The organism is Nocardioides thalensis (assembly GCF_013410655.1).
In the GTDB taxonomy this organism is placed as follows: Bacteria; Actinomycetota; Actinomycetes; order Propionibacteriales; family Nocardioidaceae; genus Nocardioides; species Nocardioides thalensis.
This window is the reverse complement of record NZ_JACCFP010000001.1, coordinates 3,388,109-3,614,461: the sequence shown is the minus strand read 5'-3', so window position 1 is coordinate 3,614,461 and position 226,353 is coordinate 3,388,109. Positions and strand designations below refer to the sequence as shown.

218 protein-coding genes, 1 tRNA gene and 2 riboswitches (2 of these 221 only partly in view) are annotated in these 226,353 nt (G+C 72.5%); of the genes, 131 read left to right on the top strand and 88 right to left on the bottom strand.

Going from position 1 to position 226,353, the window contains the following annotated elements; all coding sequences use genetic code 11:
* Both HNR19_RS17595 and HNR19_RS17590 read right to left on the bottom strand, forming a co-directional pair.
* Positions 1-546, bottom strand: the 5' portion of a protein-coding gene (locus HNR19_RS17595) for a response regulator (protein WP_179669118.1). 132 nt of this gene lie to the left of the window's left edge; only the first 546 of its 678 coding nucleotides appear in the window; its start codon is at positions 544-546; its stop codon lies beyond the left edge, outside the window.
* Entirely contained in the window at positions 543-1,811 is a 1,269-nt protein-coding gene (locus tag HNR19_RS17590; RefSeq protein WP_179669117.1) for an ATP-binding protein, read from the bottom strand. Before HNR19_RS17590 ends, HNR19_RS17595 begins: the two co-directional genes overlap by 4 nt.
* A gap of 122 nt (positions 1,812-1,933) precedes the next feature.
* Here HNR19_RS17590 and phoU point away from each other — a divergent pair, with 122 nt between their 5' ends.
* Positions 1,934-2,590: a phosphate signaling complex protein PhoU gene (gene phoU / locus HNR19_RS17585; protein WP_179669116.1), complete on the top strand. Its 657-nt coding sequence runs from the start codon at positions 1,934-1,936 to the stop codon at positions 2,588-2,590.
* 132 nt (positions 2,591-2,722) lie between these two features.
* Here the strand turns inward: phoU and HNR19_RS17580 are convergent, their stop codons facing one another.
* The 3 genes from HNR19_RS17580 to HNR19_RS17570 all read right to left on the bottom strand — a co-directional run bounded on the left by HNR19_RS17580 (position 2,723) and on the right by HNR19_RS17570 (position 5,330).
* Entirely contained in the window at positions 2,723-3,469 is a 747-nt protein-coding gene (locus HNR19_RS17580; RefSeq protein ID WP_179669115.1) for a phosphoglyceromutase, read from the bottom strand.
* On the bottom strand, positions 3,469-4,080 hold the full coding sequence (locus tag HNR19_RS17575) for a hypothetical protein (protein WP_179669114.1): 612 nt from the start codon (positions 4,078-4,080) through the stop codon (positions 3,469-3,471). Before HNR19_RS17575 ends, HNR19_RS17580 begins: the two co-directional genes overlap by 1 nt.
* 83 nt (positions 4,081-4,163) lie before the next feature.
* Positions 4,164-5,330, bottom strand: coding sequence for a UbiA family prenyltransferase (locus HNR19_RS17570; RefSeq protein WP_179669113.1), 1,167 nt, complete (start codon positions 5,328-5,330; stop codon positions 4,164-4,166).
* A 244-nt stretch (positions 5,331-5,574) separates the two neighbouring features.
* Here HNR19_RS17570 and HNR19_RS17565 point away from each other — a divergent pair, with 244 nt between their 5' ends.
* On the top strand, positions 5,575-6,060 hold the full coding sequence (locus tag HNR19_RS17565) for a CarD family transcriptional regulator (protein ID WP_179669112.1): 486 nt from the start codon (positions 5,575-5,577) through the stop codon (positions 6,058-6,060).
* A gap of 175 nt (positions 6,061-6,235) precedes the next feature.
* Positions 6,236-6,820, top strand: coding sequence for a 2-C-methyl-D-erythritol 4-phosphate cytidylyltransferase (locus HNR19_RS17560; RefSeq protein WP_179669111.1), 585 nt, complete (start codon positions 6,236-6,238; stop codon positions 6,818-6,820).
* A 15-nt stretch (positions 6,821-6,835) separates the two neighbouring features.
* On the opposite strand, the gene nirD is transcribed toward HNR19_RS17560, so the two are convergent.
* Positions 6,836-7,207, bottom strand: a complete 372-nt coding sequence (gene nirD / locus HNR19_RS17555; RefSeq protein WP_179669110.1) for a nitrite reductase small subunit NirD — start codon at positions 7,205-7,207, stop codon at positions 6,836-6,838.
* Between the two features lie 106 nt (positions 7,208-7,313).
* Here nirD and HNR19_RS17550 point away from each other — a divergent pair, with 106 nt between their 5' ends.
* A complete protein-coding gene (locus tag HNR19_RS17550) occupies positions 7,314-7,997 on the top strand; it encodes a 2-C-methyl-D-erythritol 4-phosphate cytidylyltransferase (protein WP_179669109.1) in 684 nt (227 codons plus the stop codon).
* Between the two features lie 3 nt (positions 7,998-8,000).
* Here HNR19_RS17550 and ispF read toward each other — a convergent pair whose 3' ends face one another.
* Entirely contained in the window at positions 8,001-8,495 is a 495-nt protein-coding gene (gene ispF, locus HNR19_RS17545) for a 2-C-methyl-D-erythritol 2,4-cyclodiphosphate synthase (RefSeq protein WP_179670356.1), read from the bottom strand.
* Between the two features lie 88 nt (positions 8,496-8,583).
* Between ispF and HNR19_RS17540 the strand changes: the two genes are divergently transcribed.
* Positions 8,584-10,122 carry a molybdopterin-dependent oxidoreductase gene (locus tag HNR19_RS17540; RefSeq protein ID WP_179669108.1) on the top strand — a complete coding sequence of 513 codons (1,539 nt, stop codon included), beginning with the start codon at positions 8,584-8,586 and terminating at the stop codon, positions 10,120-10,122.
* Between the two features lie 23 nt (positions 10,123-10,145).
* The gene (locus HNR19_RS17535) at positions 10,146-10,877 is read left to right on the top strand and encodes an SDR family NAD(P)-dependent oxidoreductase (protein ID WP_179669107.1); all 732 of its coding nucleotides are present in this window, start codon (positions 10,146-10,148) and stop codon (positions 10,875-10,877) included.
* Positions 10,878-11,113: 236 nt separating this feature from the next.
* Here the strand turns inward: HNR19_RS17535 and HNR19_RS17530 are convergent, their stop codons facing one another.
* On the bottom strand, positions 11,114-12,403 hold the full coding sequence (locus tag HNR19_RS17530) for a peptidase C39 family protein (protein ID WP_179669106.1): 1,290 nt from the start codon (positions 12,401-12,403) through the stop codon (positions 11,114-11,116).
* A gap of 116 nt (positions 12,404-12,519) precedes the next feature.
* Here HNR19_RS17530 and HNR19_RS17525 point away from each other — a divergent pair, with 116 nt between their 5' ends.
* From HNR19_RS17525 to HNR19_RS23255, 6 genes are all read left to right on the top strand, one after another.
* Positions 12,520-13,566, top strand: a complete 1,047-nt coding sequence (locus HNR19_RS17525) for an FUSC family protein (RefSeq protein ID WP_179669105.1) — start codon at positions 12,520-12,522, stop codon at positions 13,564-13,566.
* 54 nt (positions 13,567-13,620) lie between these two features.
* On the top strand, positions 13,621-15,036 hold the full coding sequence (gene cysS / locus HNR19_RS17520) for a cysteine--tRNA ligase (RefSeq protein ID WP_179669104.1): 1,416 nt from the start codon (positions 13,621-13,623) through the stop codon (positions 15,034-15,036).
* On the top strand, positions 15,036-15,998 hold the full coding sequence (gene rlmB, locus HNR19_RS17515) for a 23S rRNA (guanosine(2251)-2'-O)-methyltransferase RlmB (protein WP_179669103.1): 963 nt from the start codon (positions 15,036-15,038) through the stop codon (positions 15,996-15,998). The genes cysS and rlmB overlap by 1 nt, the downstream gene beginning before the upstream one ends.
* A 52-nt stretch (positions 15,999-16,050) precedes the next feature.
* Positions 16,051-17,538 (top strand): metallophosphoesterase family protein, encoded by a 1,488-nt coding sequence (locus HNR19_RS17510; protein WP_343047257.1) that lies wholly within the window; start codon positions 16,051-16,053, stop codon positions 17,536-17,538.
* A 26-nt stretch (positions 17,539-17,564) separates the two neighbouring features.
* Entirely contained in the window at positions 17,565-18,701 is a 1,137-nt protein-coding gene (locus HNR19_RS17505; protein ID WP_179669102.1) for an acyl-CoA dehydrogenase family protein, read from the top strand.
* Between the two features lie 66 nt (positions 18,702-18,767).
* The gene (locus tag HNR19_RS23255) at positions 18,768-19,595 is read left to right on the top strand and encodes a phage tail protein (protein WP_179669101.1); all 828 of its coding nucleotides are present in this window, start codon (positions 18,768-18,770) and stop codon (positions 19,593-19,595) included.
* Between the two features lie 4 nt (positions 19,596-19,599).
* On the opposite strand, the gene HNR19_RS17495 is transcribed toward HNR19_RS23255, so the two are convergent.
* The 4 genes from HNR19_RS17495 to HNR19_RS17480 form a co-directional block, all read right to left on the bottom strand.
* Positions 19,600-21,618 carry a methyl-accepting chemotaxis protein gene (locus HNR19_RS17495; protein WP_179669100.1) on the bottom strand — a complete coding sequence of 673 codons (2,019 nt, stop codon included), beginning with the start codon at positions 21,616-21,618 and terminating at the stop codon, positions 19,600-19,602.
* Between the two features lie 73 nt (positions 21,619-21,691).
* Positions 21,692-22,117 (bottom strand): D-aminoacyl-tRNA deacylase, encoded by a 426-nt coding sequence (gene dtd, locus HNR19_RS17490; protein WP_179669099.1) that lies wholly within the window; start codon positions 22,115-22,117, stop codon positions 21,692-21,694.
* A gap of 42 nt (positions 22,118-22,159) precedes the next feature.
* Positions 22,160-22,891 (bottom strand): SDR family NAD(P)-dependent oxidoreductase, encoded by a 732-nt coding sequence (locus tag HNR19_RS17485; protein WP_179669098.1) that lies wholly within the window; start codon positions 22,889-22,891, stop codon positions 22,160-22,162.
* Positions 22,892-23,015: 124 nt separating this feature from the next.
* On the bottom strand, positions 23,016-23,486 hold the full coding sequence (locus HNR19_RS17480) for an SRPBCC family protein (protein WP_179669097.1): 471 nt from the start codon (positions 23,484-23,486) through the stop codon (positions 23,016-23,018).
* Positions 23,487-23,610: 124 nt separating this feature from the next.
* Here HNR19_RS17480 and HNR19_RS17475 point away from each other — a divergent pair, with 124 nt between their 5' ends.
* Positions 23,611-24,012 (top strand): VOC family protein, encoded by a 402-nt coding sequence (locus HNR19_RS17475; protein ID WP_179669096.1) that lies wholly within the window; start codon positions 23,611-23,613, stop codon positions 24,010-24,012.
* Positions 24,013-24,038: 26 nt separating this feature from the next.
* On the opposite strand, the gene HNR19_RS17470 is transcribed toward HNR19_RS17475, so the two are convergent.
* Positions 24,039-24,113 (bottom strand) — tRNA-Gln (locus tag HNR19_RS17470).
* Positions 24,114-24,258: 145 nt separating this feature from the next.
* On the opposite strand from HNR19_RS17470, the gene HNR19_RS17465 reads away from it, so the two are divergent.
* Both HNR19_RS17465 and glmU read left to right on the top strand, forming a co-directional pair.
* Positions 24,259-24,675, top strand: coding sequence for a hypothetical protein (locus tag HNR19_RS17465; RefSeq protein WP_179669095.1), 417 nt, complete (start codon positions 24,259-24,261; stop codon positions 24,673-24,675).
* A 396-nt stretch (positions 24,676-25,071) separates the two neighbouring features.
* Positions 25,072-26,538, top strand: coding sequence for a bifunctional UDP-N-acetylglucosamine diphosphorylase/glucosamine-1-phosphate N-acetyltransferase GlmU (gene glmU, locus HNR19_RS17460; RefSeq protein WP_179669094.1), 1,467 nt, complete (start codon positions 25,072-25,074; stop codon positions 26,536-26,538).
* An 18-nt stretch (positions 26,539-26,556) separates the two neighbouring features.
* On the opposite strand, the gene HNR19_RS17455 is transcribed toward glmU, so the two are convergent.
* Complete coding sequence (locus HNR19_RS17455) at positions 26,557-27,039, bottom strand: LppU/SCO3897 family protein (protein WP_179669093.1); 483 nt, start codon at positions 27,037-27,039, stop codon at positions 26,557-26,559.
* Positions 27,040-27,269: 230 nt separating this feature from the next.
* On the opposite strand from HNR19_RS17455, the gene HNR19_RS17450 reads away from it, so the two are divergent.
* Positions 27,270-28,250 (top strand): ribose-phosphate diphosphokinase, encoded by a 981-nt coding sequence (locus tag HNR19_RS17450; RefSeq protein ID WP_179669092.1) that lies wholly within the window; start codon positions 27,270-27,272, stop codon positions 28,248-28,250.
* Positions 28,251-28,398: 148 nt separating this feature from the next.
* On the opposite strand, the gene HNR19_RS17445 is transcribed toward HNR19_RS17450, so the two are convergent.
* Positions 28,399-28,830: a MarR family winged helix-turn-helix transcriptional regulator gene (locus HNR19_RS17445; protein ID WP_179669091.1), complete on the bottom strand. Its 432-nt coding sequence runs from the start codon at positions 28,828-28,830 to the stop codon at positions 28,399-28,401.
* 66 nt (positions 28,831-28,896) lie between these two features.
* Here HNR19_RS17445 and HNR19_RS17440 point away from each other — a divergent pair, with 66 nt between their 5' ends.
* The 6 genes from HNR19_RS17440 to HNR19_RS17415 all read left to right on the top strand — a co-directional run bounded on the left by HNR19_RS17440 (position 28,897) and on the right by HNR19_RS17415 (position 34,433).
* On the top strand, positions 28,897-29,544 hold the full coding sequence (locus HNR19_RS17440; protein ID WP_179669090.1) for a maleylpyruvate isomerase family mycothiol-dependent enzyme: 648 nt from the start codon (positions 28,897-28,899) through the stop codon (positions 29,542-29,544).
* Between the two features lie 196 nt (positions 29,545-29,740).
* Positions 29,741-30,406: a 50S ribosomal protein L25/general stress protein Ctc gene (locus HNR19_RS17435; protein ID WP_179669089.1), complete on the top strand. Its 666-nt coding sequence runs from the start codon at positions 29,741-29,743 to the stop codon at positions 30,404-30,406.
* Positions 30,407-30,516: 110 nt separating this feature from the next.
* Positions 30,517-31,107, top strand: coding sequence for an aminoacyl-tRNA hydrolase (pth, locus tag HNR19_RS17430; RefSeq protein ID WP_179669088.1), 591 nt, complete (start codon positions 30,517-30,519; stop codon positions 31,105-31,107).
* A 90-nt stretch (positions 31,108-31,197) separates the two neighbouring features.
* Positions 31,198-31,989: an inositol monophosphatase family protein gene (locus HNR19_RS17425; RefSeq protein WP_179669087.1), complete on the top strand. Its 792-nt coding sequence runs from the start codon at positions 31,198-31,200 to the stop codon at positions 31,987-31,989.
* 47 nt (positions 31,990-32,036) lie between these two features.
* A complete protein-coding gene (locus tag HNR19_RS17420; RefSeq protein WP_179669086.1) occupies positions 32,037-33,812 on the top strand; it encodes a DUF2207 domain-containing protein in 1,776 nt (591 codons plus the stop codon).
* A gap of 60 nt (positions 33,813-33,872) precedes the next feature.
* Positions 33,873-34,433 (top strand): LemA family protein, encoded by a 561-nt coding sequence (locus HNR19_RS17415; RefSeq protein WP_179669085.1) that lies wholly within the window; start codon positions 33,873-33,875, stop codon positions 34,431-34,433.
* Here HNR19_RS17415 and HNR19_RS17410 read toward each other — a convergent pair whose 3' ends face one another.
* Positions 34,434-35,048 carry an alpha-ketoglutarate-dependent dioxygenase AlkB gene (locus HNR19_RS17410; RefSeq protein ID WP_179669084.1) on the bottom strand — a complete coding sequence of 205 codons (615 nt, stop codon included), beginning with the start codon at positions 35,046-35,048 and terminating at the stop codon, positions 34,434-34,436. It abuts the gene before it with no gap.
* 122 nt (positions 35,049-35,170) lie between these two features.
* Here HNR19_RS17410 and HNR19_RS17405 point away from each other — a divergent pair, with 122 nt between their 5' ends.
* Complete coding sequence (locus HNR19_RS17405; protein ID WP_179669083.1) at positions 35,171-35,890, top strand: UTRA domain-containing protein; 720 nt, start codon at positions 35,171-35,173, stop codon at positions 35,888-35,890.
* Positions 35,891-35,898: 8 nt separating this feature from the next.
* Here HNR19_RS17405 and HNR19_RS17400 read toward each other — a convergent pair whose 3' ends face one another.
* The gene (locus HNR19_RS17400) at positions 35,899-36,270 is read right to left on the bottom strand and encodes a hypothetical protein (RefSeq protein ID WP_179669082.1); all 372 of its coding nucleotides are present in this window, start codon (positions 36,268-36,270) and stop codon (positions 35,899-35,901) included.
* A gap of 93 nt (positions 36,271-36,363) precedes the next feature.
* On the opposite strand from HNR19_RS17400, the gene HNR19_RS17395 reads away from it, so the two are divergent.
* Entirely contained in the window at positions 36,364-36,741 is a 378-nt protein-coding gene (locus HNR19_RS17395; RefSeq protein WP_179669081.1) for a hypothetical protein, read from the top strand.
* Complete coding sequence (locus tag HNR19_RS17390; RefSeq protein ID WP_179669080.1) at positions 36,741-37,556, top strand: hypothetical protein; 816 nt, start codon at positions 36,741-36,743, stop codon at positions 37,554-37,556. Before HNR19_RS17395 ends, HNR19_RS17390 begins: the two co-directional genes overlap by 1 nt.
* 13 nt (positions 37,557-37,569) lie before the next feature.
* Here the strand turns inward: HNR19_RS17390 and HNR19_RS17385 are convergent, their stop codons facing one another.
* The gene (locus HNR19_RS17385; protein WP_246303537.1) at positions 37,570-38,187 is read right to left on the bottom strand and encodes an HD domain-containing protein; all 618 of its coding nucleotides are present in this window, start codon (positions 38,185-38,187) and stop codon (positions 37,570-37,572) included.
* A 53-nt stretch (positions 38,188-38,240) separates the two neighbouring features.
* Between HNR19_RS17385 and HNR19_RS17380 the strand changes: the two genes are divergently transcribed.
* From HNR19_RS17380 to HNR19_RS17370, 3 genes are all read left to right on the top strand, one after another.
* On the top strand, positions 38,241-38,537 hold the full coding sequence (locus HNR19_RS17380; protein WP_343047256.1) for a chorismate mutase: 297 nt from the start codon (positions 38,241-38,243) through the stop codon (positions 38,535-38,537).
* A gap of 63 nt (positions 38,538-38,600) precedes the next feature.
* Positions 38,601-38,870: a DUF2087 domain-containing protein gene (locus tag HNR19_RS17375; RefSeq protein WP_179669079.1), complete on the top strand. Its 270-nt coding sequence runs from the start codon at positions 38,601-38,603 to the stop codon at positions 38,868-38,870.
* 43 nt (positions 38,871-38,913) lie between these two features.
* A complete protein-coding gene (locus tag HNR19_RS17370) occupies positions 38,914-39,633 on the top strand; it encodes a hypothetical protein (protein ID WP_179669078.1) in 720 nt (239 codons plus the stop codon).
* A 1-nt stretch (position 39,634) separates the two neighbouring features.
* Here HNR19_RS17370 and HNR19_RS17365 read toward each other — a convergent pair whose 3' ends face one another.
* Together HNR19_RS17365 and HNR19_RS17360 are read right to left on the bottom strand one after the other, a co-directional pair.
* Complete coding sequence (locus tag HNR19_RS17365; RefSeq protein ID WP_179669077.1) at positions 39,635-41,296, bottom strand: DNA repair helicase XPB; 1,662 nt, start codon at positions 41,294-41,296, stop codon at positions 39,635-39,637.
* Positions 41,297-41,401: 105 nt separating this feature from the next.
* Positions 41,402-43,687: a helicase-associated domain-containing protein gene (locus tag HNR19_RS17360; RefSeq protein ID WP_179669076.1), complete on the bottom strand. Its 2,286-nt coding sequence runs from the start codon at positions 43,685-43,687 to the stop codon at positions 41,402-41,404.
* A gap of 54 nt (positions 43,688-43,741) precedes the next feature.
* Between HNR19_RS17360 and HNR19_RS17355 the strand changes: the two genes are divergently transcribed.
* Genes HNR19_RS17355 through HNR19_RS17345 form a run of 3 tightly spaced genes read left to right on the top strand, consistent with a single transcriptional unit; the run spans position 43,742 to position 47,504 of the window.
* On the top strand, positions 43,742-44,566 hold the full coding sequence (locus HNR19_RS17355) for a PP2C family protein-serine/threonine phosphatase (RefSeq protein WP_179669075.1): 825 nt from the start codon (positions 43,742-43,744) through the stop codon (positions 44,564-44,566).
* Complete coding sequence (locus HNR19_RS17350) at positions 44,563-46,365, top strand: FHA domain-containing protein (RefSeq protein ID WP_179669074.1); 1,803 nt, start codon at positions 44,563-44,565, stop codon at positions 46,363-46,365. The genes HNR19_RS17355 and HNR19_RS17350 overlap by 4 nt, the downstream gene beginning before the upstream one ends.
* Before the next feature lie 29 nt (positions 46,366-46,394).
* On the top strand, positions 46,395-47,504 hold the full coding sequence (locus HNR19_RS17345; RefSeq protein WP_179669073.1) for an RDD family protein: 1,110 nt from the start codon (positions 46,395-46,397) through the stop codon (positions 47,502-47,504).
* Positions 47,505-47,517: 13 nt separating this feature from the next.
* Here the strand turns inward: HNR19_RS17345 and HNR19_RS17340 are convergent, their stop codons facing one another.
* Together HNR19_RS17340 and HNR19_RS17335 are read right to left on the bottom strand one after the other, a co-directional pair.
* Positions 47,518-48,132: a GNAT family N-acetyltransferase gene (locus HNR19_RS17340; protein WP_179669072.1), complete on the bottom strand. Its 615-nt coding sequence runs from the start codon at positions 48,130-48,132 to the stop codon at positions 47,518-47,520.
* Positions 48,129-50,249 (bottom strand): S8 family serine peptidase, encoded by a 2,121-nt coding sequence (locus HNR19_RS17335; RefSeq protein ID WP_179669071.1) that lies wholly within the window; start codon positions 50,247-50,249, stop codon positions 48,129-48,131. The genes HNR19_RS17340 and HNR19_RS17335 overlap by 4 nt, the downstream gene beginning before the upstream one ends.
* Positions 50,250-50,435: 186 nt before the next feature.
* On the opposite strand from HNR19_RS17335, the gene HNR19_RS17330 reads away from it, so the two are divergent.
* Positions 50,436-50,831, top strand: coding sequence for a cold shock domain-containing protein (locus HNR19_RS17330; protein WP_179669070.1), 396 nt, complete (start codon positions 50,436-50,438; stop codon positions 50,829-50,831).
* A gap of 237 nt (positions 50,832-51,068) precedes the next feature.
* On the opposite strand, the gene HNR19_RS17325 is transcribed toward HNR19_RS17330, so the two are convergent.
* A complete protein-coding gene (locus HNR19_RS17325) occupies positions 51,069-52,556 on the bottom strand; it encodes an MFS transporter (protein ID WP_343047255.1) in 1,488 nt (495 codons plus the stop codon).
* A 68-nt stretch (positions 52,557-52,624) separates the two neighbouring features.
* On the opposite strand from HNR19_RS17325, the gene HNR19_RS17320 reads away from it, so the two are divergent.
* Positions 52,625-53,419 carry a DUF3027 domain-containing protein gene (locus tag HNR19_RS17320; protein WP_179669069.1) on the top strand — a complete coding sequence of 265 codons (795 nt, stop codon included), beginning with the start codon at positions 52,625-52,627 and terminating at the stop codon, positions 53,417-53,419.
* Between the two features lie 152 nt (positions 53,420-53,571).
* Here HNR19_RS17320 and HNR19_RS17315 read toward each other — a convergent pair whose 3' ends face one another.
* On the bottom strand, positions 53,572-53,883 hold the full coding sequence (locus HNR19_RS17315) for a DUF2530 domain-containing protein (RefSeq protein WP_343047253.1): 312 nt from the start codon (positions 53,881-53,883) through the stop codon (positions 53,572-53,574).
* Positions 53,884-53,966: 83 nt separating this feature from the next.
* Here HNR19_RS17315 and HNR19_RS17310 point away from each other — a divergent pair, with 83 nt between their 5' ends.
* The 7 genes from HNR19_RS17310 (at position 53,967) to trmB (ending at position 62,224) form a co-directional block, all read left to right on the top strand.
* Positions 53,967-55,406 carry a solute carrier family 23 protein gene (locus tag HNR19_RS17310; RefSeq protein WP_179669068.1) on the top strand — a complete coding sequence of 480 codons (1,440 nt, stop codon included), beginning with the start codon at positions 53,967-53,969 and terminating at the stop codon, positions 55,404-55,406.
* An 80-nt stretch (positions 55,407-55,486) separates the two neighbouring features.
* Complete coding sequence (locus tag HNR19_RS17305; RefSeq protein WP_179670350.1) at positions 55,487-56,761, top strand: MFS transporter; 1,275 nt, start codon at positions 55,487-55,489, stop codon at positions 56,759-56,761.
* Positions 56,762-56,920: 159 nt separating this feature from the next.
* On the top strand, positions 56,921-57,292 hold the full coding sequence (gene rpsL, locus HNR19_RS17300) for a 30S ribosomal protein S12 (protein WP_179669067.1): 372 nt from the start codon (positions 56,921-56,923) through the stop codon (positions 57,290-57,292).
* Between the two features lie 2 nt (positions 57,293-57,294).
* Complete coding sequence (rpsG, locus tag HNR19_RS17295; RefSeq protein ID WP_179669066.1) at positions 57,295-57,765, top strand: 30S ribosomal protein S7; 471 nt, start codon at positions 57,295-57,297, stop codon at positions 57,763-57,765.
* A gap of 85 nt (positions 57,766-57,850) precedes the next feature.
* Positions 57,851-59,974, top strand: coding sequence for an elongation factor G (gene fusA / locus HNR19_RS17290; protein ID WP_179669065.1), 2,124 nt, complete (start codon positions 57,851-57,853; stop codon positions 59,972-59,974).
* Between the two features lie 79 nt (positions 59,975-60,053).
* Positions 60,054-61,247 carry an elongation factor Tu gene (gene tuf / locus HNR19_RS17285; RefSeq protein ID WP_179669064.1) on the top strand — a complete coding sequence of 398 codons (1,194 nt, stop codon included), beginning with the start codon at positions 60,054-60,056 and terminating at the stop codon, positions 61,245-61,247.
* 239 nt (positions 61,248-61,486) lie between these two features.
* Positions 61,487-62,224 carry a tRNA (guanosine(46)-N7)-methyltransferase TrmB gene (gene trmB, locus HNR19_RS17280; RefSeq protein ID WP_179669063.1) on the top strand — a complete coding sequence of 246 codons (738 nt, stop codon included), beginning with the start codon at positions 61,487-61,489 and terminating at the stop codon, positions 62,222-62,224.
* Here the strand turns inward: trmB and HNR19_RS23620 are convergent.
* On the bottom strand, positions 62,196-62,924 hold the full coding sequence (locus tag HNR19_RS23620) for a tetratricopeptide repeat protein (RefSeq protein ID WP_179669062.1): 729 nt from the start codon (positions 62,922-62,924) through the stop codon (positions 62,196-62,198). The two genes, trmB and HNR19_RS23620, sit on opposite strands and share 29 nt — an antisense overlap.
* 373 nt (positions 62,925-63,297) lie before the next feature.
* On the opposite strand from HNR19_RS23620, the gene phoH2 reads away from it, so the two are divergent.
* The 3 genes from phoH2 (at position 63,298) to HNR19_RS17260 (ending at position 66,178) form a co-directional block, all read left to right on the top strand.
* Positions 63,298-64,644, top strand: a complete 1,347-nt coding sequence (phoH2, locus tag HNR19_RS17270) for an RNA 5'-3' helicase PhoH2 (protein WP_179669061.1) — start codon at positions 63,298-63,300, stop codon at positions 64,642-64,644.
* A 453-nt stretch (positions 64,645-65,097) separates the two neighbouring features.
* Entirely contained in the window at positions 65,098-65,760 is a 663-nt protein-coding gene (locus HNR19_RS17265; protein WP_179669060.1) for an aggregation-promoting factor C-terminal-like domain-containing protein, read from the top strand.
* Between the two features lie 94 nt (positions 65,761-65,854).
* Positions 65,855-66,178: a GlsB/YeaQ/YmgE family stress response membrane protein gene (locus HNR19_RS17260; RefSeq protein WP_179669059.1), complete on the top strand. Its 324-nt coding sequence runs from the start codon at positions 65,855-65,857 to the stop codon at positions 66,176-66,178.
* 53 nt (positions 66,179-66,231) lie between these two features.
* Here the strand turns inward: HNR19_RS17260 and HNR19_RS17255 are convergent, their stop codons facing one another.
* On the bottom strand, positions 66,232-67,626 hold the full coding sequence (locus HNR19_RS17255) for an aspartate ammonia-lyase (RefSeq protein ID WP_179669058.1): 1,395 nt from the start codon (positions 67,624-67,626) through the stop codon (positions 66,232-66,234).
* Between the two features lie 19 nt (positions 67,627-67,645).
* Positions 67,646-67,930 (bottom strand): TFIIB-type zinc ribbon-containing protein, encoded by a 285-nt coding sequence (locus HNR19_RS17250; RefSeq protein WP_179669057.1) that lies wholly within the window; start codon positions 67,928-67,930, stop codon positions 67,646-67,648.
* Between the two features lie 146 nt (positions 67,931-68,076).
* On the opposite strand from HNR19_RS17250, the gene HNR19_RS17245 reads away from it, so the two are divergent.
* The 4 genes from HNR19_RS17245 (at position 68,077) to HNR19_RS17230 (ending at position 71,644) form a co-directional block, all read left to right on the top strand.
* On the top strand, positions 68,077-68,580 hold the full coding sequence (locus HNR19_RS17245) for a hypothetical protein (protein WP_179669056.1): 504 nt from the start codon (positions 68,077-68,079) through the stop codon (positions 68,578-68,580).
* A 93-nt stretch (positions 68,581-68,673) separates the two neighbouring features.
* Positions 68,674-69,102, top strand: coding sequence for a CBS domain-containing protein (locus tag HNR19_RS17240; protein ID WP_179669055.1), 429 nt, complete (start codon positions 68,674-68,676; stop codon positions 69,100-69,102).
* A gap of 105 nt (positions 69,103-69,207) precedes the next feature.
* Positions 69,208-70,680, top strand: a complete 1,473-nt coding sequence (locus HNR19_RS17235) for a PhoX family protein (protein ID WP_179669054.1) — start codon at positions 69,208-69,210, stop codon at positions 70,678-70,680.
* A 19-nt stretch (positions 70,681-70,699) separates the two neighbouring features.
* The gene (locus HNR19_RS17230) at positions 70,700-71,644 is read left to right on the top strand and encodes an aldo/keto reductase (protein WP_218910300.1); all 945 of its coding nucleotides are present in this window, start codon (positions 70,700-70,702) and stop codon (positions 71,642-71,644) included.
* Positions 71,645-71,666: 22 nt separating this feature from the next.
* Here HNR19_RS17230 and HNR19_RS17225 read toward each other — a convergent pair whose 3' ends face one another.
* A complete protein-coding gene (locus tag HNR19_RS17225) occupies positions 71,667-73,367 on the bottom strand; it encodes a fumarate hydratase (RefSeq protein ID WP_343047252.1) in 1,701 nt (566 codons plus the stop codon).
* A gap of 87 nt (positions 73,368-73,454) precedes the next feature.
* Between HNR19_RS17225 and HNR19_RS17220 the strand changes: the two genes are divergently transcribed.
* From HNR19_RS17220 to HNR19_RS17210, 3 genes are read left to right on the top strand one after another with little or no spacing between them, the layout of a single operon-like run.
* Positions 73,455-74,051, top strand: a complete 597-nt coding sequence (locus HNR19_RS17220; RefSeq protein ID WP_179669053.1) for a carboxymuconolactone decarboxylase family protein — start codon at positions 73,455-73,457, stop codon at positions 74,049-74,051.
* Positions 74,048-74,947 (top strand): RNA polymerase sigma-70 factor, encoded by a 900-nt coding sequence (locus HNR19_RS17215; RefSeq protein ID WP_179669052.1) that lies wholly within the window; start codon positions 74,048-74,050, stop codon positions 74,945-74,947. Before HNR19_RS17220 ends, HNR19_RS17215 begins: the two co-directional genes overlap by 4 nt.
* A 32-nt stretch (positions 74,948-74,979) precedes the next feature.
* Positions 74,980-75,798 carry an arylamine N-acetyltransferase family protein gene (locus HNR19_RS17210; RefSeq protein WP_179669051.1) on the top strand — a complete coding sequence of 273 codons (819 nt, stop codon included), beginning with the start codon at positions 74,980-74,982 and terminating at the stop codon, positions 75,796-75,798.
* A 3-nt stretch (positions 75,799-75,801) separates the two neighbouring features.
* On the opposite strand, the gene HNR19_RS17205 is transcribed toward HNR19_RS17210, so the two are convergent.
* A complete protein-coding gene (locus tag HNR19_RS17205; protein WP_218910299.1) occupies positions 75,802-76,479 on the bottom strand; it encodes a YdeI/OmpD-associated family protein in 678 nt (225 codons plus the stop codon).
* Between the two features lie 50 nt (positions 76,480-76,529).
* On the opposite strand from HNR19_RS17205, the gene HNR19_RS17200 reads away from it, so the two are divergent.
* The 9 genes from HNR19_RS17200 (at position 76,530) to thiC (ending at position 84,393) form a co-directional block, all read left to right on the top strand.
* The gene (locus tag HNR19_RS17200) at positions 76,530-77,537 is read left to right on the top strand and encodes an asparaginase (RefSeq protein WP_218910298.1); all 1,008 of its coding nucleotides are present in this window, start codon (positions 76,530-76,532) and stop codon (positions 77,535-77,537) included.
* Positions 77,538-77,680: 143 nt separating this feature from the next.
* Entirely contained in the window at positions 77,681-78,769 is a 1,089-nt protein-coding gene (locus tag HNR19_RS17195) for an NAD(P)-binding domain-containing protein (RefSeq protein ID WP_179669050.1), read from the top strand.
* Positions 78,735-78,844: riboswitch (TPP riboswitch) on the top strand. Its footprint overlaps the gene before it by 35 nt.
* On the top strand, positions 78,836-79,438 hold the full coding sequence (locus HNR19_RS17190) for a thiamine phosphate synthase (protein WP_218910297.1): 603 nt from the start codon (positions 78,836-78,838) through the stop codon (positions 79,436-79,438). It overlaps the preceding riboswitch by 9 nt.
* A gap of 4 nt (positions 79,439-79,442) precedes the next feature.
* Positions 79,443-80,486: an FAD-dependent oxidoreductase gene (locus tag HNR19_RS17185; RefSeq protein ID WP_218910296.1), complete on the top strand. Its 1,044-nt coding sequence runs from the start codon at positions 79,443-79,445 to the stop codon at positions 80,484-80,486.
* Positions 80,483-80,683 carry a sulfur carrier protein ThiS gene (gene thiS / locus HNR19_RS17180; protein WP_179669049.1) on the top strand — a complete coding sequence of 67 codons (201 nt, stop codon included), beginning with the start codon at positions 80,483-80,485 and terminating at the stop codon, positions 80,681-80,683. Before HNR19_RS17185 ends, thiS begins: the two co-directional genes overlap by 4 nt.
* Complete coding sequence (locus tag HNR19_RS17175; RefSeq protein WP_179669048.1) at positions 80,680-81,444, top strand: thiazole synthase; 765 nt, start codon at positions 80,680-80,682, stop codon at positions 81,442-81,444. Before thiS ends, HNR19_RS17175 begins: the two co-directional genes overlap by 4 nt.
* The gene (locus HNR19_RS17170) at positions 81,441-82,016 is read left to right on the top strand and encodes a thiamine phosphate synthase (RefSeq protein ID WP_179669047.1); all 576 of its coding nucleotides are present in this window, start codon (positions 81,441-81,443) and stop codon (positions 82,014-82,016) included. Before HNR19_RS17175 ends, HNR19_RS17170 begins: the two co-directional genes overlap by 4 nt.
* Entirely contained in the window at positions 82,013-82,702 is a 690-nt protein-coding gene (locus HNR19_RS17165; protein ID WP_179669046.1) for a bifunctional hydroxymethylpyrimidine kinase/phosphomethylpyrimidine kinase, read from the top strand. Before HNR19_RS17170 ends, HNR19_RS17165 begins: the two co-directional genes overlap by 4 nt.
* The gene (thiC, locus tag HNR19_RS17160) at positions 82,699-84,393 is read left to right on the top strand and encodes a phosphomethylpyrimidine synthase ThiC (protein ID WP_179669045.1); all 1,695 of its coding nucleotides are present in this window, start codon (positions 82,699-82,701) and stop codon (positions 84,391-84,393) included. Before HNR19_RS17165 ends, thiC begins: the two co-directional genes overlap by 4 nt.
* Before the next feature lie 10 nt (positions 84,394-84,403).
* Here thiC and HNR19_RS17155 read toward each other — a convergent pair whose 3' ends face one another.
* Complete coding sequence (locus HNR19_RS17155; RefSeq protein WP_179669044.1) at positions 84,404-85,018, bottom strand: NADPH-dependent FMN reductase; 615 nt, start codon at positions 85,016-85,018, stop codon at positions 84,404-84,406.
* A 101-nt stretch (positions 85,019-85,119) separates the two neighbouring features.
* Here HNR19_RS17155 and HNR19_RS17150 point away from each other — a divergent pair, with 101 nt between their 5' ends.
* On the top strand, positions 85,120-85,992 hold the full coding sequence (locus HNR19_RS17150) for an MmyB family transcriptional regulator (protein ID WP_179669043.1): 873 nt from the start codon (positions 85,120-85,122) through the stop codon (positions 85,990-85,992).
* A gap of 28 nt (positions 85,993-86,020) precedes the next feature.
* Here the strand turns inward: HNR19_RS17150 and HNR19_RS17145 are convergent, their stop codons facing one another.
* The 5 genes from HNR19_RS17145 to HNR19_RS17125 all read right to left on the bottom strand — a co-directional run bounded on the left by HNR19_RS17145 (position 86,021) and on the right by HNR19_RS17125 (position 91,468).
* On the bottom strand, positions 86,021-87,241 hold the full coding sequence (locus tag HNR19_RS17145; protein ID WP_179669042.1) for an ABC transporter ATP-binding protein: 1,221 nt from the start codon (positions 87,239-87,241) through the stop codon (positions 86,021-86,023).
* Between the two features lie 12 nt (positions 87,242-87,253).
* Positions 87,254-88,087 (bottom strand): carbohydrate ABC transporter permease, encoded by an 834-nt coding sequence (locus HNR19_RS17140; protein WP_343047251.1) that lies wholly within the window; start codon positions 88,085-88,087, stop codon positions 87,254-87,256.
* A 4-nt stretch (positions 88,088-88,091) separates the two neighbouring features.
* Complete coding sequence (locus tag HNR19_RS17135) at positions 88,092-89,042, bottom strand: carbohydrate ABC transporter permease (protein WP_343047250.1); 951 nt, start codon at positions 89,040-89,042, stop codon at positions 88,092-88,094.
* On the bottom strand, positions 89,039-90,250 hold the full coding sequence (locus HNR19_RS17130; protein ID WP_179669041.1) for an extracellular solute-binding protein: 1,212 nt from the start codon (positions 90,248-90,250) through the stop codon (positions 89,039-89,041). The genes HNR19_RS17135 and HNR19_RS17130 overlap by 4 nt, the downstream gene beginning before the upstream one ends.
* Positions 90,251-90,556: 306 nt before the next feature.
* Entirely contained in the window at positions 90,557-91,468 is a 912-nt protein-coding gene (locus HNR19_RS17125) for an alpha/beta fold hydrolase (RefSeq protein ID WP_179669040.1), read from the bottom strand.
* Positions 91,469-91,559: 91 nt separating this feature from the next.
* Between HNR19_RS17125 and HNR19_RS17120 the strand changes: the two genes are divergently transcribed.
* On the top strand, positions 91,560-92,387 hold the full coding sequence (locus HNR19_RS17120; protein WP_246304932.1) for an esterase/lipase family protein: 828 nt from the start codon (positions 91,560-91,562) through the stop codon (positions 92,385-92,387).
* Here HNR19_RS17120 and glpX read toward each other — a convergent pair.
* The 5 genes from glpX to HNR19_RS17095 all read right to left on the bottom strand — a co-directional run bounded on the left by glpX (position 92,355) and on the right by HNR19_RS17095 (position 96,507).
* Positions 92,355-93,371 carry a class II fructose-bisphosphatase gene (glpX, locus tag HNR19_RS17115; RefSeq protein ID WP_179669038.1) on the bottom strand — a complete coding sequence of 339 codons (1,017 nt, stop codon included), beginning with the start codon at positions 93,369-93,371 and terminating at the stop codon, positions 92,355-92,357. The two genes, HNR19_RS17120 and glpX, sit on opposite strands and share 33 nt — an antisense overlap.
* Positions 93,372-93,406: 35 nt before the next feature.
* Positions 93,407-94,396 carry an ABC transporter ATP-binding protein gene (locus tag HNR19_RS17110; protein WP_179669037.1) on the bottom strand — a complete coding sequence of 330 codons (990 nt, stop codon included), beginning with the start codon at positions 94,394-94,396 and terminating at the stop codon, positions 93,407-93,409.
* 142 nt (positions 94,397-94,538) lie between these two features.
* Complete coding sequence (locus tag HNR19_RS17105) at positions 94,539-95,333, bottom strand: ABC transporter permease (RefSeq protein WP_179669036.1); 795 nt, start codon at positions 95,331-95,333, stop codon at positions 94,539-94,541.
* A complete protein-coding gene (modA, locus tag HNR19_RS17100) occupies positions 95,330-96,112 on the bottom strand; it encodes a molybdate ABC transporter substrate-binding protein (protein WP_179669035.1) in 783 nt (260 codons plus the stop codon). Before modA ends, HNR19_RS17105 begins: the two co-directional genes overlap by 4 nt.
* Complete coding sequence (locus HNR19_RS17095; protein WP_343047249.1) at positions 96,109-96,507, bottom strand: TOBE domain-containing protein; 399 nt, start codon at positions 96,505-96,507, stop codon at positions 96,109-96,111. The genes modA and HNR19_RS17095 overlap by 4 nt, the downstream gene beginning before the upstream one ends.
* Before the next feature lie 109 nt (positions 96,508-96,616).
* Here HNR19_RS17095 and HNR19_RS17090 point away from each other — a divergent pair, with 109 nt between their 5' ends.
* A complete protein-coding gene (locus tag HNR19_RS17090; RefSeq protein ID WP_179669033.1) occupies positions 96,617-97,222 on the top strand; it encodes a DUF4245 family protein in 606 nt (201 codons plus the stop codon).
* A gap of 12 nt (positions 97,223-97,234) precedes the next feature.
* Here the strand turns inward: HNR19_RS17090 and HNR19_RS17085 are convergent, their stop codons facing one another.
* Together HNR19_RS17085 and xseA are read right to left on the bottom strand one after the other, a co-directional pair.
* Positions 97,235-97,456, bottom strand: coding sequence for an exodeoxyribonuclease VII small subunit (locus HNR19_RS17085; protein WP_179669032.1), 222 nt, complete (start codon positions 97,454-97,456; stop codon positions 97,235-97,237).
* Complete coding sequence (xseA, locus tag HNR19_RS17080; protein ID WP_179669031.1) at positions 97,449-98,675, bottom strand: exodeoxyribonuclease VII large subunit; 1,227 nt, start codon at positions 98,673-98,675, stop codon at positions 97,449-97,451. Before xseA ends, HNR19_RS17085 begins: the two co-directional genes overlap by 8 nt.
* A 131-nt stretch (positions 98,676-98,806) precedes the next feature.
* Here xseA and HNR19_RS17075 point away from each other — a divergent pair, with 131 nt between their 5' ends.
* Complete coding sequence (locus HNR19_RS17075; RefSeq protein ID WP_179669030.1) at positions 98,807-99,145, top strand: DUF1801 domain-containing protein; 339 nt, start codon at positions 98,807-98,809, stop codon at positions 99,143-99,145.
* A 6-nt stretch (positions 99,146-99,151) separates the two neighbouring features.
* On the opposite strand, the gene HNR19_RS17070 is transcribed toward HNR19_RS17075, so the two are convergent.
* From HNR19_RS17070 to HNR19_RS17055, 4 genes are all read right to left on the bottom strand, one after another.
* A complete protein-coding gene (locus HNR19_RS17070; protein WP_179669029.1) occupies positions 99,152-100,849 on the bottom strand; it encodes an FAD-dependent oxidoreductase in 1,698 nt (565 codons plus the stop codon).
* Between the two features lie 79 nt (positions 100,850-100,928).
* Positions 100,929-101,483, bottom strand: a complete 555-nt coding sequence (locus HNR19_RS17065) for a DUF3618 domain-containing protein (RefSeq protein WP_179669028.1) — start codon at positions 101,481-101,483, stop codon at positions 100,929-100,931.
* A gap of 2 nt (positions 101,484-101,485) precedes the next feature.
* Complete coding sequence (locus tag HNR19_RS17060; RefSeq protein WP_179669027.1) at positions 101,486-101,917, bottom strand: phage holin family protein; 432 nt, start codon at positions 101,915-101,917, stop codon at positions 101,486-101,488.
* Complete coding sequence (locus tag HNR19_RS17055) at positions 101,914-102,651, bottom strand: hypothetical protein (protein WP_179669026.1); 738 nt, start codon at positions 102,649-102,651, stop codon at positions 101,914-101,916. Before HNR19_RS17055 ends, HNR19_RS17060 begins: the two co-directional genes overlap by 4 nt.
* A gap of 133 nt (positions 102,652-102,784) precedes the next feature.
* Here HNR19_RS17055 and HNR19_RS17050 point away from each other — a divergent pair, with 133 nt between their 5' ends.
* The 4 genes from HNR19_RS17050 to HNR19_RS17035 are packed head-to-tail and all read left to right on the top strand — an operon-like array spanning position 102,785 to position 105,852.
* On the top strand, positions 102,785-103,720 hold the full coding sequence (locus HNR19_RS17050) for a PfkB family carbohydrate kinase (protein WP_343047248.1): 936 nt from the start codon (positions 102,785-102,787) through the stop codon (positions 103,718-103,720).
* 21 nt (positions 103,721-103,741) lie between these two features.
* Entirely contained in the window at positions 103,742-104,569 is an 828-nt protein-coding gene (gene truA, locus HNR19_RS17045) for a tRNA pseudouridine(38-40) synthase TruA (protein ID WP_179669024.1), read from the top strand.
* Entirely contained in the window at positions 104,566-105,168 is a 603-nt protein-coding gene (locus HNR19_RS17040) for a class I SAM-dependent methyltransferase (protein ID WP_179669023.1), read from the top strand. The genes truA and HNR19_RS17040 overlap by 4 nt, the downstream gene beginning before the upstream one ends.
* 18 nt (positions 105,169-105,186) lie before the next feature.
* Positions 105,187-105,852 (top strand): SIMPL domain-containing protein, encoded by a 666-nt coding sequence (locus HNR19_RS17035; RefSeq protein ID WP_179669022.1) that lies wholly within the window; start codon positions 105,187-105,189, stop codon positions 105,850-105,852.
* Positions 105,853-105,864: 12 nt separating this feature from the next.
* Here the strand turns inward: HNR19_RS17035 and HNR19_RS17030 are convergent, their stop codons facing one another.
* Positions 105,865-106,536, bottom strand: coding sequence for a maleylpyruvate isomerase family mycothiol-dependent enzyme (locus HNR19_RS17030; protein WP_179669021.1), 672 nt, complete (start codon positions 106,534-106,536; stop codon positions 105,865-105,867).
* Positions 106,537-106,672: 136 nt separating this feature from the next.
* Here HNR19_RS17030 and HNR19_RS17025 point away from each other — a divergent pair, with 136 nt between their 5' ends.
* Entirely contained in the window at positions 106,673-107,185 is a 513-nt protein-coding gene (locus HNR19_RS17025) for a SigE family RNA polymerase sigma factor (protein ID WP_343047247.1), read from the top strand.
* Complete coding sequence (locus HNR19_RS17020) at positions 107,178-108,776, top strand: hypothetical protein (RefSeq protein WP_179669019.1); 1,599 nt, start codon at positions 107,178-107,180, stop codon at positions 108,774-108,776. The genes HNR19_RS17025 and HNR19_RS17020 overlap by 8 nt, the downstream gene beginning before the upstream one ends.
* Before the next feature lie 57 nt (positions 108,777-108,833).
* Here HNR19_RS17020 and HNR19_RS17015 read toward each other — a convergent pair whose 3' ends face one another.
* On the bottom strand, positions 108,834-109,676 hold the full coding sequence (locus tag HNR19_RS17015) for an alpha/beta fold hydrolase (RefSeq protein ID WP_179669018.1): 843 nt from the start codon (positions 109,674-109,676) through the stop codon (positions 108,834-108,836).
* Between the two features lie 98 nt (positions 109,677-109,774).
* Here HNR19_RS17015 and HNR19_RS17010 point away from each other — a divergent pair, with 98 nt between their 5' ends.
* Genes HNR19_RS17010 through HNR19_RS16995 form a run of 4 tightly spaced genes read left to right on the top strand, consistent with a single transcriptional unit; the run spans position 109,775 to position 113,276 of the window.
* Positions 109,775-110,341, top strand: coding sequence for a TetR/AcrR family transcriptional regulator (locus HNR19_RS17010; RefSeq protein ID WP_179669017.1), 567 nt, complete (start codon positions 109,775-109,777; stop codon positions 110,339-110,341).
* Positions 110,342-110,383: 42 nt separating this feature from the next.
* Entirely contained in the window at positions 110,384-112,084 is a 1,701-nt protein-coding gene (locus HNR19_RS17005; protein WP_179669016.1) for an ATP-binding cassette domain-containing protein, read from the top strand.
* Complete coding sequence (locus HNR19_RS17000; RefSeq protein ID WP_179669015.1) at positions 112,081-112,236, top strand: hypothetical protein; 156 nt, start codon at positions 112,081-112,083, stop codon at positions 112,234-112,236. The genes HNR19_RS17005 and HNR19_RS17000 overlap by 4 nt, the downstream gene beginning before the upstream one ends.
* Positions 112,233-113,276, top strand: a complete 1,044-nt coding sequence (locus HNR19_RS16995) for a GNAT family N-acetyltransferase (RefSeq protein ID WP_179669014.1) — start codon at positions 112,233-112,235, stop codon at positions 113,274-113,276. Before HNR19_RS17000 ends, HNR19_RS16995 begins: the two co-directional genes overlap by 4 nt.
* 15 nt (positions 113,277-113,291) lie before the next feature.
* Here the strand turns inward: HNR19_RS16995 and HNR19_RS16990 are convergent, their stop codons facing one another.
* Positions 113,292-114,482: a S1C family serine protease gene (locus tag HNR19_RS16990; protein ID WP_179669013.1), complete on the bottom strand. Its 1,191-nt coding sequence runs from the start codon at positions 114,480-114,482 to the stop codon at positions 113,292-113,294.
* Positions 114,483-114,538: 56 nt separating this feature from the next.
* Positions 114,539-116,161, bottom strand: a complete 1,623-nt coding sequence (locus HNR19_RS16985) for a long-chain-fatty-acid--CoA ligase (RefSeq protein ID WP_179669012.1) — start codon at positions 116,159-116,161, stop codon at positions 114,539-114,541.
* Positions 116,162-116,247: 86 nt separating this feature from the next.
* Between HNR19_RS16985 and HNR19_RS16980 the strand changes: the two genes are divergently transcribed.
* From HNR19_RS16980 to HNR19_RS16970, 3 genes are read left to right on the top strand one after another with little or no spacing between them, the layout of a single operon-like run.
* Complete coding sequence (locus HNR19_RS16980) at positions 116,248-120,123, top strand: Pls/PosA family non-ribosomal peptide synthetase (protein WP_425490682.1); 3,876 nt, start codon at positions 116,248-116,250, stop codon at positions 120,121-120,123.
* Positions 120,123-121,433, top strand: coding sequence for a M1 family aminopeptidase (locus HNR19_RS16975; protein ID WP_179669011.1), 1,311 nt, complete (start codon positions 120,123-120,125; stop codon positions 121,431-121,433). Before HNR19_RS16980 ends, HNR19_RS16975 begins: the two co-directional genes overlap by 1 nt.
* Positions 121,434-121,473: 40 nt before the next feature.
* The gene (locus tag HNR19_RS16970; protein ID WP_179669010.1) at positions 121,474-121,836 is read left to right on the top strand and encodes a hypothetical protein; all 363 of its coding nucleotides are present in this window, start codon (positions 121,474-121,476) and stop codon (positions 121,834-121,836) included.
* Here the strand turns inward: HNR19_RS16970 and HNR19_RS16965 are convergent.
* The 4 genes from HNR19_RS16965 to HNR19_RS16950 all read right to left on the bottom strand — a co-directional run bounded on the left by HNR19_RS16965 (position 121,833) and on the right by HNR19_RS16950 (position 125,345).
* The gene (locus HNR19_RS16965; protein WP_179669009.1) at positions 121,833-122,372 is read right to left on the bottom strand and encodes a GNAT family N-acetyltransferase; all 540 of its coding nucleotides are present in this window, start codon (positions 122,370-122,372) and stop codon (positions 121,833-121,835) included. The genes HNR19_RS16970 and HNR19_RS16965 overlap by 4 nt on opposite strands.
* 45 nt (positions 122,373-122,417) lie before the next feature.
* Positions 122,418-122,918, bottom strand: a complete 501-nt coding sequence (locus HNR19_RS16960; RefSeq protein ID WP_179669008.1) for a pyridoxamine 5'-phosphate oxidase family protein — start codon at positions 122,916-122,918, stop codon at positions 122,418-122,420.
* Positions 122,919-123,110: 192 nt separating this feature from the next.
* Entirely contained in the window at positions 123,111-124,400 is a 1,290-nt protein-coding gene (locus HNR19_RS16955) for a citrate synthase (RefSeq protein WP_179669007.1), read from the bottom strand.
* 66 nt (positions 124,401-124,466) lie between these two features.
* Positions 124,467-125,345 carry a bile acid:sodium symporter gene (locus HNR19_RS16950; RefSeq protein WP_179669006.1) on the bottom strand — a complete coding sequence of 293 codons (879 nt, stop codon included), beginning with the start codon at positions 125,343-125,345 and terminating at the stop codon, positions 124,467-124,469.
* Between the two features lie 251 nt (positions 125,346-125,596).
* Between HNR19_RS16950 and rplM the strand changes: the two genes are divergently transcribed.
* The 5 genes from rplM (at position 125,597) to HNR19_RS16925 (ending at position 129,824) form a co-directional block, all read left to right on the top strand.
* Entirely contained in the window at positions 125,597-126,040 is a 444-nt protein-coding gene (gene rplM / locus HNR19_RS16945) for a 50S ribosomal protein L13 (RefSeq protein ID WP_179669005.1), read from the top strand.
* A 28-nt stretch (positions 126,041-126,068) separates the two neighbouring features.
* Positions 126,069-126,578 (top strand): 30S ribosomal protein S9, encoded by a 510-nt coding sequence (rpsI, locus tag HNR19_RS16940; protein ID WP_425490734.1) that lies wholly within the window; start codon positions 126,069-126,071, stop codon positions 126,576-126,578.
* A gap of 187 nt (positions 126,579-126,765) precedes the next feature.
* Positions 126,766-128,115, top strand: a complete 1,350-nt coding sequence (gene glmM, locus HNR19_RS16935) for a phosphoglucosamine mutase (RefSeq protein ID WP_179669003.1) — start codon at positions 126,766-126,768, stop codon at positions 128,113-128,115.
* Positions 128,116-128,130: 15 nt separating this feature from the next.
* Positions 128,131-129,030, top strand: coding sequence for an ATP-binding cassette domain-containing protein (locus HNR19_RS16930; protein WP_179669002.1), 900 nt, complete (start codon positions 128,131-128,133; stop codon positions 129,028-129,030).
* A complete protein-coding gene (locus HNR19_RS16925) occupies positions 129,027-129,824 on the top strand; it encodes an ABC transporter permease (RefSeq protein ID WP_179669001.1) in 798 nt (265 codons plus the stop codon). Before HNR19_RS16930 ends, HNR19_RS16925 begins: the two co-directional genes overlap by 4 nt.
* A 156-nt stretch (positions 129,825-129,980) precedes the next feature.
* Here HNR19_RS16925 and coaA read toward each other — a convergent pair whose 3' ends face one another.
* Positions 129,981-130,937 (bottom strand): type I pantothenate kinase, encoded by a 957-nt coding sequence (coaA, locus tag HNR19_RS16920; RefSeq protein WP_179669000.1) that lies wholly within the window; start codon positions 130,935-130,937, stop codon positions 129,981-129,983.
* 65 nt (positions 130,938-131,002) lie between these two features.
* Here coaA and glmS point away from each other — a divergent pair, with 65 nt between their 5' ends.
* The gene (glmS, locus tag HNR19_RS16915) at positions 131,003-132,847 is read left to right on the top strand and encodes a glutamine--fructose-6-phosphate transaminase (isomerizing) (protein ID WP_179668999.1); all 1,845 of its coding nucleotides are present in this window, start codon (positions 131,003-131,005) and stop codon (positions 132,845-132,847) included.
* A 70-nt stretch (positions 132,848-132,917) separates the two neighbouring features.
* Here glmS and HNR19_RS16910 read toward each other — a convergent pair whose 3' ends face one another.
* Together HNR19_RS16910 and HNR19_RS16905 are read right to left on the bottom strand one after the other, a co-directional pair.
* The gene (locus HNR19_RS16910) at positions 132,918-133,586 is read right to left on the bottom strand and encodes a response regulator (protein ID WP_179668998.1); all 669 of its coding nucleotides are present in this window, start codon (positions 133,584-133,586) and stop codon (positions 132,918-132,920) included.
* Complete coding sequence (locus tag HNR19_RS16905) at positions 133,583-134,734, bottom strand: sensor histidine kinase (protein WP_179668997.1); 1,152 nt, start codon at positions 134,732-134,734, stop codon at positions 133,583-133,585. Before HNR19_RS16905 ends, HNR19_RS16910 begins: the two co-directional genes overlap by 4 nt.
* Before the next feature lie 108 nt (positions 134,735-134,842).
* Here HNR19_RS16905 and HNR19_RS16900 point away from each other — a divergent pair, with 108 nt between their 5' ends.
* The 8 genes from HNR19_RS16900 to tsaD are packed head-to-tail and all read left to right on the top strand — an operon-like array spanning position 134,843 to position 142,841.
* Positions 134,843-136,030 (top strand): hypothetical protein, encoded by a 1,188-nt coding sequence (locus tag HNR19_RS16900; protein WP_179668996.1) that lies wholly within the window; start codon positions 134,843-134,845, stop codon positions 136,028-136,030.
* A complete protein-coding gene (locus HNR19_RS16895; protein ID WP_179668995.1) occupies positions 136,027-137,490 on the top strand; it encodes an NAD(P)H-hydrate dehydratase in 1,464 nt (487 codons plus the stop codon). The genes HNR19_RS16900 and HNR19_RS16895 overlap by 4 nt, the downstream gene beginning before the upstream one ends.
* 16 nt (positions 137,491-137,506) lie before the next feature.
* Positions 137,507-138,652, top strand: coding sequence for an alanine racemase (gene alr / locus HNR19_RS16890; RefSeq protein ID WP_179668994.1), 1,146 nt, complete (start codon positions 137,507-137,509; stop codon positions 138,650-138,652).
* The gene (locus HNR19_RS16885) at positions 138,649-139,737 is read left to right on the top strand and encodes an alpha/beta fold hydrolase (protein ID WP_179668993.1); all 1,089 of its coding nucleotides are present in this window, start codon (positions 138,649-138,651) and stop codon (positions 139,735-139,737) included. Before alr ends, HNR19_RS16885 begins: the two co-directional genes overlap by 4 nt.
* Complete coding sequence (gene tsaE, locus HNR19_RS16880) at positions 139,734-140,678, top strand: tRNA (adenosine(37)-N6)-threonylcarbamoyltransferase complex ATPase subunit type 1 TsaE (protein WP_179668992.1); 945 nt, start codon at positions 139,734-139,736, stop codon at positions 140,676-140,678. Before HNR19_RS16885 ends, tsaE begins: the two co-directional genes overlap by 4 nt.
* A gap of 14 nt (positions 140,679-140,692) precedes the next feature.
* Positions 140,693-141,331, top strand: a complete 639-nt coding sequence (tsaB, locus tag HNR19_RS16875) for a tRNA (adenosine(37)-N6)-threonylcarbamoyltransferase complex dimerization subunit type 1 TsaB (RefSeq protein WP_179668991.1) — start codon at positions 140,693-140,695, stop codon at positions 141,329-141,331.
* Positions 141,328-141,795 (top strand): GNAT family N-acetyltransferase, encoded by a 468-nt coding sequence (locus HNR19_RS16870; RefSeq protein ID WP_343047246.1) that lies wholly within the window; start codon positions 141,328-141,330, stop codon positions 141,793-141,795. The genes tsaB and HNR19_RS16870 overlap by 4 nt, the downstream gene beginning before the upstream one ends.
* Entirely contained in the window at positions 141,792-142,841 is a 1,050-nt protein-coding gene (tsaD, locus tag HNR19_RS16865) for a tRNA (adenosine(37)-N6)-threonylcarbamoyltransferase complex transferase subunit TsaD (protein ID WP_179668990.1), read from the top strand. The genes HNR19_RS16870 and tsaD overlap by 4 nt, the downstream gene beginning before the upstream one ends.
* Here the strand turns inward: tsaD and HNR19_RS16860 are convergent, their stop codons facing one another.
* A complete protein-coding gene (locus tag HNR19_RS16860) occupies positions 142,842-144,107 on the bottom strand; it encodes a hypothetical protein (RefSeq protein ID WP_179668989.1) in 1,266 nt (421 codons plus the stop codon). It abuts the gene before it with no gap.
* A complete protein-coding gene (locus tag HNR19_RS16855) occupies positions 144,107-144,526 on the bottom strand; it encodes a hypothetical protein (protein ID WP_179668988.1) in 420 nt (139 codons plus the stop codon). The genes HNR19_RS16860 and HNR19_RS16855 overlap by 1 nt, the downstream gene beginning before the upstream one ends.
* A gap of 147 nt (positions 144,527-144,673) precedes the next feature.
* Between HNR19_RS16855 and HNR19_RS16850 the strand changes: the two genes are divergently transcribed.
* Positions 144,674-145,297: a hypothetical protein gene (locus HNR19_RS16850; protein WP_179668987.1), complete on the top strand. Its 624-nt coding sequence runs from the start codon at positions 144,674-144,676 to the stop codon at positions 145,295-145,297.
* 10 nt (positions 145,298-145,307) lie between these two features.
* Here the strand turns inward: HNR19_RS16850 and HNR19_RS16845 are convergent, their stop codons facing one another.
* The 4 genes from HNR19_RS16845 to HNR19_RS16830 form a co-directional block, all read right to left on the bottom strand.
* Positions 145,308-146,522 (bottom strand): hypothetical protein, encoded by a 1,215-nt coding sequence (locus HNR19_RS16845; protein WP_179668986.1) that lies wholly within the window; start codon positions 146,520-146,522, stop codon positions 145,308-145,310.
* Positions 146,519-147,052, bottom strand: a complete 534-nt coding sequence (locus HNR19_RS16840) for a SigE family RNA polymerase sigma factor (RefSeq protein ID WP_179668985.1) — start codon at positions 147,050-147,052, stop codon at positions 146,519-146,521. Before HNR19_RS16840 ends, HNR19_RS16845 begins: the two co-directional genes overlap by 4 nt.
* A gap of 268 nt (positions 147,053-147,320) precedes the next feature.
* Entirely contained in the window at positions 147,321-147,494 is a 174-nt protein-coding gene (locus tag HNR19_RS16835) for a hypothetical protein (protein ID WP_179668984.1), read from the bottom strand.
* Positions 147,495-147,632: 138 nt separating this feature from the next.
* Entirely contained in the window at positions 147,633-148,808 is a 1,176-nt protein-coding gene (locus tag HNR19_RS16830; protein ID WP_179668983.1) for a THUMP-like domain-containing protein, read from the bottom strand.
* A gap of 192 nt (positions 148,809-149,000) precedes the next feature.
* Here HNR19_RS16830 and groES point away from each other — a divergent pair, with 192 nt between their 5' ends.
* The 6 genes from groES (at position 149,001) to HNR19_RS16800 (ending at position 155,408) form a co-directional block, all read left to right on the top strand.
* Complete coding sequence (gene groES / locus HNR19_RS16825) at positions 149,001-149,297, top strand: co-chaperone GroES (protein ID WP_179668982.1); 297 nt, start codon at positions 149,001-149,003, stop codon at positions 149,295-149,297.
* 130 nt (positions 149,298-149,427) lie between these two features.
* On the top strand, positions 149,428-151,050 hold the full coding sequence (gene groL, locus HNR19_RS16820) for a chaperonin GroEL (RefSeq protein ID WP_179668981.1): 1,623 nt from the start codon (positions 149,428-149,430) through the stop codon (positions 151,048-151,050).
* Between the two features lie 79 nt (positions 151,051-151,129).
* Positions 151,130-151,903 (top strand): DUF1684 domain-containing protein, encoded by a 774-nt coding sequence (locus HNR19_RS23615; RefSeq protein WP_343047245.1) that lies wholly within the window; start codon positions 151,130-151,132, stop codon positions 151,901-151,903.
* Positions 151,904-151,964: 61 nt separating this feature from the next.
* A complete protein-coding gene (locus HNR19_RS16810; protein WP_179668980.1) occupies positions 151,965-152,837 on the top strand; it encodes a GNAT family N-acetyltransferase in 873 nt (290 codons plus the stop codon).
* A gap of 163 nt (positions 152,838-153,000) precedes the next feature.
* Positions 153,001-154,410 (top strand): cytochrome ubiquinol oxidase subunit I, encoded by a 1,410-nt coding sequence (locus HNR19_RS16805; protein ID WP_343047244.1) that lies wholly within the window; start codon positions 153,001-153,003, stop codon positions 154,408-154,410.
* Complete coding sequence (locus tag HNR19_RS16800; RefSeq protein WP_179668979.1) at positions 154,407-155,408, top strand: cytochrome d ubiquinol oxidase subunit II; 1,002 nt, start codon at positions 154,407-154,409, stop codon at positions 155,406-155,408. Before HNR19_RS16805 ends, HNR19_RS16800 begins: the two co-directional genes overlap by 4 nt.
* Positions 155,409-155,447: 39 nt before the next feature.
* Here the strand turns inward: HNR19_RS16800 and HNR19_RS16795 are convergent, their stop codons facing one another.
* Both HNR19_RS16795 and HNR19_RS16790 read right to left on the bottom strand, forming a co-directional pair.
* A complete protein-coding gene (locus HNR19_RS16795; RefSeq protein WP_179668978.1) occupies positions 155,448-156,110 on the bottom strand; it encodes a response regulator in 663 nt (220 codons plus the stop codon).
* Positions 156,107-156,874 (bottom strand): sensor histidine kinase, encoded by a 768-nt coding sequence (locus tag HNR19_RS16790; RefSeq protein ID WP_179668977.1) that lies wholly within the window; start codon positions 156,872-156,874, stop codon positions 156,107-156,109. The genes HNR19_RS16795 and HNR19_RS16790 overlap by 4 nt, the downstream gene beginning before the upstream one ends.
* Before the next feature lie 194 nt (positions 156,875-157,068).
* Here HNR19_RS16790 and HNR19_RS16785 point away from each other — a divergent pair, with 194 nt between their 5' ends.
* Complete coding sequence (locus HNR19_RS16785) at positions 157,069-158,364, top strand: FAD-binding oxidoreductase (RefSeq protein WP_179668976.1); 1,296 nt, start codon at positions 157,069-157,071, stop codon at positions 158,362-158,364.
* A gap of 6 nt (positions 158,365-158,370) precedes the next feature.
* Here the strand turns inward: HNR19_RS16785 and zwf are convergent, their stop codons facing one another.
* Positions 158,371-159,810: a glucose-6-phosphate dehydrogenase gene (zwf, locus tag HNR19_RS16780; protein ID WP_343047243.1), complete on the bottom strand. Its 1,440-nt coding sequence runs from the start codon at positions 159,808-159,810 to the stop codon at positions 158,371-158,373.
* Positions 159,811-159,904: 94 nt separating this feature from the next.
* Between zwf and guaB the strand changes: the two genes are divergently transcribed.
* Both guaB and HNR19_RS16770 read left to right on the top strand, forming a co-directional pair.
* Positions 159,905-161,407, top strand: coding sequence for an IMP dehydrogenase (gene guaB / locus HNR19_RS16775; RefSeq protein ID WP_179668975.1), 1,503 nt, complete (start codon positions 159,905-159,907; stop codon positions 161,405-161,407).
* Between the two features lie 19 nt (positions 161,408-161,426).
* Entirely contained in the window at positions 161,427-162,536 is a 1,110-nt protein-coding gene (locus tag HNR19_RS16770) for a GuaB3 family IMP dehydrogenase-related protein (RefSeq protein ID WP_179668974.1), read from the top strand.
* Positions 162,537-162,620: 84 nt separating this feature from the next.
* Here the strand turns inward: HNR19_RS16770 and HNR19_RS16765 are convergent, their stop codons facing one another.
* Positions 162,621-163,109: a nitroreductase family deazaflavin-dependent oxidoreductase gene (locus HNR19_RS16765; RefSeq protein WP_179668973.1), complete on the bottom strand. Its 489-nt coding sequence runs from the start codon at positions 163,107-163,109 to the stop codon at positions 162,621-162,623.
* Between the two features lie 96 nt (positions 163,110-163,205).
* Here HNR19_RS16765 and HNR19_RS16760 point away from each other — a divergent pair, with 96 nt between their 5' ends.
* The 6 genes from HNR19_RS16760 to HNR19_RS16735 all read left to right on the top strand — a co-directional run bounded on the left by HNR19_RS16760 (position 163,206) and on the right by HNR19_RS16735 (position 169,201).
* Entirely contained in the window at positions 163,206-164,333 is a 1,128-nt protein-coding gene (locus HNR19_RS16760; protein WP_218910292.1) for a phosphotransferase family protein, read from the top strand.
* Complete coding sequence (locus tag HNR19_RS16755; protein WP_179668972.1) at positions 164,330-165,493, top strand: Rv3169 family protein; 1,164 nt, start codon at positions 164,330-164,332, stop codon at positions 165,491-165,493. Before HNR19_RS16760 ends, HNR19_RS16755 begins: the two co-directional genes overlap by 4 nt.
* A 12-nt stretch (positions 165,494-165,505) precedes the next feature.
* Positions 165,506-166,960 (top strand): aldehyde dehydrogenase, encoded by a 1,455-nt coding sequence (locus tag HNR19_RS16750; RefSeq protein WP_179668971.1) that lies wholly within the window; start codon positions 165,506-165,508, stop codon positions 166,958-166,960.
* Between the two features lie 88 nt (positions 166,961-167,048).
* Positions 167,049-167,435, top strand: coding sequence for a nuclear transport factor 2-like protein (locus tag HNR19_RS16745; RefSeq protein ID WP_179668970.1), 387 nt, complete (start codon positions 167,049-167,051; stop codon positions 167,433-167,435).
* Positions 167,428-168,453, top strand: coding sequence for a phosphotransferase (locus tag HNR19_RS16740; protein ID WP_179668969.1), 1,026 nt, complete (start codon positions 167,428-167,430; stop codon positions 168,451-168,453). Before HNR19_RS16745 ends, HNR19_RS16740 begins: the two co-directional genes overlap by 8 nt.
* On the top strand, positions 168,446-169,201 hold the full coding sequence (locus HNR19_RS16735; protein ID WP_179668968.1) for a methyltransferase domain-containing protein: 756 nt from the start codon (positions 168,446-168,448) through the stop codon (positions 169,199-169,201). The genes HNR19_RS16740 and HNR19_RS16735 overlap by 8 nt, the downstream gene beginning before the upstream one ends.
* Positions 169,202-169,351: 150 nt before the next feature.
* On the opposite strand, the gene HNR19_RS16730 is transcribed toward HNR19_RS16735, so the two are convergent.
* Positions 169,352-172,471 carry a BTAD domain-containing putative transcriptional regulator gene (locus HNR19_RS16730; RefSeq protein ID WP_179668967.1) on the bottom strand — a complete coding sequence of 1,040 codons (3,120 nt, stop codon included), beginning with the start codon at positions 172,469-172,471 and terminating at the stop codon, positions 169,352-169,354.
* A gap of 107 nt (positions 172,472-172,578) precedes the next feature.
* On the opposite strand from HNR19_RS16730, the gene HNR19_RS16725 reads away from it, so the two are divergent.
* The 5 genes from HNR19_RS16725 (at position 172,579) to HNR19_RS16705 (ending at position 179,575) form a co-directional block, all read left to right on the top strand.
* The gene (locus HNR19_RS16725) at positions 172,579-172,956 is read left to right on the top strand and encodes a cupin domain-containing protein (RefSeq protein WP_218910291.1); all 378 of its coding nucleotides are present in this window, start codon (positions 172,579-172,581) and stop codon (positions 172,954-172,956) included.
* A gap of 85 nt (positions 172,957-173,041) precedes the next feature.
* Positions 173,042-174,661, top strand: a complete 1,620-nt coding sequence (locus HNR19_RS16720; protein ID WP_179668966.1) for a succinic semialdehyde dehydrogenase — start codon at positions 173,042-173,044, stop codon at positions 174,659-174,661.
* On the top strand, positions 174,658-176,376 hold the full coding sequence (locus tag HNR19_RS16715) for a GMC oxidoreductase (protein WP_179668965.1): 1,719 nt from the start codon (positions 174,658-174,660) through the stop codon (positions 176,374-176,376). The genes HNR19_RS16720 and HNR19_RS16715 overlap by 4 nt, the downstream gene beginning before the upstream one ends.
* Before the next feature lie 287 nt (positions 176,377-176,663).
* Positions 176,664-178,247: a glutamine-hydrolyzing GMP synthase gene (gene guaA / locus HNR19_RS16710; protein WP_179668964.1), complete on the top strand. Its 1,584-nt coding sequence runs from the start codon at positions 176,664-176,666 to the stop codon at positions 178,245-178,247.
* 413 nt (positions 178,248-178,660) lie between these two features.
* Positions 178,661-179,575 (top strand): MEDS domain-containing protein, encoded by a 915-nt coding sequence (locus tag HNR19_RS16705; protein ID WP_179668963.1) that lies wholly within the window; start codon positions 178,661-178,663, stop codon positions 179,573-179,575.
* Between the two features lie 17 nt (positions 179,576-179,592).
* Here HNR19_RS16705 and HNR19_RS16700 read toward each other — a convergent pair whose 3' ends face one another.
* Together HNR19_RS16700 and HNR19_RS22925 are read right to left on the bottom strand one after the other, a co-directional pair.
* Entirely contained in the window at positions 179,593-181,137 is a 1,545-nt protein-coding gene (locus HNR19_RS16700; RefSeq protein ID WP_179668962.1) for a CehA/McbA family metallohydrolase, read from the bottom strand.
* A gap of 49 nt (positions 181,138-181,186) precedes the next feature.
* A complete protein-coding gene (locus tag HNR19_RS22925) occupies positions 181,187-181,711 on the bottom strand; it encodes a MarR family winged helix-turn-helix transcriptional regulator (RefSeq protein ID WP_246303533.1) in 525 nt (174 codons plus the stop codon).
* Positions 181,712-181,834: 123 nt separating this feature from the next.
* Between HNR19_RS22925 and HNR19_RS22920 the strand changes: the two genes are divergently transcribed.
* From HNR19_RS22920 to HNR19_RS16685, 3 genes are all read left to right on the top strand, one after another.
* Positions 181,835-182,716 carry a DUF1295 domain-containing protein gene (locus HNR19_RS22920; RefSeq protein ID WP_343047242.1) on the top strand — a complete coding sequence of 294 codons (882 nt, stop codon included), beginning with the start codon at positions 181,835-181,837 and terminating at the stop codon, positions 182,714-182,716.
* Complete coding sequence (locus tag HNR19_RS16690) at positions 182,713-183,828, top strand: FAD-dependent oxidoreductase (protein ID WP_179668960.1); 1,116 nt, start codon at positions 182,713-182,715, stop codon at positions 183,826-183,828. Before HNR19_RS22920 ends, HNR19_RS16690 begins: the two co-directional genes overlap by 4 nt.
* A gap of 99 nt (positions 183,829-183,927) precedes the next feature.
* The gene (locus tag HNR19_RS16685; RefSeq protein WP_218910290.1) at positions 183,928-185,169 is read left to right on the top strand and encodes an endonuclease/exonuclease/phosphatase family protein; all 1,242 of its coding nucleotides are present in this window, start codon (positions 183,928-183,930) and stop codon (positions 185,167-185,169) included.
* A gap of 60 nt (positions 185,170-185,229) precedes the next feature.
* On the opposite strand, the gene HNR19_RS16680 is transcribed toward HNR19_RS16685, so the two are convergent.
* Positions 185,230-185,373, bottom strand: a complete 144-nt coding sequence (locus HNR19_RS16680; protein ID WP_179668959.1) for a GPGG-motif small membrane protein — start codon at positions 185,371-185,373, stop codon at positions 185,230-185,232.
* 52 nt (positions 185,374-185,425) lie between these two features.
* A complete protein-coding gene (locus tag HNR19_RS16675; RefSeq protein WP_179668958.1) occupies positions 185,426-185,875 on the bottom strand; it encodes a DUF5709 domain-containing protein in 450 nt (149 codons plus the stop codon).
* 44 nt (positions 185,876-185,919) lie between these two features.
* Here HNR19_RS16675 and HNR19_RS16670 point away from each other — a divergent pair, with 44 nt between their 5' ends.
* The 4 genes from HNR19_RS16670 (at position 185,920) to HNR19_RS16655 (ending at position 190,420) form a co-directional block, all read left to right on the top strand.
* Positions 185,920-186,531: a DUF4126 family protein gene (locus HNR19_RS16670; RefSeq protein WP_179668957.1), complete on the top strand. Its 612-nt coding sequence runs from the start codon at positions 185,920-185,922 to the stop codon at positions 186,529-186,531.
* 150 nt (positions 186,532-186,681) lie between these two features.
* Positions 186,682-188,055, top strand: coding sequence for a xylulokinase (gene xylB / locus HNR19_RS16665; RefSeq protein ID WP_179668956.1), 1,374 nt, complete (start codon positions 186,682-186,684; stop codon positions 188,053-188,055).
* Between the two features lie 25 nt (positions 188,056-188,080).
* Positions 188,081-189,247 (top strand): xylose isomerase, encoded by a 1,167-nt coding sequence (gene xylA, locus HNR19_RS16660; RefSeq protein WP_179668955.1) that lies wholly within the window; start codon positions 188,081-188,083, stop codon positions 189,245-189,247.
* Between the two features lie 12 nt (positions 189,248-189,259).
* Positions 189,260-190,420 (top strand): ROK family transcriptional regulator, encoded by a 1,161-nt coding sequence (locus HNR19_RS16655; protein ID WP_179668954.1) that lies wholly within the window; start codon positions 189,260-189,262, stop codon positions 190,418-190,420.
* Between the two features lie 224 nt (positions 190,421-190,644).
* Here the strand turns inward: HNR19_RS16655 and HNR19_RS16650 are convergent, their stop codons facing one another.
* From HNR19_RS16650 to HNR19_RS16615, 8 genes are all read right to left on the bottom strand, one after another.
* A complete protein-coding gene (locus tag HNR19_RS16650; RefSeq protein ID WP_179668953.1) occupies positions 190,645-191,883 on the bottom strand; it encodes an ROK family protein in 1,239 nt (412 codons plus the stop codon).
* 8 nt (positions 191,884-191,891) lie between these two features.
* The gene (locus HNR19_RS16645; protein WP_179668952.1) at positions 191,892-193,172 is read right to left on the bottom strand and encodes a sugar ABC transporter permease; all 1,281 of its coding nucleotides are present in this window, start codon (positions 193,170-193,172) and stop codon (positions 191,892-191,894) included.
* 10 nt (positions 193,173-193,182) lie between these two features.
* On the bottom strand, positions 193,183-193,992 hold the full coding sequence (locus tag HNR19_RS16640; RefSeq protein ID WP_246303532.1) for an ATP-binding cassette domain-containing protein: 810 nt from the start codon (positions 193,990-193,992) through the stop codon (positions 193,183-193,185).
* Between the two features lie 146 nt (positions 193,993-194,138).
* A complete protein-coding gene (locus HNR19_RS16635; RefSeq protein ID WP_179668951.1) occupies positions 194,139-195,239 on the bottom strand; it encodes a sugar ABC transporter substrate-binding protein in 1,101 nt (366 codons plus the stop codon).
* Positions 195,240-195,418: 179 nt separating this feature from the next.
* Entirely contained in the window at positions 195,419-197,971 is a 2,553-nt protein-coding gene (locus HNR19_RS16630) for a bifunctional FO biosynthesis protein CofGH (protein WP_179668950.1), read from the bottom strand.
* A gap of 66 nt (positions 197,972-198,037) precedes the next feature.
* Positions 198,038-199,279, bottom strand: coding sequence for a hypothetical protein (locus HNR19_RS16625; RefSeq protein ID WP_179668949.1), 1,242 nt, complete (start codon positions 199,277-199,279; stop codon positions 198,038-198,040).
* Between the two features lie 108 nt (positions 199,280-199,387).
* Positions 199,388-201,559 (bottom strand): MMPL family transporter, encoded by a 2,172-nt coding sequence (locus HNR19_RS16620; RefSeq protein ID WP_179668948.1) that lies wholly within the window; start codon positions 201,557-201,559, stop codon positions 199,388-199,390.
* 136 nt (positions 201,560-201,695) lie between these two features.
* Entirely contained in the window at positions 201,696-202,733 is a 1,038-nt protein-coding gene (locus HNR19_RS16615) for an LLM class F420-dependent oxidoreductase (protein WP_179668947.1), read from the bottom strand.
* 53 nt (positions 202,734-202,786) lie between these two features.
* On the opposite strand from HNR19_RS16615, the gene npdG reads away from it, so the two are divergent.
* On the top strand, positions 202,787-203,485 hold the full coding sequence (gene npdG, locus HNR19_RS16610) for an NADPH-dependent F420 reductase (protein ID WP_179668946.1): 699 nt from the start codon (positions 202,787-202,789) through the stop codon (positions 203,483-203,485).
* 146 nt (positions 203,486-203,631) lie between these two features.
* Here the strand turns inward: npdG and HNR19_RS16605 are convergent, their stop codons facing one another.
* The 3 genes from HNR19_RS16605 to HNR19_RS16595 are packed head-to-tail and all read right to left on the bottom strand — an operon-like array spanning position 203,632 to position 205,704.
* Positions 203,632-204,174, bottom strand: a complete 543-nt coding sequence (locus HNR19_RS16605; RefSeq protein ID WP_179668945.1) for a YbaK/EbsC family protein — start codon at positions 204,172-204,174, stop codon at positions 203,632-203,634.
* A 4-nt stretch (positions 204,175-204,178) separates the two neighbouring features.
* A complete protein-coding gene (locus tag HNR19_RS16600) occupies positions 204,179-204,439 on the bottom strand; it encodes a hypothetical protein (protein ID WP_179668944.1) in 261 nt (86 codons plus the stop codon).
* Positions 204,439-205,704, bottom strand: coding sequence for a PspC domain-containing protein (locus tag HNR19_RS16595; protein WP_179668943.1), 1,266 nt, complete (start codon positions 205,702-205,704; stop codon positions 204,439-204,441). Before HNR19_RS16595 ends, HNR19_RS16600 begins: the two co-directional genes overlap by 1 nt.
* Before the next feature lie 144 nt (positions 205,705-205,848).
* Between HNR19_RS16595 and HNR19_RS16590 the strand changes: the two genes are divergently transcribed.
* From HNR19_RS16590 to pcrA, 5 genes are all read left to right on the top strand, one after another.
* Complete coding sequence (locus HNR19_RS16590; protein ID WP_179668942.1) at positions 205,849-207,213, top strand: ATP-binding protein; 1,365 nt, start codon at positions 205,849-205,851, stop codon at positions 207,211-207,213.
* Complete coding sequence (locus tag HNR19_RS16585; protein ID WP_179668941.1) at positions 207,210-207,857, top strand: LuxR C-terminal-related transcriptional regulator; 648 nt, start codon at positions 207,210-207,212, stop codon at positions 207,855-207,857. Before HNR19_RS16590 ends, HNR19_RS16585 begins: the two co-directional genes overlap by 4 nt.
* Before the next feature lie 539 nt (positions 207,858-208,396).
* Positions 208,397-208,942, top strand: coding sequence for a M15 family metallopeptidase (locus HNR19_RS23610; RefSeq protein ID WP_218910289.1), 546 nt, complete (start codon positions 208,397-208,399; stop codon positions 208,940-208,942).
* 90 nt (positions 208,943-209,032) lie between these two features.
* Positions 209,033-209,395 carry a hypothetical protein gene (locus tag HNR19_RS16575; RefSeq protein ID WP_179668939.1) on the top strand — a complete coding sequence of 121 codons (363 nt, stop codon included), beginning with the start codon at positions 209,033-209,035 and terminating at the stop codon, positions 209,393-209,395.
* A gap of 83 nt (positions 209,396-209,478) precedes the next feature.
* Positions 209,479-211,989: a DNA helicase PcrA gene (gene pcrA, locus HNR19_RS16570; RefSeq protein ID WP_179668938.1), complete on the top strand. Its 2,511-nt coding sequence runs from the start codon at positions 209,479-209,481 to the stop codon at positions 211,987-211,989.
* A 51-nt stretch (positions 211,990-212,040) separates the two neighbouring features.
* On the opposite strand, the gene HNR19_RS16565 is transcribed toward pcrA, so the two are convergent.
* Positions 212,041-213,072: a M23 family metallopeptidase gene (locus tag HNR19_RS16565; RefSeq protein WP_179668937.1), complete on the bottom strand. Its 1,032-nt coding sequence runs from the start codon at positions 213,070-213,072 to the stop codon at positions 212,041-212,043.
* Positions 213,073-213,387: 315 nt separating this feature from the next.
* Here HNR19_RS16565 and sucC point away from each other — a divergent pair, with 315 nt between their 5' ends.
* A complete protein-coding gene (gene sucC, locus HNR19_RS16560; RefSeq protein ID WP_179668936.1) occupies positions 213,388-214,557 on the top strand; it encodes an ADP-forming succinate--CoA ligase subunit beta in 1,170 nt (389 codons plus the stop codon).
* Between the two features lie 13 nt (positions 214,558-214,570).
* Entirely contained in the window at positions 214,571-215,467 is an 897-nt protein-coding gene (gene sucD, locus HNR19_RS16555) for a succinate--CoA ligase subunit alpha (protein WP_179668935.1), read from the top strand.
* A gap of 67 nt (positions 215,468-215,534) precedes the next feature.
* On the opposite strand, the gene HNR19_RS16550 is transcribed toward sucD, so the two are convergent.
* The 3 genes from HNR19_RS16550 to HNR19_RS16540 all read right to left on the bottom strand — a co-directional run bounded on the left by HNR19_RS16550 (position 215,535) and on the right by HNR19_RS16540 (position 220,708).
* Positions 215,535-218,180, bottom strand: coding sequence for a hypothetical protein (locus tag HNR19_RS16550; RefSeq protein ID WP_179668934.1), 2,646 nt, complete (start codon positions 218,178-218,180; stop codon positions 215,535-215,537).
* Positions 218,173-218,685: an RNA polymerase sigma factor gene (locus HNR19_RS16545; RefSeq protein ID WP_179668933.1), complete on the bottom strand. Its 513-nt coding sequence runs from the start codon at positions 218,683-218,685 to the stop codon at positions 218,173-218,175. Before HNR19_RS16545 ends, HNR19_RS16550 begins: the two co-directional genes overlap by 8 nt.
* A 148-nt stretch (positions 218,686-218,833) precedes the next feature.
* The gene (locus HNR19_RS16540; protein ID WP_179668932.1) at positions 218,834-220,708 is read right to left on the bottom strand and encodes a SigE family RNA polymerase sigma factor; all 1,875 of its coding nucleotides are present in this window, start codon (positions 220,706-220,708) and stop codon (positions 218,834-218,836) included.
* 66 nt (positions 220,709-220,774) lie between these two features.
* On the opposite strand from HNR19_RS16540, the gene HNR19_RS16535 reads away from it, so the two are divergent.
* From HNR19_RS16535 to HNR19_RS23250, 5 genes are all read left to right on the top strand, one after another.
* Positions 220,775-222,061, top strand: coding sequence for a cell division protein PerM (locus HNR19_RS16535; RefSeq protein ID WP_179668931.1), 1,287 nt, complete (start codon positions 220,775-220,777; stop codon positions 222,059-222,061).
* 159 nt (positions 222,062-222,220) lie between these two features.
* On the top strand, positions 222,221-222,838 hold the full coding sequence (gene purN, locus HNR19_RS16530; protein ID WP_179668930.1) for a phosphoribosylglycinamide formyltransferase: 618 nt from the start codon (positions 222,221-222,223) through the stop codon (positions 222,836-222,838).
* A 13-nt stretch (positions 222,839-222,851) separates the two neighbouring features.
* A riboswitch (ZMP/ZTP riboswitch) is annotated at positions 222,852-222,927 on the top strand.
* A gap of 37 nt (positions 222,928-222,964) precedes the next feature.
* Positions 222,965-224,545: a bifunctional phosphoribosylaminoimidazolecarboxamide formyltransferase/IMP cyclohydrolase gene (gene purH / locus HNR19_RS16525; protein WP_343047240.1), complete on the top strand. Its 1,581-nt coding sequence runs from the start codon at positions 222,965-222,967 to the stop codon at positions 224,543-224,545.
* Positions 224,546-224,561: 16 nt separating this feature from the next.
* Positions 224,562-225,422 (top strand): bifunctional methylenetetrahydrofolate dehydrogenase/methenyltetrahydrofolate cyclohydrolase, encoded by an 861-nt coding sequence (locus tag HNR19_RS16520; RefSeq protein WP_179668928.1) that lies wholly within the window; start codon positions 224,562-224,564, stop codon positions 225,420-225,422.
* A gap of 5 nt (positions 225,423-225,427) precedes the next feature.
* Positions 225,428-225,778 (top strand): DUF3017 domain-containing protein, encoded by a 351-nt coding sequence (locus tag HNR19_RS23250; RefSeq protein ID WP_343047239.1) that lies wholly within the window; start codon positions 225,428-225,430, stop codon positions 225,776-225,778.
* Between the two features lie 131 nt (positions 225,779-225,909).
* On the opposite strand, the gene HNR19_RS16510 is transcribed toward HNR19_RS23250, so the two are convergent.
* Positions 225,910-226,353, bottom strand: partial view of a malate dehydrogenase gene (locus HNR19_RS16510; protein WP_179668927.1) — the final stretch only. 543 nt of this gene lie beyond the right edge of the window; the window shows 444 of its 987 coding nt (coding positions 544-987); the start codon falls outside the window, past its right edge — the gene reads right to left on this strand; its stop codon occupies positions 225,910-225,912.

Sequence of the window (226,353 nt, the reverse complement as noted above, 5' to 3'; positions counted from 1 at the left end):
GCCCCAGACGCGGTCGATCAGCTGGCCGCGGGTGAGCACCCGGCCGGGGTTGCGGAGGAACATCTCCAGCAGCTCGAACTCCTTGAGCGGCAGCCGCTGCTCCTGGCCGTCGACGGTCACCACGTGCCGCTCGACGTCCATCCGGACCGGGCCGGCCTCGAGGGTGTCGGGCATCAGCTCCGCGTCGACGCCGCGGCGCATGACCGCGCGGATCCGGGCGACGAGCTCGCGCGGCGAGTAGGGCTTGGTGACGTAGTCGTCGGCGCCGAGCTCGAGGCCGACCACCTTGTCGACCTCGTCGTCCTTCGCGCTGACCATGATCACCGGCACGTTCGAGGTCTGCCGGATCGTGCGGCAGACCTCGGTGCCGGGGATGCCCGGCAGCATGAGGTCGAGCAGCACGATGTCGGCGCCGTTGCGGTCGAACTCCGTCAGCGCGGCGTTGCCGTCGGCGGCGATCGCCACCTCGAACCCTTCCTTGCGGAGCATGTAGGCGAGGGCGTCGCTGTAGCTCTCTTCGTCCTCGACGACAAGCACTCGGGTCACTGGTTGTTCTCCTGACTTCTCACTGTCCCGCCCGCCACCCCGCGGGCAGCGTGGTCGGGGTACGGCGCCGCATCGAGGTGCGGCACCGGGACGGGGGCGGTGTCGCCCTCGTCGTCGACGGGCGCCGGCGGCGCCTCGTCGAGGGTCCTGTGCTGATGCTGGGGCAGGGAGAGCGTGAACGTCGACCCCTGCCCCTCGACCGACCACACGCGGACGTCGCCGCCGTGGGTGGCCGCGACGTGCTTGACGATGGACAGGCCGAGGCCGGTGCCGCCCGTCGAGCGGTGGCGCGCGGGGTCGACCCGGTAGAAGCGCTCGAAGATCCGGTCGATCTCGTCGCTGGGGATCCCGATGCCCTGGTCGACCACCGAGATCTCGACGAAGCCCTCGACGCTGCGGGCCCGCACCAGCACCTTCGAGCTCGGCTCGGAGTAGGCGACCGCGTTGGCGACGAGGTTGGCGACCGCCGCCGTGACCTGCTCCTCGCTCCCGAGCACGGCCAGCCCGGGCTCGGTCTCGGCGACGACCTGGATCGCCTTGGCGTCGGCGTCGATCGAGCTGGTGTCGATGGCGACGCCGATGATGTGCTCGATGTCGAGCGGGTCGGGCGACTCGACGGGCTCGTCGCCCTGGAGCCGGGAGAGCTCGATGACCTGCTGGACCAGGTGGGTCAGCCGGTCGCTCTCGGTGAGCATCCGGTCGGCGAAGCGCTGCACCGCCTCCGGGTCGTCGGCCGCGTCGTGCACGGCCTCGGCCAGCAGTCGGATCGCCCCGACCGGCGTCTTCAGCTCGTGGCTGACGTTGGCGACGAAGTCACGGCGGACCTCCTCGATCCGCCGCTCGCGGGTGCGGTCCTCGACGAGCGCCAGGACCAGGCGGGGGCCGATCGGCGCGACCCGCGCGGTGACGTGGCGGGCCGGGCCGTTCTGCCGCGGCACGATCAGCTCGGTCTCACGGATCTGGCCGTCGCGGCGTACCTCCTGGACGAGCTCGCCGAGCTTGTCGGACACCAACGAGGTGCCGCGCACGAAGCCCATCGCGAACGCGGGAGCGGACGCCTTCACGACCACGTCGTGGTCGTCGACGACGACCGCGCTGCTGCGCAGCACGGACAGCACGGTTGCCACGCCTGCCGGCAGCCGCGGTTCCTCGGTGGCGGGCTGCCGATGCTGCTGCCGGTCACTGATGTGCCAGGCGAGGACGGCGCCGCCTGCCACCGCGGCCCCGAGCAGCGCGGCCAGGAAGGCCTGCGTCGTCGGATCCACGTCTTGATCGTACGGCGACCGCACCGGGCGCCCCGGAATCGTGGACGCCGACGTAGGGGATGTTCACCGCCCGTTCACCGAGGCTCGCTGATTGGTCAACTGTCGGCCTTAGCCTGACTTACATGCGTGAAGCCTTCCACGAGCAGCTCGATGCGATCTTCCTCGACCTCGCCGCCATCTGCGCGCAGGTGGAGTCCCAGGTCCGCCTCGCCACCCAGGCCCTGATGACGGGCGACGCCGCGGTGGCCGAGCAGGTGATCAGCACCGACATCGAGATCGACCAGGCGCGCGAGCGCGTGGAGGACAACGCGTTCGAGCTGCTCTCGCTCCAGCAGCCGGTGGCGCGCGACCTGCGCACGATCGTGGCGGGCCTGCGCATCGTGAGCGAGCTGGAGCGGATGGGCGACCTGTCCGTGCACGTCGCGAAGATCGCCCGGCTCCGGGTGCCCGACGTCGCGGTGCCCGCGGAGGTGCAGCCGACCATGCAGCGGATGGCCGAGGTCGCCGAGGCGATGGTCGTGCGCGTGCACAAGGTCCTCAACGAGCGCGACGTCGACGCCGCGCTCTCGCTCCGCGAGGCCGACGAGGAGATGGACCAGCTGCGCCGCCGCAACTTCAGCGAGCTGCTGGGCGACGACTGGCCGCACGGCGTCGAGGCCGCCGTCGACCTGGCGCTGCTCGGCCGCTACTACGAGCGGATCGCCGACCACGCCGTGTCGGTCGCCAACCGCGTCGTCTTCGTCGTCACCGGCGAGAACCCGGCCGCCGCGGACGTCTGAGGCCGCCCTGCTCACCGGGACTCGCTAGCCCACCGGATCTCGATACACCGCGTCGCGACCTCGTTCCTCGGTCGCGGCGGCACTCGATCTCGCCGAGCCCACGCAGCGGGCTCGTTCCTCGCGCGCTCCTGCTCAGCGACCCTGGTTGGCCACGGCCGCCGAGGCGGCTGCGGCCGCCTCGGGGTCGAGGTAGGTGCCGCCGGCCACGGTCGGCGCCAGCGTCGCCTCGTCGAGCTCGTAGACCAGCGGCATGCCCGTCGGCACGTTCAGCCCGGCGATGTCCTCGTCGCTGATCTGGTCGAGGTGCTTGATCAGCGCGCGGAGGCTGTTGCCGTGGGCGGCGACGAGCACCGTGTTGCCGGCCTTGAGGTCGGGGACGATCGACGCCTCCCAGTAGGGAAGGAACCGCGCGATGACGTCCTTGAGGCACTCGGTGCGGGGCATCTCGTCACCGAGGTCGGCGTACTGCGGGAGCCCGACCTGGCTGTACTCGTCGTCGTCGGCCAGCGGGGGAGGCGGTACGTCGAACGAGCGGCGCCAGAGCATGAACTGCTCCTCGCCGTACTCCTCGAGCGTCTGCTTCTTGTCCTTGCCCTGCAGCGCGCCGTAGTGGCGCTCGTTGAGCCGCCACGAGCGGCGCACCGGGATCCAGTGCCTGTCGGCGGCGTCGAGCGCGAGCGCGGCGGTGTTGATCGCGCGCCGCTGGAGCGAGGTGTGGACCACGTCGGGCAGCACGTCGGCCTCGACCATCAACCGGCCGCCGTTGACGGCCTCCGCGCGACCCTTCTCGGTGAGCGCGACATCGACCCAGCCGGTGAAGAGGTTCTTGGCGTTCCACTCGCTCTCGCCGTGGCGGAGCAGGACCAGCGTGTAGGTCATCAGTGACCGCCCTCGCCGGCGGCGGGGGTCTCGTGCTCGCAGAGGTACGTCGCGTCGCCCTCGGCGGCGTGGTCGCCCTCGGCGGCGTGCTCGTCCTCCGCGTGCTCCTCCTCGGCGGACGGCGAGGCGTCACCGGAGGTCTCGCTCTCGGGCAGCTCGACGTCGGCGTAGTGGAAGCAGTGCTTCACGACAGGGACGTTGATGTCGACGGTCTCCCCGGTGCTGAACTCGTAGACGAGCGGCAGGACCTGGCCGGCGGAGAACTCACCGGAGACCGGAATCTCCACGTCGCTGCTCAGGTTGATCCGCCCACCAGGGGCGATCTCGACGCCCTTCACCTCGGCGGTCAGCCCGACCTCCTCGGACGTCACGGCGTCCAGCGAGGCGTCCTCGGCGTTGTTGTTGGCGAGGGTGCCGATCAGCCGGCCGTGGCCGTCCTCACCCGCGACGATCATCGCCCCGAGCACATCGACGGTGCCCTCGCGGTCGTGCATCCCGGCGCCGTACTGGGTGACCCGGTCGGTCGGGTAGTCGAACCCGCACGACGTCAGCGCGCCCGCGAGGGGGAGCGCCAGGAGCAGCGCGGGGATCGTCGATCGACGGTGGAGCATTGCGGCAGGCCTCCGCTGGTCAGGTGCAGTTCTCGGGCGGCCACACTCTAGTGGCTCCGCTCCGAGCGCTCGCACGCCGGTCGTCAGCGGGTGAGCCCGTCGCGCGCCCCGAACACCGCGAGCAGCACGACGATCACGGCTGTGTAGACGCTGGACAGCATCAGCAGCCGGGTGGCGCCCAGCTTCAGGCCGAGCTTCAGCGGCAGGTAGGTCCAACCCTCCGCGTGGTCGGCCACCAGGCCCCACACGGATCGCGTGAAGTGGACGCCGATGCCCAGCAACGCGGCGAGCACGACGATCGACACCTCGGGCGGGTCGCCTTCCGCCTGGCCGCCCCACCCGCCGTACGACAGGTAGGCCGGCAGCATGCCGAACGACACGACCCACGACCAGAACGACAGGAAGCCGGTGCGGAACAGCACGTTGCCGAGCATGCCGACGGCGACCGAGCCCATGTAGATGCACCCCGCGGTGAGGCCGGTCGTGACGGCGAGCGGGAGCAGCACCCAGAACGCGGCGATGATCGCGTACCAGACCGTGCCGGGGTCGAGACGGCCGTCGGCGACGGGCTTGCCGGCGATGTTGTTGTCGCGGTCGTGCCGGCGGTCGACGACGTCGTTGTGCCAGCCGAGGATCGCCTGGCCGACGAGGACGGTGACCGCGATGACGCCGACCTCCTTCGGCGAGCGGCCGGTGAGGATCGCCACGCCCGCGAGGCTGAGCGCGGTGATGATCGCCTGCTTGGGGTGGCTGGACTGGAGGAGCAGCAGCGGCGTCCACTCCCGCAGCGAGAAGCGGTCGCCGATGCCGCCTCGGGTCGCCGTCGCTCCGGAGGGTACGGCGGCCGCGGCCGTCGTGGCGCCGGCCCCGCCGGCCCCGTCGTCATCGCGATCGCCGTCGAGGACGAGCGTCTCGGCGTACGCGTCCTCCGGCTCGGCGTCGAGGTCGTCGGCCGGGTCGCCCGCGTAGCCCTCGTCGTAGGGGTCCTCGAGGTCCTCGTCGGCCGCGTGGTCGGTCGGGTCGGGCCCGGCGGACATCGCTCCTCCAGCAGCCGGGGCGTCGTCGGCGTCGTCCGGCAGGTCCGCAGGCTCCTCCGCGCCGTCGGGGTCGTCTGCGGGGGCCTCGCCCCGGGCGAGACCCGACCACTCGTCAGCGGTGATCGGCGCGAACCGGGAGGTGTCGTCCTCCCCGGCCGGGTCGTCCCCCTCCCCGGCACCGCCGCGACGTCGCCAGCGCTGCAGATCAACCATGACGAGCAGTATTGACCACGATCCGGATCCCCGCGCCGACCCGGCGCCGGTTGGACGGAAATCGGGCCGATCGGAGGGTCGCCCGGGGCAGTCGGAGGTCGGCGACGATGTGGCCAAGCACACGTGCGCAGCACGGCGCGTCGCTTCTGTCAAGCCCGCGATTCCGGGGCTGACCTGCGCAAACGCTTTCTGAGGGGAACCTGAAATGTGGTAAGATGGCCGCCTAGGAAGGGGTTCACCACATATGACTTTCACCGTCGGCGAAACGGTCGTCTATCCCAATCACGGGGCCGCAGTCATCGAGGACATCGAGATGCGGAAGATCAAGGGACAGGAGCGGCAATACCTCGTTCTTCGGATCGTAGCTCAGCAGGACCTCGTCGTCCGCGTACCAGCGGACAACCTCGACCTCGTCGGCGTGCGTGACGTCGTCGACAAGGAGGGACTCGACCGGGTGTTCGGCGTTCTCCGCGCCGAGCACGTCGAGGAGCCGACCAACTGGTCGCGCCGCTACAAGGCCAACCTGGAGAAGCTCCACAGCGGCGACGTCATGAAGGTCGCCGAGGTCGTGCGCGACCTGTGGCGTCGTGAGCGCGACCGCGGCCTGTCGGCCGGTGAGAAGCGGATGCTCGCCAAGGCCCGGCAGATCCTGGTCTCCGAGCTCGCCCTCTGCGAGAACACCAACGAGGACAAGGCCGAGACCATCCTCGACGAGGTCCTCGCCAGCTGATCCCAGCTCGTACGTCGAAGCGCCCCGCAGCCGATGGCTGCGGGGCGCTTTGGTCTTGGATGATCGGCAGGCCTGGCCCAGGTCGTTCCTCGCCCGGGACTCCGCAAGCTCCGCCCCGGGCTCGGGCCGACCGCCGCTTCGCGGCCGGCGACAAGCTGCCGACTAGGTTGTGACCATGGACCCGGACGACATCCCCGCGTCCGGTCTCGTCGTCGACGAGGACCGCGGCGGCCTGCCCTACCACCTGGTGCACGGGGAGTCGCTCGTCGCGGCGGCCGCCTGGGCCGCCGGGGCCGCGGGCGTCGACCTGCTCGACCTGACGACGCCCTGGGACGTGGCGGCCGACCGCGGGACGCCGCTGGTGCTGCACGACTCCCTCTGCCCGATGACGCCGCCCGACTTCATCGCACGCTGCGTCGAGATCTGCACGATGCGCGACGAGCCCGTCGTCGCCGTGCGACCGGTCACCGACACCGTCAAGCAGGTGGAGGACGGCGTGCTCGGCACGACGGTCGACCGCGACGCGCTGGTGGCGGTGTGCTCGCCGGTCGTGCTGCCCCCGCGGCTCGTCGCCGAGCTCGCCGCCAAGGGCGGGCTCCCGGCACTGCCCACCCTCGACTTCACCGGCCTGCTCGGGTGGCTGCGGACGTCGTACGACGTGCAGCTGGTCGACGCACCCGCCGCGGCGCGGAGGGTCGCGTCCGACGAGGACCTGCGGGTCCTCGAGGCGATGACGGACCCGCGCGACGCCGACCTGTAGGGCGCGTCTCGCCGCTCAGGCGGCGTCGACCTTGCGGTGCCCGATGAGCACCACGCCCTCGACCACCTTGACGTCGTAGGCCGGCACCGAGGCGTGTGCGTCGTCGAGGCAGCGGCCGGTGCGGAGGTCGAACGCGTGCCGGTGGACCGGTGAGGCTACGAACGGCACTCCGCCCCGGTTGCCGACGATGCCCTTCGCGAGGCCGCCGGCACCTGCCGACCTCGCGAACGGGTCGTGGTTGCCCAGTGCGAAGACCTCGTCCTCGTGGGTCCGGAAGATCGCGATCGCCTGCCCGTGGACCAGCGCGGTCACGCCGCGGTCGGCCTCGAGCTCGGCGATCCGGCACACGGGCTGCCACTCCTCCGCAGGGGCCGACCGAGCAGTCATGAGCCCGAACGTAGGGGCGGAGTGTTCTCGCTGACGTTTCGCTGTGTAACGCCCGTGAAAACGCTTCCTCCCGAGCCGGGTGGACCGACCCACTAGATTCGGGCCCGTGCCTGCCGCCGTCGTCGTCCTCGCCGCCGGGAGCGGCAGCCGTGTCGGCGCCGACACCAACAAGGTGCTGCTGCCGCTCGCCGGCCGCCCGCTGCTGGCCTGGTCGGTGCTGGCGGCGCTCGACGTCGACGACGTCGCGACCATCGTCGTCGTCGGCCGCCCCGAGGACCGCGACGCGCTCACCGAGGCGATCTCGCCGCTGCTAGGCGACCGCGAGGTGCTGCTGGTCGACGGCGGTGCGACGCGGCACGCCTCGGAGGACGCGGCCCTGGCCGTGCTCGCCCCGGCGATCGAGCGCGGCGAGGTCGACGTCGTCGCGATCCACGACGGCGCCCGACCACTGGCCCGTCCGGAGCTCTTCGCCCTCGCCATCGACACCGCGCGGGAGCACGGCGCCGCCGTACCGACCGTCGACCTGAGCGGGCTCGCCGACCGCGACCCGACCGCTGGCGTCCTCTCCGGCGGCGAGGTCGTCGGGGTGCAGACGCCGCAGGCGTTCCGCGCCGAGCCGCTGCTCGCCGCCTATCGCGCCGCCGCCGTCGACGGGTTCGCCGGCACCGACACCGCTGCGTGCCTCGAGCTCTACGCCGACCTGCCGATCCGGGCCGTGCCCGGCGGTGCGGCCAACCTCAAGGTGACCTACGCCGAGGACCTCAGGACCGCCGAGGCGCTGCTGGCCTGAGGTTCACGCGTTCGGCACGACGAGCGCGGTCGCGATCGCCGCGACCCCCTCGCCGCGGCCGGTCAGGCCGAGGCCATCGGTCGTGGTCGCCGAGACGGTGACGGGTGCGCCGGCGGCGGCGCTCAGCGCCTCCTCGGCCTCGGCGCGCCGCGGACCGAGCCGGGGCCGGTTGCCGATCACCTGGACGGCGATGTTGCCGATCGCGAACCCGGCCTCGGCGACCCGTCGCGCCGTCTCCTGGAGCAGTACGGCGCCCGCGGCGCCCGCCCACTGCGGCTCCGACGTGCCGAAGTTGCTGCCGAGGTCACCGAGCCCGGCGGCGGCCAGGAGCGCGTCGCACGCGGCGTGCGCCGCGACGTCGGCGTCGGAGTGGCCCTCGAGGCGCTGGTCCTCGTCGGGCCACAGCAGCCCCGCGAGCGCCAGAGGCGGGTCGTCGGGACCGCGCGGCACCAGCCGGTGCACGTCGGTGCCGACGCCGATCTGCGGCACTCCGGGCATGGTCTGGCTCACGGGCCGATCATGCCTCAGCGCGGACCGGAACGGGGCGGCGGGCGCATCCGCGCTCGCCCTGAGGGAAGATGAGCAGATGCGGACGTCTCGTGGGTGGTGGCTGGTCGCCGGGGTCGCCGCCGGCGCGCTCGGCCTCGCCCTGAGCTATGCCGTCGCGGGACTCCTGCACGTCCGCGAGTCGCCGGTGGTCGCGGTCGCCGAGGGCGTCATCCGGCTGACACCGGGGCCGGTCGCCGAGTGGGCCATCAACGTCTTCGGAGCCGCCGACAAGACGGCGCTCCTGGTCGGCATCTTCCTGGTCCTGACGGTGCTCTTCGCGTGGATCGGCCGCATCGCCCGGCGCCGCTGGTGGCTGGCGGTGCTGGCGTACGTCGCGCTGGCGCTCGTCGGTTGGCTCGCGGTCGCGGTCAAGCCCGGCGCGGTCGGCACCGGGCTGCTGCCCCTGGCGGCGGGCCTGCTCGGCTGGCTGGTCGCGATGGCCGTGCTCGCCGAGTGGCTGCGCCGCTGGGAGCTCGTCGAGGCGACCGACGAGCCCGCCACCGAGCCCACCCACAGCCGCCGGTGGTTCTTCATGTCCGTCGGCGCCACCGCCGCCGTCGCGCTCGGCGGCTGGGTGCTCGGCCGCTTCGCCTCGAGCGGCCGCGAGCGCGTCGAGGAGACCCGCCGCCTGCTGCGGCTCGACGGGGTGACCGAGCCGTCGGTCCCGCAGGGGGTCGAGGTCGGTGTGGAGGGCGTACGGCCGTGGCGCACAGCGGCGCAGGACTTCTACACGATCGACACCGCCATCGCGCCGCCCACGATCGAGCCCCAGGACTGGGCGCTGCGCATCCACGGCCTGGTCGACCACGAGCTGCTGCTCACCTACGACGACCTGATCTCCCGCGAGATCACCGAGGACTGGATCACCCTCAACTGCGTCTCCAACCCGGTCGGCGGCGACCTGATCGGCAACGCCTGGTGGAGCGGTGTGCGCTGGGCGGCGATCCTCGCCGAGGCCGGCCCGCAGGACGGCGCCGACGCGGTGCTCCAGAAGTCCGAGGACGGCTGGACCTGCGGCACCCCGCTGGCGGCCCTGATGGACGACCGCAACGCCCTGCTCGCGGTCGCGATGAACGGCAGCCCGCTGCCCGTGGAGCACGGCTTCCCCGTCCGCTCGATCGTGCCGGGCCTCTACGGGTACGTCTCCGCGTGCAAGTGGGTCATCGACGTCGAGGTCACCCGCTTCGACGACATCACGGCCTACTGGACCGACAAGGGCTGGGCCGAGCTGGGGCCGGTGAAGATGTCCTCGCGCATCGCTGTCCCGGGGCCCGGCGAGGACGTCAAGACCGGTGCCCTCGTCGTCGCGGGCGAGGCGTGGGCCCAGCACACCGGCATCGCCGGCGTGGCCGTCTCCCTCGACGGCGGTCCGTGGACGCCGGCAGACCTCGCGCGGGTGCCCAACGACGACACCTGGGTGCAGTGGCGGGTCGAGATCGACGTACCTGCCGGCGACCACGAGCTGCGGGTCCGCGCCAGCGACAAGTCCGGCGAGATCCAGACCGGCGTGGTCCGCGACGTGCTGCCGGACGGCGCCACCGGGTGGCACACGGTCTCGTTCTCCGCCTCGGAGTGACCGGACTGCGGTTGGATGACCGCATGGACGACTTCGGTGCACTGACCGGCGGCGCGCTGGTCGTCGGCGGCTCCGGCGGCATCGGCCGCGCGATCGCGGCGCTCCTCGGCGAGCGCGGCGCCCGGGTGGCGGTCACGCATCGCACGCGCGCGGTCGACGGCGCGCCGTCGTACCAGCTCGACCTCGCCGACCCGGCTGCCGTCGCTCCGGTCGTGGGCCAGGTCGCCGACGAGCTCGGCGGGCTGCACACCGTGGTCCACGCGGCCGGCCCGCACGTCCCGATGGTCCACCTGTCGCGGGTGGCGCCCGAGCAGATGGCCGACCAGCTCGCCGCGGACGCGGCCGGGTTCTTCGCGGTCGCGGCCGCCTCACTGCCGCACCTGCGCGAGACCTCCGGATCGCTCGTCGCCGTCACCACCGCGGCGACGACGCGCTTCCCGGTGCGCGACGGCCTGTCGTCCGCGCCCAAGGCCGCCGTCGAGGCGATGGCCCGCGCACTTGCCGTCGAGGAGGGCCGGTACGGCGTCCGCGTCAACTGCGTCGGCCCCGGCATGCTCACCGACGGCATGGCGGAGCGGCTCATCTCCTCCGGCGAGCTCGACGACGCCGCGCTCGAGATCACCCGCGGCAACATCCCGCTCCGCCGCTTCGGCTCCGCCGGCGACATCGCCGAGGCGGTCGCGTTCCTCGCCAGCCCGCGCGCCAGCTTCATCAGCGGCCAGAAGCTGGACGTGGACGGGGGCTACGGGGCGTAGAGCGCGCCTGCGCTTCGGAAGGGGTTGTGCGTCGGCTGGGGCCGCTGCCCGTCGGTCCCGGAGGGCCCTACGGTCGCAGAGCGCCTTGCCGCGCGCGGCTCTGTGGTCGCGCATCCCGGTGGTTCCGGCCGGCGCGTCATCGGCGATGCCCCCCGGGCCCTCCGGGCCCGCCGGTCAGCGGCTCCGTCCGGCTCACGGCGGGCTGTGGGGCACGCTGCGTGTTTGTCGGCGCAGACTCACCAGTTGCTGTGCTTGCCGGGCGACGGCAGCGGGTGCTCGGCGTCGTGAATCAGATAGCTCAGGCCACCGGACGCCTCCAGCCAGACCCGCTCGAGCTGGCCGCGCTGGTAGACCCGGCGCACGCCCTTGCGGGTGGCCGCCGCGGGGTCGTTGACGACGACGTCGCCGTCCTCCTGGAAGCCGACGATCACGAGCAGGTGCCCGTTCGACGATCCGATCGGGGCGCCGTCGAGCTCGCCGGGGCCGAACGCGATCGACGCGACCACGGGGATGCCGGCCTTGACCAGCTTCTCCGCCTCGCGCAGCGAGCGCAGCCGGGTCACGAAGCCCTTGCCGGCGAGCGGCGCGGCGTACGCCGTGTTGAACGGCCAGTTGCCGGTGCCGTCGTAGGCGAAGTCGTAGGTGGAGCGGGCGGCGTGGTCGACGAACGGCGCCACGTGGTCGTCGGGGACCCAGCTGTAGCGCTGGGGGTCTGGGAGGGCGTCGTAGTAGCCGAGCACCATCGAGGTCGAGGTCGGCGAGCACCACGCCTCACCGCCGCCGCCCCACTCGGGGTAGTGGCCCTCGTGGGTCATCTGCGAGAACCGCGGCACGGCCAGCACCGTGCCTCCGGCGACGCCCGGCTCGGAGGTCGGGCCCGCCGACGCGGGGATCCGCGAGGCCATGGCGGTGGCGAGGTCGGCCGACGGCTTCGCCGTGGTGCCGGTACGGCGCAGCAGGCTCACGCGCAGCTGGTAGGACGTGAGGCCGCCGGTGACCCAGGTGTCGACGTTGACCGAGGTGCCATCGTCGGGCTGGTCGGCGCCGCTGTGCCGCTCCAGGTGCTTGTGGCCGGACTTCCAGCGGGCGAGCAGGTCCCACGACGTGGTGTCGCCCCCGCCCTTGCCGCGGACGCTGATCTCGACGAAAGCATTGCCGTTGGTGAGCGCCGACCACGACGCGATCAGCTCGTCGAACGCGAAGCCGGGGGAGGCCCACGGCGAGGTCCACTGCGCGCGGTCGTAGGGCCGGCCGGCGTGGGTCACCGTCGCCGCCGCGCGGTCGAACACCACGCGGCCCTCGCGCACCTTCACGCCGGACAGCGAGCCCTGGCGCCACTGCTCCGAGGTGTCCCACGCGCGGAGCCGGATGTGCCGGTCGTCGGTCCCGACGGCGGCGTGGTCCGCCCGGAGGACCACCGTGGCGCCGCCGCCGTCGCCGGGGCGGCCGGGGTCGGGCTCGGCCATCGCGGGCGCGGGAGCGGCCAGTGCGGCGGACAGGAGCAGGGGAAGAGCTACTCGTCGCATGGATTTTACGTTACGTCACTTCCGTCACAGGAGTCACAAGGCGGAGGTACGGCGTGGCGGCCCCCGCGGATGCCGCGCGCGCTTCCGGGCACCGGACCAGGGTGCGGATCTCGGCCTTGCGCGCCGCCACCTGGCGCCACCCCCGGCTGCTGCTCGCGACCAAGACCGCGGTGGCGGCGGGCCTGGCCTGGGTCCTGGTGCAGCCACTGGGCGGGTTCGTCGACGACTACCCCTACTACGCGCCGTTGGGCGCCGTGGCGGCCATGTCGACGAGCGTGGTCAGCTCGGTACGGACGGCCGTGCAGGCAGTCGTCGCGATCCTCACCGGCGCGACGATCGCGCTCCTCGTCGACGCGCTCGCCCTGCCGGGACCGGCCGGTGTCGCCGTCGGCATCGGGGCCGGCGTGTTGGTCGGCGGACTCGGCGTCTACGGGGCGATGGGCTCGTGGGTCCCGTTCGCGACGCTGTTCGTCCTGATCCTGGGCGGAGAGGATCCCTGGCGGTACGCCGCGGCGTACGGCGGGCTCGTCGCCCTCGGCGGGATGGTGGGGGTCGGCGTCAACCTCGCGGTGCCGCAGCTGCTGCTGACGCCGGCGGTCATGGCCGAGGACCGCCTCCGGGAACGGCTCGCCGACCAGCTCGACCTGCTCGCCGACGGTCTGGACCACGAGGAACCGCTCACCGCCGACGCCTGGCAGGAGCTCCGGCTCTCCCTGGAGCTGGACGCCCGCCGGGTCGAGGAGCTGGTCGAGGCGGCGAGCGAGGCCCGTCGGGCGAACTGGCGCGCCCGGCGCTGGGCCGCAGCGGCGGACCAGCGCGAGGTCCGCGCCCGCGCGCTCCGCCGGCTGACGGGCTGCGTCGACGACGTCATCGCGCTCGTCACGGACGTCCGCACGTCGGTGCACGCCGAGGACGAGGTCGCCGGCGGGCTCCGCGCCGACGCCGCGGTGGCGTTCCGCGCGGTGGCGACGATGCTGCGGACGGTGGAGGACTCGGCCGACGAGCGCGACCCGGAGAGCTCCGGGGTCGCGCACGCTGCCGCCGTGGCCGTCGACAGGCTCTCGCGCGCGGTGGGCGACGCAGCGGTCGCGTCCAGCGGTGGCTACCTCGCCGCGGCCGCGATCGCGGTGAGCCTCCACCAGGCCGTCGACGCGTGGGCCTGACCGGCGGTCGGCGCTGATGCGGCTGCGCCGTACTCCCATCCCTAGACTTGGCGGGTGACCTTCAGGCTGTACGACACCCAGACCCGCGAAGTCCGTGACTTCGTGCCCCTGCGGGAGGGCAAGGCGGGTCTCTACGTGTGTGGCCTGACGGTGCAGAGCGAGCCCCACGTCGGGCACGTGCGGTCGGGCGTCAACTTCGACGTGCTGCAGCGGTGGCTGCGCCACCTCGGCTACGAGGTGACCTTCATCCGCAACATCACCGACATCGACGACAAGATCCTGATCAAGTCGGCCGAGCAGGGGCGCCCCTGGTACAACCTCGCCTACGACATGAGTCGGCAGCTCGACGCGGCCTACGCGGCGCTCAACGTGGCGCCGCCGACCTACGAGCCGCTCGCCACCGGCCACATCCCGGAGATGATCGAGCTGATCGGGCAGCTGATCGAGCGCGGCCACGCCTACCCGGCCGAGGACGGCTCCGGCGACGTCTACTTCGACGTCCGGTCCTGGTCGTCGTACGGCGAGCTCACCCACCAGGGCGTCGACGACATGGAGCCCGCCGCCGACGCCGACCCGCGCGGCAAGCGCGACCCGCGCGACTTCGCGCTCTGGAAGGGCCGCAAGGACAGCGAGCCCGAGACCGCCTCGTGGCCGAGCCCGTGGGGTCGCGGCCGGCCCGGCTGGCACATCGAGTGCTCCGCGATGGCCGGCAAGTACCTCGGCACCGCGTTCGACATCCACGGCGGCGGCGTCGACCTCCGCTTCCCGCACCACGAGAACGAGCTGGCGCAGTCGCGGGCCGCAGGTGGCGACTTCGCGACGTACTGGATGCACAACGCGTGGATCACCACCGCCGGCGAGAAGATGTCGAAGTCGCTCGGCAACACCCTCTCCATCCCCGCGATCCTCGAGAAGTACCGCGGCATCGAGCTGCGCTACTACATCGTCTCCGCGCACTACCGCTCGCACGTGGAGTTCAGCTTCGAGGCGCTCGACGAGGCGGCGGTCGGTTTCCGGCGGGTCGAGCGCTTCCTGGAGCGGGCGTACGGCGAGCTGGGCGAGGTGCCGTCCGGAGGTGAGCCGCCGACCGCGTTCGCCGACGCCATGAACGACGACCTCGGGACGCCGGCCGCGGTGGCCGTCCTGCACGACGCCGTGCGCGACGGCAACCGGTTCATCGCCGACGGCGCGACCGCCTCTCTGCGCGACACCACCCGTGCCGTGCGGGCGATGCTCGACGTGCTCGGTCTCGACCCGGCCGACCCGGCCTGGGCGACCCCGGCCGGCAGCGCCGGTGACGACGCACTGAAGGGCGCCGTCGATGCCCTGGTGGCCGGCCTGCTCGAGGAGCGCGCTGCTGCCCGCGAGGCCAAGGACTGGGCGCGCGCCGATGCGATCCGGGACCGGATCAAGGCCGCCGGCATCGAGGTCACCGACACCCCTGACGGACCTACCTGGACGGTTGACTGATGCCCGGTAACTCCAATCGACGCGGCGCGGTCCGCAAGTCGAGCAAGAAGCCCACGGCCGGCTCCGGCGGCCGCGTGCGCCGCGGCCTCGAGGGCAGGAAGGCGACGCCCAAGGCCGAGGACCGCGAGTACCACAAGGCCCACAAGGCGAAGAAGGCCCGTGAGGCGGCGGCCAAGAAGTCCGGAGGACCGCGTCGCCGCGCGTCCGGCTCGGGCGACGAGTGGATCGCCGGTCGCAACTCGGTCGTCGAGGCGCTCCGCGAGCATGTCCCGATCACGTCGGTCTACGTCGCCGAGGGGGCCGAGCGGGACGGCCGGCTGCGCGAGACGTTCAAGCTCGCGGCCGAGCGCGGCGTCGGCCTGCTCGAGGTGAGCCGCGGCGAGCTCGACCGGCTGACCGACGGCGCCGTCCACCAGGGCCTCGCCGCCCGGATCCCCGCGTACGAGTACGCGCACCCCGACGATCTCGTGGACGCCGCCGAGGAGCAGGGGGAGAAGCCGCTGATCGTGGTCCTCGACTCGATCACCGACCCGCGCAACCTCGGCGCGATCGTGCGCAGCGCGTCCGGCTTCGGTGCGCACGGCGTCGTCGTACCCGAGCGCCGCGCCGCGCACATGACCGCCGCGGCGTGGAAGACCTCGGCCGGTGCCGCGGCGCGGATCCCCGTCGCCCAGGCGGGCAACCTCACGCGGCAGCTGAAGGCCTACCAGGAGGCCGGCTGCTTCGTCGTCGGCCTCGCGGCCGACGGCGACCTGAGCCTGCCCGACCTGGTCGCCGACACCGACCTGGTCACCGGCCCCCTCGTCGTCGTGGTCGGCGCCGAGGGTGGCGGTCTGTCCCGCCTGGTCGCCGAGACGTGCGACCACCTCGTGTCCATCCCGATGGCCGGCGTGCTCGAGTCGCTCAACGCAGGCGTGGCCGCCTCGGTGGCGCTGTACGCGATCTCGCAAGCGCGGGCGTGACGTAGCCCCTGGCAGGGTTGACGACGTGGACGTCCCACCGAGTCTCCGCCGCGTGCGCTGGCGATGGGTGGCCGTCGTCGGGCTGTCGTGGCTCGCGCTGGCGCTCGTGGTCGGCACGTTCCTGTTCCTCACCGGTGAGCGCACCGTCGACGTCGCCAGTCACGAGGCGACGGTCAGCCCGGACCTCTCCGGCCACGTCGTGGTCCGGACGGGCGCGCTGCTCCCCGATGCCCGGGCGGAGTCGGGATCACCGGTGGGGCTGGAGATCGTGCTCGGCAAGACCGACGCGGCGACGGTGGAGGAGCTGACCCAGCGGTACGCCGCGATCGGGTCCAACCCGCAGCCCCAGGTCGCCAACGTGCAGCGGGCCGTCGCCCAGCTGGCCGTCGACAGCGCCCTGCGCGGCCTCGCCCTCGCGGCGCTGCCGCTGCTGGTCGGCGCCCTGCTGGGTCAGCGCCGCCGGCGCGAGCTGCTCCGTCGCGCCTGGTCCCGTGAAGGCGTGGTCGCGTTCGCCGTGCTCCTGCTCGTCACGGGTGTCCTCGTGACCCCGTGGCGCTGGGGCGACCGGCGCGAGACCGAGGAGGAATGGATCCCGCTGGCGTCGTTCCTCGGGCCCGCCGTGACCCTGCCCGACGAGGCGCAGCAGGTGGAGATCCTGGCCGGCGGCGTCACCACGCAGACCCGCCGCCTCGTCGAGAGCGCGGTCAGCACCTACCGCAAGGGCGTGCAGTTCTACGACGACGCGGCCGAGGCGGCCGCGACGCTGGACCTGCGCGAGCCGGAGGACGGCGAGACCGTCGTGCTGCTGGTGTCCGACCGCCACGACAACATCGGCATGGACCCGGTCGCGCGCGCGGTCGCGGACGCCGGCGGGGCCACGGCGGTCTTCGACGCCGGCGACGACACCTCGACAGGGGAGCCGTGGGAGGCCTTCTCGCTCGACTCCCTCAACGAGGCGTTCGACGACCTCGACCGCTGGGCGGTCGCCGGCAACCACGACCACGGCGACTTCGTCCGCAACCGCCTCGAGGGCCTGGGCTGGTCGTACTTCGACGGCGAGGTCGTCGACGGTCCGGCCGACACGCGCCTCCTCGGCATCGACGATCCCCGGTCGAGCGGGTTCGGCGACTGGCGCGACGAGACGGGCATCAGCTTCACCGACGTCGCGGACCTGCTGGCCGAGGAGGCCTGCGCCGCCGACGAGGACGGCGAGCGGGTGGGGACCCTGCTCGTGCACGACGCGAACCTCGGCGGCCCGGCGCTCGCGCGCGGCTGCGTCGACCTCGTCGTCGGCGGGCACACCCACGTCCAGGACGGACCGACTCGCGTGGTGGGCGACAACGGGGAGACGGGCTACACGTTCACGGTCGGCACCGCGGGCGGCGCGGCGTACGCCGTCGCGGTCGGCGGCAAGCTGCGCCGCCCCGCGGGGCTCGCCCTGATCACCTACGCCGACGGCCGCCCGATCGGGGTGCAGGGCCTCACCCTCCAGACGACCGGCCGCTGGGACGTCGGCCGCTGGGTGCCGCTGACTTACTGACTCCGGGCAGTGCGTAGCCTGCGAGCGTGGAGAGGTTGCTGCCGACCGAGGAGTCCCGTGAGCTGCTCGCGCTCGCCCGCGAGATCGCGACGAAGGAGCTCGCGCCGCAGGTCGCCGAAGCGGAGGAGGCGGCGGTCTTCCCGGAGGCCGCCTACCGCCTGCTCGGGCGCTCCGGACTCCTGGCGCTGCCGTTCCCCGAGGAGTACGGCGGTGGCGGGCAGCCGTACGAGGTCTACCTGCAGGTCGTCGAGGAGATCGCGGCCGCGTGGCCGAGCGTCGGCGTCGGCACCAGCGTCCACTCGCTGACCGCGACCGTGGTCGAGGCCAACGGCAGCCAGGCGCTGAAGGACGCGTGGCTGCCGCGGATGCTGTCGGGCGACTGGCTCGGCGCCTACTGCCTGTCCGAGCCGCAGGCGGGCTCCGACGTCAGCGGCATCCGGACGGCGGCCCGGCTCGACGGCAGCGAGTACGTCGTCCGCGGCACCAAGCAGTGGATCAGCAACGGCTCGTGCGCCGACTACTACATCCTCTTCGCCCGCACCTCGCCCGACCCCAAGCGCGGGCTGTCCGCGTTCGTGGTGCCCGACGGGACCGCAGGCATGTCGTTCGGCGCCCCGGAGAAGAAGATGGGGCTCGCCTGCGACGTCACCACCCAGGTGCTCTTCGACGACGCCCGGCTGCCCGCCGACCAGCTAATCGGCGAGGAGGGCGAGGGCATGCGCGTCGCGCTGTCGGCGCTCGACGCAGGTCGCCTCGGCATCGCGGCCGTCGCGACCGGCATCGGCCAGGCGGCGCTCGACCACGCCGTGCGCTACGCCAAGGAGCGCGAGCAGTTCGGGCAGCCGATCGGTGACTTCCAGGGCATCCAGTTCCTCCTCGCCGACATGGCGGCCGAGGTCGAGCGGGCGCGGGCGACGTACCTCCACGCCGCACGGCTCAAGGACGCGGGTCGGCCGTTCTCGCGTCAGGCGTCGATCGCCAAGCTCACCGCGACCGACGCGGCGATGCGGGTGACGACCGACGCCGTGCAGGTGCTCGCCGGCAACGGCTACACGCGGGACTACCCCGTGGAGCGGCTGTTCCGCGACGCCAAGGTGACCCAGATCTTCGAGGGCACGAACCAGATCCAGAGGATGGTCATCGGCCGGGACCTGCTCCGCTGAAGCCCGCGCCGGTAAAATCTGCCCCGTTCCGCCGCGTTGGCGGGGTCGTAGGACCACCATCGGGAGATGAACCGCTTCTCCTACCTCCGCGGGCTCATCAAGTCCCGCTTCGTCGTCGTCCTCGCGGCCGCTGTCGTCGTGTCCGCCGGGAGCTATGGCATCGGCCTTGCGGCCGGCTCGCAGCGGACCCCTGGACATGTGAGGGTCTGTGTCGACCACGGGGTCGTCGTCGCCCCCCGCGCGGACGGCAAGTGCCGTCGCGGCTCGCGCATGATCGAGATCGCCATCCGCGGCGAGCGCGGAGCGACCGGCCCCGCCGGCCCCGCTGGTCCCGCCGGCGAGACCGGCCCAGCAGGTGAGCCCGGGGAGGCCGGCGAGCCCGGTCCCGCGGGCCCCGCTGGCCCCAAGGGCGACAAGGGGGAGCCGGGAACCGTGGGTCCGGCCGGACCCGTGGGTCCGACGGGACCGATGGGTGCCACCGGACCGATCGGCCCCGCCGGCCCGAAGGGCGAGACCGGGGCCCAGGGGCCACAGGGCCCGATCGGACCGATCGGGCCCATCGGACCGATCGGACCCATGGGACCGATGGGCCCCGAGGGTCCGCCGGGCACTGCGGCGCTGTTCGGGACGAACACCTCGCTCGCCCAGCCTGGCCACGGCGGCGATTGCACGCTCGGCGAGGTCTGGCTGACCGCCGGCGGCCGCGGGAGCGCCATGCCCGCCCGGGGCCAGATCTTCCCGATCAACCAGTGGCAGGCGCTCTTCTCGCTCCTCGGCACTGACTATGGCGGGAACGGTCAGACGACGTTCGCGCTGCCCGACCTCCGGGAGGAGGCACCGAACGGCCTCACCTACGTGATCTGCATCGAGGGCATCTACCCCGCCCCCGACTAGTTCTCTAGTAGCGGAACGCGCCGACCAGCTTCTCGAGCTGGCTGGCCGAGCTCGCCATGCTGGCGGCGGCCTCGGCCGTCGTGGTCGCACCCTTCTGGGTCTCGCCGGCGGCGTGCGCCACCTGGGCGATGTCGGCCGCGATGGTGTGCGACACCGTCGCGGTCTCGGTGACCGAGCGGGCGATCTCGTTGGTCGTCGCGGTCTGCTGCTCGACGGCACCGGCGATCGACGTCTGGATCTCGTTGATCTGGACGATGACCTCGCTGATCTCGCCGATCGCGCCGACGGCCCCGGTCGTGCCCTGCTGGATCGCGTCGATCCGCTCGCGGATCTCCTCGGTCGCCTTGGCCGTCTCCTGGGCGAGGTCCTTGACCTCGTTGGCGACGACCGCGAAGCCCTTGCCGGCGTCGCCGGCCCGTGCGGCCTCGATGGTGGCGTTGAGCGCGAGCAGGTTGGTCTGCTGCGCGATCGAGGTGATCGTCTTGATGACGGCGCCGATCTCGCTGCTGGCGTCGCCGAGGTCGTGGACCGTGCTGCGGGCGCGGTCGGCGACCACGACGGCCTCCGACGCGACCCGCGACGCCTCGGTGGCGTTCTTCGCGATCTCGCGGATGCTGACGCTCATCTCCTCCGCGGCCGAGGCGACGGTGGCCACGCTGGCGGAGACCTCCTCCGAGGCGGAGGACACGTTGCCCGCGAGGTCGGAGGTGTGGTCGGCGCCGGTCCCGAGCGTCGCGCTCACGGTGGTGAGGTCCTCGGAGGCGCCGGCGACCTGGGCCGCCGTGTCGCCGATCGCCGCCATGCTCTCGCGCAGCGCCTGGGTCAGCGACCGGAGGCCCTCGGCCATCTGGCTCACGTTGGGGTCGGTGCACGACGGCACCGTCTGGGTCAGGTCGCCGTCGACGATCTTCTTGACGTAGTCGAGGAGCTCGGCGACCTGGCGGGCGCTCTCGGCGGCCTCCGCCGCCTCGGCGGCGGCGCGCTCGGCCTCGGCCTGAGCGGCCTCCTGCTCGCGGAGCCGCTCGGCCTCCATGGTGCGGCGCTGGGCCTCGGCCTGCTCGGCCGCGGCGCGCTGGAGCTTCTCGGCCTGCTCGTCGAGCGCGGCGGTGAGCTTGGCGGCCTGCTCGTCGGCGGCGCGCCGCTCGTCCTCCTGGCGCTGGCGCTCGCGCTCGGCCTCGGCCTGGGCGGCCTGGCGGTCCGCCTCCTCGCGAGCGATGCGGGCGCGCTCGGCCTCCGCGGCGTCGGCGTCGGCCTTGTCGAGGAAGTCGACGACGGTGTCGAGCGCGCTGACGATCGAGCCGATCTCGTCCTGGCGGTCGTAGTCGACGCGCTGGGTCCGGTCGCCGGTGGCGATCGCCTTCAGCGAGCCGACGATCTGGTCGAGGGGGCGGGTGATGCTGCGGATGATCACGAACGCCAGGGCGAGCAGCAGCAGCAGGCCGACCACGGCGACGACGATCAGCAGCCGCTGGGCGGAGTCGATGGAGGAGCGGAACTCCTCCTGGGCCGTCTCGCTGTCACCGCCGATGTCCGCGATCACGGCGTCGAACTGGTCACCAGCGGCCGAGATCATCTCGCGCTGCGTGTTGAGGACCTCGCGGCGTGCTTGGTCGAGGTCGCCTTCGACGATGGCGGAGTGCTGCCGCTCGACCGAGGCGCTGAAGTCCTCGACCGTGCCGGTCAGGGTGGCGACGATCTCGCGCTCCGCAGGGTGGTCGACGCGCTCGGCGAGCTCGCCGAGGATCCCGAGCGCAGTGTCGAGGTCCTCGACGACGCCCTCGTAGGCCGCCTGCTCGCCCTCGGCACCGGAGTCGGCCAGCACCTGGCCGTACGGGGTGTCGCGGGTGGACGCGTCCCACTTGGCGTTGGCCTTGGAGAGGAGGTCGGCCTCCTGGGCCCGGTCGTGGGCCTCCTCCGCCTTCGCCTCGGCGTGCTGCATCTGCTGCACGGCGAGGACCGACATCACCACGAAGATGGCGCCGGCGAGCCCTGCCATCGCCCAGAGCTTCTGCTTGATGGTCACGCGTCGAAGAAATCCCATGCTGGTCACGGCGGCCTTATCGGCGGTCCAGACCAGCGGCTGAGGGAAAGCGGGATCAGCGCTCCAGCAGCACCGTGAACGGACCGTCGTTGACCGAGGCGACCGACATCGTCGCGCCGAAGACGCCGCGCTCGACGTGGGTGCCGAGCCGCTCGAGCTCGGCGCAGACGGCGTCGTACAGCGGCTCGCTGACGGACCCCGGAGCGGCGGCCGTCCACGTCGGGCGTCGCCCCTTGCGCGCGTCGCCGTACAGGGTGAACTGGCTGACCACCAGGACGGGCGCGCCGAGGTCGGAGGCCGACCGCTCGTCGCGAAGGATCCGGACGTCCCGGATCTTGCGCGCCATCCACGCCACCTCGTCGGGCCCGTCGTCGTGCGTGATGCCGAGGTAGACGAGCAGGCCCGGTCCGTCGATGGCTCCGACCACCTCTCCGTCGACCGTCACGGAGGCGGACGTGACCCGCTGCAGGACTGCGCGCATGGCCGACATTGTGGCGGCCGCCGTACCCACCTCCCTGAGCGGTCAGCTCATCGCGCCGTCGATGGCGAGCACGGCGCCGGTGATCATCCGGGCGGCCGGGGAGGCGAGGAACGCGATCGCCTCGGCGATCTCGGCCGGGGCGATGGCCGGCCCGGGCAGCAGCGGCAGCAGGCGGTCGGCGACCCGCGGGTCGAGGTCGGGCGGGAAGCTCTCGGCGACGGCCGCCACCAATGGGGTGTCGACGGTGCCGGGGCAGATCGCGTTGACGCGGATGCTCTGCGGGGACAGCTCGACCGCCAGCGCCTTGGTCAGCATCGTCAGCCCGCCCTTCGCCGCCGAGTAGGCCGCGGAGTAGGGCTGGCTCGCGTTCCCGGCCACCGACGACACGTTCACCACGCAGCCCTTGGTGCCGTCGAGGCCGGCGCGCAGCAGGGGGAGGGCCGCCTGGATGAGGAAGAACGGGCCCTTCAGGTCGACGGCGTTGACCCGGTCCCACTCGGCCTCGGTGATCTGGTCGACGTGGCCGAACTGGACGATCCCGGCGACGTTGGCGAGCAGGTCGATCCGCCCGTGCTCCTGCCCGACCGTGCCGATGGCCGCGTCGACCGCGGACTTCGACGACACGTCGCATGCGAGGTAGGTGATGCCGTCGGGCACGGTGTCGGCGACGTCCAGGCCGTAGACGTGATCGCCGCGATCGCGGAACAGCTCCGCGGTGGCGTGGCCGATCCCGCTCGCGGCTCCGGTGATGACGACGACGCGCGGCTCGGTCATGGCTGCTCCAGGGTCAGGGGGAGAGGTCGACCGCAGGCTACCGGTCTGCGCTAGAACGTGTTCTCGTTGTGCGGACATGAAACGGCCGCGGCCCCGAGGGAGCCGCGGCCGATCAGCGCGGTGATCAGTTGGACGGGAAGCCCGGGTTCACCTCACCGCGCCAGCCACCGGTCTCGGAGCCGCGCTCCTCGATGAACTTCTTGAAGCGCTCGAGGTCGCCGGACGCCCGGTGCTCGACGATCGACAGCGCGTCGCCGGCCTTCTCGACGATGCCCTCGGGCTCGAACTCCATCCGCAGCGTCACCCGGGTGGTGCCGTCGGTGGCGTTCTGCGCGAAGGAGACCGTCCCGTCGTTCTTGGTGCCGTCCAGCGAGCGCCAGGTGATCCGCTCGTCCGGGGTCTGGTCGACGATCTCGGCGTCCCACTCGCGGGTGACGCCGGCGATGCTGGCCTTCCAGTGCAGGTGCTTGTCGTCGAGCTGGCGCACCTCCTCGACGCCGTCCATGAACTGCGGGAACGTCTCGAACTGGGTCCACTGGTCGTACGCCGTCCGCAGCGGGACGTCGACCGTGACGGACTTCTCGATCGTGCTCATGCGTTCCTCCTCGTCGGGATCGGCACATTCGCTTCTCGTGGTGCGGTACCCGCTCGGTGCGCGCTATACGGGGTCGGGCGGATAACTCGTTGTGGACGGCGCCGGTCCGAACGAGGCTGGCCCGGTGACCTCCTTCATCTCGCACACCACCGTCGACTGCGCCAACGCCTACGAGCTCTCGGAGTGGTGGAAGCCGGTGCTCGGCTACACCGACGTGCCCGGCGACCCCAACCTGCCGGGCCACGAGGAGTGCATGATCGTCGACCCCGCGGGGGTGCGCCCGCGGCTGCTCTTCATCGAGGTGCCCGACGAGAAGACGGTGAAGAACCGCATCCACCTCGACCTGCGGCCGGTCGAGGGCACCCGCGACGAGGAGCTCGACCGGTTGCTCGCCCACGGCGCGACGGTCGTCGCCGACCACCGCGGCAAGTACGGTCCCGGCACCGGCTGGGTGGTCCTCGCCGACCCGGCGGGCAACGAGTTCTGCATCCTCCGGTCGGAGGCGGAGGTCGAGGCCACCTCCTGAGGCAGGTCGATAATCGACGAACGCGGCTCCCCGGGTAGGAATCGAACCTACGAAAGACGGATTCAAAGTCCGCCCGGCCGTGCCAGCAGACCAACCGGGGATTAGCGGCCGGGCGCGCCCGACGTTGCGAGGCAGAGCCTATCTGGCGAGAGACCGGACCGGACGGGCGCATTTCGAGGGCCGCGGCGCACTAGGGTCATCCCGCTGGCATCGACACGCTTGCCGGCCGGTAGAGCCGGAGGGGACATGCGCGAAAGCACTCGACGAAAGATCATCGATCGTGTCGGACTGGAGGCGAACGAGAGCGTTCGCTTCCTCAGTTTCATCATGGCGCAGAACGTTCAACGCGCGGCCACCCTCAGGAACGTCGTCGGCGCAGGCAAGCAACTGCTTCCGCGTGCGGCGATGAACGCGGAGGCGTTCGTCGTCGTTACTGACCGCCGGGTTGTCATCGTCGACAAGAACCCGTTCACCCTGCAGCCGACGAAGGAGATCGTGGCAGAGCTCCCGCTAGCCGATGCCTCAACCGAGTTCAAGCGGGGAGCCATGCCAACGGTGTTCGTCTGGATGCCGGACGGCCAGGGCCTCGCGCTCAGACTCGGCAAGCTCTGGACCAAGCGAGCCGAGGAGCTCGCAAAGGCCGTCCACGCCGAACGCATCTGAAGCCCGTCGGCCTCCGGGAGCAAGTACGGCGGCCGCCGCGCCGGGCCTGAGGTCGCGGACCGGTCCACGATGCTGTGTGCCCGAGAACCTGCATATCGACGTTCCCGGGCACACGACCCGGATCGGATAGGCCGCAGGCACACGACCAGACCGAGGCGGGTTGGTTATCGATAACCAACCGGGCGCGGGGCAGCCGCCCGACGCCCGAGCGCGACAAACGGTGGCACGCAGTCGTTGTTGGTGCCTGCTTGAAACGTGTCCACCGAGGCGTGTGCAGCCGGAGGTCGCCCATCGGCGAACCGATGGACTCGTCGCCAAGATCACCCACGGATGCGTCAGAAGTGCCCGGCTTCGCAGACTTCGGCAACTTCCGGCAGTCGCCCTAGACTCCGACGAATGACCACCGACCTCACCGTCATCGTGCTCGCCGCTGGGGGCGGCACCCGGATGAAGTCCAAGACCCCGAAGGTCCTGCACCGGGTGGTCGGGCGCAGCATGGTCGGCCACGTGCTGCGCGCGGTCTCGGCGGTCGAGCCGGCATGCGTCTGCACGGTGATCGGCCACCAGCGCGAGCTCGTCGGCCCGCACATCAGCGAGGAGCTCCCGGACGCCGTGCTCGCCGTGCAGGAGCAGCAGCTCGGCACCGGCCACGCCGTACGTGTCGCGCTCGAGGCGCTCGAGGCCGCAGGACGCAAGCTCCGGGAGGGCACCGTCCTCATCGCGTACGGCGACACGCCGCTCCTCGAGGGGGCGACGCTCAAGGCGTTCGCGGCCGAGCACGAGGCGGCCCAGGCCGCGGTGAGCATCCTGTCCGGCGTCGTGGCCGAGCCGTTCGGCTACGGGCGGATCGTGCGCGACGCCGACGGCGAGGTCGTCGCGATCGTCGAGGAGAAGGACGCGACGCCCGAGCAGAAGGAGATCTCCGAGATCAACTCCGGGATCCTGGCGCTCGACGCGGCCTTCCTGTCCGACGCGATCACCCGGATCGACAACGACAACGCCAAGGGCGAGTACTACCTGACCGACGCCGTGAAGCTCGCGCGCGAGAGCGGGCTGACCGTGACCGCGCTGCCCATCGACGACGTCTGGCAGACCGAGGGCGCCAACGACCGCGCCCAGCTGGCCGCGCTCGGCCGCGAGATGAACCACCGCATCGTCACCCGGTGGATGCGCGACGGCGTGACGGTGATGGACCCCGAGACGACCTGGATCGACGCCGACGTCGCGCTCGCTCCGGACGTCACGATCCTGCCCGGCACCCAGCTCCTCGGGGCGACGACGGTCGGCGAGGACGCGGTGATCGGGCCCGACACGACGCTCGAGGACTGCGAGATCGGCGAGGGGGCGCGCGTCGTACGCACCCACGCCCAGCTCGCGCAGGTCGAGGCCGGCGCGTCGGTTGGACCCTTCTCCTACCTGCGGCCGGGCACCAGGCTCGGCGCTGACGGCAAGATCGGGGCGTTCGTGGAGACCAAGAACGCGCAGATCGGTGCGGGCGCCAAGGTCCCGCACCTGTCCTACGTGGGCGACGCCGAGATCGGCGAGGGCACCAACATCGGGGCAGGCACGATCTTCGCCAACTACGACGGCGTCACCAAGCACCGCACCAAGGTCGGCCGCCACGCGCGGACCGCGTCCAACAACACGTTCGTCGCGCCGGTCGAGATCGGCGACGGCGCCGCGACCGGCGCCGGGACCGTCGTCCGCAAGGACGTGCCGCCCGGTGCGCTGGCGGTCAGCCAGGGCCCGCAGCGCAACATCCCCGGTTGGGCGCAGGCGCGCCGCGCGGGCACGCCCCAGGCGGAAGCAGCCGCGGCCGCGCTCGCCGACGATGAGTCGGGCGAGGCGGCCGCGGAGGACTGACCTTCGGTCAGACGCCGGTCAGGCGTTGTCGATGACGCAGAAGGTGTAGTCGCGCTTCGTGTTCGGCAGCGGCGTCTCCTTCTTGCCGCACGTGGCATCGGCGCCGTCCTGGGTCGAGACGATCTGCACGATCTCGCCCGGGGTCGCCGACTTCTCCGAGCACTCGACGATCTTGTCGAACTCGGTCGCGTTGCCGGCCTTCACGCACGTGCCGTCCTCGACCGCCCAGTCGAGGCAGAGGCTCACCGCGTCACTGCCGTTGACCTCGACCGTGTACGACGCCTCCGTCGTGTCGCAGTCGCCGTCGTCGGCCATCACCTTGAACAGCACGTCGTCGCCGCCGCAGTCGGCCTCCTCCACGTCCGCGTCGGTGGTCGATCCGCTGAGCACGACGCACTTGCCGACCTCGGGCGCGTCGGACTTGGCCTTCCAGGTGCTGAAGCCCCACCAGCCGAGACCGATCGCGATCGCGACTCCGATGCCGATGATTCTCTTGAGCATGATCCGGGCCTTCCGATTTTCGGCCGGGGCGTCTCGGGTGTCCCCGGCGAGACGGACGAATCGTAGGGCAACCGGACGCCCGCTCAGCCCGCATTGCAGGACGTGACGAGGTCTGCACGACGGCCAGGTGAACGCGGCGTGTCTCACAGGAGCGTCCGCCGGTTGGGCACTGACGACCAAGCACGGCAGAATCACCGACGTACCCACTCCGGCGCCCAGGGGAGCAACGCGTGAGCGGACTGAAGCGGACCACCGAGAAGAACCTGATGGTCTTCTCCGGAGGAGCACACCCCGAGCTGGCCGACGAGGTCGCCGAGCTCCTCGAGACCGAGCTGGTCCCGACCGAGGCCCGCACCTTCGCCAACGGCGAGCTCTACGTCCGCTACGCCGAGTCAGTGCGCGGCTGCGACGCGTTCGTCATCCAGAGCCACACCACTCCGATCAACGAGTGGATCATGGAGCACCTGATCATGGTCGACGCGCTGAAGCGCGCCTCGGCCAAGCGGATCACCGTGGTCATGCCGTTCTGGGGCTACTCGCGCCAGGACAAGAAGCACCGCGGCCGCGAGCCGATCTCGGCCCGGCTGATGGCCGACCTGTTCAAGACGGCCGGCGCCGACCGGATCATCACCGTCGACCTCCACGCCGACCAGCTCCAGGGCTTCTTCGACGGCCCGGTCGACCACCTGATGGCGCTGCCGCTCCTCGCCACCCACATCCGGGAGAAGTACGGCGACCAGTCGCTCGCCGTGGTCTCGCCCGACGCGGGCCGGATCAAGGTCGCCGAGAAGTGGGCCAACGCGCTCGGTGGGGTGCCGCTGGCCTTCATCCACAAGACCCGCCGCAACGACGTCGCCAACGAGGTCGTCGCCAACCGCGTCGTCGGTGACGTCACCGGCCGCATCTGCGTGCTGACCGACGACATGATCGACACCGGCGGCACGATCGTGAAGGCCGCCGAGGCGCTGGTCGCCGACGGCGCCGCGGGCGTGGTCATCGCCGCGACCCACGCGATCCTCTCCGAGCCCGCGGTCGACCGGCTCAAGAACAGCAGCGCCACCGAGATCGTCATCACCAACACGCTGCCGGTGCCGGCCGAGAAGCAGTTCGACAAGCTGACCACGCTGTCGATCGCGCCGCTCGTCGCCCGCGCCATCCGCGAGGTCTTCGAGGACGGCTCCGTTACCTCCATGTTCGACGGCCAAGCCTGACCAGCGCCGCCCGAAGGGCGCGCTGGCCGCGTTGTCGTCGCTCGACGCCCCGCTTCGCTCAAAGGCCGCCTTCGGCCCTCCGCCTTGCAGCTGCACGCACCGGACGACCCTGGCAGGGCCAGGCTCGTGCTTGTTCGACAAGAAGTGATCAGGCGTAGGGGTCGGTGATCTCCCGCAGGGAGATCAGTGCCTTCCTCAGCTCCGCATAGCGCCGCGGCCCGAGGTGGGCGGCCCACTCGGCCTCGATCCGCTCCTCGATCCGCCGCGCCGCGGCCTGCACCTCGAGTCCCTTGTCGGACAGCCGGACGAGGCGGGCGCGGCCGTCGCTCGGGTCGGGGACGCGCTCGACGTACCCGAGCTGCTCGAGCTGGTCGACGAGGTAGCCGGCGGTCTGCTTGGTGACCTGGGCCGCCTCCGCGAGCTCGGTCAGCCGGCTGCCGCCCTCGTTGATCCTGGCCGCCAGCCGTCCCTGGGCCAGCGTGACGCCGCCGTGTCCCTCCTCGGCGAGCGTCGCGAAGATCTGGCTCTCGGCGTAGCGGTGGGCGATGAACATCAGCACCCCCGTGCCCGGCTGGTCCATCCGATCTCCCTCCGCGTCGGCCCTTGACAAGGTAGTCAGTGTATCTGACTATTTAGTCAGAGGTTCTTGCCAACTCGCCTGGAGGCGGCGATGGACTACGAGAAGGTGTGGGGGTTCGTCGCCGCCGAGCGGCGCGCGTTCGGCGGGATGCTCGCGGCGCTGAGCGAGGAGGAGTGGCTGGCCCCGTCGGCGTGTCCGGGGTGGACGGTCAAGGACGTCTCTGCGCACGCGATCGCCCATCCACAGCACCACCTCCGGACGCTCCTGCCCGCGATGATCCGCGGCGGGTTCGACCTCAACAAGGCCGGGCTCATCGACGGCCAGCGGCGTGGTCGCGCACCGGCCGACGAGATCCTCCGACAGTTCGAGGTCTACGCCGAGGCCCGCCGGCTCCCGCCCATGACCACGCCGCTCGAGGCGCTGGTCGACACCCTCGTCCACACCCAGGACGCGATGCGCCCCCTCGGCCGCTCCTACGACATGCCGCCCGACGCGGCCGCGATCGGCGCCGATCGCTCGCTGGCGAAGCACCAGAAGATCTTCGGCTACCCCGTCGCCGGCGTCCGGCTGGTCGCCAGCGACGTCGACTGGTCGCACGGCAGCGGCCCGGAGGTGCGCGCACCGATGCAGGAGCTGCTCCTCCTCGTCACCGGCCGCGCCGCGGCGGCCGATCTCGTCGAAGGCGACGGCGTCGGGAGCGTGCGGGTCGCCTGAGCGGTCTCGTTTTGTACGGCTCGCCGGGTCGCGGCTACGATTCTGCGGTTGCCTCGGCGAGGGAGCACCCGCTTCTGTGACTCCGTGATCGACTGGGCCGGTACGTCTCGTACGTCGCCGCGCGCCCGCCGGTCATCGGGCCAGAGAAGCGCGGAACTCCTCGCCGGGAACCCCACCCGATGAAAGAGGAGATCGCATGAGCACCGAGAAGATCGTCGCCGAGACGCGCACCGAGTTCGGCAAGGGCGCGGCCCGCCGCATCCGCCGCGAGGACAAGGTCCCCGCGGTCCTCTACGGCCACGGCAACGACCCGATCCACGTGACCCTTCCGGGCCACGACACGATGATGGCGATCAAGCACGGCGGCGCCAACGCCCTGCTCGAGCTCGAGATCGAGGGCAAGTCCCAGCTCGCGCTGACCAAGCAGGTCCAGGTCGACCCGGTCCGCCGTACCCTCGAGCACGTCGACTTCGTCGTGGTCAAGCGCGGCGAGAAGGTCACCGTCGACGTCCCGATCGTCCTGCTCGGCGAGGCCGCGAAGGAGACGCTCGTCGTCACCGACGCCACGACCATCCAGCTCGAGGCCGAGGCCACCCACATCCCCGAGTCGATCGAGGTCGACATCACCGGCGCCGAGGCCGGCACCCAGTTCCTCGCCGGCTCGCTCCCGCTGCCGTCGGGCTCCACGCTGCTCACCGACCCGGAGACCCTGGTCGTCAACGTGACCCAGCAGCAGTCCGCCGAGGCTCTCGAGGCCGAGCTCGAGGAGGCCGAGGCCGACGCAGGCATCGAGAAGGAGGAGCACACCCCGACCGAGGAGGAGGCCGCTGCGGCCGAGTCCGACGGTGGCGACTCCGAGTGATCCTCCGGCGACTCAGGCAGATGCTGGGTCGCCTCCTCTCCCCGCTGCGCTCCGGCGCGGCGGGGAGAACCCCGTTTTGGGGCGACAGTGCGGCAGGAGACGATGACGCCATGACTGACGACGTGTGGCTGGTGGTCGGGCTGGGCAACCCCGGCCCGTCGTACGCCGGCCATCGCCACAACGTGGGCTACCTCGTCGTCGACGAGCTCGCCCGCCGGATGGGCAGCGGCTTCCGCGCCCACAAGTCCGGTCGCGCCGAGGTGGTCGAGGGCCGGTTCGGCGCGCCCGGCACGCCCGGTCCGCGCGTCGTGCTCGCGAAGTCGCGCACCTACATGAACGAGTCCGGCGGCGCGGTCAAGGCGCTCGCCACGTTCTACAAGGTCCCGCCCGAGCGGATCGTCGCGATCCACGACGAGCTCGACATCGCCTTCGGGACCCTGCGTGCCAAGCTCGGCGGCGGCGACAACGGCCACAACGGGCTGAAGTCGATGCGCTCCTCGCTCGGCACCGGCGACTTCTACCGCGTGCGCGCGGGCATCGGTCGCCCGCCGGGCCGGCAGGAGGTCGCCGACTTCGTGCTGTCGAACTACTCCAGCACCGAGCGCAAGGAGCTCCCGTTCCAGGTCGACACCGCCGCCGACGCGGTCGAGTGCCTGGTGCTCGAGGGCCTCGAGCGGACCCAGCAGAAGTACAATTCTTAGGGCCGAGCGTGTCGAGGCTCGCGCCGGGCAAGGTTGTCTGGCGGCCAGACCGCCGAACCGGCGCCAATCGCGCCGGTCTACTCTTTGGCGGTGACTTTCGAGCCTGGCACCCCTGCTGACGACATCGTTGCCGACGACCACCGGTTCGCCGCGTGGCTCGCGGAGGTGGCCGGCCGCCGTCTGCTCGAGGTGCGGGGAGAGGGCCTCGAGGGCAAGGAGCTCAAGGACGCCGGCGACCGCGCCGCCCACGAGCTGCTGATGGAGCTTCTCGCGACCTACCGTCCCGACGACGCGGTCCTCTCGGAGGAGGCGCTCGAGACGGCGAGCGACAAGAGCGCCCGGCTCCGCGCCGCCAAGGTGTGGATCGTCGACCCGCTCGACGGCACCCGCGAGTTCTCCGAGCCGCCGCGCGACGACTGGGCCGTGCACGTCGCCCTCTGGGAGAACGGCACGCTCACGGCGGGCGCGGTCGCGCAGCCCGCGCTGGGCGAGACGTTCAACACCGGCACCCCCCCGCAGGTGCCGGCCCGTACGTCGGACCGTCCGCGCATCGCCGTGTCCCGCAGCCGTCCGCCGGCCTTCGTCGAGGCGCTGGCGAAGGACCTCGACGCCGAGCTGGTGCCGATGGGCTCGGCCGGCGTGAAGATGATGTCGGTCGTCCGCGACGTCGCCGACGCCTACGTCCACGCCGGTGGCCAGTACGAGTGGGACTCCGCCGCGCCGGTCGCCGTGGCGCGCGCCGCCGGCCTGTTCACCAGCCGCGTCGACGGGAGCGACCTCCTCTACAACCAGGAGGACGTCTACCTCCCCGACGTGATCGTGTGCCGCCCGGAGCTCTCCGAGGCGATCCTGGAGTTCATCGCCAAGCACGGCACCGACTGAGCTTGCAAGTACGGCGACCGCGGCCGCCGTACCCCTAGCCTTGCGCCATGCGCCGCATCATCGGCTCCCTGGTGGCCTTCGGGGTCCTCGCCCTGATCCTGCTCGTCCCCGCCGCCTTCTACGGCCTCGAGGGCGACGCCCCGGACGCTGCCGAGGAACCGACCACGATCACGTCGTACGTCGCCGACTTCACCGTCGACGACGACGGCAGCATGGACGTCGTCGAGACGATCACCGTCGACTTCCCGGTCTACGACCGGCACGGCATCTTCCGCTTCTTCGACCGCACCGACCCCAACGACGCGCACCTGCGCTACTTCGTCGAGGACGCCGAGGTCACGATGGACGGCGAGGAGGTGCAGTTCGAGGAGCTCGTCGAGGACGGCCGCTACGACGTGCTCAAGATCGGCGACCCCGACTCCTACGTCGCGTTCGGCGAGCACGTCTACGAGATCTCCTACACGATGCCCGCTGTGCTGACCGACGGCGACGAGGACGAGGTCAGCACCCCGTCGCAGTTCTACTGGAACCTCATCCCCGGCGGCTGGCAGCAGGACATCCAGGAGTCCCGGCTGACCGTGCGGCTGCCGGCGGCGGCCGAGGACGTCCAGTGCCTGGTCGGGTGGGGTGAGGAGTCCGACGGCGCGACGCCGTGCCGGAGGATCCAGGGCGAGGGCACCCAGACGATCACCGTCACGACCGGGCCGCTCGACGACCAGACGCCGGTGACCCTGCTCGCCGGGCAGGACGTGCCGACGCCCGAGGTCGACACGCTCCCGTGGACCCCGCGCTTCGACCGCGTGTTCGGCACCAGCGTCCCGGTGCTGGTGATCGTCATCGGCATCGCCCTGCTGCTGGCGTGCGCCGGCACCTGGCTCGCGTGGCTCGCGCACGAGAAGGAGCCGCGGTTCCCGCTCATGTACGCCCCGCCGGAGGGCATCGGCCCGGCGCAGGCCAACTACATCCTCACCGAGGGCGTGAACCGGCAGGCGTACGTCGCGACGCTGCTGCACGCGGCCGAGCACGGCGCCGTCGACCTCCAGCGCCACCCCGACGGCTGGACGATCACCGACAAGAACGGCGCTCACGGGTGGGCCGGTCTCGACCACGTCACCACCGGCATCGCGAGCCTCCTGAGCGGACCGGGCACGAGCTTCGTCGCCGGTCGCAAGGACGTCTCGGCCGGCCAGCGGCTCAAGACCGAGATCGACGGATTCAACTCCCAGGTGAAGGCGTGGGCGAGCAGCGAGGGGCTGGTGGTCCGCGCGGGCATGGGCGGGTTCGGCGGCCTGCTCGTGCTCCTCGGCTTCGCCGCGGTGATCGCCATCGCGATCTGGAACCCGCTCGGGATTACGGCGGTCGGGCTGATCCCCGCCGCGTTCGCCGCGGCCGGCGTACCGCTGCTGAAGACGGGTGCCGCGACCAAGCGCACCGCCGCCGGCCGCGAGCTGTGGTCGCGGATCGGCGGATTCAAGCGGATCCTCTCGACGACGTCGGCCGAGGAGCGCTTCGACTTCGCGGGGCGCAAGGAGCTCTACACCGCCTACATCCCGTGGGCAGTGGCGTTCGACTGCGCGGACGAGTGGGCCAAGAAGTACCGCATCGAGACCGGCGAGGAGCCGCCCGCGCCCGCCTACTTCGGCGCGGGCTACGTCGCCGGGGGCGGCGGGTTCGACGTCGACTCGATGGTCGACGACTTCGACTCCACGCTCGGGAGCGCCATCTCGTCGTACGACGCCACCCAGCGCTCGTCGTCCTCCGGCGGGGGCGGCGGCTTCAGCGGCGGAGGCGGCGGCGGTGGAGGTGGCGGCGGCTCCTGGTGAGCCGCCTCCGGGCGCGAAGCGGGCTAGATTGCAACCACCATCCGAGAGAGGGTTCCGCCCATGATCTGGATCATCATCGCCGTCGTCGTCGTCGTCCTGCTGGTCGGGTTCTTCGTCATCGGCTTCAACAAGCTGCGCAAGGCCGACGTCGCGGCCGAGGAGGCGCTGGGCGGCATCGACGTCCAGCTGACGCGACGGGCCGAGCTGATCCCCAACCTGGTGCAGACGGTGAAGGGCTACGCCATCCACGAGCGCGAGGTCTTCGAGGAGATCACGCGGGCGCGCGCCGGCGTGCAGGCCGCTGCCGCGGGTGACAGCGTCCCGGCCAAGGCCGCCGCCGACGCCGAGCTCTCGCAGGCCCTGGTCAGGCTCAACGCGGTCGCCGAGGCCTACCCGGACCTCAAGGCCAACACCAACTTCCTCGACCTGCAGAAGCAGCTCGCGACCACCGAGGACCAGATCGCGTTCGCGCGCCAGTACTACAACGACGCCACGCGCGAGCTCAACGAGTCGGTGCGCACGATCCCGTGGATGTTCTTCTCCGGCGTCGCCGGCGTGAAGGAGCGGGAGTTCTACGACGCGCCGACGGAGCACACCGCCGCCCCGGGCGTGGAGTTCTGATCAGAAGACGTTGAACGGTCGGTACTGGATCGACAGGCGCGGTCCGGCCGAGGCGACCTTGGGCACCGCGTGCTCCCAGGTGCGCTGGCAGCTGCCGCCCATCACCACCAGGTCGCCATGGCCCATCTCGACGGAGATCGAGTCGCCGCCCGCGACCGGTCGGAGCGCCAGCCTGCGCGGGTCGCCGACCGAGACGATCGCGACCATCGTGTCGTGGGTGTTGCCGCGGCCGATGCGGTCGCCGTGCCAGGCGACGCTGTCGCGGCCGTCGCGGTAGTAGCAGCACCCGGCGGTGCGGAACCGCTCGCCGAGCTCGGGCTCGTAGTGGTCGCTGAGCGACTCGCGGGCCGCCTCGAGCACGGGGTGGGGGAGCTGCTCGCCGATCATGTAGGTGTAGACGAGGCGCGGCACGTCGACCACCCGGTCGTACATCTTGCGCCGCTCGGCTCGCCACGGGACGTCGCGCACCAGCGTCGCGAAGACGTCGTCGGCCTCGGGGAGCCAGCCGCGGCACACGTCGACCCACGCGCCCTCGGTCAGCGGCCGCCGCTCGAGGCCGGTGAAGTCGGGGGCGGTGCCGGTCGCTGATCCGAAAAGGGTGGTCTGCACGTCCACCCGACCACGCTAGCACGAGATCGAACACGTGTTCGGGTAGGCCGTGCGGCGCTTTGTTGCGGGCGTGCTGAGAATTCCCGGTTCTCCGGACGCGCGGCCGAGCCGGCCCTAACCTTCCTGGGGTGGAGACGGGACAGCAGGGGGTCGCTGCCCGTCGGGAGCTGAAGCACGTGACGATCCGCGAGTACGTCCGGAATCTGGCACTGGCGTCAGCGCCCGGCGCTCCGGCCCCGTCGGAACGTGAGTTGGTCGACCGGTTCGGGGTCGCGCGGATGACCGTGCGCCAGGCCCTCGACGCCCTCGTGGTGGAGGGCGTGCTCGAGCGCTTCCCCGGCCGCGGCACGTTCGTCGCCCGGCCCCGCCGCGTGCCCACGGGCATCAGCAGCTTCACCGAGGACATGCAGCGCCGCGCCGTGGTCGCGGAGTCGCGCACCCTCATCGCCGACCGCGTGGGCGCCGCGAACGGCGTCGCTCGGGCGCTCGGCATCGGCGTGCGCCAGCCGGTGCTGCACTGGCGCCGGCTGCGCCTGGCCGACGGCCGCCCGGTCTGCCTCTCCGACGCGTTCCTCAACGACACCCTGGTGCCGAACCTCTTCGACGGCGAGCTCCCCGCGAGCCTGTACGACGAGCTCGCCTCCCGCGGCCGCCGCCCCACCTGGGCCGAGGACTCGGTCTCCGCGGGGACCGCGACCGCGGAGGAGAGCGAGCTGCTCGAGATCGACGCGAGCTCGGTCGTGATCCGCCACAACCGCCGCGCCCTGTGGGAGGACATCCCGATCGAGGTGACGCGCAGCGTCTACCCGGCCGACCAGCACACCCTCTGGCTCCAGTTCGGCGACTGAGCGGGCTCTCAGCGGGCGTGCCCGAGCTCCCCGAGCGGCGCGACGGTCACGCCGCTCTCCTCGCAGACCCAGGTCGGGTCGGGACCGCCGAGGTCGGGATCGATGTGCAGCGCATGCACCGGGCTGTCGCCGCAGCGCTCGCAGACCGGCCACCGGCCGGCGGGGTCGTCGGACGGGAGACCGTCGCGCAGCGCGTCCTGCACGTCCTGCGCGACCAGCCCGGCGACGTACGGCTCGCCGTCGCCCCACTGCTCGAGCCACCACCGGCGCTGCGAGCACGCCTCGTCGAGGAGCGAGACTGCGGCCGGCCCGGCCAGGCCGTGGGCCTCGAGGTCGGCCAGCACGCGCGCTCGCGCCGCGAAGATCACGCTCTCGTCCACAGGTCCATTGTGCGGCTGTTTCAAGTCGCGGCGGGTCCGGGCACAGCGCCGGTAGCCGTCGCCGTGCCGGAGGCGACCGACGAGAGGCATCACATGACCGACGACCTCAGTCCCTCGGGCGTCGCCGACGCCGTCGCCAGCGACCTGCTGGCCGACGGCGACATCGACGTGACGTCGTGGACCGACCTCGAGCACCTGCCGCGCGAGATGGACGCGCTCGCGGCCCAGTACGCCGAGATCTTCGGGTACGCCCGCACCTGGGTGTGCCAGCGCGCGGGCTTCGAGCCCAGCCCGGTCTGCCTCCTGCGGCCGCTGGCGGAGCTGATGGACGTGCTCACCAGCGTGCTCGGCACCGTCGAGCGGGTCGGACGCGACCACTGGGACGACCTGCACGACGGGGTGGTGGCCACCACCGCCGACCTGCGGACGGTCGACGCGTGGGTCGCCGACGTGCTGCCGGTGGTGGCCTGATGAGCGACTCGTTCCTCGAGGACCTGACCGGGCGCACCGGCCTGCTCGATGCCGACCCGCTCGAGCTCCCCGAGCCCGACGGCGGCGACCGCACGCTCCGGCACGACCCGGAGTTCGTGGCGCTCGACAACGGACTGTCGGGCATCCGCGACACCATCAACCGCGGCGTCGACGTCCTCAACGGCTTCGGGGCCGGGCTGCCCAAGCTCCCCGAGGGCAGTCTCGAGGACCTCCTGGTCCGGCCGCTCACCGGCGACTACGTGCGCATCCGGCAGAACGCCGCCGCCACCCACCACGTCCGCGACGCGCTCTCGACGTACGGCGGCAACGTGGTGCGGCTCTCGCTCGGCGTCGACCCGCGCTGGGGCGGCGCCGCGGCGTCGTCCTACCTCGTGCGCCTGCAGGTCCAGGCCGTGGCCGCCCGCGGTCTGGGCGAGGTGGTGGCGCGAGGGTCGGTCGTCTTCGACGAGATCGCCGACTACAGCGAGCGCCTTGCCGTGCGCGTCGAGGGCCTGGTGATGGAGCTGGTCGAGCGTGGCCGACGGCTGGTCACCAAGGTGCTGACCCGCCTGCTCGGGCCGGGCGCGGTCGCCCTCGCCGCGGAGATCGCGCTGAAGGGCATCGATGTCGTCACCGACATCGTCGAGGACGTGCAGCGGGTGATCGAGATCGTCGAGACGCTGCTGCGGCTCCGCGACGAGGTGGCGGCGTGGGTCGAGGAGCAGCGCGCGCGGCTCGAGGTGTTCCTCGACCTGCTGGACGTCGTCCTCGGCCGCGGCGCGGACCTCCGGGGCGGCGGTGGAGGCTCCTGGTAGCCGTCGGCGCGGCTCAGCCGATCTCGGCCAGCTCGCGCTCGATGTTGGCCCGCGCCCGCTCCTCCCAGTGCTCGCGGCCGTGGGCCGTGCGGAAGATCAGCGGCCGCTCGAGGAGCGAGGTCAGCACGGCGGTCCGGCCCTTGCGGAAGACCTCGTCGGTCAGGTGGCCGTACTCCGCGCGCACCGCGGCGGCGTACGCGGCGTACTCCGGCTCCGGCAGCGCCAACACCGCGAGGTCGGCGTCGGACAGCGCGCAGCCGTTCGCGTCGCCGGGTGCCGGGTCGTGCGCCTCGGTCAGCCGCACCAGCCGGCACACCTCCGCGACGGTCGCCGAGTCGGTCAGCGGGGGCAGGGTCTCCTCCGCCCACGCCGCCGACCGCTCCTCGGCGTCCCGCTCGCCGTCGTAGACGGCGTCGTGGAACCACGCGGCCAGCTGCACCGGCACCTCGTCGAACGCCACGCCGCCGGCGGCCAGCTCGGCCAGCCGCTCCAGCACGGCGCGCAGGTGGCCGATGCCGTGATAGCTGCGCCCGGGCGCGGTGTACGCCGCCACCAGCTCGTCACGAAGCCCCTCCCCGTCGGGGAGGGGCCACGCTGGCGGAGGTGGTGAGCTCGGTCTGCCCTCGTCCATCCGCCTATTGAAACCCACTGCGCGCAATTGCGCAGGGGCGTAAGGATGGTGCCGTGGACCAGGAGGAGGCACGTCAGGAGCTGCAGCGGCTGCGGTCGAGCATCGACAACCTCGACGCGGCGCTGGTCAACCTGCTCGCCGAGCGGTTCAAGTGCACCGAGCAGGTCGGTCGCCTCAAGGCCCGGGCCGGCATGCCGCCCGCCGACCCGGCGCGCGAGGCCGTCCAGATCGAGCGGCTCCGCGCGCTCTCCGAGAGCTCGGGCCTCGACCCGGAGTTCGCCGAGCAGTTCCTCAACCTGATCATCGCCGAGGTCATCCAGAACCACCGCCAGTTCCTCGAGGAGGTCTGAGGTCCGCCGCCCTGGCCCGGAAATCCGCGTGACCGCCTCCGGCAGGCCGGGCACGATGGGGGCATGGAGGATCGAGAGATGCTCAAGCGGTTCTTCTCTCCCGAGGGGCGGCTGCTGCAGATGCCCACGCGGCACCTCAAGCGGCGGGCCGTGCTGGACCACGTGGCTCAGCGGTTCGAGCCCGGGCTCACGTACGCCGAGAGCGAGGTCGACGCGGTGCTGAAGGGGATCCACGACGACCACGCCGCGCTGCGGCGCTACCTCGTCGACGAGGGATTCCTGACCCGGGAGGACAACGTCTACTGGCGTTCCGGCGGCACCGTCGAGGTCTGAAACCCGCTCTGCAGGCGGCCGGTCGGCGTGCGACGGTGGCGGGGTGACCGAGCCCGTCCTGTCCGTCGACGCGTTCCTCGCGCTCGCGCGCAGCTCGCCGTGGCGCTGGCGCACCCTGCACTTCCGGCACCGCAGCGACGGTGGCGAGGTGGAGGCGTGGGTACGGCGGCCGGGGGACCTGCTCGTCGTGGACGCCGACGGCCGGCGGCACCGGGTCGCCGAGGAAGCAGGCGGCTCCGCTGTGGTCATGTTCAGCACGAACGGCGTTCCGCCGGCTCCCCCGAGCGAGCCGGAATGGCTGACGCCCGACCAGGTGGCGCCGCCCCTGCGCGCCGACGGCCTGGTCAGCGCACGGCCCGATGACTGGCAGCTCTGCTACGGAGACCCGATGTGGGGCAACTACCAGTGGGTGGCGATGCTCGACCCGCACGAGCTCAGCCACAGCGTCGACGTACGGAACCCACGTGAGGACAGCGTCGGCGGCCGGCCCTCGTGGCGCGCCGACCTGTGGGCGCTCCCCGGCTACGACCCGCAGTGCGGCTGCTGCGAGCTGCTGTGGAGCGAGGTGTCCTGGGAGGTCGACAACGCGGGCGAGCCGATCCCGGTGGGCACGGTCTATCCCGACCACTACGACGTCACTCTCGACGTCCAGACCGGCATCGTCGTACGACTTGCCCCGGTGGGGGAGACGAGCCACCCCGCGTTGGGGTTCGAGAACGACATCCTCGAGGTCGACGCCGACCTCGACGACGTGTTCGCCTGACTCAGGTCTCGGCGAGCTCGTCGCCGGCGTCGACGATCCGGTAGGCGTAGCCCTGCTCGGAGAGGAACCGCTGGCGGTTCTGTGCGAACTCCGCGTCGACCGTGTCGCGCGAGACGAGCGTGTAGAAGTGGGCGACCTTGCGCTCGCCGTCGGGACCGGGGTCGCCGGGTCGCAGCAGCCGGCCGAGGCGCTGGGCCTCCTCCTGGCGGGAGCCGAACGAGCCGGACACCTGGATCGCGACCTCGGCCGACGGCAGGTCGATCGAGAAGTTGGCGACCTTCGACACCACCAGCAGGCCGATCTCGCCCGAGCGGAACCCGTCGAAGAGCCGCTGCCGCTCCTTGACCGACGTCGCTCCGGTGATCACGGGCGCGTCGAGCTCCTCGCCGAGCTCCTCGAGCTGCTCGAGGTACTGCCCGATCACCAGCGTCGGCCGGTCGGAGTGCCGGGCGACGAGGCTCTTGACGACGCCGACCTTCTCGCGGGTGCACGCGGCGAGGCGGTAGCGCTCCTCCGGCTCGGCGGTCGCGTAGGTCAACCGCGACGCCTCCGGTAGCGTCACCCGCACCTCGACGCAGTCGGCTGGCGCGATCCAGCCCTGCGCCTCGATGTCCTTCCAGGGCGCGTCGTACCGCTTGGGCCCGATCAGTGAGAACACGTCGCCCTCGCGGCCGTCCTCGCGCACCAGCGTGGCGGTGAGGCCGATCCGGCGCCGGGCCTGGAGGTCGGCGGTCATCCGGAAGATCGGCGCGGGCAGCAGGTGCACCTCGTCGTAGACGATCAGGCCCCAGTCGCGGGCGTCGAACAGCTCCAGGTGCGGGTAGACGCCCTTCCGCTTCGTCGTCACGACCTGGTAGGTCGCGATGGTGACCGGCCGGATCTCCTTGACGGCGCCGGAGTACTCGCCGATCTCGTCGGCCGTCAGCGACGTACGGCGGACCAGCTCGTCCTTCCACTGCCGGGCGCTGACGGTGTTGGTCACGAGGATGAGGGTGGTCGCCTTGGCGTGGGCCATCGCGGCGGCCCCGACGAGCGTCTTGCCGGCGCCGCAGGGCAGGACGACGACGCCGCTGCCGCCGTGCCAGAACGACTCCGCCGCGTCGGCCTGGTAGTCGCGCAGCGACCAGCCGTCCTCGGCGAGCTCGATCGGGTGCGCCTCGCCGTCGACGTACCCGGCGAAGTCCTCGGCCGGCCAGCCCAGCTTGAGCAGCGCCTGCTTGAGGTTGCCGCGCTCGCTCGGGTGGACGGCGACGGTGTCGTCGTCGAGCCGCTCGCCGAGCATGCCCTGCACCTTCTTGGCGCGCAGCACCTCCTCGAGCACCGGCCGGTCGGTGGAGGTGAGGACCAGGCCGTGGGTCGGGTGCTTGTCGAGCCGCAGCCGGCCGTAGCGCGCCATCGTCTCCGCGACGTCGACGAGCAGGCTGTGCGGCACGGCGTAGCGGCTGTAGCTCAGCAGCGTGTCGACCACCTGCTCGGCGTCGTGCCCCGCGGCGCGGGCGTTCCAGAGACCGAGCGGCGTGAGCCGGTAGGTGTGGATGTGCTCCGGGCTGCGCTCCAGCTCCGCGAACGGAGCGATCGCACGCCTGCAGTCGGCGGCCTGCGGGTGGTCGACCTCGAGCAGCAGCGACTTGTCGCTCTGCACGATGAGGGGGCCGTCGGTCACCGGACGAGTCTACGGAGCCTGCGGTGGATGCCCGAGTCGGCTCATCTTCACGTCGGGAGAGGGCCGAGTCGGCTGGTGATCACGAGCCGACTCGGCAACGAACGCTCAGGTGCCGGCGGGATTGACGGTCCTGATCCGGTGGACGGGGAAGGTGCGGGTGCCCTCGGGATCGGCGTGGTCGCGGGCGGTGAGCTGGCCGCCCTCGACGCGGAGGGGGTCGACGGTGATCTCGCTGAGGACACCGCGGTTGTCGGTGAAGCCGATCGTCACCGACGTACGGCGCTCGATCGCGTCGCGAAGCGCGGACAACGCGTTGGCGGGGGAGTCGGCCGACGCCGGGCGTGACTGCGCGGCAGCGTCACCCTCCCTGAGCTTCCGTACGGCGACCGCGACCTGCGTCGCGTGCCGCGCCTCGCCGAGCGCCCGCCGGTGCTCCTGCGCCTCCTTCGGCGACCGCGCCCGCAGCGGCTCGGCGGTGCCGACGTGGACCGTGCCGTCCGACGCTTCCGCGACCGGCGCCAGCCCCATCTCGCGCAGCCGCGGCAGCAGCAGGTCGGGCGGGGTCGTGCTGACGACGACGGTCGGAGCGATCCGGCGCAGCCCGAGTGACCCGGCCTTCGGGTGGTGCAGCAGCTCGGCGAGCGCGGCCTCGTCGTCGGAGCGCACGAACGACTCCGCGATGCCGACCCGCAGCCGGCCGAACGTCCGCACGGCGTCGTCGACCAGGTAGGTCAGTGGCTGCGGGACCGGCGTGCGCGACACCGCCGCCAGGAACGCGTGGGTTTCCGCCGCCGACCACCCGGCGTCCAGCGCGCGCCGTACCGACGCCGGCGTGAACCGGTAGACAGTCGCGGCCCCACGCGACTCGACGTCAGCGACGAGCCGCAACGACCGGGCCACCCCCGGCTCGAGCGGGCCGGGAGCCACGGCGGTGAGGTCGGCCTGGATGAGCACGTGGTCGACGGGCGGCGGCAGCAGCTCGGCGAGCACCGGCGCCGGGTCGTCGCCCGCCAGCAGCGCGGAGGTGTACGGCGCCGCGGCCTCGAGCCCGAGCAGGCCGATCCGCCCCGCCTCCTCCAGAGCCCAGGCCGCGAGGTCCGTGCGGGTGCGGGGGCGGCGCGGCCGCAGCCAGGCGAGGCGGCCCACGAGAGAGGAGAGGCCGGTGCCGGAGGCGAGCCCGTGGCCCTCCGGTGCGGCGACCAGCTCGGCGAGCACCATCCGCTTCGCCTCGGGCATCAACGCGGAGGCGAGCTCGGGCGTCAGCGCGTTCCACGGCTTGCCGTCGGGACCGCGCTCGCCGACCAAAGACGGCAGCCGCGGGCTGGTCAGCCACGCGCGGGCGAGGAGCGCCCACCGCATCGCGACCGGGTCGGCCACCCACGCGTCGAACGCGTCGGTCGGCACCCACGCCGGGTTGCCGTCGGCATCGGCACGGGTCGCGAGCAGTCCGGCGGTGTGCACGGTCTCGATGACGAGCGCCGCCTCGGCGGCCCCGACCTGGAGGTGGTCGGCCGCCGCGCGCAGCTCGCGGACCCCGAGCCCTCCCGTACGCAGGGCCGCCGCAGGGCGGGCACCCCACCACTCGAGCAGCTGCTCGGCGTGCCGCACGAACTCCGCCGCGGCGCCCGCCGCCGTCGACGACACGAGCCGGACCGGCCGCTCGGCCCAGGCGATGTCGGGCGCGAGGTCGATCCGGTCGGTGGTCGTGCGTCCGCCGCGCACCGCGAGCCCGACCTCGCCCGGCGCGACGAGCAGGCCCTCGCCGGCCGGGAGCAGCAGCCGGTGCGCGATGAGCTCCTCGGCCGGGCTCGACTCCTCGCCCGGGTGGATCCCCACCCGCGCGGTGCCGGCCTGCGCCGTACCTCCCTCGGCCACGACCTTCTCCAGCGCCGCCCGTGCCGCCGGCGACAGGGTCGGTACGACGGCGGCGACCTCGTCGACCGACCGGCGTTCGGCGGAGCGCGGCCGCAGCCCGCTCACTCCCATCTCGGCGCCGCCGACGAGGCAGTCGGCGACGGTGCTCAGCGGGCGCAGTCCCTCGGGCGACTCCCACGCCAGCGCGAGGTCGACCAGGCGCACGACAGTCGCGGCGACGTATGCCTCGTCGGCGTTGACGATCGCCGCGATCTCGGCGGTCGTGGTTTGGCCCGCGACCACCAGGGCATCTAGCACCGAGACCTCGCCCCGCGTCAGGATGTCGATCGCTCGCGCGACCGAGCTGCGGGAGGCGGCGCGGGAGGCGAGTTGTCCGAAATCGTGAGGGGCGGGAGTGGCCAGGTTGGGGCGGTCGAGGAGCAGTCGGGTGATGCGTTCGTCGGGCCATGACCGCAGCTGGTCGGCGAGGGACCGATATCCGGTCGGCTGCGTGTCTGCCTTGCCTCCCCTCGCCACGTGCACAACGGTAGTCGGATGACGCCGGACCGGGCCGGGCGGCAGGGAGAGTCGATGAAGCGCGTGGAAGTACAGGCGGCCGCCGCCACCGATGTCGGGCTGGTCCGTGAGGCCAACGAGGACTCCTTCCTCGTCGCGCCGCCGGTGTTCGTCGTCGCCGACGGGATGGGCGGCCACGACGCCGGCGACGTCGCCAGCCGGATCGTCGTCGAGGAGTTCGAGCGGCTCGCGCAGGACGGCTACGACGCCACCCGCGGCGCCGAGGCGATCGCCGAGACGCTGCTCGCGGCCCAGCTCCGGATCCGGGAGTACGACGCCGAGCAGCACGCGGCGGGCATCCCGACGTCGGGCGCCGGTACGACGGCGGTGGTCGCGCTGCTCGTGGAGCAGGACGACGGCACGGCGCACTGGCTGCTCGCCAACGTCGGGGACTCGCGGATCTATCGCTTCACCGACGGCGAGCTCGACCAGGTGAGTGTCGACCACAGCCTCGTGCAGGAGCTCGTCGACGCGGGCCAGCTCACCGCCGAGCAGGCCGTCGACCATCCCGAGCGCAACGTCATCACCCGCGCGCTGGGCGGCACCGTCCTCGCGGAGGCCGACTACTTCCTGCTGCCGCTGGGCTCCGCGGAGCGGCTGCTGCTCTGCTCCGACGGCATCAGCGGCATGATCGACGACCACCAGATCGCCGCCGTGCTCGCCCGTTGTGAGGACCCGCGCGACGCGGCCGACCAGCTCGTGGCAGCGGCCCTGGACGCGGGCGGACGTGACAACGCGACCGCCCTCGTCGTGGATGTGGTGGGATTGGGCGAGGACACGCCGTACGACTCCCAAGCGCAGAGGGTGAGTCTCGAGCAGAAGTTGGGGGCACTCCCATGAGTGACACGACCACCGGACCGGGCACCGCTGCCTGGTCCTACCGGGCCGGGCCGTGGTTCGCAGTCTTCGGGCCGCAGGTCACCGTGCTGCTGCCGCAGTCCGAGCGCGACCGCGTCATCGATCTCTGGTCCCTCGTCGACGGCGGAGGCGGGTTCGACGAGGTCCTCGACGGTCTACTCGCATCCGGGCTGAGCAAGCTGCCCGGCTTCGTGCTCGTCGGCGCATCCGAGGGACCCACCCACGTCCTGCTGCGCGGGTCCGGCGTCACGGCCACGCTCACCGCCGGTGGCGAGGAGGTCGTGCTCGACGGCGGCGCCGGCGCCACCTGGACCGAGCGCAGCCTCGACGACGTCACCGCGCTGCGCATCGAGGTGCCGGCCGAGGACGGCGAGCCGGTCGCCGACGCCGACTTCCCGGTGACGACGGGCCTGGTGCGGGTCGGGCGGGTCGACCGCCCGGCGGCCGTGGCCGCCCCCGCGTCCGCTGCGGAGGCCGCTCCGGCGGCCGCGGCCGCCGTACCCGAGGCCGAGACCGCCGAGCCGGTCGCCGGCATCTCCGACCACTCGCTGATCGGCGACGACGGGGCGGCTCCGGTCGTCGTCCCGGCGGGCGACACGCATCCCGACGGCTCCGAGCGGCTCGAGGAGCTGACGCCGGCCGAGGTGTCCGGCGGTGAGGGCGCCCCCTTCGAGGCGGCTGACGAGGCACCGGTCGACGAGGCACCGGTCGACGAGGCACCGGTCGACGACGCTCCCGTCGACGAGACGCCTGCCGACGAGGCCCCGGCCGAGTCGCCGTACGAGGAGCCCGCGGTCGACGCCGAGGCCGCAGTCGACGAGTCCGCCGAGCCGGGCGAGATGTCGCCGTTCGACGAGCTCGCCCCCGGCACGTCGCCGAACGAGCCGATGCCGGCCGACGACGGGGCCGACCTGCTGCCGACAGACGTGATGCCCGCCGTCGGCGGCGACCCGCTCACCGACCCGCTGCCCGACACGCCGGACGCCCCCGCCGAGCCTGCCGCCGCACCGTCGGGCGAGGCGCCGAGCTGGGAGCCCGCCGGGGCGCCGGCTCCGCCGTCCGAGCCCGCTCCCGACGGCTGGGTGACGCCCTACGACAGCCCGGCCGGCGTCGACGACACCGTGCCTCCGCCCGTCGCGCCCGACCTCCCGCCCGCCCCCGAGGCTCCGGGGGCCGAGGTCGCTCCGCCGGCGTGGACGCCGCCCCCGCCGCCCGCGGTGCCAGATGCGCCGGCCGACACCCCGCCCCCGCCGCTCGGCATCGGCTCCTGGGAGCCGGTCACCGGCGCGGTGCCGACGGCCGGCGGCTACCCACCGCCCCCGCCGCCGGCGGCGGACCCCGACCACGACGGCCTGACGGTCGCGGGCGGGCAGGCGGCCCCGCCGCTGCCGGCCCAGCCCTCGGAGCCCGCGGCGCCGGCCGGTGCCGCGCCCGTCGCCAAGCTGCTGATCTCCGACGGCCAGACGATCATGGTCGACCGCGTCGTGCTCATCGGCCGCGCCCCCGAGGCGCGACGGTTCAGCTCCACCGAGCAGCCCCTGCTCGTCACGGTGCCGAGCCGCCTCCACGAGATCTCCTCGACCCACGTCGAGGTCCGCCCGGGCGGCGGCCCGGACCTCGGCACGGCTGTCGTCACCGATATGGGCTCGACCAACGGCACCGTGCTCGTCCAGCCGGGTCTCGGTCCCGAGGACCTCAAGCCCGGCATCGCCGTACAGCTGATCCCCGGCGCGATCATCAACCTCGGCGACGGCATCACGATCCAGGTCACCCGGCCCTGACCCCAGGGACGACGCCCTCTCGGGAACCCATGACGAACACAGAGACCGGCCGGTTCCCGGCCGCCGACCTCGAGCGCCGGTTCACGGCGTTCGCCGTCGACCGCCTGCTCGGCTGGGGCGTGGCGGCGGGCGTCGCTGCGGCCGTCTGGCAGCTCGGTGGTACGTCGGTCCCGGTCGCGCTGCTGGTGTTCGCCGGCGTGGCCGTCCTGCTCGGGATCGTGACCGCGGTGCTGCTCGGCACCACCGGCCTGACCCCGGCCAAGGCGATGCTCGGGCTCCGCGTCGTGCGGCAGTTCGACGGCGCGCCGATCGGCGTCGGCGCCGCGCTGACCCGCGTGCTGGTGCTCGGGGTGGCCGGCCTGCCCACCCTCGGCCTCGGCGCCGCGACCCTGGGCTGGACCGCCGCGATGGACCCCGCCCGCCGGCGTCGCGGGCTCCACGACCGGATCGGCGACGCGATCGTGGTCGACGTGCGGCCCCGGCCCGAGCAGGACGACGTCCGCGACGAGCAGCCCCAGCAGCTGGTCAACCTGACGGCGATGCGGCTGCTGCCGTCGCCGCCGACGCCCGCGCAGGGGACGCCGCTCCCGGCCGTGGCGCTCGCGCGGCCCGACCAGGCCGCGGACGCCGTACCCCCTCCCGCCGTCGTCCCCGCCCCCGCGCCCGCCGGCGGCAGCCACCGCGCCGACGGCCCGGCGCAGACCACCCCGAACGGCAGCCGCCCCGACCCGCTGCCGGCGGCGACCCGGATCCCGGCGCCGCCGCCACCGACGGACGCCGCCACCCAGCTGCGGGAGGCCGCGGCGGCGACCCGCTGGCAGGTCGCGTTCGACACGGGGGAGACGTTCGAGGTGCAGGGCCTGGCCATCGTCGGCCGCCGCCCAGAGCCGCGGCCCGGCGAGCCGGTCCGCCACGTGGTGCCGCTGCCGTCCACCGACATGTCGCTCTCGAAGACGCACGCGCAGTTCCAGGTCGCCCCCGACGGCGCGCTGGTCGTCATGGACCGCGGCTCGACCAACGGGTCGTACGTCGTACGCCGGGGCATGTCGCGCACGCTCACCGCCGGGCGGCCGAGCACCTTGCTCGACGGCGACGTCGTCCGGTTCGGTGACCGGACGATGACGGTCAAGCGCCTCTGAGCCGACCGGGGCCTCAGCCCCGCTCCGCCTCCCACTCCTCGCGCAGCAGGCCGTAGACCGCGGTGTCCTTCCAGGTGCCGTCGTGGGACAGGAAGTCGCGGCGGGTGTGGGCCTCGTGCTTCATGCCGAGCCGTTCGCAGATGCGCGCGGATGCGGTGTTGAGCGGGTCGAGCTGCGCCATCAGGCGGTGCAGCGGGTAGTGCTCGAACCCGAGGCGGGCCATCGCGCGGGCCGCCTCGGTCGCGAACCCGCGTCCGGCCACCGACGGCGAGAACACCCACCCCAGCTCGCCGATCGAAGGCGACGCTCCCGGCGGGGCCGGTCCGGTCAGACGCAGCATCACGTCGCCGACGACCCGGCCCTCGTGCTCGACGACGAGGTTGAGCGCGTCGCCGGGCTCGGACGGCGCCGTGCGGCTCGCGAGCGTCACCGCTCGTTCGGGCAGCGCCGACGGGTCGAGCGCCGCGAACGGCAGGTAGCGCGCGACCTCGGGATCGACGTAGTAGTCCAGGTCGGGCGCGTCGTCGGGACGCGCGGGGCGCAGCAGCAGCCGCTCGGTGCGCAGCGGCACCGGCGGAGGCGGGAGCACCGGCCGCGCGGGAGCGGTCGGCTCGACCGTGTCGGTCACCGGGTCACCACCACCGGGATCCGGACGGAGCCGTGCCCGGGGCTGGTCCACACGACGAACCCGTCGTCGGTGGACGTGCGGCTGCCGGTCGCCCGGACCCGGAACTTCACCGACGCACCCGGCCGCAGCCGCGCCCACTGCGGCCGCATCGACACGGCGCCGGCGAACCCCTCCAGCCGAGCCGTCGCAACGACGGTGTGGTCTGCCATGTTGGTGAGGGTACGGCGCGCCCGCTCCCTGCCGTGCCCGAGCAGGACCTGCGGCAGGTTGACGTCGGAGCGTTCGCCCTCGAGCCACGCCCGGAACGTGCGCGGCCGGGCGAGGTACGACAGGTCCGGAGAGGCGACGATCTCCGGAGTGCCGGCCCCGGACCGCAGCGCCGGCGCGCCCGGCACCGGCTGCGCGGTCGCGACCAGCGCGGAGCGCACGGCGGCCGGGTCGGCGCCGTGCCGGCCGAGCAGCACGGCCGCGATGCCGGCCACCCGCGCCGCGGCCGGCGACGTGCCCGTGACGAGGTCCCACGCGGAGCCGGTCGCGGCGACGACCTCCGAGCCGGGCGCCACCAGGTCGGGCTTGAGCACGGTCGACGTCGGGTCGCCGGCGCTGCTGAACGCGACGACCCCGGTCCGCCGCTGCTCGACGCCGTGGGCGACCAGGCGTACCCGCGTCGCGGGATGCCGGCGCTCCCAGCCCAGCAGGCGTCGCGCCTCCCTGACGGCGAGGTGCACGGTCGGGAGCGCGTGCAGGTCGGCATCGGTCGAGCCGCGCGCGGAGTTGAGCAGCACCATCCCGACGCCGCCCGCGAGCGCGACGGCGCGGGACTTCTCGACCCGAGGGCCGTCGCCGCGGACGCAGGCCACCACGGCGCCGCGGGCCGCTGCCGCGTCGAGGCTTCCGGGCGCGCAGTGACGCGCGGTCTCGCGGGCGACACCAGGAGCGGCGATGTCGGCGGCGCGGACGAGCCGCCCCGTCACCGGCCTCGTCAGCGCCATCGCGCCGGACAGCCGCGGACCGTGCCTGCCGCGCACCACGACGTCACCCGTCTGATCGCCGCTCGTCGTCGCGCCGACGCTGACGACCCACGGCGCGGGGTGGGCGGCGTAGGCGCGCTCGCCCGCGTTGCCGGCGGCTGCCACCACCACGACGCCCTGCTCCACGGCGCCGAGGAGCGCACGCTCGACGGTGTCGACCGTCGAGGGTCCGCCGATCGAGAGGTTGAGCACGTCGACCCGGTCGGCCGTCGCCCGGTCGATCGCCGCGACGACGTCGGCGGTCGCGCACCCGTCGTCGTCGGGATCCGGGGCGCTCCAGCACGCCTTGTAGGCCGCCACCCGGGCCCGCGGAGCCACCCCCGAGAAGCGCCCGAGCCGGTGCCCGGCGACGCGCACCTGCTCGTCGGCGGCGCCGGCGGCGATCGTCGCCATCCGGGTGCCGTGGCCGTCGGTGTCGTAGGGCGACAGGACGGCAGCACTGCGGAGGTGGCCGGCGCCGTACGCCTCGACGAAGAACTGCCCGGCCACCACCTTCGCGTCGCACGACCCCGCGTCCCACCGGTCGTCGTCGGGCGCGTCGGCGCAGGTGCCGCGGAAACGGTCGGGCACCGGGCCGAGCCGGCTCGCCACGCGGAAGGCGGGGGTCTCGGGGGCGATGCCGGTGTCGACGAACCCGATCACGGTGCCGGCACCGGACGGCCGCTGGCCGGCGGTCTGCGGGAGCGGGGCGCCGGCCGGCCGCGCCGGGGCCGCGTCGGCGAGCGGCACCACGCGGTTGCGCTCGATCAGAGCGACCCGGCGGTCGCTGCCGAGCTCGTCGGCCTGGTCGGGCTCGAGCTCGACGGCGAACCCGTTGAGCGCAGTCGTCCACCGGTAGACCGGCTCGGGCGCGCCGACCGCGTCGAGCAGGTCGTCCTGGAGCGTGAGCATGCCGGCGGCGCCGGCGGGGCCGCCGCGGGTGCCGGCGGTGCCGGGGCCGTCGAGCGTCACCAGGTAGAGGGCGGACCCGGACGCGTCGTGCTCGGCGGTCGCGCGCTGCGGCAGGACGGAGGGCATGGCGGCGGCCAGCATCGCCACGGCGGCCGTCGTGACGGCGGTCCGCCGCCGGCCGCGCACTGCGCGCATGGGGTGCCTCCTCCGCCAAAGAGGCACATTCTGTCCCATCCGCCCCAACCGTGCGCAAGATTCGCGTCCCGCCTGGGGACGACGTCCCGGGCGCACGGAATCCGATGGGGCCTCGTCGGGGCCGGGGGCTAGGCTCTGTCGCTGCGCTGCGGAACGACCGCGCGCGCGAGCAGAGAGGGCGAGTCGGTGCCGACTGGCAAGGTGAAGTGGTTCGACGCGGGCAAGGGTTTCGGCTTCCTGTCGCAACCCGACGGACCGGACGTCTACGTCCACGTCGACGCGCTGCCCGAGGGCACCACCAACCTCAAGCCCGGCACCCGCGTCGAGTTCGGCATCGCCCAGGGCCGCCGCGGAGACCAGGCCCTCCAGGTCAAGGTGCTCGACGCCCCGACGTCGGTAGCGCGCAACCAGTCGCACGCGAAGCGCAAGAAGCCCGAGGAGATGGTCCCGATCGTCGAGGACCTGATCCGGATGCTCGACGGCGTGGGTGAGGCGTATCGGCACGGGCGGCACCCGGATCGGCGTACGGCGCAGCCGGTGGCGAAGGTTTTGCGGGCGTTGGCGGACGAGCTGGAGCTGTAGGGGCTGCGGCCTTTCGGCGTTGTCGGGCTGCGGCCTCCCGCCCCACGCAGGCCTGCGGGCGCTCGGCCCGGCTGCGCCGGGCCGCCCCTCCGGGCTTGGTCGCTCCGCCGCGCGGCGGCGCTCTGTGGTTCTGCGCCGCTCGGCTCGGGGCGCCGGCGCGTCGTCGCGAAATCGCCCGGAGGGGCGACCCGGCTCCGCAGTGCCGCCCGCCACTGATCGGCCTGCGCGGGGCGCGGCCTACCCGGGTGGGGCGGGTGTGGGGGCCGGCGCGGGCGTGGGTTGGTGGTGGGTGGGGCGCTTGGCGAGGACGAAGAGGGCCCAGGCGGTGAGGGTGACGGCGGCGACGGCGAGGCCGAACTTCGGCCAGCCGAGGGGCATGGCGATGCCGACGAAGCCGCCGACGACCCAGGCGAGCTGGAGGGTGGTGTCGCCGCGGGCGAAGGCGCTGGCGTGGGCGCGGGCGGGGACGCCGGTCTGGATGGTGGAGTCGAGGCTGACCTTGGCGAGGTACTGGGTGAGGCCCGCGGTGAGGCCGAGCGCGACCAGTGGGATCAGGCTGTAGAAGAGGGCGGCCAGCACCACGAGGGCGATGTCGGCGAGGAGCGCGGCGACGACGGTGACCGCGGGGTTGATCTTCCGCGCCACCGACGCGACGACGATGCCGAGGGTGTTGCCGAGGCCTGCCGCGCCGATGACGAGGCCGATCAGCAGCGTGCTGCGGTCCTCCCAGCCGTCGATCGGTGTCTCGCGCAGCAGGAATGCCATGTACATCGTCAGGAACCCCGACAGCCAGCGCGGGCCGCAGTTGGCGCGGAGCGCGAACGCGACCTTCGGCGGGATGCCGGTGCGCTTCTCTCCCGCTACGGGGTGCTTGCCGCTGACCTGCTGCTCTCCCTCGGTGGAGTCGACCTGCTTGGGCAGGACGATCGCGAGGATGGTGCCGACGACGAAGACGAGGAAGGCGTAGCGCAGCGCCCACTCCGTCCCGAAGTACGCCGCCGCGCCCGCTAGCGGGGCGGAGACGGATGCGCCCACCACGCCGGCGAGGGAGACCCGTCCGTTGGCCTTGACGAGCGTCATCTCCGCCGGCGCGAGCCGGGGCACCGCGCTGGCCCGGGTGACGCCGTACGCCTTGGAGGAGACGAGCACGCCGAGCGCGGCGGGGTAGAACCACACCGACTCGGCCGCGACCGCGCCCGCGAGGACCCAGCACAGGAAGCCGCGGATCGCGAAGGTCGCGCCGATCGCCCACCGGCGGCCGTGGCTGAACCGGTCGAGGAACGGGCCGATCAGGGGCGCCACGATCGCGAACGGCAGCATCGTCAGGCCGAGGAAGAGCGCGACCTGGCCGCGCGCGTCGCTCGTCGCGCCCGCGAAGAAGATCGTGCCGGCGAGCGCGATCGCCACCGCGGCGTCGCCGGCCGCGTTGCTCGCGTGCAGCTCGATCAGCCGGTTGAGGCCGGAGCGGTCGGCGCCCTGCGCGCCGGCGGCCTTGCGGGCCGCCCGGAGTGTCGATGCGCTGAAGCGGCCCATCCCGCGCATCGCGCCGCCGACGCCGCGCGCGGTCGCCCGGGCGCCTCCGCCCAGGCTCTGGGTCATCGTCCGGGTGTCCGCGTCGTCGGCCGACGGCTGGGTGATCGGCGCCGTCTCCTGGTCGAAGACCTCGCGGTCGCCGCCCGTCCCCGGACCGGATCCGGTCGGCGGGGGAGGGGGCGGATAGCTCACGGGTCCTATCTTGCCCGCTCGCGGGGCACGCCACGCCGCAAGACCCCGACGTGACGGCGCGCCCGCGGATGAGGGATGCTGTGCCCGTGTCCACGCTCGCGAAGAAGCTGACCGACGCCGTCACGGCGGCCGCGGTCGACGACGCGCGCGCGGCGCTGCTCGAGGACGTGCCCGCCGAGGACGTCGGCGACTACCTCGGCCACCAGCTCGACGGCCTCCGCGTCGTGACCCATCTGTTCGCGTGCACCCGCAAGGGCTACGTCGGCTGGCAGTGGGCGGTCACGCTGACCCGCGCGTCGCGGCAGAAGCGGGTCACCGTCGTCGAGGTCGTGCTGCTGCCCGGCCCCGACGCCATCGTCGCGCCCGCCTGGGTGCCCTACCGCGAGAGGCTCAAGGCCGGCGACCTCTCGCCCGGCGACCTGCTGCCCGTCGAGGACGACGACCCGCGCCTGGTCCCGACCTACTCCTTCGGCGACGACCCGCTCGACGCCGACGCCAAGGCCCAGATCCGCACCGTCGCCAAGGACCTCGGCCTGGGCCGCGTGCGCACCCTGTCCCCGGAGGGCCGCGACCTCGCAGCCGAGCGCTGGCACGACGGCGAGGGCGGCCCCGACTCCCCGCTGGCGAAGTCGGCGCCCGACCAGTGCCGCACGTGCGGCTTCCTGGTGCGGCTCGCGGGCCCGCTGTCGGAGATGTTCGGCGTGTGCGCCAACGGCGACGCCAACGACGACGGCCGCGTGGTGACGTTCGACCACGGCTGCGGCGCGCACTCGGAGGTGCGGCTCAGCAAGCGCCAGCAGCCGGTGCCGCCGGCCCCGCCGGTGGTCGACACCGTCACCGCCGACGAGCTCGACCTCTTCTGAGCTGAATTGCCGAGCGCGTCGCCAGTCGACCGCTCGCCCGGGGCTCCGCAAGCTCCGCCCCAGGCTTCACGATCGACGCGCTGCGCGGCGGGCGCCGCGCTGCCGGCTCGCGGTCGAGGCGGCCTCGGTGCGAGGCGTCTCGGCGGCCAGACCTACTCGCTCGACTCGATCTCGGCTTCGCGCTCGGCGTCACGGGCGGAGCGGACGACTCGGCGCCGCTTGCAGTACTCCGCGCCGAGCAGGCCGAGGCCGACGCCGGCGAGGCACATCCACAGCACCCAGAGCCGGTCGGACTGCTCGAGCTGGCTGTAGAACGGCAGCAGGGCGAGGAACGCCAGGAAGAAGATGCCGGTGCCGACCTGCACCGTGCGGACGCCGTCGACGTCGAGGGGCTCCACGGGCGCGATGAGGTAGGTCCGGTTGCCGATCTCGTGCTGCATCGGCTGCTCGTCGCGCAATTCCACGTCTCCACGGTATCCCGGCCGGACGCGCCGACGCGACGAGGCGGGTATCGGTCCGGGCGCCGGTTCTGCAATGCTGCGGCCCCGTGAGCACCTCCACCACACCCGCGGGCGCGAACCCACTGGACCGCTTCTTCCGGATCGGGGAGCGTGGCTCCACCGTCGGACGTGAGGTCCGCGGTGGCGTCGTCACGTTCTTCACGATGGCCTACATCGTCGTCCTCAACCCGCTGATCCTCGGCTTCGCCCAGGACGTCGACGGGCAGTTCCTCGGCGGCGGCTCCGAGCCCAACCTCGCCGCGATCGCCGCCGGTACGGCGCTGGTGGCCGGCGTGCTGACGATCCTCATGGGGGTCGTGGCCAACTACCCGCTCGCGCTGGCGACAGGCCTCGGGCTCAACGCGTTCGTCGCGTTCAGCATCGCGAGCCAGATGACCTGGGCCGACGCGATGGGCCTGGTGGTGATGGAGGGCCTGATCATCCTGGTGCTGGTCCTCACCGGCTTCCGGGTGGCGGTGTTCAAGGCCGTGCCCGCGCAGCTCAAGATCGCGATCTCGGTGGGCATCGGTCTCTTCATCGCCCTGATCGGCTTCGTCGACGCCGGCGTCGTCACCCGGATCCCCGACATCGCCAACACCACGGTCCCGGTCCAGTTCGGCGCCGACGGCAACCTCGACGGGTGGCCGGTGCTGATCTTCCTCGTCGGCCTCCTGCTGATGCTGGCCCTGTGGGCCCGCAACGTGCGCGGCGCGATCCTGATCTCGATCGTGGTGATGACCGCCGCGGCGTTCGTCGTGGAGGCGATCGGCGACGACCTCGGCTGGGCGCTCACCGTCCCGGCCTGGCCCGACGACGCGTGGTCGGCGCCCGACTTCGGAACGCTCGGCGAGTTCAGCCTGCTCGGCTCGTGGGAGAACGCCGGCGTCGTCACGGTGCTGCTCCTCGTCTTCTCGCTGCTGCTCGCCGACTTCTTCGACACCATGGGCACGATGACCGCGATCGGCGCGGAGGCCAACCTCCTCGACGAGGAGGGGATGCCGCCCCACACGCAGCGGATCCTGGTGGTCGACTCGATCGCGGCCGCCGCGGGCGGTGCCGCCGGCGTCTCGTCGAACACGTCCTACATCGAGTCGGCCTCGGGCGTCGGCGAGGGCGCCCGCACCGGGCTGGCGTCGGTCGTGACCGGCGTGCTGTTCCTGCTGACGATCTTCCTCGCGCCGTTCGTCGCGATGATCCCGTCCGAGGCGGCCGTCCCGGCGCTCGTGCTCGTCGGCTTCCTGATGATGCAGCAGGTCACCGGCATCGCCTGGGACGACGTCGAGATCGCCATCCCGGCGTTCCTGACGATCGTGCTGATGCCGTTCACCTACTCGATCACCGTCGGCATCGGCGCCGGGTTCGTGGCGTACACCTTCCTCAAGATCGTCCGTGGGAAGGCCGCCCAGCTGCACCCGCTGATGTGGGTCGTCGCCGGCCTGTTCGTCGTCTACTTCGCGATCGACCCGCTGACGCGCCTGCTGACCTGAGGCGCAGATTCCTCGGTCCGGTGGGAATAGTTGCGTCTGTCAAGCAGTTGTCCTGACGTAGCCCGCCGGACAGAGGAGAGATAGCCACGAGCCCGACCTTCCGCTCCCTCTCCCACCGCAACTACCGGCGCTACTTCGTCGCCAGCATCGTCTCGAACGTCGGGACCTGGATGCAGCGCGTCGCCCAGGACTGGCTGGTCCTCTCGATCCCCGGCAACGGCGGTGCCGAGCTCGGCATCACGACCGGCCTCCAGTTCCTCCCGATCCTGCTCCTCTCGCCGTACGCCGGCGTGGTCGCCGACCGCTTCCCGAAGCGCCGGCTGCTGCAGATCACCCAGGCGACCATGGCGCTCGCCGCCCTCCTGCTCGGCGTGGTCGCCGTCGCGGGGGAGGCGAGGACCGAGTACGTCTACGCCCTCGCGTTCGCCTTCGGCGTCGGCGCCGCCTTCGACGCGCCCGCCCGGCAGTCGTTCGTGTCCGAGATGGTCGGGCAGGACGACGTCACCAACGCCGTGAGCCTCAACTCCGCGGCGTTCAACACCGCCCGCATCGCCGGCCCGGCGTTGGCCGGCCTCCTGATCGGGCTGCTCGGCGGCGGCATGACCGCCACCGGCTGGGTGATCCTCGCCAACGCCGTGTCCTACTTCGCCGTGATCGTCCAGCTCGAGCGGATGGACACCGCGGCGCTCCACTCGCCGCGGCCGGCGGGGTGCCGCCCCGGGATGCTGCTCGAGGGCGTGCGCTACCTCGCCGGGCAGCCGAAGATGCTGATGATCCTCGTCGTCGTGTTCTTCGCCGGCACGTTCGGCATGAACTTCCAGATGACCTCCGCGCTGATGGCCACCGAGGAGTTCGGCAAGGGCGCGGGCGAGTTCGGTCTCCTCGGCTCCGCGCTCGCGGTCGGCTCGCTCACCGGCGCCCTCCTGGCCGCCGGTCGCACCCGGGTGCGCATGCGGCTGCTGCTCGCCGCAGGGGTCGCGTTCGGCGTCGCCGAGATCGTCGCGGGCCTGCTGCCGTCGTACGTCGCCTTCATGCTGTTCAGCCCGCTGATCGGCTTCAGCACGATCACGCTCCTCAACTCGGCGAACTCCACGCTCCAGGTCGAGTCCGACCCCGAGCTGCGCGGCCGGGTGATGGCGATCTACATGACGATCGTCATGGGCGGGACCCCGCTCGGAGCGCCCGTGATCGGCTGGATCGGGGAGACGTACGGCGCCCGCTGGACGCTGATCGTCGGCGGCTCGCTGGTGCTGCTCGGGGTGCTACTGGCGCTCGTCGTCCGGGCCGCCGCCGAACGGCGTGTCGCCGCGGCGGAACACCGTCCCGAGCCCGCCGTTGCGCGATTTGGCACCTGATCTGGCCCACGGGTAGGCTCGGTCATCGTGCCTGGGGCTCCTAGGCACGTCGCGCGCGCCCATCGACGGGCGTTCTCCACGGCACAAGAGCAAGACCGCAACACCCCCGCTCCGGCAGGTCGTCGGTGCGTGTGAGCAGACAGGAAAGGGAACCACCAGGTGCCCACCATCAACCAGTTGGTCCGCAAGGGCCGCCAGGACAAGGTGTCCAAGAACAAGACGCCTGCCCTGAAGGGTTCGCCCCAGCGTCGCGGTGTGTGCACCCGCGTCTACACCACCACCCCGAAGAAGCCGAACTCCGCCCTCCGGAAGGTCGCCCGTGTGCGCCTCTCCTCCGGCGTCGAGGTCACCGCTTACATCCCGGGTGAGGGTCACAACCTCCAGGAGCACTCGATCGTGCTCGTCCGCGGCGGTCGTGTGAAGGACCTGCCCGGTGTCCGCTACAAGGTCATCCGCGGTGCGCTCGACACCCAGGCCGTGAAGAACCGTAAGCAGGCGCGCAGCCGCTACGGCGCGAAGAAGGAGAAGTAAGGATGCCTCGCAAGGGTCCCGCGCCGAAGCGCCCCATCGACATCGACCCGGTCTACGGGTCCCAGCTCGTCAGCCAGCTGGTCTCCAAGGTCCTCCAGGACGGCAAGAAGCAGGTCGCCCAGCGGATCGTCTACTCCGCCCTCGAGGGCACCCGTGACAAGACCGGTGCCGACCCGGTGATCACCCTCAAGCGCGCGCTGGACAACGTCCGCCCCGCGATCGAGGTCAAGTCCCGCCGCGTCGGTGGTGCGACCTACCAGGTCCCGATCGAGGTCAAGGGCAACCGCGGCACCACGCTCGCGCTGCGCTGGCTCGTCGGCTACGCCCAGGAGCGGCGTGAGAAGACCATGGCCGAGCGCCTCATGAACGAGATCCTCGACGCCTCCAACGGCCTCGGTGCGGCCGTCAAGAAGCGCGAGGACACCCACAAGATGGCCGAGTCCAACAAGGCCTTCGCCCACTACCGCTGGTGATCGTGCGGCGGGAGCACGGCGCCAGCCGTCCTCCCGCCGGTCACCGCATCCCTGACTCCATTCAACCTAAGGAACGCTGACTCACGTGGCAGTCGACATCACGACGGACCTCAACGTCGTCCGCAACATCGGCATCATGGCGCACATCGACGCCGGCAAGACCACCACCACCGAGCGCATCCTGTTCTACACCGGTATCTCGTACAAGATCGGTGAGGTCCACGAGGGCGCGGCCACCATGGACTGGATGGAGCAGGAGCAGGAGCGCGGCATCACGATCACGTCGGCCGCGACGACCTGCTGGTGGAAGAACCACCAGATCAACATCATCGACACCCCGGGCCACGTCGACTTCACCGTCGAGGTGGAGCGCTCGCTGCGCGTCCTCGACGGTGCCGTCGCCGTCTTCGACGGCGTGGCCGGCGTCGAGCCGCAGTCGATGACCGTGTGGCGCCAGGCCAACAAGTACGCCGTCCCGCGGATGTGCTTCGTCAACAAGCTCGACCGCACCGGCGCCGACTTCTACAAGGTCGTCGACTCCATCGTCGACAAGCTCAACTCGACCCCGCTGGTCCTCCAGCTCCCGATCGGCGCCGAGTCCGACTTCATCGGCGTCGTCGACCTGGTCGAGATGAACGCGAAGGTCTGGCGCGGTGAGACCGCCCAGGGCGAGGACTACGTCGTCGAGGAGATTCCGGCCGACCTGGTCGAGAAGGCCGCCGAGTGGCGCGAGAAGCTCGTCGAGACCCTCGCCGAGGCCGACGACGACATCATGGAGGTCTACCTCGAGGACGGCGACGTCTTCGACGTGCCGACCCTGAAGGCCGCCATCCGCCGCGCGACCCTCGCCGACAAGCTCAACCCGATCCTCACCGGCACCGCGTTCAAGAACAAGGGCGTGCAGCCCCTGCTCGACGCGATCGTCGACTACCTCCCCTCGCCGCTCGACGTCGAGGCGATCGTCGGCCACAAGCCGGGTGCCGACGAGACCGAGGAGAACGAGGTCAAGCGGAAGCCGTCCGACGACGAGCCTCTCGCCGCGCTCGCGTTCAAGATCGCGGCCGACCCGCACCTCGGCAAGCTGACGTTCATCCGCGTCTACTCCGGCAAGCTCGAGGCGGGCGCCACGGTGCTCAACACCTCGAACGGCCGCAAGGAGCGGATCGGCAAGGTCTACCAGATGCACGCCAACAAGCGTGAGGAGATCGCGTCGGTCGGCGCCGGCCAGATCGTCGCCGTCATGGGCCTCAAGGACACCCGGACGGGCCACACGCTCTCCGACTCCAACCAGCAGGTCGTGCTGGAGTCGATGACGTTCCCCGCCCCGGTGATCGAGGTCGCCATCGAGCCGAAGACCAAGAGCGACCAGGAGAAGCTCGGCGTCGCGATCCAGCGGCTCGCCGAGGAGGACCCGACCTTCACCGTCAAGACCGACGAGGAGACGGGCCAGACCATCATCGCGGGCATGGGCGAGCTCCACCTGGAGGTCCTCGTCGACCGGATGAAGCGCGAGTTCCGCGTCGAGGCGACCGTCGGCAAGCCGCAGGTCGCCTACCGCGAGACCATCCGCGGCACGGTCTCCAACCACTCCTACACCCACAAGAAGCAGACGGGTGGCTCGGGTCAGTTCGCGAAGGTCGTCATCTCGCTGGAGCCGAACATCGACCCCGAGACCGGCACCGGCGCGGGCTACGAGTTCGTCAACAACGTCACCGGTGGTCGCGTGCCGAAGGAGTACATCCCCTCGGTCGACAACGGTGGCCAGGAGGCCATGGAGTTCGGCGTGCTCGCCGGCTACCCGATGGTCGACGTGAAGTTCACCCTCGAGGACGGCGCCTACCACGACGTCGACTCGTCCGAGCTCGCGTTCAAGATCGCCGGCCTGCAGTCCTTCAAGGAGGCAGCCCGGATGGCCAAGCCGGTCCTGCTGGAGCCGATGTTCGCCGTCGAGGTCACCACGCCGGAGAGCTTCCTCGGCACCGTGATCGGCGACATCAACTCCCGCCGTGGCCAGATCCGCGCGCAGGAGGAGCGTCACGGCGACCTGGTCGTCAGCGCCCTTGTGCCGCTGTCAGAGATGTTCGGGTACGTTGGCGACCTGAGGTCCAAGACCTCCGGCCAGGCCTCGTACTCGATGGAGTTCGACTCGTACGCCGAGGTTCCCACGAACGTCGCCGACGAGATCATCAAGAAGGCGCGCGGCGAGTAGTCACCGACTACTGGCAGCAGGCCTCGGCACCACCCCTTCAGTACGAGTCAGGTAAGTAAACACACCAGGAGGAGCCCCAGTGGCTAAGGCGAAGTTCGAGCGGACCAAGCCGCACGTGAACATCGGCACGATCGGTCACATCGACCACGGCAAGACCACGCTGACCGCGGCGATCTCGAAGGTCCTGCACGACAAGTACCCGGACCTCAACGAGGCGTCGCCGTTCGACTCGATCGACAAGGCTCCCGAGGAGCGGCAGCGCGGTATCACCATCTCGATCGCGCACATCGAGTACCAGACCGAGGCGCGCCACTACGCGCACGTCGACTGCCCCGGTCACGCGGACTACATCAAGAACATGATCACCGGTGCCGCGCAGATGGACGGCGCGATCCTGGTGGTTGCCGCGACCGACGGCCCGATGCCGCAGACCCGTGAGCACGTGCTGCTCGCCCGCCAGGTCGGCGTGCCGGCCCTGGTCGTGGCGCTCAACAAGTGCGACATGGTCGACGACGAGGAGCTCATCGAGCTCGTCGAGATGGAGGTGCGCGAGCTCCTCTCCGAGTACGAGTTCCCGGGCGACGACGTCCCCGTCGTGCGCGTGGCCGCCTTCCCGGCGCTCAACGGCGACCAGAAGTGGGCCGACTCGATCGCCGAGCTCATGACCGCGGTCGACGAGTACATCCCGCAGCCGGAGCGCGAGACCGACAAGCCGTTCCTCATGCCCGTCGAGGACGTCTTCACGATCACCGGTCGCGGCACGGTCATCACCGGCCGCATCGAGCGGGGCATCGTGCGGGTCAACGAGGAGGTCGAGATCGTCGGCATCCGCGAGACCTCGCAGAAGACCACCGTCACCGGTGTCGAGATGTTCCGCAAGCTCCTCGACGAGGGCCAGGCCGGTGAGAACGTCGGTCTCCTCCTCCGCGGCACCAAGCGCGAGGACGTCGAGCGCGGCATGGTCGTGATCAAGCCGGGCACGACCACCCCGCACACCAACTTCGAGGCCTCGGTCTACATCCTCTCGAAGGACGAGGGCGGCCGTCACACGCCGTTCTTCAACAACTACCGCCCGCAGTTCTACTTCCGCACGACGGACGTGACCGGCGTCGTTACCCTCCCCGAGGGCACCGAGATGGTCATGCCGGGTGACAACACCGAGATGTCGGTCGAGCTCATCCAGCCCATCGCGATGGACGAGGGCCTGCGGTTCGCGATCCGTGAGGGTGGCCGCACCGTCGGCGCCGGCCGGGTCACGAAGATTACGAAGTAGTTCGTGACCGTCTGATCAACGTCGGAAGCCCCCCGAGCCGCCAGGCGAGGGGGGCTTTCGCGTTGATGAGGTGGTCCGCCGCCTTCGTTGGGAGCCGAGTCGGCCGAAATTCGCACGCCCAGAATGCGAACTTCTGACGACTCGACCGCCTGAGCGTGCGAATTTCTGCCGACTCGGCGATCCCCGCCAGCGGCGCCCGCCCACAGCCCAGCTTCCGCGCCCACAGAGGACAGCACCACATGAACGATGAACGCACGCCTCCCGCGCGCCCCCACCTCAAACTCACCGAGGACGGCCGGCGGATGCGGGAGGTGCTCAGCTACTCCCGCCGCGGCAGCCGGTTCACGCCGCTCCAGGCGGAGGCCTGGGCGGCGCACAGCGAGGCGTGGGTGATCCCCGACGAGGCGGTCGACGACCCGTCGTTCTCGCTCGACGCCTGGTTCGGCCGTACGGCGCAGGAGCGCGACGGGCTGATCGTCGAGATCGGCCCCGGCGTAGGCGAGGCCACCGGGCCGCTCGCCGCCGCGCGGCCGACGTACGACGTGCTGGCCTTCGAGGTCTGGCGGCCCGGCGTGGCCTCGGCCCTGGCCCGGGTCGCCGAGGCCGGCGCGACCAACGTGCGCTTCTGCGGCGTCGACGCCGCGTGGTCGCTGGAGCACCTACTGGGGCCGGGGAGCATCGCCGAGCTGTGGACGTTCTTCCCCGACCCGTGGCACAAGACCCGCCACCACAAGCGGCGCCTGGTCAACGCCCGGTTCGCCGCGTTGGTCGCCGACCGGCTGCGGCCCGGTGGCGTGTGGCGGCTGGCCACGGACTGGGCCGACTACGCCGAGCAGATGGTCGAGGTCCTCGACGCCGAGCCCGCACTCGAGGGCGGCGTCGTGGAGCGGTGGGCCGAGCGTCCGGTCACGAAGTTCGAGCGCAAGGGCGTCGAGAAGGGCCGGCAGATCACCGACCTGTGCTACCGCCGGACCTGAGGATCTCCAGCTCCTCGTCGACGTAGGGGTCCTCCTCGCCGATCGCCTCCAGCTCTGCCTTCAGCGCGGTCTGCATCTCGAACGCTTCGTCGTTCCGGCCGAGGTTGCGCAGCGCCCACGCGACCATCCAGCGGGCGACGCGGGTGCGGCCGTCGTCGCCGATCCGCTCCCGCGCGGCGAGCGCCTCCTCGAACGCCGCGAGGGCGGCCGGCCAGTCCTCGGCGTCGGCGTGGGTCATCCCGACGTTGTTGAGCAGGGAGGCGTCCCAGTCACGGGCGCGCGGATCGGTGTTCGACCGCGCGAGGGCGAGCGCCGCCTCCGCGATCGCGACCTGCTCCTCCGGCGCGGCGACCAGCGCCACCATGTGGAGCGCGTCGACGTGCAGCTCGTCGAGCCCGACGGCCTGCGCGCGCCGTACGGCCTCTTCGAACACCGTCCGCGCGCCGTCGGGGTCGCCCGCGGACCGCAGCAACCGGCCCCGCTCGAGCAGCACTCGTACGGCGACCTCGGGCGACGACGCGGGGTCGAGCCCGTCGAGCAGCGCGTGCGCGGCGTCGTACCGCTCCTGGAGGCCGAGGGCCCGCGCCACCTGTGTCAGCAGCACGTCGCGCGCCGGGCCCTGCGCGTCGTCGGCGGCGGCGCGGAACCGCTGCTCCGAGCCGGCCGGATCGTCGAAGTCCCACAGGTCCGAGGGGTGCACCCGACGAGTCTGGCAGCCCGCGCGCGCCCACCGCAGGAGATCTTCCGGTCACAGGAGGTTCACCCACCCGTTCGGGCGTGTCGCCGTGATCGTCACCGGCGGAGGCGTACGTTCCCGAGTAATGACGGGTGGGGAAGCCCGTCACATCTGGAGGCCCGTTCGTGAACAACGACGTCAACACCCACCGGGTGGTGCAGGTGAACCCCTGCGACCCGGACCGGGTGGAGAGGCGCCGGCACCCCGGCGTTCGGGCAGGCACGCAGGTCCCCGCGCCACCGGGCACACCCGGTCCGCGCCTGCACGCCGTCTCCCGGTCCATCGCTGAGGAGTAGAGGACCGGGCGCGGGTGCGCGTGCGGTCGGTGAGGTGAGTCGTGGCAACCACGAAGTCCCAGTCCCGCTCCGCCAAGTCGCGCACCGCGGCGCAGCGCCGTACCTACGTCCTCGACACCAGCGTCCTGCTGGCCGACCCGGGGGCGATGCGGCGGTTCGCCGAGCACGAGGTGGTGCTGCCGGTCGTCGTGATCACCGAGCTCGAGGGGAAGCGCAACCACCCCGAGCTCGGCTACTTCGCGCGCAGTGCGCTGCGGATCCTCGACGAGATGCGGGTCAGCCACGGACGCCTCGACGAGGCCGTGCCCGTCGGCGACGAGGGCGGCACGCTCCGGGTCGAGCTCAACCACACCGACGCCGAGTCGCTGCCGTCCGGCTTCCGGCTCGGCGACAACGACACCCGGATCCTCGCCGTCGCCCGCAACCTCGCCAACGAGGGCAACGACGTCACCCTGGTCTCCAAGGACCTCCCGCTGCGCATCAAGGCCTCGGCCGTCGGCCTCGAGGCCGAGGAGTACCGCGGCGAGTCGATCTCCGACTCCGACACCGGCTACTCCGGGATGGAGGAGCTCGAGGTGGCGGCCGCCGACCTCGACGAGCTCTACGACGACGGCACGCTCGACCTCGGCGCCGCCCGCGACCTCCCGTGCCACACCGGCCTGGTGCTGCTCTCCGAGCGGGGTACGGCGCTGGGCCGCGTCGGTCCCGACAAACTGGTCCACCTGGTCCGCGGCGACCGCGAGGCGTTCGGCATCCACGGCCGCAGCGCCGAGCAGCGGATCGCGCTGGAGATGCTGCTCGACCCCGAGGTCGGCATCGTCTCGCTCGGTGGCCGCGCCGGCACCGGCAAGTCCGCGCTCGCGCTGTGCGCGGGCCTCGAGGCCGTGATGGAGCGTCAGCAGCACAAGAAGGTCGTGGTCTTCCGGCCGCTGTTCGCGGTGGGCGGCCAGGAGCTGGGCTACCTGCCGGGGTCGGAGTCGGAGAAGATGTCGCCCTGGGGGCAGGCGGTGTTCGACACCCTGGGCGCGCTCACCTCGCGCGACGTCGTCGACGAGATCCTCGACCGCGGGATGCTCGAGGTGCTGCCACTCACCCACATCCGCGGTCGCTCGCTGCACGACTCGTTCGTGATCGTCGACGAGGCGCAGTCGCTGGAGCGCAACGTGCTGCTCACGGTGCTGTCGCGGATCGGGGCGAACTCCAAGGTCGTGCTCACCCACGACGTCGCGCAGCGCGACAACCTGCGGGTGGGGCGGCACGACGGGATCGTGGCCGTGGTGGAGAAGCTGAAGGGGCACCCGCTGTTCTCGCACGTCACGCTCACGCGGTCGGAGCGGTCGCCGATCGCGGCTCTGGTGACGGAGATGTTGGAGAACGTGGTCGTGTAGGGGGGCTGCCGCCTGGGGTGGCTGCTGCCTCCTGTGGGGCCGCGCCCCTGATCCCGCCGCCCGGCGGCCGCCGGGCTTGCTCGCTCCGCCGCGCGCGACGCTCTGTGGCTCCTCGCCGCTTCGGTCGGGGCGTCGGCGCGTCGTCGCGAAATCGCCCGGCGGCCGCCGGGCTCTGGGATCCGGGGCGCGGCCGCCGCTGTTGCATGGGGTTGGGCGGCGCGTTGCGGCTCTTGCCTGTGTGGTGCTGCGGAAATGTGAGGGGGCTGACGGGGGTTGGTGGGGATTTTGTGCGGGATGTGAACGAATGTGACAACTGAGGCGGTGGAAACCGGGTGTGTGGGTTTGCATGAAGATGAGGGAGCAGGCAGGGTGTTCCGAGTCGCCGGGAGGACGGAAGGTCCTGCACCCACTGTGATGCGACGGACCTGCAGTCGAGCCCACGGATAAGAGCACTTGTCGAACAACGCGAAGCCCGCGCCCAAGCACCGCGGAGCGCCACGGCACGCTCATCTGAAGGAGACGCCGAAGAAGGCGTTCCGCAACACGATGGTCCTCTCCTCGGTCGCGCTGGCCGTGACCGGCGTGAGCGTCGGGGCGGGCGTGTTGCAGGAGGCGCCCGACGTGAGCGCTGCCGCCGGTGACATCGACCAGCCGCTGGGTGGTGGTGGCGGCGAGGCCACGGCGCCCGTCGACACCGGCGACCGGACGCCGATCCTGTCCCGCGACGACCAGCGCGACAGCGCCGACCCGGCCAAGGAGGCCGAGCTCGTCGGCAGCGACCCGGCCGCGATGACCGACACCCGCAGCCTCTCCGACTCCGACCCCAAGGACATCGCGCTCGCGCTGATGGGCGACTTCGGGTTCGGCTCCGACCAGTTCGGCTGCCTCGACTCGCTGTGGACCCGCGAGTCCAACTGGAATCCCTTCGCCGACAACCCGACGTCCTCGGCCTACGGCATCCCGCAGGCCCTGCCGGGCGAGAAGATGGCGAGCGCCGGCGCCGACTGGGCCACCAACCCGGTCACCCAGATCAAGTGGGGCCTCGGCTACATCCAGGACCGCTACGGCAGCCCCTGCGCGGCGTGGGGCCACTCCGAGTCCGTCGGCTGGTACTGACACCAGCGCGTCCCTCGTCAGGGGCGCCGCATGGTGCCATGATCGAACCATCTCGGACCGCGCAATCAGCGCGTCCACGGGGGAAGGACCTGGGATGGACGTCATCTGGTTTCTGATCACCACCCTCGTCGGGGGCCTCATCCTCGGCGCGCTCGGCAAGCTGGTCGCTCCCGGCGACCGCGACAACATCCCGTTCTGGCTGACGATCGTGTGCGGCATCGTCGGGATGCTCGTCGGCAGCTTCCTCTACTGGGGAGCGTTCGGCGAGAACAACAAGCCCTTCGACGGCCACGCCGCCACCTGGGACAACGCGACCAACGGCATCGACTGGATGCGGCACCTGTGGCAGGTCGGCGTCGCCGCGCTCGCCGTGATGGCCGCCGCGTTCGTCACGGGGCGCTCCAAGGCCAAGGTGTGACAGCCGGAGGTTTCGAGGCTCGTCGCTAGCGCTCCTCGCACCTCAACCACCGGCTACGGCCGGGTCATCGACTCGACGTCGAGCGCGGCGTCGAGCTGCTCGGTCGTGAGCTCGCCGCGGTCGACGTACCCCATCGCCAGCACGGTCTCGCGGATCGTGGCGCCGTCGGCGAGGGCCTGCTTGGCGACCTTGGCGGCGGCCTCGTAGCCGATGTACTTGTTCAGCGGCGTCACGACCGACGGGGAGGACTCGGCGTAGCGGCGCATCCGCTCCTCGTCGGCGGTGATGCCGTCGACACAGCGGGTCGCGAGCGTGCGCATCGCCGCCGACAGCAGGCGCACGGACTCGAGCACGTTGCGCGCGAGGACGGGCATCGCGACGTTGAGCTCGAAGCTGCCGCTGGCGCCGGCCGCGGTGACGGCGGCGTCGTTGCCGATGACCTGCATGCAGACCATGAGGGTGGCCTCCGGCAGCACCGGGTTGACCTTGCCCGGCATGATCGACGATCCCGGCTGGAGGTCGGGCAGGTGGATCTCGGCGAGACCCGTCGTGGGGCCCGAGCCCATCCAGCGGAGGTCGTTGCAGATCTTGGTCAGGCCGACCGCGATCGTGCGGAGCACGCCGCTGAGCTCCACCAGCGAGTCGCGGGTGCCCTGGGCCTCGAAGTGGTCGCGCGCCTCGGTGAACTCCTGGCCGGTCGCGTCGTTGAGGGCGGCGATCGCGGCCTGTGCGAAGCCGGCGGGCGTGTTGATCCCGGTGCCGACCGCGGTCCCGCCGAGCGGCAGCTCCCGCACCCGGGGGAGCACCGCGGCGAGCCGCTCCGCGCCGTACCGGACGGTCGCGGCGTAGCCGCCGAGCTCCTGGCCGAGCATCACCGGCGTCGCGTCCATCAGGTGGGTCCGGCCGGACTTCACCACGCCGGCGAACTCCTCGGCCTTGCCCTCGAGGGACGAGGCGAGGACGTCGAGCGCCGGGACCAGGTCGCCGGTGACCGCGAGCGTCGCCGCGACGTGGATGGCCGTGGGGAAGGTGTCGTTGCTCGACTGGCTCGCGTTGACGTGGTCGTTGGGGTGCACGTCGACCCCGGCGCGAGCGCACAGCGAGGAGATCACCTCGTTGGTGTTCATGTTGGAGCTGGTGCCCGAGCCGGTCTGGAAGACGTCGATCGGGAACTCGCCGTCGTGCTCACCGGCGGCCACCTCCCGCGCGGCCGCGACGATCGCGTCGGCCAGCTGCGCCTCGAGGACGCCGAGGGCCTTGTTGGCCGTCGCCGCCGCGGCCTTCACCTCGCCCAGGGCGTGGATCAGCGCGGGCTCGATCGGCGTCCCGCTGATCGGGAAGTTCTCGACCGCACGCTGCGTCTGCGCCTTCCAGAGCGCGTCCGCGGGCACGCGGACCTCCCCCATGGAGTCGTGCTCGATCCGGTACCCGTCGCCTGTCTCGGTCACACGACGACGATAGCCGGGTCTAGTCGAACAGCTCGCTGAGCCAGCTCTCCTTGCGCTTCTTCTTGTAGTAGCCCTGCTGGGGGTACGGCGCCTCGTGGCGCCGGCGGTCGTCGTACCCCTCGTAGCGCGGCTGCTGCTGCGGCGGCGGGGCCGCCTGCGGCGCCGGCGCGGTCAGCGACCGCTCGATGATCTTGTCGAGCTCGCCGCGGTCGAGCCACACGCCGCGGCAGGTCGGGCAGTAGTCGATCTCGATCCCGCTCCGCTCGCTCATCACCAGCGTGGTCTCGTCATTGGGGCAACGCATCGTCTCTCCTCGGTCGGGGTCTCGCTTCCTCAACGTACGCCGCGGGCCGCAGGGTTCCTCCGACCCCGGGAACACAGGAGAACCTCAGGGTCGGCTCGGGGCTCCGCCGGATGCGCCGTACGGCGGCCGCGCGCGAGTGTGGGGGCATGTCCTTCACGTTGAGCCGTCCGTGGCGCCGTGCCGTCCTCGCCCTGCACGTGCTGTGCGGCGCGGGCTGGATGGGCCTGGACATCGGCCTCGCGATCCTGGTCGCGACCGGGATGACGACCGACAGCGGCGGGACGGCGGCCGCCGCCTACACCGCGGCGCGGATCGTGATCCCGCCCGTGGTGCCGGTGCTGGCCGGCGGGATGCTCGTGACCGGCGTGCTGCTCGGGCTCGGCACCCGCTGGGGGCTGGTGCAGTGGACCTGGGTCCTGTCCAAGCTCTGCATCGGCATCGTGCTGACCGTGCTGGTGGCCGTCGCGCTGCTGCCCGGCGTGCTGGCCGTCCCGACCGAGCTGACCGGTTCCGCCGACGCCGTCCGCAGCCAGGTCGGGGACGAGGCCACCGGCCTGATGTTCCCGCCGGTCGTCTCCTTCCTCATGCTCGGCACGTCGCTCGTGCTGTCGATCTGGAAGCCCGGCGGACGGACCCGCTGGGCCCGTTGACGGCCCGCCGAGCACGGATGCCGCCCGCCCGTCCGGGTACGGGACAGGGAGAAGAAGCGACACCCGAGCAGGAGCCAGGAGAAGGAGGACAGCATGACCACCGCACGCGAGATCATGACCGGCGACGCGGAGTGCGTCACGACCGGCGACACCCTCGTCGACGCCGCCCGGAAGATGCGGGACCTCGAGGTCGGCGCACTGCCGATCTGCGGAGAGGACCACCGGCTCAAGGGCATCATCACCGACCGCGACATCGTGGTGCACTGCGTCGCCGAGGGCGGCGATCCGAGCACGATCAAGGTCGAGACGTTGGCCGAGGGCAAGCCGGTGACGATCGGCGCCGACGACAGCGTCGAGGAGGCGCTGCACACGATGGCGCAGCACAACGTGCGCCGGCTGCCGGTGATCGACGGGCACGAGCTGATCGGGATGGTCAGCCAGGCCGACATCGCCAAGAACCTCCCCGAGGACAAGGTCGGAGAGCTGGTCGAGGCGATCTCCGGCGCGCCGCCGAACAGCTGACGCCGGCCGCGGCGGCGGCGACCGTTGCCGGGTGGTCACCTGCTGTTTACCCTGAGCGAGGATTCCGGATATCCCCGTCCGGACCTCGACCCTCGGGAGCAGCAGATGACGCTGGATCGCAGGACCCTGGTCAAGTCAGCCGCCGCCCTCTCGGCGGCCGGTCCGTTCGCGGGCCTTGTCGCGCCCGGTGCGGCGCACGCGCGGCCGACCGCGGCGTCGCTCGTGCCGATCAAGGACAAGCGCGACGGGGTGGTCCGGCTCCACCTGCCGCGCGGCTTCAGCTATCGCTCGTTCCACGACACCGAGGCGCCCGTCGTGCTGACCGACGGCACCCGGTTGCCCGGCCGCCACGACGGGATGGGCGCGTTCCGCGGGCCGGACGACACGGTGCTCCTCGTGCGCAACCACGAGGTCAACAACCCGCGCCCGGCGTTCGGCCCGACCGGCGCCAACGTCCCGGCGCCGTACGACCCGATGGCTGGCGGCGGCACCACCACGATCCAGGTGACCCGGCACGGGGAGGAGGTGCGGTCGTTCACCAGCCTCAACGGCACGATGATGAACTGCTCAGGCGGGCAGATGCCGTGGGGCGCGTGGGTCACGTGCGAGGAGACCGTCAACGGTCCCGACGTCGCGCCCGACTTCACCGGTGCGTCCAACGTGCCGCTGACCAAGCCGCACGGATACGTCTTCGAGGTCCCGGCCAGCCACCAGCCGGGGGCCGGCCAGTCGACGCGTGAGCCGATCCGCAACGCGGGCCGGTTCGCGCACGAGGCGGTGTCGTTCGACCCCGAGGACGGCTTCCTCTACCTCACCGAGGACAACTTCGCGTTCGCCTCGGGCTTCTACCGCTACTGCCCGCCGTCGCACCCGATGGAGGTCGGCCGGCTCGAGGACGGCGGCACCCTGCAGATGCTCAAGGTCGCAGGTGCCGACAACGCGCACCTCGAGGCCGCGCAGGTCGCGGGCACGACGTACGACGTGGAGTGGGTCGACATCACCGAGCCCGACGTGCTCTACGACTACACGCCGGGCCAGACCGCCCCGACGCCCAACGACACCGCGCTCACCCACGTCAGCAGCCAGGGCTGGGTCCAGGGCGCGGCGTACTTCTCCCGGCTCGAGGGCCAGGTCTACGACGACGGCGTCGTCTACTTCACCTCCACCCAGGGAGGCGGCGCCGCGGAGGCCGGCACGCACAACCCGGCCGGGTTCGGCCGAGGATCCGGCCAGGTCTGGGCCTACGACACCCGCGCCCAGACGCTCCGGGTCGTCTTCCAGTCCTCGGGCCCGCTCCAGCTCGACCTGCCCGACAACATCACGACCTCGCCGCGCGGCACCCTCGTGGTCTGCGAGGACAACGTCAACGACAACTACCTGCGCGGCCTGTCGCCGAGCGGTTCGCTCTGGGACATCGCGCTCAACCGGCTGCGCAGCGCCGCGGGCACCGACCGCAGCAACGACGAGTTCGCCGGCTCGACCTTCAGTCCCGACGGGCACACGCTGTTCGTCAACATCCAGGCGTCGGCCGGGATGTCGTTCGCCATCTGGGGGCCGTGGCGGAAGATCGGGGTCTGAGACGCCCTAGGCTGTCCGGGTGGTCGACGAGGTCCGCAGGTCGCGACTGATCTACGGCTGCATGGGCCTGGGCGGCTCCTGGGAGGACGGGTCGTACGACGACGGCGCCGTGCGTCGAGCGCAGGACGCCGTGGAGGCTGCCCTCGAGGCTGGTATCGATCGCTTCGACCACGCCGACATCTACCGACGCGGCAGCGCGGAGACGGTGTTCGGCGAGGTCTTGCGGCGCTCGCCCGGGCTGCGCGATCGCGTCGTGGTCCAGGGGAAGGTCGGCATCCGGCTCGCGGAGCCGGGTGCGGTGGCCCACTACGACCTGAGCGCAGGGGCCATCCGGGCGCGGGTGCTGGAGAGCCTGCGCAGGCTCGGCACCGACCGGCTCGACGTGCTGCTGCTGCACCGTCCCGACCCGCTGCTGGAGCCGGACGAGGTGGCCGAGGCGGTGGCGGGCCTGCAGCGCGACGGCCTGGTGGGCGAGGTCGGCGCCTCCAACATGTCGGCGGCCCAGCTCGCCGAGCTCCAGCGCGCGCTTCCGACGCCGCTCGTCGCCGACCAGCTGGAGATGAGCCTGGCGCGCCACGGCTTCGTGGACTCCGCGATCCTCGTCAACCACCCGGAGGGCGCCGGGGTGGACTTCCCGCACGGCACCCTCGAGCACTGCCGGCGACACGGGATCGAGCTGCAGGCCTGGGGCTCGCTCGCGGGCGGCCGCTACAGCGGGGCGACCCAGGACGACCAGCCCGCGGCGGCCGTCGTCAGCCGGATGGCCGAGGAGCACGGGGTCGAGCCGGAGGCCGTCGTCCTGGGCTGGCTGATGCGCCACCCGGCCCGGATCGCGCCGGTGATCGGCACGACGAACCCGGGCCGGATCCGCGCCTGCGCCGCTGCCGAGCGGGTGGCGGCGGCGATGACCCGCGTCGAGTGGTACGAGCTGCTGGGCGCCGCGCGCGGGCGACCCGTGCCCTGACGCCCGCTCTTCGGGTGCCCGGTCAGCGCTCGCGGGAGCGCACCCGGATCCCGGTGATCGGCACGGTGACGGCGCCGCCCGGGTCGGTGAAGAAGTCGTTCCCCTTGTCGTCGACGACGATGAAGGCGGGGAAGTCCTCGACCTCGATCTTCCAGACGGCCTCCATCCCGAGCTCGGGATACTCGATGACCTCCTGGCTCTTGATGCAGTCCTGGGCGAGCCGGGCGGCCGGGCCGCCGATCGAGCCGAGGTAGAACCCGCCGTGGGTGCCGCAGGCCTCGGTGACGACCTTGGAGCGGTTGCCCTTGGCCAGCATCACCATCGAGCCGCCGGCCGCCTGGAACTGCTCGACGTAGGAGTCCATCCGCCCGGCCGTCGTCGGGCCGAACGACCCCGACGCCATGCCCTCGGGCGTCTTCGCCGGGCCGGCGTAGTAGACCGGGTGGTTCCTCAGGTAGTCGGGCATCTCCTCGCCCGCGTCGAGGCGCTCCTTGATCTTGGCGTGCGCGATGTCGCGCGCGACGACGAGCGGTCCGGTCAGCGACAGCCGCGTCTTGACCGGGTGCCTCGACAGCTCGGCGAGGATGTCAGCCATCGGCTGGTTGAGGTCGATCTTGACGACCTCGCCACCGGAGATGTCCTCGGCGACGCCGGCGTCGGGCATGTACTGCGCGGGGTCGGTCTCGAGCTGCTCGAGGAAGACGCCGTCGGCGGTGATCTTGCCGAGCGCCTGGCGGTCGGCCGAGCACGACACCGCGATCGCGACCGGGCAGCTGGCGCCGTGCCGGGGGAGCCGGACCACCCGCACGTCGTGGCAGAAGTACTTGCCGCCGAACTGGGCCCCGATGCCGAACGACTGGGTGAGCTCGAAGACCTGCTGCTCGAGCTCGAGGTCGCGGAAGCCGTGCGCGCTCATCGAGCCCCCGGTCGGCAGGTCGTCGAGGTAGTGGGCGCTCGCGTACTTCGCGGTCTTGAGGGCGTACTCCGCGCTGGTGCCGCCGATCACGACCGCGAGGTGGTACGGCGGGCAGGCCGCCGTGCCGAGCGAGCGGATCTTCTCGTCGAGGAACTGCAGCAGCCGGTCGGGGTTGAGGACGGCCTTCGTCTCCTGGAAGAGGAACGACTTGTTGGCCGAGCCGCCGCCCTTCGCCATGAAGAGGAACTTGTACTCCGGCTTCCCGTCCTCGGTCGGCGTCGAGTACATCTCGATCTGGGCCGGCAGGTTGGTGCCGGTGTTCTTCTCCTCGTACGTCGTCAGCGGTGCGAGCTGGCTGTAGCGCAGGTTGAGCTTCGTGTAGGCGTCGTACACGCCCTTGCTGATGTGCTCGGCGTCGTTGGCGCCCGTCAGCACGCCCTCGCTCTTCTTCGCCATCACGATCGCCGTGCCGGTGTCCTGGCACATCGGGAGCACGCCGCCGGCGGAGATGTTGACGTTCTTCAGCAGGTCGAGCGCGACGAACCGGTCGTTGCCCGACGCCTCGGGGTCGTCGATGATCTTGCGCAGCTGGCGGAGGTGGCCGGGCCGCAGGTAGTGGGAGATGTCGTGCATCGCCTCCGCGGTGAGCAGCCGGATCGCCTCCGGGTCGACCTTGAGGAAGGTCCGCCCGTCGACCTCCATCGTGCTGACGCCCTCGGACGTCACCAGCCGGTACGGCGTCTCCGGCTCGCCGTTGGACCCGTGGGTCGGGAGGAGGTCGGAGTAGAGGAACTCTGCGTCAGCCACGAACGGTGAGAATATCCGCCCCGCGCTGTCACACCCCAGTCGCGGCCGGTGTCTGGATGTCGTACCCAACCGGACACAGGAGGACAGATGAGCGACACCCGGATCCAACCGGCGGAGATCACCGGCTTCAAGGGCATGCTGATCAAGCGGTTCGCGAAGAAGATGCTCGGTCAGGTGCCGACGTCGATCGGCGTCTACTGGCACAACCAGCCGGTCCTGATGTCGATGTCCGGCTTCGGCCAGAAGGTGCAGAAGTGGAACGCGTGTGACGAGCAGCTCAAGACCTTCGCCCACATGGCCGTCGCCTCGCAGGTCGGCTGCACCTGGTGCCTGGACTTCAACTACTTCGAGGCGAAGAACAAGAACCTCGACATGGTCAAGGCCCGGGAGGTGCCGCGCTGGCGCGAGTCCGACGCGTTCACGCCGCTCGAGCGGCAGGTGATGGAGTACGCCGAGGCGATGTCGCAGACCGAGCCGACCGTGACCGACGAGCTGGTCGCCGGGCTCGTGAAGGAGCTGGGCGAGGCGGCGGTCATCGAGCTGACCGCGACCATCGCGTTCGCGAACTTCACCACCCGCGGCAACGTCGCGCTCGGCATCGAGTCGGACGGCTTCGCCGCGGCGTGCGGGTTGAAGCCGCTCGCCGAGCGGACGCCGCGACCGACGGTAGCCTCCGTCTCATGAGCGAAGCCGTCGGCGAGACCGACCCGTTCGTCACCCACCGCAGCCTGCTCTTCACCGTCGCCTACGAGATGCTCGGCTCCGCCAGCGATGCCGAGGACGCGGTGCAGGAGACGTGGCTGCGGTGGGCGGCGCTCGACGACGAGAAGCGCGCCGAGGTCCGCGACCCGCGGGCCTACCTGGTGCGGATCGCCACCCGGCAGTCCCTCAACCGGCTCCGCACGCTCGCGCGCCGCAAGGAGGACTACGTGGGCGAGTGGCTGCCCGAGCCGCTGCTCACCAGCCCCGACGTGGCCGAGGACGTCGAGCTGGCCGAGAGCGTCTCGATCGCGATGCTCACGGTGCTCGAGACGCTGACGCCGACGGAGCGTGCCGTGTTCGTGCTCCGCGAGGTCTTCGACCTGCCGTACGACGAGATCGCGGAGGCGGTCGAGAAGTCGGCGGCCGCCGTACGCCAGATCGCGCACCGGGCCCGCGAGCACGTGCAGGCCCGGCGCCCGCGGGTGGAGGTCGACCACGCGCAGCAGCGCGAGGTGCTGGAGCGGTTCCGCGCCGTGCTCGAGGGCGGCGGCGACGTCCAGGCGCTGATGGACGTGCTCGCGCCCGACGTGGTGCTCATCCCCGACGGCGGCGGGATCGCCGCGGCTGCGCGGAAGCCCATCCACGGCGCGGGCAAGATCGCGGCGTTCCTCTCGCACTTCCGGCAGTACGCCGACGAGGTCACGATCGAGATGCTGTGGGTCAACGGTGCCCCGGCGATGCGGATGTCCGGCCCCGAACCGGTCGGCACGACTGTCGTCAGCATCCTCGTGGACGAAGGGCGCATCACGCGATTGTTCGCGATGCGCAACCCGCAGAAGCTGGCGCGGCTCGACGAGGAGGTCGCCCTCGGTCGGTGACCTCGGTCGGTGGCGAGGTGTCTACTTGCCCCATGACCGACGACCTCTGGCAGGTGCAGCGCCTCGACCTCGACGGCTATCTCGCGCGGATCGGGGTCGAGGCGAAGCCGCCCTCGCGGGCCGCGCTCGACGAGCTGCACGAGGCGCACCTGCGGACGTTCACGTTCGACAACATCGACGTGCTGCTCGAGCAGCACCCCGGCGTGCTGCTCGACGCGGTGGCCGAGAAGTTCGTCGGCCGCGGCCGCGGGGGCTACTGCTTCGAGCACGGCACCCTGCTGGCCGCGGCGCTCGAGCGCCTGGGCTACGACGTCAGCCGGCAACTGGGCCGGGTGGGTGCGCCGACCGCGTCGGCGCGCACGCACTGCGTCGTGTTCGTGACCATCGACGGCCGGCGGGTGATGTGCGACCCCGGCTTCGGGCTCAGCATCGTGCGGCCGATCGAGCTCGTCGACGGCGCCGAGGTGACCCAGCGCGGCCACCGGTTCCGGATGAGCGAGACCCCGCTGGGCTGGCAGCTCTCACGGTGGCACCAGGGCGCGTGGGAGACGATGCACACGACCGACGAGGCGGCCGTCGTGCCGGACGACCTGGTGATGGGCCACCACTTCACCAGCACCCTGCCGACCTCGCACTTCCGCGCCGGGCTGCGGCTCACCAAGCTCGAGGCCGACCGCCACGTCAGCCTGAGCAGCGATGCGGTCACGATCCGCCGCGAGGGCGAGCCCACGGAGCACAGGGAGCTCGCCGGCGGTGAGGTGGCGGACTGGCTGCACGAGCTCGGCGTACCCCTGACCGATGACGAGGAGCAGCGGCTGCTCAAGCGCCTCGCCGAGCTGGCTGCGGGGTAGGGCTCAGCTGCGCGCGGACCGCGCGGCCTCCGCTGCGCGTTCGACCCACCGGGGCGTCTCGCCGTAGCGCTGGCCCGGGATGATCTCGCCCGCGGCGTGGCACTCGACGAGCTGGGTCATCCGGCGGTCGCGGGTCGCCTGCTGCTTGGCGCTCATCACCCAGTTGACGCAGAGCTTGCGGTAGGACGGCGTCGCCGCCTCCCAGAACGCCGTGGCGGGCGGGACTGCGGCGAGCTGCGCGGCGTAGTCGTCGGGGAACGCCAGCTCCCCGTCGACCTCGTGGGTGTAGGGCGCCGGCGCCTGCCGCCGCTGCTCGTAGATCGCGAGGCCGCTCGGTTGCATCCGGCCCTCGGCGATCAGCTGCTCGACCAGCGCCAGGTTGACCTTGCTCCAGTTGCTGGTGCGCTTGCGCGGTGTCCACCGCTGGCGCACCGAGTCGTCGTCGATGCGCTGGGCGACCGAGTCGATCCAGCCCCAGCACAGCGCCTCGGGCACGGCGTCCTTCCAGGTCAGGCCGTGGTCGGGCACGTGCTTCTTGTAGAGCCCCATCCAGAGCTCGGTCTCGGTGTCGTGGTTCGCCGCCAGCCAGGCGCCGAACTCCGCTGCGTCACGGAAGAAGCGCGCCGGGCGCTCAGGGGTGCCGCCCATCCGGCCGGGGCCGGAGTCCCGCATGTCCTGCATGTCCTCAGGCTCCCACGCGCCGCCGACACCCGGTGCGAGATGCTGGGCGGGTGACACGGCACCACGTGGCGATCGGCGCGCTCGGCGGGACCATCGCGATGACCTCGGCGGAGCCCTCCGGCGGCGCGGTGGTGCCGACCCTGACCGGGGAGTCCCTCGTCGACGCGGTGCCCGGCCTTGCGGACGCGGCGGAGGTGCGTGCCGAGACCCTCGCGATGCTGCCGAGCCCGTCGCTGGACGAGCCGACGATCATGCGCGCGCTCGCGTGGGCGCGGGCCGCGGTCGACGGCGGCGCGGCGGGCGTCGTGATCACCCAGGGCACCGACACCCTGGAGGAGTCCGCCTTCCTGCTCGACCTGTTCTGGGACCACCCCGAGCCGCTGGTCGTGACGGGAGCGATGCGCTCGCCACAGGCCGCCGGCGCCGACGGACCGGCCAACCTGCTGACTGCCGTGCGCTGCGCTGTGTCGCCGGCGTCGCGGGGCCGCGGCGTGCTCGTGGCGTTCGACGACGAGATCCACCACGCGCGCTGGGTCGCCAAGACCGACTCGATGTCGACCAGCGCGTTCCGGTCACCGGTGTTCGGCCCGATCGGTCGCTGCGTCGAGGCGGAGGTCGTGTACGGCGTCCCGGTCGGCCGCCTGGCGCCGCTTCGGCTGGGGAACGTTCGGGGGGCCGACGACCCGCGGGTGCCGCTGGTGGCGACGTACCTCGGCGACGACGGCTACCTCCTCGACCGGCTGCGCGCCGAGGACGTCGACGGCGTCGTGGTGGCGGGCTTCGGCGCGGGCCACGTGTCGCCACGCATGGCCGAGGCGGTCGGCCGGCTCGCGGCCGACGTACCGGTGGTCTTCGCGTCCCGCACCGGCTCCGGGCCGACCGGCCGCGCCATGTACGGCTATCCCGGCTCCGAGGTCGACCTGGTCGCCCGCGGTGCGATCGGCGCCGGTTGGCTGCCGCCGGTCAAGGCCCGCCTGCTGCTGTGGGCGCTGGCGCTGACGGGCGCGAACGACCACGACGCGGTGCGGGCGGCGGTCGCGGAGCGCGGCACCCCATAGGCCAGTTGGCTTCGTGATCGTCGGCACGACGCACCTGACGCTTTGGCGTTTTTCGCGGCTGTTTTTCGACCAGTACGTCAGGTACGTCGGGCCGACCGCGGCGGCCGCGGGCATGGATCGGCCCTGCCCGGCGTTGGGTCCTCGTGCACGTCTACGACGCGATCGTGATCGGGGCCGGCCAGGCCGGTCTCTCCGCGTCGTACCACCTCAAGCGGCTGGGGATCGACCACGTCGTCCTCGACGGCGACGACCGGCCGGGCGGCGCGTGGCAGCACCGCTGGGACTCGCTCACGATGGCCGACGTGCACGGCGTCGCCGACCTGCCCGACGCGCCGGCGCCCGGCGGCTCGCGCGACCGCGCCAACCGCGTCGTGCCGGACTGGTTCGCCCGCTACGAGCGCGACCACGACCTGCCGGTGCTGCGCCCGGTGCGGGTGGACCGCGTCGAGAGCGAGGGTGACCTCCTCGTCGTGCGCGCGGGTGACCGGAGCTGGGCCTCCCGCACCCTCGTCAATGCCACCGGCACCTGGACCCGGCCGTTCGTGCCGCACTACCCGGGCATCGAGACGTTCGGCGGCGAGCAGTGGCACACCGCCGACTACCCGGGCGCCGAGCACTTCCGGGGCAAGCGGGTGGTCGTGGTCGGCGGCGGCGCGAGCGCCGTGCAGTTCCTCGGTGAGCTGGCGCCCGTCACCGACACCCTGTGGGTGACCCGCCGCGAGCCCGTGTGGCGCGACGGCGGCGAGATCGACGGCCGTGCCGCGATCCGCCTGGTCGAGCAGCGCGTCAGCAAGGGACTGCCGCCGGCGAGCGTCGTCAGCGTCACCGGCCTCGCCCTCCGCCCGCAGGAGCGCCTCGCCGAGGCGCTCGGCGCCTACCGGCGGCACCCGATGTTCGAGCGGATCGAGCCCGGCGGCGTGCGCTGGGACGACGGCGCCTTCGAGCCGGTCGACGCGATCCTGTGGGCCACCGGCTTCCGGCCCGCGGTCGCCCACCTGGCGCCCCTGCACCTGCGCAGCGAGTACGGCGGGATCGCGCTCCTGCCCGGCGGTCGCGACGTGCAGACGGCCACCACCGCCGCGGCCGACCCGCGGGTGCAGCTCGTGGGCTACGGCCCGTCCGCCAGCACGATCGGCGCCAACCGCGCGGGGCGCGCGGCCGCTCTCGCCGTACGGCGACGTCTGCTAACGTCGGGCACCAATAAACCACGGGAGTCCGCGGCAGCGGGCTGAGAGGGAGCTGGGGCCGCTCCGACCGTCACACCTGATCCGGGTCATGCCGGCGAAGGAAGGCTGATCGTGAAGCGAATCTCTGTCCCTCGGGTCCACTGCATCCTGTCCGCGGCAGACGACCTGTCCCTGCTGCCCGCCCTCGTCGAGGCGGGCGTCGACGGCTTCCAGGTCCGCGCCAAGGACCTTGACGGCCGCGCGCTGACGGCGCTCACCGAGCGGGTGGTCCGCGACGTGCGGCCGGGCGGCGCGGTCGTCATCGTCAACGACCGGCTCGACGTCGCGCTCGCCGCGGGCGCGGACGGCGTCCACCTCGGCGCCACCGACCTCGACGTCGCCGCCGCGCGCCGCGTCGCGCCTGACCTGCTGATCGGCGCGACCTGCCGCTCGCGCGCCGACGTGGAGGCGGCCGCCGGCGGCGGCGCCGACTACGCCGGCTTCGGACCGGTCGGTGCCAGCACCAGCAAGGCCGGGCTCCCGGACCCGCTCGGCGTCGCCGCGGTGACGGCGGCGGCCGGCGTGCTGCCGCTGGTGGCGATCGGCGGCATCGAGCCTCGCACCGCGGCCGACGTCGTCGCCGCCGGTGCCCACGGCGTCGCCGTGATCGGCGCCGTCTGGCGACAACCCGATCCCGTGTCAGCAGCCAAGGAGCTCGTCGCGGCGATCGGCTGAGCCGGTGCGGATCACCGTCCTCGGAGCCGGGGTCGTCGGCCTCGCGGTGGCCGACGAGCTGCTGCAGCGCGGCCACGCGGTGCAGGTCGTCGACCCCGCGCCCGGCAGCGGCGCGTCGTACGCCGCCGCCGGCATGCTCAGCCCGTCGGCCGAGGCCTGGCACGGCGAGGACGACCTGCTGCGGCTGGGCCTCGCCTCGCTGGAGCTGTGGCCTGCGTTCGCGGCGCGGCTCGGCGTGCCGCTCGGGGCAGCCGGCACGCTGCTCGTCGGGTACGACGCCGGGGACCTCCAGCAGGTCGAGCGGCAGGTGGCGCTGCTCGCGCGGCACGGGCGAAGGGTGGACCTGCTCGACCGGCGCGCGATCTCGGCGCTCGAGCCGTCGGTCGGGCGCGTCGCCGGCGGGGCGCTGCTGGCCGACGACCTCAGCGTCGACCCACGGGCGGTCGTGCGGGCGCTGCTCGAGCGGGTGCCCGTAGGCCCCACCGCACCCGCGGGCGTCGACCTCACCGACCTAGCCGACGTCGCCGTCGTCGCGACGGGCAGCCGGCTCCCCGCGCCGTACACCTCGCTTGTGCGCGGTGTCCGCGGCGAGATCCTGCGGCTGCGGTCGACCGACCCGCCGACGCGCACCGTGCGGGGCTGGGTGCGCGGTGAGCCGGCGTACGTCGTGCCCCGGCCCGGTCCCGGCGCCGTCGAGGTCGTCGTCGGTGCGACGAGCGAGGAGCACGACGAGCCGCCGGTCGTGACGGGCGGCGGGGTGCTGCGGCTGCTCGCGGCCGCGCGCGAGCTCTGGCCCGCCCTGGACCGGGCCGAGCTGGTCGAGGTCACCGCGCGCGACCGGCCCGGCACCCCCGACAACCTGCCCCTGGTCGGTCCGGCCGGCGACGACGGCGTCGTGCTGGCCGCCGGGCTCTACCGCCACGGAGTGCTGCTCGCGCCGCTGGTCGCCCGCCTCGTCGCCGACCACCTCGAGTCCGGCCTCGTCGACCCCGCGGTCGACCCGGGTCGCTTCACCACCGCATCCCCACCCCTTCGAGGAGCGCCATGACCATCACCGTCAACGGCTCACCGCAGGACTTCGCCGGCACCGTCGCCGACCTGCTCGCAGCACGCTTGGACGACCCGCGACCGCACGGCATCGCCGTCGCGGTCAACGACGAGGTCGTGCCGCGCGGCGACTGGCCCCGCCACCCGCTGGCCGCGGGCGACACCGTCGAGATCGTGACGGCGGTGCAGGGCGGATGACGAATCTGACGGTCGCCGGTCGCGAGCTCTCGTCGCGGCTGCTGCTGGGCACGGGCGGGCTGCCGCACCTGTCGCTCCTGGAGCCGGTGCTCGCGGCGGCCGCACCCGGCCTGGTGACGGTGTCGGTACGGCGCACCTCCAGCCGCGGCGAGGGCGGCCTGCTCGACCTGCTGCGTGCCGCCCGCGTGCCGCTGCTGCCCAACACGGCCGGCTGCCTGACCGCCCGCGAGGCCGTGCTCACCGCCGAGCTCGCCCGCGAAGCGCTCGGGACCGACTGGGTGAAGCTCGAGGTGATCGGCGACGAGACGTCGCTGTTGCCGGACGCGGTCGGCCTGCTCGAGGCCGCGGAGCAGCTGGTGCGCCGGGGGTTCACGGTGCTGCCCTATGCGCCCGCCGACCCGGTCCTGGCCCGCCGGCTCGAGGACGCGGGCTGTGCCGCGGTGATGCCGCTCGGCTCTCCGATCGGCTCCGGTCTCGGCGTGCTCGACCCGCACGCGATCGAGTCGGTGGTCGCCGCGGTTGCGGTGCCGGTGGTGCTCGACGCCGGCATCGGCACCGCGAGCGACGTCGCGCTCGCGATGGAGCTCGGCTGCGACGCCGTGCTGGCCGCCACCGCGGTGACCCGGGCCGACGACCCCGTCACGATGGCGGGCGCGCTGCGCCTCGCGGTCGACGCCGGCCACGCCGCACGGCGGGCCGGCCGGATCCCGCGGCGCGCGCAGGCGCGCGCGTCCAGCCCGATGACCGGGAGGATCGCATGAGCGGCGGGCTGCCGCGGTTGCTGCTGCTCACCGACCGCTCGCAGCTGCGCCTGGGCCGGCCCCTGGTGCGCACGCTGGAGGAGTGCGCCGCAGCGGGTCTGACCCACGTCGTCGTGCGCGAGCTGGACCTGCCCGACACGCACCGGGCGCTCATCGCCGCCGAAGCCGCGGCGGTCGGCCTGACGGTGATCTCGGCGCACCGCCCGCTGCCCGGCGCCGCCGGCGTGCACCTCCCGGCCTCGGCCGCGCCGACCGGCGCAGGCGGAGGCGGCGGCGCGCTGGTCGGTCGCTCCTGCCACTCGGCGGACGACGTCACGCGGGCCGTCGGCGCCACCTACGCCACGCTGTCGCCGTACGCGCCGACGCGGAGCAAGCCCGGCCATGGGCCACCCTTGCCGCCGTCGACGTACGCCGGCCACGCGGTGCCGGTCTTCGCGCTCGGCGGGATCACCGCGGCCAACGCGGCGGACGCGCGGGCTGCAGGCGCACACGGCGTCGCGGTGATGGGCGAGGTGATGCGCTCGCCCGACCCGGCAGCCACCGTGGCCGCGCTGCTGGAGGCGGTCGCATGACGCCGCCGGTCGTGCTCACGGTCGCGGCCAGCGACTCCGGCGGCGGCGCCGGGATCGCGGCCGACCTGACCACCTTCGCCGCACTCGGCGTGCACGGTGCGTGCGTCGTCACGGCAGTCACGGCCCAGGACACGCTCGGCGTGCGGGCCGTCCACCGGGTGCCGCTGGACGTCGTCGAGGCCCAGCTCGACGCAGTGCTCGACGACCTCGACCCGCCGGTCGTGAAGACCGGCGTGCTCGGCAGCCCCGAGGTCGTCGCGCTCGTCGCCCGGAGGTGCGCGGACCGGACCCTCGTCGTCGACCCCGTGCTCGTCGCCACGACCGGCGCCGTCCTCGGCGACGAGGCGGTCGTCGCGGCCTACGCGGAGCACCTCCTCCCCGTCGCGGCCGTGGTCACCCCCAACGAGCGCGAGCACGCCGCGCTCGGCCGCCCCGACGGTCCCGGCGTCGTCGTCACCCGCGGCGGCGGCGTCGCCACGACCAACGACCACGGCACCGGCTGCACCTACAGCAGCGCGCTCGCCGCCCACCTCGCGCTCGGGGCCGACCTCCCCGCCGCGACCGCGGCTGCGGCGTCGTACGTCACCCGCCAGCTGCTCGTCGGCCGCGACTGGCAGCTCGGCCGCGGCCGCGGACCGGTCGCCCACGTCCACACCGCCCCCACCCCCGAAGGAGACATCGCATGACCGTCCACCCCGCCCACACCCGCATCGAGCAGGGACCGCTGCGCGTGCCCGTCACCCGGGTCGCGCTCACCAACGGCGAGACGTTCGACCGTTACTGCACCGAGGGACCCGGCTCCGAGCCCGAGCGCGGGCTGCCCGCCCGCCGCGCCGACTGGATCGCCGCGCGTGCCGACACCGAGACCTACGCCGGCCGGGAGACCCAGCTCGTGGACAACGGTCGGTCCGCGGTGCGCCGCGGCGCCGCGGCAGGGGAGTGGCGGGGCGGGCAGCGGCCGCCGCGCCGCGCGCTGGCCGGCCGCAACGTCACCCAGATGCACTACGCCCGCGCGGGTGTGGTCACCCCGGAGATGGAGTACGTCGCCGCGCGCGAGCAGTGCGACGTCGAGCTCGTGCGCAGCGAGCTCGCGGCCGGCCGGGCGATCCTCCCCGCCAACGTCAACCACCCGGAGTCCGAGCCGATGATCATCGGACGCCGCTTCCTGGTGAAGGTCAACGCCAACATCGGCAACAGTGCGGTCACCTCCTCCATCGCCGAGGAGGTGGACAAGCTCACCCACGCCGTGACCTGGGGTGCCGACACGGTCATGGACCTGAGCACCGGCGACGACATCCACACCACGCGCGAGTGGATCATCCGCAACAGCCCGGTGCCGATCGGCACGGTGCCGATCTACCAGGCGCTGGAGAAGGTCGCCGGCGAGGCCGACCGGCTGACCTGGGAGGTCTTCCGCGACACCGTCATCGAGCAGTGCGAGCAGGGCGTCGACTACATGACGATCCACGCCGGGGTGCTGCTCCGCTACGTCCCGCTCACGGCCGACCGGGTCACCGGGATCGTCTCCCGCGGCGGCTCGATCATGGCCGGCTGGTGCCTGGCCCACCACGAGGAGAACTTCCTCTACACCCACTTCGACGAGCTCTGCGAGATCTTCGCGCAGTACGACGTGAGCTTCTCCCTCGGCGACGGGCTGCGGCCGGGATCGACCGCCGACGCCAACGACGAGGCACAGCTCGCCGAGCTGCGCACCCTGGCGGAGCTGACCGAGCGGGCCTGGGCGCACGACGTGCAGGTGATGGTCGAGGGCCCCGGGCACGTGCCGCTGCACCTGGTCGAGGAGAACGTCCGGCTCCAGCAGGACTGGTGCCACGGCGCGCCGTTCTACACGCTCGGCCCGCTCGCCACCGACATCGCGCCCGGCTACGACCACATCACCTCGGCGATCGGCGCCGCGACCATCGCGATGCACGGCACGGCGATGCTCTGTTACGTCACCCCGAAGGAGCACCTCGGGCTCCCCGACCGCGACGACGTGAAGACCGGCGTGATCACCTACAAGCTCGCCGCCCACGCGGCCGACGTCGCCAAGGGACATCCCGGCGCGCGGGACTGGGACGACGCGCTCTCCCGCGCGCGGTTCGAGTTCCGCTGGCGCGACCAGTTCGCGCTCTCGCTCGACCCGGTGACCGCCGAGTCGTTCCACGACGAGACCCTTCCGGCCGACAACGCCAAGACCGCGCACTTCTGCTCGATGTGCGGCCCGAAGTTCTGCTCGATGCGGATCAGCCAGGACGTGCGGCGGCGGTTCGGCGCCGACCTGACGCCCGAGGACGCCGCGCTCGGCATGAAGCAGAAGTCCGCCGAGTTCGTCGAGCTCGGGTCGTCGGTGTACGTCGAGCCGCAGCGGCCGTGACGCCCGCGGCTCACGCCACGGCGTCGTCGGCGCTCTCGCGAGCGCGGGAGGCGCGCACGTCGCGCAGCGCGCCGCCCCACGACTCGACCTGGTCGAAGAGGGTGCCGAGGTAGTCGGCGAGCTGCGGGCGCGGCGCGAACCGCTCGAAGTCCTCGAAGTCGTCGTAGAGCGAGATCGCGACGTGCTGCCGCACGACCGCGACCTGCAGCTCGCCGAACACCTGACGCAGGTGCTCGACGGCGCGGGTGCCGCTCTCCGCGCCGTACGCGACGACGCCGGCGACCTTGTCGTTCCACTCCGCGTAGAGGAAGTCGATGGCGTTCTTGAGGACGGCGGGCACCGAGTGGTTGTACTCCGGCGTCACCACGACGAACGCGTCGTACTGCGCGATCGTCTCGGCCCAGGCGCGGGTGTGCGGCCGTGCGTAGGCTCCGACGATCGGTGGCAGCTCCTCGTCGAGGAAGGGCAGCGGGTGGTCGAGCAGGTCGACGACCTCGTACGTCGCCGCGCTCCTCTGCTCGGCGGCGGCGTGCACCCACCGCGCGATGTCGGCTCCGCGCCGTCCGGGGCGGGTGCTGCCCAGCAGGACGGCGATCTTCAGGGGGCGGTTCTCGTTCTGGGTCATGGCACCGAGCCTGCGGGTCCGGGCGTCCGGTGGGGAGGCCGGGCTGAGGGTGGTCCTCACGGGGCCACCCACGGGATGGCCGGCTCGGGGACAATGGCCGGGTGATCGAGGGAGAGCTGGGCACGTTCCTGCGCACGCGGCGCGAGTCGGTGCGGCCCGAGGACGTCGGCCTGCCCCGCGGCGAGCGGCGGCGTACCCCGGGGCTGCGACGCGCGGAGGTCGCGACGCTCGCCGGGATCAGCGTCGAGTACCTCACCCGTCTCGAGCAGGGCCGCGACAGCCGGCCGTCGACGCAGGTCGTCGCCGCGATCGCCGACGCGCTGCGGCTCGACGCCGCCGACCGGATGCACCTGCACCACCTGGTGGCGCTGAGCCAGGGCACCGAGCTCGTCTGCGCGGCCGGGTGCCCCGACGACGCGGCGCTGCCGCAGGAGATGGCCGCCCTGCTGGAGCGGCTCGGCACGACACCCGCCGCCGTCATCGGACCGCGCACGGAGCTGGTCGGCTGGACCGACTCGTTCGAGCTGCTGGTCGGGCCGCTGGGCATGCTGGAGGGGGAACAGCCGGAGCTCGTCCGCTACGCGTTCCTCGAGGCCTCGGCGCGGCAGGCCGTCCCCGACTGGGACACGTTCGCCGACGCGCAGGTGGCCTGGCTGCACCTGCAGCGGGGTGGTGTGGAGCCCGAGGTCGTTGCCGAGCTCGCTGCGGCCGCGGGCCAGGATTTCGCCGCCCGCTGGGCTGGTCGCCCGACCGGGCCGCTCGACACCGGGCTGCGCGCGGTGGTCCACCCCGAGGTCGGCCTCGTCCGGCTGCAGCCGCAGGTGCTGCTCGCCACCGGCGGGCTCGCGCTCGCCGTGCACCTGCCGGCCGACGCCGCTGCCGACACGGCGCTCGACCGGCTCGTCGGGCGACGCCCCCGCGGGCTGCGGTCGGCGCAGCCGCCCGCCCCGGCGGCCCACGGGAGCACTGCGTAAGGCACGCGGACGCCGGGGTGGCGGAGTCCTAGACCGCTGCCTCCTGCTCGGACACCGTCGTCTCGCCGATCCGGCCGGCGTGCTCGCGGTCGACGGTGAGGTTCTCGCCGGTGGCCGGATCGAACAGGTGCAGCTTGGAGGCGTCCATCCAGATCTCGGCGTTGGAGCCCTCGGTGATCCGGCTGGCGCCGTCGAGCGACACGACGAGCTGCGTGCGCAGCGCCTCGCCGTCGAGCTCCTGCTCCAGCTGCCGCAGCTGCTGCTCGACCTCTGGCGGGGCCTCGAACGGGATGTAGGCGTAGGTCTCGTTGCCCAGCCACTCGACGACCTCGACCGGGGCGGTGAACGTCGACGCCCGGGTCGCCTCGCCCTTGCCCTCGGCGAGCGAGGCGTCCTCGAAGTGCTCGGGCCGGATGCCGGCGATGAGCAGCCCCTTGCCCTCGGCGCGGGCGGCCTTGTCGGCGGGCAGCTCGACCTCGCCGAACGGCAGCTTGACCTTCGTGCCGCTCACCTCGGCGGGCAGGAAGTTCATCGGCGGCGAGCCGATGAACCCCGCGACGAAGAGGTTGCCGGGGTTCTCGTAGAGCTCGCGCGGGGTGGCCAGCTGCTGGAGGATGCCCTTCTTCAGCACCGCGACCCGGTCGCCCAGCGTCATCGCCTCGGTCTGGTCGTGGGTGACGTAGACGGTGGTGATGCCGAGCTTCTTCTGCAGGCGGGCGATCTCGGTGCGCATCTGGCCGCGGAGCTTGGCGTCGAGGTTCGACAGCGGCTCGTCGAAGAGGAACGCGTCGGCCTCGCGCACGATCGCGCGCCCCATCGCGACCCGCTGGCGCTGGCCGCCGGAGAGGTTGCCCGGCTTGCGGTCGAGGTGCTCGTCGAGCTCGAGCGTCGACGAGGCCTCGCGCACCCGGCGGTCGACCTCGGCGTTGTCCATCTTCGCCAACCGCAGCGGGAACGCGATGTTCTCGTAGACCGTGAGGTGCGGGTAGAGGGCGTAGTTCTGGAACACCATCGCCAGGTTGCGGTCGCGGGGCGCCAGGTCGTTGACGCGCCGGTCGCCGATCAGCATGTCGCCCGTCGTGATGTCCTCGAGGCCGACGATCATCCGCAGCAGCGTCGACTTCCCGCACCCCGACGGGCCGACGAGGATCATGAACTCGCCGTCCGCGATGTCGATCGACACGTCGTTGACGGCAGGGAAGCCGTCGCCGTACCGCTTGACGATGTTGTTGAGCGTGATGCCTGCCATGGCTTCCTACCCCTAACCCTTCACCGCACCGGACGTGAGGCCGGCGACGATCTTGCGCTGGAAAATCAGGACCACGACGATGATGGGGATCGTCGCGATGACGGCGGCCGCGGCGAGCAGCGACGCCGGGCGGTTGAACGGGTCGGCGCCCACGAAGAACGCCAGCGACGCCGGGATCGGTCGCGCCGCCTCGGTCGACGTGAGCGAGATGCCGAACACGAAGTCGTTCCACGCGAAGAAGAACGTGAGGATCGCGGCGGTGAAGACGCCCGGCGCCGCGAGCGGCACGATCACCTTGCGGAACGCCTGCCACGACGTCGCGCCGTCGACCTGCGCCGCCTGCTCCATCTCCCACGGGATCTCGCGGAAGAACGCCGAGAGCGTCCAGATCGCCAGCGGCAGCGTGAACGACATGTAGGGGATGATCAGGCCCGGCCAGGTGTCGTAGATGCCGAACGCGCGCCACATGTCGAACAGCGGGCCGATCAGGGAGACGACCGGGAACATCGCGATGGCGAGCGCCATCGAGAGCACCAGCCGCTTGCCGCGGAACTCCAGGCGGGCGATGGCGTACGCCGCCAGCGTGGCAACGATGACCGACAGCACCGTGGCGATCAGGCTGATGCCGATGGAGTTGCGGATCGCCTTGAGGAACTGGTCGTTGTCGAGGACCGCCCGGTAGTTCTCCCAGCCGGCGAACGTGCCGTCGCTGGGGAGGAACCCCGGGTTGCCGACGGTGATCGAGGCCTCGTCCTTGAAGGACATCGAGATGATCCACGCGACCGGCAGCAGGCACCAGATGAGGATCAGCACGACGCCGACGATGATTCCGATCTTCTGCTTCACGACGTCACCCCTCCTGCCGGGCCTGGGCCAGGTCGACCCGGAAGAGCTTGATGATCAGGAACGCGATCAGCAGGACCGACAGGAAGAGCAGCACCGACAGTGCCGATCCCATCCCGAGCTGGAACTGCTCGATCGTCTGTCTGTAGGTCAGGAAGCTGATCGACTGGGTGTCCTCGGCCCCGTTGGTCATCACGAAGATGTTGTCGAAGATCCGGTAGGCGTCGAGCGCACGGAAGAGGATCGCGACCATGATCGCCGCCCGCATGTTCGGGATGACGACCTTCCACATCCGCTGCCACCAGGTGGCACCGTCGACCTTCGCCGCCTCGATCATGTCCTCGCTGACCTGGGCCAGGCCCGCGAGGAGCAGCAGCGACATGAACGGCGTGGTCTTCCAGATCTCCGAGATGCAGATCGCGATCACCGCCGGCGTCGTCTCGCCGAACCAGTTGAAGTCGTCGCCGATGAACGGCAGCCAGCCGTTGACGAAGCCGTTCTGGTAGGAGAAGGCGAACTGCCAGGTGAAGCCGGAGACGACGGTGATGATGCCGTAGGGGATCAGGATCGAGGTGCGGACGATGCCGCGCCCGAAGATCACCCGGTGCATGACGAGCGCGAACGCGAAGCCGATCACGAGCTCGATCGCCACCGTCACCACCATGTAGAGGACCGTGATGCCGGTGGCCTTCCAGAAGAGCGGGTCGCTCAGCGCGGTGATGTAGTTGCTGGCGCCGACGATCTCGCGCTCGTCGGGCGCGGTCAGGGAGTAGTCGTAGATCGACAGCCAGATGGCGCGGATCATCGGGAACGCCGTCACGATCAGCATCAGGATGATCGCCGGCGCGACCAGCTTCTGGCCCAGTCGGTTCTCCGCCTTGAGCCGGTCGCTCTCGGTGTTGCGACCGCTGGTCTTCTGAGCCGGCGCGGGTGCCGCCGGTACCGCTGTCGACGTCACAGCAGGTCCTCCCCTCGCAGGACGTTGCCGACGTAGTCCGCCGACTCCTCGGGTGTGCTGTCCGGGTCCACCGAAGCGGGGGAGTGCCACGTCTGCTGGATCGCGCTCGAGATCATCGCGTAGAACGCGCTCTTCGGCCGCGGCCCGCCCTCGTCGACGCTCGTGCGGTAGAGCTCGATCAGGTCCTCGGGATAGTCACCGCTGTTGGCGACCTCGTCGTAGGCCGCGTTGGTCGACGGCATCAGCCCGTTGACGAGGGCGAGGTCGACCTGCGCCTGCGTGGAGGTGATGCACTCCGCCGCCTCCATCGCGAACTCCGGGTGCTCGGAGTAGGCGCCGACCCCGATGTCGATGCCACCGATCGGCGGCTTGGAGGGCTCGCCCTCGACGGTGGCGGGGTAGCGCGCCCAGCCCAGGTCCTCGAACGCCTGCTTGTCAGCGGGGCCGCCGGCGGCGCCGATCAGGCCCTCGTAGTTCTTGTAGACGAACGTCCAGTTGACCATGAACTCGCCGGGCCCGGCGAACATGGGCCCGAGCACGGTGCCCTCGTTGGAGACCGACAGGTCGGGCTGCGCGGCGTCGGACTCGGCGAGCTTCTGCACGACCTCGGCCGCCGCGCGTCCGGCGTCGCTGTTGAGGTCGATCGAGGCGTCGCGCCCGGCCTCGGTGTCGGAGACGATCGCTCCGCCCGCCCCCTGGATCAGTGCGTTGATCCAGACGACGTAGCCCTCGTAGAGGTTGGCCTGGACGCCGACGGTGCCGCCGTTCTCGGCGGCCGCGTCGATGATCTGGTCCCAGGTCACCTGCTGCATGTCCTCCTCGCTGAGGCCGGCCTTCTCCGCGAGGGACTTGCGGTACCAGAGCACCTGGGTGTTGGCCCAGAGCGGGATCGCGAACACCTTGTCGTCCCAGACGACCGTCTCCGCCGCGCCCGCGAGGTAGTCGCCCTCGCCCTCGACGCTGGAGGTGATCTCGCTCGCCTTCTCCTCCGGCACCTCTGCGAGCCAGCCGGCGTTCGCGAACTCGGCCACGAACACCGGGTCGAGGTTCATCAGGTCCGTCGAGGAGTCCTCCGCCGCGAGCCGGCGCGCGAGCTGGATGCGCTGGTCGGTCGCGCTCGACGGGAGCTGCTGCACCGCGATGTCGTAGTCGGCCGTGCTGCAGCTGTCGGCGTACTTCATGAACGTGTCGACGCCGTCGGGGTTCACGTACCAGTTGAGAACCGGTTTGTCTGAGCCCCCGCACGCGCTGAGCAACGCCGCGCTGAGTGTGCCTGCCGCAGCAGCTGCTGCGTACCTTCTTCCCTTGCCCGAGCGGCGTTCCGGTGTGGATCGCCTTCCTCCCGAGGGGTTCGCCATTGAAGCCTCCCGAAATGTGACGGTAGCCACATTCCTCGGAAGTCGCGTTTTTGTCTAGACCGTCGGGGGGTGGCTCAGCGTCTCGGAGTTACCCGCAGCGGCGGTGATAACACCGTTCGAATCACATCCAGGTGATCGCGCGGGGCGGCCGTCGGCTCACGAGGCGCGGTCCGCCGTACGGCGGATGGCCGTCGCGAACGTGTCGAAGAGGGCGGCCGGGAGGTCGTGGCCCATGCCGTCGATGAGCAGCAGCTCGGCGCCCGGGATCGCGGCGGCCGTGGCGCGCCCGCCGGAGACGTGGACCATCCGGTCGGCGAGGCCGTGCACCACGAGGGTCGGGATGCGCAGGTCGTGGAGGGCGGCGCTGCGGTCGGGCTGGGTCAGCACCGCCATCATCTGCCGCATCACGCCCTGCACGCTGACGCCGCGGTCGTAGGTGTCGCCGGCGCGGCTGCGCAGCTCCTCCTCGGTCGGCTGGAAGGCGGGGGAGCCGATCAGCCGCCACACCTTCAGCGCGCCGGCGATGTAGGAGTCGCGGTCGGGGCCGCGGCGGACCAGCAGCGTGGGGAGCAGCGACGGGTGCTGCCAGCCGACGCTGCGCCGGCCGGTGGTCGACATGACGCTGGTCAGGCTCCGCACCCGCTCCGGGGCGTCGATCGCGATCGTCTGCGCGATCATGCCGCCCATCGACACGCCGGCGAGGTGCGCCGACTCGATGCCCAGGTGGTCGAGCAGCGCCAGGCCGTCGGCGGCCAGGTCGGCCATCGAGTACGGCGGCCGGGTGCGGGCGCCGACGAACGCGCGCACCAGGCTGTGGCTGGCGACGCGGCCCTCGCAGCGGGTCGACCGCCCGGTGTCGCGGTTGTCGTAGCGGATGACGTAGAAGCCGCGGCTGGCGAGCTCCTCGCAGAGGGCGGCGTCCCACCAGGTCATCGGCCCGCCGAGACCCATCACCAGCAGCAGCGGCTCGTGCTCGGGCTGCCCGAACGTCTGGTAGCAGACCTCCACGCCGGTCGGGAGCGGGGCCAGCAGCTCTGCGGAGACGGCCACCGGTGCATGCGTCGACATTCCTCCAGTGTGACGGGTCAACCGACATGCCGAGCGGCCGATTCGTCAGACGTACATGTTTCAACTAAGTAGCATGGGAGACGTGGGTCACATGATGGCGCCCTTCCTGATGCCGGACGGCTACCGCCGCCCGCCGCTCGTCGCGCTGCTGCGCGAGAGCAGCCTGGCCGCGGAGGCGGGCCGGCTCGCCGTCCGCCGTGGCTCCGACCGTCGAGCGCGGCGCCGTACCCCCTACGCCGCCCGGCCCGCGGTCCGCGCCGCCGAGCCGGTGCTGCTGGTGCCGGGCTTCCTCGCCGGCGACTGGACGCTGCACGAGATGTCGGCGGCCCTGCGGGCCAAGGGCTACCGGACCTATCGATCGTCCATCCACGCCAACATCGGCTGCGCGCTCGACGCCGCCGCGCTCGTGGAGTCGCGGCTCGAGCGGATCGCCGACCGGCGCGGCTCCCGCGTGCAGATCGTCGGCCACAGCCTCGGCGGAATGATCGCGCGCGGCGTCGCCGTACGCCGTCCCGACCTTGTGTCGGGGATCGTCACGATGGGCAGCCCGATGCGGGCTCCCGCGGCCCACCACGCACTGCTCTCGGGCGGGGTCGACGTGCTCCGACGGCTCAGCCGGGTCGGCATTCCCGGCCTGATGTCCGACGACTGCGTCGGCGGGTCGTGCGCCGAGCTGAGCTTCGGCGAGACCCAGGAGCCGCTCGCCGACGGCGTCGCGATGACCAACATCTTCTCGCGCCGCGACGGCATCGTCGACTGGCGCGCCTGCATCGACCCCGACGGCACGGCCGTCGAGGTGCGGGCCTCCCACATCGGCATGGCCGTCGACCCGCGGGTCATCGACCAGGTGCTCGCCGCCCTGCACAGGCAGAGCGCCGCGGGTCTCTCAGTCGAAGTCGATCGAGGAGAAACTGCGTAGCTTCTGGAGCTGGTGCTCGGAGGTGATGGTGCGGATCGTGCCGCTGCGCGAGCGCATGACCAGCGACTCGGTGATCGCGCCGCCGCCGCGGTAGCGGACGCCCTTCAGCAGCTCGCCGTCGGTGATGCCGGTCGCGACGAAGAAGCAGTCGTCGCCGGTGACCAGGGTGTCGGTCGTCAGCACGTGGTCGGGGTCGAGGTTGTGGCCGGCGTCGAGGGCCTTCTGGCGCTCGTCGTCGTCGGTCGGCCAGAGGCGGCCCTGGATGATGCCGCCGATCGCCTTCATCGCGCAGGCGGCAATGATGCCCTCCGGCGTACCGCCGATGCCGAGCATCAGGTCGACGCCGGTGCCCGCGCGGGCGGCCATGATCGCGCCCGCGACGTCGCCGTCGGAGATGAACTTGATGCGCGCGCCGGTCTCGCGGATCTCGTCGACGAGCTTCTCGTGACGGGGCCGGTCGAGCAGGACCACGGTCACGTCGGCCGGGTTGGAGCCCTTGGCCTTGGCGACCTGGTGGATGTTCTCGGCGACGGGGTAGCGGATGTCGACGACGTCGGCGGCCTCGGGGCCGGTCGCGAGCTTCTCCATGTAGAAGACCGCGGACGGGTCGTACATCGAGCCGCGCGGGCTCACCGCGAGCACCGACACTGCGTTGGGCATGCCCTTGGCGGTCAGCGTGGTGCCGTCAATCGGGTCGACCGCGACGTCGCACTCCGGGCCGGTGCCGTCGCCGACCTGCTCGCCGTTGTAGAGCATCGGGGCGTTGTCCTTCTCGCCCTCGCCGATCACGACGGTGCCGCTCATGCCGATCGTCGAGATCATGACCCGCATCGCCTGCACGGCCACGCCGTCGGCGCCGTTCTTGTCACCCCGGCCGACCCAGCGTCCGGCGGCCATGGCGGCGGCCTCGGTGACGCGCACCAGCTCGAGCGCGAGGTTCCGGTCGGGAGCGGGCGGGTGGACGGCGAGAGCATCCGCGTTCATGGGCGAACCTTATCCGGCCGGGTCGGTCGGGCCGTTCACCGCTCAACCGTGGGATAGCGGGTGACCGCGGTCTCCTTGACCGCGAGCCACACCTCCTGGCCGGGGGTGAGCGCGAGCTCGCGGGTGGCCGCCGGCGTCACGTCGGCCAGGAGGGTCTGCGACTCCGTCGCCACCTGGAGGCGTACGGCGTCGCCGTGCGGCGCCGCGCTGCGCACCGTGCCGGACCACGTGTTGCGGGCCGATCCGTCGGGCCGGTGCCGCGAGACCGTGACCGCCGCGGGCGGGAACGCGCGCAGCTCGTCGCCGTGGCGCACCACGTTGAGCCCGACCAGGCGGGCCACGTGCTCGGTGAGCGGGCGTGCCGCGACCTCGTCGGGCGGACCGCTCTGGACGACCCGGCCCTCGTCCAGGACGACCACCCGGGTGGCAAGCGTCAGCGCGTCGAGGGCGTCGTGGGTGACCAGCAGGGTGACGCCGCGGAACGCGGCCAGGTGCTGCGCCAGCTCGATCCGCAGCTCGGCGGCGACGCCGACGTCGAGCCCGGTGAACGGCTCGTCGAGCAGCAGCAGGTCGGGGTCCGTGACGAGCGCGCGGGCGATGGCGACCCGCTGGGCCTGCCCGCCGGACAGCTTCCGGGGCTTGCGGTCGCCCAGGTGGCCCACGCCGAGGCGGTCGAGCGTCCGCTGCGCCTCCGCCCGGGCCTCCGCAGGTCGAGGAGGCCGTTTGCGGCCGTCACGAGACCTCGCCCGGAGCCCGAAGGCGACGTTGTCGACCGAGGTGAGGTGTGGGAACAGCCGCCGGTCCTGGAACACCACGCCCACCCCCCGCTGCTGCGGTGGGAGTGGGAGGAGGTCACGCCCACCGAGCCGCGCGTGGCCACTCGCCGGGACCAGGCCGGCCAGCGCGTGCACCAGCGTGCTCTTCCCCGCCCCGTTGGGCCCCACCACCGCAACCACGTCCCCCGGGTCGGCCGTGATCTCCGCGTCCAGCCGCCCCGGGACCACCACGTGCGCCTCGAGCCTCATCGCCTCGTGCCTGTCGAACGGGCACACTTCGGTGCGCGAACTGGCAGGGTCCGGGGTCCGAACCGGCAGTCCGGTCGACAAGCGTGCCGACTCGAACCCCGAAAGGTGCCAGTTTGCGCACCGAAGAGTGCCGGTTCGGCGGTCACGCGGTCACCAGCCAACGGTCGCGGAGGGCGACGAGGACGCCGACCGAGACGACGAGCATCACCAGGCTCAGGGCGAGGGCGGCGTCGGCGTCGGCCTGGCGCTCGGTGTAGATCAGGGTCGGCATCGTCTGGGTGGTGCCGGGGTAGTTGCCGTTGAACGTGATCGTCGCGCCGAACTCGCCGAGCGAGCGGGCCCAGCCCAGCACCAGCCCGGCGGCGATGCCGGGCAGTGCGAGGGGCACGGTCACCCGGCGGAAGGTGAGCCAACGGCCCGCTCCCAGGGTCGCGGCCGCGGCGTCGTACTCCACCCCCGCGGAGCGGAGCGCCCCCTCGATGCTGATCACGACGAACGGCAGGGCGACGAAGACGTGCGCCAGCACGACGCCCCAGGTCGTGTAGGGGAACGCGAAGCCGGTGACGTCGAGGATCGGCTCGCCGAGCAGCCCGGATCGGCCGAACGCCGTGCGCAGAGCGATGCCCGCCACGACCGGCGGCAGCACCATCGGCACGATCACGAAGGCCCGGACGATGCGGCGGCCGCGGAACTCGACCCGGGCCAGCACCCATGCGAGCGGCAGCCCGAGCAGGCAGCAGGCGAGCATCGCGACGGTCGAGGTCGCCACCGACAGCCAGAGGGCGTCGCGCAGCGCCTCGGAGGCGAGCAGGTCGGGCAGGGCGGCGAGGTCGGTGGCGGCGACCATCGCCAGCAGGGGTACGACGAGCACCGCCAGCGCGAGCGCCGCCGGGAGCATGAGCGCGACCGGCGCCCGGCCGAGCGGGTCGCGGGTCATGGCAGGCCGAAGCCCGCGTCGGCGAGCACCGCCCGTCCGGTCTCGCCCAGCACGAGCAGCAGGAACTCCTGGGCGAGCAGCTCCCCGCCGCCAGGGCTCGCGTCCTCGTCGGCGACCATGACCGTCGGCGTGCCGATCAGGTAGGTCGCGCGGTGCTGGGCGCTCCCCGGGATCCGCACCGTCGTCACGTCGTCGCCCGCCGACCGGGCGTCGCTCGCGTAGACGAGCGCCGCGTCGGCCTCTCCGGCGACGACCTTGTCGAGCGTTGTCCGCGCGTCCTCCTCGAGGCTCGCCGGCTCGGCGTCGAAGTCGTTCGCCGCGAGTACGGCGACCGCGACCTTCCCGCACGGTGCCTCGTCGGCGCACCGGACCCAGGTCGCGCCGTCGAGGTCGTCGAGCGACGTGATCCCCGCCGGGTTGGCGTCCGGGGTCACCAGGACGAGCTCGTTGGACGCGAAGGGCCCGTAGTTGCCGATGGCCCCCGCCTCGACGGCGATCGTCATCGACTCCCGGTCGGCGGTGGCCAGCACGTCGACCGGCGCCCCGTCGGCGGCCTGCTCGGCGAGATCGGTGCTCGAGCCGAACACCAGCTCCACGTCGACGCCCTCGTGCTCCGCCTCGAAGTCCGCGGCGAGCTCCTCGAACACGTCGGTCAGCGACGACGCCGCCAGCACGGTGAGGGTCGTCCCCTCGTCGCCGTCGCCATCGGTGCCGCCCCAGCCGCAGCCGGCGGGCAGGAGCAGGAGCGCGGCGGCGGCCGCGGCCGCCGTACGCCTCATCGCGGACGCTCCACCACGACCGACGTCGACTTCACCGACGCGATCGCGCGGACCCCCGGCTCCAGCCCGAGCTCGGTCGCGGCCTCGGCGCTCATCAGCGAGACGATCCGGTAGGGCCCGCAGACCATCTCGATCTGCGCCATCACCGTGTCCTTCGTGACCCGCGTGACGATGCCGGACATCCGGTTGCGCGCGCTGACCGATCCGGCACGCGTGCGCTCGCGGTCGGCCTCGTCGACCAGCGACGCCGCCAGCTCGGCGAGCGCCGGGCCGTCGACGACCGTGCGACCGCCCTCGGTCGTCGCCTCCAGGCGACCGGCGTCGACCCAGCGGCGCACCGTGTCGGAGCTGACGCCGAGCACGTCGGCGGCTTCGGCAATCCGGTACTTGCTCACGCTGGAAGCCTGCCGCACCTGCGCCAAAAAGTCACGAGAGTTACCGCATCTGCGACCCACGCCTGCCGCTTCCGGGTGGTCCGCGCTCGTCTGGGAGGATGGGGACGTCATGAGCGAGACGACCACCCAGCCGCAGGAGCCGACGGGCCGGCCCGGCAAGTACCAGCGCTCCGCCGGTGGCCTCGTCGCCGCCCTCGTGCTGACCGCGGTCGCGGTCGTCGTGGTGATGTGGGTGCTGGGGCTGTTCCGCAACGACCTCGAGATCGACCCGGAGGAGGTCGATTACCTCGACGTCGTCTCGGGTCTCCAGCAGGCGGGGGAGGAGCCGGTCTACCCGGCCTCGCTGCCCGACGGCTGGATCGCGACGGAGGCGATCGTCCCGGTCGAGGAGGGCGGCGGCTTCGAGCTCGACCTGCTGCGCGACGACGAGGACGCGTTCATCGGGATCCGGCAGGCCGCGGGGGTCTCGGCGACCGGGCTGCTGACCCAGTACGTGGAGGAGGACCCCGACAAGCTCGTCGAGGGCGAGTCGATCGAGGTCGACTCGGTCGCCCCGGAGTGGCAGACCTGGACCGACGAGGGCGGCGACACGGCGTACGTCGCCGAGCTGGGCGCCGGCCGCCGCGCCGAGACGGTCATCGTCTACGGGTCCGCGTCCGCTGCGGAGCTGCAGCGCGTGATGGAGCTGCTGACGACCGAGCCGGTCGACGGCTAGCCAGTCCGCTCGTCAGTCCTCTGCTCCGTCGTCGGCCTCGATCACCGCGTCGAGCCGCTCGCGCGCGCCGTCGAGCCACTCCTGGCAGATCGTCGCCAGCTTCTCGCCCCGCTCCCACAGCGCGAGCGACTCCTCGAGGGAGGTCCCGCCGGCCTCGAGCTGGCGGACCACCTCGACCAGCTCCTCGCGGGCCGCTTCGTAGGACGGTCGCTCGTCGTCGGTCTGCTCAGACATCGATCTCCTCGGTGCTGGTGGTGGTCACGTGGATCCGGCCGTCGGCGACGCGCACGCGCAGGGGTGCGCCGTCGCCGACCCCGGCGACGGACGTGACGACGTGCCCGTCGGCGTCCTGGAGTACGGCGTAGCCGCGGCGCAGCGTCGCGAGCGGCGAGAGCGCCCGCGCCCGGGCGCGGTGGTGGTCGATGTCGTCGGCGGCCCGGTCGAGCCGGTGGCCGAGCGTGCGGCGCATGCGCTCGCGGAGGCCGAGCAGCTCGTCGTCGCGCTGGTCGAGCAGCGAGCGCGGGTCGGCGAGCGCCGGTCGCGAGCGGAGCGCGTCGAGCCCGGCCTGCTCACGGGCCAGCCAGGCCTCGAGGGCGCGACGCAGCCGGTCGCGTGCCTGCGCGACGCCCGAGCTCTCGCTGACCACGTCGGGGACGATCAGCTTCGCGGCGTCGGTGGGCGTGGACGCGCGCACGTCGGCGACCAGGTCGAGCAGCGGCTGGTCGGGCTCGTGGCCGATCGCGGAGACCACCGGCGTCCGGACCGCCGCGACCACCCGGATCAGGCCCTCGTCGGAGAACGGCAGCAGGTCCTCGACCGAGCCGCCGCCCCGCGCGACGACGATGACGTCGACCGACTCGTCGGCGTCGAGCCGGCGTACGGCCTCGATCACCTCGGCCGCGGAGCGCGGGCCCTGCATCGCGGCGTACCGCGTCTGGAAGACGACGCCCGGCCAGCGACGCGAGGCGTTGTCGACGACGTCGCGCTCGGCGGCCGAGCCGGGCGCCGTGACCAGGCCGATCGTGGCCGGCAGGAACGGCAACGACCGCTTGCGGGCCGCGCTGAACAGGCCCTCGGCCGCTAACAGCTGGCGTCGCTGCTCGAGCCGGGCGAGCAGCTCGCCGAGGCCGACCATCCGGATGTCGCGGGCGTAGAGCGAGAGCGTGCCGCGGTTGGCGTAGAACGACGGCTTGGCGTGGATGACGACGCTCGCGCCCTCGGTCACGGGCGTCGGCAGGCTGTCGAAGAGCACCCGGGAGCAGGTGACGGTGATCGAGATGTCGGCGACGGAGTCGCGCAGGGTGAGGAAGACGGTGCCGACGCCGGGCCGCCGGTTGACCTGGGCGACCTGGCCCTCGACCCAGATCGCGCCGAGCTTGTCGATCCAGCCGGAGATGGCGTTGGCGACCTGCCGGACGGGTGCCGGCTTCTCGAGGGAGGTCTCCATGGCCACGCGGGTGACCCTATTTGATCCCGGCGACACCGATGAGAACGGGCGCGGCCGGGTGTCGAATCCGGCAACCGCCGTTCGACGTGGGGGGTGAGGCGGCCACCCCGGCCGCACCCCGACCTCAGGAGCACACGATGTCCGACGTCATCACCGACTACTTCACCAAGGCGCAGCCGTGGCAGCGCGACGTGGGCGAGCAGCTGCGCGAGCTCGTGCACGCGGCGGTGCCCGGCGTGGAGGAGCGGCTGCAGTACGGCAAGCCGCACTTCCTCAAGGACGGCCACTACGCGGCCGTGATCCACAACGCCAAGGACAAGGTCACCTTCATGGTCTTCAACGCCACCGAGGTGGACGGCGACGGCTGGCGCTCGCTCGGCAAGGGCGACCGCAAGGCGGCCGAGTTCCGCGAGGGGCAGTCCGTCGACGTCGGCGAGCTGGCCGGGGTGCTGGCGACGACCACCGCCACCCTCTGACGTCGGTCAGCCCGTGCCGCCGAGGTGGGCGTGCACGAGCGGTACGACGCCCGCCCCCTCGCCGCTGGCGGTGGCCACCCGCTTCATCGAGCCCGAGCGGATGTCGCCGACGGCGAAGATGCCGGGAACGGTCGTGCACAGGCTCGGGGGCGGCACGCCGTCGACCCACGTCTCGGCCGGAACCGAGCGCCCGGTGAGGACGTACCCCTTGTCGTCGCGCGCGATCCCGTCGGGCAGCCAGTCGCTGCGCGGCTCGGCACCGAGCAGCAGGAACAGCCCGGCCGCGGCGGTCGTGTCCTGGCTGCCGTCGCGGCGGTCGCGCAGCGTCAGCCACTCCAGCCGCCCGTCGCCGCCGCCGTCGACCACCTCGGTGAACGGCCGCACCGACACCCGGTGGTGGTAGCTGATCTCCTTGATCAGGTACGTCGACATGGTCGCCTCGAGGCCCTCGCGCCGTACGGCGATCGTCACCGACCGCGCGAAGCGGGCCAGGTGCAGCGCGGCCTGCCCGGCGGAGTTGCCGCCGCCGACGACCACGACGTCTCCGCCCTCCATCTCGCGGGCGACCGACATCGCGCTGCCGTAGTAGACGCCGCGGCCGACCAACGCCTCGAGGGGGTCGACGCCGAGCTTGCGGTAGGTGACGCCGGTGGCGAGCACGACGGCCCGGGCGCGGACGTCGCCGCCGGCGGTGTGCACCGTGTGGGGCGCGCCGTCGGCGCCGGGGGTGAGGCTCTCGACCTCCCAGCCGGTGAAGAAGCGGGTGCCGAACCGCAGCGCCTGGATCCGCGCCCGCTGCGCGAGCCGCATCCCGGAGACGCCGCGCGGGAAGCCGAGGTAGTTGCGGATCATCGAGCTGGTGCCCGCCTGGCCGCCGATGGCGTCGGACTCGACGGTCACCGTCATCAGGCCCTCGGAGGCCGCGTAGACGGACGCCGCGAGGCCTGCCGGCCCGGCCCCGACGATGCAGACGTCGACGACGGTGTGGGCTCCCTCGGGGTCGAGCGAGTCGGGGCGGCCGTAGAGAGCGGTGGCGACGTCACGCGCGCCGGCGGGCGTGCTGAGGCCGTTGCGCGAGCTGAGGAACAGCGGCAGCCTCGGCTCGCTGCCCTGCTCCTCGCGCCAGCGCGCGATCAGCGCCTGCCCAGCGGGCGAGTCGGGAGCGTGCAGGCCCGAGGCCAGCCCGATCCGCTCGAGGTAGTCGCGGATCTCGCGCACCACGAGGTCGTCGGGCGTCCCGACGATCTCGGCGGGCGTCACGACCGGCGCCCCGACGGTCGAGCCCCAGTCGGAGAGCAGCTCGCACACGGCGCCGTGGAACTCCTCGTCGCGGACGCCGCGCGGCATGAGCAGGTAGGCGTCGTACTTCCCGGTGACCATGCCGCTGCGCAGCTCGTCGGCGTCGGCGAGGAAGTGGTCCCAGTGGGCGGCGATCAGGCGCCGGGCGGTCGGTACGGCGACCCGCAGCCGGTGCAGGGCCGCGAGGATCGGGCCGTCCGGCAGCCGCGACTCGGTGACGAACAGGGCGATCTGGTGTCCGGCGGCGGTCAGCTCCTTCGCGAGCGCCTCGGCGTCGGCGGCCGAGGTCGCCGTACCGATCTCGTAGTCACGCGCGTAGCGACCGAACTCGTCGCGGAGGAACTCGCACCGCTCCTCGGAGACGAGCACGATGGCGGGCCGGGGGGCGGCGGGCTCTGCGTCCACGAGGGGAAGTATGACGCGCCGGCGCCGCCGAGGCACGAGCCCCGGCGGCGCCGGTCCTACCCCTCGTTCCCCTGGTGGTTCAGCCGGACTGCGCCTCCGACTTCACGGTCTCGGCGGAGGACTGTCCCTCCTCCTTGACGTGCTGCGCGGCGTCGGCGCCGGTGGACTTGATCTCCTCGGCGGCCTGCTGCGCCGAGTCCTGGAGATGGTCCTTCATCTCCTGGCCCGCGGCCTTCGCCTCGTCGACGAGGCCGGAGTCCTTCGCCGCGTCGACGGCGCGCTGCGCCGCCTGGGTCTCGCGCGCGCTCGCCGGCAGCAGCGACGACAGGAGCATGCCGGCACCGAAGGCGACGGCGCCCGCGACCAGTGGGTTGCCCTCGGTCTTCGACTGCACGGTGCCGACCGCCTGCTGCGCCGTACCGCTCACCGAGTCGCCCACCGACCCGGTCGCCGACGCCGCACGGTGCTGGGCATCGGACGCGCTGCCCATCACCTTGTCGCGCACCGACGTCAGCTTGCCCTTCGCGGCCTCGGTGCGGCGGTGCACGACCCGACTCGGGCTCACCTTGTCGCTCAGCTCGTCGAGGTCCCGGGAGAGGGAGCTGCGCGTCGCTGCGATCTCCCGCTCCCTCATCGTCAGCTCTTCTGTGCTCGTGCCCACTGGACGTCCTCCTTCAATGAGTGCTGCGTGACCGGGAGCTGCGGTTCCGTCTGCTGGATCTCCTTCTTGCCGCGCAGGGCCAGGACCGCTGCCGTCGCCGCCCAGACGAGGGCAACGATCAGCGCGGCGAGCTCCACCGGCATCCAGTTGTCGAGCAGGTACGTCGCCGCGAGCGAGAGGAACAGCAGGGTGAGGAAGCCGGCGACGCCGGCACCCCCGAACATCCCGGCTCCCTTGCCGGCGCGCGTCGCCTGTTGCTTGAGCTCCGCCTTCGCCAGGTCGATCTCCTGGTGGACGAGGGTGCTCATGTCGTGGGTGATGTCCCCGACGATGTCGCCCAGCGACCGGGTGGTCGTGCTGTCCGTGTCCGCCCCCGCCGCCGGGTCGCGGTGGTCGTGGAGGGTCATCGCCAGCCCCCTGCCTCGGTGGACTCCGGGGCCGGAGGACGCGATCCGTAGCCGGCCTCGGGACCGGACGCCGGGCCCGAGATCGGGTCGCCGGTCGCGGTGCCGGCCGCGGACGGAGTGTCGTACGCCGACGGCGTGGCCGGCGTGGCCGGCGTCGCCGACGTGCTCGGCGGTGGCGGTACCGGCGCCGACCCGGATGCGCTCACCTGTGTGGTGCTGCCGTTGCTCGACGTGGCCTCCTTGGCGCCGCGGGCGAGCCGCCCGGCGACCAGCCCGGCCGCGAGGGCGCCGAGGAGGAACGTGCCGGGGTGCTCGCGGGCGTATGTGCGCACGCCGTCGAGGAGCTCGCTCGGCTCCTTGCTCTCGAGCTGGGTCGAGAGCGACTTGGCGCGCTGGGAGAGCTCGCCAGCGAGCTCGGCGGCGAGGCCGGAGCCGCTCGTGGCCATCCGGTCGAGGTCGTCGCCGAACGTGCGGACCGTCCCTGCGAGCCGGTCCTTCTGGACCCGCGACTGCTGCTCGACCTCGGCGGTCGCGTCGGAGAGCAGGTTGCGGGCCTGGGTGGTGGCCTCGGAGGCCACGTGGCGAGCCTCGTCGCGAGCGACGCCGGCGACCCGCTTGCCTTCCTCGGCCGCGGTGCCCGCCGCCTGCTGGGCCGTCTCCTTGGCGCTGGTGTCCTGGCTCCCGTAGGCCGTGGTCGGGCTGCCGGGACTCTGCGGGTGATGCGTGGTCGTCATGCTTCCCCCAATGTCGTCGTGTGTGTTCATCGCCCGGTACCCCGGAACGCCCAGCACATATCGACGACGACCCCGGGCTCGGGCGTGTCGCCAAACGGGCGCCGCACTGGGTCGGGGATGGGAGAGTGGCGCCGTGTCCAGCGTTGCCGGAGCCCTGGTGGTGGGCGAGACCCTCGTCGACGCGGTGGTCGCGCCCGACGGCGCGATCACCGAGCGACCGGGCGGCAGCGCGGCCAACGCCGCCGTCGCGCTCGCGCGGCTCGAGCGGCCGGTCCGGCTCGCGACGGCGTACGGCGACGACGCGCGGGGTCGCCTGCTCGACGCTCATCTCGCGGCCGAGGGCGTCGCGCCGGCCGGCGACCCGCACGCTCTCGACCACACGTCCGTCGCGACCGCGCGGATCGGTGACGACGGCGCGGCGACGTACGACTTCGACGTGACGTGGCGGCTCGGCCCGGTCGCCGCCGGCGCGCCGCACGTCCTGCACGTCTGCTCCCTCGCACCGGTGCTGCCGCCCGGCGCCGACGACGTGCTCGCGCTGGTCGACGAGGTCCGCTCCCGCACGACGGTCACCTACGACCTCAACGCACGCCCCAGCCTGACCGGCACCGGCCGCGAGGTCGTCACCCGGGTGCAGGCGATGGTGCGGCGCACCGACCTGGTGAAGGCGTCCGACGAGGACCTGCTCGCGCTGTGGCCCGACCGCTCCGTCGAGGAGTCCTCGGTCGCCCTCCTCGGCCTGGGACCGGTGGCCGTGGTCGTCACGCGGGGGGCGGACGGCGCGACCTGGCACGTCGCCGGCGAGGCCGGCGTAGGAGCGGGAGCTGTCGACTCCGAACCGGTCGACGTCGTGGACACGATCGGGGCGGGCGACACGTTCGGCGCCGGCCTGCTCGACGCGCTGTGGCCGGCGCTCGGCGCGGGCGGCCGGGCTCGACTCGCGGCGCTCGACGCCGACGAGTGGTCGGCCGCGCTGCGGCATGCCGCGCGGTGCGCTGCCGTCACCGTGAGCCGGCCCGGAGCGGACCCGCCGCGGCGCTCGGACCTCCCGGCCACGTCCGAGGCCTGAGTCCCCTGCGAGACTGGACCGGTGCGGATCCGGATCGACCTCGCCTACGACGGCACCGACTTCCACGGGTGGGCGATGCAGCCGCACCTGCGGTCGGTGCAGGGCGAGCTGACGGCCGCGCTCCACACTGTGCTGCGCCTGCCGCCGGAGACCCTGCGCGTGGTGTGCGCGGGCCGCACCGACGCCGGCGTCCACGCCCGCGGCCAGGTGGCGCACTGCGACCTCCCCGACGGCGTCGACGTCGAGCCCGAGCGGCTCGCACGCCGCGTCAACGGCGTCCTCCCGCCGGACGTCCGGGTCCACCGGGTCGCCGCGGCGCCGGACGGGTTCGACGCCCGCTTCGCCGCGCTGTGGCGGCGCTACGCCTACCGGATCGCGGACCACCCCGACGTCGTCGACCCGCTCCGCCGCCGCTACGTGCTCACCCACCCGCGGCCGCTCGACCTCGACGCGATGAACGCGGCCGCCTCCCACCTGGTCGGGCTCCACGACTTCGCTGCGTTCTGCAAGCGACGAGAGGGCGCGACGACGATCCGCACCCTGCTCGACCTCGACTGGAGCCGTGACGCCGACGGCGTCGCCGTCGGGCGGGTCCGTGCCGACGCGTTCTGCCACTCGATGGTCCGCGCGCTCGTCGGCTGCCTGATCGCCGTCGGCGAGGGGCGGCGCGACCCGGCCTGGGCGGGGGAGATCCTCACCGCGCAGCAGCGCGACCCGGCCGTGGTCGTGGTCCACGCGCACGGCCTGACGCTCGAGGAGGTCGCCTACCCAGCCGACGCCGAGCTCGCCGCGCGGGTCGAGCAGACGTCGGCGATGCGCACGGCCCCGGAGCCGGAGACGGCCGGATGACCGACGACCACTACTTCTCCGCCGACCCGTCGGTCCCGTTCGAGCGGGCCCCGGTCACGGCCGACGTCTGGGGGCACGAGCTCGCGATCGACAGCGGCACCGGTGTCTTCGCCAAGGGCCGCCTCGACATCGGCACGTCGGTGCTGTTCCGCGAGACCGATCCGCCCCACGGCGGGCGGATCCTCGACCTCGGCTGCGGGTACGGCGTGATCGGCCTCGCGTGCGCTCTCGCGGCCCCGCACGCGCAGGTCACCGCTGTCGACGTCAACCGCCGCGCGCTGCTCCTCGCCCGCGAGAACGCGGAGCGGCTCGGCGTCGGGGAGCGGTTCACGGCTCTGCACCCCGACGAGGTCGACGCGGCCTGGGACTACGACGAGATCTGGTCGAACCCGCCGATCCGCATCGGCAAGGCCGCGCTCCACGAGCTGCTGCTGACGTGGCTGCCCCGCCTCGCCCCCGGTGGTCGCGCGGTGATGGTGGTCGGCAAGAACCTCGGCGCCGACTCGCTCCAGCGCTGGCTCGGTGAGCAGGGCTACCCGACGCACCGGCTCGCGAGCGCGAAGGGCTTCCGGGTGCTGGAGACCCGCACCGCGAGCTGAGTCGTCTAGCCTCCCGGCATGGCGACCGAGCTCATCGTCCGCGGCGCGTTCAGCGCGTTCCAGCCACCCGAGCGGGGCACCGTCCGCGCCCAGCTCGGGTTCGAAGGCCCGCAGATGCAGCCGGTCTACGAGCGGGTGGTGCGCGACCTGGAGGCCGTGAAGGCGTCGGTCGCCGAGCTGCACGACCCGGACAACGGGCCGGTCACGTGGTGGTCCACCCAGCACGTGCGCACCTGGGCGCAGCGCCCGTGGAACCAGGACGGCAAGGTGCTCCCGCTCGTCCACCACGCCAGCGTCGGCGTCGAGGTGAAGTTCCGTGACTTCGCGGCTCTCAGTCGCTGGGTCGGCCGCCACGTCGAGCGGACCGCCGGCTTCACCCTCGACGGCGTCACCTGGGCGCTGACCGAGAAGCACCGCCAGGAGCTGGTGCGCACGGTCCGCGCGAGGGCGGTGCAGGACGCCGCCGCACGTGCGCAGGAGTACGCCGACGCGCTCGGCCTCGGCAAGGTGCGACCCGTGGCGATCGCCGACGCGGGCATGCTCGGCGAGGGCCTCCACCCCCACGGAGGCGCCGAGGCGGCGTACGCCCGCGCCGGCAAGGCCGGGGGCGGCGGCGAGCTCGAGCTCGCGCCGGAGGACATCGAGGTCTCGGCCTCGGTCGACGCGCGGTTCGTCGCTGACTGAAGGGCCCGGCCGCTACGGCGTGATGCGGGTCGCGACCAGCGCGGCGGCCGTGGGGTCGTCGACCGGCGCCCGCTTCCAGACCTGCAGCAGCACCTGCGCCGCTTGCCCTTCCAGCGTCGCCACGGGGCCGGCGTTGCCGACGACAACCGGGTCGGCCTCGACGTCCGTCGCGACGAGCCGGAGCGTCCCCGGCAGCGGCTCGGTCCTGCCGAGCCGAACCTGGCGCGGGTAGAAGACGCTCGCCACCTCCTCGACTCCGTCCCAGGCGAGCTCCGGCGCGATGCTCCACGCGTCGGAGCGTCCCTGCGAGGACAGCGCGTCGTAGAGGTGCATCGTCGTCTCGTGCACCTGGCGTCGGCGCCAGAACCCGGCCGCCTGCTCGGGCCCGAAGGTCCACGCCGGCGCGTCCGGCGCGCTCGTCGCGAGCACCTCGAGCAGGTGGGCGGCCGCCTTGCGATAGCCCGGCACGAGCGTCTCCCGGTCGAGCCCGCCCGGGGCGGGGTCGCCGTGCGGGTTGCCGTCCGTGACCGCGTGCGCGGCCCACAGGTGGGTCCAGCGGAGGTGCTCGCCGAGGTCGGCGAGCGTCCAGCCCGGGCACGCCGGCACGTCGGCCGAGAGATCGCCCTCGTCGAGCACGCGGGCGAAGTCCGAGGTCGCGTCGTCGAGCAGCCGGATCCAGTCCATGGCGGGATCGTCGCAACGGTTGCCGCCGTGCGGCAGCGGTTTCGCGGTCGGCGTACGTCGAGATGCTGCCACGCTGGTCGCTGCCGGTTCGCAACACGATCGGCGGACCGAGCGTCGTACGAGTGTGGAGGCAGTGGTGACCGAGCAGGCCGGGACGGCCGTGCCCGCGTTCGACGACTGGGTCGCGGCGCGCGGCCCGGCGCTGCTGCGGCTCGCGTTCGTGCTGACCGGCAACGCCGCGGACGCCGAGGACGTCGTGCAGGACGCGCTGTCCCGTGCGCTGCCGCGCTGGGACCGGATCACGCAGGCCGACGACGTCGACGCCTACGTCCGCCGGATGGTCGTCAACGCGCACCACTCCTGGTGGCGAAAGTTCCGCAGGCGCGAGTCGCCTGCCGCTGACGTGCACACCGGTGAGGTGGTGGACGGTCCGGGCGGCGGCACGCAGCATGACGAGCGGCAGCGCCTGTGGGCCGCCTGCCAGGCGCTGCCCGAGGCGCAGCGGACGGCGGTGGTGCTGCGCTACTACGAGCAGCTCGAGTACGACGAGATCGCCGCGCTGACAGGCGTCCGTGAGGGCACGGTCCGCTCGCGGGTGTCGCGCGGCATCGCCGTGCTGCGGGAAGGGTGGGGAGGCCGCGATGAGTGACTTCGACGAGCAGCTGCGAGCCGCGCTGGAGCGCGGGGCCGGGGACGCGCCGGGGACCGCCGGCCTCGCCGACGGCGCCCGCCGGCGGCTGAAGGTACGGCGCCGCCGTACCGCCGTGGCGGGAGCCGCTGCCGCCGTCGTGGCGGTGGTCGTGCCGACCGCCGTGATCGCGAGCGGCGGGGACGGCCAACGCCCGCAGCCGGTGGGCCCGACCCCTGGTCCGGAGTGGTACCAGGAGATCGAGGTGACCTGCGTCGACGGCTGGAGCTGGCCGGTGGCGGCGATGGCGGACGGGTCCGGAGGAGAGGTCGACGAGGGCGAGGTCCGGGCGGCATTCGCGAACCTGCTCCACGAGGCGCCGATGGACGCGCCCGAGGCCCTGCGCGAGCACGGGTTCGAGGACGTGCCCTACGTCGTGCTCGCCGGTGACGACGAGGAGGCCGTCGTCGGGGTCGGGGAGTGGTCGGTCGACGGACCGGGCGAGGACGGCGACTACGTGCAGCTCCAGCGCAAGGACGCCGACCTGCATGTGACGTCCTGGGGCGACTGTCGCGACCTGTCTGTCGCCCTGCCCGACGGGCGTGCACAGGTCGAGGTCAGCGCTCCGAAGGACGGCGTCGACCCGGCGGCCACCGAGGTCACTGTGCTCGTCAACGAGAGGCAGTGCTCCAGTGCCCGCGACCCGCGGCCTCACCTCGACGAGCCCGTGATCTCCGAGCACGACGACCGGGTGCTGGTCACGATGTCGAGCCAGGCGATCGTCGGTGGAGCGCACTGCATGGGCAGGGCACCCGTCCCCGTCACGCTCCACCTCGACGAGCCCCTGGGTGACCGCGAGCTCTACGACGCCGGCACCTGGCCGCCCACGCCGATCAAGGTGGCCGACGAGCAGGTGATCGTCGAGCGTGGCGTCACCGTCGGGAGAGTGCCGGCCGACTGGCGTGAGTTCACCTGCGTCTGGGACGACGAGGACGGCGGGACGTTCCAGGTCTACGGACCGGAGGAGGAAGATGCCTGCGCCTACCGGACCGCACTCGCGTTCTACGGCGCCGCCACGTTCGATCCGGCCCACGGCCCGGGCGAGGTAGTCCGCGACGAGGGCGAGGGGTTCACGACGTGGGGCGGGTTCGTGTACTCGGCCGACCAACGGACAGCGGTGTGGGTGGTGACACCCGAGCGCGCGCTGACCGAGGCGATCCTCGAATCCGTCGACGCGCCCGGCTCGTCGCACCGGGACAAGGCGGCCTCTCTTCCGTGCGACCCCGGCATGGGTGAGCCGCGCCCGAGAGAGGGATGCCCCGACCCCAACCCCGACATCGGCTGGCTCCTGATGGACCGAGCCGGGGTGACATGGTTCGATCCCGGCCGGTCGGGCACCGACGGCGAGCGGATCCGCGTCGAGCTGCCGGCGGTCTCCGCCTGCAGCGGCGTGATCACGGTCGGTTACCGCGTGCCGCTCGGCGACCACCTGGTCGACTGCGGTGCTTTCCGCGAGGTGCTGGACGAGAGCCCGGGTCTCAAGATCCCTGTCGCCGTCTGGAGCGGCAGCGGCGTACCGATCCTCCAGCTCTCCGAGCTCTATCGTCCCTGATCGCCGAGTCGGCTGGGTGAGAGTGACCCATGGACCACTCTCACCCGGCCGACCGGGTCAGGCCTTGATGAACCGCAGCAGCACCTCGTTGACCTCGGCGGCGTGGGTCCACAGCAGGCCGTGCGGCGCACCCTCGATCTCGACGTACTCGGCCTCGGGAAAGGCCTCGTGGAACGGCCGTCCGGTGGCGTCGATCGGCAGGATCCGGTCCGCGCCGGGGTGCAGGATGAGCGACGGCTTCCCAGCCTCGCGGACGGCCGCGACGTCAGCGCGGAAGTCCTCGAGCCAGGCGGGGACGACGGCGTACGCCGCCACGGGCGCGCTGCGCGTCGCGGTGTTCCAGCTGGCGGTGACGACCTCCTCGCTGATGCGGCTGCCGAGGTTCTCGTCCAGGTTGTAGAAGTCGCTGTAGAACTGCGTGAACCACGCGTACCGGTCGGAGCGCGCGGCGTCGACGATGCTTTCGAAGACGTCCTGCGGGACGCCCGTCGGGTTGTCATCGGTCTGGAGCAGGAACGGCTCCAGTGATGCGAGGAAGGCGAGCTTGGCGACCCTGTCGTGCCCGTGGTTGCGGACGTAGCGGGCGAGCTCGCCGGTGCCCATCGAGAACCCGACGAGGATCACGTCCCGCAGGTCGAGGGCCTCGAGCACGGCGTTGAGGTCGGAGGCGAAGGTGTCGTAGTCGTAGCCGGTGCCGACCTTGGAGGAGTCTCCGAAGCCGCGCCGGTCATAGGTGATGACGCGGTAGCCCGCGTCGACGAGCTCCCGAGACTGGAGCTCCCAGCTGTTGCCGTCCAGCGGGTATCCGTGGATCAGGACGATCGGCTGTCCCGCGCCCTTGTCCTCGTAGTGCAGCTCGATGTCGGTGCTGTTCTCAGTGCCGACCTTGATGAAGCCCATGGTGGATCCCTCTCTTGTCGAGTCGCAGCGAGAACGATCGTTCTCGCCATGTCGGCTATAGTAGAGAACCAGCGTTCTCAAATCAAGGGATGGCGACAATGGCCGTTGACGAGCACACCGCACGGGAGGTCGTGGTGCGTGCAGCTGACGAGCTCTTCTACGCACGCGGCGTGCAGGCGGTAGGGATGGACGCGGTCCGCACGGCTTCCGGACTCCCGCTGAAGCGGATCTATGGACTCTTCGCCTCCAAGGACGAGCTGGTGCTGGCCGTCCTGGCCTACCGCCGGTCGCTCTGGGAGACCGGCCTTGCCGCGGCGACCGAGCGGGCCGCCGATCCGCGGGGTCGGGTGCTCGCCGTGTTCGATTTCCTCGACGAGTGGTTCCGGGAGCCGGACTTCCGGGGGTGCGGCTTCGTCAACATCTACGGCGAGCTCGGCGCCTGCTCGGGCGAGGTCGCCGATGCGGTGCGGAGGCAGAAAGAGCACTTCCAGGACCACGTTCGGCGGATGGTCGAGGAGGCCGGATTGCCAGCGTACGTCGCACCGCAGGTCGCCCTCCTCGCCGAAGGAGCCCAGACGACGGCGGCGATCTCCGGGTCGCCGGAGGCGGCACGCCAGGCGCGTGCCGCGGCAGAGACTCTGCTTGACGCGGCGGGAACCAGCTAATTCGGTCGCCCCGACCGGAGCCCTGACGGACAATCGTCCCTTGTGGGTCATGTAGAGGTCACCGGCGTCCGGTTCGAGCTGCCCGACGGTCGGGTGCTGCTCGACGACGTCTCCTTCCGCGTCGGCGACGGGCAGAAGGTGGCGCTCGTCGGCGCCAACGGCGCCGGCAAGACGACCCTCCTCAAGATCGTCACGGGCGAGCTCACGCCGCACGCGGGCGCGGTCACCCGCTCCGGCGGGCTCGGGCTGATGCGGCAGATGGTCGACCGCGACCTCGGCACGGAGCCGACCGTCGCGGACCTGCTCCTCAGCCTGGCGCCGGCGCGCGTCCAGAAGGCGGCGAAGGAGATCGACCGCTGCGAGCTGGTGCTCATGGACACCGAGGACGAGGCCACCCAGCTGGCGTACGCCGCCGCGCTCGCGGACTACGCCGACGCCGGCGGCTACGACCTCGAGGTCACCTGGGACGTCTGCACCGTCAAGGCGCTCGGCGTGCCCTTCGACCGCGCCCGCCACCGCGAGCTGCGCACCCTCTCCGGCGGCGAGCAGAAGCGCGTGGTGCTCGAGTACCTGCTCGCCGGCCCCGACGAGGTGCTGCTCCTCGACGAGCCCGACAACTTCCTCGACGTGCCCGGCAAGATCTGGCTCGAGGGCCGGATCGCCGCGTCGGACAAGACGATCCTCTTCATCAGCCACGACCGCGAGTTGCTCGCCAACGCGGCCACCCGCGTCGTCACCGTGGAGCTCGGCGCCGGCGACGGCGGCAACCAGGTGTGGACCCACCCCGGCGGCTTCGCGAGCTATCACGAGGCGCGCAAGGACCGGTTCCTCCGCTTCGAGGAGATGCGGCGGCGCTGGGACGAGGAGCACGCGAAGCTCAAGGCGCTGGTGCTGCGCTACAAGACCAAGGCCGCCTACAACGACGGCCTCGCGTCGCAGTACCAGGCCGCGCAGACGCGCCTGCGCAAGTTCGAGGAGGCCGGCCCGCCCACCGAGCAGCCGCGCGAGCAGCAGGTGAAGATGCGCCTCCAGGGCGGTCGCACCGGCAAGCGCGCGATCGTCTGCGAGTCGCTGGAGCTGACCGGCCTGATGCGGCCGTTCGACCTCGAGGTCTGGTACGGCGAGCGCGTGGCCGTGCTCGGGTCGAACGGGTCGGGCAAGTCCCACTTCCTCCGCCTCCTCGCAGGCGGCGGCAGCGACCCCGACGTCGAGCACCGGCCGGTGGACGACGTACGGGTGCAGCCGGTGCTGCACGCCGGCATCGCCAAGCTCGGCGCCCGGGTGCGCCCCGGCTGGTTCGTGCAGACGCACGAGCACCCCGAGCTGGTGGGCCGCACGCTGCTGGAGATCCTGCACCGCGGCGACGGCACGCCCAACGGCCGGCAGGGGATGGGTCGGGAGCAGGCGAGCCGGGTGCTCGACCGCTACGAGCTGAGCGCGTCGGCGGAGCAGAAGTTCGAGTCGCTGAGCGGCGGCCAGCAGGCCCGGTTCCAGATCCTCCTGCTCGAGCTGTCCGGGGCGACGCTGCTGCTGCTCGACGAGCCGACCGACAACCTCGACGTCGCCTCCGCGGAGGCGCTGGAGGCGGGGCTCGAGGCGTTCGACGGCACCGTGGTCTCGGTGACCCACGACCGCTGGTTCGCCCGGGGGTTCGACCGGTTCCTCGTCTTCGGCGCCGACGGCAACGTCTACGAGTCAGACGTCCCGGTGTGGGACGAGAAGCGAGTGGAGCGCGTCCGATGAGCGAGCTGCGGATCCGCGAGGTCGACCCGGCCAGCGATGCCGAGATCCTCGCCTGGCAGGAGCTGGCCAACGACCACATGATCGCCATCCGCGAGGCGCTCGGGTTCGTGGAGGGTGCCCGGACCGTCGAGCTCCAGAAGAGGACCGCATGAGCGCCATGACCACCGACCTCGTGATCCGCCCGGTCGATCCCCGTGACGAGGACGCCATCCGCGCCTGGACCGCCCTGTCCACCGCGGTCGTCGAGCACGAGATCGGCGACTCCGGCGCGATGTGGACCGCCCCGGAGATGATCGCCGTGCTCCAGAACCCGCCGAACAACCGGCACGAGCTGATCTTCAACGGCACCGTCGACGGCGAGCTGGTGGCGACGGGCTGGATCACGCTGCCCCAGCTCGACAACCTCCGGTCGGCCGACCTCTACCTCGGCGTGCGCCCGGACCACCGTCGGAAGGGGTACGGCACCCAGGTGCTCGCGCTGCTCGAGACGGTCTGCGCCGAGCACGGCCGCACGATCCTCTCGGCGCTGACGGACTGGCCCTACGACGGCAGTCCCGACGGGACCGGGGCCCCCGGCGTCGAGTTCGGCAAGGTCCACGGCTTCGAGTTCGCGCTGGGCGACGTACAACGCGAGCTGCCGCTGCCGGCTGACGAGGTCCGGCTCAAGGAGCTCGCCGCCGAGGCGGCGCCGCACCACTCCGACTACGAGCTGCGGAGCTGGACCGGGCCGGTGCCCGACGACATCGTGCTCAGCTACCTGGAGCTCTCGGCGACCTTGGCGACCGAGGCGCCGACGGGGGACCTCGAGGTCGAGAACGCCGCGGTCGACGTCGAGGCGCACCGCAGCGCCGAGCGCGTGCTGGCCGAGCAGCAGCGGACGCCGTGGCACACGGTCGCCCTCGACCGCGACGGTCGGGTCGTGGCCTACAGCGACCTGATCGTCCCGGCCACCGATCCCAAGTGGGTCTTCCAGTGGGGCACCCTCGTCGCCAAGGAGCACCGGGGCCACCGGCTCGGCCTGGCGGTGAAGGTCGCGAACCTCCTCGCTCTCCAGGCCGCGGGCGGCCTCGACGGCCGCCGGGTCGTGACGTGGAACGCCGAGGTCAACGAGCACATGATCGGCGTCAACGAGCGGATGGGGTTCATCGCCATGGCTCGTGGCGGAAGCCTCCAGAAGAAGCTCGAGGAGTAGGCCGGCGGGACCGCGTCAGTCGGAGCCCAGCTCGAGCTCCGTGGTGCGCTCGTCCTCGCCGCGGAGGTAGGTCACCTCGACGGTGTCGCCCGGCCGGTAGGACCGGACGGTGACGACGAGGGAGTCCGAGCCGGTGATCGCGGTGTCGTCGATGCGGGTGATGATGTCGCCCTCCTCGAGGCCCGCCTCCTCGGCGGCCGAGCCCTCGGTGATCCCGCGGACCTGGGCGCCGTCGAGCACTGGCGCGTCGGGGCCGACGTCGCTGACCTCGATGCCGAGACGTGCGTGGGTCGGCTCCTCGCCCGCCCGCAGCTGGTCGACGATCTCGCGGATCTCGTCGATCGGGATCGCGAACCCGAGCCCGATCGATCCCGTCCCGCCCCCCAGCGACGAGCCGGCGGTCTGGATCGAGGCGTTGATGCCGACCAGGTTGCCGTCCATGTCGACGAGCGCGCCGCCGCTGTTGCCGGGGTTGATCGCCGCGTCGGTCTGGATCGCCGGGTAGGCCGTGACGTTGCCCTCGGAGTCCTGACCGACGTCGACCGGCCGGTCGAGGGCGCTGACGATGCCGCTGGTCACCGTGGCGTCGAGGCCGTACGGCGAACCGATCGCCACGACCTGCTCGCCGACGTCGAGGTTGTCCGACTTGCCGATCGTGATGGGCGTGAGGCCGGAGACGTCCTCCGCCTGCACGAGCGCGGTGTCGGTGATCGGGTCGGTGCCGACGACGGCCCCCTCGGCGTGGGTGCCGTCGTTGAAGGAGATCGTCACCTCGGCGTCCTCGACCTGCGCCTCGCCGCCGAGCGACACGACGTGGTCGTTGGTGAGGATCAGGCCGTCCTCGCTGAGGATCACGCCCGACCCACTGCCGCCGGCGCCGCCGGCCCGCACGTCGAGCGCCACCACCGACGGCAGCACGGAGGCCGCGACCTCCTCGACGCTGCCGTCGGGCGCGTCACGGTCGGGGGTGTCCGCGACGTTGAGCGCGCCCGCCGTACCGTCGCCGACCGAGCCGCTGCCACCGGAGTCGCCGGACATCGCGTCCCACGCCGCGGCGCCCCCGAGCCCCGCCCCGCCACCGACCAGGAGCGCGCCGGTGAGGACCAGCGCGGACAGGCCGGTCCGCTTCGGCGCGCGCGGTGGGGGCGGCGGGGCGAAGGGCGAGGGCGGTGCGGGGGGCGTGGTGGGCGGGTACGTCGTGCTCATGCCACCACCGTGCGTCGGCCTCCTGTGAGAAGGCTTAGAGCACGGTCAGAAGAAGTTCAGACCTGACGGTCGCGGCTCTCCCAGTACGGCGCCCGCAGGTCGCGCTTGAGCACCTTGCCCGTCGGGTTGCGGGGGAGGGCCTCGACGACGTCGACCGACTTCGGGCACTTGTAGTGCGCGAGCCGCTCGCGGCACCACTCGATCAGCTCGACGTCGCTCGCCTGCTCGCCCTCCTTGAAGGCGACGAACGCCTTGACCGACTCGCCCCAGGTGTCGTCCGGTACGCCGACGACCGCGACCTCGAGAACCGCCGGATGCTCGGACAGCACCCGCTCGACCTCGGGGGAGTAGATGTTCTCCCCGCCGCTGATGATCATGTCCTTGAGCCGGTCGGAGACGAACAGGTAGCCGCCCTCGTCGAGGTGGCCGATGTCGCCGGTGCGGAACCAGCCGTCCTCGGTGATCACCTCGGCGGTCGCCTCGGGGTTGTTGTGGTAGCCCTTCATGACCTGCGGCGACCGCAGCCAGATCTCACCCGGCTCGCCCGTCGGCAGGTCCGCTCCGGTGCTCGCGTCGACGATGCGGACCTCCATGCCGGGGATCGCGGTGCCGGCCGAGAGCAGCCGCTCGGGGTGGCCCTCCTGCTCCGCGGTGCGGTGCTCCGCCGGCAGCAGGTGGGTCGCCACGCCCGCCACCTCGGTGAGGCCGTAGACCTGGATGAAGTCGGTCTCGGGCCAGGCCTCCATCGCGGCGCGCAGCAGCGGGGGCGGCATCGGCGCGGCGCCGTACGTGTAGACCTTCAGCGCCCCGAACAGCTTGATCGCGTCGGGCCCCGCCTGGAGGACCTGCGCGAGCACCGCCGGCACGAGGAACGTGCAGTTGGCGCCGGCCATGATCGCGCCGGCGAGCGAGGCGCCGTCGGGGTCGCGGGTCATCACGCTCGGCACGCCGTCGTGGATGCCGAACAGGACGTACGACGAGCCGCCCACGTGGAAGAGCGGCATCGCGACCATCGACTTGTCGCCCGGCCCGAATCCCCAGCCGTCGTGGGCGTTGACGGTGTGGCTGACCATGTTGCGGTGCGTCAGCGAGACGCCCTTGGGCCGGCCGGTGGTGCCGGAGGAGTAGAGGATCAGGCAGACGTCGTCCTCGAGCACGTCGGGCCCGTCGTCGCACGGCCGCGCGGCCTGGAGGAACGCCTCGTACTCGTCGCCGTCGCCACCTTCGGGCGTGACGGTGATGATCTTGCGGACGTGGGGGAGCCGGTCGCGGATCGCCTCCACCGTCGGCATCAGCTCGGCGCCGACGAACAGCACCTCCGCGCCGCAGTCGTTGAGCACGTAGTCGACCTCGTCGCCGGCCATCCGCCAGTTGACGATCGCGTTGGCCGCGCCGATCGAGGCGGCGCCGAGGCTGATCTCCACGCAGGCCGGGTGGTTCTTGTCGAGGAACCCCACGACGTCGCCGCGCCCGATGCCCAGGTCGCGCAGGCCCCCGGCGGCGCGGTGCACGCGCTCGTGCCACTGCGCCCAGGTCCAGGTGCGGCCCTGGTAGGTCATCGCCTCCGCGTCGGGCGTGGCCTCGGCCCAGTAGTTGAGCCGGTCCTCGACGTACGTCGGCTCGGGCGGGGTGGCGGGCGGCCAGCCGGCCGTCTGGCGGGGCGTGGTGTCTGTGCTCACCCGGGCGATTGTGTCGCACGTCACAAGGCGGCACAACGATCCGGACCGACCCCTGCCGTTCACCCGCGCCCGTGACAATGCCGGGCGTGACCGCGCCCCTTCCCGCTCTCCTGCGCGGATCCGAGGCTCCGCGGCCGCGCACGCTCGTCGACGTCGTGCGGACCGTCTCAGCTGCGCATCCCGACGCGATGGCCCTCGACAGCGGGGCCGACACGGTCACCTACGCCGAGTTCCTCGAGGCCGCGGAGGCGCTTGCCGACGAGCTCGCCTCCCTGGGCGTGGGTGCCGGCGACAAGGTCGGCGTCCGGCTGCCGTCGGGCACCACCGACCTCTACGTCGCGATCATGGGCGTGCTCGTCGCCGGCGCGGCGTACGTCCCCGTCGACGCCGACGACCCGGAGGAACGGGCCCGGCTGGTGTTCGGCGAAGCCGGCATCGCGGCGCTCGTCGGTCCGGGCCTCGCGGTCGAGCCGTACGCCGCGCGTCCGCCGCGCGAGCGCACCGACCCCACGCCGGACGACGACGCGTGGGTCATCTTCACGTCGGGGTCCACGGGCACGCCCAAGGGCGTGGCGGTGACCCACCGCAACGCGGCTGCGTTCGTCGACGCCGAGGCGCGGATGTTCCTCCAGGACGCGCCGCTCGAACCGGGCGACCGGGTGATGGCGGGCCTCAGCGTCGCGTTCGACGCGAGCTGCGAGGAGATGTGGCTGGCCTGGGCGTACGGCGCCTGCCTCGTCCCCGCGCCGCGGGCTCTCGTGCGCAGCGGCATCGACGTCGGGCCGTGGCTCACGGCCAACCAGATCACCGTCGTGTCGACCGTGCCGACGCTGGTCAGCCTGTGGCCCGACGACGCCCTGGACCGGGTCCGGCTGCTGATCCTCGGCGGCGAGGCACTGCCGCCGGAGCTCGCCGCGCGCCTGGTGCGCGACGGCCGCGAGGTCTGGAACACCTACGGCCCGACCGAGGCGACCGTGGTCGCGTGCGGTGCGCAGGTCACGGCCGACGGGCCGGTGCGGATCGGTCTCCCGCTCGCTGGCTGGGACCTCGTCGTCGTCGACGCCGACGGCCGGCCCGTTGCCGAGGGGGAGCGCGGCGAGCTGATCATCGGTGGGGTCGGCCTCGCCCGCTACCTCGACCCGGCCAAGGACGCCGAGAAGTACGCGCCGATGCCGTCCCTCGGCTGGGACCGCGCGTACCGCAGCGGCGACGTCGTCGTGAACGACCCCGACGGCCTGCTGTTCGCCGGTCGCGCGGACGACCAGGTCAAGCTCGGCGGTCGCCGGATCGAGCTCGGGGAGATCGACTCGGCGCTGCTCGGGCTGCCGGGCGTGACGGCGGCCGCGGCCGCCGTACGACGTTCGGCGACAGGCAACCAGCTGCTCGTCGGCTACCTCGCCGTCTCCGAGGAGTACGACGCCGCGGCCTCCGTGGCCCACCTGCGCGCGACCATGCCCGCGGCGCTCGTGCCGCGGCTGGCCGTCGTCGACGACCTGCCGACGCGCACGTCGGGCAAGGTCGACCGCGACGCCCTGCCCTGGCCACTGCCCTCGTCGAGCAGCGCGGCCGGCTTCGCCGGCACCGCCGCGCGGGTCGCCGAGGTCTGGCAGCAGGTGCTCGGCGCGGCGCCGGAGAGCGCCGACGACGACTTCTTCGACCTCGGCGGCGGCAGTCTGACCGCTGCTCAGGTCGTGACGATGCTCCGAGCCGAGTTCCCCGATCTCACCGTCGGCGACACGTACGAGCACCCCACCGTCGGGGCGCTCGCCACCTATCTCGACTCGCTCGCGCACCGCGACCCGCTGGCCGAGGAGACCCGGCGCGTGCAGCCGATCCCGCGCAAGACCCAGGTCGGGCAGGTCGTCGCCGTGCCGCTGATCCGGCTTTTCGCAGCCCCGCGGTGGATCGCGTGGCTGCTCGTCACCGCGCGCGTCGTGCACGACGTCTACGGGGTCGGGTGGCTGCCCGCGACGCCGTGGCCGGTCGCGCTCGGGCTGCTCGTCCTGTTCGTCACGCCGGTCGGCCGGATCCTCTTCGCCGCCAGCATGGCGCGGATCGTGCTCGCCGGCGTCGTTCCCGGGGCATACCCGCGCGGCGGCAAGGTCCACCTGCGGCTGTGGGCCGCCGAGCGGCTCGTCGACCAGATCGGCGCGACGACGCTGGCGTGCGCGCCGTACATGACCTGGTACGCGCGCCTCCTCGGCTCCAAGGTCGGCAGCAACGCCGATCTCCACTCGATCCCGCCGGTCACCGGGTTCCTGCGCCTCGGGCGCGGAGCGTCGATCGAGCCGGAGGTCGACATCACCGGCTACTGGGTCGACGGCGACACGCTCCACCTCGGCCGCGTGACGGTGGGCAAGCGCGCCCGCGTCGGCGCCCGGTCGATGCTCTGCCCGGACGCGGTCGTCGGCGAGGACGCCGAGGTCGCGCCGGGATCCGCGGTGTTCGGCCGGGTGCCGGCCGGTGAGTTCTGGTCCGGCGCGCCGGCCACCCAGGTCAAGACCGCCGCCCGCGGACCGTGGGCCGAGCGGCCGGTCACCTCCCGCGGCTGGTCGGCGGCGTACGCCGCCGCGGCCACCGCGCTCTCGCTGCTGCCCGCCGTTGCGCTGCTCGCGGTCGCAGCGCCGCTGCTCGCGCTGGCCGACGCAGGCGCGACCGACGACGCGGGCGATCTCGCGGCCGAGCTGCTGCCCTGGCTGGTGCCTGCCACTGCCCTCGGGCTGGTCGTGCTCGCCGCCCTGGTGCTCGCGGTGGTGCGGCTGGCGGGCGTCGGGCTCGTGCCCGGCGCCCACCCGGTGCGCAGCCTCCGCGCGCTCCAGGTCTGGGCCACGATGCGCGTGCTCGACGAGGCTCGCACCTGGCTGTTCCCCCTCTACAGCTCCCAGCTCACGCCGACCTGGTTGCGGCTGCTCGGCGCCCGGATCGGCAAGGACGTCGAGGCCTCGACGGTGCTGATGATCCCTGCGCTGACCCACGTCAACGACCTCGCGTTCCTGGCCGACGACACCCTGATCGGCGGCTACGAGCTCGGCGGCGGCTGGCTGCGGGTCGACCGGGTCAAGGTCGGCAAGCGCGCTTTCGTCGGCAACTCCGGCATGGCCGCGCCCGGGCGGAAGGTCCCGAAGCGGTCGCTCGTCGCGGTGCTGTCGGCGGCACCCGCCCGCAAGACGGTGCAGGCCGGGGAGTCGTGGCTCGGGAGTCCGCCGTCGCCGTTGCGCCGCGCGGCGCAGGAGTCCGGCGACGAGCGCACCTACGCCCCGCCCACCCGGCTCAAGGTCGCGCGCGGCTGCTGGGAGGCCGCGCGCGTCCTCGCCGTCGCGGCCGGCGTCGCCCTCCACGGCGGGGTCGTGCTGGCCGTGCTCGCGCTCTGGGTGTCGTACGGCGCCCCGGTGGGCGCGGTCGCCGTACCCCTCCTGCTGGCGGTCGCCGGAGTCCTGGCTGCCGGCCTCGCGGTCGCCGCCAAGTGGCTCCTGGTCGGGCGGGTGCGCAGCGGCACCCATCCCCTCTGGAGCTCGTTCGTGTGGCGGAACGAGCTCGCCGACACCGTCGTCGAGGTGGTCGCGACGCCCTGGTTCGCGGGCCTCGCGACGGGCTCGCCGCTGCTCACCGCGTGGTTCCGGGCGATGGGCGCGCGGGTGGGCCGTGGCGTGTGGTGCGAGACCTACTGGCTGCCGGAGCCCGACCTCGTCGACCTCGGCGACGGCGCGACCGTCAACCAGGGCAGCGTGGTGCAGACCCACCTCTTCCACGACCGGCTGCTGGCCACCGACGCGGTGACGCTGCGGCGCGGCGCGACCCTCGGCCCCAACTCGGTGATCCTGCCTGCCGCCGCGGTGGGCCGGCACGCTACGGTCGGCCCGGTGTCGTTGGTGATGAGAGGCGAGTCGGTGCCCGACAAGACGCGTTGGATCGGCAACCCGATCGGACCGTGGGTCCTCGAGGACCCCGAGGTAGCCGAGTAGTGCACAACCGACTCCCCACGGCCGACCCCTACCTGCCCGGCCACGGCGACCCGTCCTACGGCGTCACCCACTACGAGCTCGACCTCGCCTACGACCTCGTCGGCAACCGGCTCGACGGTGTCGCGACGTTGAGCGTCGTCGTGCGGGAGCCGACCCAACGGCTGGTCCTCGACCTCGCCCACCTCGCCGTCGGCAAGGTGCGCGTCACGGGAGCCCGGCTTCAGCGCTACCGCCAGCGCGACGAGCGGCTCGTGCTCGAGCTCGCCGAGTCCGTGCAACCCGGCACCGAGCTCACGCTCCGCATCCCCTACGGCGGCATCCCCGAGCCCGTCGTCGACGAGCACCACGGCGACGCGGGCTGGGAGGAGCTCGACGACGGCGTGATCGTCGCCGCGCAGCCGCACGGTGCTCCTACGTGGTTCCCGTGCAACGACCGGCCCGATGACAAGGCGACCTACGACATCACCGTCGAGACCGCGCAGGGCTACTACGTCGCGAGCAACGGTGACCTCGTCTCCCGGCGTCGGAAGGCGAGCTCCGAGGAGTGGAGCTACGCGATGCGTGAGCCGATGGCGACGTACCTCGCGACCGTGCAGATCGGTCGCTACTCGGTCACTCCCGACCCGGCCGACGAGCGGGTCCGCACGATCGCGCCGGCCGGCGTCGACCTGAGCGGCTCGTTCGACCAGCAGGGCGCGATGATGGCCGCGTTCGAGCGCTGGTTCGGGCCCTATCCGTTCACGACGTACGCCGCCGTGGTCACGGCCGACGACCTCGAGATCCCGCTCGAGAGCCAGAGCCTCTCGACGTTCGGGCACAACTTCGTCACCGATGACTGGTCGCACCACCGGCTGGTCGCCCACGAGCTGTCGCACCAGTGGTTCGGCAACGCGGTGACGATGGCGCGGATGCAGGACATCTGGCTGCACGAGGGGTTCGCGTGCTACAGCGAGTGGCTGTGGTCGGAGGAGTCCGGCGGCCCGAAGTCGTGCGAGGAGTGGGCGCGGCACTACCACGACAAGTACGCCGACGCCCCCCGCGACCTGGTGCTCGCCGACCCCGGTGCGGAGCTGATGTTCGACGACCGCGTCTACAAGCGCGGCGCGCTCGCCCTGCACGCGCTGCGGGTGGCCGCCGGCGACGACACGTTCTTCGAGATCCTCCGCGACTGGGTCGCCGTCCACCGGGGTGGCTCGGTGACGACCGAGGACTTCCTCGCGCACGCCACCGCCCGGGCGCGGGTCGACGTCGCCGCGCTGCTCGAGCCGTGGCTGCGCGACACCGCGATGCCGCGTTTCCCGGAGGCCTGAGCCGGGGGCACACCGGGCTGCAGCCGCGTAGCATCCGAGCATGTTCGGCTTCGGCGGGTGGCAGACCGGTACGGCGACGGTCGTGGCACGCCGCCTGCTCAAGGAGTGGCGGTCGGCGCACACCGAGCACAGCCGCGGCATGAAGCGGCGGAAGTTCGAGTTCATCCTCGACGTGCATCCCGACGACGGCAGCCCGCGCTTCCGCGCGACGTGCAAGGACTCCGTGTTCGACCCGGTCCAGGGCGACACCGTGCCGGTGCTGTGCAAGCCGACGAGCGAGAAGGTCAAGCTCGATGCCGGCCGGCTCCTGCCTGGGGACAGGAAGGCGCCGCGTCGGTCGGCCGCCGAGGACGCGCGCTGGCAGCGGATGAAGTCCGACGAGCCCGGGTCGACGCCGCCCTAGGGGCTCAGCCGGTCGAACGGCTGGGCATAGCGGAAGCTCCCGGTCGTCCCGTCGTACGCCGTGAGCGTGCGCGCCTGGAAGTAGTCGCCCCACGCCGGGTCCGGCGCAGCGATGCCGATCGTCGATGCCGGGACGAACCCGAACCGGCGGTAGTACGCGGGTTCGCCGAGGAGGCCCACGAGGCTCTCGTCCATCGCGTCGGCCGCGCCGAGCACCGCGTGCATCAGCGCCGAGCCGACACCGGAGGACTGCTGGTCGGGGAGCACGCTCACCGGCCCCAGGCCGAGGGCGGGCCGGTCGTCGACGTACGCGCGGGTGCAGACGACGTGGCCGACGACGGTCTCGCCATCGACCGCGACCAGCGACAGCTCGGGGATCCAGCCGGGGTCGGCGCGCAGCCACGAGACCAGGGTGGCCTCGCCGGGCTCCCCGCTGTCGTCGACCGGCGGCGCGCTGTGGGCGGCGCTGCGGAAGGCAGCGGCCGTGACCGCGCGGATCGCGTCGATGTCGTCGGGGGTCTCGCGTCGCACCAGCACCCGGCCACCGTGGCGGCTCCGGCCGCCGCTCGCAACGGATTTCCTTCAGGCGATCCGCTCGCGGTGGTCCTCCGCCCGGCCGTGCAGCGGACACGGCTGCCGCGGCTCGCGCGGGCACAGCACCCACGCGGCGGAGGCCCGTGCACGGTAGAGCCGCCACGGCGCGTCGCCGGTGACCTCGGCGTGCGTCAACGCCGTCCCGCCCCGACCCGGCGGGCCGGGGTAGACCCGCAGCCCGTGCTCGAGGTCGTCGCCCGCGAGCTCGGTCGCCTCGTCAGCGGCGTACAGGCAGCGACCGTGGTACGCCGGCACCGTCGAGTCGAACACCGCCAGGCTGACCTGCCGCTGCACCGCGAGGTTGCGCGAGTGTTGGGACTCGCGGGACGACACCCAGTAGTAGTCGAGCAGGCCGTCGGCGGCGAAGTAGACCGGCGTCGTCCACGGGGCGCCGTCGGCGCCGACCGTGCCGAGAACGAGGTAGGCGTTCGCGGCTAGCAGGTCGTGGCCGTGGTCGACGAGCGAGGTCGTGGCTGCGGATTCACTCATGACGGCAGGACTCTCCTCGGGGGTGGAACTCATCGGCGGGTTCGGTGCCCTCAGGCATCATCGGGTGGTCTCTGGTCAACATGCTTGCCCGAGGTCCACCCGATACGCCGCAACCGCGGCCACGCTCCCGAAATGTCAACGGCGCCGGCCCCCGAGGGAACCGGCGCCGCCGTACGACGAGATCGAGAGAGCTCAGGCCCAGCGCTTCTCGCGGTGCACGAACTCCAGGGTCCGGTCACCGGTGTAGATCTGCTTCGGGCGGGCGATCTTCTGCTCCTTGTCGGTGACGAGCTCCTGCCACTGCGCGAGCCAGCCGGGCGTCCGGCCGATCGCGAACAGCACGGTGAACATCTCCGGCGGGAACTGTAGTGCCTCGTAGATGAGGCCCGAGTAGAAGTCGACGTTGGGGTAGAGCTTGCGCTTGACGAAGTACTCGTCCTCGAGCGCGATCTTCTCCAGCTCCAGCGCGATGTCGAGGAGCGGGTTGGTGCCGGTCACCTCGAAGACGTTCATCGCCTGCTGCTTGATGATCTTCGCGCGCGGGTCGTAGTTCTTGTACACGCGGTGGCCGAAGCCCATCAGCCGTTCGTCGCCGTTCTTCACGCCCTCGATGAACTCGGGGATCTTGTCGACCGAGCCGATGCGGCGCAGCATCCGCAGGACGGCCTCGTTGGCACCGCCGTGCAGCGGGCCGAAGAGGGCGCCGACGCCGGCGGCGACGGAGGAGTACGGGTCGACCTGGGTCGAGCCGACGGAGCGGACGGCGTTGGTCGAGGCGTTCTGCTCGTGGTCGGCGTGCAGGATGAACAGCACGTCGAGGGCCTTCGCGAGGCGCGGGTCGGGGTCGTACTTGACCTCGCTCATCTTGAAGAGCATCGAGAGGAAGTTCTCGGTGTAGGACAGGTCGTTGTCGGGATAGACGTACGGCTTGCCCTGCGCGTGCCGGAACGACCAGGCGCCGAGGGTCGGCATCTTCGCGATCATCCGGACGATCTGGATGTGCCGGTTGTCCTGGTCGGAGATGTTGCGCGACTCCGGGTAGAACGTCGACAGCGCGCCGACCGACGCCATCAGCATCCCCATCGGGTGAGCGTCGTAGCGGAAGCCGTGCATGAAGTCCTTGACGTTCTCGTGCACGAACGTGTGGTAGGTGATCTCGTGCACCCACTGCTCGTACTGCTCCTGGGTGGGCAGCTCGCCGTGGATGAGCAGGTAGGCCACCTCGAGGAACGTGGAGTCCTCGGCCAGCTGCTCGATCGGGTAGCCCCGGTACTCCAGGATGCCCTTCTCGCCGTCGATGAAGGTGACGGCGGAGCGGGTCGAGGCGGTGTTGAGGAATCCGGGGTCGTACGTCGCAAGGCCGGGCTGGTCATCGGCCGTCTTGATCTGACCCAGGTCAGTCGCACGGATGGTGCCGTCGACGATCGGGATCTCGTACTCCGCGCCGGTGCGGTTGTCGCGTACGGTGAGAGAGTCAGTCACGCCTTGCACCGTAGTCGCTCGGTCCTGACCCCGGAAAGGCGGTGTCCGGCCCGCGACCGCGCCAGGTCACCCGGCGACCGGCTCCTCGGCACCCGTTCGACGGCGAAATGCGAAGCCAGCGAGCAGCGCGATCGGGAACATCAGCACCCCGTAGATCGCGGCCGGGACCGCCAGCGCCTCCCGGTCGAGCACGCTGACGGCGACCGCGATCGCGAGCGTGCTGTTGTGGATGCCGACCTCGAAAGCCGACGCCACCGCCTGCCTCTGCTCGACGCCGAACAGCCGGGGGAGGAAGTAGCCGAGGGTCAGGCTGATCGCGCAGAAGACCACCGCCGCGACGCCGATGTCGGCCAGGTAGTCAGCGAGGTTGTCCCGCTCGGCGACCAGGGCGCCCACGATCACGAGGGCGAGCACCACGGCGGAGGCGATCCGCACCGGCTTGTCGGCGCGCGCGGCGAAGGCAGGGGACCGGCGTCGGACCAGCATCCCGATCGCCACCGGCACGAGCACGATGGCGAACACCTGGGCCGACTTGGCGAACTGCAAGCCGATGTCGTCGGCGCCGGGCGGGTCGAACCACCCCACCGCGAGGTTGACCACGAGCGGCAGCGTGACGACGGCGATCAGCGAGTTGACCGCGGTGAGGGTGATGTTGAGGGCCACGTCGCCGCGGAACAGGTGGCTGAACAGGTTGGCGGTCGTGCCGCCGGGCGACGCCGCCAGCAGCATCATCCCGACCGCGAGCATCGGCTCGAGGTCGAGGAGCTCGACCAGCCCGAAGCAGACGAGGGGCAGCGCCACGACCTGGGCGCCGAGGGCGATCGCCACCGGGCGGGGCGCCCTCCCGATCCGGCGGAAGTCGTCGACGGTGAGCGAGAGGCCGAGCCCGAACATGACGATCGCGAGCGCGGCCGGCAGCGCGACCGACACCAGAGCAGAGTCCACGGTTCCCTCCCGACGTGACGTGGATCACGATGGCAGGTCGTGGGCCGGTGCGCACGCGAACGGCGTACGCCGTTTTGACCGCTTCCCGCGGCGTCCGTAGTCTTGTGGATTGCGTCTCCTGCCGCTCTCGCGTGCGAGGGCAGACCCGGTCCGCTGAGTCGCAACGACTGGCCCGGGCAGTGTTCGTCAGAAGATGCCACGGCGGGGAACACCCCGACGTGTCCGACACGAACGAAAGTGTGCACAGCACCATGCGTACGTATGCCCCGAAGCCCGGCGACGTCGAGCGCCAGTGGCTCGTGATCGACGCGACCGACATCGTCCTCGGTCGCCTCGCCGTCACCGCCGCCAACCTCCTGCGCGGCAAGCACAAGCCGATCTTCGCGCCCAACGCGGACACCGGTGACTACGTCATCGTGATCAACGCGGAGAAGGTCGCGCTGTCCGGCAACAAGCGGACCAACAAGCTCGTCTACCGCCACTCCGGCTACCCGGGTGGTCTCACCGCCACCCCGATCGGCGAGGTCCTCGACAAGGACGCGCGCAAGGCGATCGAGAAGGCCGTCTGGGGCATGCTGCCGAAGAACCGTCTCGGCCGGCAGGTCATCAAGAAGCTCAAGGTCTACAACGGCCCCACGCACCCGCACCAGGCCCAGAAGGCCGTTCCGTTCGAGATCTCCAAGATCTCCCAGTGACCCGCTGACCGCCGAAAGAGACTTGAGGATTTCCACCGTGTCTGAGAACACCACCGAGGTCGAGGAGACCTACGAGACCGACGAGCAGGGCGTTGCCTACTCCAGCGAGAGCGCCCCGTCCGCCGACACCCCGGCCCGCCCGGCCACCATCGCCCCCGGCGCGGCCACCGGCCGCCGCAAGGAGGCCGTCGCCCGCGTCCGCATCGTCCCGGGCAACGGCACCTGGACCATCAACGGCCGCACGCTCGAGTCGTACTTCCCCAACAAGCTGCACCAGCAGGTCGTCAACGAGCCGTTCGCGGCTCTCGGCCTCGAGGGCCGCTTCGACGTGATCGCCCGCATCCACGGCGGCGGCATCACTGGCCAGGCCGGCGCGCTGCGCCTGGGCGTGGCCCGTGCGCTCAACGGCGTCGACGTCGAGGCCAACCGCCCGACCCTGAAGAAGGCCGGTCTGCTCACCCGCGACGCGCGGGCCACCGAGCGCAAGAAGGCCGGTCTCAAGAAGGCCCGTAAGGCCCCGCAGTACTCCAAGCGCTGATCCTGCGCCGCGTGCCGAGCGCCTCGCGGCGTTGTCGCCGCTCGACGACCGCTTCGCCTCCAAGGTCGCCTTCGCGGCTCCGCCTTGCGAGGCACTCCGGCACGCGACGCAGGCGCTAGCAACGGGACCACGACCGCCTCGGTCGTGGTCCCCTTGTGCTTGACCGGTAGCAAACGCAAGGAGACACGTGACCCGCATCTTCGGTACCGACGGCGTCCGCGGCCTGGCCAACGGCAAGCTCACCGCGGAGCTCGCGCTCGACCTCGGCGTGGCGGCCGCCCGCGTGCTCGTCGAGCACGAGGAGTACGGCGAGGGCCGGCCCCGGCCGTTGGCCGTCGTCGGCCGGGACACCCGGATCTCGGGGCAGTTCCTCGAGCACGCCGTGGTCGCGGGGCTCGCCTCGGCGGGGGTCGACGTGCTGCGGCTGCGTGTCCTGCCGACTCCGGGTGTCGCGTACTTCACCGACGCCCTCGGCGCCGACGTAGGGGTGGTCATCAGCGCCTCCCACAACCCGATGCCTGACAACGGCATCAAGTTCCTCGCCCGCGGCGGCGTGAAGCTCGACGACGCGCTCGAGCGCGAGATCGAGGAGCACGTCGGGCAGGAGTGGGACCGGCCGACCGGCGGCTCGGTGGGCCGCGTCACGCCGTACGGCCCGACCAGCGAGGAGTACGCCGCGCACCTCGTCTCCACCATCGAGAAGCCGCTGCACGGGCTCAAGGTGGTGCTCGACTGTGCCCACGGCGCCGCCAGCGAGGTCGGGCCGAAGGCGCTGGCCGACGCCGGCGCGACCGTGATCGCGATCGGCGCGGATCCCGACGGCCTCAACATCAACGACGGCTACGGCTCGACCCACCTCGAGCAGCTCCAGGCGGCGGTCCGCGAGCACGACGCCGACGCGGGCTTCGCCGTCGACGGCGACGCCGACCGGTGCCTGGCGGTCGACCACACCGGCGAGGTCGTCGACGGCGACCAGATCATGGCCGTGCTCGCGCTCGCGATGCACGAGACCGGCCACCTCGTCGACGGCACCCTCGTCGCGACCGTGATGAGCAACCTCGGCCTGCTGCGCGCGATGGCCGACGCGGGCGTGACCGTGCGCCAGACCGCGGTCGGCGACCGCTACGTCCTCGACGACATGCGCGCCGGCGGCTACACGCTGGGCGGCGAGCAGTCCGGCCACGTGATCCTGCGCGAGCACGCGACGACCGGCGACGGCCTGCTGACCGCGCTCCACGTGATGCAGCGGATGGTGGTCACCGGGAAGTCGCTGCGCGAGCTGGCCGGCGTGATGACCCGTTTTCCCCAGGTGCTCGTCAACGTCCCCGGTGTCGACAAGGACCGCTGCGACGACCCGGCGCTGCTGGCGGCGGTGGCCGAGGCCGAGGCCGACCTCGGCGACACCGGCCGCATCCTGCTGCGCCCGTCGGGCACCGAGCCGGTCGTGCGGGTGATGGTCGAGGCCGCGACGGCCGACAAGGCGCAGGGCGTCGCCGACGACCTCGCCGACGTGGTGCGGGAGCGCCTGGCGTTGTGACCTAGGCTCGCCCCCGTGCCTGCCCCGCCGCTCGTCGTCGAGGGACTGACCAAGCAGTTCGGCCCGCTACGGGCAGTCGACGACCTCTCGTTCTCCGTGCGCCCCGGCGCCGTCACCGGCTTCCTCGGCCCCAACGGGGCGGGCAAGACCACGACGCTCCGGATGATCCTCGGCCTGACGTCGCCGACCGCCGGGCACTCGCTCGTCGGTGACCGGCCGTACGTCGAGCACGACCGCCCCGGCCGGGTCGTCGGTGCCGCGCTGGAGGCGTCGAGCTTCCACCCCGGCCGCACCGGCCTCGCGCACCTGGAGGTCTACGCGCCCCAGGTCGGCGTCTCGAGGGCGCGCTGCCGCGAGGTGCTCGAGCAGGTCGGCATGGAGCACGCGGCGAAGGTCCGGGTCGGCAAGTACTCCCTCGGCATGCGCCAGCGGCTCGGCCTCGCCACCGCGCTGCTGGCGGACCCGCCCGTGATCGTGCTCGACGAGCCCACCAACGGTCTCGACCCCGAGGGGATCGTCTGGATGCGCGGCCTGTTGCGGCGGTTCGCCGAGGAGGGCCGCACCGTCCTGGTCTCCAGCCACCTGCTGCGCGAGGTGCAGGCCAGCGTCGACGACGTGGTCGTCATCGCCCAGGGCAGGCTCCGCCACGCCTCGCCGCTCGCAGAGCTGCGCTCTCGTGCCCAGCCGGCGACGTACGTCGAGTCGCCGCGGCTCGACGCGGTGGCGGCGCTCGCCGCGGAGCGTGGCTGGCGGACCGCGACCGACGCCACCGGCCTGCAGGTCGAGGGCGCGACCGCCGCGGAGGTCGGCGGCGCGGCGTACGGCGCCGGGATCGAGCTGCACCAGCTGGTGACCCGAGACGCCGACATCGAGGCGATCTTCTTCGAGCTGACCCGGCCCGAGGAGGAGCGATGAGGGACGCGCTCGTCACGGAGTACCGCAAGCTCGTCACGACCCGGCTGTGGTGGATGCTGCTCATCGTCATGGTCTGCTACCTGGCGTTCGTCGCGGCCGCGATCTCGGCGAGCTTCACGCTCGTGGACCCGCCGGACGGCGGCCCGCCGCCGATGGCGGGGGAGGACGCCGCGAAGGCGGTCTACTCCGTCGTCAACGGCATCGGCTACGTCTTCCCTCTGGTGATCGGGAGCCTCGCGATGACCACCGAGTTCCGGCACCAGACGATCACCCAGAGCCTGCTGGTCGGGCCGGACCGCACCCGGTTCCTCCTGGCGAAGCTGGTCTCGGTGGTGCCGATCGGGCTGCTCGCCGGCGTGGTCGCCGTGCTGGCGACCGTGGCTGGCGGTGCTCCCTTGCTCGAGTGGCAGGGCGACGGCGCGATGCTCGGCGACGCCGACGTGATCGCGGCGCTGCTGCTCGGCGTCGTGGTGATCGCGCTGTGGGCCATCATCGGCGTCGCGTTCGGGACCCTGGTCCCCAACCAGGTCGCCGCGATCGTGATCATCCTGGCGTTCACGCAGTTCGTGGAGCCGGTGGCGCGGCTCGTGCTCGCGCAGTTCGACGGCACGAGCAGGGTCGCGTCGTTCCTCCCCGGCGGCGCGGCGGACTCGGTGCTCGGGGCGTCGTTCTTCGGCGACCCGTCCTCGCTCGACCTGCTGCCGCGCTGGGCGGGCGCGCTGGTGCTGCTGGCCTACGCTGCGGCGTTCGTCGTCGCCGGTCGGCTCACGACGCTGCGCCGGGACATCGGCTAGCTGTCTGGCCGAGCGTGTCGCCGATCGAGCCCTCCCCGGGGACCTCGCAAGCTCGGCCCCAGGCTTCGTGCCCGATGCCGCTGCGCGGCGGGCGCCACGCTGCCGGCCCGCAGTCGGCGCAGGCTCAGTGCCAGGTTGCTGGGCGGCCAGACGCCGTTACAACTTCCGCAGCCGCACGTAGCGCACCGAGTGGTCGGCGTCCTTGCGCAGCACGAGCGTCGCCCGCGACCGGGTGGGGAGCACGTTCTCGGTCAGGTTGGGGCCGTTGATCGTGTCCCAGATCCGGCGCGCTTCGTCGACCGCGGTGTCGTGGGTGAGCTCGGCGTACTTCGCGAAGTAGGACTCCGGGTCGCGGAACGCGGTCTCGCGGAGCTTGAGGAAGCGGTCGACGTACCACTCGCGGACGTGGTTGACCGCGGCGTCGACGAAGATCGTGAAGTCGAAGAAGTCCGAGAGGCCGAGGCTGGTGCGGCCGTCGGGCCGCACCCGGGCCGGCTGGAGCACGTTGAGGCCCTCGATGATCACGATGTCGGGGCTCTTGAGGACGACCTTCTCGTCGGGCACCACGTCGTAGATCAGGTGGGAGTAGACCGGTGCCTCGACCTCGTCCTTGCCGGACTTGATGTCGACGACGAACTTCATCAGCGCCCGCCGGTCGTAGGACTCCGGGAAGCCCTTGCGCTCGAGCAGCCCGCGCCGCACCAGCTCGGCGTTGGGGTAGAGGAAGCCGTCGGTGGTGACGAGGTCGACGTTGGGGTGCTCGGGCCAGCGCGCGAGCATGTGCTGCAGCACCCGGGCGGCGGTCGACTTGCCGACGGCCACCGACCCGGCGAGGCCGATCACGAACGGCGTGCGCGGCGGCGTCGTCCGGTGCAGGAACTCCTCCTGGTCGCGGTGCAGCCGGGCAGCGGCCGCGACCCGCAGGCTGAGCAGCCGCGACAGAGGCAGGTAGACCTCGATGACCTCGTTGATGTCGAGCTGGTCGCCCAGGCCGCGGACCTCTTCGACCTCGTCGGGCGAGAGCGGGCTCTCGGTCTCCGAGGCGAGCGCCGCCCAGGTCGCGCGCTCGAGCTCGAGGTACGGCGAGGACTCCTCGCCGTTGCCGTTCGACATGGTGTGGATTCTCGCAGCATGGCGGATGAACGCCCGGCGCGGGTCTCCAACTAGAGTGGGCTCTCATGTGCGGGATCGTCGGCTACGTAGGACCCCGGCGGGCCCAGGACACCGTGATCGAGGGGCTGCGCCGCCTCGAGTACCGCGGCTACGACTCGGCCGGCATCGCCGTCGTGCACGAGGGGCGGCTGTCGATCGCCAAGAAGGCGGGCAAGCTCGCCAACCTCGAGAAGGTGCTCATCGAGGAGCAGCTCCCGCCCGCCACGGTCGGGATCGGCCACACCCGCTGGGCCACCCACGGCCCGCCGACCGACGCCAACGCCCACCCGCACGCGGGCGGTGCGCGCCGCGTGGCGCTCGTGCACAACGGGATCATCGAGAACTTCGCCGAGCTCCGCGGCCGGATCGAGGCCGACGACCACGTGCTGCTCTCGGAGACCGACACCGAGATCGCCGCCCACCTCGTCGAGCTCCAGGTCGAGTCCGGCGTGGACCTGCCGACCGCGATGCAGCGGGTGTGCCAGCAGCTCGACGGCGCCTTCACGCTCGTTGCCGTCGACGCGGAGGACCCGGGCCGGGTCGTCGCCGCGCGCCGGAACTCGCCGCTGGTGGTGGGCCTCGGCGACGGCGAGAACTTCCTCGGCTCCGACGTCGCCGCGTTCATCGAGCACACCCGCGAGGCACTCGAGCTCGGCCAGGACCAGATCGTCACGATCACCGCCGACGAGGTGACCGTCACCGACTTCTACGGCCGCCCGGTCGAGGTCGAGCGCTTCCACGTCGACTGGGACCTCTCGGCCGCCGAGAAGGACGGCCACGACTGGTTCATGCGCAAGGAGATCTTCGAGCAGCCGCGCGCCGTGGCCGACTCGCTGATCGGGCGCCGTACGGCGTCGGGCCTGCTCCAGCTCGACGAGATGCGCCTCGACGACGACGAGATCCGCGACCTCGACAAGATCATCATCATCGCGTGCGGGACGTCGTTCTACGCCGGCATGGTCGCCAAGTACGCGATCGAGCACTGGACCCGCACGCCGGTCGAGGTCGAGCTCGCCTCGGAGTTCCGCTACCGCGACCCGATCGTCGACCACACCACGCTCGTGGTCGCGATCAGCCAGTCCGGCGAGACCGCCGACACGCTCCAGGCGATCCGCCACGCGAAGAGCCAGCGCGCCAAGGTGCTCGCGATCTGCAACACCAACGGCTCCTCGATCCCGCGCGAGTCCGACGCCGTGATCTACACCCACGCGGGTCCCGAGATCGGGGTCGCGTCGACCAAGGGGTTCCTGACCCAGCTGGTCGCCTGCTACCTGCTTGCGCTCTACGTCGCGCAGGTCAAGGGCACCCGCTTCGGCGACGAGATCGACGAGATCATGGGCCAGCTCGAGGCCATGCCCGAGCAGATCGAGCAGATCCTCGAGGCCGCCGACCAGGTCTACGAGCTCGCCCGGTCGCACGTCGAGACCCGCTCGGTGCTCTTCCTCGGCCGCCATGCCGGTTACCCGGTCGCGCTCGAGGGCGCGCTGAAGCTCAAGGAGCTGGCCTACCTGCACGCCGAGGGCTTCGCGGCCGGCGAGCTCAAGCACGGGCCGATCGCACTCGTCGAGGAGGGCCTGCCGGTGCTGTGCGTGGTGCCGCCCCGCGGCCGCGACAGCCTCCACGGCAAGATGCTCAGCGGCATCCAGGAGGTGCGCGCCCGGGGTGCGCGGACGATCTGCCTCGCCGAGGCCGGCGACACGTCGATCGAGCCGTACGCCGACGACCTGATCCGGCTGCCGCGGGTGCCGGTGCTGCTGCAGCCGCTCGTGGCGATCGTCCCGCTCCAGCTCTTCGCGTGCGAGCTCGCGAGCGCGCTGGGCCACGACGTCGACCAGCCCCGCAACCTCGCGAAGTCCGTCACTGTCGAATAGCCGAGTCGGCTCGTCTTCACGCCCTGGAAGCGTCCAGTCGGCCCGTGATCACGCGCCGGCTCGGCCCTGCTCAGGCGCCGGGCCGGACGAAGCCGGACTCGTAGGCGACGATCACCGCCTGCACCCGGTCCTTGACGTCCAGCTTGGCGAGCACGCCGCGGACGTGGGACTTGACGGTCTCCAGGCCGATCACCAGGTGGGCGGCGATCTCGGCGTTCGACAGGCCCGCTGCGAGCAGGCGCAGCACCTCCCGCTCGCGCTCGGTCAGGCGTGCCAGCCGACGCTCGTGGTCGGCGGACGGGGGCGGGGCCGCCGTACCCGCCGCCCTCGACGCCACCAGGGCGCGCAGCGCCTCCGGGTAGAGCAGTCCTTCCGCCCGGGCGACCGTGCGCACCGCGTGCACGATCCGCGCCGGGGCGTCGCGCTTGAGGAGGAACCCGTGTGCCCCCGCCACCAGGGCGTCGTAGACGTAGTTGTCGTTCTCGAACGTCGTGACGACGACGACCCGCGGCGGGTCGGGCAGCTCGAGGAGCAGTCGCGTCGCGGCGATCCCGTCGACCCGGGGCATCCGCACGTCCATCAGGACCACGTCGGGCCGCGACCGGCGCGCCTGCGCGAGCGCCTCGGCGCCGTCGCCCGCCTCGCCGATCACCTCGATGTCGTCCTCGGCCGCGAGGATCGCGCGCAGTCCGCCGCGGACGAGCGGCTCGTCGTCAACGAGCAGCACCGTGAGCGTCACCGGTCCATCCTGCCCGAGCCGGCGGGCGGGGCGACCGGGATCGTCGCCGTGGTCCGCCAGCGCCCGTCGACGGGCCCGGCGACGAGCGAGCCCCCGAGGGCCTGCACCCGCTCGGAGATGCCGCGCAGGCCGTGGCCCTCCCGCGGTCGGCCGGACGGCCGGCCCGCGTCGACCGGGTTCTCGACCTCGATCAGCAGCCGGCCGTCGTCGCGGACCAGGCTCAGGGTCGCGGTGCTGTCGGCGGAGTAGCGCAGGGCGTTGGTCAGCGCCTCCTGGACAACGCGGTAGCCCTCGCGGCTGACCACGCCCGGCAGCTCGCCGAGCGGGCGGGGCGAGCGGTGCTCGAGGTCAAGCCCGGCGGCCCGGGTCGCGCGCACCAGCGCGTCGAGCGCGCCGAGGTCGGCCGCGGGCAGGTGCCGGGTGTCCCCGTCCTCCCGGAGCAGCCCGAGCACGTGGTCGAGGTCGGCGGCCGCGTCGCGCGCGGCCTGTTCGATGGCCTCGAGGGCGTTGACCGCGAACGTGCGGTCGGTGTCGAGGACCCGGCGTGCCGCGCCCGCCTGGACGGTGACCAGCGACAGGGCGTGCCCGACGCTGTCGTGGATCTCGCGGGCGAGCCGGTTGCGCTCCACCGCGCGGTCCATGTCGCGCTCCAGCAGCGCGAGCCGCTCGCCGTACGACGGGCCCAGCAGCCGCGGTGCGATCCGGGCGAGACCCGCCCCCAGCAGGGCTGCGACGATCAGCGCGCCCAGGAGCAGGGGTGCGACCAGGAGCCCGGTCACGACCACGGCCCCGGCCACCGCCGCGACCACGACGGACCCGGCGAGGACGTGCAGCACGAACCAGGCCAGCGTGCGGCCGCGCTGGGCGCTCGTGCGCGCCGGCTCCAGGGCGCCGGGGAGGTCGACCCCGAGCAGCGAGGTGGCCGCCACGCCCTCCACGGTCCGCATCGCGGGGATCAGCCCGAGCGCGCAGAGCGGCACCACGACGACCACGGCGCCGAAGGCCGCCAGCGTCCAGAAGGGGAGCCCGGAGTCCTCGACGAGCAGCGCGATGATCGTGACGTCGAGGATGGCGATGGCCAACGCCAGGGCCGCGCCGATCAGCACGAAGACGACGCGCAGGACGATCCGGTCGCGGAGCTGGGCCATACCGGGATTCTCGCAGCCGGCAGGCGGCCCGCGACCCCCTCGCGCGGGGGAGGCGGTTCCCCCGGCAGCGGGAGTCGGCGGGCCGGCCGCCCGGACGACCGTGGGGGCATGACGAAGACCGAAACCCCTCCCGTCGCCGCTCCGTCGGGGCCGGCGGCACCGCCCGCGGCCCTCGCCGCACTGACCGGCCTGGTCAGCGCCCTGATCGCCGCGGCCGCCGGATCGTGGCTCGCCCGACCGGAGACCTATCCCGACCATCTCCGCCCCGACGCCGAGACCGGCTCGCAGTTCAACCTCGTCGACCCCACGGCCGCCTCGTGGTCGCTGCTGGCGGTCGCGTTCGGCGGGGTCCTGCTGTCGCTCGCGATCGCGCGGGCAACCCGTGCGTCCCGGGCGGCGTGCGTCGCTGCCGCGATCCTCGGCGGCGTCCACCTGCTCGCGTTCACCGACCTCACCCTGCTCGTGACGATGGGCTACGCGACCGCGATCCTCGGCCCGCCCGCGCTGTTGCTGTACCTGGGGGCGGCGGCAGTCCGCAGCCCGGCGCTCCGGTGGGTGGTCGCCGGGCTGGTCGCGGCCGCCGTGACGGTCGCGTTCGCGCTCGGCGCCGACGGCGCGGCCGCCGAGGAGTTCTGGCGAGGCCTCGGCTCGGGCCTGCGCCGCGCCGGCGTCGGGATGATCCTCAACCTGGTCGCGTTCGGCGGCGGCGTGGCGTGGGCCCTGCTGGCGCTGCGGCTCTCGGGCCTGCGCTGGTGGGGCGACCGCCCGGCGTCCACGAGGTACGTCGCACCGCGCCGCGACTGGGGCTGGTGGGTCACGCTCCTCGCCGCGCTCGGCCCGGCGCCGTACGCAGCGATCCGGATGACGTGGCTGACCCCGTGGCCGGCCTTCACCAACGGCGGGGACCTCGACGCCGAGCCCGGGATGAGGGTCTTCGGCATCTGCCTGGGGCTCGCCGCCGTCGGCGCCATCGTCCTGACGCTCGGGCTGCTCGCCCGGTGGGGCACCGTCTACCCCCAGTGGATGCCCGGCAAGGGCGGCCGGCCGGTGTCGCCGGGCTGGCCGGCGCTGACCGCCATCGGAGCGGGGCTGGCGATCACGGTCGCCGGTCGCGCCACCGTGCAGATGGGACTGGTGGGCGAGGAGGCCGAGATGCCCGTCGTCGAGATCCTCGTCCTGATGCCGTTCCCGATCTGGGGCCCCCTGCTGGTCGCCGCCGGCGTGGCCTACCACCTGCGCCGGCACCCCGCGCAGAGCGCCGCGGCAGCCCTCGCTCCCGCTAGCGTGAGCGGGTGATCCGTGCGCACACCGTCGAGCAGGTCAGGGAGGGCGAGGCGGCCCTGATGGCCACTCTCCCGGGCGGCGCGCTGATGCAGCGCGCCGCCTACGGCCTTGCCCACGCCGTCGTCGACTACCTCGGCGGGGCCTACGGCCGCCGGGTGTGCCTGCTCGTCGGGTCCGGCGACAACGGCGGCGACGCGCTGTACGCCGGCGCGGTGCTCGCGCGCCGGGGCGCGTACGTCGAGGCGTGGCTGCTGTCGGAGAACGCCCACCCGGGTGGCCTCGCCGCGCTGCGGCAGGCCGGGGGCAGAACAAGGGGTCTCGATACGTCCTCGCCTAGCGGCTCGGCCTACTCGACCAGCCTAGGTTGGTCGAGTAGGGAGCGAGCGCAGCGAGCGACCGTATCGAGACCCTTCGACGTCGTGCTGGACGGCATCGTCGGGATCGGCGGCCGGGCGGGGCTCAAGCCGGAGGCGGTCGCCGCCCTCGACGCGCTCGCGGGCGTGCCGGTGGTGGCGGTCGACGTGCCCTCCGGGGTCGACGTCGACACCGGCGAGCTGGGCGACTCCTCCGTGAGCGCCGACGTGACGGTCACGTTCGGCACCCACAAGGCCGCGCTGCTGGTCGACCCCGCCGCGCAGGCGGCCGGCGCCGTACACCTCGTCGACATCGGCCTCGACCCGCACCTCCCGGCGGCGCCGGTCGAGGCGCTGCAGGCCGACGACGTCGCGGTCCTCCTCCCGACGCCGGACCCGGACGCGCACAAGTACACCCGTGGCGTGGTCGGCGTGCGTGCCGGCAGCGCGACCTACCCGGGAGCCGGCCTCCTCAGCGTCGCCGGCGCGTCGTGCGGGCTGGCCGGGATGGTGCGCTACGTCGGCGACCGCGAGGTCCTCGACCTGGTGCGCGCCGCGCACCCGGAGGTCGTCGGGGGTGGCCGGGTGCAGGCCTGGGTCGTCGGCTCGGGAAGCGCCGACGGGGCCCGCGGAACCCTCGAGGAGGCGCTGGCGGACGACGTGCCGCTCGTCGTCGACGCCGACGCGCTCGCCCACGCCGACCTGGCGCGCGGGTGCCCCGCAGTGCTCACGCCGCACGCCGGCGAGCTGGCCGCGATGGTCGGCGCCGACCGGGCGGAGGTCGAGGCCAGGCCGCTGGCGCACGCCCGCGCCGCCGCTGCGACGTACGACGCCGTCGTGCTCCTGAAGGGGCGCCGCACCCTGGTCGCTGCTCCCGACGGTCGGGTCCGCGTCACGATGTCCGGCACGCCCTGGCTCGCCACGGCGGGCGCCGGTGACGTGCTCGGTGGCGTCGTCGGGGCGCTGCTCGCCTCCGGCCTCACGCCGTACGACGCCGCGTCCGCCGGCTCCTGGCTGCACGGCGCGGCAGCCACCCTGGCCAGCCGCGGCGGGCCCGTCGTCGCGGGTGACGTGGCGCACGCCCTGCCGGGGCTGATCTCCGCCCTCCTGCACCCGTGATGGGAGAATCGGACCCGTGCCCGCCGCGAACCGCGCCGAGATCGTCGTCGACCTGGCGGCGATCCGGGCCAACGTGCGGCGTCTCCGCGAGCTGGCCGGGGTGCCGCTGATCGCGGTCGTGAAGGCCGACGGCTACGGCCACGGGATGGTCGAGTCCGCCCGCGCCGCGCGCGACGGCGGAGCCGAGTGGCTGGCCACCGCCACCATCGACGAGGCGCTCGCGCTCCGCGCCGCCGGCGACCGCGGTCGCCTGCTCTGCTGGCTGACCGTGCCCGGCGAGGACTACGCCGCGGCGATCGCCGCCGGCATCGACGTGACGGCCTACTCGGTGGCCGAGCTCGACGAGATCGCCGCGGGTGCCACGGAGGCCGGCCTCCGTGCCCGGGTGCAGCTCAAGGTCGACACCGGGCTCTCGCGCGGCGGTGCACCCCGTGCGGACTGGGCGGCGTTCTTCGAGCGCGCCCGCGCCGGCGAGCTCGCGGGCAGCTGGAAGGTCACCGGCGTCTGGTCCCACTTCGCCTGCGCCGACGAGCCCGACCACCCGGCCAACGACCAGCAGGAGGCCCGCTTCCACGAGGCGCTCGCCCTCGCCGAGGAGGCCGGCCTCAGGCCCGACCTGCGGCACCTGGCCAACTCGGCCGCCGCGGTGCTGCGCCCCGGCGCGCGGTTCGACGCCGTCCGCTGCGGCATCGCCGTCTACGGCCTCGACCCCGCCCCCGGTCACACCCAGGACCTCGGGCTGGTGCCCGCGATGACCGTGCGCGCGCGGCTGGCGATGGTCAAGGACCTCGCGGCCGGTGACTCGGTCTCCTACGGCCATCTCTGGACCGCCGACCGCCCGACGACGGTCGGCCTGGTGCCGGTCGGCTACGGCGACGGCGTGCCCCGCCACGCGTCCGGCCCGCACCACGGCGCCGAGGTCGGCGTGGGCGGCAAGCGCCGCCCGATCCGGGGTCGGGTCTGCATGGACCAGGTCGTGGTCGACCTCGGCGGCGACCGCCCCGACGCGGGCGAGGCGGTCGTGCTCTTCGGACCGCCCGCGGCCGGCGTACCGACCGCCCAGGACTGGGCCGAGGCGTGCGGCACCATCAACTACGAGATCGTCACCAGGATCGGAGGTCGCATGCCCCGCAGGTACGTCGACAGCGAGGTGGGCCGATGAGCACCCGCGGACGCATCCTCGGCACCCTCGCCGGCGCGGTCGGCATCGCCGCCGCCGGCGGCGCGGTCAACCTGCTGCGGCAGCAACGCTCGATCAGCCGCCGAGCGGGGGAGCAGATCGCGTTCGGCTCGCTGCGCTCCGAGCCGATCACGGTCGTCGCCGAGGACGGTGTGCCGCTCCACGTCGAGGTCGACGAGGTCGACCACGGCGCCGTCGGCGGGGGACTCCTGCAGCGGCTGCGCGGCGCGCAGCCCGACGTCACGGTGGTCTTCGCGCACGGCTACTGCCTCAACCTCGACTGCTGGCACTTCCAGCGGGCGGCCTACCGCAACCTCGTGCGCAGCGTCTACTACGACCAGCGCTCCCACGGCCGGTCGGGCCAGTCCGACCGCGAGCACTCGACGTTCGAGCAGCTCGGACGCGACCTCAAGGCGGTCATCGACGCCACCGCACCCGACGGGCCCGTCGTCCTGGTGGGCCACTCGATGGGCGGCATGACGATCGTGTCCCTCACCGAGCAGTTCCCCGAGCTGATCGGCGACAAGGTCGTGGGCGTCGGCCTCATCTCGACGACCGCCGGCGGCCTCGACACCGGCCGGATGCTGCTGCCGATGCTGCCCGCCCGGCTGAGCGGACCGATGACCCGGCGCGCGATGCGGGTGCTGCGGCCCGGCCACCGGATGGTCGACACCTTCCGCCGGTTCGGTGGCGCGATCGCGACCGTCGCCACCGACCGCTTCGCGTTCGGCGACGAGGTGCCCCAGGGGTACGTCGAGTTCGTCGACGAGATGCTCTCGGCCACCCCGTTCGAGGTGGTCGCGGAGTTCTTCCCGCACTTCGCCAGCCTCGACAAGTTCGACTGCGTCGAGGCGCTCGGCCGGGTGCCGACGTCGATCATCTGCGGCACGACCGACAAGCTCACCTCGATCGGCCACTCCCGCAAGCTGCACTCGCGCATCCCCGGCTCCCGCCTGCTGGAGTGCGAGGGCGCCGGCCACATGGTCCTGCTCGAGCGGCACGACCACGTCAACGCCGAGCTCGACCAGCTGATCACCGCCGCGACGACCGGCACCTCCGCCCGGTGAGCCCGCGCGCCGAGGGACCCGAGGTCCGCCGGGTCGGCCCGGAGGCGGCCGGCGTCGTCGCCGACGTCGTCCGCGAGGCGTTCGCCGACCGGCCCGCGCTCGACCCGCCCACCGATGCGCTGTCCGACACCGAGGAGAGCATCGCCGAGCGGCTCGCCCGCGGCTGCGGGCTGCTCGTGGTCGTCGACGACGAGGTCGTCGGCGCCGTCCAGCTCGACCCCTCGCCCGACCACGAGACCGTGTTCCTGCGCCGGTTCGGCCTGACGCCGGCCGCGCGCGGCACCGGCGCGGCGCACGCACTGGTGCGGACCGCGCTCCGGACCGCGGCGGAGCTCGAGGCGGGCAAGGCCCGGCGCGCGATCGTCGTCGCGCGCGAGGAGCTGCCGCACACCGCACGGTTCTGGGAGCGCCAGGGGTTCACCGAGATCGGCCGGCGGTCGCCGTACGTCGAGCTCGGGCGCGGCCTCCCGACCTGGGTCGACGTCCCCGACGGCGACGCGATGCGCGAGCTCGGCGGCCGGGTCGCCCGCCAGCTCCGCGCCGGCGACGTGCTCGTGCTCAGCGGCGAGCTCGGCGCGGGCAAGACCACGTTCACCCAGGGTCTCGGCGCGGGCCTTGGCGTCCGGGGCGACGTCACCTCGCCCACGTTCGTGATCGCCCGAGTGCACCCGTCGCTGTCCGACGGTCCCGCGCTCGTCCACGTCGACGCCTACCGGCTCGACGGCGCCGCCGAGCTCGACGACCTCGACCTCGACACCGACCTCGACGAGGCGGTCACCGTCGTGGAGTGGGGCGAGGGCCTCGCCGAGGCGCTCTCCGACGCGCCGCTGGAGGTCCGCATCCACCGCGCCACCGCCGGCGATGCGCCGCTCGACGGTCCCGATCCGCGCCGGGTCGAGATCGACCCGATCGGGGGCCGCTGGGTCGGCGTCCGCTTCTAGGTAGCCTCGGCTCCGTGCTGCTCGCCTTCGACACCGCCTCGCCGACCGTCACCGTCGCGCTCCACGACGGCACCGACGCCGTCGGCGAGCTCGCCTCCGAGCAGTCGATGAAGCACGGTGAGCAGCTGATGCCCCTCATCGAGGAGGTCGTACGGCGCAGCGGCCTCGCCGCGCGCGACCTGACGGCGATCGCGGTCGGGGTCGGCCCGGGACCGTTCACCGGCCTGCGCGTCGGGCTGGTCACCGCGCGCACGCTCGGCCACGCGCTGGAGGTCCCGGTCTACGGCGCCTGCTCGCTCGACGTGCTCGCTGTCGAGGCGGTGGCCCGGCACACCGTGGACGGCCCGTTCGCGGTCGCGACCGACGCGCGGCGCAAGGAGGTCTACCTCGCGACCTACGACGGCGACGGCCACCGGGTGGACGGGCCCGCCGTGGTGCGGCCCGCCGAGGCGACGACGAGGGGACCGGTTGTGGGCGAGGGCGCCGAGATCTACGCCGACCACTTCCCGGGCGCGCGGGGCCCGTTGCGCCCGTCGGCCGGGTGGCTCGCCCGCGCCGTCGCCGACGAGCTGGTCGAGCTCTCCGACCCAGAGCCGCTCTACCTGCGCCGTCCCGACGCCGAGATCCCCCGCGCGCCGAAGCCGGTCTCGTGACGCTGGTCGTCCGGGCGGCCGGCGAGGCCGACGTCGCCGCGATCGCCGAGCTCGACACGTCCTCGTTCCTGCTGGTGCCGTGGTCCGCGGTGATGGTCCACGAGGGCGTGGCCGGCATCGTCCCCGGCCTGTCCTACCTGGTCGCCGAGGACGACGACGCCTTCGCGGGCTACGCCGCCGTCAGCGTCGTCGACGACGTCGCGGAGCTGCAGCGGATCGCCGTCCCGCAGTCGGCGCGCAAGCTGGGCGTCGGAGCGGCGCTCGTCGCGGCAGCAGCCGCGCACGCGCGGGCCGCGGGCGCCGTACGGCTGCTGCTGGAGGTGCACGAGGACAACCACCCGGCGCTGGCCCTCTACTCGGCGACCGGGTTCGTCGAGATCGCGCGCCGGGCGCGCTACTTCCGCGACGGGAGTGCCGCCCTGGTCCTCGAACGATCACTCCGCGAGGAAGGATGGACCGCATGACCGACGAACCCCTCGTGCTCGGCATCGAGACCTCGTGCGACGAGACCGGTGTCGGCATCGTGCGCGGCAACACCCTGCTGGTCGACGCGGTCGCCAGCTCGGTCGACGAGCACGCCCGCTTCGGCGGCGTCGTGCCCGAGGTCGCGAGCCGCGCCCACCTCGAGGCGATGGTGCCGACGATCGAGCGCGCGTGCGACACGGCGGGCGTCGCGCTGACCGACGTCGACGCGATCGCCGTGACCCACGGTCCCGGGCTCGCCGGCGCCCTGCTCGTCGGGGTAGCCGCGGCCAAGTCGCTGGCCTTCGCGCTCGACAAGCCGCTCTACGGCGTCAACCACCTCGCGTCCCACGTGGCCGTCGACCAGCTCGAGCACGGCCCACTGCCCGAGCCCTGCCTCGCGCTGCTCGTCTCCGGCGGTCACTCGAGCCTGCTGCGCGTCACCGACGTGACCGGCGACGTCGACCCGATGGGCGCGACGATCGACGACGCCGCCGGCGAGGCGTTCGACAAGGTCGCGCGCCTGCTCGGCCTGCCGTTCCCCGGCGGCCCGCACGTCGACCGCGTCGCCCGCGACGGCAGCACCGTCGCGATCGACTTCCCGCGCGGCCTCACCAGCCGCCGCGACCTGGAGCGACACCGGTTCGACTTCTCGTTCTCCGGTCTCAAGACCGCGGTCGCGCGCTGGGTCGAGGCGCGGGAGCGCTCCGGCGAGCCGGTCCCCGTCGCCGACGTGGCGGCGTCGTTCCAGGAGGCCGTCTGCGACGTGCTGGTGCGCAAGGCGCTCGACGCCGCGTCGTCCGAGGGCATCGAGGACCTGCTCATCGGTGGCGGCGTCGCCGCCAACTCCCGCCTGCGCGGGATGGCCGAGGAGCGGGCGGCCAAGCTCGGCATCCGGGTGCGGGTGCCCCGACCCGGGCTGTGCACCGACAACGGCGCGATGGTCGCCGCACTCGGCTCGACCATGGTCGCCCGGGGGCGTACGCCGTCCCCGCTCGACCTTCCGGCCGACTCCAGCCTGCCGGTGACCGAGGTTCTCGCCGGCTGACTACCGGATCACGCCGGGGTACTGGCCCTCGTCGTCGGTCCACTCGCCGTCGACGTCGTAGCCCTCGCGCTGGTCGTCGCGCTCCTCGTCGTTGCGGCGGCGACCACCGCGGCCGGACCCGGTGCCGGGAGCACCACGCCGGCCGGTGCCACGCCCGCCGGCCGCGCCGGTGCCCGGCCGACCGCTCTGCTGGCCCGTGGCGCCCATCGCGCCGTTGCGACCGAGGACGCCGCCGGCGCCGCTGCGCGACGAGCTGCCGATCGGACGCGCGCCCGTCTGGCCGGGCACCGCCGGCGCCGAGGCGCCACCGATCAGTCCGCGGAGCCCGGCACCGCCGAGGACCCCGGCGGCGCCGCCGCCGGCCACCCCGCCGAGGTGGGGGTCGATCGAGATCCCGTGGGAGTCCGACCCGTGCCCGTTGAGCCCGCCACCGAACGGGTCGGGGTCGGTGTGGAGGCCGCCGCCGTTGCCGCCGCCGTTGCCTCCGCCGTGGTTGCCGCCACCGCCGTTGCCGCCGTCGCCGCCGTTGTCGCCACCGCCGTTGTTGCCGCCGTTGTTGTTGCCGCCGCCGGTGTTGTCGTCGCCGGCGTCGCCGCCATCACCGCCCGTGTCACCGTCTCCGGCGTGCGAGCCGTCGGTCTCGTGGGGGTTGATGCCGGGCCCGCGGGTCGGGCCGCGACCGCCGGTCGTGCCGGTGTCGCGGCCGCCGGTCTCCGGCGGCTTGACGTCGGGCTCCCACATGGTCGCGAAGACGTCGCCGGCGCGCTGGAACACGTCGTTGACGTCCTCCACCCGCAGCCGGGCCCGCTCGTCGGCCTCGTTGTAGGCGTTGACCTCCTGGGTGTGGGCGCGGTTCTTGGCCGCGAACCGCTTCATGGCCTGGATCTCGGCGGCGTCGTCGACGTACGGGCCGCCCTCCATCCGGGGGGCCTCTCCGGGCGCGGAGTCGGGCATCGTTGTCGCGGTGGACTTGGCGCGCGTGATCGCCGCGCCGACCTCGGTCAGCGCCTCGGCCGCCTCGCCCATCCGGGAGTGGCGCCGCTCGAGGTGGCTCCGCACCTCGGTGAGGACCGCCTGCGCGGCGGTGCCGATGTCGGAGTTGCCGCCGAACGCATTCTTGATGTCGCGTCCGGACTGGTCGAGCACGCCGGTCACCTCGGTGATGACGTCCTGGCCGCGGACCCATTCCTTGCGGGCCTGCTCGACGGCGTCCTCGTTCATGCCGTTGACCGCCGAGCTGAGACGGGCGATGTTGTGGCCGGCCATCAGTTGTCCTCTCCCCAGTAGCCGGAGGTGCTGTTGCGCAGCGCGTCGAGCGCCAGCGCATGCTTCTTCATCTCGGTCGCGCTCGACTGGTCGATGTCGGTGAGGAGCTGGCGGGTGTCCTGGCACGCGGCCTGGAACTCCATCAGCCGGTCGCGGGTGTTCTGCAGGGTCTCGACGGTCGCCCGGTGGGCACCGGAGTAGTTCGTCGACACCCAGGCGACCCGCTCGCCGCCGCCGAACGAGCTGCGGGGGATGTGGCCGTCGGCCTCGAACTTGTCGACCTTGAGCAGTGCGAGCTGCTTCGTGATGGTCTCGACGACCTCTTGGATCTCGTCCTCGACGATGGCGAGGTCGGCGAGTGCGGCGGGTCCGGCGTTGACGACCGCGTTGGTGAAGTTGTCCAGCCCGAGGAGAGCCATGTGCAATCCCATTCCCGAGTGATTGGCATGCGATGAGTGGTCAGGAAACGCCCCGCGGGGCGACTGCCGACGACTACCCGGCATCGTAGAAACTAAACAACGAACCGGCCGCATCGGCACCGTGGCGGGCGAACACGAGGAGAAGACATGCGATCTCGGGCATGGGCGACCGCTGCGGCATCGACGGTCCTGCTGGTCGGCGCGCTCGGCGGCTGCAGCTCCGACGACCCGGAGGGCGGTACCGCGGACCCGTCGTCACCGTCCGCGACGGACGACCCGTCGGCGAGCGAGCCCTCCTCGACCGAGGAGACCTCCACGGGTCCGGAGGCCGCCACGGGCCCGCGGGTGGAGACCCAGACGGTCGTCTACCACCTGCCGGAGGACATCGACTGGGACCTCGACGGCGGAGGCACCTTCGCGTCGTGGTCGCCCGAGAGCTCCGCCGCCCTGTGGAGCGTCCACCAGTTCGAGCACCAGGACAGCTCGCCGCCCACGCTCGACGAGCTCGCCCGTATCTCGCTCCGCAACGAGCGCGGCGACTATCCCAGCATCGAGCGCACCGCCAACCGGGAGGTCGGCGGCATCGAGGGCATCGTGCTCGAGTACGACGACCGGAACGACTGGGGCAGGCGCGAGTTCCACTACGAGTTCGAGACGGTGCACGCGGGCTGGTGGGTCTCCCTCGGCTTCTCCTTCCCGAGGGACAACGCGCAGACGCGCCAGGTCATCGACTCGGTGCTCGCCAGCGTCGAGTGGAAGCTGGAGGAGTAGCGGACCGGCCTCAGTGCTGGATCAGCGTGTAGGGGTTGTCGAGGTCGCTGCCCCGCACTGGGTCGAGGACGTCGTCCAGCCCGCGGCCGTCGTCGTACGTCGGCAGCACCTTGAGGTGCCAGTTGGCACCGTCGTACGCGACGAACATCAGCCGCCCGTCGGTCGTCCACTCCCACGACGTGATCGATGCGCCCTCACCCGCCCACTGGCCCGCCGGCTCCCCGGACTCGGCGTCGAGGATGTAGATCGTGGTCGCTCCGAAACCGTCGGTGTACGACGGCACGGCGGCCACGTAGCGCCCGTCGGGCGAGATCTGCTGCGCCTGGTAGTCGCACTGGTCGAAGGCCATCTCTCCACGGGCGACGTCGTAGACGCCGCCGCACGACTCCGGCACCCTCTCGTGAAACTCGATGGTCAGAGAGACCGACGACCCGGTCGCGTCGGAGACCTTCAGCGCTCCCTCCGGAGCCGCCTCGTCGGAGCCGTCGGAGCCGTAGACCCGCGCCGGGCCGTCGCCGTCGTTGACGTAGACCGTGCAGGCGTCCGACGCGGCGCCGCACGCGGCATCACCGGTCGCGGCGACGGGCATGTGGTTGATGTCGAACCCGTCGGCGATCGGCACGCCGCCGCCCCCCGTCGCCTCCGACCGCGTGGTCAACACACCGTCGGAGATGTAGGCGAAGAACGTGCCGTCCTCGCCGACGGCGACGCCCTGGTTGCTCGAGAACGAGTCGACGAGGTCGCCGTCGGCGTCGAAGATCTCGGTGACGGAGTTGCTGACGTCCTGCTCCTGCGGCCGCTGCACGACGAGCTGGCCGTCCCAGATCGTCGCGGCCGAGTAGTAGTCCCCGTCGGGCAGCGCGACGTCGTCGCCGTCGCCCTGGTGCCAGGTGTTGTCGACGATGTAGTCGGGCTCGGTCGCGGTGGTGTCCTCCGCCGTGTTGGTCGCCACGGGCGGGTCGGTGTCGGCGTCGCCGTTGCTCGTGGCGACCAGGGCGATCGGGGTGACGGCGGCGGCGACGGCGAGCGCGCCGCCGGCGGCGGCGATCCTGCGGTTGCGTCGGATCCTCACGGCCTTTCCTTTCACCTCGTCGAGGGAGAGCGGAGCCTCGGTGAGGCCGCGGACCCGGGCGTCGAAGTCACGGCTCATCGCGGACTCCCATGCTCGGTCGGTGCCGGCGGACTCGGGACGGTCGCCGGACGGGTTCTGGTGGTCGGTGTTCACAGGTCCTCCCCGGAGTACCGCGGGTGGAGTTCGGCAGGGACCCGCTCGCGGAGTGCGGAGAGGGCGCGGCTGCACTGGGACTTCACGGTGCCGATCGAGATGCCGAGCGCGTCGGCGGTCTCGGCCTCGGACATCTGTTCGTAGTAGCGGAGCACGACGACCGCGCGGGCCTTCGGCGGGAGCGACTGCACCACCCGCCACAGCTCGTCGTTGGTGCCGTCGTCGTACGCGTCGTGGTGCGGGTCGCCCGCCGGGAGCTCCTCGGCGGCGTACTCGCGCTTCTTCCACCCACGCCGCCACAGCGAGTTGTTCTCGTTGACCATGATCCGCCGGACGTAGGCGTCGACCGCGTTGCGGTCGTGGACCTTGTCCCAGGCGAGGTAGAGCTTCGCGAGGGACGTCTGGAGCACGTCCTCGGCCTGGTGGCGGTCGCCGGTGAGGAGGTACGCCGTCCGCAGGAGGGCCGGCTGGCGCACCGAGAGGTACTCGGTGAACTCGGCGTCGCGCAGCGCGCTGTCGCGGCGGCTCACGGGAGCCTCCGACCGTTCATCTGCGCCTCCTGGAGCGACGAGTCGAGTGGTGCTGGTGGAACTGTTTCGCGTGGAGGACGCAGGTCGCTGCGGAATGGTTGCAATCGCTGTCGGAGGACCCGGACATGGCGGACGGCCGGGTCGTCGTCGACCCGGCCGTCCGGTGCCTCTGCGCCTCAGCGGGCGGGGCGGTGCGGTGCCCCGCGGAGTGGTCGGAGCAGGAACTCTTCGACCAGCGCCGCCATCGAGGCGAGGTAGATGTGCATGGTCACCCCCTCGTGAACAAGATGACCAGCAGCACGATGAGGCACGTGCCGAGGACGGCGGCGACGACCGTCTCGGGCACGCGGGACGCGCGGTGCGCGCCCGACGAGCTCGGGCGGTCGGTCACGGGCACCGGCGTGGTCGCGCGGTGCTTGTAGGTCCGGCTGGTGGCGGTCATGGGATCACTCCTCCGTCGGTTGCTCACTACCCATCCAGACGGAGGCGGATCCGGTTCATCACGCGGTTTCTCGAATTTCCTGTCGCACTTTCCCGGCTCGGCCCACCGGACCGCGCTCGCCGGCGCCGGCGCCGACCGTCACAACGGCTCGACCAGCAGGCAGGTGCCCTCTCCAGCGGCGCGGGTGAGCACGATCGTCGCCTCGGAGCCGCCGGAGAGCGCGAGCCGCCTGCGCAGCTCGTCGGGTACGACGTGGACGCCGCGCTTCTTGATGGTGAGCCGACCGATGGCGCGCTCCCGGAGCGCTGCCTTGAGCTGCTTCTCGCGATAGGGAAGCTCCTCGAGCACCCGATAGCCGCGGGCGAACGGTGTGCGGAACGGCTCGTCGGAGGTGACGTAGGCGATCTTCTCGTCGAGCAGGCCGCCGTCCACGCCCGCCGCGACCGCCGTGACGAGCCCCGCCCGGATCACCGCGCCGTCGGGCTCGTAGAGGTAGGCACCGAAGTCGCGCACGCCGACCTCACCGATGCCGGGGTCGTCCTCGTCGGTCAGCGTCGCCAGGCCGCCCGCGCCGATGACGGTGGCGCGGCGGGCGGTGGTCGCGGTGCGGCCGCTCCAGAGGACGGCCTCCTTGACCTCGCCGCCGTCGCTGACCCACTCGGCCTCGACGCCGTCGGGGACCAGCGCGTGCGGGATCCCGGGGGCGGCCTTCACGCAGGCGTCGCGTCGCAGCAGCGACTCGACGAACGTCCACGGCGGCGTCCACTCCGCGGCGTCGAAGGTGCGCCCCGCCCCGCCCCGGCGGGCGGGGTCGACGAACGCGAGGTCGAACGCCGAGTGGTCGACCTTCGTCGCGTCGGCGACCTGGGTCGCTCCGGGGAGCCCGAGGGCGTCGAGGTTGGCCTGCGCGACCGCGACTCGCACCGGGTCGAGGTCGACGCCTGCGCAGATCAGGCCGGCGCGGGCGGCAGCCACGAGGTCGCCGCCGATGCCGCACCCGAGATCGATGAGCGTGCGGGCGCCGTACGCCTGCATCCGGCCGGCGCGGTGCGTCGAGACCGGCAGTCGCGTGGCCTGCTCGAGCGCGTCGGGCGTGAAGTACATGCGGGCCGCGAGGTCCCCGAACTTGGCGACCGCCTTCGTGCGGAGCTCGACCTGGGTCAGCGCCGCAGCAACCCGGCCCGGCTCCGCCGTACGCCGCAGCTCGGTCTGCACGTGGAGCTCGGTGTCGCCGCCCGCGACCAGCTCGGCCGCCCGCGCGAGGAGCGTCTGGCCGTCGTCGGTGAGCAGCCACCGGAAGTCGTCGAGGTCCACGTCGCGATCCTTCCAGAGACCGGCACCGACCCCACCCCTGGCACTCTCTGGCGGTGAGTGCTAGTTTCGACATTGGCACTCTCCCCGTGAGTGTGCCAGTGCTCGCAGGCGGTGCGACCCCCGCGACGGCGTATCTCACGCGAGCCCCACACGTGCAGACACCTGTATCCAAGAAAGTGGAGGTCGACAATCGTGTCGGTCAACATCAAGCCCCTCGAGGACCGGATCGTGGTCAAGCCGCTCGAGGCCGAGCAGACCACGGCGTCCGGTCTGGTGATCCCTGACACCGCCAAGGAGAAGCCGCAGGAGGGTGAGGTCGTCGCGACCGGCCCGGGCCGCTTCAACGAGGACGGCGACGGCCGGATCCCGCTCGACGTCGCCGTGGGCGACAAGGTCATCTACAGCAAGTACGGCGGCACCGAGGTCAAGTACGGCGGCGAGGAGTTCCTCATCCTTTCCGCCCGCGACGTCCTCGCCGTCGTTTCCTGACGCACCTGGCATCCCGCCTGGCTGCGCCGGGGGCGCTCGACGACCGCTTCGCTTTTCAGGTCGCCTTCGCGCCCCCGGCTTGCCAGCCGGGCGCCAGGCACGTCAGGCCCTTCCATTTTTAGGAGTCTGAATGCCGAAGATCCTTGAGTTCGACGAGGGCGCCCGCCGCGCCCTCGAGCGCGGCGTCGACGCGCTGGCGAACGCGGTCAAGGTGACGCTGGGCCCCAAGGGCCGCTACGTCGTCCTCGACAAGAAGTGGGGCGCCCCCACGATCACCAACGACGGCGTCACCGTCGCCCGCGAGGTCGAGCTGGACGACCCGTTCGAGAACCTCGGTGCCCAGCTCACCAAGGAGGTCGCGACCAAGACCAACGACGTCGCCGGTGACGGCACGACGACCGCGACCGTCCTCGCCCAGGCGATGGTGCACGAGGGGCTCCGCGCGGTCGCCGCCGGCGCCAACCCGATGGGCATCAAGCGCGGCATGGACGCCGCGGCCCAGGCCGTCTCCGACGCCCTCCTCGCGACCGCCCGTGAGGTGGAGTCCAAGGAGGACATGGCGTCGGTCGCCACCATCTCCTCGCGCGACAGCGTCATCGGCGACCTGCTCGCCGAGGCCTTCGACAAGGTCGGCAAGGACGGTGTCATCACCGTCGAGGAGTCCAACACCATGGGCACCGAGCTCGACTTCACCGAGGGCATGCAGTTCGACAAGGGCTACCTGTCGGCGTACTTCGTGACCGACCCGGAGCGGATGGAGGCCGTGCTCGACGACCCCTACATCCTGCTGCACCAGGGGAAGATCTCGGCGATCGCCGACCTGCTGCCCCTGCTGGAGAAGGTCATCCAGGCCGGCAAGCCGCTGTTCATCCTCGCCGAGGACGTCGACGGCGAGGCCCTCTCGACCCTGGTCGTCAACAAGATCCGTGGCACGTTCAACGCCGTCGCCGTGAAGAGCCCCGCCTTCGGCGACCGCCGCAAGGCGATGATGCAGGACATCGCGATCCTCACCGGCGGCACGGTCATCGCCCCGGAGGTCGGCCTCAAGCTCGACCAGGTCGGTCTCGACGTGCTGGGCCAGGCCCGCCGCGTCGTGGTCACCAAGGACGCGACCACGATCGTCGACGGCGCCGGTGACGCCGCCGCCGTCGAGGCCCGGGTCAACCAGATCCGCGCCGAGATCGAGACCGCCGACAGCGACTGGGACGAGGAGAAGCTCCAGGAGCGCCTCGCCAAGCTCGCCGGCGGCGTCTGCGTCATCAAGGTCGGCGCCGCCACCGAGGTGGAGCTGAAGGAGAAGAAGCACCGCATCGAGGACGCCGTCTCCGCGACGCGCGCCGCGATCGAGGAGGGCATCGTCCCCGGCGGTGGCTCCGCGCTCATCCACGCGGTCTCCGCCCTGGACAAGGACCTCGGCCTCACCGGCGACGAGGCCGTCGGCGTGCGCATCGTGCGCAAGGCCGCCGACGAGCCGCTGCGCTGGATCGCCGAGAACGGCGGCGAGAACGGCTACGTCGTCACGACCAAGGTGCGCGAGCTCGGCGTCGGCAACGGCTACAACGCCGCGACCGGCGAGTACGGCGACCTCGTCGCCCAGGGCGTCCTCGACCCGGTCAAGGTCACCCGCTCGGCGCTCGTCAACGCCACCTCGATCGCCGCGATGCTGCTGACGACCGAGACGCTGGTCGTCGACAAGCCCGAGGAGGAAGAGGAGACCGCGGCCGCCGGCCACGGTCACGGCCACGGCCACTGACCGGTTCCTCGTCCACCACTGACGGCCGCTCCGCCTCGTGCGGGGCGGCCGTCGTGGTCCCTGACCTACGATCGCCAGCGTGTCCGACGACTATCTCGGGGCGTGGCACGCCTGGCGGCGCGAGCGCGAGGACCGGCTCAGTGCGCCCTACGGCTACCTCGCCATCACCGGGCTGCACTGGCTGACCGCGGAGCCACAGCGCTTCGACGACGTGCCGGGCGACTGGTGGATCGGTGAGGACGGCGTCGAGGTCGCGCTCGGCGACGGCGAGACGCTCGAGGTCGGCGGCCGACCGGTGCGCGGCCGCCACGTGTTCGGCGTCCTCGACAGCACCGGGGTCGAGGCGTCGTACGGCGACGCGGTCGTGGAGATCGCCACCCGTGGCGGCGCGCCCATGCTGCGACCGCGCCACCCCGACCACCCGCTGCGCCTCGCGCACCGCCCGACGCCGACGTACCCGCCGAGCCTGGACTGGGTGCTGGCCGGGCGGTTCCACCCCTACCCCGATGCCGTCGAGCTCGGCGTCGACACCGTGGTGGACGGCTGGGTGCAGGTGGAGCAGGCGGTCGGCGAGGTCGAGTTCACGCTCGCCGGGGAGCAGCGGCGGCTGGTCGCGCTCGCCGACGGCGACGCGCTCTGGATCCTCTTCGCCGACGCCACCTCCGGCGTCACGACGTACGGCGCCGGCCGCCAGCTGACCGTGGCGCGTCCCGGCCCGGACGGCGCCGTGGTCGTCGACTTCAACCGCGCCATCAACCTGCCGTGCGCCTACACGTCGTTCACGACCTGCCCGTTCCCGCCGCCGGCCAACCGGCTCCCGGTGCCCGTCGAGGCGGGGGAGCAGAAGCCGTGAGCGGCCGGCCCGCGCGATCGGGCGAAACATCGACGATCGATTCCCGTGACCCGGATGCGGCATGCTGAGCACCATGCTGTGGAGGGTGCGCGCCAACCTGCCGAACCGCCCGGGTGCGCTGGCGGCGCTCGCGCACGAGTGCGGGAAGGCCGGCGTCAACATCGACGGCGTCCAGGTCTTCCCCGGCCAGGAGCGGGTGACCGACGAGCTCGTCCTCCGCACCTCCGAGGAGTGGCAGGCCGGTGACCTGGTCGCCCTGGTCGAGCGGGCCGGCGCCGACTCGGTCGTCGCCCTGCCGTGCGGCGAGGGGGCGCTGGACGACCAGCCCACCCGCTACGTCCGGGCCGCGAAGAAGGTGCTCGACGAGCCCGAGACGTTCCCCGAGGTGGTCGCCCATCTCTTCGATGCCGACGTCGCGCCCACCGGCGGGGTCGAGGACGTGCTCGAGCTGACCGTCGGCAACGCGGTGGTCCAGATCCGGCGCGCGACCCCCTTCACGCCGACCGAGCGCGAGCGCGGCTCCGCGATGGCCGAACTCGTGACCGACGTGCTGGCCCGCCAGGGGCCGCCGGCGCCGCCGACCTCGGCGGGCGACGTCGAGCCCGAGTACGTCAGCGAGGGCCGCACCGTGTCGGCCCTGGTCAACGGCCTGGTCGCCGGCCGCGGCGACTACGTCGTGGGCGAGGGCGCCGAGCCGTGGCCGGTCGACCTGTGGGTCGACCCCGCCTGGCAGCGCCGGGGCATCGGCACCCGCCTGCTCGCCGAGGTCGTCCGGCGCGCCCGGTCCGCCGGCGCCGACGAGGTCGTGCTGACCGCGCCGGCCGAGACGCGGGCCGTGCTCCCGATGGTGCTCGCGGCCGGCCTGCGCGGCCGGATCCGGATGGCGGGGGAGACGGTCACCATCCGGATCAGCCTGTCGGACCTGCGGGCCTGAGGTCTCGTGACGGCGCCGGGGCGCCTCCTCGACCACCGGGGCGGAGCGGGCGCCTCCTCGGCCACCGGAGTGAGGCGGGCGCGGCCTCGACCTCCGGAGCACACCTCGTGAAAAGATTCACAAAGTCGTGATCCCGGCCTGACGGGGGCCTAACGTCGGGGTCGTGACTCCCGACGTGGTCGCCGACGTCCTCGCGCAGCTCGCTGCCTCGACCGAGCCCGAGGGGCTGATGCCGGCCCGGCAGCAGATGGCCTTGTCGTTGGGGTGGCACATCGTCATCGCCTGCTTCGGCGTGGCGTTCCCGGCGATGATCTTCGTGATGCACCTGCGCGGCATCCGCCGCGACGACCCGGTGGCCCTCGGGCTGGCGCAACGCTGGGCGAAGGCCTCCGCCGTGCTGTTCGCGATCGGCGCGGTCTCGGGCACGGTGCTCAGCTTCGAGATGGGCGTCCTCTGGCCCGGCCTGATGGGGAAGTACGGCGACGTGCTCGGCCTGCCGTTCGCGTTCGAGGGGCTGGCATTCTTCCTCGAGGCGATCTTCCTCGGCATCTACCTCTACGGCTGGGGCCGGATGCCCCCGAAGCGCCACGTGCTGATGGTGCTGCCGATGGCGGCGATGGGCATCTTCGGCGCCTACTGCGTGCTCGCCGTCAACGCCTGGATGAACGTCCCGACCGGTTTCCGGCTGGTCGACGGCGAGGTGACCGACGTCCAGCCCTGGCAGGTGCTCTTCAACCAGCACGCGCTCCTGCAGTTCGCCCACATGTGGCTCGCGGCCTACATGGTGACCGGCTTCGCCGTCGCCGGCGTGTACGCCGTGGGCATGCTGCGCGGGCGCCGCGACGAGCACCACCGGATCGGGTTCCTCGTGCCGTTCGTGTTCGCCAGCGTCGCGGCGGTGTGCCAGCCGTTCATGGGCCACGTCCTCGGCCTGGGGCTCGACGAGCGCCAGCCGTCGAAGCTCGCCGCGTTCGAGCTGGCGCTGGAGGAGGAGAGTCCTGCGCCGTTGCGGCTCGGGGGTGTCCTCGTGGACGGCGAGGTGCGAGGCGCCATCGACATCCCGGCGATCGGCTCGCTGATCGCGATGAACTCCTTCGACGACCCGGTGCCGGGCCTCGACGCGATCCCGGAGGAGGACCGGCCGCCGGTCAACATCGCCCACTGGGCCTTCCAGACCATGGTCGGCATCGGCACGCTGCTGATGGTGGCCGTGCTCTGGTTCTGGTACCAGCGCCGGCGCGGCCGCGACCTGCTCGAGAAGCGCTGGTTCCTCCGCGGAGCCGCAGTAGCGGGCCCGCTGGCCGCGGTCGCGATGGAGGCCGGCTGGATCGCCACGGAGGTGGGTCGGCAGCCCTGGATCGTCTACGGCGTGATGCGCACCGAGGACGCGGCCGGCAGCTACTCGGGACTGTGGTGGTTGCTCGGCGCCACCGTCGTGGTCTACACGGCGATGACGTGGGGCGCGGTCGTCGTACTCCGCTCCATGGCACGGCGCTGGCGGGCCGGCGCCGTGGACCTCCCGAGCCCGTACGCCCCCGAGGTCGTCGCCGGCACGTCGGGGGACGAGCGATGAGCCTCGAGGTCGCGGTCGCGGCCGCCCTGTTCGTCGGCGTCATCGCGTACGCCGTGCTCGGCGGCGCCGACTTCGGGTCGGGGTTCTTCGACCTCACCGCGGGCAGCAGCCGCCGCGGCGCCGAGCTGCGCACCCTGGTCGACCACAGCATCGGCCCGGTGTGGGAGGCCAACCACGTCTGGCTGATCTACGTGCTGGTGATCTGGTGGACCGCCTTCCCCGAGTCGTTCGCGGCGGCGATGACCACCCTCGTCCTGCCACTGCTCCTCGCGCTGCTGGGCATCGTGCTGCGCGGCGCCAGCTTCGCGTTCCGCAAGTTCTCCGAGACGCTCGAGCAGGCGCGGCTCTTCGGCGTCGTCTTCGCGGCGTCGTCGATCATCACGCCGTTCTTCTTCGGGACCATCGCCGGCGCGATCGCATCGGGTCGGGTGCCGCTCGACGGCTCCGGCGACCGCTGGTCGTCGTGGCTCAACCCGACGTCGCTGTTCGGCGGCGTGATCGCGGTCGGCACCTGTGCCTTCCTCGCGGGCACCTTCCTCGTCGCCGACGCCCGGCGCGGTGGCCACGACCGGCTGGCGGAGGAGCTGCGCACCCGCGCCCTCGTGGTCGGCGCGGTCACCGGTGCCGTCGTGTTCGCCGCCCTGTGGCCGATCCACGAGGACGCGTCGACGCTGAGCGACGGCCTCGCGGGCCGGGCCGCCCCGCTCGTCGTGGCCTCCGCCCTCGCCGGAGCCGCGACCCTGGGGCTGCTGTGGACGCGTCGCTACGACGTCGCCAGGTTGACCGCGGTCGCGGCCGTCGCGGCCGTCGTCTCCGGGTGGGGCGTCGGGCAGTACCCGTGGCTGCTCGTCGACGAGGTCACGATCCACGACGCCGCCGGCGCGACCGCCACTCTCCAGGGTCTGCTCGTCGCCGTCGGCCTGGCCGCGGTCGTCGTCGTGCCGCCGCTGGTCTACCTGCTCCGGCTCACGCAGTCGGAGGAGTGGTCGCGGCACTGAGCACCGCTGCCGGCACCGCGATGACCGACTCCGGGCACCTCAGCCGGCGCGCGCGGAGACCAGGCCCGACTGGTAGGCGAGCACGACGAGCTGGGCCCGGTCGCGGGCGCCCAGCTTGGTCATCGCGCGACTGACGTGGGTCTTCGCCGTCATCGGGCTCAGCACCATGCGCTCGGCGATCTCGTCGTTGCTCAGGCCGTGGGCGACGAGGGCGACGACCTCGCGCTCGCGGTTGGTCAGCCGGCCGAGGTCGGCGTCGGGCAGGACGTCGGCCGGGCGGGAGACGAACTCGCTGATGAGGCGGCGGGTCACCGCGGGGGACAACAGGGCGTCGCCGCGCACCGTGACGTGGAGGGCCTGGATCAGCTCCTCCGGCTCGGTGTCCTTCACGACGAAGCCGGACGCGCCGGCGCGGAGCGCGTTGAAGACGTACTCGTCGAGGCCGTAGTTGGTCAGCATCACGACGTGGACGCCGTCGAGACGGTCGTCCCCGGTGATCTGCCGGGTCGCCTCGATCCCGTCCATCTCGGGCATCTGCACGTCCATCAGCACGATGTCCGGTCGCAGCTCGGTCGCGAGGGCGACGCCCTCGACACCGGTGGTGCCCTCGCCGACCACGGTGATGTCGTCCTCGGCGTCGAGGAGGGCGCGGATGCCGGTCCGGATCAGGGACTGGTCGTCGACGAGGACGACGCGGATCACGACGCCTCGCCCAGCGGCAGCTCGGCGTGCACCCGGAAGCCGCGCTCGGGGAGCGGTCCCGCGCTGAGCCGGCCGCCGAGCGCGGTGATGCGCTCGCGCATGCCGACGAGGCCGTAGCCCGGCACGGGCGACGGCGCCGACCCCGCCCCGTCGTCCTCGACCCGGATCGTCAGGACGCGGTCGCCGTACGTGATCTCGACCGAGGCCGTCGCGTCGCCGGCGTGGCGGGTCGTGTTGGTGAGCGCCTCCTGGACGACGCGGTAGGCCGCACGGTCGACGGCTGGGGGGAGCGGGCGCCGCGCGCCGATCACCCGCAGGCTCGCGGGAACCCCCGAGGACCTGACCGAGCCCACGAGTGCCGGGAGGCGGTCGAGGCCGCTGCCGCTGTCGGCGTCGTCGCGGCGGAGCACGTCGAGGGTGTCGCGGAGCTCGCGGACGGCGTCGGTGCTGGCGGCCTGGATCGCGAGGAGGGCCTCCGACGGCTCCTCGCCGTTCTTGCGGGCGAGATGGGCCGCGACGCCCGCCTGGACCTTGATGACCGAGATGCTGTGGGTGAGCGAGTCGTGCAGCTCGCGGGCGATCCGGAGCCGCTCCTCGACGGCGCGGCGGCGGGCCGCCTCGTCCCGGCTCCGCTCGGCGGCCTCGGCGCGCTGCTCGGCCTCGCGCAGCCGGGCGTTCCACTGCTTGAGCGCGACGAAGCCCACCCCCGCCGAGACGAGCCATCCGGCGGCGAAGAGCCGCTGTCGACCAGGGGTCATCCGCATGCCAGGGATCCTAGGTCGCCGCCGGTGCGTGCGCGTCCGCCGAGGGGAGTACGTCGCAGGTACGCCGAGCGCCGTACCCGGGCACCCGGTCGCACCCCACCGGGGCACCAGGAAGAGACGCCGACGGGGCGACGCGCACGGGCCCCCGCTCGAACAGGATCGGCTGCGTCCTGACAGCGACCGAGGGAGACCCCATGAGTGTGCACCTGTCCGACGGATCGACGGCCGTCGCCGTCCGGCCGCGTGGCCCTAAGGAGGTGGCCGCCGCCGTTGCCGGTGCTGCGCGCGACGGGCTGAGGGTCGCCGTGCGCGCCGGCGGGCACGGCCTGATCGACCACGGCGCCGACGAACGCTGCCTCCTCATCGACCTGGCCGACCTCGACGCGTTCGAGGTGCTCGACAGCTCGCGGCGGCTGGTGCGCGTCGGCGCCGGCGCCACCTGGGGGCGCGTGGCCGCCGTGCTCGACCGGCACGGCTGGGCCCTGACGGCGGGCGACACGGCGTCCGTCGGCGTCGGCGGCCTCACCCTGGCGGGCGGGATCGGGTGGCTGGTCCGCAAGCACGGCCTGGCGATCGACCACCTCGTCGCGGCGCGCGTGGTGACCGCCGACGGCCAGCTGGTGATCGCGTCGGAGGACGTGAACCCCGCCCTCTTCTGGGCGCTGCGCGGCGGCGGGGGCAACTTCGGGGTCGTGGTCGACTTCGACTTCGTCGTGCAGCCCGTGGAGAGCGTGCGGTTCGGGTCCGTGACCTACCGGTCCGACGACCCGCGCGGGCTCGTCGCGCGGTGGCGCGACGCGATGCGCGAAGCGCCCGACGAGCTGTCGAGCACCCTCGTCCTGGCGCCCTCGGGTGCGGACGGGCCGACGACGGCGACCGTGCTCCTGTGTCACGCGCCGGACGTCGGCGGGGCGGAGCACGGCCCCGGCGACCCGGTCTTCCCACTCTTCGACCTCGGCCCGGTCGCCAACTGGAACCTGGCCGAGCGGCGATGCTCGGAGATCCTCGAGACCGGGCCTGCCCACCCGCCGGGGCTGCGGCCGGTCGTCCGCAACACTTTGGTCCGGTCCCTCGACGACGAGGTGCTCACGGCGATCGACCGCCTGCACGCGGGGCCGGCGCCGGTCCACATCGCGCTGCGCGCGCTCGGTGGCGCGGTCGCCCGCGTGCCCGCCGACGCCACCGCGTTCGCCCACAGGGACGCCGAGGCGATGGTGCTGTGCGCGGCGATGCAGCCGGCGACGGCGAGCCCGGCGGAGGCCGCCGCCGCACTCGGGTCGTGGCAAGACGTCGCGGCACGCGGCCTCGGCTGCTACGTCGGCCTGCACGGCTCAGCCGGGCCGGACGATCTCGCGGCGGCGTACCCCACCGCGACGCGGGTGCGCCTGTCGGCGGTGAAGCGCGCCTACGACCCCGGCAACCGGTTCCGCCACAACCTCAACGTGCCACCGCTCGTCGAGCGCCCGGGGGCGCGGGGCGGCGGGGCCTGAGACGCGTCACGCCGGGTGGTTGCCGAGCCGCCACCCGCCGAGGGGCAGGTCGAGCGCGGACTGCGGGCCCCACGAGCCCTGCGGGTAGGGCTCGACGGCCGGCGGGTGCGCGAGCACCGGCTGGCAGATCTCCCACAGCCGCTCGACCTCGGCGGCGCTGGTGAACAGGGTGCGGTCGCCGCGCATGACGTCGAGCAGCAGCCGCTCGTAGGCCTCCAGCGGGCCGGCGTCCGGGGCGTCGCACGCGAGGTCGAGCCGGAACACGCCCTCGACGAGCGCCATGTCGGGCCCCGGCCGCTTCGCGCGTACGTCGATGGCGATCCGCGGCTCGTCGCTGAGCTCGATGACCAGCTCGTTGGGCTCGTGCCGGCCGGGCACCGCCGGCTGGAGCCAGCGGTGCCGCGGGTCGGTGAACCGGACCGTGATCGTGCGGCTGCCGGCCGCCAGGGCCTTGCCGGTGCGGAGGTAGAACGGCACGCCGCGCCACCGGTCGTTGTCGATCCACGCCTCGATGGCCACGAACGTCTCCACGTCGGAGTCCTCGGCCACGTCGGGCTCGTCGCGGTAGCCGTCGTACTGCCCGTAGACGACGCGCTCGGGGTCGAGCGGGCGGATCGCCGCGAAGACCGCGGACTTCGCCGCGCGGATCGCGCCCTCGCGGAACGCGTGCGGGTCCTCGATCGCGACGAACCCGAGCAGCTGGCACAGGTGCGTGGTGACCATGTCGCGCAGGCAGCCGGTGCCCTCGTAGAAGCTGCCGCGGCCCTCGACCGTGAGCTTCTCGGGGACGTCGATCTGCACCGACTCGATGCTGTGCCGGTTCCACGCCGGCTCGAACAGGCCGTTGGCGAAGCGGAGCGCGAGGATGTTCTGCACCGCCTCCTTGCCGATGAAGTGGTCGATGCGGAACACCTGGTCCTCGGTGAACACCTCGCCCAGCGTGGCGTCGAGCTGGCGCGCGGACTCGAGGTCGGTGCCGAACGGCTTCTCCGCGACCAGCCGCGCGCGCTCGTCCAGCTGCTCTCGCGCGAACATCCCGACCATGCCGGACACGGCCTGCGGCGGCACCGACAGGTAGAGGAGACGGCGTACGTCGCCGATGGTCACGCCGGCGTCGAGGGCGAGCCGGTCTTCTGCGTCGCGTACGGCGGCCGCGAGCGCCGTACCGTCGTCGGCGGAGGAGGGCACGAACGTGATGCGCTCGAGCAGCCCCTCTGCGACGGGCTCGTCGACGTCGCCGACGAACTCGTCCAGCGCCGCGCGCACGGTGGCGCGGAAGTCGTCGTCGGAGCCGGGCGATCGTCGCCCGCTGCCGATGATCGCGATCTGGGCCGGGAGCCGCTTGGCGAGGGCCAACCGGTAGAGGCCGGGGAACAGCTTGCGGGCCGCGAGATCGCCCGTCGCGCCGAAGAGGACGAGGACGTGCGGAGGAAGGTCGGATTGCACGGCTCCAGCCTGACGGACGGGCGTGAGCAACGCCACCGCTCCGCCCATGATCGCCGGTTCGGAGGAGCGCCGGTCCTGCCCGTAGGATTCCTTCATGGAGGTCCCTGAGAAGTTCGCCGCCCTCGGTCTGACCTACGACGACGTCCTGCTGCTGCCCGGTCATTCCGACCTCGCGCCGGACGAGATCGACACGACCACGCGCCTCACGCGTGAGATCTCGCTGAAGGCGCCGCTCATCAGCGCCGCGATGGACACCGTGACGGAGTCGCGGATGGCGATCGCGATGGCGCGCCAGGGTGGCATCGGCATCCTCCACCGCAACCTGTCGACCGAGGAGCAGGCCTACCAGGTCGACCTGGTCAAGCGCACCCAGACCGGCATCATCTCCAACCCGATCACCATCGGCCCCGACGCGACGCTGGAGGACCTCGACCGGATCTGCGGCGAGTACCGCGTCTCCGGCCTCCCGGTCGTCGACAGCGACAACCGCCTGCTCGGCATCTGCACCAACCGCGACCTGCGCTTCACCCCCGTCGCGGAGTGGGCGACCACCAAGGTCGACGAGGTCATGACGCCGATGCCGCTGATCACCGGCAAGGTCGGCATCAGCCGCGAAGAGGCCAACATGCTGCTGCGCAAGCACAAGCGCGAGCGGCTGCCCCTCGTCGACGACGAGGGCCGCCTCGGCGGGCTGATCACCGTCAAGGACTTCGTGAAGTCCGAGCAGTTCCCGCTCGCGTCCAAGGACGCCGACGGCCGCCTGATGGTCGGCGCCGCGATCGGCTACTTCGGCGACGCGTGGGAGCGGGCCACCACCCTCATCGAGGCCGGCGTCGACGTCCTCGTCGCCGACACCGCCCACGGCCACGTCACGCTGCTGCTCGACATGGTGCGCCGGCTCAAGAACGACCCCGCGACCCAGCACGTGCAGGTCATCGGCGGCAACGTCGCGACCCGGGAAGGCGCGCAGGCGTTCGTCGACGCCGGCGCCGACGCGGTCAAGGTCGGGTTCGGCCCCGGTTCGATCTGCACCACGCGCGTGGTCACCGGCTGCGGCGTACCCCAGGTCACCGCGGTCTACGAGGCCTCCCTCGCGGCGAGGCCCGCGGGCGTCCCGGTCATCGCCGACGGCGGGCTCCAGCAGTCAGGCGACATCGCCAAGGCCATCGTCGCCGGCGCCGAGTCGGTGATGATCGGATCGATGCTCGCGGGCTGCGAGGAGGCGCCGGGCGAGGTGATCTTCCACCAGGGCAAGCAGTACAAGTCCTACCGCGGCATGGGCTCGATGGGCGCCATGTCCTCGCGCGGCAAGAAGTCCTACTCCAAGGACCGCTACTTCCAGGCCGAGGTCACCAGCGACGACAAGATCGTCCCGGAGGGCATCGAGGGCCGCGTCGCCTACAAGGGCCCGTTGTCCAGCGTCGCCCACCAGCTGCTCGGTGGCCTGTCCCAGTCGATGTTCTACGTCGGCGCGCGGACCATCCCCGAGCTCCAGGACAAGGGCCGGTTCATCCGGATCACCTCGGCGTCGCTCAAGGAGAGCCACCCGCACGACATCGAGATGACTGTCGAGGCGCCGAACTACCAGGGTCGTTGACGCTCGGTAGTCTTTGCCGGTGACCGACATCGAGATCGGCCGCGCGAAGCGCGCCCGCCGTGCCTACTCCTTCGACGACATCGCGATCGTGCCGTCCCGGCGCACCCGCGACCCCGAGGAGATCAGCGTCGACTGGCAGATCGACGCCTACCGGTTCTCGGTGCCGATCCTCGCCGCCCCGATGGACTCGGTCATGTCGCCGTCGACCGCCATCGCGTTCGGGCAGTACGGCGGCCTCGGCGTGCTCAACCTCGAGGGCATCTGGACGCGGTACGCCGACCCGGAGCCGCTGCTGGAGGAGGTCGCCGGCCTCCGGGGCGCCGAGGCGACGGCCAAGCTCCAGGAGATCTACGCCGAGCCGATCAAGGCCGAGCTGATCACCGAGCGGCTGCGCCAGATCCGCGCCGCGGGTGTCACCGTCGCCGGCTCGCTGTCTCCGCAGCGCACCAAGGAGTTCGCGAAGACCGTCGTCGACGCGGGCGTCGACATGTTCGTCATCCGCGGCACCACGGTCTCCGCGGAGCACGTCTCGAGCCAGGCCGAGCCGCTGAACCTCAAGGAGTTCATCTACGAGCTCGACGTGCCGGTGATCGTCGGCGGCTGCGCCACCCACCAGGCCGCGCTGCACCTGATGCGCACCGGCGCGGCCGGCGTGCTCGTCGGCTTCGGCGGAGGCTCGGCGCACACCACCCGCACGGTGCTCGGCGTCGCCGTACCCATGGCCTCCGCGGTGGCCGACGTCGCCGCAGCCCGGCGCGACTACCTCGACGAGTCCGGCGGCCGCTACGTCCACGTGATCGCCGACGGCTCGATCGGCAAGTCCGGCGACGTCGCCAAGGCCATCGCCTGCGGCGCCGACGCCGTCATGGTGGGCTCGCCGTTCGCCCGCGCGACCGACGCCCCCGGCCGCGGCTTCCACTGGGGCGCCGAGGCGCACCACGCCGACCTCCCGCGCGGCCAGCGCGTCGAGTTCGACCGGATCGGCACCATCGAGGAGATCCTGTTCGGCCCCTCCCACGTCGCCGACGGCACGATGAACCTCGTCGGCGCGCTGCGCCGCTCGATGGCGACGACGGGCTACACCGAGCTCAAGGAGTTCCAGCGGGTCGAGGTCGTCGCGCAGGTCTGATCCTCACCTCGCCTAGGCCCTTCGGGCCTGGCTCCCGCGCTCGCGCTCAGCGCCCCGAGCTCGTTCCTCGCTGGGCGCTGGCGCTCACTTGGTCGCCTCGAGGACGACCACCTTGATCTCCCGCTCGGTCCACGACTGGTACTTGTCGAAGTCGGCGTAGAGCTCGACCAGCCGCGGCCACAGCGCGGCGCGCTCCTCGGGGCCGGCCACGCGGGCACGCACCCGGCGTACGCCCTCGCCCTTGAGCTCGACCGTGGCGTCCGGGTTGGCCACCAGGTTGTGCAGCCACTGCGGGTCCTTGGGCAGCCCGCCCTGCGAGCCGACGATCACGAGGTTCGGGCCGTCCTCCATGTAGAGCAGGGGCGTGGTGAACGGGCGGCCCGACTTCCGGCCGACGTGGTTGAGCAGCAGCGTCGGCACCGGCTTGCGGAAGCCCGCGCCGATCCGCCACTTCGAGCCGATCCGGCCGTTGGTCGCGCGGAAGACCGCGACCTGGCCCTTGGCCATGTACTTGATGGCCTTGGCGGTGACGGGGGAGTCGAGCCCGGACGGCCGTTCGGTGGGGAGACCCATGATTGACAAACTAGAACACGTTCCAGGACGCTGGGAACCTGCCGTGACCCCGATCACAGGGACGCTCGGGCGGTCAGGTACCCCCAGGAGGAGACGTTGACGCAAGCCACCCCACCGGCCGACTTCACGATGCAGAGATCCGGCCGGGACGTGGCCTCGCTGACCGGACGGCTCGAGGAGTGGCTCGCCGCCCGGCTGCCCGACGGAGCCGCGCCGAAGGTGACGATCCACGCCGGCATCGAGGCCAACGGCATGTCGTCCGAGACGGTCGTGCTCGACGTCGCCTGGACCGAGGACGGCCGACAGCAGGTCGGTGAGTACGTCGCCCGGGTCGCCCCGCGGGAGGAGGACATCCCGGTCTTCCCGCACTACGCGCTGGATGCGCAGTACGACGTGATGCGGCTCGTCGGCGAGCTGACCGAGGTCCCCGTGCCCGGCGTGCGCTGGCTCGAGCCGACCGGCGAGGTGATCGGCTCGCCGTTCTTCCTCATGGATCGGGTCGACGGGATCGTGCCGCCCGACGTGATGCCCTACACGTTCGGCGACAACTGGCTCTTCGACGCAGCCCCCGAGGACCGCGCGCGCCTGCAGGACAGCACGGTCGGCGTCCTCGCCGAGCTGCACAGCATCCCGGACGCCGCGACCACCTTCTCGTTCCTCGACCCCGGCTATCCGGGTGAGACGGTGCTGGCGCGCAACCTGGCGGCCGTGCGCGGGTGGTACGAGTGGGCGGCCGGCGACGTCGGTCGCTCGCCCCTGGTCGACCGGGCGCTCGCGTGGCTGGAGTCCAACGTCCCCGCCACCGACGACGCCGTGCTGAGCTGGGGCGACTCGCGGATCGGCAACGTCATGTACCGCGACTTCGAGCCGGTCGCCGTCCTCGACTGGGAGATGGCCTCGCTCGGACCGCGCGAGCTCGACGTCTCCTGGATCGTCTTCGCGCACCAGGTGTTCCAGACGATCACCGAGATGATGGGCCTGCCGGGCATGCCCGACTACCTCACCGAGGCCGACGTGCGCGCGACGTACGAACGGCTGAGCGGGGCCACGCTCGGCGACCTGTCCTGGTACCACGTCTACAACGGCGTCATCTGGTGCATCGTCTTCATGCGCACCGGCGCCCGCCAGGTGCACTTCGGCGAGATCGAGCGCCCCGACGACGTCGAGTCGCTGTTCCACTGCAAGCCGCTGGTCGAGCGCATCCTCGACGAGGTCGGCGCATGAGTCACGGCCTGCACGGGGAGTACGTCGGGCTCGGGCCCCTCGACGAGTACCCGATCCACCAGCTGCCCCGGCCGGTGGCCTGGGCCGGCAGCAGCGACCGGCACTTCTACGACCGGTCCTACCTCAACTGCCACGACCGAAGCGGCGACATCTTCCTGATCACCGGGATGGGCTTCTACCCCAACCTCGGCACGAAAGACGCGTTCGTGCTCGTCCGGCGCGGCGACACCCAGACCGCGGTCCACCTGTCCGACGCGGCCGACGTGCGCGGTGGCGACCGGATGGAGCACCGCGTGGGCGGCTACCGGATCGAGGTCGTCGAGCCGCTCCAGCAGCTCCGGGTCGTCCTGGACGAGACCGAGGGGGTGGCGATCGACCTCACGTGGCGGGGGCTCTTCCCCGCCATCCAGGAGCTGCCGCACGTGATGCGCCAGGGCTCCGGCACCGTGCTCGACGCGCAGCGGTTCGCCCAGGTCGGCAGCTGGGAGGGCGTGATCGCGATCGACGGCGAGGAGATCGCGGTGACGCCCGACGTGTGGACCGGCTCCCGCGACCGCTCGTGGGGCATCCGCCCGCAGGGCGAGGCGATGCCCGCGGGCAAGCCCGCCGACCCACCGTTCGAGGGCATGTGGTGGCTCTACGTGCCGATCGCGTTCGACGAGTTCTGCATCTGCCTGATCATCCAGGAGGCGCCCGACGGCTACCGGGTGCTCAACGACTGCACCCGGGTCTGGAAAGACGGCAGGGTCGAGCAGCTCGGTTGGCCGCGCGTCGAGATCCGCTACGGCTCCGGCACCCGGGTGCCGACCGGCGCGACGATCCACTGCACGACGCCCGACGGCAAGGACCTCTCGTTCGAGGTCCGCTCCCACCTGCCGGTGCCGATCCACGTCGGCGGCGGCTACGGCGGCGACCCCGACTGGGCGCACGGCACCTGGAAGGGCGAGGGCTTCTCCGAGCGCTTCACCTACGACATGAAAGACCCCGCCGTCGCCGGCCGGGTGATGTTCGGGGTGATCGACCACGTCGGCTCGGCCACGGTGCACGGGCCGGGTGCCGGCGTACCGGACGGCTCGGAGGGCTGGGGGCTGTTCGAGCACGGTGCCCTCGGCCGGCACGACCCCTCCGGTTTCAAGGACTGGTTCGACCTCGCTCCCTAGGAAGGACACGCAATGACGCTCGACAGAGACGCGCTCTTCATCGACGGAGAGTGGGCGAAGCCCGCCACCGACCAGCAGCTGGAGGTGGTGTCGCCGCACACCGAGCAGGTGGTGGCCCGGGTCCCCGAGGGCACGACGGCCGACATCGACGCGGCGGTCGCCGCGGCGCGGCGCGCGTTCGACGAGGGCCCGTGGCCGCGGATGTCGCCGCAGGAGCGGATCGACGTCGTCCAGGCGTTCTCCGGGCTGTACGCCGCGAAGCTGGGCGAGATGGCCGAGATCATCTCGACCGAGATGGGCTCGCCGATCTCCTTCAGCAACCTCGCGCAGTCGCCGGCGCCGTGGATGCAGATCGAGGCGTTCCTGACCATCGCGCGGGAGTTCCCCTGGGAGTCCACGCGCCCCGGCGCGCTCGGGGCCGACGTGATGGTGCGGCACGAGCCGGTGGGCGTGGTCGCGGCGATCCCGCCGTGGAACGTCCCGCAGTTCACGATCATGTCCAAGGTCGTCCCCGCCCTGCTCGCGGGCTGCACGGTCGTGGTGAAGCCGGCGCCGGAGACGCCGCTCGACGGCTACCTGATGGCCGAGCTCCTCCAGGAGGCCGGCGTGCCCCCCGGCGTCGTCAACATCGTCGCCGCCGGTCGCGAGGCGGGGGAGCACCTCGTCTCCCACCCGGGGGTCGACAAGGTGGCGTTCACCGGGTCGACCGCGGCCGGCCGCCGGATCGGTGCGATCTGTGGCGAGCAGCTCAAGCGATGCTCCCTCGAGCTCGGCGGCAAGTCGGCCGCGATCGTCCTCGACGACGCCGACCTGACCACGACGCTCGAGGGCCTGAAGTTCGTCGGCGTCATGAACTCCGGCCAGGCGTGCGTCGCCCAGACCCGGGTGCTCGTGAGTCGCGACCGGCACGACGAGTTCGCGGCGCAGCTCGCGTCGGCGATCGGTGGCATGAAGGTCGGCGACCCGCTCGACCCAGCTACCGAGATCGGCCCGATGGTCGCGCAGCGCCAGCAGGAGCGGGTGGAGAAGTACATCGCGCTCGGCCAGGAGGAGGGCGCCGAGCTGCTCACCGGAGGGCTCGGCATGCCCGAGGGCCTCACCAGCGGGTGGTACGTCCGGCCCACGGTCTTCGCCGGCGTCGACAACCGGATGCGGATCGCCCAGGAGGAGATCTTCGGCCCGGTCCTCTCGGTGATCCCGTACGACGACGTGGACGATGCCGTGCGGATCGCCAACGACTCCGACTACGGCCTGGCGGGCACCGTCTGGACCGCCGACCAGGAGGCGGGGCTCGACGTCGCTCGCCGGGTCCGCACCGGCACCTACGGCGTGAACACCTACACGATGGACTTCGCGGCTCCGTTCGGCGGCTTCAAGGCGTCGGGGGTGGGTCGCGAGTTCGGGCCGGAGGGTCTCGCGCAGTACACCGAGCTGAAGTCGGTCTACCTGTCGGCGCCGCCGATGTAGCGCGGGGAGGGCTGGCGCGGCTGCAACCGCGCTGCAAGGCTGGCCGGACAGGCTCGGGCTGATCCGACGAGCAGGCCAGGAGGCCAGCATGAGCCAGCCGACCGCGGTCGACCGCTTCCTCGCAGCGGTCCGTGACGCGACCATCGACAGCTGCGACGCCTGGGCGCCGGACGCCACGCTCGACGCGACCGTGCCCGAGTGGCGCTTCCACAAGCGGGGAGCCGACGAGATCCGCGCGACCTACCGCGGCTGGTTCGCCGACCCCGGCCGGCTCGAACAGCTGCGCCGGCACCCGATCGAGGGCGGCGAGGTCGTCGAGTACCTGCTGACCTGGACCGAGGCCGGCGTCCCTCACGCCGGGCACCACGTGCACCTGCTCGACGTGGTCGACGACCGCATCGTGCGCGACGTCGTCATGTGCGGCGGTCGCTGGCCCGCGTCCCTCCTCGCGGAGATGGAGGCGGCCGATGCCTGACGTGCGACCCGTGCTCACCTCGGTCGACGAGCTGCTCGCGGGCGCCGAGGACCGAGTCACCCTCGACGGCCCCGGCAAGTCCGGGGCGATCCTCGAGCGAGTCACGATCGGCGGCGCGCCGTACGTGGTGAAGCACCTCGACCGCGACGCCGACTGGAGCCTGCGCATCGAGGGCGCGGCCGACGTGCCGGGCGGGCCCCCGGTCGAGCTGTGGCGCCGCGGGGTCCTCGACGCGCTGCCGGACTGCTTCAACCAGCCGATCGTCGCCGTCGCCCACGACCACGACCGTCCGCAGCGGTCGGCGCTCCTCATGCACGACGTCGGCAGGTGGCTGGTCCCGGCCGACGACACGGTGGTGCCGCTCGACCAGCACGAGCGCTTCCTGGACCACATGGCGGCCCTGCACGCGAGGTTCTGGGACGCCGGCCCCGACCTCGCGGTGGTCCCGCCCGCCGACCGCTACCTCGAGCTCTCCCCGCGGATGGCGGCCGCCGAGGCCGCGCTCGGCTCGGACCACCTGGTGCCCCGGCTGGTCGCGCAGGGGTGGCCGCTGCTGGAGCGGGTCGCGCCCCGCGCGGCCGCGGTCGTCGTACCACTCGTCCACGAGCCGGGTCCCCTCGTCGACGCGCTCGCGACGACGCCGCAGACGTTCGTCCACGGCAACTGGAAGCTCGACAACCTGGGCACCGACGACGGGGAGCGCACGGTGCTGCTGGACTGGGAGCTGCCCGGCATCGGCGCGCCGGTGAGCGACCTCGCCTGGTACCTCGCGATCAACTGCCGGCGGCTGCCGACCCCCAAGGAGGAGGCGATCGCTGCCTACCGAGCGGCGCTCGAGCGGCACGGTGTCGCGACCGAGCCGTGGTGGGACCGCCAGCTCGCACTGTGCCTGCTCGGCGCGCTGGTGCAGTTCGGCTGGGAGAAGGCGCTCGGCGGGTACGACGACGAGCTGGCGTGGTGGGAGGAGCGAGTGGTGGCGGCGGCCCCGTTGCTGGGCCACGATGGCGTGCGTGGGTGAGATCGGCACGTCGTACGACGCCGCGGCCGCCGCGTGGCGGGCGGGCCCGGAGCGGATGTATGCGCGGATGGCGGAGGCGATGGCCGAGCACGCCCCCGTCGACGTCGCGGCCGCGCGCGTGCTGGACGCCGGCGCCGGCACCGGCGTGGCCGGAGACGCGATGCGCCGGCGTGGCGCGGGCAGCGTGGTCGCGGTCGACCTCGCCTCCGCCATGCTGCCGCGGGCGCCGGCGCTCTCCACGGTCGGCGACCTCACCCGGCTCCCGTTCCGCGACGGCGCGTTCGACCTGGCCGTCGCGGCGTTCTCGCTCAACCACTTCACCGACCCGGTGCCGCCGATGATCGAGCTGCGCCGGGTGGCCGGCGCGCTCGTCGCGTCGAGCTACGCGCCCGAGTGGGCCCATCCGGCGAAGGACGCCGTCGACGAGGTGCTCGCGCGGCACGGCTTCGAGACGCCGGAGTGGTACGCCGTCGCGCGTGCCGATGCCAACCCGGGGCCGGGCGACCTCGCCGGCTGCGCGGAGCGCGCCGGCTTCACCGAGGTGTGGAGCGACGTCGTCGACGTCGACACCGGGATGCGGAGCGCTGTCGACCTCGTGGCCTGGCGGCTGGGCATGGCCCACACCGCGCCGTTCGTGGCGGCGCTCGCGCCCGACGAGAGGCTCCGCGTGCGCGACGAGGCCGAGGCGGTCGTCGACGGGATGCCGCCGCTGGTCGTCGCGATGGTGGTCCTCACCGCGCTGAGATGACCAAGCTCAAGGGTTCGCACGCTGCGCGGCGCTCAGCACGCGCGCTCGCGGCGTTGCCGTCGCTCGACAGGCACCCAGCCTGGCAGCGCTCCGGCGCCTTGCGATCGCACGCGCTGAGCACCGCTCGCCTGCGCGACCCCTCGAGCTTGGTCATCTGAGGACCGCCCGCCACCCGGTCAGCTGCCGGTCGGCCTCGTGCCGCAGCGCCTCGGCGTGCGGCCCGCTGCGCCGCGCGAGGCCGTCGGCGAGCTCCTCGGCCCGTCCGAGGCACCGGTCCATCCCGAGCGCGGCGCCCGTCGCGCCCGCCCACCACCAGGACTCGACACCGACGGCCTGCTCGACCGCCGCGAGGGCGCGCCACGCGTCCTCGGGGTCGACCCGCTCGCCGCTGGCGGCCGCCGACCAGAGGTGCACCAGCCGGCCGCAGGACGCGTAGCGCCGTACGCCCGCCTGTCGCGCCGTCCCGGCCAGCTCGTCGGCCACGCGCAGGGCGCCCTCGGGGTCGCCGACGGCGAGCCGCACCCGCGCGTCGAGCAGCTGGAGCTTCATCCGCAGCCGCCACCCGAACACCAGGTCGCCCGCGATCAGCGGCCGGACCGAGTCGAGCAGCACGGCGGCCGCGTCCGGATCGTCCTCGCGGAGCTGCGCGTCGGCGAGGTCCTCGCACGCCGCGACGCGCAGCTCGAGGATCGCCTCGCCGCCCATCTCCGCCGCCTGCTGGTGCGCCTCGCGGCCCGCGCCGGTCGCCCCGACGTTGCGCAGCACCCAGCCACCGAAGTTGAGCCCGCGCCCCGCGAACCGGGGCACGTCCCGTCGCTCCACCTCGCTCGTGTACCGCTCGAAGCAGGTGAGGGCGTCGGCCGGCCGGCCCGCCACGGCCAGGGCGTGGCCGGTGAAGAGCTGGGCGTGCAGGGTCACCGACGTGTGGTCGACGCCGAGCCCGGGACGCGTTGCCGGGCGCAGCAGGCGCAGCGCCTCGTCGACATCGCCCCGGTGGGCGTTGATGACGCCGAGCCACGCGGCGGCGGCGACCCGGTCCTCCCCGCGCAGGGACGTGAGCGCCTCCTCGATCCGGGTGGCGGCCGCCGCGAGATCACCGCGCGCGTGGAGGATCCGTCCGGACGCGACCAGGCAGCGCACCCGGGTCGGGTCGTCGGGGTCCGCTGCGAGCATCCCGTCCTCGGCATAGCGGAGGGCGTCGTCGAAGCGCCGGTCGAAGTACGCCGCCCATGCGGCCGTCTCCCACCGCTCCGCGCCCGCCGTCGCGGCCGCGAGCGCGTCGTCCTCGGCCTCGGCGTAGCGGCGGCGCCGGGTACGCACCCGTGCCCGCGCCACCCGGGTGCGGTCGTCGGCCTGGAGGGACAGGGACTGGTCGAGCAGGTCCTCGGCGGTGGCGTGGTCGAACCGCTCGGCGGCGCGGGCGGCCGCGCGCCGGAGGGCGGCAGCGGCGAGCGCCGGGTCGTCGCCCCGGCGCGCGTGGTCGGCGACCACGACCGGGTCCGCGTCAGGCCGCTGCGCGAGCGCCTGTCCGGCCGCGCGGTGGAGGAGCGCGGCACGGCCGGCTGTCGTGCCCGAGACCAGGGCCTCCCGCACCAGCTCGTGGCGGAAGCGGTGGTGACCCGCGTCCTCCACCAGGAGTCCCTGCCGCACTGCCTCCTCGACGTCCGCCAGCACCTCGAGGGCGCGCCGGCCGAGCACGACGGCGAGCAGCTCGACGTCCAGGTGGCCGCCCAGCACCGCGGCCGCGCGCACCAGCTCGCCGGCCGCACCCAGCTGGTCACAGCGGTCGGTGACGGCCGCTACCAGCGACCGGGGCAGGGCGTCGCCCGGAGCCGCGGCGAGCTCGGCGAGGAAGAGCGGGTGGCCGCCGGACCGTCGGAACAGGTCCGCCGCGCGGTCGGTGCCCACGACCTCGGCGACCTGCGCGAGGTCGAGCGGGCCGAGGGCGACCTCGTCCGTTACCGGCAGCGAGGGGCCCTCGTGGGGGCGCGCGCCGAGGACGACGAGCAGGGGGAGTGGCCGGCGGAGCACGAACGCCAGCCAGTCGGCGAGCGGCTGGCCCGCGAGGTGGGCGTCGTCGACGACGAGCACCACGCGGTCACCGGCTCCGATCCGCGCCAGCACGTTGGCGACGGCGGCGTACAGCAGGCTCGGCCCCAGCGACGGGTCGGTCGCCCGCGGCTGCGGGCCGTCGTCGGCGGTCAGGCCGAGCAGCGGCGCCAGCAGCTCGCGGTCGTCGCCGAGCACCGCGTCGGCCTCCGGCCGGCCGCGCAGGTGGTCGCCGATGGTCGAGAGCACCACGTCGAGGGGCGCCGCCCGGTCGAGCGCGCCGCACGTCCCGACGAGCACGCGGTCGCCGAGCGCGCGGCGGGCGGCCGCCCACGCGGTCAGCAGCGTCGTCTTCCCGATGCCGGCCTCCCCGTTGACCAGCGCCGCCCTCGGCACCGACTCGGCGGCGACGCGCAGCGCGAGCGCGTCGAGGTGGGCCGCCTGGCTGGTGCGGCCGACGAGCGAGGGACCCAGCGCCGCGGCCGGCGCCGCAGGCGCGTCGCCGCGCAGGATCGACGTGTGCAGCTCCTCCGTCTCCGGAGCCGGGTCCGTGCCGAGCTCCTCGGCCAGCACCTCGCGCAGGGCGGCGTACGTCGCGAGCGCGCGAGCCGGGCGGCCGGCGGCGACATGGGCCCGCATCACGGTGCGGACGGCGTGCTCGTCGTACGGGTCGGCCCCGCTGTCCGCGGCGGCGATCTCCAGGGCGTCCTGCCACTGCCCGGCTCCCAGCAGGGCCGTCGCGGCGACGCGACGGGCGCGGACGACCAGCCGCTCGGCCGCGGCCCGCTCGGCCGAAACCCAGGTCGACCCGGGGGACACGTCCGGAAGGGCGCCGCGCAGCAGCGCGAGACCGATCCGCGCGGCGGCGACGGCGCCGCCCGCCTCGCCCGCGGCCTCCCGGCGCTCCGCCTCCGCGACCACCGCCTGGAGCTCTACCAGGTCGAGCCAGTCCGCGTGCAGCCGGTAGCCCCCGTCGGAGTGCTCCACCCGGTCGCGGCCCAGCACCCGCCGGAGCCGGCTGGCGAGCACCGCGAGCTGGTCGCCCGGGCGGGCCGGAGGCCGGTCGCCCCACAGGGCGTCGGCGAGCGTCGCGCCCGGCACGGGCCGGCCGCGGGCGAGGGCGAGCAGCTGGAGGAGGGTCCGCGCCTTCCGGTCCAGCTGGCTGAGGTCGATCCCGTCGACGGTGAGTTCCCCGAGCACACGCACGGAGAGCGTGCCCACCCGTCGCATCCTACGCGCCGGCCGCGCTGCAACCCGGCTGCAAGGCGGCCCGCGCACGGTGGTCGGACAGCGGCGCACCCGGCGCCGTACCGACCGAGGAGACAGCCATGACGCAGACGCCGCCGATGACCCAGGCCACCGAGCACAAGAGCTTCGCCACACCCGAGGAGACCCGCTCGTTCGAGCGCGGCAAGGTCGAGCTGGTGACCGTCGGCGGCGCCGAGATCGGCCGGCTCACGCTCCAGCCGGGCTGGCGCTGGTCCGACCACGTCAAGCCGATCGCGGGCACCGACCTGTGCGAGGCGCCCCACTTCCAGTACCACGTGAGCGGCCGTCTCGGCGTACGGATGGCCGACGGCACCGAGCTCGAGCTCGGCCCCGGCGACGTGTCGTCGCTGCCCGAGGGCCACGACGGCTGGGTGATCGGCGACGAGCCCGTGGTGATCGTCGACTGGTACGGCGCCTCCAACTACGCCAAGCGGTGACCGGCGGAGGCTGGGTTGACATATCAACGTGATTTGTCCAACCCAGCCTCGCTACCGGCCGGTAATCGGGAGTAACCTGCTCGTCATGAGCGCTTCAGTTCCCGGTCCGGGTGGTTCCCTCGTCGGCGGTCCCAGCGACCCCGAGCACGACCCCCGCGCGTCGTACGCCCTCGAGCCGGCCTACGTGGCCCGGCTCACCGACCGGGTGCTGGCGACGTCCGGCACCACGGTGCCGCTCAGCTCGCCGCTCGACGGAGCGCCGCTGGCCAACATCCCGCAGTCGAGCGCCGCCGACGTCGACGAGGCCTACCGCCGCGCCCGCGCCGCGCAGAAGCAGTGGGCGCGCACCTCGCTGGAGGAGCGCTCGGCGATCCTGCTCCGCCTCCACGACATCGTGCTCGACCGCCAGGACGAGATCATGGACCTGATCCAGCTCGAGTCCGGCAAGGCGCGCAAGCACGCCTTCGACGAGCCGCTCCACATCGCGCTCACGGCCCGCTACTACGCCCGCACGGCGCACCGCCACCTCGACACCGAGCGGAAGTCGGGTGTGATCCCGGTGCTCACCCGGGTCGAGCAGAACCGCATCCCCAAGGGCGTCGTCGGCATCATCTCGCCCTGGAACTACCCGTTCACCATGGCGCTGTGCGACGGCCTCCCGGCCCTGCTCGCCGGCAACGCCGTGGTGACGAAGCCCGACGCGCAGACGATGCTCTCCGCCCTGCTCGGCGCCGAGCTGCTCGAGGAGGCCGGCTTCCCGCGCGACCTGTGGGTCGTCGTCGCCGGCCCCGGCCGTGAGCTCGGGACGCCGATGATCGAGCGCTCCGACTACATCTGCTTCACCGGCTCCACCGCGACCGGCAAGATCATCGCCAAGCAGTGCGCGGAGCGCCTCATCGGCTGCTCCCTGGAGCTCGGCGGCAAGAACCCGATCCTGGTTCTCCGCGACGCCGACATCGAGCGGGCGGCCGAGGGCGCGGTGCGCGCGACGTTCTCCAATGCCGGCCAGCTCTGCGTCTCGACCGAGCGGATGTTCGTCGCCGACCAGATCTACGACCGGTTCGTCGAGCGCTTCGTCGCCCGCACCAAGGCGATGACGCTCGGCACCGCCATGGAGTGGGACGTCGACATGGGCTCGCTCATCTCCCAGGACCAGCTCGACACGGTCACCGCCCACGTCGAGGACGCCGTCGCCAAGGGCGCGACGGTGCTCGCCGGTGGCCGGGCGCGTCCGGATCTCGGTCCCTACTTCTACGAGCCGACGATCCTCGAGGGCGTCACGCCCGAGATGACCTGCTTCGGCAACGAGACGTTCGGCCCGGTCATCTCGATCTACCGCTTCCACGACGAGTCCGACGCGATCGAGCGCGCCAACGAGGGCGAGTACGGCCTCAACGCGGCGATCTACACCCGCGACGGTGCGCGCGGACGCGCGATCGCCCGCCAGATCAAGTGCGGCACGGTCAACGTCAACGAGGCGTTCGGTGCGACATTCGCGAGCATCGACTCCCCGATGGGCGGCATGCGCGAGTCCGGCATGGGCCGCCGCCAGGGCAGCGAGGGCATCCACCGCTACACCGAGTCGCAGGCCGTCGCCACCCAGCGGCTGCTGCGGTTCGCCCCGCAGTACGGCCTGAGCGACCGCGGCTACGCGAAGGTGATGACCGCCAGCCTGCGGGTGCTCAACAAGCTGGGCCGCGCATGAGCGAGGGGGCTTTCGATTACGACGTCCTCGTCATCGGATCCGGATTCGGTGGCTCGGTCTCCGCGCTGCGGCTGACCGAGAAGGGCTACAAGGTCGGCGTCCTCGAGGCCGGCGCCCGGTTCACCGATGCCGACTTCCCGAAGCACGGCGCCGACGCGAAGAAGTTCCTGTTCCAGCCCGCCCTCGGCCTCTACGGGATCCAGCGCATCGACGTGGTCAACGACTGCTTCATCCTGGCCGGTGCCGGCGTGGGTGGCGGCTCGCTCGTCTACGCCAACACGCTGTACGAGCCGCTCGAGCCGTTCTACAAGGACCCGTCCTGGGCGCACATCACCGACTGGAAGTCCGAGCTGGCGCCGTACTACGACCAGGCCAAGCGGATGCTCGGCGTCACCGAGTACGCCCAGATGACGCCCGCCGACGAGGTCATCAAGAAGGTTGCCGACGAGATGGGTGTCGGCGAGACGTTCCACCCGACGCCGGTCGGCGTCTTCTTCGGCGGCCCCGACCAGCCCCCGGGCACCGAGGTCGACGACCCGTTCTTCGGCGGCGCCGGGCCCCGCCGCAACACCTGCCTCAACTGCGGCGAGTGCATGACCGGCTGCCGCCACAACGCCAAGAACACACTGGTCAAGAACTACCTCTACCTCGCCGAGCAGAACGGCGCCGTGGTCCATCCGCTGACGACGGTCACCGACGTGCGCCCGCTGCCCGACGGCGGCTACGAGGTCACCGCACGGTGGACCAAGGCCAAGGCGAGCCGTCGGACGGCGGTCAAGACCTTCCGCACCGAGCAGGTCGTCTTCGCGGCCGCCTCCCTCGGCACCCAGCGCCTGCTCCACCGGCTCAAGGCCGAGGGCTCGCTGCCCGATCTGTCCGACCGCCTGGGCTACCTGACGCGCACCAACTCCGAGGCGATCCTCTGGGCGACGGCGGCCGACGACTCGGTCGACTGGACCGAGGGCGTCGCCATCACCTCCTCGTTCCACCCTGACGAGCACACCCACATCGAGCCGGTGCGGTACGGCAAGGGCGCGAGCGTGATGCCCCTGATGGCGACCGTCCTCGTCGACGAGCTGGAGAACGAGCCACGCGCGCTGACCTGGGTCAAGGAGGTCTGGAAGGGGCGGCGCAGCCTCAAGAGCCTCTACAGCCTCAACAGCTGGTCGCGGCGCACGGTCGTCGCGCTGGTGATGCAGACGCTCGACAACTCGATCACGACGGTGTGGCGCCAGCGGGGGCCGATCAGCTACATGTCCTCGCAGCAGGGCCACGGCGCGCCCAACCCGACGTACATTCCCGTCGCCTATGACGCCGTGCGGCGGATGGCGCGGTTCATGAAGACCACGTCCGTGTTCGGAAGCGTCGGCGAGCCCCTCGGTCGCCCGCTGACGGCCCACTTCATCGGCGGCGCGACGATCGGCGACAGTCCCGACACGGGCGTGATCGACCCCTACCAGCGGGTCTACAACTACCCGGGACTGCACGTCGCGGACGGATCGGCGATCTCGGCCAACCTGGGCGTCAACCCGTCGCTGACCATCACCGCGCAGGCGGAGCGCGCGATGTCGTTCTGGCCCAACAAGGGCGAGGTCGACACCCGTCCCGACCTCGGTGCTGCCTACCGCCGCCTCGAGCCGGTGGCGCCGAAGGCGCCCGTCGTACCCGATGACGCGCCAGCCGCGCTCCGGCTCCCGATCGTCGGCGTCTCCTGATTCACCCCGGCGCGGTTGGGACGCAAGTGACGCACGGCACTGGATTTGCAAAGAACTGGTTCCAGAACGGCGTAACCCGCCCCTCGCGGCCTCGTTGATCGACACGAGCCCGGAGATTCACGCTCCCTCCCGAAGTCCGGGCTCGGTCCAGGCACTGTCCAGCAGCTGCATGGACAGCCAGGGTCCGACCACCCTCCCTCCCCGGTCGGGCCCTGGTGCAGTTTTGGGGCATTTCCCGGTTCCCGGCTGTGGTCGGACCACCCCGCGCACCCCGATACGATCAGTCCATGACGGCCGCTCCTGAGCACGACCTGGTCCTCGTCGTCGACTTCGGGGCCCAGTACGCCCAACTCATCGCCCGACGGGTGCGCGAAGCGCGGGTCTACTCCGAGATCGTGCCGCACACGATGCCCGTCGAGGAGATGCTCGCCCGCGGCCCCAAGGCGATCATCCTGTCCGGTGGGCCGTCGTCGGTCTACGCCGACGACGCTCCGGGCATCGACGACGCGATCTTCGACGCCGGCACCCCGGTCTTCGGCATGTGCTACGGCTTCCAGCTGATGGCGCAGGGGCTCGGCGGCACGGTCGCCGCGACGGGGTCCCGTGAGTACGGCCGCACGCCGGTGAGCGTCGGCGAGGCGGGCACCCTGCTCGCCGACATCCCCGCGCAGCACTCGGTCTGGATGTCCCACGGGGACTCGGTCACCGAGGCACCCGACGGGTTCGCGGTGCTCGCGTCGACCGAGGGCACGCCGGTGGCGGCGTTCGAGTCGACCGCGCGTCGGATGGCGGGCGTCCAGTGGCACCCGGAGGTGCTGCACTCCGAGCACGGGCAGCGGGTCCTCGAGCACTTCCTGCTCGACATCGCCGGCTGCCGGCCGACCTGGACCATGGTCAACATCGTCGAGGAGCAAATCGAGAGGATCCGCGCCCAGATCGGTGACCGCGGCAAGGCGATCTGTGGGCTCTCCGGCGGCGTCGACTCCGCCGTCGCGGCGGCGATCGTGCAGCGCGCGATCGGCGACCGGCTGACCTGCGTGTACGTCGATCACGGGCTGATGCGCAAGGGCGAGACCGAGCAGGTGGAGCGCGACTTCGTCGCCGCGACCGGCGCCAACCTGGTCGTCGTCGACGCTGAGAAGCGCTTCCTCGACGCGCTCTCCGGGATCACCGACCCCGAGGAAAAGCGCAAGACGATCGGACGCGAGTTCATCCGCGTCTTCGAGCAGGCGGAGGCCGACGTCCTGGGCGACGCGGTGACCGGCGAGGACGCCGACAAGGTCGCGTTCCTGGTCCAGGGCACGCTCTATCCCGACGTCGTCGAGTCGGGCGGGGGAGCGGGCACCTCCAACATCAAGTCCCACCACAACGTCGGCGGCCTGCCCGACGACCTGGAGTTCGAGCTCGTCGAGCCGCTGCGCACCCTCTTCAAGGACGAGGTGCGCATGGTCGGCGAGCAGCTGGGCCTCCCGGCCGACATCGTCTGGCGCCAGCCGTTCCCCGGCCCCGGCCTCGGCATCCGGATCATCGGCGAGGTCACCCGCGAGCGGCTCGACATCCTGCGCGAGGCCGACGCGATCGCCCGCGAGGAGCTCACCCGCGCCGGCCTCGACCGCGACATCTGGCAGATGCCGGTCGTGCTGCTGGCCGACGTGCGCTCGGTCGGCGTCCAGGGCGACGGCCGCACCTACGGCCACCCGGTCGTGCTGCGGCCGGTCACGTCCGAGGACGCGATGACCGCCGACTGGGCCCGCCTGCCCTATGAGGTGATGGAGCGGATCTCCACCCGCATCACCAACGAGGTCGCCGAGGTCAACCGGGTGGCGATCGACATCACGTCGAAGCCGCCGGGCACCATCGAGTGGGAGTAGCCGACGGAGGACGAGAGCCCGGCGGGCGGGGTCGCGAGCATGATCGCGCGCGTTGGCTGGAGCCATGGCCGTCACTGCGCGGCGTCGCCGACCCGTCCCATCTGGTCGAGCCGACGCCGGCGATGCGGACCCTCCGGCGATTGCTCGGCCTCACGGCCACCGGGCACGTGCTGATCTACGACGCAGCGAGGCTGCGCGAGCCGACGATGCCGGGCCTCGTCGAGCCTTGCCAGGTGCTCACACCCGCTGGCCTGGCCGTGTGGACCCGGGGCGCGATCGCCGTCGTCGAGAGAGCCGCACGATGGACCGGCAGGCCCCTTGCAGTCGTCTTGTACGCCGAGGAGGAGCGATCCCGAGAGAGGTGAGTGGCCCCACCGCATGATTGCTCATCCGCAGCGAGGTAGCCTCGGGGTGTGAGCGTGGCCCAGCGGGACGTCGTGCACGACGTCCTGTTCTCGGAAGATGACGACGAGCTGGCCGGCGTGGCCGGCGAGCGGCTCGCCGCAGCGCTCGCGGCCGGACAGTCAGCGATCGTCATCGCGACGCCCTCGCACCAGCACGTGTTCGCCGAGCGGGTGGCGGCCGCGGGCATCGACGACGCGGCTGCCGTGACGGACGGCACCCTGCTGATGCTCGACGCCGCCGCGACGCTCGACCTGCTCCGGCCCGACGGCGCGTTCGACCCGAGCGCCTTCGACGAGGTCGTCGGCAGCCTGGTCCGGGAGCGGGTGGCTCGCGGCCCGGTCTTCGCGTTCGGCGAGATGGTGGCGCTCCTCTTCGACGCCGGGCGGCCGCAGGAGGCGATCGAGCTCGAGTCCGCGTGGAACGAGCTGCTCCGGGAGACCGGGGCCGACCTGCTCTGCGCCTACCCGGGCGTGCTCCTGGAGGATCCGCAGCACGCGGTCCACATCGGCTCGGTCTGCGGCATGCACGGCGGCGTCGTCGCCGACGCCGTCTTCCGGCGCCAGTGGCAGCTCGAGGGCGAGCGCTCCAGCGGGTCGGAGGCACGGCGCCTGGTGGCGAACGCCCTGCGCTCCCGCGGCGTCGAGGAGGCCGCCTTCTACGAGACGCTCAGCGTCGTCACCGAGCTGGTCCTCAACGCGGTCGAGCACGCCCGTACCCCCCTGTCGCTCGAGGTGGTCATCGACGACGCCCACGTCTGCGTGCGCGTCGGCGACGGAAGCCCGCACCCACCCGTCGTACGTGAGCCGGGTCCGCGCAAGGTCAACGTCCAGCGCGGGCTCAAGCTCGTCGCAGGGCTGGCCGCCCGGTGGGGGTTCGAGCCCGCTGGCGCCGGCAAGGTCGTCTGGGCCGACGTGGCGCGCTGAGCGGGCCTCGTCCGGCCTCAGGCCCGCGCCGCCCAGGAGCCGGTGAGCCGGATCGGGTTGGTCAGCGCGACCATCTGCAGCGCGGGCACGCCCTCGAGCGGGTTGACCTCGAACGGGGTGTCGAGGCGCCGTACCTCCGCTCGGACCCATGGCGCCAGCGCGGTGGGCACCGTGACCGTCACGATTGCGCGGCCGGTGTCGTCGGTCAGCGCGCCGCCGAGCGGGGCGAGCGGCCCGAGCACCTGCGCGACGCACCGCGGCGCGCCCGTCACCTCGAGCCGCACCGGCACCAGCTGGCCGCCGCGCGCGCCGAGCCGCTCGCCGCACGTGGCCGTGCGCCCGTCGGCCGACGCCTCGAACGTGAGGCCGACCGCTGACGACTCGGCGAGCCACGAACGACCGCCACGCAAGCCGTCGACGATCGCGGGCACCGACAGCGTCGAGGCCCTGACCACCGTGTGCGGCTTGCCCACCACCTGGCCGGTGTGGTGCGAGTCGGAGCTGCCGACCGCCGGCACGAAGCGGCCCGTCGTCAGCCACGTGTGCCACTGCACGACGGCCACCTGGTCGTCGGCGGTCCACGGGCCGTTCCAGAGCTCGACGGCGTCCATGCCCTTGAGGTCGAGGCCGAAGCCCCAGGTGCTGCCGGGCGTCGGCGCCCACGGGTGGCACGCGACCGCCAGCCCGCCCAGGCCCTGCACCTGTTGGGTGAACCGCGCGAGCGTCGCGCGGTCCGTGTAGCGCCAGTCGATCCAGGTGCCGGCGGGTACGCCGGCCGCGATCCAGTGCCCGTTGCGCGTCGTGACCTCCTCACCGCAGACGACGAGAGGCGGCTCGGCGTCGCTGACGTGGGCGCCCCACGTCAGCGGCGCCGACGACGTGTTGTGCTCGGAGGAGCCGATGAAGTCGAGCCCTGCCTCGCGGGCGAGGGCGACCAGCGACGCCTGGGTGTGGCGGCCGTCGGAGTGGACGGTGTGCAGATGGAGGTCGCCGCGGTACCAGCCCTCGCCGGTGCCGACGACGGCCCGCGGCGGCGGTGTCGGCTCCGGCGCGGGCGTCGCGGCGCCGTACGTCAGGGTGACGTCGACGGTCCAGTCGACCCCGGGCGGCACCACCGCGAACGGCCCGAGCGCGACCCGCCACTCGCCCGGCTCGATCGGTCCGGCGAGGTAGCCGGGCGTCGCGCTGTCGGTGGCGACCCGGAAGCTGCGCCGTGCGCCGCCCGACCAGCCGCGGAAGCCGGCGGCGCTCCCGAGCGCCGTGCCGTCCTGGTCGAAGATCCCGATGTCGACGACGTTCGCGGTGAACCCGAGCCCGGTCTCGAGGGGCTGGAAGTCGTAGGAGACGTCGATGGCCTGCACCCCCGTCGGCACCTCGAAGGGCAGGTAGTGCCACGGCGCCTGGACGCCGCCGAACCGGCCGGCGAAGTGGTACGACGTCGGCACGGCGCCCGCTGCGGCGGGCGTCGTCAGGGTCGGGGGTACGACGACCGCGGCCGTCGCGCCGGCGCCGGCGGCGAGGAGCGCGCGCCGGTCGAGCCGGGGGAGATGGTGGTCACACATGACCGCCCAACGCCCGGTCGCCGGTCGTCGTTACGTGACGAGCGCCGGGTCAGCCCGCGGTCGTGAGCCCGCCGCGCACGTCGAGCTCCGGGTGCCGGGCGACGAGCGCGTCCGTGACGTGGCTGAACAACCGCGCGACGGCGAGGAAGTCGTCACGGTGGACGAGGTCGATGACGTTGGCGTGGATGCTCGCGACGTGGTCGGGAGCGGCCCGCTCGACCAGGGCTCGGCCCTTCGGGGTGATGCGCACCCAGGCGTCCGTGCCCCGGCCGGCGTGGGAGTCGCGGCTGATCCAGCCCGCGAGCTGCATGTGGGTGACCAGCCGGGTCAGCCGGCTCGGGTGGACCGCCTTGCCCACCGCGAGGTTCCCGGCGCACATGCCGTCGGGGCTCTCGCTCAGGACGACGAGCGCGACGTACTCCTCGAACGTGATCTTGTGCAGGCGACGCAGGTCCTCGTCGAGCTTGTCGATGAGGAGCGCGGCGCCGAGGACGATGCCTCGCCAGCCCTGCTGGAGGTGGGTGTCGCCCCACGCGAACGCCGTGCTGCTCGCGGCCGGGCCGGGATCCGTCATCACGGAGGATGTTTCGGCCGTTGCGGGGCCCGGTTGAGCATTCAACCGCCGCCTTCGGAGTGCCGTCACGCCCCGACTCAGGATCCTCGGCGCACTAGAACGCGTTCTACTACGCTGGCGGCCGTGACCAGGACCGAGTCCCTGCTGCGCGTCGCGGCCGCGTACGTCCTCGCCTTCGGCGTGGCGTCCGCCTGGCTCGCGTGGGCGCCCGACACCGCGTGGCTGTGGCTCGACGCGCTCGTCGCCGACGTCCTCGCGACCCTGGTCGTCTTCGCTGCGAGCCGGTGGCACCGCAACTCCAGCTTCTACGACGCCTACTGGAGCGTGCTGCCACCGTTCCTCGCCGGCTACTGGGTCCTCGCGAGCGGGGGAGCCGGCGACGACGCGCGTACGGCGCTGGTGCTGTTCGTGGTGTTCCTCTGGGCCGTGCGGCTCACCGCCAACTGGGTGATCACGTTCCCCGGCCTCCACCACGAGGACTGGCGCTACCCGATGGTGCGGGAGGGTGCCGGCCGGTGGGAGCTGGCGGCCGACCTGGTCGGCATCCACCTGGTGCCGACGTTCCAGGTGTTCCTCGGGCTGGTGCCGGCCTACGTCGCGCTCGCCCGACCCGGCCGCGACGTCGGCTGGCTCGACGGGATCGCCCTGCTGGTCGGGGTGGGTGCCGTCGCCATCGAGCTGGTCGCCGACGGGCAGATGCGGCGGTTCATCCGGACCCGTCCGCCCGGCGGGGTGATGGACCAGGGCCTGTGGGCCTGGTCGCGCCACCCCAACTACTTCGGTGAGATCAGCTTCTGGGGCTCGCTCGCGTTGTTCGGGATCGCCGCGTCGCCGGGCGACTGGTGGTGGCTCCCGGTCGGGGTCGTCGCGATGGTGGCGATGTTCCTCGGCGCCAGCATCCCGATGATGGAGAAGCGCAGCCTCGAGCGGCGGCCGTCGTACCAGGACGTCATCGACCGGGTGCCGATGCTGGTGCCGCGTCCACCGCGCCGGGCGGTCTCGTGACCCGGCCCCGTGTCGTCGTGGCGGGGCTCGGGGACAGCGGCCTGCTGACGGCGATCCACCTCGCGCGCCACGTCGACGTCGTCGGGGTCTCGACGAAGCCCGGTCTCGTCAGCGGGCAGGAGCTCGGGATGCGGCTGGCGCGCCCGGAGGACTGGGTGCGGGACTACTGGACGTCGTTCAGCCGCTACCGCAGGCTCGACGGGGTCCGTACCGTCCACGGCGAGCTGACCGGCCTCGACGTCCGAGCGCGCACGGTCACCGTGGTGGTCGCCGACGGGACCAGTGTCGCGGAGCCGTACGACGTGCTCGTGATCGCCACCGGTGTGACCAACGGGTTCTGGCGCCGGCCCCACCTACAGACCCGCGACGAGGTGGCCGCCGACCTCCGTGCCGCGCACCAGCGGCTGGCCGAGGCGCCCACGGTCGTGGTCGTGGGCGGCGGGGCCGCCGCGGTCGGCACCGCTCTCAACCTGGCCGTGCGATGGCCCGACAAGCAGGTGGAGCTCTGCTTCCCCGGCGACCGAGCGCTGCCCCGGCACCACCCCCGCGTGTGGAGTCACGTACGGCGCCGCCTGGTGACTGCCGGCGTCGGCCTGCGCCCGGGCCATCGCGCCGCGATGCCGGACGGGTTCGCGGGCGATCGGATCACCGAGGGGCCGGTGGAGTGGTCGACCGGGCAACCGCCCCTGGCGGCCGACGCCGTGGTCTGGGCCGTCGGCAAGGTGCGGCCCAACACCGGCTGGATCCCGGGGAGCCTGCTCGACGAGCAGGGCTTCGTCCGCGTCCTGCCGACGCTCCAGCTGCCCGGTCACCCGGAGGTCTTCGCGGTCGGCGACGTGGCGGCCACCGACCCGCTCCGGTCCTCGGCGCGCAACCGCGCCGACCGCCTGCTGGCCGCCAACGTCCGGGCCCTCCTCGCGGGCCGGCCGCTGCGCGAGTTCCAGCCGCCCCGCTCGCGGTGGGGCTCGGTCGTGGGCCCGCAGGCCGACGGCCTCCAGGTCTTCGCGCCCTCCGGGCGGCCCTTCCGCTTCCCCGCGTGGTCGGTCACGCGCGTCCTGCAGCCGTGGATCGTCCGGAGGGGGATCTACGGCGGCGTGCGCATCGAGCGCTGACGGGTTCACCGAACCTTCACCGGCGCCACAGTGGCGCGCCCGGGCGCGGCGACCTAGGGTCGGCTGCAGTCCCCGTCCCCGCCCTCTCGGGAGGTCGCCGTGCGTCGTCGTACGCCGCTCGTCCTGTCCACCGCGGCCGCGCTCGCCCTCGGTGGCGCGCTCGCCGCGACCTCGTCGCCCGCCACCGCCCATCGCGGGCCCGACGACGGCCACCACCGTCAGGACCCGGTGCGGTTCGCGACGTTCAACGCCTCCCTCAACCGCAACGCGGAGGGCCAGCTCGTCGCCGACCTGTCGACGCCGGACAACGAGCAGGCGCAGAACGTCGCCGAGACGATCCAGCGGGTCGACCCGGACGTGGTGCTCATCAACGAGTTCGACTACGCACCCGAGGCCGTCGACCTGTTCCGCGACAACTACCTCGAGGTGTCGCAGAACGGCGCGGACCCCGTCGAGTACCCCTACGCGTTCATCGCGCCGTCCAACACCGGCGTGCCGAGCGGCTTCGACCTCAACAACAACGGGCAGGTCTCCGGCGGCGACGACGCGTTCGGCTTCGGGCTCTTCCCGGGCCAGTACGGCATGGTCGTCTACTCCAAGCACCCGATCGACGCCGCCCGGGCGCGCACGTTCCAGCACTTCCTCTGGAAGGACATGCCGGGCGCGCTGCTGCCCGACGACCCGGCCACGCCGGAGCCGGCCGACTGGTACTCACCCGAGGAGCAGGAGGTGTTCCGGCTGTCGTCGAAGTCCCACTGGGACCTGCCGATCCGCGTCGGTCGCCGCACCGTGCACTTCCTCGTCTCGCACCCGACGCCGCCGACGTTCGACGGCGCCGAGGACCGCAACGGCACCCGCAACCACGACGAGATCCGGTTCTGGGCCGACTACGTGCGCGGCGGGCGCGCGGCGTCGTACATCTACGACGACGAGGGCGAGTACGGCGGGCTGCGCCGCGGCGAGAGCTTCGTGATCGCGGGTGACCAGAACGCCGACCCGCTCGACGGCGACTCGGTGGACGCCGCGATCCAGCAGCTGCTCGAGCACCCGCTGGTCGAGGACCCGCTGCCGACGTCGGAGGGTGGGCCGGAGGCCGCCGTGCTCCAGGGCGGCGCCAACGCGACGCACGACGGCGACCCGGCCTACGACACCGCGGACTTCAACGACAACCCGGCGCCGGGCAACCTGCGCGCCGACTACGTCCTCCCCGCGCGCCGACTGAAGGTGAAGGGCGCCGGCGTCTTCTGGCCGACGACCGACGACCCGCTCTACCGGCTCACCGGCAGCTACCCGCCGCCGACCTCGGACCACCGCCTCGTCTGGGTCGACGTACGACCCTGAGGCTGAGGTCCGAGGACGACGGCGACCATCCGCTGGACGGTCGAGCGTTGCCCCTCGGTGCTAGGTGAAGAGGCTGACTCCGCCGGGGCCCACGAGCAGGCCGACGACGATCAGCACGGCCCCCCAGAGGACCTCGCCTCGAAAGAGGCTCACGATGCCGGACACCACCAGGATGACGGCAAGGATCCACAAGATGAGTTCCACGGTTCCTCCTCAGGTCTGAGCCTCGCGGCTCGGACTTGAAGTACCCCGCGACTCAGCCGGCATCCTCCTCGGAAACCACGTGCATGGCGGCCTCCTCGGCGCTGGCCGCCGCGCCGTCGATGCCGACGTCGCGCCCGACCAGGTCCTTCTCGCCGTCCTCGCCGAACCCCTCGTCGGGGTCGACCAGGCGTCCGGCGCGCTGGTCGCCGACCTCGTGCTCGCCGTCCGACTCCTGCTCGTCGAGCTCTTCGGCCTCGAGGTAGGGATCGGGCTCGGCCTCCTCCTGGGCGAGGCGGGCGTCGAGCGGCTCGCCGTGCTCCTCCTCCCAGGGCGTGTTGCCGTACTTCTGGGCCACCGACCACTTCTCGGGCGCGGTGTAGCCGCGGTCGAGCTCGTCGTCCACGTCCTGGTCGCCGAGGGTGTCCTCGGGATTGAGCTGGGTCTCGTCGTCGACGCTGTAGTCGCCGTAGGACTCGCGATCGCCCGGATCCATGTTGCTCATGCCGTCGACGTTACCCCCGGCCTGATCGTGGATACGCTGCGCTCGTGGAGTCCCTCGCCCTCACCTTCTCGAGCGGCTGGGCCAGCGGCGTCAACGCCTATCTGGTCGTGCTGGTCCTCGGCATCGCCGAGCGGGTCGCGCCCTCCACGGAGATCCCCGACGTGCTGGGGCGCTGGGAGGTGCTCGCGGTCGCAGGTGTCATGTACGCCTTCGAGTTCGTCGCCGACAAGGTGCCGTACGTCGACTCGACCTGGGACGTGATCTCGACCGTGATCCGGCCGGTGGTCGGCGGCGTCATCGGCACCCTGATCGCCGGTGACTCCGCGGACCTGAGCGGGCTCACGGGCGGCGCCGTCGGCGGGGTGAGCGCGTTCGCTTCCCACGCGGTCAAGGCCGGCACCCGGATGGCGGCGAACACGATGCCGGAGCCTTTCACCAACATCGGCCTGAGCGTGGGCGAGGACGTGGTCGTGCTCGGGCTGGTCTGGTTCGCGATCGAGCACCCGTACATCGCGGCGGGCATCGCGGGCGCGCTGCTGCTCGTCGGGCTGGTCGTGCTCTGGCTGGCGATCCGGATGATCAGGCGCGGGTGGGCCCGGTTCAAGGCGTGGCGGGAGCGGCGCCGTACGCCCCGGAGCCCGGCTGCGCTCACCTAGGCGCTCCGAGGCTCGCTTCGCTCGCACCTCAGCACAAGCACTTCGAGGCTCGCTCCGCTCGCACCTCAGCACAAGCACTTCGAGGCTCGCTGCGCTCGCACCTCAGCACAAGCATTGACTTTAGTTCAAGGGTCGTACTAAATACTCCCTATGGCCCTCGTCCTCGGTGTCGACTCCTCGACCCAGTCCACGAAGGCGGTCCTCGTCGACGCCGACGACGGCACCGTCATCGAGCAGCGCAGCGCCCCGCACCCCGCGGGCACGGAGGTCGACCCGCGCGCCTGGCTGGAGGCCTTCGACGCCGCGACGGCAGGCCTGCTCGACCGGGCGGCAGCGGTCGCCGTGGGCGGCCAGCAGCACGGGATGGTGGCCCTCGACGCGGCCGGCGAGCCGGTGCGCGACGCGCTGCTGTGGAACGACACCCGGTCCGCCGCGGCGGCGGAGGCCCTGATCGCCGAGATGGGTGGCCCGCAGGCGTGCGCGGACGCGATCGGCTCGGTGCTGGTGGCATCGTTCACCTCGAGCAAGCTGCGCTGGCTGCGCGACCACGAGCCCGACAACGCCGCCCGCGTCGCCGAGGTGCTGCTGCCGCACGACTACGTCTCGCGCCACCTCGCCGCGCCCGGCACCGCCGCGTTCACCGACCGCGGCGACGCCTCCGGCACCGGCTACTTCGCAACCGCCGCGGGGGAGTGGCGCCCCGACCTGGCCAAGGCCGCCCTGGGGCACGAGCCGGCGCTGCCCGCGGTCGTCGCCCCCGGCGCCGTCGCGGCGCAGACGCCCACGGGCCAGGTGGTCGCCGCCGGCACCGGCGACAACATGGGCGCGGCGCTCGGGCTCGACCTGCGACCCGGCGACGTGCTCGTGTCCATCGGCACCTCCGGCGTCGCCTCGACCGTGAGCCGCAGCCCGATCGCCGACGGCACCGGCACCGTGACCGGGTTCGCCGACGCGACCGGCGGCTTCCTGCCGATGGTCACCACCATGAACGCCGCCGGCATCCTCGACCTCCAGGCCCGCTGGCTGGGCGTCGACCACGACGAGCTGGCCATGCTCGCCCTCCAGGCGCCTGCCGGAGCGCACGGCGTGACCCTGCTGCCCTACTACGGCGGCGAGCGCACCCCCAACCGGCCCGGCGCGACCGGCACCTGGGCGGGGCTGACGCCCCGGACGACGCGGGCCGACCTCGCGCGGGCCGCGTTCGAGGCCCTGCTGTGCTCGCTGGCCGACGGCGTCGACGCCCTGCTCTCGGCGACCGGCGACGAGCCACAGCGGGTCATGCTCGTCGGTGGCGCGACCCGCTCGCCCGCCGTGCGGACGCTCGCGCCCGCCGTGCTCGGGCGCTCGGTGCTGCTCCCGCCGGCGGGGGAGTACGTCGCCCGCGGCGCCGCCCGCCAGGCCGCCTGGGCCCTCAGCGGCGCGGCGGAGCCGCCCGACTGGCCGCTCGCCGACACCGAGACCCTCGACGCGACGCCCGCGCCCGCCGTACGAACGGCCTATGCGGCGCTGCGCGACCGAGTCTGACCCACCACCCCATCGAGAGGAAGACATGACCATCGAGATCCCGGCGCCGTCGCCGAGCGACAAGTTCTCCTTCGGCCTCTGGACCGTCGGCTGGCAGGCCCGCGACCCGTTCGGCGACGCGACGCGCGAGCCGATGGATCCGGTCTACGCGCTCGAGCGCCTGGCGGGGGTCGGCGCCTACGGCGTGAACTTCCACGACGACGACCTGATCCCGTTCGGCAGCGACGACGCCACCCGCGACGCCATCATCGAGCGCTTCAAGAAGGGCCTCGCCGACACCGGCCTGGTCGTGACCACCGCGACCACCAACCTGTTCACGCACCCGGTGTTCAAGGGCGGCGCGTTCACCGCCAACGACCGCGACGTGCGCCGGTTCGCGCTGCGCAAGGTGATGCGCAACATCGACCTCGCCGCCGAGCTCGGCGCCCAGGTCTACGTCTGCTGGGGCGGCCGCGAGGGCGCGGAGTACGGCGCCTCGCAGGGTGTGGCGGCCGCGCTCGACCGCTACCAGGAGGCGTTCAACGTCCTCGGCCAGTACGTGACCGACAAGGGCTACGACCTCAAGTTCGCGATCGAGCCCAAGCCCAACGAGCCCCGCGGCGACATCCTGCTGCCGACCGTCGGCCACGCGCTCGCGTTCATCGAGACCCTCGACCGTCCCGAGCTGGTGGGCGTCAACCCGGAGATCGGTCACGAGGAGATGGCCGGGCTCAACGCCGCCGCCGGCTACGCGCAGGCGCTCTGGCAGGGCAAGCTCTTCCACATCGACCTCAACGGGCAGAACGGCCCGAAGTACGACCAGGACCTGCGCTTCGGCGCCGGCAACGTGCGCGGCGCCTTCTGGGTCGTGGACACGCTGCTCGCGGGCGGCTATGACGGTCCCGTGCACTTCGACTACAAGCCGGTCCGCACCGAGGACGACGAGGGCGTGTGGGTCACCGCGAAGGCCTGCATCGACAACTACCTGATCCTGCGCGAGAAGGCGAAGGCGTTCCGCGCCGACCCCGAGGTGGTCGCCGCGCTGGAGGCCGCGAGGGTGCCCGAGCTGTCCGTGCCGACGGTCGGTGAGGACGAGGGCTGGCAGCAGCTTCTGGAGTGGCCGCTGCCCGACGTCGAGGCGCTCGCCGCCCGCGGTGCCGCGTTCGAGCGGCTGGACCAGCTGGCGCTCGAGCACCTCTACGGCGTGCGCTGAGCGGCCGCATCGATGTCCGACACCGTACGGCGCCGCAACGCGGGAGCGGTCCTGCGCTCCCTGCGCGTCGACGGCCCGGCGAGCCGCGCGGAGCTGTCCGGGCGCACCGGGCTGGCGAAGGCGACCGTCGGCGCGATCGTCGGTGACCTGGAGGACGCCGGCGCCGTCCGCGAGCTCGAGCAGGTGCGCTCGGGCGACCGCGGCCGGCCCGGCCTCCGGCTCACGCTCGCCGGGGGGCGGCCGGTCGGCATCGGGTTCGAGGCCAACGTCGAGTACGTCGCCGCGGTGGTCGTCGACCTGTCCGGCCAGGTCCGCCACCGGGTGACCCGCCCCGTGCTCGACGTGCGGGACATCGAGGGGACGCTCGCCGACATCGCCGACGGTGTCGCCGACACGGTCCGGGTGGCGGGGCAGACCCCGGTCGGCGCCACCGCCGCGGTGCCCGGGCTGATCACCGAGGACGACCGCACCATCGCGTGGACGCCCAACCTGCGCCTGGCCGGCACCGGCGTCGCCGAGCGCATCGACGCCGCGTTCGGGTGGACCGACCGGGTGCGGGTCAACAACGACGCCGACTGCGCCGCGGTCGCCGAGCTCCACCACGGCGCCGGCCGGGGCAGCCGCCACCTGCTCTACCTCACCGGAACCGTCGGCATCGGCGCCGGCCTGGTCGAGGGCGGCCGCCTGGTGCGCGGCGCCCGCGGCTTCGCCGGCGAGGTCGGCCACCTGCCGATCGGCGAGCCGGGCGCGCGCTGCGGCTGCGGTCGCACGGGCTGCTGGGAGGCCTCCGTCGGCCTGCACGCGATGCTCGCCGCGGTCGGCCTGCCCGAGCTCGCCACGCCGGAGGAGACGGCGCGGGTGGTGGCCGAGAGGGCGCAGGCCGCGCCCGCCGTACGAGCCGCCGTCGAGAGGATCGGCGCCCGCCTCGGCCAGGGCCTGGCCATCGTCACCGGCATCCTCGACCCCTCGGTGATCGTCCTCGGCGGCTACTTCGAGCCACTCGGCGACCTGGTGCTCGCCCCCGCCCGCGACGTCCTCGCCGCCACCCTCGCCGCCCCCGTTCAGCAGGTCCCCGACCTCCGCCTCGGCGCGCTCGGCACCGAGGCCGCCGCCCTCGGCGCCGCCGAGCGCTCCCTCACCGCCCTCTTCGACGGCCTTGTCGACCTGGGTTAAGGCCGAGTCCTACCTCGTGGCGGGCCGAGTTGTACCTCGTGGCGGGCCGAGTTGGACCTCGTGGCACGTCGAGTTGGACCTCGTGGCACGTCGAGTTGTACGCCGTGGACCACCCGCGTGATCAGGTACAACTCGGCCGACCAGCACCCACAACTCGGCCGACCATCACCCACAACTCGGCCGACCATCACCCACAACTCGGCCGACCATGACCTACAACTCGGCTAGCCGGCGAGGCGGGAACGGGCGTCGGTGATGGCGGTGGCGAGGCTGGCGACGGGGTCGGCGAACACGGGCTCGAGGGCGATCTCGGCCGCGCCGAGGAGGACCGAGTCGGCGCCGAGGCCGGGGACCGCGAGCCGCACCGACTCCAGCGCGGGGGCCATCGTGCGCTCGGCGAGACCGGCGGTGACCTCGGACCGCATCAGCCGGAACAGCGGCTGGAAGTAGCCGCCCAGGATCACCAGGCTCGGGTTGTAGGAGTTCACCACGTCGGCGAGGCCGCGGCCGATGCTGGCGGCGATCGGGCGCAGCTCGCGCGGGGGAGCGGTGATCTCGTCGAGCACCTCGCCGAGCCGCACCACCTGGTCGGCCGGCGACTTCACCGCGGCCGCGATCGCGTGCGCGCCGACGGCCGTCTCCCAGCAGCCGCGACTGCCGCAATGGCACAACGGCCCGCGCGGGTCGAAGTTCATGTGGCCGACCTCGCCGGCGTAGCCGCCGGCGCCCTGCAGCCGCACCCCGCCGGTGATGACGCCGGCACCGACGCCGACGTTGCCGGAGATGTAGATCAGGTCGTCTATTCCTACGCCGGCACCGCGATGGTGCTCGGCGAGCGCGCCGAGGTCGGCGTCGTTGCCGAGCCGGACCGGCACGTCCAGGTCGAGCGCGGCGAGCACGATCGACCCGAACGACACGTCGCGCCAGCCGAGGTTGGGCGCCTGCCGCACCAGTCCGTCCGTACGGCGGACCAGACCCGGCACGCTGATGCCGATGCCCAGCAGGGGCGCGTGCTCCGGCGCCCACGACACGACGTGTCGCACCAGCGCGGCCACGGCCGCGCCGACCTGCCAGGCCTCGGTGTCCTCGTTGATCGCGGCCTCGGCGCGCTCGGCGATCCGGCCGCCCAGCCCGACCCGCGCCACGACCGCGCGGTCGACGCCGAGGTCCACGGCGACGACGTACGGTCCCGCATCGACCACGCGCACGCCCGCCGACGGCCGCCCGGCGGTACGCCGCCCCGCGCCCGCCGACCCGGTGGCCGGGTCGGCGTGCTCGGTGAGCCCGAGCTCCGCCAGCTCGCCGACCAGCCCCGCGATGGTGCTGCGGTTGAGCCCCATCAGGCTGGTCAGCTCGGCACGGGAGATCTCCCCGGTCCGGTGCACGTGGCGGAGCAGGGTCCCGAGATTGTGGCGGCGCACCCCCTCCTGGTTGGTGCCGGCGCCGCGCTGCCTGGTCGTCATCGGTCCTGCTAGACGCCTGCGGAGGAACGTCGGCGGCGGGAGATCGCGTCCACGCTGGCCGCGAGCAGCAGCACGCCGCCGGTGACCAGGAAGTTGATGTAGCTCGCCTGGTTGAGCAGGCCCAGCCCGTTGGGGATGGTCGCGATCACCAGACCGCCGATGACGGCGTCGATCGCGCGGCCGCGGCCGCCGAAGAGGCTGGTGCCGCCGATGACTGCCGCGGCGACCGCGTACAGCAGCTCGTTGCCGCCGCCGGAGCCCGGGGAGACCTTGCCGGTGTACGACGCCGCGAGCAGGCCGCTGATGGCCGCCATCGAGGTACAGATCATGAACGCCGCGATCTTGATGCCGGTCACGTTGATGCCCGCGCGGCGCGCGGCCTCGGCGTTGCCGCCGACGGCGTAGAGGTGCCGGCCGAACCGGGTGCGGGTCAGCACGAACGTCCAGAACAGCAGCAGTGCGATGACGACCGGAGCCGCCCACGGGATGCCGCTGATGTTGAACAGCAGCGGGTTCGGGGCGCGGTTGTCGCTCAGGAGGGCGGTGACGCCCAGGACGACCGCGGCGAGCACGCCGATCTGCAGCAGGATCAGTCCGAGCGGCTTGTGGACCAGTCCCTTCGCCGACCGCGTGCGGTACTTCCACAGCGACAGGCCGGCGAAGCCGACCACGATCGCGATCGCTGCGATCCAGCCGGCCGTGACCGGCACGTTCTTGATCGAGAGATCGCGGAGCACGCCGGTGACCCGGAGCGAGCCGCCCGAGCCGATGAGCTTGAGCGGGACCGCCTGGAGGGCGAGGAAGAACGCGAGCGTGACGACGAAGGACGGGATGCCCAGGGTGGCCACCAGGACGCCGATCACGAGACCGATGACGGCACCGGCGGCGAGTCCTGCCAGCGTGGCGAGCCACCACTCCCAGCTGTAGTCGATCATCACCAGGGTCGTGATCGTCGCCGAGGCGCCGCCCGCGACACCCGCCGACAGGTCGATCTCGCCGAGGAGGAGCACGAACACCAGGCCCATTGCGAGCACGATGATCGAGCCGGCCTGCACCACGAGGTTGGCCATGTTGTAGGTGGTCAGGAAGCGGTCGTGGAGACCGGTGAACACCGCGAACAGGACGACGAGGCCGAGGATGGCGGGGAGCGATCCCATGTCGCCGCCGCGGAGCCGGTTGAGGTAGTCGGTGACGGCGTCGCGGACGGTGGCCGCGTGGTGCGCGTCGGAGTCGAAGCCGGCGCGCTGGGCGGCGGGCTCGGTGGTCGCGTTGTCGGACTGCAGAGTCATCGCGGCCTCCTCAGATCGTCGCCGTGGCGGCTTCGCGGATGCCGAGGTCGCCGGAGCGGCCCGCGGTGATCAGCTCGACGACCTGGCTGTGGGTGAGGTCCCGCGCGGGGACGTCGGCCGCGACCCGGCCGAGGTAGAGGGCGGTGATCCGGTCGGCGACCTCGAACACGTCGTTCATGTTGTGCGAGATGAGCACGACACCCAGGCCGCGGTCGGCAAGGCGGCGGACCAGGTCGAGCACCTGCCGCGTCTGGGCGACGCCCAGGGCCGCGGTCGGCTCGTCGAGGAGCACGATCTTGGAGTTCCAGAGGACCGCCTTCGCGATCGCGACGGTCTGCCTCTGGCCGCCGGACAGGCTGGCCACGCTCTGGCGCACCGACTTGACGGTGCGCACCGAGAGCGAGGCGAGCGTCTCGCGCGCCTTCTCCTCCATGGCGTTGTCGTCGAGGACACCGCCCTTGCGGAGCTCACGCCCGAGGAACATGTTGTCGACGATGTCGAGGTTGTCGCACAGCGCGAGGTCCTGGTAGACGACCTCGATCCCGAGCGCGGCGACGTCGCGCGGACCGTGCACGTGGACGGGCGCACCCTCGAAGACGTAGTCGCCGCTGTCGCGACCGTAGATGCCGGCGATGACCTTCACCAGGGTGGACTTGCCCGCGCCGTTGTCGCCGACGAGCGCGGTGACCTGGCCGGGGTAGACGGCGAAGTCGACGTCGTGCAGGACGTGGACGACGCCGAAGCTCTTGTTGACGCCACGCAGTTGGAGGATCGGTACGGCGGGCTGCTCGCCGTACTCGAGGGGCATCGAGGAAGTCATGTGGAACGGGCTCCGATGTGCTCGGGATTTGTTGGGCGGATCTACATATGCCGGGTGCGACTGGTGCGCGCCCGACGGGTGCCCGCGCCCCGGGATCGCCGGGGCGCGGACGCCGTCAGGTGGTGCTGTTCAGAGGTGGTGCAGGGTCACGGAGTGATGCCCGCGTCCGCACACATCTGCTCGTACTCGCCGGCGCAGACGTCCTCGTAGGTCTGGCCACCGTCGGCGATCACGTCGCCGACGTTCTCGGCCGTGATCGACTGGGGCTCGAGCAGGATCGACGGCACCTCGCGGCCCGACTCGCTGTCGGCCGTGGTGCCGGTGGTCTCCGCCTCGCCACCGGTGGCCAGCGCGATCGCGACCTCGGCGAGAGCGTTCGCCTCCTGCGTGGCCGACTTGTAGACGGTCATGCACTGGGTGCCGGCGAGGATGTTCTGCAGGCCCTCGACGGTCGCGTCCTGGCCGGTGACCGGGACCTTGCCGGCCTGGCCCTTGCCCTCGAGGATGCTGATCGCCGCGCCGCCGAGGCCGTCGTTGGCCGCCAGCACGCCGTCGACCTTGCCGCCGGCGGCGGTGTAGAGCTGCTCGAAGATGACTGCAGCCTCCTCGTTGTCCCAGTCAGGGACGGCCTGCTCGCCGACGACCTTGTACTGCGTCATCGGGTCGAGCACGCTGTGCGCGCCCTCGGCGAAGAGGGTCGCGTTGTTGTCGGTCGGCGAGCCGTTCAGGTAGACGATGTTCGCCGGCTTGTCGCCGAGGCAGTCGGCCAGGCCCTGGCCCTGCAGCTCGCCGACCTTCACGTTGTCGAACGAGACGTAGTACTCGGCCGAGCCGCCCAGCGTGAGCCGGTCGTAGTCGATGGTCGCGACACCCGCGGACGCGGCCTTCTCCTGGATCGCCGCGCCGGACGCGGAGTCGAGGTTGACGATCGCGAGCACGGTCACGCCGTCACCGATCATCGTGTCGGCGATCTGCGTCATCCGCTCTGCGTCGCCCTCGGCGTTCTGGATGTCGCACTCGACGCCGGCCTCGTCACAGGCCGCCTGGATCGCCGGCCGGTCCGCGCTCTCCCAGCGGACCGACGACTCGGTGTCCGGGAGGATGACGCCGATCTTGCCCTGGACGTCGCCGCCGTCACCGCCTGTGTCGCTGCCACTGCCGTTGCTGTCGTCCTCGCCGCATGCCGCGAGCGAGAGCGCGAGCCCGAGCCCCACCGCGACGAGCGCGCTGCGCTTGCCCTTCACCATCAACCGCCTCCTTGCGATCCTCGGCCCGGCGCGTCCGGGGTGGCGCACCTCCACGCGGCCGATATGTTGTTCGGCACAACATATTGAGTGGCGCCGGTCACGTCTAGAGGCAAGGCGAAAGTATTTCGAACCGTGACCTCTTGCACGATCCAAAGGCCCGCCGGGCGCTCCGCAGGGACCTAGCGGGCGTCGTACAGCGTCGTGCGCTCGCGCACCGGGCGGTCGATGCCGGCCCCGATCTCGACCAGCTCGGCGACGGTCTTGGCCGATCCGTGCTCGGAGCCGGCCATCCGGGAGATGGTCTCCTCCATCAGGGTGCCGCCGAGGTCGTTGGCGCCGGCGCGGAGCATGGCGCGGGTGCCGTCGACGCCGAGCTTGACCCAGCTGGTCTGGATGTTGGAGATCCGGCCGTGCAGCAGGATCCGCGCCATCGCGTGCACGGCGAGGTTGTCGCGCAGGGTCGGGCCGGGCCGGGCCACGCCGGCGAGGTAGATCGGTGCGGAGGTGTGCACGAACGGGAGCGGGACGAACTCGGTGAAGCCGGCGCTGCCGTGCTCGCGCGCGGCGTCCTGCACCTTCCTCAGCACGTTGAGGTGGGCCACCCAGTGGCGCGGGTTGTCGACGTGGCCGTACATCATCGTCGAGGTCGTCGGGATGCCGAGGCGGTGCGCGGTGGAGACGATCTCGATCCAGGTGCTGGCCGGGAGCTTGCCCTTGGTGAGCACCCACCGGACCTCGTCGTCGAGGATCTCGGCCGCCGTTCCCGGCAGTGAGCCCAGGCCCGCTTCGCGGGCCTTGATCAGGAAGTCCTCGATCGACAGGCCGGTGCGGGCGGTGCCGTTGACGACCTCCATCGGCGAGAACGCGTGCACGTGCATGTCGGGCACCCGCTTCTTCACGGCCTGCACGAGGTCGAAGTACGCCGTCGCGGGCAGCTGCGGGTCGATCCCGCCCTGCATGCACACCTCGGTGGCACCGAGGTCCCACGCCTCCTGGGCGCGGTCGGCCACCTCGTCGTAGGACAGCGAGTAGGCGTCGGCGTCGGTGCGGCGCTGCGCGAACGCACAGAAGCGGCAGCCGACGTAGCAGACGTTGGTGAAGTTGATGTTGCGGTTGACGACGTAGGTGACGGTGTCGCCGACCGTGTCCCTGCGCAGGTCGTCGGCAAGCCGGACGACCTGCTCGAGGAGCTCGCCCTCGGCCGTCATCAGGGTGAGCGCGTGCTCGTCGGAGAGGTTGCCGGGGTCGGCCTCGGCTGCACGGAGAGCGGCCGCCTGGTCTCGTGACGGCCGCGACCGGCCTCCTCGACCGCCGGCGGCAACCCTGCCGGCCTGGTCGCGGACCTCGTCCCAGTCGCCGTAGACGTTGTCGAAGTCGGACCGGCGGTCGTCGGTGCGGCCCTCGGCGTCGACCGCGGCGTGCAGGTCGGTGCGGCCCGCGCTCTCGAAGCCGCCGTCGGGCTCCTGCCAGGGCAGGCCGACCGGTTTGACACCGGGGATCGCGAGCCCGTCTTCCCCCGCGAGGGCGGCGACGTGACCGGCGACGCGCGGGTCGATCCACGGCTCGCCGTCACGTAGGCTGCCGACGACGTACTCGGGGTGCACGGTCAGCCGCGCCCGCAGGTCGAAGCCGCACTCCGCCGAGATCGCGCGCAACCGGTCGAGGGAGGGCCACGGCCGCTCGGGGTTGACGTGGTCCGGCGTCAGCGGCGAGACGCCGCCCCAGTCGTCGACACCGGCCTCGAGCAACAGGCGGCACTCCGCCGATCCTTCCGAGCTGTCGACCAGGTTGGGCGGCGCCTGCACCCGCGCCTTGGGGCCGAGCACGATCCGGGTGACGGCGATCGCCGCGCGGTACTCGTCCAGCCCGAGGTCGTCGGCGTGCCGCATCGCGGTGTCGGGCTTGGCGCGGAAGTTCTGGACGATCACCTCCTGCACGGCGCCGTAGGCGCGGGTCGTACGGCGCAGCGCGAAGATCGTCTCGGCCCGCTCCTGCAGCGTCTCGCCGATGCCGACCAGCAGCCCGGTCGTGAACGGGACGGACAGCCGCCCGGCGTCCTCCAGCACCCGCAGCCGGACCTCGGGATCCTTGTCCGGCGACCCGTAGTGGGCCTCGCCCTTGGTCTCGAACAGCCGCCGCGAGGTGGTCTCGAGCATCATCCCCATCGACGGGGAGACGGGCTTGAGCCGGTTGAGCTCCTCCCAGGACATGACGCCCGGGTTGAGGTGCGGCAGCAGGCCGGTCTCCTCCAGCACCCGCACCGCCATCGCCCGGATGTAGGCCAGCGTCGAGTCGTAGCCCTGCTCGTCCAGCCACGCCCGCGCCTCGGGCCAGCGGTCCTCGGGGCGGTCACCGAGGGTGAACAGTGCCTCGAGACAGCCGAGCTCGGCGCCGCCGCGGGCGATCTCGAGGATCTCGTCGGGGGAGAGGTACGGCGACCGCCCCTCGCGCGCCGCCTGGGCCGGCGTCTCGACGAACGTGCAGTAGTGGCACCGGTCGCGGCACAGCCGGGTGATCGGGATGAACACCTTCGGGGAGTACGTCACCACCCCCGGCCGGCCGGCGGCGAGCAGGCCCGCGTCGCGGACCTTCGCGGCCGCGGCGGTCAGCCGGTCGAGGTCCTCGCCGCGCGCCGCGAGGAGCGCGGTCGCCTCGGCGACGTCGATCGCGGCGCCGCGCTCGACACGGGCCAGCGCGCGTCGTACCTGCTGGGGGGTCGGCACGTCACTCACCGGGTCAGCCTAGAGGTGGGGGTCATGCTGCGGAGAACGTGTTCCACCCCTGGATCTAGTCCCACCTCAGTTGGGCAACCGGGCCTCGAGGCCCCCGACCTCCGCGACGAACTCCGCGTCCCACCCGGGAAACGCCGACCAGATGATGATCACGCCGCGCCCGCTCCGCGGCGTGACCAGCTTGACCCGGCAGCTGCCGCTGACCGACGTGCAGCGGCCGCCGTCCTCGACCAGCCGGGCGGTGATCCAGGACCGGCCCGGCCAGCCCTCGTAGCGCAGGTTCCAGCTGCGGCAGGGCGGGCTGCCGGCGCAGTCGTCCCGCGGTTCCCACCACACCCGTTGCGGCTCCGACCTCCCGCAGAACCGCCTCGCTGCGGTCCGGGTGCTTCCCCACGGGTACGTCGCGACGACCGTCGCCCGCACGCAGCCCTTGCGGCCGCCCCGCCCGGTGTCGAGGCGGTACGCCGTCCGCCGGAGCTCGCGAGCGTGCTCCGACCCCGCCGGGCCGACGTGGAGTGCGACCTCGGCGCCCGGGACCTCCGGCCGGACGAAGCGGAACACCACCGAGCGGTAGCCCGGCCTCGCCTCGGCCTCGGGCCGTGGCGCGTCGCTGGCGTAGCAGTCGTCGAGCCCGTCGCGGGCGCTGGTGAGAGCGGCCGCGTCGTCGGCGTCGGCGAGCGTCAGGATGGTGCCGGCGACGAGCTCCGCGACGGCGGTGCGCTCGAGGCCGGCCAGGCACTCGGTGTCGTCGAGGACCCACACCTCACCGAGCTGGGCACGCCAGTCGTCGGAGCAGTCGAGCAGCGCACCGGCGTAGGCGGTCGCGTCGGCGGCCGGCCAGGTGCCGGTGTAGCTCCACCCGCTGCCGTCGCGCTCGATCACGCCGGCCTGCTCCAGGTCGTCGGCCCGGCGGTCGCGGAGAAGCCGCTCGGCCGCGCAGGACCGCTGCTCGTCGTCGGCCCACTGCGGACCCTCGACGCTGCCGGCGATCGTCGCCGCCGCGTCCTTGTCGGTCGCGCTCAAGGGGCCGATGCCGAGCCGGCCGGTGCCGTACGCCCAGCCGCCGACGGCGAGGCCGCCGACGAGGACGAGCGCCAGCCCGGCAAGAACGACGGTGCGCGTCCGCGGGCGGCGACGCGCCGGAGGCGGCGGCGGGAGAGGTGGGCCGCCGGGCGTCCAGCCCGGCGGCGGGCCGAGCGGAGGCGGGCCGCTCGGAGGCGGGCCGCTCGGCGGGGGAGGCGGGGGAGGCGGGGGAGGCGGGGGAGGCGGGCCGCCGTACGGCGCCGGCCGGTCCCGAGGTTCCTCCACGACGGCTCTCCTGAGGGGAGGGGCCGCCGGTGCGGCCCGAGCAGGCAGCAGGTTAGTTCACCTGCTGGCGCCCCTGCCCGGGCCGCACCTTATGGGGTCATCCGAGCCTCAGACGGACACCGGGACCTTCCGCTCGTCGGGATCGGCGTCCGGATCGGCCGACCGGCCCGGACCGCCGCTGTCGAGCTTGCTCGGCCACCAGATCTTCCCGCCGATGTCGAGGTTGAGCGCGGTCACCAGGACCGACCTCACGATCATCGTGTCGAGCAGGACCCCGAGTGCCACCGTCGTCCCGAGCTGCAAGGTGAACGTCATCGGCATCGTGGCGAGCGTGGCGAACGTCGCCGCGAGGACGAGTCCGGCCGAGGTGATCACGCCGCCCGTCGACGACAGTGCGATCAACGAGCCCTTCCTCGTGCCGTGCTCGGCAGTCTCCTCCCGCACCCGGGTCATCAGGAAGATGTTGTAGTCGATGCCCAGTGCCACCAGGAACACGAAGGCGAACAACGGGAACCCTGGGTCGGTGTGCTCCCTGCCGTAGATGAAGTCGAACACGAGGCTGGAGAGGCCCAGTGCCGCGCCGAACGACAGGATCACCGTCCCGACCAGCAGCACCGGCGACAGCACCGACCGCAGCAGCCCCATCAGGATGAGCAGCACGGCGACCAGGACGATCGGGATGATCACCTTGTTGTCGCGTGCCGAGGCATCCATGATGTCGAGCGTCACGGCGGACATGCCGGTCGTGAGCGCGTCGGCCCCGGGGACGTCGTGCACGGCGTCGCGGACGTTCTCCACGGCGTCGAGGGCGTCATCGGAGTAGGGGTCGCTGTTGGTGAGCTCGGCGGCGATGAGCACGCTGCCGTCGATCGTCAGCGGCTGACCGTCGGGGCCCGGCACCAGCACCGGCTCGGCGATGCCCTCGACGTCCTGCATCGCGGCGACGACGTCCTCGGCCTTGTCCTCGTTGGCGACGACCTGCACCGGCGTGCTCGAGTCGACCAGCCCGTGGTCGGTCAGGATGCCCTGGCCGATCACCGAGTCCTGGTCGGTCGTGTACATCTCGTCGCTCGGGATGCCGCTGGTGTCGACCCGCAGGAAGCCCAGGCAGAGCACGGCGAGCACGGCCGCCGTACCGACCCAGACGATCCGCGGCCGCGGCGCGATGCCGTTGCCGACCTTGGCCCACAGGCCGGAGGCGGTGGGCTCCTCGCTGCCGAAGCGTGGGACGTAGGGCCAGAAAACCCAGCGACCGCAGATCACCAGCAGCGCGGGCAGCAGCGTCACCATGACCACGAACGTCACGGCGATGCCGATGGCGTTGGCCGGGCCCATGCCGGCGGTCGAGTTGAGGTCGGCGAACAGCAGGCACAGCAGGCCGACCACGACGGTCGCCGCGCTGGCGAGGATCGCCGGCGCAGCGCGGTGCAGCGCGAACGCCATCGCCTCGTGCCGGTCTTCGTGCCGCCTCAGCTCCTCGCGGTAGCGGGCCACGAGCAGCAGGGCGTAGTCGGTGCCGGCGCCGATCACCAGCACGGTCAGGATGAACTGGGTCTGACCGTTGACGGTGAGGTCGGTGTTCTTGGCCAGGAGGTAGAGCACGCCCATCGACGCGCCCAGGCCGACCACGGCGCTGATGATCGGCAGCAGCCACAGCACCGGGCTGCGGTAGCTGACGAGCAGGATCAGGATCACCACGCCGAGCGTGATCATCAGGAGGTTGGCGTCACCGCTCGAGAAGACGGTCGCGGCGTCGGCGCTCTGGCCGCCGGCGCCGGCGAGGTAGTTGTCGACCCCGTCGATCTCCGTGATGTCGTCGATCTCCTTCTTCAGGTCGGGCAGCTCCTCCCAGAGCTTGTCGCCGTAGTTGACCGTGAACTGGAGCATCGCGACCTGGCCGTCGTCGGAGACGAACGGGGTCGGTACGCCGGCCTCGGCGGCCGTGGCGGGCGTCAGCACCTCCGAGATGGCCTCGGGATCGATCGCCTGGATCTCGGCGGCGTGCTCCTCGATCGCGGCGAGGTCGGAGTCGGAGAGGCCGGACTCCTTGTAGTAGACGACGATCGTGCCGACGTCGTACTCGTCCTGGAACTGGTTGAGCTTCTCGAACGCCTTGGTCGACTCGGCGCTCTCGGGAAGCCACGACTCGGTCTCGTTGTTCTGTACGTCGATGAGCTTGCCGGCGAACGAGCTGAGGCCGCCGGCGATCAACAGGACCGCCACGAGGACGATCCACTTCGTGATGGGGCCGGTGAGTTTTCCGGCTATCTGACGGTGCATGTGGGGCAGCCTTCCAGGGACCGTGGACAGAGGCATCGGGTTTTCACCCTGAGACGACCCTGAGAAAGCATCGAAATCATCGGTGCCGGTCGTCCGAGGCATTCGACGACCGGCACCGAGGGTTTGTGACAGAGGGTCAGGCGACCCACTCCTTGAGCTGCGCGATCGTCGCGGCCGGGTCGTCGGAGGCGGGCGTGACCTGCAGGTTCGTCACTCCGGCCTCCTTGAAGGCGGCGATCCGCTCCTGCACGTACGACGCCGGACCGACCAGGTTGCCGGCCTCGAGCCACTCCAGCGGGACCAGCGCCTCGGCCTCCTTCTTCTTGCCGGCGAGGTACAGATCCTGGATCTCCGCAGCCTCCTTCTCGAAGCCGTACTCGCAGGCGAGCTGGTTGTAGAAGTTCTTGCCCTTCGCGCCCATGCCACCGACGTAGAGCGCGTAGATCGGCCGCATGAAGTCGAGGAACGCCTTCGTCTCCGGACCCTCGCCGATCGCGACCATGCCGCCGGCGCTGATCTGCAGCGGCCCGAGGTCCGCCGACCGCTTGGCGAGGCCCTTGTCGAGCGCCGCGCCCCAGACCTGGCGCGCCTTCTCGGGCATGAAGAGGAACGGAAGCCAGCCGTCGGCCACCTCGGCGGTCATGGCGACGTTCTTGTCGCCGAGCGCGGCGACCCAGATGGGCAGGTCGGCCCGCTCGGGCTTGTTGAGGAGCTTGAGCGGCTTGCCAAGGCCGAGGCCCTGGTCGGCGGGCAGCGGCAGCGTGAAGTCGCGGCCGGCGTACTCCAGCGGCTCGCGGCGCAGGCCCATGCGGAGGATCTCGATGACCTCGCGGGTGCGTCCGAGCGGACGCTCGTAGGGCATGCCGTGGAAGCCCTCGATCACCTGCGGCCCGGACGCACCGAGGCCGAGCACCGCGCGGCCGCCGCTCACGTTGTCGAGGCCCGCCGCGGTCTGCAGCAGCGCGCCCGGCGTACGGGAGTAGACGTTGAGGATGCCCGCGCCGATCTCGACCGTCTCGGTCTTGGCGGCGAGATAGCCCATGAGGGAGGGGGCGTCGAAACCGTAGGGTTCGGCTACCCAGATCGTGTCGAGTCCGGCCTTCTCCAGGGCCACTACCTGGTCGGCGGACTCGCGCGGGTTGCCTGCATAGACGAGGGGCATCGAGAGCTTCATGGGGCCAACTGTGACAGTATCGCTGTCACAATCGCAACGGTCGAGGAGGACGTGTGACGGACCAGACGGGGCAGACGCGGTATCGCGTGGCGGTGATCGGCGGCACCGGTCCGCAGGGCAAGGGCCTGGGCTACCGGTTCGCGAAGGGCGGCCACGACGTCGTCCTGGGGTCGCGGGCCGCTGAGAAGGCCGAGGCCGTCGCTGCGGAGGTGCGCGAGCGCCTGGACGGTACGGCGGCCGCGGGCAGCGTGACGGGACTGGCCAACGCCGACGCCGTCGAGGCGTGTGACGTGGTGCTGCTGGCGGTGCCCTACGACGGCCACGACGAGCTCGTCGCCTCCCTGCCGCTGGCCGGCAAGACCGTCATCTCGTGCGTGAACCCGCTCGCGTTCGACAAGCGCGGCGCCCACGGCCGCGTCGTCAACGGCGGCGAGGGCTCGGCGGCCGAGTCGGCCCAGGAGCTGGCGCCGGATGCGACCGTCGTCGGCGCGTTCCACAACGTCTCGGCGGTGCTGCTGTGGGGCGACGACGAGTTCCTCGACGAGGACGTCCTCGTCGTCGGCGACGTGGTGGAGGCCAAGCAGGTCGCCATGGACCTCGCCGCCTCGGTCACCGGCCGGGTCGGCATCGACGGCGGCAAGCTGCGCCTGGCGCGTCAGCTGGAGCCGTTCACCGCCGTGCTGATCTCGATCAACCGGAAGTACAAGACCCACGCGGGCCTCCGGATCACCGGGCTCGACGCGCCTCACTGACAGCAGCGCCGAGTCGGCAGAAAGTGGCGCCGCGAGGGCGGCGAGTCGGCAAAAGTTTGCCGGAAACTTCTGCCGACTCGGGCCTGCAGGTGTGACAACTTCTGCCGACTCGGCGTCGTACGGACGCGAACTTCTGCCGACTCGCGCTAACTGGCGAGGCCGTCGACGATCTCGGCGCCGGGCAGGGTCAGGAAGGCGTCGCCGGGGACGAGGAGCTTGGAGCGGCGCAGGCCCGAGCCGATGACGGCGACGTCGATGTCCGGCACCCGGGCGTCGACGAGGAGGCGCCACCCGGCGGGCAGCCCGGCGGGGGTGATGCCGCCGTACTCCATGCCCGACTCCTCGACCGCGCGGTCCATCGGGAGGAACGACGGCTTGCGCACGTCGAGCAGCCGCTTGACCGTGTGGTTGACGTCGGCGCGGGTGTCGGCGCGCACCAGGCAGGCGGCGACCCGCTCCTCGCCCTCCCGCTTGCCGGCGACGACGACGCAGTTGGCGCCGGCGGCCATCGGTACGTCGTAGGCCTCGCTCATCGCCGCGGTGTCGGCGAGGTCGGGGTCGATCTCGACGACCGCCACCCGGTCGGCGTCCGGCCACGCCTTCAGTCCGGCGAGGACGGGCGGCGCGACCAGGTCGGGGTGGTCGAGCACGGGCAGGGAGGTGAGTCCGGGGAGACTGACGAGGGTCACGACGTCAGTGTGCCGACCCGCGCCGCGTGAGGTTGCGCAGGGCGGTCGCGGCGAGCCCGACCGCGCCGGCGAAGATCCACGGGACGCCCATCACCCAACCCTTGTCATCGAGGTCGACGACGTCGGCGGCGACGACGAGGATCCACACGACCGTCAGCCCGAGGAACGCGACGCCCATCACCAGGTGGCCGACGTTGACGGAGTGGAAGCCCGACTCGGGGCGTGCCTCGGTGGTCTCGGAGGTCGCGGTGTCCGTGGTGCTCATCAGTTGCTCCCTGCGGTCTGGATGTCGATCTCGCCGACGTAGTTGGTGGCGTCGATGGTCAGCTCGGGGAGGTCGGTGCCGGGCCCGCCGTCGTGGACGCCGGTCAGCGAGTTGCCCGACTTGTCGCCGAACACCTTCGCCTCGCCCACGCCCTCGAGGTTGGCATCGACGTTCACCGTGAGTCCGTCCTCGGGCACGACGACCGCGAGCCGGCCGACATTGAGGTCGATGTCGATCGTGCGGCCGTCGAGGTTCTCGAGGTCCTCGATCTCGGTGAGGTCGAGCTCGATCTCGCCCAGGTCGAGGTGATAGCTGTCGGAGACCTCCGCCGCCGTGTCCGGCGTCGAGCGGATCTCTCCGGCGTCGTAGGAACTCGCGACCGACGTCGCGGCGGTCGCGACCGCTGCCACGAGGCCGAAGAAGATCAGTCCGCCTGCTCGGCCGTAGAACGCGCCGACGACGAGCATCAGGCCGATCGACGCCAGCACCACCGCCGGGTAGGTCGAGGGCAGTACGTCGGCGCCGGCCAGGTCGACGGTGCCGACGACGGCCACGGCGAGAGCCGCGAGGGCGAACGCGAAGCCGAACAGGATCGGCCCCTTCTTGCGCGGTGACCGCTGCCACGGCGGCTGCTGCGGCCCCGTGTAGGGCGCGCCCGTCGCGTCGTACGGGAGCGGCTCGCCGTCCTCGCCGACGAGCGGCGCGTTCTGCGGGGTGCCGTGCCAGCCGTGCATCCGGTGCGGGCCGTGCCAATGGCCGTGACCGGAGTACTTCATCGCGTGCTGGTGGATCTTCTGTCCCTTGCCGGTGGAGAGCAGCACCACCAGGACGATGCCAGCGACGGCGAGCGGCCACGGGAACTCCCAGCCGCCGAACGCGTCACCGACCAGCGAGAGCGCCGTCAGCACACCGACGATCGCGAGGGCGACGGTCCGGCTGCGGTCGTCGAGCCGGACCACCGAGTCGCCGGTGTCGTCGGGCACGAGGAGCCACGCGGCGCCGTACAGCAGGATCCCGCCGCCGCCGAAGAACACCAGCACGACGAGCGCGATGCGCACGACGATGGGGTCGATGTCGAGGTGGCGGGCGATGCCGCCCGCGACGCCCGCGATCTTGCGGTCGGTCGTGCTGCGGCGCAGGCGCGCCAGGTCGCGGAGCTCGTCACGGGAGGGGCGGGGGCCCTCGCCGGTGTACGGCGGAGGGGGCGCCTGCGTGCCCGTGGACCCGGTGTCGGAGGTGCCGCCCGGCGGCGGGGTGTCGTTCATGTGCTCCAGCCTGCTCGCCGTCGGGACCGTTCACCATCGGTGACGACCCTGAAACTACCCGCCCCGCACGCGGACGGGCTCAGGGTCGGGCCAGGGTCGTTCCCCCTGCTCCGCGCGGGCGTGCTGTGTGACGATGGAGGTGTCATGAGGAGCACTCCCACCGCGCCTGCGGGCACGCCGGCACCTCCGGCCGCTGCCCCGACGGGTGCTGCCCAGCCGGGCGCTGCCCAGCCGGGGGCCCCCGCCGCCGCGCCGACGGCCGGCGCCGCCCCCGGACCCCGGCGCGCCTACCGCGACCTCGACGGCCAGATCGTCGGCGGCGTGGCCTCCGGGCTCGCCGCCCACCTTGCCGTCCCCGTGCTCTGGGTGCGGATCGCGTTCATCGTGTCGGCCGTCCTCGGCGGCGCCGGCATCGCCTTCTACGCGGGACTGTGGGTGTTCCTCCCCGCCGGATCGCAGTTCGAGTCGGCCGCGCCCGGCATCGAGAGCGCGACCCGAGGTGGCCGACGCCCCGGCCGGATCCGCCGGCTCGGCGACATCGGGCCGGTGATGGCGCTCGGCGCCCTCGGCATCGGACTCGTCTTCGCGGCCGAGTCGGTCTTCGGCCAGGGCGCGCTGATCTGGCCGATCGCCATCGGCGTCGCGGGCGTCGCCCTCCTGTGGCGGCAGGCCGACGAGGCCCAGCGCGAGCGCTGGCTCGACGCGACCGGCCGGGTCGATCCGGCCCGGGTGGTGCTCGGCGACGGCGGCTGGGCGTCGTACTGCCGGATCGCCGCCGGCCTCGGGCTGATGGTGACGGCGCTCGTGCTGCTCGCGCTCCGCGGCGGCTCGTGGTCGCTGGCGCGCGACGTCACCATCGCCGTGATCCTCGGCATCGGCGGCATCGCCATCGTGGTGGGTCCCTGGATCTACCGGCTGACCACCGAGCTCGCCGACGAGCGGTCCGAGCGGGTGCGCACCCAGGAGCGCGCCGACGTGGCCGCCCACCTGCACGACTCCGTGCTGCAGACGCTCGCGCTGATCCAGAAGAGCCCGGCCGACGCCGTCCGCCTCGCGCGAGCGCAAGAGCGCGACCTGCGGTCGTGGCTCTTCGACGGCGACACCACCAACGACACGACGATCGCCGGGGCGCTTCGGGCGATGGCCGCCGAGGTCGAGGACCACTGGGGCGTGATGGTCGACGTCGTCGCCGTCGGCGACTGCGACCTCACCGAGACCCTGCGCCCGGCCGTCGCCGCCGCGCGCGAGGCCGTCACCAACGCCGCGAAGCACGCAGGCGTGCCGCGCGTCGACGTCTACGCCGAGGTCACGGCGGGCGCGGTCGACGTCTTCGTGCGCGACCGCGGCGCGGGGTTCGATCCCGACGCGACCCCGGAGGACCGGATGGGCGTCCGGGGCAGCATCATCGACCGCATGCAACGGCACGGCGGCACCGCCGAGATCCGGTCCGCGCCGGGTGACGGCACCGAGGTCAGGCTGCACCTGGCCCGCGACAAGGAGGAAGCGTGAGTGTGAAGGTGGTGGTCGTCGACGACCACGGGATGTTCCGGCGCGGCGTGATGGCCGAGCTCGCGGCCTCCGGCGCGGGCGTGGTCGACGTGGTCGGCGAGGCCGAGGACGTCGACACGGCGGTGTCAACGATCGCTTCCGCCGCTCCCGACGTCGTGCTGCTCGACGTCCACCTGCCCGGTGGTGGCGGCGTCGAGGTCATGCGACGCGGTGCGCCCGGCGCCGACACCCGCTACCTCGCGCTCTCGGTGTCCGACGCCGCCGAGGACGTCATCGGGACGATCCGGGGCGGTGCCCGCGGCTACGTCACCAAGACGATCACCGGCCCCGAGCTGGTCGACGCGATCACCCGGGTGTCCGAGGGCGACGCGGTGTTCTCGCCGCGCCTGGCGGGTTTCGTGCTCGACGCGTTCGCCGGGTCCATCGACGTGGCCGACGTCGACGAGGACCTCGACCGGCTCACCGAGCGGGAGCGCGAGGTGATGCGGCTGATCGCGCGCGGCTACTCCTATAAGGAGGTCGCCAAGGAGCTGTTCATCTCGATCAAGACGGTGGAGACGCACATGTCCTCTGTTTTGAGGAAGCTGCAGCTTTCGTCGCGGCATGAACTGACGCGTTGGGCCTCGGATCGCCGGTTGCTCTGATCTTGTTTGAGTCTCGCCGTACGTCGTCTGCGTCTCCGGCGGGTCGGCCCGGCCTCCCCGGCCCTCCGGGCTTGCTCGCTCCGCCGCGCTGCGGCGCTCTTGGGTTGCTCGCCGCTCGGGTCTGGGCGCCGGCGCGTCGTCGCGAAATCGCCCGGAGGGCCGGGAAGTCCGTTCCGACCCACCTGGGTTGGCGGCGGCGTACGGCGGGGCTCGTGGTTGCGGTTGCTGCTGCCTCGGTGACGCTTGCTGGTTGTTCGGGGGAGCCTGCGAGCGACTCCGCGGGGGGTCTGGGCGCGACGGCGACCGAGACGTCGGCCGAGGGCGGTGACTCCTCGTCGCCGACGCGGCGGTCGGAGCCGGCGCCCAGTGCGGAGCCGGAGGAGCCTGGGTGGGAGCTTGGGGCGACGCCGTTGCCGCTGCGGGCGGACGGGTTCGGGGTCATGCGGCCGACGCCGAAGGCGTTGCGGGACCGGCGGTTCCCCACGGTGGATGTGCTGCCGCCGCCTCGCGATGGGCGGTTCCGGGCGACGGTCGGGGTGGTGACGCAGGCGATCCGGCGGCGAATGGGGGAGACCTGGTCGCCGGAGTGCCCGGTCGCGCTGGGTGGGCTGCGCTACCTGACGATGAGCTTCCGGGGGTTCGACGGGGAGGCGCACACGGGGGAGTTGGTGGTCGCGGCGACCGAGGCGAGGGACGTGGTGTCGGTGTTCCGCGCGCTGTTCGAGGCCGACTTCCCGATCGAGGAGATGCGGTTGCCCACGACCGACGACCTCGAGGCGCACCCGACGGGAGACGGCAACAACACCGCGGGCCTCGTGTGCCGGGCCGCCAGGGGCACGACGAGCTGGTCGGCCCACGCCTACGGGCTGGCGATCGACGTCAACCCGTTCCAGAACCCCTACGAGAACGGCGATGTCGTGCTTCCTGAGCTCGCGTCGGCCTATCTCGACCGCTCCTGGGTGCGGCCCGGGATGGTGCTGGCCGGCTCGGTCGTGGTGCGCGAGTTCGCCCGGATCGGCTGGTCGTGGGGCGGGGCGTGGAGCTCGCTCAAGGACTACCAGCACTTCAGTGCCACTGGCAGATGAAGCCCTCCGGTGGTTGAGGTGCGAGGGAGCACGGCGCGAAGCGCCGAGGCCGCTCGCGGCCGAGCCTCGAAACCCCCCTAGAGTTCAGCCATGGACACCCTTCGGCTGATCCTGCTGATCCTCCACATCCTCGGCTTCGCGGCGTTGATCGGCGGGCTGCTTGCGCAGGCCGGCGCGGGGCGCGACGAGAAGGTCGTCAACGGCGCCATGCGCGACGGCGTCGGCACCGCGTTCCTCGCCGGCATCGGGCTGGTGGGTGTCCTCGAGGCGGGCGACGGCGACGTCAACCACGCCAAGATCGGCGTGAAGTTCGCCATCGGCCTGGTCCTGCTGGTGCTGGTCATGGCCAACACCCGCAAGGAGCGGATCCCGTTCGGGCTCTGGGTCGGCCTGCTGGTGCTCGCGGTCGCCGAGGTCTGCATCGCGGTCGCCTGGTCGCCCGTCCATTCCTGACCGGGCTGGACCGGGCCTGACCGAGTCCGCACCACCACCGCGCCGACGGATCCGTCGGCGCGGCGCCGTACGCTGGGACGAACATGAGTGCCTCTGAGACGACCCCGCCGCAGCTGCCCGGGTTCGAGCACCTCACCCCCGCCGAGGAGCCCCGCACCACGCGGCGCGGACCCTCCGCCGAGGAGCTGCTCGAGGGCCTCAACGGACCCCAGCGCGACGCGGTCGTGCACGCCGGCCCGCCGCTGCTCGTCGTCGCGGGCGCGGGCTCCGGCAAGACCCGGGTGCTCACCCGCCGGATCGCGTGGCTGATCTCCGAGCGGAAGGCCCACCCGGGCTCGATCCTGGCGATCACGTTCACCAACAAGGCCGCCGCCGAGATGAAGGAGCGGGTCACCGACCTGGTCGGCAACCGCGCCCGCATCATGTGGGTCTCCACGTTCCACTCCGCGTGCGTGCGCATCCTGCGCAAGGAGGCGGAGCACCTCGGCTACGAGCGGCTGAAGTCGAACTTCTCGATCTACGACGCGCAGGACCAGAAGCGGCTGATCACCCTGGTCTGCAACGATCTCGAGCTCGACCCGCGGCGGTTCCAGCCCGGCCCGGTGCTGCACTGGATCAGCAACCACAAGAACGAGCTGCGCGACCCCGACGAGGTCGCCGCCGACGTCCACAACAGCATCGAGCGCAGCTACGCGGCCGCCTACACGCTCTACCAGCGGCGGCTGCGCGAGGCCAACGCGCTCGACTTCGACGACCTGATCATGGAGACGGTGCGGCTGTTCCAGGCCAAGCCCGACATCCGCGAGACGTACCGGCGCCGCTTCCGCCACGTCCTCGTCGATGAGTACCAGGACACCAACCACGCGCAGTACTCCCTGATCCACCAGCTGTGCGGCCAGTCGCTCGAGGACACCTCGCTCGACGACAGCCCGTACGACGACGCGCGCCCCGGCGACGCCGTACCCCCCGCCGAGCTGATGGTCGTCGGCGACGCCGACCAGTCGATCTACGCGTTCCGCGGCGCCGACATCCGCAACATCCTCGACTTCGAGAACGACTTCCCCGACGCACGCACGATCCTGCTCGAGCAGAACTACCGCTCCACGCAGACGATCCTCACCGCCGCCAACGCCGTGATCGAGCGCAACCAGGGCCGCAAGCCCAAGCGGCTGTGGTCCGACGCCGGCGACGGGGAGAAGATCGTCGGCTACGTCGCCGACACCGAGCACGACGAGGCGCGGTTCGTCTCCGAGGAGATCGACAAGCTCACCGACAGCGGGCTGAAGGCCGGCGACGTCGCGGTCTTCTACCGCACCAACGCGCAGTCCCGCGTGTTCGAGGAGATCTTCATCCGCACCGGCATGCCCTACAAGGTCGTAGGCGGCGTGCGGTTCTACGAGCGGCGCGAGGTTCGCGACGCGCTCGCCTACCTGCGGATGCTGGTCAACCCCGACGACCAGGTCTCGCTGCGCCGCATCCTCAACACCCCCAAGCGCGGCATCGGCGACCGCGCCGTCGAGTGCGTCAACGACCTCGCCACCCGGGAGGGCATCACGTTCTGGGAGGCGCTCCAGCGCGCCGACGAAGCGCCCGGGCTCGCCACCCGGAGCCAGACCAACATCGAGGGCTTCGTCGCGATGGTCGCCGAGCTGCAGTCGATGGTCGAGGCGGGGGAGCGGCCCGACGTCGTGCTCGAGACCGTGCTCGACCGGTCCGGCTACTTGAAGTCGCTCGAGGAGTCCGACGACCCGCAGGACGAGACCCGGGTCGAGAACCTGGGAGAGCTCGTCGCCGTCGCCCGCGAGTTCGCCGAGGACCCCGTCGCCGCGCCGTCGGCCGACCCCGCCGACGTCGACGCGGGCCTGGTCGAGCCCGGGCTCGCCGACTTCCTCGAGCGGGTCGCGCTGGTGGCCGACTCCGACCAGATCCCCGACGCGCCGGAGGACGACCCCGACGCCCCGCCCGACCAGGGCGTGGTCACCCTGATGACGCTCCACACCGCCAAGGGCCTGGAGTTCCCGGTCGTCTTCCTCACCGGTCTAGAGGACGGCGTCTTCCCGCACTCCCGCTCGCTCGGCGACCGCCCCGAGCTGGAGGAGGAGCGCCGCCTCGCCTACGTCGGCATCACCCGCGCGCGGCAGCGGCTCTACGTCTCGCGCGCCGTGGTGCGCTCGGCGTGGGGTGCGCCGGCCCACAACCCCGCGTCCCGCTTCCTCGCGGAGCTGCCCATCGACCTCGTCGACTGGCGCCGCACCGAGGCGGACCAGGCCCGGTGGTCGCGGCCGACGTTCGCGTCCGAGGCCTACGGCGGCGACGGGTACGGCGAGGGCGGCAACCGCCTCGGTGCCCCGACCGCCGCCGGCCGCCGCAACTTCTCCAGCGCCGCGGCCCGCGCCGACGCGGCCTCGAAGGCCAAGAAGGCTCGCCCGATCCCCGTGCTCGAGCCCGGCGACCGGGTCACCCACGACACGTTCGGCCTCGGCACGGTGGTCTCCGTCGAGGGCCAGGCCGAGAAGTCGGTCGCCTCGATCGACTTCGGCACCGAGGGCGTCAAGCGGCTGCTGCTGCGGTATGCGCCGGTGGAGAAGCTCTGAGCGTTTGCGGGAGCGAGCGGGTGCCGTAGCGCCCGCCGTCGGCGTCAGGCGCTACGGCGTGACGCCGTGGGCGACGAGTGCCGCGTACGGGTCCACCGGGTCGCCGCCGCCGGGCCGCACCTCGAGGTGCAGGTGCGGGCCGGTGGTGTTGCCGGTCGAGCCGACGGTGCCGATGGGCTGGCCGCCGACGACGTTGTCGCCGACGGAGACGCCGATCGAGGTCTGGTGGCAGTACCAGATCTCGGTGCCGTCCTCGAGCGTCAGGACGGTCTTGTTGCCGTAGGCGCCGTCGTAGCCGGTGGAGGTGATGACGCCGTTCGCGATGGCGACGAGGGGCGTCCCGCTGGAGGCGCTGAAGTCGAGACCGGTGTGATAGCCGCTGGACCAGTAGCTGCCGGCCTGGCCGAACTCGGCGCTCAGGCTGTAGCCGCCGAGCGGCAGCACCCAGCGGTTGAGGGTGATCTCCTTGGCCTCCGCCTCGGCGGCCTCGGCGAGCTCGCCGAGCCGGTCGTTGCGCTGCTCGGCCTGGGCCGCGGCCTCCTCGACGAGCTCGGAGTCGTTCGCGTCGTCGAGAGCGTCGCGGTCGGAGTCGCGGCTCAGGACCGTGCGACCGAGCGCGTCATAGGTGCCGGATCCGAAGGCGCCGGTCTGCGCGTTGGGGACCGCCATCCGGGGCGTGTCGTTGCCGACGAGGTCGGGCCCCACCGAGGTCGTGACAGCGCCGGTGGCGGCGATGGCGAGCGTCGCGACCCCCGCGACGACCGGCACCGACGGCAGCAGCCGCAGCGGACCCTTGGGCTTGGTCGACGTCTTCTTGACCGCACGGCGCTTGCCCGGGACGGCGGGGCTCAGCGAGCCGCTCGACTCGGTGATCGCGGTCAGCTCGACCGTCACGGCCGGGAGCTCGGTGACGGTAGGTGCGGTCGCCTCGACCGAGGCGACGGACTCCCCGGCCACGACCGGCGGCGCGGCGACCGGCTCGGGTCGAGCGATGCGACGGCCGACGTAGCTCGAGGAGGAGGTTGCTTCGGAGGTGCTCGACCGGCGTCGCGTCGATGGACGCTCTGCGCGGTGGCTACCCATCCCTCAAAGCTCCCTGTTGTCCCTGGTCAGGTTCGGCGGTCCGGTTCGGTGGACGCGAGGTGGCGTCCCGGTGAATCGTGCGTGCCGACCTTAGATGATCGGGCACACGAGCCGAAATCTTAGGGGTATGAACTCAAGGTTGTCCCGTTCCTGCACAGGCGAGTTCCACGGTGCGGGACGGTCCAGCGACGCGTGTGACCCCTGTCATGTCGGGTCGGGGGCCCTCGTCGTACGCGGCGGTAGCGGACTAGGGTGCCCGAGGATGTGCGCCCGCCACCCTGCCGGCGCCCCACTCTCGATGAAGAGGACGTATCAGTGGACCTGATGGAGTACCAAGCGAAGCAGCTCTTCGCCAAGCATGGTGTGACCACCACCCTCGGCACGGTTGTGGAGACCGCCGAGGAGGCGCGTGCGGCTGCGGAGGAGTACGGCTTCTGTGTCGTCAAGGCGCAGGTGAAGGCCGGTGGCCGCGGCAAGGCCGGCGGTGTGAAGCTGGCCAAGACGCCCGACGAGGCGTTTGAGCACGCCAGCAACATCTTGGGGATGGAGATCAAGGGCCTCACGGTCAACCGGGTCCTGGTCACCCCGGCGACCCCGCCGGTCGAGGAGTACTACTTCTCGTTCCTGCTGGACCGGTCGAACCGCCAGTACCTGTGCATCGCCTCGGTGGAGGGTGGTGTGGAGATCGAGGAGGTCGCCAAGACCAACCCGGATGCGGTGAAGAAGATCGCGATCGACCCCGGCCAGGGTGTGGATGCCGCGAAGGCCCGTGAGATCGCTGCTGAGGCGAGGTTCCCCGAGCCGGTCTTCGAGCAGGCGGTGGAGATGATCGAGAAGCTCTACACCGTGTTCGTCGAGGAGGACGCCACGCTGGTGGAGGTCAACCCGCTGGCGCGGCTGGAGGGCGACAAGCTGGAGGCGCTGGACGGCAAGGTCTCGCTCGATGACAACGCCTCGGAGGTGCGGCACCCCGATCATGAGGAGTTCGTGATCCGGGAGGAGGCCGACCCGCTGGAGGCGAAGGCGAAGGACCTGAACCTCAACTACGTCAAGCTCGACGGGCAGGTCGGGATCATCGGCAACGGCGCGGGCCTGGTGATGAGCACCCTGGACGTGGTCGCCTACGCCGGCGAGGCGCATGGCGGGGTGAAGCCCGCGAACTTCCTCGACATCGGCGGCGGCGCGAACGCCACGGTGATGGCCAACGGCCTGGATGTGATCCTGAACGACCCGGCCGTGAAGAGCGTGTTCGTCAACGTCTTCGGTGGCATCACCGCGTGTGATGAGGTCGCCAACGGCATCAAGGGTGCCCTGGAGATCCTCGGCGACGCCGCGACCAAGCCGCTGGTGGTGCGCCTGGACGGCAACAACGTCGAGCAGGGCCGGGCGATCCTCGATGAGCTGAACCACCCGCTCGTCACGCAGGTCGACACCATGGACGGCGCGGCCGACAAGGCCGCCGAGCTCGCCCACGCGAACGCCTGAGAAGGGGACGAGAATGTCTATCTACTTGAACAAGGACAGCAAGATCATCGTCCAGGGCATCACCGGCGGGATGGGTGCCAAGCACACCGCCCTGATGCTCGACTCCGGAGCGCAGATCGTCGGTGGTGTCAACGCCCGCAAGGCCGGCACGACCGTGTCCCACAAGAACGCCGACGGTGCGGATGTGGAGCTGCCGGTGTTCGGCACCGTGGCCGAGGCCATGAAGGAGACCGGCGCGGACGTGTCGGTGCTGTTCGTGCCGCCGGCGTTCACCAAGGACGCGGCCATCGAGGCCATCGACGCGCAGATGCCGCTGATCGTGGTGATCACCGAGGGCGTCCCGGTCCAAGACACCGCCGAGGTGTGGTCCTACCTCCAGGGCAAGTCCACCCGGATGATCGGCCCCAACTGCCCCGGGATCATCACCCCCGGTGAGTCGCTGGCCGGCATCACGCCGCACACGATCACCGGCTCCGGCCCGGTCGGGCTGGTGTCGAAGTCCGGGACCCTGACGTATCAGATGATGTATGAGCTGAAGGACTTCGGGTTCTCCACCGCCATCGGCATCGGCGGTGACCCGATCGTGGGCACCACCCACATCGACGCCCTCCAGGCCTTCGAGGACGACCCGGAGACCAAGGTCATCGTGATGATCGGTGAGATCGGCGGGGACGCCGAGGAACGCGCCGCGGAGTACATCAAGGCCAACATCACCAAGCCCGTCGTCGGCTACGTCGCCGGGTTCACCGCCCCCGAGGGCAAGACCATGGGCCACGCCGGCGCCATCGTCTCCGGCTCCGCCGGCACCGCCGCCGCCAAGCAGGAAGCCCTCGAAGCCGTCGGCGTCAAGGTCGGCAAGACCCCCTCAGCCACCGCCGCCCTGGCGCGGGAGATCCTCCAGAGCCTCTGAGGTTCAGGCTGTACGACGACGGCCGCCACCCGCGAGGGTGGCGGCCTTCGTCATCTCGTACGTCGGCTCAGCAGCCGTCGGCGGTGAAGATGCACATCTCCGGTGCGACCGCCCCGACAGCTCTGGCGAGGTTCGGCAGGGCGCCGGTGATGGTCTCGGGCGAGTACTCCCCGCTCTCCGCGACCGCGAGGATCGCGTTGCCGACCCGGACCACCGAGTACGCGGTGCCGTACGGCGGGCCGTCCAGGCCGCCCAGGTAGGAGAACGTGATCTCGTCGTAGCCGGTCCGCGGCCGGTAGACGTCCCAGACCCGCTCGTCATTGCTCTCGTAGGCGGTGTCGCGCTCGCAGCCGTCCAGCTGAGCCCGCAGCGCATTCATCTCGTCGATCGCGTCCTGCACGGTCGGATAGGCGGTGATCCGGCGCTGGTGCGAGCCCTCCCCCTCGTAGACCTCGCGGTAGCCGAGGTGGCTGAGCTCGATCACCCGCGGGATCGCTGCGATGTCCTCGCCGCAGACAGTGGTCGAGAAGACACCGACCTCCGAGCGGTCGGGCCCGTAGACCTCCACTGAACCGGTCGCACCGGATCCAGCAGCGAGCCGGAAGCTCGCCGGCACCTCCGTCGTACCCGCCGGTGCGCCCAGGTCCGGTCCCTCGGACGCGTCCGGGTCGACCGCACCGTCGTCCATGTTCTCCTGGATGCTCGGGAGCGCGGCGATCACCTCGCTCGCCTCGTCGAGCAGCCGGTCGATCGTCGCCTGGCTGTCGCCGTCGGGGCGGCCGGCGTGGCCGCCGTGGTTGAGGACCAGGACCGACGTGGCGTCCCGGACCACCACTGTGGTCTCGCCCATCGAACCGGCGACGCCGCCGTCGCGCTCCAGGATCGCCCAGGCCTCGTCGCCCGCGTCGACCGGGAGCACCTCCGTCTCCGTGCGGCTGCCGCTCTCGTCCTCGGGGCCCAGGGGGCAGTCCTGGAACGGGCCGATCAGCTCCTCGACCGCGGCGCCGGCGACATCGCCGTCGGCGTAGACGGTCAGCTGGCGCTGGCGGAAGTCCTCGACGCTCTCCCAGGTCGCGCGGAGCCGGTCGATGTGGTCGAGGTCGGTCACGTTGACGCCGCACGGCGTGTCGAACACCAGCGTCTCGAGGTCGCGGCTGGGACCGATCAGCCCGCGGCCCTCCGCCTCGGCGCTGTCCGGCCAGCCCGCCGCGAGCGGGAACCCGTCCGGGATGACGCCCATCTCGGCGTTGTCGCCTTCAGGCACCACCAGGCCCGCGACCAGCAGCTCGGCCACCGTCGGCAGCATCTCCTGCATGGGCTGGGGGAAGAAGTCCTGCGCGCCGATCCCCATCGTCAGGACGGCGATCCGGGTGCCGATCTGCACGACGCCGGTGTGCATGACGAGGGCGTAGCCGCCGCCGTCCGGGTCCTGCACGTTCCCGAGCTGGGACGTGTAGAGCGCGAAGTAGTCGAGCTCGGGCGGCCCGCTCTCGAGCGGAACCTCCTCCAGGTACTGGTAGTCGGGGTAGGTCTCCGCTGCCGGTGCGCAGTCGGCAAGGCTCTCGAAGATCCTGGTGGCGGCGTTGTTGGCCGCCTCCTCGTCGCTGAACTCGGCGGCCGTCTGCCGGAGCCAGCGCTCGGCGAGGTAGGTCTCGTCGTCCGAGGTCGTGCTCTCGAACGACCAGGTCCGGTTGATGACGCCAGCAGCGCCCTGCTCGGTCAGCGACCGTTCCGCGCACGGGTGGAACGCGTCCTGGCCATCCCCGGAGTAGGTGTCGGCGGTGTGCCACGAGCCGAACTCGTCGTAGGTCGTCTGGTCGTCGGACAGCAGGTTCGCTTCGGACAGCCCGGCGTCCGGGTCCATCGTGACGAGGAGCCGCTCGGCCGCGACGGGGAGGATCCCCTCGAGCACCCACGGCTCCGCGGCCGTCCGACCGCCCAGGTCGAGGTCGGTCACCATCGCCAGCCGGTCGCCCGCGACGACGGTGCCGCTCTCGAGGTGCCACCTCTGGTCGTCGCGGGCGTCGTACGCCGAGCCCGGCGACGCAGACGGAGGACCGTACTGGCCCTGCCAGATGCTCGCCTCGACGCCGGGGATCTCGACCTGCCGCACGCCCTTGTCGTCGATGTCGTCGGCACCGAGGGAGTCGGCGTCGCACTCCTCGTGCCAGTCCCGGATGACGCCGGCAGCCTCGCGCGCCGCGGCGGCGCTCGGGAACTGGGCGATCGTCTCGTTCAGGTGGTGATCGGCGGCCCCGTCGCCGCCCTCGCTCGCAGAGAAGAAGTAGTCGCGCTGGAACACCGTGGTCGCGCCGAGGTCCTCGAGCGACGAGGGCTGGCACGGGCTCGCCAAGGGCTGGCCGTCGCCGCGCCGGGCAGAGCCGTAGCCGACCACGATGCCCTCGGGCGCCGGGATGTCGGTGGGGACCATCAGGTTGGCCTCGGTGATCGGGTCCGACGGCGTCACCGAGGCGGTGTCGCTCACGGTCGGGTTCGGGGCGGGCTCCGGCGGTTCACCACCGGGCGAGCCGATGACGGCGACGACGGGTACGGCGACCGCGACGACCGCTGCCGTGGCGGCACCGGCGATGAGCCCCTGCCGGCGCCGGCGGATCTGGTCGCCGCGCGCGCGGACCTCGGCCGCGGACTTCGGCATGGTGCCTCCTTCGAAGGAGGACCCGAACTCGGTGAGTCGGTCGAGCGGGTCAGACATGGGAGAGCCCTCCGTCCTGCAGACCGCCGGGCTCGTCGCTCAGCAACGCGGCGAGGGCGGTGCGGCCGCGGCTGAGCCGGGCCTTGATGGTTCCTTCGGGGACGCCGACCTCGGCGGCCACCTGGTGGACCGGGAGGTCGGCGATGTGGTGGAGCACCAGCGCCTGGCGCTGTGCCTCCGGGAGCTTCTTGAGCGCGGCCACGAGGGCGACGTGCGACTCGTCGACAGCGGGCATCTCGGTCGCGGCGCCCACGGCCCGGTCACCCGGGCGGGACGCGGTCTTGCGGCGCCGCCAGCGGCTCACGGCCAGCCGGTAGGCGGTGGTGCGGACCCACGCCTCGGGATACTCGGTCTTCTCGAGTTTGCGGCGGTGGGCCCAGGCGCGGGCGAAGGCCTCCTGCACGCACTCGGTGGCCTCGTCGTAGTCGCCGATCATGGCGTAGACCTGACCCGTCACCCGGCGGAACGACGCTGTGTAGAGATGGTCGAACTCGTCGGCTTCCATGGCCCGCCTCCTTCCCCTGCCCGAGACCCGGGACCCCGTGCACCGCACCCGTCGTGGGTGCTGTCGGGAGGGATACGCGGCAGCACGCCCTTCGGTTGCGTCGACAGTGGCAGAGAAACGCCGGGGAGGGGCGGATCCGCCGGGCGGGTCAGCCCCGCTTGTAGGCCGGCAGCTCCGGCAGCCGCTCCAGGGCGCGCCGCACGAGCGCCTCGAACGACGCCGCCGGCATCTCCGCCTCGGGCGCGGCGACGTACGAGAGGAGCGACAGCGAGCCGCCCTGGCGGATGATCGCGACGTCGTACTCGACGACCTGGTCGTCGGGGAGCCGCGTGGTCAGGTGCCACGCGGAGACGTTCTGGTCCTTCTCGTCCCAGCCGGCGATCGGGCGTACGTCGGTGCCGGCGCCGGTGTCCTCGTCCGGGCAGCTGGTGACCTGGTCGCGCACCAGGGCGACCAGCTCCTCTGCGGCTGCCGGCGGGAGCGAGGCGACCATCTGGGTGAGGCCCACCTCGTCGGGCAGGTCGCTCTCCGGCAGCACCCAGTCGCGGATCAGGTTGTTGCGGAACTCCTTGCCGCGGAACGCCCCGGCGAAGGCGACCGAGCTGCACCCGATCACCCCGGTGGTGGCGTTGCCGGGCGTGATCTGGCGCGCCTCCGGCGCCACCCAACGGGCCGGGTCGGCGCCGACCGGCGGCAGGTCGATCTCGGACAGCATCGCCGGGACCGAGCCGGTGGGGTACGGCGCCGCCGGCTCGACCCGGGCGGGGCTCGCGGCGCAGCCGCCCCCGTCGGGCAGCGCGCAGAGCCGGCTGACGGCGGTCCCGAGCAGCTCGGCCATGCCCTCCAGGTCGGCCGTGCCGGGTGCCACCTCGGTCTCCAGGGTCAGGGCAGTGGTGAACAGCCCGGTGCGGGCGAGGCCGATGAGGTAGGTGGTGTCGGTCGGCACCTCGCGGAAGAGGAACAGCGCCGAGTCGTCGCCGGTGCCCGGGCTGGTGGACGTGCTGAAGAGCTGGGTCTGCGGCACCGTGCAACCGGCGAACCACCGGCGTGCGTTGAGGTAGGCCCGCCGCGCCGCCGTCGGGGACGCCGACGCCTCGGCGCTCTGGGTCAGGGTGCGCGTCGCCTCGCCCTGCGGGCCGTCGCGGAACACGCGCACCCACGCCGCCACGCCGTTGCGGTCGGCGTACCGCTCCTCGGCGTCCTGGCAGAAGTGCACGACGGGGCTGCCGGTCGAGTTGTCGTCGGTGCGGGTCTCGCGCCAGCCGCCGCCGGCGAGGCCGCCACGCACCACGTCGGCCGGGAGCAGGCTGGTGTCGGGCAGGCTCAGCTCGGCGCCCGGGGCCATCGGGGTCGACGACGGCGACGGGAGCGGCTCGCGGGCGAGGGTGGGACGGACGCCGGCGGAGTCAGTCACGGCGACGCCGGCGCCGACCAGCACCGCGGCGGCCGCCACGGCGCCGACGACGGTGTGGGCGCGGCGTCGGGCCGCTCCGGCGCGCCGGATGATCGTCACCCGGGGCCAGGTGACCTTCGCGGTGGCATTCCCGAGCTCGGCGAACAGCATCGGGATCCCGGCGGCCGGGATCCCGCGTCGGGTGGAGAACGCCGACGCGCCGAGCTGCAGCTCACGCTCGGCCGCCTCCAGCGGCAGCCCCAGCTCACGCGCCATCTCGGTCATCGACACGGCGGCGAGCTGGGTCAGCACCAGCGCCTTCCGCTGCACGACGGGCAGCGTCGCCAGCGCGTCGAGGGTGGCCTTCGCCTCGGGGTCGAGGCCCTTCTCCTTGTGCCACGGCCGCGCGGTCGCCCGGCGGCTCGCGTTGCGCCATGTCTGCGGTCGTACGGCGGACTCGGCGTCGTCGAGGCGGGCCAGCTTGCGCCAGTGGTGCCACGCGACCACGAACGCGTCGCGGACCGCGCTGCGCGACGCGCCCAGGTCGCCCGTCATCGCGTAGGCCTGGAGGAGCAGCCGGTCGCGGGAGTCGCGGTAGAACGCGTCGAAGGAGGCTTCGCGGTCGTTCATGGCCGGTCCACTGTATATGCGGCGTGCCTCATCAGAACGTTCGCCTCCGCGGGCGATGCTGGGGCCATGACCTCCCTGCAGTCCTCGCCGGCCCGCGCCAGCGCCCGGGAGCGCAGTGCCGCCGAGGTCAGCCGGGAGCTGAGCACGCGGCGCCCGATCGTCCCGACCTCCGTGATCGGCGGCGCGGTCGCTGCGGGCGGCCCGCTCCTGGTGGCGCTCGCCGTCGCGGTCGTCGGCTGGTTCCTGACCGACGCCGGCGGCGCGGGCAGCCCGAGCGGCTCGCTGCGCGTCGGCTCCCTGTTCTGGCTGAGCGCGCACGGATCGGGGGTGACGGTCGAGGGCGTGCGGCTCACCGCCGTACCCCTGGGCCTGACGCTGATCTGCGCCTGGTCGATCTGGCGGCTCGGTCACCGGGTCGGCGAGTCGGTGTCCGGGCACGGCCCCGACGCCGACCGGATCGCCGACGGAGAGCGCGACTGGACCGTCCCGCTGACGATCGCTCTGTTCACGACCGGCTACGTCGTCGTCGCCGTCGTGGTCGCCGCGCTGACCGCGACGCAGTCCACCCAGCCCGCGACGCCGCGCGTGGTCCTCTGGTCGCTCCTGCTCACTGTCGGCGTCGGCGGGCTCGCCATCGCGCGCGGCAGCGGTCGAGCGGCGGTGTGGCTGCCCACGCTCTCGCCCGCTCTGCGCTCGGGCGCCTCGCTGACCCGATCGATCCTGCTCGCGTGGTGGGCGCTGTCGGCGGTCGCGCTGCTGGTGGCGTTCGTCCTCGACTTCTCGACCGCGGCCAACATCGTCGAGCAGCTGCACGCCGACGCCGGCGACACCGCGCTGCTGACCCTGCTGACGCTGCTGGTGGTGCCCAACGCCCTGCTGTTCTCCGGCGCCTACCTGCTCGGCCCCGGATTCTCGGTCGGCACCGGCACGGTCGTCTCGCCCGCCGAGGTGGTGCTCGGGCCTCTGCCGATGTTCCCCCTGCTCGCGGCGCTCCCCGACAACGGGCCGACACCTGGCTGGACCATGGCCCTCCTCGCCACGCCGGTCGTGCTTGCGGCCGTCGTCTCCGCGTGGACCCAGCGGTCGCAGCGGCTGCCCTGGGACCAGGCCGCCATCCGCGGCTGCGGCGGCGGCCTCGCCGCGGGCGTGGTGCTGGGCGCGCTGACCCTCGTCGCCGGGGGCGCCGTCGGTCCCGGCCGCCTCCGCGAGGTCGGCCCCGACACGATCGACGTCCTCCTCCACGCCGTCACCGGCTTCGGCATCGGCGGGCTGCTCGGCGCGCTGGCGATGGTGGGCTGGCAGCGCCGTACGCTCCTGGTCGCCCGGCTGCGCGCCCGCCTCGGCCGCGCCTGAGTGACGTCGGCCACTTCGCCGAAAGCGCAGGTCGCGGAGCGCGGAGAGACGTAGGGTGTGGGTGGCCGGGCCCCACAGACCGACCACCCACACGGCCATGACGTCTACGTCTGACCTTCGGGGGGAGTACCCACCCGTGTCGTCACTAGACTCCCCGCCGTGCCTGCCACTCCCGCGCGTCTCGTCGTCCTCGTCTCCGGCAGCGGGACCAACCTCCAGGCGCTGCTCGACGCGTGTGCCGATCCGTCGTACGGCGCGCAGGTGGTGGCCGTCGGGGCGGATCGAGACGGCATCGAGGGGCTGGCGCGCGCGGAGCGCGCCGGCGTACCCACGTTCACCGCACGGGTGAAGGACTTCCCGTCGCGCGACGCCTGGGACCGGGCGCTCGCCGACGAGGTCGCCGCCTTCGCGCCCGACCTCGTCGTGCTGGCCGGGTTCATGAAGCTGGTCGGGCCCGCGTTCCTCGACGCGTACGGCGGCCGCACGCTCAACACCCACCCGGCGCTGTCCCCGTCGTTCCCGGGCATGCAGGGGCCGGCGGACGCCCTGGCCTACGGCGTCAAGGTGACCGGAGCGACGCTGTTCGTCGTCGACGCCGGCGTCGACACGGGCGCAATCGTGGCGCAGACCACGGTGCCGGTCGAGGACGACGACACCGTCGAGTCGCTGCACGAGCGGATCAAGGTCGCCGAGCGCGCCATGCTGGTCGACAGCGTCGGCCGGATCGCCCGCGAGGGCCTGCGCGTGGACGGCCGCCGGGTTCGCTTCGGGGCGTGACCCGTCGCTAGAGTGCGCAGCACACGACTGGCGCAGGTGGGGGACCACCGGGGAGTGAAGAGCCGGCATCGACCGCCTGGGTGCCTCTCATCGTGAAGCACCGACCCGATGAGGAGAACCACTGACGTGAGCGACGCCCGGATCCCGATCAAGCGAGCACTCGTCTCCGTCTTCGACAAGACCGGTCTCGACGACCTGGTCCGCGGGCTGGCCGACGCCGGCGTGGAGCTGGTGTCGACCGGCGGCTCGGCCGCCCTCATCGAGTCGCTCGGTCTGCCGGTCACCAAGGTCGAGGACCTCACCGGGTTCCCCGAGTGCCTCGACGGCCGCGTGAAGACCCTGCACCCGAAGGTGCACGCCGGCATCCTCGCCGACCGCCGCCTGCCCGAGCACGTCCAGCAGCTCGAGGAGCTCGGCGTCGCGCCGTTCGACCTGGTCGTGGTGAACCTCTATCCGTTCACCGAGACCGTGATGTCGGGCGCCACCCCGCAGGAGTGCATCGAGAAGATCGACATCGGCGGCCCGTCGATGGTGCGCGCCGCGGCGAAGAACCACGCCTCGGTCGCGATCGTGACCGACGGCGCCGACTACGTCCGGGCGCTGGAGGCCGCGCGCGCCGGCGGCTTCACCCTCGCCGAGCGGGAGGCGCTCGCCGCCAAGGCGTTCGTCCACACCGCGACCTACGACGTGCACGTCGCCTCGTGGATGGGCAACGTCGTGACCGACACCTCCGAGGGCACCGGCTTCCCGGCCTGGGCCGGCGCGACCTGGGACAAGGCGGCCGTCCTGCGCTACGGCGAGAACCCGCACCAGCCCGCCGCGCTCTACCGCCACGGCTTCGGCCCCGGCGGCCTCGCGGCCGCCGAGCAGCTGCACGGCAAGGAGATGTCCTACAACAACTACGTCGACACCGACGCGGCCCGGCGGGCGGCGTACGACCTCGACGAGCCGGCCGTGGCGATCATCAAGCACGCCAACCCCTGCGGCATCGCCGTGGGCGGCGACGTGGCCGAGGCCCACCGGCGCGCGCACGAGTGCGACCCGGTCTCCGCGTTCGGCGGCGTGATCGCGGCCAACCGCCCGGTCTCGGTCGCGATGGCCGAGCAGGTCGCCGAGATCTTCACCGAGGTCATCGTCGCCCCTGGCTACGACGACGGTGCTGTCGAGGTGCTGCAGCGGAAGAAGAACATCCGCATCCTCGTCGCCGAGGACCTCGCGCCCGGGGGCGTCGAGACCCGCCCGATCAGCGGCGGCCTGCTGATGCAGCACGCCGACCGCTTCCAGGCCGACGGCGACGACCCGGCCGCCTGGACGCTGGCGACCGGCGACGCCGCGGACGAGCAGACCCTCGCCGACCTGGCGTTCGCGTGGCGCGCCGTCCGGGCCGCCAAGTCCAACGCGATCCTGCTCGCGAGCGGCGGTGCGTCGGTCGGCATCGGCATGGGCCAGGTCAACCGTGTGGACTCGTGCCGGCTCGCCGTCGAGCGCGCCAACTCCCTCGTCGAGGGGGCGGAGCGCGCGCGAGGCGCCGTCGCCGCGTCCGACGCCTTCTTCCCGTTCGCCGACGGCCCCCAGATCCTGCTCGACGCCGGCGTGAAGGCGATCGTGCAGCCGGGCGGCTCGGTGCGCGACGAGGAGACGATCGAGGCCTGCAAGGCTGCGGGCGTCACCATGTACTTCACCGGCACCCGGCACTTCGCGCACTGAGAGGGACGAACACACCGTGACCGCACAGAAGCTCGACGGGTCCGCCACCGCGGCGGCGATCAAGGACGAGCTGCGCGAGCGCGTGGCCATGCTGAAGGAGCAGGGCATCACGCCCGGCCTCGGCACCGTCCTGGTCGGCGACGACCCGGGCTCGCGCTGGTACGTCAACGGCAAGCACAAGGACTGCGCCGAGGTCGGCATCGCGTCGATCCGCGTCGACCTGCCCGAGACCGCGAGCCAGGAGGAGATCGAGCAGGCGGTGCTCGACCTCAACGCCGACCCCGCCTGCACCGGCTACATCGTCCAGCTCCCGCTCCCGCGCGGCCGTGACGAGCTGCGCGTGCTCGGCATGATCGACCCCGCCAAGGACGCCGACGGCCTCCACCCGACCAACCTGGGCTGGCTGGTCCTGGGGCACGAGGCGCCGCTGCCCTGCACGCCGTACGGCATCGTCGAGCTGCTGCGCCGCCACGACGTCCCGATCGCGGGCGCCAAGGTGGTCGTCGTCGGCCGCGGCATCACCGTCGGCCGCCCGCTCGGCCTGCTCCTGACCCGCCGCTCCGAGAACGCCACGGTGACGCTCTGCCACACCGGCACCGTCGACCTCGCCGCGCACGTGCGCGAGGCCGACATCGTCGTCGCCGCGGCCGGCGTCCCCGGCATCGTCACCGGCGAGATGGTCAAGCCCGGCGCCGCCGTGCTCGACGTCGGCGTCTCGCGGGTCGAGGGCAAGCTCGCGGGCGACGTCGCCCCCGACGTGTGGGAGACCGCGGGCTGGGTGTCGCCCAACCCGGGCGGCGTCGGCCCGATGACCCGCGCCATGCTGCTCGCCAACGTCGTGTCGATGGCCGAGAAGGCCGCCGGACGAGCACACTGAGGGACGTGACCCTCATCGAGGACCAGAACGAGGAGCACGACGCCGGCGTCGCTCCGGAGGCCGACGCGGAGGAGCCGCGCCGCTACCCGTCGACGATCGGCGGCGCGCTCTACCTCTGCGTGCTCCTGGCGATGGGTGCGGGCCTGGTGCTCGTCGCCTTCGCCGACTGGCGGGTCGGCATCCGGGTCATCGCCGGCGCCCTCGCCGCCGCCGCGGTCTTCCGGCTGGTGCTGCCCCAGAAGGACGCCGGCATGCTCGCCGTACGGCGCCGCTGGGTCGACGTCGTGGTCGTGGGCAGCGTCAGCGCCGTCCTGTTCTTCCTCGCCTCGAGCATCCCCGACCAGCCCGGCCTCTAGCGCCGAGTCGGCTCATCTTCACGCCTGAAATAGCGCGAGTCGGCCCATCTTCACCAGGATGCCGAGTCGGCGCGTGATCACGCGCCGACTCGGCCCTTCTCAAGCGTGAAGACGAGCCGACTCGGCGTCGGTCAGATGAGGCCCAGCTCCGTGACGGCGTTCTTCTCGTCGGCGAGCTCGGCGACCGAGGCGTCGATCTTCGCGCGGGAGAAGTCGTCGATGTCGAGGCCCTGGACGATGCTCCAGTCGCCGTTCGCGGTGGTGACCGGGAACGAGGAGACCAGGCCCTCCGGCACGCCGTAGGAGCCGTCGGAGACGACGGCCATCGAGACCCAGTCGCCCTCGGGGGTGCCGTGCAGCCAGTCGCGAGCGGCGTCGCACGTGGCGGAGGCGGCCGACGCGGCGGACGAGGCGCCGCGCGCGTCGATGATCGCCGCGCCGCGCTTGGCGACGGTCGGGATGAAGGTGTTCTCGAGCCAGTCCTGGTCGCCGACGACCTCGGCGGCGTTGCGGCCGCCGATCTCGGCGTGGAAGAGGTCGGGGTACTGCGTCGCCGAGTGGTTGCCCCAGATCGT

Bases quoted from the DNA above. Each gene is read 5' to 3' on its own strand.
- HNR19_RS16850 (WP_179668987.1), top strand. From the start codon at position 144,674: ATGCGATCTCGGGCATGGGCGACCGCTGCGGCATCGACGGTCCTGCTG.
- HNR19_RS17465 (WP_179669095.1), top strand. From the start codon at position 24,259: ATGCGCGAAAGCACTCGACGAAAGATCATCGATCGTGTCGGACTGGAG.
- HNR19_RS17010 (WP_179669017.1), top strand. From the start codon at position 109,775: ATGGCCGTTGACGAGCACACCGCACGGGAGGTCGTGGTGCGTGCAGCT.
- HNR19_RS16635 (WP_179668951.1), bottom strand. From the start codon at position 195,239: ATGGTGAAGGGCAAGCGCAGCGCGCTCGTCGCGGTGGGGCTCGGGCTC.
- HNR19_RS17000 (WP_179669015.1), top strand. From the start codon at position 112,081: ATGAGCGAGCTGCGGATCCGCGAGGTCGACCCGGCCAGCGATGCCGAG.
- HNR19_RS17535 (WP_179669107.1), top strand. From the start codon at position 10,146: ATGGACGACTTCGGTGCACTGACCGGCGGCGCGCTGGTCGTCGGCGGC.
- HNR19_RS17120 (WP_246304932.1), top strand. From the start codon at position 91,560: ATGATGGCGCCCTTCCTGATGCCGGACGGCTACCGCCGCCCGCCGCTC.
- HNR19_RS17170 (WP_179669047.1), top strand. From the start codon at position 81,441: ATGAGCGGCGGGCTGCCGCGGTTGCTGCTGCTCACCGACCGCTCGCAG.
- HNR19_RS17065 (WP_179669028.1), bottom strand. From the start codon at position 101,483: ATGAGGGAGCGGGAGATCGCAGCGACGCGCAGCTCCCTCTCCCGGGAC.
- HNR19_RS16905 (WP_179668997.1), bottom strand. From the start codon at position 134,734: ATGGCCCAGCTCCGCGACCGGATCGTCCTGCGCGTCGTCTTCGTGCTG.
- phoU (WP_179669116.1), top strand. From the start codon at position 1,934: ATGCGTGAAGCCTTCCACGAGCAGCTCGATGCGATCTTCCTCGACCTC.
- HNR19_RS17125 (WP_179669040.1), bottom strand. From the start codon at position 91,468: ATGTCGACGCATGCACCGGTGGCCGTCTCCGCAGAGCTGCTGGCCCCG.
- HNR19_RS16650 (WP_179668953.1), bottom strand. From the start codon at position 191,883: ATGACGACCAGGCAGCGCGGCGCCGGCACCAACCAGGAGGGGGTGCGC.
- HNR19_RS16800 (WP_179668979.1), top strand. From the start codon at position 154,407: ATGAGCCTCGAGGTCGCGGTCGCGGCCGCCCTGTTCGTCGGCGTCATC.
- HNR19_RS16645 (WP_179668952.1), bottom strand. From the start codon at position 193,172: ATGACTCTGCAGTCCGACAACGCGACCACCGAGCCCGCCGCCCAGCGC.
- HNR19_RS17030 (WP_179669021.1), bottom strand. From the start codon at position 106,536: ATGGACTGGATCCGGCTGCTCGACGACGCGACCTCGGACTTCGCCCGC.
- nirD (WP_179669110.1), bottom strand. From the start codon at position 7,207: ATGACTGCTCGGTCGGCCCCTGCGGAGGAGTGGCAGCCCGTGTGCCGG.
- HNR19_RS16620 (WP_179668948.1), bottom strand. From the start codon at position 201,559: ATGCACCGTCAGATAGCCGGAAAACTCACCGGCCCCATCACGAAGTGG.
- HNR19_RS16990 (WP_179669013.1), bottom strand. From the start codon at position 114,482: ATGAGCACGACGTACCCGCCCACCACGCCCCCCGCACCGCCCTCGCCC.
- HNR19_RS16575 (WP_179668939.1), top strand. From the start codon at position 209,033: ATGGACACCCTTCGGCTGATCCTGCTGATCCTCCACATCCTCGGCTTC.
- thiC (WP_179669045.1), top strand. From the start codon at position 82,699: ATGACCGTCCACCCCGCCCACACCCGCATCGAGCAGGGACCGCTGCGC.
- HNR19_RS17420 (WP_179669086.1), top strand. From the start codon at position 32,037: ATGCGCCGCATCATCGGCTCCCTGGTGGCCTTCGGGGTCCTCGCCCTG.
- HNR19_RS16995 (WP_179669014.1), top strand. From the start codon at position 112,233: ATGAGCGCCATGACCACCGACCTCGTGATCCGCCCGGTCGATCCCCGT.
- HNR19_RS16675 (WP_179668958.1), bottom strand. From the start codon at position 185,875: ATGAGCAACATGGATCCGGGCGATCGCGAGTCCTACGGCGACTACAGC.
- HNR19_RS22925 (WP_246303533.1), bottom strand. From the start codon at position 181,711: ATGACGGATCCCGGCCCGGCCGCGAGCAGCACGGCGTTCGCGTGGGGC.
- HNR19_RS16745 (WP_179668970.1), top strand. From the start codon at position 167,049: ATGAGCCAGCCGACCGCGGTCGACCGCTTCCTCGCAGCGGTCCGTGAC.
- HNR19_RS16810 (WP_179668980.1), top strand. From the start codon at position 151,965: ATGCTGAGCACCATGCTGTGGAGGGTGCGCGCCAACCTGCCGAACCGC.
- xylB (WP_179668956.1), top strand. From the start codon at position 186,682: ATGGCCCTCGTCCTCGGTGTCGACTCCTCGACCCAGTCCACGAAGGCG.
- modA (WP_179669035.1), bottom strand. From the start codon at position 96,112: ATGAGGCGTACGGCGGCCGCGGCCGCCGCCGCGCTCCTGCTCCTGCCC.
- HNR19_RS16885 (WP_179668993.1), top strand. From the start codon at position 138,649: ATGAGCACCCGCGGACGCATCCTCGGCACCCTCGCCGGCGCGGTCGGC.
- glpX (WP_179669038.1), bottom strand. From the start codon at position 93,371: ATGAACGCGGATGCTCTCGCCGTCCACCCGCCCGCTCCCGACCGGAAC.
- trmB (WP_179669063.1), top strand. From the start codon at position 61,487: ATGAACGATGAACGCACGCCTCCCGCGCGCCCCCACCTCAAACTCACC.
- HNR19_RS17355 (WP_179669075.1), top strand. From the start codon at position 43,742: ATGAAGCGCGTGGAAGTACAGGCGGCCGCCGCCACCGATGTCGGGCTG.
- HNR19_RS17205 (WP_218910299.1), bottom strand. From the start codon at position 76,479: ATGCAGGACATGCGGGACTCCGGCCCCGGCCGGATGGGCGGCACCCCT.
- HNR19_RS17060 (WP_179669027.1), bottom strand. From the start codon at position 101,917: ATGACCCTCCACGACCACCGCGACCCGGCGGCGGGGGCGGACACGGAC.
- HNR19_RS16615 (WP_179668947.1), bottom strand. From the start codon at position 202,733: ATGAAGCTCTCGATGCCCCTCGTCTATGCAGGCAACCCGCGCGAGTCC.
- HNR19_RS16565 (WP_179668937.1), bottom strand. From the start codon at position 213,072: ATGGGTAGCCACCGCGCAGAGCGTCCATCGACGCGACGCCGGTCGAGC.
- HNR19_RS16855 (WP_179668988.1), bottom strand. From the start codon at position 144,526: ATGGCTCTCCTCGGGCTGGACAACTTCACCAACGCGGTCGTCAACGCC.
- HNR19_RS17335 (WP_179669071.1), bottom strand. From the start codon at position 50,249: ATGCGCGCAGTGCGCGGCCGGCGGCGGACCGCCGTCACGACGGCCGCC.
- HNR19_RS17110 (WP_179669037.1), bottom strand. From the start codon at position 94,396: ATGAGGCTCGAGGCGCACGTGGTGGTCCCGGGGCGGCTGGACGCGGAG.
- HNR19_RS16750 (WP_179668971.1), top strand. From the start codon at position 165,506: ATGACGCTCGACAGAGACGCGCTCTTCATCGACGGAGAGTGGGCGAAG.
- HNR19_RS17445 (WP_179669091.1), bottom strand. From the start codon at position 28,830: ATGGACCAGCCGGGCACGGGGGTGCTGATGTTCATCGCCCACCGCTAC.
- HNR19_RS17260 (WP_179669059.1), top strand. From the start codon at position 65,855: ATGGACGTCATCTGGTTTCTGATCACCACCCTCGTCGGGGGCCTCATC.
- HNR19_RS16925 (WP_179669001.1), top strand. From the start codon at position 129,027: ATGAGGGACGCGCTCGTCACGGAGTACCGCAAGCTCGTCACGACCCGG.
- HNR19_RS16970 (WP_179669010.1), top strand. From the start codon at position 121,474: ATGTTCGGCTTCGGCGGGTGGCAGACCGGTACGGCGACGGTCGTGGCA.
- HNR19_RS17565 (WP_179669112.1), top strand. From the start codon at position 5,575: ATGACTTTCACCGTCGGCGAAACGGTCGTCTATCCCAATCACGGGGCC.
- coaA (WP_179669000.1), bottom strand. From the start codon at position 130,937: ATGTCGAACGGCAACGGCGAGGAGTCCTCGCCGTACCTCGAGCTCGAG.
- HNR19_RS17345 (WP_179669073.1), top strand. From the start codon at position 46,395: ATGACGAACACAGAGACCGGCCGGTTCCCGGCCGCCGACCTCGAGCGC.
- HNR19_RS17020 (WP_179669019.1), top strand. From the start codon at position 107,178: ATGAGTGACTTCGACGAGCAGCTGCGAGCCGCGCTGGAGCGCGGGGCC.
- HNR19_RS16790 (WP_179668977.1), bottom strand. From the start codon at position 156,874: ATGCGGATGACCCCTGGTCGACAGCGGCTCTTCGCCGCCGGATGGCTC.
- HNR19_RS17145 (WP_179669042.1), bottom strand. From the start codon at position 87,241: ATGGCAGGCATCACGCTCAACAACATCGTCAAGCGGTACGGCGACGGC.
- HNR19_RS17165 (WP_179669046.1), top strand. From the start codon at position 82,013: ATGACGCCGCCGGTCGTGCTCACGGTCGCGGCCAGCGACTCCGGCGGC.
- HNR19_RS17415 (WP_179669085.1), top strand. From the start codon at position 33,873: ATGATCTGGATCATCATCGCCGTCGTCGTCGTCGTCCTGCTGGTCGGG.
- HNR19_RS16550 (WP_179668934.1), bottom strand. From the start codon at position 218,180: ATGTCTGACCCGCTCGACCGACTCACCGAGTTCGGGTCCTCCTTCGAA.
- HNR19_RS16740 (WP_179668969.1), top strand. From the start codon at position 167,428: ATGCCTGACGTGCGACCCGTGCTCACCTCGGTCGACGAGCTGCTCGCG.
- HNR19_RS16755 (WP_179668972.1), top strand. From the start codon at position 164,330: ATGAGTCACGGCCTGCACGGGGAGTACGTCGGGCTCGGGCCCCTCGAC.
- HNR19_RS17210 (WP_179669051.1), top strand. From the start codon at position 74,980: ATGACCGACGACCTCTGGCAGGTGCAGCGCCTCGACCTCGACGGCTAT.
- HNR19_RS17575 (WP_179669114.1), bottom strand. From the start codon at position 4,080: ATGCTCCACCGTCGATCGACGATCCCCGCGCTGCTCCTGGCGCTCCCC.
- groL (WP_179668981.1), top strand. From the start codon at position 149,428: ATGCCGAAGATCCTTGAGTTCGACGAGGGCGCCCGCCGCGCCCTCGAG.
- HNR19_RS16765 (WP_179668973.1), bottom strand. From the start codon at position 163,109: ATGGGTCTCCCCACCGAACGGCCGTCCGGGCTCGACTCCCCCGTCACC.
- HNR19_RS16725 (WP_218910291.1), top strand. From the start codon at position 172,579: ATGACGCAGACGCCGCCGATGACCCAGGCCACCGAGCACAAGAGCTTC.
- HNR19_RS17395 (WP_179669081.1), top strand. From the start codon at position 36,364: ATGACCGACGACCTCAGTCCCTCGGGCGTCGCCGACGCCGTCGCCAGC.
- HNR19_RS17385 (WP_246303537.1), bottom strand. From the start codon at position 38,187: ATGGACGAGGGCAGACCGAGCTCACCACCTCCGCCAGCGTGGCCCCTC.
- HNR19_RS16835 (WP_179668984.1), bottom strand. From the start codon at position 147,494: ATGACCGCCACCAGCCGGACCTACAAGCACCGCGCGACCACGCCGGTG.
- HNR19_RS17055 (WP_179669026.1), bottom strand. From the start codon at position 102,651: ATGACGACCACGCATCACCCGCAGAGTCCCGGCAGCCCGACCACGGCC.
- HNR19_RS17435 (WP_179669089.1), top strand. From the start codon at position 29,741: ATGAGCACCGAGAAGATCGTCGCCGAGACGCGCACCGAGTTCGGCAAG.
- HNR19_RS23255 (WP_179669101.1), top strand. From the start codon at position 18,768: ATGAACCGCTTCTCCTACCTCCGCGGGCTCATCAAGTCCCGCTTCGTC.
- guaA (WP_179668964.1), top strand. From the start codon at position 176,664: ATGACGGCCGCTCCTGAGCACGACCTGGTCCTCGTCGTCGACTTCGGG.
- rplM (WP_179669005.1), top strand. From the start codon at position 125,597: ATGCGTACGTATGCCCCGAAGCCCGGCGACGTCGAGCGCCAGTGGCTC.
- HNR19_RS17455 (WP_179669093.1), bottom strand. From the start codon at position 27,039: ATGCTCAAGAGAATCATCGGCATCGGAGTCGCGATCGCGATCGGTCTC.
- HNR19_RS16900 (WP_179668996.1), top strand. From the start codon at position 134,843: ATGACGAAGACCGAAACCCCTCCCGTCGCCGCTCCGTCGGGGCCGGCG.
- HNR19_RS16595 (WP_179668943.1), bottom strand. From the start codon at position 205,704: ATGAACGACACCCCGCCGCCGGGCGGCACCTCCGACACCGGGTCCACG.
- HNR19_RS16715 (WP_179668965.1), top strand. From the start codon at position 174,658: ATGAGCGAGGGGGCTTTCGATTACGACGTCCTCGTCATCGGATCCGGA.
- rlmB (WP_179669103.1), top strand. From the start codon at position 15,036: ATGCCCGGTAACTCCAATCGACGCGGCGCGGTCCGCAAGTCGAGCAAG.
- HNR19_RS16655 (WP_179668954.1), top strand. From the start codon at position 189,260: ATGTCCGACACCGTACGGCGCCGCAACGCGGGAGCGGTCCTGCGCTCC.
- HNR19_RS17015 (WP_179669018.1), bottom strand. From the start codon at position 109,676: ATGGGCTTCATCAAGGTCGGCACTGAGAACAGCACCGACATCGAGCTG.
- HNR19_RS17235 (WP_179669054.1), top strand. From the start codon at position 69,208: ATGACGCTGGATCGCAGGACCCTGGTCAAGTCAGCCGCCGCCCTCTCG.
- xylA (WP_179668955.1), top strand. From the start codon at position 188,081: ATGACCATCGAGATCCCGGCGCCGTCGCCGAGCGACAAGTTCTCCTTC.
- HNR19_RS17040 (WP_179669023.1), top strand. From the start codon at position 104,566: ATGACCGACGACCACTACTTCTCCGCCGACCCGTCGGTCCCGTTCGAG.
- HNR19_RS17240 (WP_179669055.1), top strand. From the start codon at position 68,674: ATGACCACCGCACGCGAGATCATGACCGGCGACGCGGAGTGCGTCACG.
- HNR19_RS17560 (WP_179669111.1), top strand. From the start codon at position 6,236: ATGGACCCGGACGACATCCCCGCGTCCGGTCTCGTCGTCGACGAGGAC.
- thiS (WP_179669049.1), top strand. From the start codon at position 80,483: ATGACCATCACCGTCAACGGCTCACCGCAGGACTTCGCCGGCACCGTC.
- HNR19_RS17215 (WP_179669052.1), top strand. From the start codon at position 74,048: ATGAGCGAAGCCGTCGGCGAGACCGACCCGTTCGTCACCCACCGCAGC.
- dtd (WP_179669099.1), bottom strand. From the start codon at position 22,117: ATGCGCGCAGTCCTGCAGCGGGTCACGTCCGCCTCCGTGACGGTCGAC.
- HNR19_RS16600 (WP_179668944.1), bottom strand. From the start codon at position 204,439: ATGAGCACCACGGACACCGCGACCTCCGAGACCACCGAGGCACGCCCC.
- HNR19_RS17390 (WP_179669080.1), top strand. From the start codon at position 36,741: ATGAGCGACTCGTTCCTCGAGGACCTGACCGGGCGCACCGGCCTGCTC.
- ispF (WP_179670356.1), bottom strand. From the start codon at position 8,495: ATGCCCGGAGTGCCGCAGATCGGCGTCGGCACCGACGTGCACCGGCTG.
- HNR19_RS17320 (WP_179669069.1), top strand. From the start codon at position 52,625: ATGAGGGATGCTGTGCCCGTGTCCACGCTCGCGAAGAAGCTGACCGAC.
- HNR19_RS17480 (WP_179669097.1), bottom strand. From the start codon at position 23,486: ATGAGCACGATCGAGAAGTCCGTCACGGTCGACGTCCCGCTGCGGACG.
- pcrA (WP_179668938.1), top strand. From the start codon at position 209,479: ATGAGTGCCTCTGAGACGACCCCGCCGCAGCTGCCCGGGTTCGAGCAC.
- HNR19_RS17570 (WP_179669113.1), bottom strand. From the start codon at position 5,330: ATGGTTGATCTGCAGCGCTGGCGACGTCGCGGCGGTGCCGGGGAGGGG.
- HNR19_RS16960 (WP_179669008.1), bottom strand. From the start codon at position 122,918: ATGAGTGAATCCGCAGCCACGACCTCGCTCGTCGACCACGGCCACGAC.
- HNR19_RS17175 (WP_179669048.1), top strand. From the start codon at position 80,680: ATGACGAATCTGACGGTCGCCGGTCGCGAGCTCTCGTCGCGGCTGCTG.
- HNR19_RS16720 (WP_179668966.1), top strand. From the start codon at position 173,042: ATGAGCGCTTCAGTTCCCGGTCCGGGTGGTTCCCTCGTCGGCGGTCCC.
- HNR19_RS17105 (WP_179669036.1), bottom strand. From the start codon at position 95,333: ATGACCCGCGACCCGCTCGGCCGGGCGCCGGTCGCGCTCATGCTCCCG.
- HNR19_RS17580 (WP_179669115.1), bottom strand. From the start codon at position 3,469: ATGACCTACACGCTGGTCCTGCTCCGCCACGGCGAGAGCGAGTGGAAC.
- HNR19_RS17540 (WP_179669108.1), top strand. From the start codon at position 8,584: ATGCGGACGTCTCGTGGGTGGTGGCTGGTCGCCGGGGTCGCCGCCGGC.
- HNR19_RS16535 (WP_179668931.1), top strand. From the start codon at position 220,775: ATGACCTCCCTGCAGTCCTCGCCGGCCCGCGCCAGCGCCCGGGAGCGC.
- HNR19_RS16860 (WP_179668989.1), bottom strand. From the start codon at position 144,107: ATGGCCGGCCACAACATCGCCCGTCTCAGCTCGGCGGTCAACGGCATG.
- HNR19_RS16540 (WP_179668932.1), bottom strand. From the start codon at position 220,708: ATGAACGACCGCGAAGCCTCCTTCGACGCGTTCTACCGCGACTCCCGC.
- HNR19_RS16590 (WP_179668942.1), top strand. From the start codon at position 205,849: ATGAGGAGCACTCCCACCGCGCCTGCGGGCACGCCGGCACCTCCGGCC.
- glmS (WP_179668999.1), top strand. From the start codon at position 131,003: ATGTGCGGGATCGTCGGCTACGTAGGACCCCGGCGGGCCCAGGACACC.
- glmU (WP_179669094.1), top strand. From the start codon at position 25,072: ATGACCACCGACCTCACCGTCATCGTGCTCGCCGCTGGGGGCGGCACC.
- HNR19_RS17350 (WP_179669074.1), top strand. From the start codon at position 44,563: ATGAGTGACACGACCACCGGACCGGGCACCGCTGCCTGGTCCTACCGG.
- pth (WP_179669088.1), top strand. From the start codon at position 30,517: ATGACTGACGACGTGTGGCTGGTGGTCGGGCTGGGCAACCCCGGCCCG.
- HNR19_RS17075 (WP_179669030.1), top strand. From the start codon at position 98,807: ATGTCCGACGTCATCACCGACTACTTCACCAAGGCGCAGCCGTGGCAG.
- sucD (WP_179668935.1), top strand. From the start codon at position 214,571: ATGTCTATCTACTTGAACAAGGACAGCAAGATCATCGTCCAGGGCATC.
- HNR19_RS17090 (WP_179669033.1), top strand. From the start codon at position 96,617: ATGAGCGAGACGACCACCCAGCCGCAGGAGCCGACGGGCCGGCCCGGC.
- HNR19_RS17530 (WP_179669106.1), bottom strand. From the start codon at position 12,403: ATGCGACGAGTAGCTCTTCCCCTGCTCCTGTCCGCCGCACTGGCCGCT.
- tsaD (WP_179668990.1), top strand. From the start codon at position 141,792: ATGACCGACGAACCCCTCGTGCTCGGCATCGAGACCTCGTGCGACGAG.
- HNR19_RS17155 (WP_179669044.1), bottom strand. From the start codon at position 85,018: ATGACCCAGAACGAGAACCGCCCCCTGAAGATCGCCGTCCTGCTGGGC.
- HNR19_RS16545 (WP_179668933.1), bottom strand. From the start codon at position 218,685: ATGGAAGCCGACGAGTTCGACCATCTCTACACAGCGTCGTTCCGCCGG.
- rpsG (WP_179669066.1), top strand. From the start codon at position 57,295: ATGCCTCGCAAGGGTCCCGCGCCGAAGCGCCCCATCGACATCGACCCG.
- HNR19_RS17245 (WP_179669056.1), top strand. From the start codon at position 68,077: ATGTCCTTCACGTTGAGCCGTCCGTGGCGCCGTGCCGTCCTCGCCCTG.
- HNR19_RS17035 (WP_179669022.1), top strand. From the start codon at position 105,187: ATGGCGACCGAGCTCATCGTCCGCGGCGCGTTCAGCGCGTTCCAGCCA.
- guaB (WP_179668975.1), top strand. From the start codon at position 159,905: ATGGAGGTCCCTGAGAAGTTCGCCGCCCTCGGTCTGACCTACGACGAC.
- HNR19_RS17375 (WP_179669079.1), top strand. From the start codon at position 38,601: ATGGAGGATCGAGAGATGCTCAAGCGGTTCTTCTCTCCCGAGGGGCGG.
- HNR19_RS17250 (WP_179669057.1), bottom strand. From the start codon at position 67,930: ATGCGTTGCCCCAATGACGAGACCACGCTGGTGATGAGCGAGCGGAGC.
- HNR19_RS16640 (WP_246303532.1), bottom strand. From the start codon at position 193,992: ATGACTTCCTCGATGCCCCTCGAGTACGGCGAGCAGCCCGCCGTACCG.
- HNR19_RS17085 (WP_179669032.1), bottom strand. From the start codon at position 97,456: ATGTCTGAGCAGACCGACGACGAGCGACCGTCCTACGAAGCGGCCCGC.
- HNR19_RS16700 (WP_179668962.1), bottom strand. From the start codon at position 181,137: ATGTGTGACCACCATCTCCCCCGGCTCGACCGGCGCGCGCTCCTCGCC.
- HNR19_RS16785 (WP_179668976.1), top strand. From the start codon at position 157,069: ATGAGTGTGCACCTGTCCGACGGATCGACGGCCGTCGCCGTCCGGCCG.
- HNR19_RS17220 (WP_179669053.1), top strand. From the start codon at position 73,455: ATGAGCGACACCCGGATCCAACCGGCGGAGATCACCGGCTTCAAGGGC.
- HNR19_RS17485 (WP_179669098.1), bottom strand. From the start codon at position 22,891: ATGACCGAGCCGCGCGTCGTCGTCATCACCGGAGCCGCGAGCGGGATC.